Genomic DNA, 230,686 nt, shown 5'->3' on the forward strand with positions numbered 1-230,686 from the left:
CATGCTGCTGGCACTGCTCGGCCAACTGGGCATCGGCCTGGGTTCACTGCTGCTGTTCGCCGTGAGCTGGTGGTACATGGTCCTGTTCGAGGTACTGCGCCAGGGGCGCTCGCCGGGCAAGCAATGGATGGGCTTGCGGGTGGTGCACGACGACGGCACGCCAGTCGGCTGGTCGGCCTCGCTGCTGCGCAATCTGCTGCGTTTCGTCGATCTGATGCCGTTCGGCTATTTCCTCGGCGCCCTCAGTTGCCTGCAACATCCTGCTTTCAAACGCCTCGGTGACATCGCGGCCGGTACGCTGGTGGTCTACAGCGAGCGTCCGCTCAAGCGTCCGTCATTGCCTGATGCCGAGCCTCGTCGCTCCCCGGTCCCGCTTACCCTGATCGAACAACGCGCCCTGCTCGCCTTTGCCGAGCGCCAGGGCGAACTGTCGACGGCACGGGTCAATGAACTCGCGGCGCTGCTGGCCCAGCCACTGCACATCAGCGCACCGAAAGCCGTCGGCGAACTCAATGGCATCGCCCGTGGCCTGCTGGGGCCGACATGAAGCAAAGCCTTTTTGAAACCCGCCACAAGGCCGAATGGGAGCGTTTCACCCTCGCCCTCGAACGTCTGGAGCGCGGCAAGGACACCTCGCAAGTGGCCGACTTTCCCAAGGCCTACCGCCGACTCTGTCAGCATCTGGCGCTGGCACAGGAGCGTGGCTACAGCAGTTTTCTCATCGACTCGCTGCAACAGCAGGTGCTGCGCGGCCATCAACAGCTTTACCGTCATCGCAGCCGGCTCAGCGCCAATCTGCTGGGCTTTATCCTGGCCGGATTTCCACGGCTGGTACGGGCCGAATGGCGCGTCGTGCTGGCCGCCGCGCTGCTGTTCTTCGGCAGCCTGATCGGATTCGGCGTACTGGTATATCTGAATCCCGAACTGATCTACAACCTGCTTCCCGCCGAGCAGGTACGCGAGATGCAGGGCATGTACGATCCGGTCGCCGGCCATCTCGGGCGCACTGCCGAACGCGCCGCCAGCGAAAACTGGGTGATGTTCGGCTACTACATCATGCACAACATCGGCATTGCCTTTCAGACATTCGCCAGCGGTTTGCTGCTGGGAGTGGGCAGCGGGTTTTTCCTGTTCTACAACGGCCTGATCATCGGCAGCGTGGCCGGGCATCTGAGTGAAATCGGCTTCGGCCAGACCTTCTGGTCGTTCGTGATCGGGCACGGTGCGTTCGAACTCACTGCCATCACCCTGGCGGGCGCTGCCGGGCTGAAACTGGGCTGGGCGTTGATCGCACCGGGACGCCTGACACGGGGTGAGGCTCTGAAGCGTGCGGCGCGCCAGAGCGTACTGCTGATCTGCGGGGTGATGCTGTTACTGCTGATCGCCGCGTTTATCGAGGCTTACTGGTCATCACGCACCGGGGTTACGCCGCAGACCAAATACCTGGTCGGCGCCGGGCTCTGGCTCTGCGTGGCGACCTATCTGCTGTTCGCCGGAAGGACCCGCCATGCGCCTGAGTGACGCCACCGTGGTGATCCGCCCGCGTACCACATGGGAAGCCATGGACCTGGGCGTGCGCATGAGCCAGCAATACCGGCGTCTGCTGATGACCAGCTGGGCCATCCTCACCCTGCCGCTGTTTGGGGTGTTCAGCCTGCTGTTGTGGGATTCACCATCGCTCGCGGTGTTCATCTTCTGGTGGCTGAAACCCGCTTACGAACGTTTGCCGCTTTACATCCTGTCCAAAGCCCTGTTCGGCGAAACGCCCACCCTGAAAGAAGCATTACGCCAATGGCCGCGCCTGCTCAAACCGCAACTGCTGGCCAGCCTGACCTGGCGACGCCTGAGCTTCAGTCGCAGCTTCCTGATGCCGGTGGTGCAGCTCGAAGGCCTGGGTGGCCTAGCCCGCCAGCAACGTCTTCGGGTGTTGCTGCAACGCAATGCCGGCGCGGCGCAGTGGCTGACGATCATCGGCGTCCATCTGGAAACCGCCCTCTGGATCGGATTGATGGTGCTGTTCTACCTGCTCCTGCCGCAGCAGGTAGAAACCGACCGGGACTGGCAGAGCCTGATCTTCGCCGCCGACCACGAATGGCGCTGGCTCGAACACCTGACCAATGCATTCTATGCCCTGGTGCTGGTGATCTGGGAGCCGATCTACGTCGCCTGCGGTTTCAGCCTTTATCTGAACCGGCGCACGGTATTGGAAGCATGGGACATCGAACTGGTATTCCGCCGCTTGCGTCAGCGCCTGAACAGCAGCGCACTCGGTTTGCTGCTGGTGGTTGGCCTGTTGCTGCCGGGAGTGCCTTGCACATGGGCCGCCGATCCCGCCACCGCTCCGGATGCGCCACGACTTCTGAATCAGCCACTGACCAGTCAGGCATCCCGCGACAGCATCCAGGCTTTGCTTGAACAACCGCCGTTCAAGAACAAGGAAGCCGTTACCCGTTACCGCTTTGGCGAAGATCCCGCCACGACTGAAAAGTCCCGGGAAAGCGCTCCCCCACAATGGCTCAAAACCTTGCTGGACTGGCTCAACGGTCAACACCTGAACGGGGTGGCCAAGGCGATCGAAGTGTTGCTGTGGGCCGTCGTGATCGGCGCAATCGGCTGGCTGATCTGGCGCTATCGCGAGCTTCTGCAAACGTTCGTCAGCCGTCGTCCATCACTGCCGGTACGGACAAAACGGCCCGTGCCACAGCAAGCCTTCGGTCTCGACCTGAGCAAGGAAACCCTGCCCGACGACATCGCCGCCCGTGCCGAACAACTCTGGCAGACCCAGCCCCGTGCGGCGCTCGGCCTGCTGTACCGGGCGCTGCTCAGTCATCTGCTGCACGACTTCAACCTGACCCTGAAACCTGCCGACACCGAAAACGAAGTACTGGCCCGGATCGAACACTTGCAGCATCCCGACCTGCTCGCCTACAGCCGCAGTCTGACCGGTCACTGGCAGAACATGGCCTACGGGCACCGCGCCCCGGCGGCGCACCTGCAACAGGAATTGTGCGATGGCTGGCGTACGCTGTTCGGCAACGGAGCTGCCCGTTGAACCGGCGCGCACTCTGGCTGGCCGGCGCGTTGATCCTCGCTCTGTTGGGCGCATTGGGCGTTTATCTGTACCTCAAGGCCACGCCTTACCAGGTCGTGGTCGATCATGGCCCGTCCCCCGCCGCGCAAGCCAACCCGTATCTGGCGGCGGAGATGTTTTTGCGCGGTCACGGGATAAACGTCGACCCTGCCGAAAGCCTGACCGTATTGCCCGAAATCGATCCGCGCCAGCACACCCTGTTGCTGTTCAACGACCGCTCGAACATGACTGCGCGTCAGGTCGATCAGGTTCTGAACTGGGCCCGGGCGGGCGGGCGGCTGGTGTTCGTCGCCGAGTCGCTATGGGATGAGAAGACCGGCCAGAGCAATGACCTGCTGCTCGATCGTGTGCAACTGCATCAATCCCTCAGCAAGGATCTGAAAGACCCGCCGCCGGATGCCGGCGAAGCCCCTTACCCCGACCTGACCAAGCTCTATCTGGAAGACGAAGACGCCCCTGCCTACGCCGGGTTCGACACCGCGTTCCACCTCGAAGACCCGAAAAACCTCGCCCAGGCCTGGGCCAACAGCGCCAAAGCCACCCACATGATGCAACTGGTGTACGGAAACGGCACGATCACCGTGGTCACGGATGCCGACCTGTGGAAAACCCCGGCCATTGCAGAGCACGACAATGCCTGGCTGCTTTGGTACCTGAGCGCCGACACCGCCGTGACGCTGCTGTACAACACCGAACACGACGATCTGCTGACCCTGCTCTGGCGCTATTTCCCACAAGCCATCGTCGCCCTGCTGGTACTGATTGGTCTGTGGCTCTGGCATGTCGGTGTGCGCCACGGTCCGGTGCAGCTGCCCGCCCCGAGCGGTCGTCGTCAGTTGATGGAGCATCTGCGCGCCAGTGCCGATTTCATCCTGCGTCACAACGGCCAGCAGACCTTGCTGCAAGCCCTGCAGCGAGACGTGATGCACCGTGCCCGTCACCGTCACCCCGGTTTTGACCAATTGAACGTCGCTGAGCAATGGCTGGCCCTGTCGCGCCTGACCCGCCAGCCGACCCGCGCCATCAGCCAGGCCCTGAGCCCGGCACCGAAACGGCGGATGTCCAGCGCCGAATTCTGCCGTCAGGTCGCCCACCTGCAAGCCCTGAGGAACTCGCTATGACCGAACACATCGAACCCGGCTCGCCCGGCCACGTGGCCCAGCAACGCCAACGCGCCAGCCAGTTGGCCCAGGCGGTGCGCGGTGAATTGCAAAAAGCACTGATCGGCCAGAACCCGGTGATCGACGACGTGCTCACCGCGCTGATTGCCGGTGGCCATGTGCTGCTCGAAGGTGTTCCGGGGCTGGGTAAAACCCTGTTGGTCCGGGCCCTGGCCAAATGCTTCGGCGGCGAGTTCGCCCGCATCCAGTTCACCCCGGATCTGATGCCCAGCGACGTCACCGGCCATGCGGTCTACGACCTGCAGACCGAGCAGTTCAAACTGCGCAAAGGCCCGTTGTTCACCCACTTGTTGCTGGCCGACGAGATCAACCGCGCCCCGGCCAAGACTCAAGCCGCACTGCTCGAAGCGATGCAGGAACGTCAGGTCACCCTCGAAGGCCGCGCCCTGCCGATTGCCCAGCCATTCATGGTGCTCGCCACGCAAAACCCGATCGAACAGGAAGGCACTTACCCGCTGCCGGAAGCCGAACTCGACCGCTTCATGCTCAAGGTGCGCATGGATTACCCCGACGCCGAGCAGGAACTGGACATGGTGCGCCAGGTCAGTCGCTCGACCCGCGCCGACATGCTCGACGTGCAACCGCTGCGCACCGTGTTGCAAGCCAGGGACGTGCAGGCCCTGCAACGCATCGCCAGTGATCTGCCATTGGACGATCAGGTACTCGATTACGCCGTGCGCCTGGCCCGCAGCACCCGCAGCTGGCCGGGGCTGACCCTCGGTGCGGGTCCGCGCGCCTCCATTGCACTGGTGCGCTGTGCCCGCGCCCGAGCGCTGTTGCGCGGTGGCGAATTTGTGATGCCCGACGACATCAAGGGCTGCGCGCTGGCGGTTTTGCGTCACCGGGTACGCCTGGCGCCGGAGCTGGACATCGAAGGGCTGCAAGTCGACCAGGTGCTCCTGCAATTGCTCGACCAAGTGCCGGCGCCGCGCCTGTGAAACCCTCGCGTCTATTGTTGATCTGGCTGGGATTGCTGCTGGCCATCGGCATTGTGCTCGGCACCTTGCAGGCACTGGATGTGGAAGTACCGTCGAGCCTGCTGTCGATCAATTGGGGTTTGCTGCTGGCGCTGTTTGCGCTGAGCCTGCTGGACGCGCTGCGCCTCAAACGCCTGCCCTCGCCCCGCGTACATCGGCAACTGCCCGGCAGCCTGGCACTGGGTCGCTGGAGTGAAATCCGGCTGGAAGTCGAACACGATTTCGATCAGCCTCAGGTCATTCACATTTTCGACCACGTCCCCGCCGGCCTGAACTTCGAAAACCTGCCGCTCGACACCGAGCTGCAACCCGGCCAGCGCAGCCAGATCGGCTATCGCCTGCGCCCGCTCAAACGCGGCCACTTCACCTTCGAAACCTGCGAACTCAACCTGCCAAGCCCCTTCGGCCTGTGGTCCGGCAAACGCCTGCTGAACCTCACCGGCCACACCCGCGTCTACCCCGACTTCGCCCGCCTCTACGGCGGCCAGTTGCTGGCGGTGGACAACTGGCTCAGCCAGCTCGGCGTACGCCAGCTCCAACGCCGTGGCCAGGGAATGGAGTTTCATCAACTGCGGGAATTTCGCGAAGGCGACAGCCTGCGCCAGATCGACTGGAAAGCCACCGCCCGCCATCGCACGCCGATTGCCCGGGAATACGAAGACGAACGGGATCAGCAGATCATTTTCATGCTCGATTGCGGGCGGAACATGCGCAGTCAGGATGGAGAGCTGTCGCATTTCGATCATGCGTTGAATGCATGTCTGCTGTTGAGTCATGTGGCGCTGCGACAGGGGGATGCGGTGGGGCTGTCCACCTTCGCCAGTGATCAGCCGCGGTTCATTGTACCGGCCAAGGGGGCAGGGCAACTCAAGGTGTTGCTCAACGGTGTTTATGATCTGGACACCTCGCAAAAACCGGCCGACTACTGTGCAGCGGTCAATCACTTGCTGACCCGACAGAAGCGCCGGGCGTTAGTGATACTGGTGACCAACGTGCGCGACGACGGTGATGAATTGCTGACTGCGGTCAAGAGACTGAGTCAGCAGCATCGGGTTCTGGTGGCAAACTTGCGTGAAAGACTGCTCGATGAAGTACGACAATCTCCAGTACAGACAATGTCGGAGGCGCTCACCTACTGCGGTACAGTCGAATACGGAAATACCCGGACAGCGCTTCAGGAACAATTGAGTGCAACTGGAGTTTCGATAATGGATTCACACCCTCACGAGCTGGGAGCTGCATGGGTAACACGCTATCTGGAGTGGAAAAAAGCAGGAATCATTTAAGCAGCGAACACAACGCCTTTTCTCGCTGAAAAGGCGTTGCTCGTTGAAGTGAAACCAAAATCGGGTTCAAACCCAAGAGTTGTTGTATTTGTTGCGGACCCCCAAGAAAACCCCTTCTCCTGTTGCACTAAATTTACCGTCTTTGTCCGTGTAACCATAAGAAGTTCCGTTGGGAGCCGAGACTCTGACTTCAACACCTTCAGCCGGCACTTTCAGGAACGTGGAAGTAGCAATGATCTGGTGGTGCGGAAGCGGTGGCCAACCTGAACCGCTTGTCTCAGACGACCAACGCTCAACCGTTACCAGGTTGTGACCCAGCGACATTGGCAAAGGCACTGACTCTAGCGCTGGATCCAGTACCAGCACATGTAAGGCCCACTCTCCTTTTTCTTTGCTTTGTTTACAGTTCAACGTCCAGCTACATCCCTCGGCAGTCAGCGTTTGCGATGTGCCAATGGATGGAGTCAACATTACATTGAGTTGTGAAGGTGAGGGGCCGATCCACTTCAGTCTCACCTCCTTACCCAGCAAGGCGCTGTTGACGGCAGGAAGCACTGTAATCGTATGAACTGCTCCAAAACAGGGAAAGGCAGCGCTTTTACCAAACTCAACTGGAAAGTTGTCAAAGCACACGTTCAAGTCCTGATCGATGGTGATCAGTTTTCCGGGAATCGAAGGTGAAGGCGGCATTCCCTGATAAAGAGGCATCTCGAAATGCAAATTAAAAGAACCGCCTGAAGTCCCCGAAGCACAAATATGCCAAGTCAGTTCGATGAGTCCCTCGGCCATCTCGACCAACTGCCCAAAGGGTGGATCACACACCAACCCCAACGACTCCGCATCCTGCTCACAACACAATTTCAGTGGGGATTCCGGATCACCTATCAAATAGCTGTATTCAAACTCCAGCGTCAGGTCGATGCACTGTCCTGCGACCAGATGCAAAGACAGGTCAGGCCACCTTACTTTTACGCCATTCACGTAGGGTCTGAAGTTCTGCAGCCAGGTCTGAGAAGTAACCGATGAACTATTCATTGGGTGTCATCCTGAATTCGAGATAATTTCCTGCCCAACCAGCAAGCCCGCCCACCACGGTCGCTTCAAGAAGCGCACGATTCATGTTTGGCAGTCTGAATTCCACCTTCGCCTTTCCCGCAACATCCGTCGTCGAGGGTGGAAGGACGAGGTCCAGGAATGCCCATTTGACTTCGACGTTCTGCAGTGGCTGACCATTGCGCGCCGACACCACCAGGATCTCTGCTGAAACCCTTGTCCCAACAGGACCTGAAGTATTCGGACTGGTAAGCGACGCTATTTCCCGAGGCTCCAACAACTCATATGGAAGCGTAACCGACTGCGAAGACGCCCCCGTCCCCACGGAGCAAACCACAGCTGACGGACCGGGAGTTTTCGGGACGAACCGCACCGTCGCATTCCCGTAATAGTCGGTGACCCTGGTAAAAGTCTCTCCGTTTTCCCCAGAGCAATTGACTTCCACACCGACCATCGCCTTCCCGCTTATGGACGAGAAAAGCTTCACTACGCCAACAAACTCCTCTCCCCAATATAGGTTCGGGGCGGCACGATTGACTGCACTGATCGTCAGCACCTGATCGCCTTTCCCCACCGACATATGCATCGGTGGCGACAGTCGCGCCAGCCGCTCGGCGGCGAGGCGCAGCGCGCAGCTGCCGTCCTTCAAATCCTTCACGGAGAACGGGAATTGCAAAGTACCGTTGAATACTCGCGCCAATCCAAGTGTGTTGGCCGGGACAAAAGCGAACCCCAGTCCGGCGGGTCCCTCGCCGCTCATCCCCAGTGTCAGCGCGCGTCCGATCAAGGCATTGCCGGCGGGTGCCGAAATCTCAAGCGCATGCTCCGCGTTGCGGCGCGGGAAGTAGGTTTGTGTTCCGAGCCGATGCCGAGGCAATCCATCGAAAGCGGACAACATCTGCTCCCAGGGATCGACGCCCAAAGCGTTAACCTCTGCCGAGGGCGACTCTTGAAAGTTATCAAAACGGCTGACAACCGAACCCGTGACCGGATGCGCTCCGGGGGATTTCGGTTCATACGCAAAACCACTGTTACCCTCGTCATCGGTCTTGACTTCAACCCTTGTACCTTCGGCCTCCCATGTCACCGGCGCATCTGCAACCGGTCCGCCGGTAAAATGAGAAACCACCCTGGCCCAGAACCACGCCTTGTCCATCCCGACGACAGGGTCTATTGCCGGGCCGCGCAACACCGTCAGCCTGAGCTTGTTGTGATCCAGCACCATAGGCGTGGCAGTAAAGGCAAAACCAAGCTGAGGTAAAGACAAGGTGAGCATGAATTGACCAGCTACCGCACGGGTAAAGTCCAGCGCCCATATCGCCCCGCCGGCGTCCAGACGCTGCGGCCGGTCCAGCGCAGGGGTGACCGTTGCACCCAACTCGGCGGCAGACGTTCCCGCCCACTCCAGAAACAGATCCAGCCCCAGCAATGGGCTGAGTGCATTGGGAAACGCATTGAATTGATGACGCGCACCCAGGCAGGGGTGGAACGGTTGACCGGTCAGTTGTGCGAAAACCTGATCGAGCAGCTGGTTCAGCTCTTCCTTGAGATTCGGGTGCATCAAACGCCCGGACAATTCGCGGACACTGGACTCGCCCTCAATATGCAACTCGACTTCGAACGGCCTGCTTTGACTGGTGCCTGCCTGAGAGGAAAGCGTCCACTCCACACCCTCGGGGCGCAGCGTTTTGGGTGATCCCAGCTCACTGATGGTCAATCCGATCACAGGATCGGCATGGCGCCAGTGCAGGCTGATGCTTTTCCCGATCCACGGGCTGGCGGTGTCCGGCAAGACTTTCAGGGTATGGGTCTGTCCACGGTGGCAGAGCAACCCGAGCGTGTTGCGCTCGACTTCAACGCCATCAAGGAAATAACTGACGTGGCTTTTCCAGGGGTTGGTTGCAACTGCAGGGATAACAAAAGTCCGTTCGACCGGTATGGCGTCCGGGTGCGCCTGGATCTGTACCACAACCGAGTGGTTTCCGGCGCTGGTCGGCTGCCAGGTGAAGCTGGTCCAGCCGCCCGCACCCGTGGTCGAATCGACAGCGCTCCCGTCCGGCGGCAACCAATTGACCAACGCTCCCTGAACCGGCTCACCGTTGCCCGCCGCCACCCGATGCAACACCTCGAGCTGAACGGTAGCACTTTCATCCTCATCCACGACGCACGTCTTGTCTGCCTCGCGCACCCTGCCGATCTCGATCTCGTTGCGTGCCAGCCGCATGCTTTTATATGGCGATGGCTTGAGCAATTTTGAGCAGTTCAACTGCAATTCGAACCTGCCGTCCAGCTCATCCGCGCACGTCAATGTCCACAGCATTTCACGCGTGGACGTTACCGGCACACTTTCCTTGATCGCCGGGCTGACAACGACCTCCAGTTGCTCCTGGGAATCTCCCTCCCATTCAAGCGACAGCGTGGTTCCGACAAGAACCTCTGGCACCTTTGCCATCAGGCGATAAGTCGAACCCCGATTTGGCCATCCGGTCTTTAACGCCCAAGGGGTTGCCTCGTCAGCGACAACGGCCATGACCTCCCGCCAGGGATCCGTTTCCAGCCCCTGCACTTCCATGCTCTGCGTCACAGCACCCGACGCGTAATAAAGGCTCGCGACCGAGGCGACGACGGTGAAAGTACCCGCGACATCCGGCGTAAAGTCGAAGTACGCCCAGCCTCCGGCATCGGTGACCGCGGCAACCTGAATGGATGTCCCGACCACGGTCCAGTTAACGGTCAGCCCTTCAAGTGTTTCGTCCGTGTAGAACGATCCCACCTGCACACCCAACTCGACGCTTTCGTTGTACTCAATTACCGGAAAACAGGCCGCCTCCTGCACTTGCAGAAATTTCAATCGGTGATGCCACAGCGAAGCCGCCAACCGATAGGGTTCGGCGCTGTACTGGTTGAACAGCGTGAGTGTCATCGAGTGTGGCGACGTCAGGTCGAGCGGCGGACAACGCAGCGAACGACGCCCGTCCAGCGGATGGTCAACCGACCAGTCAGGATCGGCGACGATCGCCCCCAGCGGATTGTCGTCTACCTCCAGGGAGTAATCGGTATCCTGCCAGGTATTCCCGTCTGCGACATCGAAGCTCAGCTGGTGGATCCCAAGGTCCTGCGCCCCCAGGCACAGAGGCACCGGCGCGGTCGGCGGGTGTGACTCCTCGTCGAGGCTGAAGGCCTGCAACACCAACGGCTGCAGGTGTAATTCGATGGTGATGTCAGTGAGGTACAGCAACAAATGATAGTCATCAGGCTCACTCGACGGGCTGGTGACACTGAAAGTCAGAGTGGCACCCGCGCGGAACGTCGAATCCAGCGCAACCTCGTACGGGACCGGCTCAAACGCGAGCGGCTGTCCTGCGTTGCGTTGACGACCAGGAGGAATCTGAATCTCCAGTGGCGGCATCCCCTCGCTACTGATACGTACAAAACCTGTGCCGGAATGACGCGATTCACACAGAAACTTCAGGACATAGACCGCGTCAACGCCAGGATCCATGGGGGCAACGATTTCCTGGCTGACTGAGGCCGCATTCCCGACCGACAGTGTATTGACCGGCAGGCCGTTGTAATCCTGTCCCACAACCCGAACCCAGGTACTGCCTCTCGGGTACACCGTCCAACCGGTCAAGGTTTGACGGAAGGACCCGTTTTTCACCAGGCTCTGGTTGGCAAGCACATTCTGCTTACGCATGTCTGCCCGCTCCTTTGCGTTTTTTGTTTTTGTCGGGTAACTCGGCCAGGGTCACCATGTCCTCGACCTGACGCATGAAAGTCGGCTCGCCCGCCCTGACGGTAAAACAGATCTCAAGAATGATGTCCGTCAGGGACTCCAGGATGGCGACCTGTGGTTCCTTTTGCGGCCAGGGGAACTTCAACTGCCAGCAGGAAACCGCTCCGGTGTTTTCGAACGGATTGAGCAAGCCTTCGTCGGGTTTCTGACTGGTCAGGCCGTTATCGGCCAGTCCCGTCGATACGACAATCGACTGGCCGGCAAGCAGGTTGATCAACACGTCGGAAGGCGCCACGGAACCCGCAGGGTCATGTAGATGCGCGACCGATTGCGCTGTTGCCTTGGTCGCGATCTTGCTGCTGATCTGCGTCAGCGTCGCGTGCACATCCTGAAAGGCACCTTTCACGACGGGCAGATGGACCGCGACCGAACTGATCTGCCGGCAGTAATGCCCCGGATGATCGCGATCGAACAGCAATTGGGTCAGGCAGAAATCCAGCGATCCACTTGTCCTCAATTGCGCCAATGCCTCCGACCAGCTGTAAAGAGCGGACTGAGGATCAATGGTGTCATCGAACAATTGGCGCAGGGATACCGTCTTGCGCAGCTCCAGCCGTCGCTGATAACGCTGCATGTAGTCATGCTCCATACCCAGCAGCCACATTCGCAGATGCTCACCCGACGTCAGGCCGTGTCGAGCGTCCAGCCAGACCTGAGGTAACGGGCGCAGCGAATCGTAATCGCCGGTCTCTGCGTTCATCGATGCCTGCGCACTGCGACACAGGCTGACAACCGCATCGTGAGCCTGATAATGCAGCGCCTTAAGCTGTCCCAGCATCCATCTGAACAGCTCGGCCCTGGTCGCACGTTTTTTGAGGAAGTTGAAGATCGTCAATGCGTGCGCGTTGGCTCGCAGGGTCTGCTCCAGATTGGTTTGAGCCGCCAGGACCGATTGCCTCTGCGCACTGATCTGTGCATCCAGCGCGCGGACTTCCGCAAGTGCCTGATTGCGCTGCAGCCCCCAATCATTGCGCCGACGACGGTAGGCTTCGGTCGTCGCTTGTTTGTCGGCCTCCATTTGCTTGATCGAGGCGGCTACGTTCAGTCCGAACACCACGGCATCGGTGATTTTATCGACCCTGTGTCCACCGAACGCCAATCCGAAAACGTTGGGTAGCGCGGCAATGGCTGCGCCAACCGGCTTGATGCTGGAGGCGATGAGTGAAAGCTCTTTCGATAACTGAATCTTGTCCATCACCTCGTATTCGACCGATGAAATGCCTTCGACATAGAGTCGGTCATAAGCGTCGGCACGCTCCTGTGCCACGGCTTTGCTCTGCTCCAGCGCGGTGACCTGCAGGCGCAATTGTTCGAGGGTCTGCTCTTGCATTTTGTGAGTGAAGTCACCCAGCTCCATCAATTGCTGTTGCTGGGTTTCCTGCAATTCAGCCTGGTCCGCTCGCTCCATCAGGTTCAGGACCTGCGTACCAAAATCCGCCAACAGCTGCGCAGCGCGCAATCCGACCTCGAACGAGACACGCCAGCGGAAAGCAATGACTTTCAATCGACCGCCCAGCGCTCTTGGCGCACCACTGCTCCCGGCAGCCAGATCAAGCATCAGTTGTCCGGGATCTGCGGGCGCAGAGAACAGATCAATGAGCAGTGGCGTACCGTCGATGCTGCGATTGTTGCGCAGGTTCTCCAGGCGTTCGCCAGGCAACGCGTAAAGTTGAAGCAACCGTTCATTCAGAGGGTTTATGAAAATGTCCGAGCCGAGCAACCCTGAACGGGCGTCGGCATCGGTGGCCAACGGGAAATCCCCAAGGCTGAATGCCAGTGTCTTTTCAAAGGCTTCAAGCCTGGGTCGTGACTCGCTGGCGGACAAAAGAGCGCCGAGCGTGATCGGTTGCCAGCGGTTCACTGCGCGAACCGACGGTGCCTTGCCCATCAGAAACTGGGCATTGACGTAACACAGTCTGGCCGCTGCCAGGCTGTCTCGGGTCAGTTGGCGATAGTACCAATCCCCCTTTGCAATCAATGTCTTAACGTACTCGCAGAACACCAGAATCCGGTAGTGCCTGGGCGCTCCATAGGAAATGGCATCGGGGTCCATCGGGTTCCAGGCTTCATGTCCCGGGTTGCCGTCGCTGTTCAACGGCCGGCATCGCCAATACTGCGGTTTCGGGTTGTCCACGGGCGGATCCTCCGGATCGGCCGGCGCCTGGGGATCGAAGAGGTAGTTGAGCCAGTCGAGCGCTTCTTGAAAACGCTCCTCATCGCGCAGACGCGTGGCGACCAGATGCGCCATATGAAAGAACAGCTCCCAGAAATGCCGGCCATTGGCACTGTCGAACGCACCGTTCGGCTCTTCGAACGGCGCACTCGAAGGCCCTGGTTCCTCCAGGAACTGAGTGAACCAGTCCAGCACGGCATCGACGGAAATGCTGGCACGCGACACCAGTTCGGGGCCGAACAGCGAATTGAGTCGGGTGAACTTGAGCGCAAGATGCGCCTGGTTGAACGATAGAAACTGCGCCGCGTTCTGGGTGTTCTTGTGCAGGGTCGGAACAACGAAATCCGTCAGATCCTTGACCCGCACCTCAAAGCGTTTGACCCCTTGGGCGGCACTGCCGAATGTGAAGAAGACCGGTTGTGTCCAGGAACCCTTGGTGCGAGTAAAAACCTGCGAAATGGTGTTCCAGCCGCCTGCCAGTGGATAGTTTCCGGTCAGTGGGGCGGGATCAGTGTCAAGCCTGTCTACCAAAGTCAATGTCAGGGAAACGTCCGCTCCGGAAAGCCCCGTCAACCAGCAATAACCCTGAACCACCAGCACATCATCCGTGCCGACGCGATGAGCCGTGGCGTGCAGTCCCAGAAACTCCGTCAGAGCGCCTGCCGGTGAATCACTGGCCACCACCTGCGGCTGATTCATCAGCGGATGTTGAATCATCTCCATGCCAGTGAAGCGCTTGCTCGCCACATGCTCGAGCCAGGCGCCATTGTCATGAGGGACTGTGCGCAAGAACACATCACGGACGGAACTCTCGTTGATGGCGCCAACGCCCGTTTTTTCGTTGGTCAGCAACACCCCGAGCTTGCCCTTGGGAATCTGATAATCAGTCCAGACTGTGACGATCAGCCGGGCGCCGACCGGAGAAGTTTTTTCCTGATATTCCCGGGTGAGCAACGTCGTCGGCGGCGACCACTGATCGTTCTGGCGCTTGAAAGCCACGTAAACGTCCAGTTTGTCGGGTAAAAACTGATCCTGTTGCTCGACCCTGTCGCGCCAGGTAGCCCATACGACACACAGCCGCCCGTTCCACACCACGGGCCGCATGTCCAGCACCCGTACGTCCACAGGGATGTCCACGGGCAGCGGCTCACTCCACGCTGCCGGGTTCAGCGCTGTTTCTGCAGATCCGAGTTCAACCTCGGCCTTGCGCCAATAATATTGGCGCGGATCACTGCGTGTACGACTGATGAAATAGTAATCCGTCAGCTCCGGAGACTTTCCGTCCATACAGGCACTGACCATGTCCAGATCGCACACTTTCACGAACTCATCGAGATATGCCTGCATCGCAGCCTGAACGCTGTCGGTCGTGAGGCGTGCCTGGTTCAAGTCGTTTTCAAACGTTTTGAACAGACTGGTCTTGCCAATACGCACAGACGGGTGAACGACGTTTTCCGGATAGGTCTGGATCATCTTCACCGCCGCCCAGGTCGAGTAGTCGCCGGAATACTTCCACGCCTCCAGATCCTTCTTCTCGAATTCGACGTTCTCAAAGCCAGGCTCGAGCTTGTGATACACCGCACGGATGTACTGCTGCACACAACTCACGGCTTCGGCGACCCAGGCGCTTTGCACCAAATGGCTATCCAGAGGATCAAGCCGCAGAAGTTCCAGCAGATCTTCCGGCGTTCTCACAAAGGCGTACTTTTTGACATTGTCTTTGCGGATTTGCCCGATGGCGTACGCGAGCAACGCCTGACGACGCTTTTCCTGCAACCCGCCAATGTTGCCAATCGTTGCCATGGTCTTTGCTCCTCAAGCAATCATCGAAATGTCACACCCCGCAAGCGACCTTGCTCAAGCCGGCGGCAGGAACTGGATCGGTTCGAAAAAAGCGCTTTTATTACTGCCTTGGCTGCGAACTTCAAATTTGAACGTTCCACCTTCAGGCGCATGGACAAATACTTTTGTCAGCCCTTGTCCATCGGTGAAGGATTGCCCCGATGGCCGGATGACGGCCGACTTGTCTTCATCCTCTATGTCAGGGATGGCGAACCACTCTACGAGCTGATTCGGCCCACGGTTTTTGAAGTCGTCCCGCAGCTCGGCGTACAACTGCACTTCCTCGCCCGCAGGTGCGCTCGCCAGCGGGGTTGCGGACATCAACGGGCCTGGGAAGAACAATGTCTCGGCGTCAGGAACAACCCGGATTTCGGGCGCGCTGACCGGCTTGAACAGATCCATCCAGAAGCTGGGCACATCGCTACCCAGCACCGAGCCTGGAATGAACTCGGCCCTGAGTTCTCCGTTTTCATCGGTGGTCTTTGTCGCAATGGTGCCGAGACTGGCTTGCCACAACACCCTGATGCCCTTCAGCGGCGCGCCTTCGGCATCCTTCAGTGACACGGTGTAGGTGATTTTCGCTCCCGGTTTGTTGGCCACGACCTCGGTGTTGTCCACCACACAGGTCCTGACGACCAGTTGCTCCACATCCGGCGGAAACTGCGGATCAAGCGCTCGCGTTTGCGACTGGCTCAGCAGGGCGTGCTCGGCCGCGTCGGCGTAGGCCGCCTGGTCAATGGCCTCCGGCAAGTTGCCAAGCATGAAAATCGTCCGGGCATCCATACCACTGTGCTCCGCCAGCGTGCGGATGCGCATCAACAGATCCAGTTGACGCAGGTTTTTCAGAATTTTGAGGGATGGATCGATGTGAACGACGCACTCGCGCACCTCCTCGACGCTCCAGCGAAAGAACCTCGCCAACTTGATGTAGCCGGCTTCTTGGGCAAGCCTCAGCGAATCTCCGGTGATGTTGTCTGGCAGGTTGTCAACGGCGCGCAGATAGTCCAGCAATTCCTGCTCGGGCTGCTCGCTCATCTCGAACGCACGGGTGAGCGCCGTCAGGTAATAGAGCGTGCTCATCGAGAACTCGTGTTTGCTCGACTGACCGAGCCACGCCCGATGGCCATAGTCGAGATATTCCCGTAACACGGCGGCGCTTAGCCCCAGTGCAGTCACGACCGCACTCAAGCGTTGCACATTGGCCAAAGCCTTGAGCAGCGGATCCGCTTCGGCGAAGTGCTCACTTCGGACATTTTGCGGGTTCTGTGCGACCCGCTCGGAAATCTCGCGCAGCAGTCGATAGACTGTGGTACCTGCCCAGGTGAGAACCCCTATTGCCAGCTCGGAATCAAGGCTGGTCAGGACGGCCAAAGCTTCCTTGGCCAACGAGACTTGCGCCTCCCTGGCCTGCAACAGAACAACCAGCATTTTTTCGACGATGGCGGCCCGCAGCTCGGGAATCATGACCGGGAGACCATCCTGCACTGCACGATCCAGTCGCAGGCGAGCTTCGCTCAGGTATTGAGACTCGCTCCCGGCGAAAGCAAGCACCAGGCCATTGGCATCGGCCAGCGACGCCAGGAAATCGAGCCAGTTTCCCGCAGGCACAGGCGGCACGTCGGCCATCAGGAATCCGGCATTGGTCAACAGGGTCGCTGGCAAAAGACTTGCGATTTTGTCGAAGAATTGCAGCTGAGCTTCGGAGGGCGTGCCACTGGCTTGTGGCTCTGCCACCATCTGCAACATCCCGAGTACCGGCAGGTTGCGCTCCTTGCACCAGCCTACGCACGAATGCAGCGCATAGATGAGATTCAAGACATCCGGCGTTTCGCCCCGTTTGGTATTGATTTGTGGCAAACCCGCCAGCCCGTTGAGCCAGCTGTTCCCCTCTCCCAACAAGGTCAGCATCAGCACAATTTCCACCGGGGTGACGCTCAGCAACCGCGCCAGCTTCACCAACCGGTAAAAGGCTGAAACCACCGCTGGCGTACGTTTCAGGTTTTTACCAAGTCCCAGAGCATCGGCTATCGCCAGTGCCAGATAACCGTAGGTCAACAGATCGATCTGCAGACCGCTGCACAATTGAATGACCGTCGGGTCGCTGCTGCCTGCTGCGGGTATCGCCGGAAAATCCTTGCCATCGAGCAAGAAGGGCTGGCGATAGTCGCCCTGCCCGTTGAACACCTGATCGAACAGCGAGGGTTCTTCGCCGATTCCGTATACCGCTATCTCATCCAGGAAGACGGCAAAGTCCAGCGCTTTACATCCATGGGCCTCACGCAGCAGTTGGAACAGTCCCAGCGCGTGCACCACGTTATCGGTTATCCACCACTCACCGGCCTTCGCACCACCGCGCACTTCCGCGCGCATGGCGGCCACCAGCATTGCGTCCACCTCGAAACTGCGCAGGTCCAGCCATTTATCCAGACGTACCTTGCGGTTCAGTCGATCGTAGTATTCGAAATCAGCCTGCGTATCCGGACCAATCGTCAGTGTTTGACGCAAGCTGGCATCATCTGCAACAACGACAGGCGGGTCGGTTGCGGCGTTTACGTAGACTGAGCCGAAATGTGCACTTTGCGGGTCTGATAGCGGCTCATCCGCAAATGTCACATTCGGGGAACGCACCGGGGCAAACGCGCGGAACGATAGAAGGGATTCAACGCCGGGAACATCGAGTGAAGTCCGCTCGCCGAAAAATTTCAACTGATTGAGATTCTGATACTTATCGTAATTATCCGAACCGTAGTTGGCGTTGAAGAAGGTTTCCCGGTCATCGAAGGCTGCTCGCGCCTCAGTCAACAACGTTCGCTGGTAAGGCCCCAGACGCGATGCATGGGCCAGCGCACGGCCGGCATCGTCGTCCCAGCCGTCCGCTCGCAGAAAGTAAGGAAACTGCAGGTCAACCATGTGCGCGAAATTACCCACCGACATGCCCAACTGAAGGGCCACCGAGTCGACGGTGACCCAATGCTGGAAGTAAGGCAGTTCATTGGGGTAGCGTGCCTCGATCAAGGCCTCTACCAGATCGGTTACAGTCCCGTGTGTCTTGATGAAGGTTTCCAGCACCTGGTTGATGATGTCGACCGCAGAGATCGACTGATAAACCGCGTTGAAATCGACAACCAACTGTTTCAGGTCGGTGCGACGGTTGTGCAGCAGGTATTCAGCCTCGGTGTCCCCGACACTCTCGATACGCCCGCTGACCCACTGCAACAGCTCCACCAGATAAGCGACAGGCGACCACCGGCCTTCCAGCGCATTCGGTGGGCAGGAACCGTCGAAGTCCGGGTTGAGCAATGTCTCGAAAGTGGGACCCGGAACCATTGCAAGCAGCCCGCTTGATGAAGCTTTTTTCAGCGCTTTTCCGGTTTTTTCCTGCTGGCCGCCCGTCAAGGAATGCTCGATGAACCGACGCCTGATGTAGATGGCCATACTGCTGGCCTGGCGCAGGAACGCTTGCGCATCTTCACGGCTCATCCGGTAATCCTTCACCAGACCCTGAATACCCTTTTCCACCAAGGGAAAGATCGAACCACCCTGGCTCAGATAGGCTTGCAGGCCAGGATATTTTTGTCGGCGCGCTTGCGTAGGGAACAATTGTTCATACATTTGCTCGGCGGGACGTTTGCGGGTCTTGGCCATGGTAAGTTTCCTTGCGGCAAAAGCCATCCCAACGACCCGCACTTGTTGTCGGGTCATCTGTTCGGTTGATTCGATTTGGCGCCAGTCGGCGGCTCATGACAACTGTCAGAAATGACAGTCATGCACGCCGTTTGTCGGGACGACCAGATGGATTCTTGCCTGGCGACGTCGGCTGGACCTCAAAGCGCGAGCTCAATACACGATCGGAAATCGTCGCGCCGCCTGCATCATCGGTGATGGTCTGCTGGATCCAGCACCATTGGCCGCCAGAGGGTAACGGTTCCGTCGCATCGCCTTGCCAGGCTCCGCCGGAAACCGTGGCCTGCGCCAACACTCGCTCAGGGTTGAACCAGCTTCGGACCTGCATGACGCCCGCTCGGCCCAAACCTGCGAAACGAACCGGATCACTGACCGGTTGCCCTTCGGCGGGTTTCTCGAGGACGGGTCGGTAGGTGCCCAGAATTACTGACCGCTCTGCGGAACCGTCGGACCGGAAATCGTCCGACGTGGCCGTCACCACCAAGTGGTTTTCTCGAGAGGGCTGCGTGACGTTCATGGCGACCGACCAGGTTCCATCGGCCTGCACCATGGTTTCTCCTGCCTTCACTGCCCCGGCACGGATCATCCAGAGGGTGATCGTGTCCCCCGACACGCCGAAACCTGAGGCGACCGAACCTTGGCCCACATGCGCTCCCGGCACAGGCGTTTCCAACACCGGAGGGGCTGGAACCACGCTGTAGTTCACCTGCACGCTGTCTTTGGAGGTCTGGTCTTCGAAATATTGCCTGGCCCGAATGATTTTATGTCCCACAGGCAACGTCACTTCGCCTTTCCATTTGCCGTCGAGGCCTATTGGCAACTGTTTGAGTAGCGGCTCGACAGCACCTTCCAGGAACACATCGACCGTCCCCAGCGGTTCGCCCTGACCTTCGATGATCGAAGTTCGCGTCAGTCTGCCGCCCTCTTGCGGTGTTGTGAAATCCGGAGCAAGCAACGCGACATCGAAGGGATGCAACTCACTGCCCGCCGACTCCCGCCCATCGATCTCCTGTTTTGCCCGAACCACCCAACGGCCAAATTTCAGTTTCACAACAGGGATTTCCCATGCCCCGTCGGTAGTCAGCTTTTTGAAGCCCAAAGTATCGCCGCTCACGTAGTCCCACAAATACACCGTGGCACCTGTCATACCGTCCGTTCCTTGAAAAATCACGTCACGACCGACCTCGGAATCCTTTACAGGTTCGGTGATGACCGGCGGGATCATGGGCTTGAAGAGCCGGAACGTTTCAGTGGCCGCAGGCGAAATCTGCTGGGCAGCTATCTGGGTCGCCGTGACGGTATGGTCGACCTCCGGGGCAAAAGGTGTCTCACGTTGATAGCTCCAGGTTCTGCCGGTCACCGTGGCGGGATACGAGGTGCCGCTGCCGCTGAACACGAGATTGACCTGGGCATTCAATTCGCAGGTGCCGGTGAAGGTGGGCGACAGCCCCTCAGGTGGAACCCTGTCAATGCCGGGTGCAATCGGCGGGATGCGAACTTTGTGCTCGACGAAGTCGGATTGCTGGGCATTCAGGGACTGTCGGACGCGAACGATTCGATCATACGTAGGCCCCCATTCGACATAGGCCTTACTGGACCACTGGCCATTGGAACCGACCTGGGCATCCGGGGCTATTTTAGTGGTTCCATCAGAGTCATAAAGCGACACCGTCGCGCCTGAAACACCTTTGCCAGAGAGCGTCGTACTGTACTCCGGTGTGGAAACCACATCGGAGGGGGGCGGAAACTTGAACAGGAATTCGAACGGATATGGCAAAGATTCGATCCAGCCCCCTGCGTTGTTGGCAACCTTCTGGATCGCACTCATCTTGTAGAGGCCATCGGGCCAGTTCGTTGCGCTGGTTTCCCACTTGCCGCCGACTACTTTTGCCTCTCCCGGTGCTGATCCACCCGGGCCGCTGATCACAGTGATCACGACCGTGGCACCGTCGTAACCGTCACCGTCAAACTTCACGATGGTTGCAACTGGAACAGTGACGTTGACGTTGGTCAATGCGGGTGGGCGGATGTCGAAGGAACGAGGCAGACTGATTCCCGGTGGATCATTGTTCAATATCTGCTTGGCCACCAGTGAACGTCGTCCTGGGTCAACACTCACGTCCACACTCCAGTTATCTCCTTCGACTGCCGCTTCACCGACTTTAATCTGCGTCAAGTCAATGAACATCTGCATGGTGGCTCCCGACACACCATTTTTTCCTGAAATTCTGAATTTTTGGTCTTGGACAGTTCCCGCCACAGGTAAAGTAATCTCGGGAGCCTTATTGGTTGGAGCTAATACATAAGTGACTCGGTGGGGAACATGAGATCCACCCAGGCCGTCGTGAACAGCTTCAATGGTGAATGATGTATCCGAGGTAGGTGCAAGGATCGGCAGTTCCCAGTAGCCTCGCGCACCAGGAGTACGAGTGCCCAATACCTGGCCAGTAGAAACATTTTTAACCGTGACAGTAGACCCTGTAATAGCGGTGCCCTTTACGTTAAAAGATTGCCCCTGAGGAAGAACTGCCCCGTTAGCCGGAAAATCAATGGACGTACGACAGTCCTTTCTCCACGTGACAGACTTTGAAACCCTTTGCATCGGATTACGGATCATGGCGGCAAATATTACGGTCGGATAAGGCAAGCTCGTAAGGTCGTCTTGTACTTGCCAATAACCGTTAACGTCTCTGGGCGGATAGAAAGTTCCGTTTACTTCAACTACAACCTCCTCGGAAGGATTTTGCGGCACCGCCCGCCCACGGACAATGACTTTGCTGCCCAATAAGGCATCATTGGGCGGAAAATCAATTTGCAGTATCTGGGCCTTTTCGCCATCCAATTGTGCCGGGGATGAGTTACCCGTTCCCGGATCGATGGGGTCACCAGCACCACTTTCATACTTATCCATCATCCCCTCCTCAGTGGGCCACATTGCTAACCGCGAGACTTGAAGCCATTGAATGTCGATAGCGTTCATTGCCACACCTGACACTTCTGACAGTCCCGACCAGCGGTAACTCTTCCCACAACCCGCTCCGGTAACGTCCTGCAAGTCGTAACAGCGGGCTACGACGCCTTGTGCCATTGCCTACAAATCCCTCAGAATCCGCCGGCTTGTGCGCCCTGGCGTTGCCCCGTAATTTGATCCCCGTCGCTGCCAATCAGCGGCCGGGTTTAGTCGCCCGGGGTCTTCAGTACGTTGCGCATAAGCGTCATCCAGTCGGGTAGTCCCTATCCCCGCACTCGATGGTGGCTGTTCGCAGGGCGCCTCCGGGCGCGCCGGTACGTACTCCCGGTCGACTAACCTGCTTACAGCCGCCACCCTTTTCTCGTTTAGTCGCGAGCCAGATGGTGGCCCTAACGACGAGTACGAAATACATGAAAAAACCAGTTCCAAATCCCCCTGCGGACACCGATCCAAAGGACCCGACCGATCAACCCGATCCGGTCTCCCCCTACGCTTCAATCGATTCAAAAAAACTCCACGACGCGGCCCACCGGGCCCTCGACTTCTACCTCAACCCCAAGGCCGAAAAACCGCGCAACTCCGTGGATCGCGGCATGCAGATGTTCAAGGTCGATCCGGACATCAACCCCGAGGCGATCGCCATTCAGACCTACGAGACCTTTTCTTCGGTGAGCATTCTGTTGCTGGACCTGGCCGATAGCCTGGACGACAAGCCGCGGCACCTGGCGATGGCGATCTATCAGTTGAGCGAGATGGGGTTGTTGCTGGCGGAAAAGACGCTGGATAACGAGCGGGCGATTGCTATCGGCTAGCCTTAAGCCTTGAGCTGTTCAGACCGACGCCATCGCGAGCAGGCTCGCTCCCACAGGGATCAGCAATGTCCTTGTGGGAGCGGGCTTGCCCGCGAAGCTTTTGAATCAGGCCGAAGCCGGCAACGGCTGAAAACTGAAGTACTGCTTCAAGGCCTCGACCAGTTGCCCGTATTCCGGGGGCGTGCGGAACAGGCTGAAGCCGGCGTCGTAATGTTGCGGGGTCGCATCTTCATGGCACCACAGGCAGCATGCCGTCAGGTCGATCACCTGCTGGCAGCCGTCGCCCACCGGGATTTTCAGACGCAATTTGAACTCGGCGCCGATCATCATCGGCAACTGGCTGATGAGCATCAACCCGTCTTCGGAGACGTTGCCGATAAAGCCGATGGGTTTGTCGGTAACGCTGTTGAACACTCGCAGAAAATACGGCAACTGGTGCCGTTCGATTCGACGGTCGGTAAACATGAGCGTATCGCCATGCATGGCCCTTGAACGGGCCGCACTGTGCTTCGGAACGAACCTGCCCGACAGGCCCGCTCTCCCCGCTTCCGGTGTGGCGCTCGCCACGTACTGCTCATGCCGGTCGCAGGTGTTGCGCCGGTACAGAACGCATCTGCACCGGTGTCTCTGGACTATAGCTCACCCTATACAAGCAGCCAGCTTTTGTATGACAAGCGCCATCAGAAACGGGCGGGTGGCACCACGGCGGCGCTGCGGGTCGGGTAGTGGCCCAGGCTCTGCAAGGTTTCCAGACGCGCCCGGGCACGGTAGGCGTATTCGCTGTTGGGGTACGAGGCGATGATGAACTGATAGGTCTGCGCCGCATCGATGAACATTTTTTGCCGTTCCAGGCACTGACCGCGCATCATCGACACTTCCGGCCAGACGTAGGGGCGGGCGCGGCTGGCGCGTTCGACCTTGGACAGTTCGAGCATCACCTGCTCGCAGTTGCCCCGGTCATAGGCGCTGTAGGCGTTGTTCAGATGATGATTCATCGACCAACGGGTGCAGCCCGAAACGGCGAGGACGCTGAGGGCAAGGGCGGCAATGGGCAACAATCGCATGGGGGTTCTCCTGTCTTGTGCTCTGTATCGACCCCTTGCGAGAAATCTTCAGAGCCGTTTGCGCCGATTGTCGCGTTCAAAAAAGAAAATCGTAAGTAGTGCAAACGAACAATGACTACACCCTTCGAGCATAGTAGCCTTCGCTGGCGCTTGAACCTGAGGAGTCTTTGCATGTCCGTCCGTCGTACCAAAATCGTCGCTACCCTTGGCCCGGCCAGTCACTCGCCGGAAGTTCTCGAACAGCTGATTCTGGCTGGCCTGGACGTCGCCCGTCTGAACTTCTCCCACGGCACCCCCGACGAGCACAAGGCTCGCGCGAAGCTGGTGCGTGATCTTGCCGCCAAGCACGGCCGCTTCGTTGCCCTGCTGGGTGACCTGCAAGGCCCGAAAATCCGTATCGCCAAATTCGCCAACAAGCGCATCGAGCTGAAGATCGGTGACAAGTTCACCTTCTCCACCAGCCATCCGCTGACCGAAGGCAACCAGCAGGTGGTCGGCATCGACTACCCGGACCTGGTCAAGGACTGCGGCGTGGGCGACGAGCTGCTGCTCGACGACGGCCGTGTGGTGATGCGCGTCGAGACCGCCACCGCCACCGAACTGAACTGCGTGGTGACCATCGGCGGCCCGCTGTCCGACCACAAAGGCATCAACCGTCGCGGTGGCGGTCTGACCGCGCCGGCCCTGACCGACAAGGACAAGGCCGACATCAAGCTCGCCGCGGAAATGGAAGTCGACTACCTCGCCGTGTCCTTCCCCCGTGACGCCGCCGACATGAACTACGCCCGTCAACTGCGCGACGAAGCCGGCGGCACTGCCTGGCTGGTGGCGAAGATCGAACGCGCCGAAGCCGTGGCCGACGACGAAACCCTCGACGGTCTGATCAAGGCCTCCGACGCGGTGATGGTTGCCCGTGGCGACCTGGGCGTGGAAATCGGCGACGCCGAGCTGGTGGGCATCCAGAAGAAAATCATTCTGCACGCACGCCGCCACAACAAGGCCGTGATCGTGGCGACCCAGATGATGGAGTCGATGATCCAGAACCCGATGCCGACCCGCGCCGAAGTGTCCGACGTGGCCAACGCCGTGCTCGACTACACCGACGCCGTGATGCTCTCGGCCGAGTCCGCTGCCGGCCAGTATCCGCTGGAAGCCGTGCAGGCGATGGCGCGCATCTGCGTCGGTGCCGAGAAGCACCCGACCAGCAAGACGTCCAGCCACCGCATCGGCAAGGAATTCGAGCGCTGCGACGAAAGCATCGCGCTGGCGACCATGTACACCGCCAACCACTTCCCGGGCGTCAAGGCGATCATCGCGCTGACCGAAAGCGGCTACACCCCGCTGATCATGTCGCGTATCCGCTCGTCGGTGCCGATCTACTGCTTCACTCCGCACCGTGAAGCCCAGGCTCGCGCAGCGCTGTTCCGTGGCGTGTACACCGTGCCGTTCGACCCGGCATCCCTGCCGCCGAGCGAAGTCAGCCAGAAAGCCATCGACGAGCTGACCAAGCGCGGCGTGGTGGAAAAAGGCGACTGGGTCATCCTGACCAAGGGCGACAGCTATCACACCACCGGCGGCACCAACGGCATGAAGATCCTGCACGTGGGCGACCCGCAGGTCTGAGTGACCGGTTGCTGTAAATGAAAAGCCCCGCCATGTGAATGGCGGGGCTTTTTCGCGTCTGAATTTCGCCAAAGCAGCCGCAGCTATAACCGTTACCTCTAAACGCTCTAAAAACCTGACAACTCTAACAGTTGTTCCGCTCAGTGTGCCCGTTTCTTATGTAGCGTGTGGCAGCGCATCTGGCTACTCAAAAAATCTGAACATTCGAAAATCCAAAGAATTATATCCACGCAAGGAAATGGTCATGAATAGCAAACACGAACCTTCCGCGACAGCAGGCGAACTCGATCCTGGTTTTGGAGAAAACGGTACTACTTCTCTGGACACTCCAGACCCAAACTACCCATTCTATAATTCAAATATTGTGGCGGTCAGCACAGACAACAAAACTTACGTCGCAGGCACAGCCTATAAAGACCCCAACTTGAGCATCAACACACTGGCACGCCTCAATACAGATGGCTCTATCGATAAGACATTTGCCGACAACGGCTTCTTCCATGGACAATTTGGCAATTCAGATCAAACCTATCTTTTAAACGAAGAAATAAACTTCCTCGAAAACAAGATTTTATTAATTGGACGCCTTTTCAACTTTGACAGCGGCGAATTATTTATAGACAAAGCCGCCATATGCTTTAATGAGAACGGCTCAATAAACAAAGAGTTCGGCACACAAGGAATATTCCTGTTCCGTGCACCCGAAGATAACCCGGACGAACATTCCAGAACTGCCTGCGCTCAAGTTTTTCTGGAAAAATCACAATCTTTGCGAACGCCCTCATATGAATCAAGCACTGCAAAAAGTCATAAGTCCAGCACCTCTCTGATTGCAGAGGACCGAATTTTTCTCATCCACACCGCTGGCTCGTTCGAACATACCAATAGTTATATTGTCTGCATCGATCATAACGGTGTGTTAGATCCAACATTCAATGGATCGGGCTTTAACTGCGCCCAGCATCCAATCTATCCCCACTTAAAACTCTTTAGTCTGACTATCGATAACCACCTCGATTACCTTTGCGGGGGTGAAGTACGTGTAGACTATCACGGAGAACCTGATGCTATCGTTCTTGCAAAATACAAAAAAGATGGAACACTAGATAAAAATTATCAAAAAGACGGATTCCTGCTGATTGCCGACCTTCAATCAGACAAAACCCTTTATCTTTCGAAACTCGTGAAACAACCCAACAATCGCACCCTGGGCATTGGCATTACCGTTGACAAAAATTCATTGGCCGCCTCAGGATTGTTATTCAGTCTGGAAAATGACGGCACCCGCAACATCCAGTTCAATTCAGGCAAAGATATGTCCATCCAGTTAGGTTCAGTCGATACAGATTTTATTGATGCAAAATTTTTGCCTGACGGACGCTTCTTTACCAGCGCAATACGAAATAACTTTACCGCCGATTCTCGCTACGCTGTTGCGAGGTTTTTATTCAACGGCACGTTGGACACCCGTTATGCCGATGGAGCTGGCTATTACGCATATTCGCAAGTTAAAAGTTCTCGCTACGAATCAACCACCCTGACCGACAACGACACAATAGTCCTCAACCTCGATGGCGCGGTTACACCCAGCGCTATTGGACGCGGACTGCTGTCTTGAATCATCAAATCCCGCTGTATGAATAACAGGGATTTTTGGGGCTCTAACTCAGAGGAGTTTTGCGCAACTCCGCCGCTGTCGATAGGAGGCTAGCGGCAGCGGCGACACTTTATACTCAGTGCCGTTTGATGAACCCCGTCAACGCCGCCAGCGCCTCCGGCGACCGCAGCCGCTGGGTGAACAGCGCGCCCTCCTCCTCGATCACCTTGCGAATCAACTCGCGATCCGGCGCGCGCATCAACTGTTTGCTGATGCGCACTGCCTCGGCCGGCAACTCGTCAAACCGCAGCGCCATCTCCCGCGCCTTGGCCAGTGTTGCTTCACCACTGCCCAGCGCCTCGGTGGCGATCCCCCATTGCGCCGCTTGTTCACCCGTGAAGCCCTCACCGAGCAGCAACAGTTCCGACGCTTTGGCCTGCCCGAGCAGACGCGGCAGGATCAGGCTGGAGCCGAACTCCGGGCACAACCCGAGATTGACGAACGGCATGCGCAACCGCGCATCCCGGGCCACGTACACCAGATCGCAGTGCAACAGCAGCGTCGTGCCAATCCCCACCGCCGCTCCGGCCACGGCGGCGATCACCGGTTTGCGGCATTCGAGCAACTGGAGCATGAAGTGAAACACCGGGCTGTCGAGGTCGCTCGGCGGTTGCTGGATGAAGTCGGCGATGTCGTTGCCGGCGGTGAAACACTCGGAGCTGCCGGTGATCAGCACGGCGCTGATCTCGGGATCGTGATCGGCCTGCTTGAGCGCCTCGGCCAATTGACTGTACATGGCGCGGGTCAGGGCGTTTTTCTTGTCCGGGCGGTTGAGGCGCAGGGTCAGCAAACCGCGTTCGCGTTGCAGCAGGATGGCTTCGGGCATGGCAGGTCTCGCGTCTGAGAATTCAGCGCTCAACCACGGCTCAGGAAGACATCGGCCAGCAGTTGATTGCGCGGCAGTCCGGCCAGAAACAGACGCTTGGCAAACGCGTCGACGCTGGCGGTCGAGCCGCAGACTAAGGCCAGGGTTTGTCGGGAGACAAGGCGCAGTTGCGCCAAAGCGCCCGGCAACTCGGCCGCCGTCCACAGTTCGACGCTGAGGTTTTCCCGTTGCGCAGCCAGTGCTTCAAGGGGTTTGGCCAGGTAATGTCCATCGGCATCATGGGCCAGGTGAATGACGCGAATGGCACCCCGGTGATCCTGACGCAAAGCCTCGCGCAACACACCGAACAACGGGCCGAGCCCGGTGCCGGCGGCGAGCAGCCACAGCGGCCGGTCGTGCCAGTCCGGGTCGTAATGCAACGCGCCACCGCGCAATTCACCGAGGCGGATCGGGTCGCCGATCTGCAAGCGCCGGGCGGCGTCGCTGAATTCGCCGGGCTGACGGTAGTCGAGGTGGAACTCCAGAAAACGGTCTTCTTCCGGCAGGCTCGCCAGTGAATACGGCCGCGCAACGTGCCCGGCCCACAGCACCAGATGCTGGCCGGCGCTGTAGCGTAACGGTCGCTGGGGTGTCAGGCGCAGACGCAGCACGCTGTCGCCGAGCCAGTCCAGCGCTTCGACCGTCGCCGGGCGACCGTCAGTGAGCGGGTCGAAGGTGTGTACCTGCAAGTCTTCCACCACCTGACACTGACAGGCCAGGCGCCAGCCCTGATCACGCTGTTCGGCACTCAAGGCATCCGGGCGACTGTCGGCGGGCAAGCCCTGCACGCATTGCACCAGACACGCATGGCAACTGCCGGCGCGGCAGCTGTAAGGCACCGCCACGCCATTCTGATTGAGGGCGTCGAGCAGATTGCTGCCCGCCACCACCGACCACTGACGTTCACCGACCCGCAGTTCAGGCATCGACGTTCTCCCACGCTGCCGCGCAACGGTTGCGCCCGTCGCGCTTGGCCCGGTACAGCGCCTGATCGGCACGCTGCAAGGCATCGTCCAGATCATCGCCCAGTTCCAGCAGGGTCATGCCGGCGGAAAGGCTCAGGTTTTTCACGTTCAGGCCCACCAGTTCCACGTCGGTGAAAGCGATGCGCAGCCGTTCGCAGCAAGCGGTCAGGCGCTCGGCGTTGCAATCGGGCAGCAGCACCACGAATTCCTCACCACCATAACGCGCCAGCACGTCGCCGTCTCGCAGACAGGCACCGGCGACGCCGGCGAAAGCCTGCAGCACCTGATCGCCGGCGGCATGGCCATGCAGGTCGTTGATGCGTTTGAAATGGTCGAGATCGATCAGCGCCAGACCATGCACCACATCGGCCTCCATCGCATTCAGTTCGCGGGTGGCCAGACGCAGGAAGTGCCGGCGGTTGAACAGCCCGGTCAGTTCGTCGGTGGCCACCAGGTCCTCGAGCTGACGCATCATCCCGCGCAACGTGTCCTGATGCGCCTGCAAGGCAAAGCGGCGCTGGCGCATGCGTTGCCGTGAGGTCTGGACGAAGCGTGCATAGATCACCAGCCAGGCCAGCACGATCAGCAGGATGCAGGCCTGCAACGCGGACAGCGCCGGGTCGTGCAGCCGCAAGTGGTAACCGTCCCACAGCGTGATCGCGCAGAAACTGAAGAACACCAGCATCGCGCAGCGCACGAAGGCCCGCCGTGACAGATGAAACAGGCCGAACAGCAGGATCAGCACATAGAAGACCAGGAACTCGCCCCGGGCTTCTTCCAGATGGGCGATCAGCCACGTCTGCCAGCCAAGGCCGAGCAGCACTTGCGCCTCGGTCAGGCTGGGGTCGGGGAACCGCAGGTTGCGCCCGGAAAGGAAGATGACGAACAGCACCGCCTGGCTGATCACCACCAGCGCGCTGCCGACGGCGACGCCGGCCAGCGAATCTTCATAGTGACCGGTGAAATACGCCAGCCACAGCAGCAGCAAGGCCAATCCATAGGTGGCTGCAGCGAGGGCGAAGCGTTTGAGCAAAAGACGTTGAATGGCGTTATGGGTCAATCGTTGACTCACCGTGCGATAAAAGGCTGACCGAGTGTCCTACTCTACAGACCGGCTGCCACTTTAGAGGGCCAGTCGATAAATGACCATTGATTTTCGGGCCGGGTATTTGGCGTCAAAAACCTGCAGCCATGCGACCAACGAATGACTCCCGGCAGATGTGCCCGCCACCGAGGCGCGGTATACTGCCGCGCCTTTTTAGCGTCGCGCCAGCAGCCAGGCGTGCCCGGCCCAAAGGGCCAGCTTCAAGCCGCCAGCATCAAGCCTCAGGCTCAGGCAGTCCGCGTACTGTCCTTGCCTTGCCGCTCGAAGCCCGGAGTTCGAAGCTGCCCTATTAAATGTTCCCGTCTTTTAGAGGAGCGCGACTCATGACCGTGATCAAGCAAGACGACCTGATTCAGAGCGTTGCCGACGCCCTGCAGTTCATTTCCTACTATCACCCCGTGGACTTCATCCAGGCGATGCACGAAGCCTACCTGCGCGAAGAATCGCCAGCGGCCCGTGACTCGATGGCGCAGATCCTGATCAACTCGCGCATGTGCGCCACCGGCCACCGGCCGATCTGCCAGGACACCGGCATCGTGACCGTGTTCGTGCGTGTGGGCATGGACGTGCGTTGGGATGGCGCGACCATGAGCCTGGACGACATGATCAACGAAGGCGTGCGCCGCGCCTACAATCTGCCGGAAAACGTCCTGCGCGCCTCCATCCTGGCCGACCCGGCCGGTGCGCGTAAAAACACCAAGGACAACACCCCGGCGGTCATCCACTACTCCATCGTCCCGGGGAACACCGTGGAAGTGGACGTGGCGGCCAAGGGCGGCGGCTCCGAGAACAAGTCGAAAATGGCCATGCTCAACCCGTCCGACTCGATCGTCGACTGGGTCCTGAAGACCGTGCCGACCATGGGTGCCGGCTGGTGCCCGCCTGGCATGCTGGGTATCGGCATCGGCGGCACCGCCGAGAAAGCCGCGGTGATGGCCAAGGAAGTGTTGATGGAATCCATCGACATTCACGAGCTGAAAGCCCGTGGCCCGCAGAACCGCATCGAAGAAATGCGTCTGGAGCTGTTCGAGAAGGTCAACCAGCTGGGCATCGGCGCCCAGGGCCTCGGTGGCCTGACCACCGTGCTCGACGTGAAGATCATGGATTACCCGACCCACGCCGCCTCCCTGCCGGTGTGCATGATCCCGAACTGTGCCGCTACCCGTCACGCGCACTTCGTGCTCGACGGTTCCGGCCCGGCCTCGCTGGAAGCGCCACCGCTGGACGCCTATCCGGAAATCGTCTGGGAAGCCGGCCCGTCGGCCCGTCGCGTCAACCTCGACACCCTGACCCCGGAAGAGGTGCAGAGCTGGAAGCCGGGCGAAACCGTGCTGCTCAACGGCAAGATGCTCACCGGTCGCGACGCCGCGCACAAGCGCATGGTCGAGATGCTGAACAAGGGCGAGACCCTGCCGGTGGACCTGAAAGGTCGCTTCATCTACTACGTCGGCCCGGTCGATCCGGTCGGTGACGAAGTGGTTGGCCCGGCTGGCCCGACCACCGCCACGCGGATGGACAAGTTCACCCGTCAGATCCTCGAGCAGACCGGCCTTTTGGGCATGATCGGCAAGTCCGAGCGCGGCCCGGCCGCCATCGACGCGATCAAGGACAGCAAGGCCGTGTACCTGATGGCCGTCGGCGGTGCCGCTTATCTGGTGGCGCAGGCGATCAAGAAGTCCAAGGTGCTGGCGTTCGCCGAGCTGGGCATGGAAGCGATCTACGAGTTCGAGGTCAAGGACATGCCGGTCACCGTCGCGGTGGACAGCAAAGGTGAATCGGTGCACATCACCGGCCCTGCGATCTGGCAACAGAAGATCAGCGAAAGCCTGGCGGTGGAAGTGCAGTAAGCGCTTCAGCGGTCTGTAGAAAGCCGGGCGGTCAGCGATGACCGCCCGGCTTTTTTTTCGCCTGCCGTCAGTCGGCACCTGTCAGATCTGACAGGTGCCTGCCCCACTACCGCTCTGCTAGCGTGACGACTCGACATCTTCAGGTTGAGTTGCCATGGCCCTTGATGCAGATGCGCTCGTCACGCCTCCCTCGATTGCAAAGACAGCGTCCATTGCAACGAATGGGCGCAGTTGGGGTGAGATCGGTGCGACCGGGCAGCGCTCTTACGCCTTGTCGCTGCCAACACTGTCCGCCTCCGGCCGGACGCTGGTTCCCGAGCTGCAACTGGTTTATGACGGTAACGGGGGCAACGGCAAGTGCGGCCTCGGCTGGGATCTGCCGTCCTCTGCCATCTCGCGCAAAACCAGCAAGGGCGTGCCGCACAACCTGCCAACGGACGCCATGCTGGCTGACGGCATCGAATTGCGGCCCGAACTGACGACGCGCGGCATGATCAAGACCGCAAAGCGTACGCACGGTAAAGGCGAGAGCGCCAAAACCTATTCCGTGGTGCGCTACATTCCGCGCCTGGAAACGACTTTCACCCGCTACGAGCTCTGGACTCCCGCCGAGGGCGGTCACCCGTTCTGGGTGGTCTTTGGAGCAGACGGCACTCTGTATTGCTATGGCTACACCCTGGATGCCTGCATCCATGACCCGGCGGACCCGACCGTTGTCGCAGTGTGGTTGCTGGTGGAAGTCAGGAACCCTGTGGGCGAAAACATCTTTTACCAGTACAAGACGGACGACAAAGTCACCGACGCCCGTTTTGACTACAGTGCCCAGCGCTACCTGCGGCAGGTCTGTTATTGCAACAAGACCGCCAGTGCCGATCTGTATTGCCTTGATATCGCGCAACCTGAATTACTCGACTGGCTGTTCCGACTGATCGTTGACTACGGCGAACGCACCGCCGGATATGACGATGTTCCATCGTATGACGCCAACGAGGATGCCTGGCCGGTACGTTCCGATCCGTTTCGCAATCATCGTTACGGCTTTGAAGTCGGCACCCGGCGCCTGTGCCGGCAGTTTCTGTTGTTCAACCACACCGGCCCCGCTCCGGTGCTGGTCGATCGCCTGCTGCTGGAGCACGAACCCACAGCGCACCTGTACAACCACCTGAAAGCCGCGCATTACATGAGTTATGACGCTACAGGTCGCGTCAGACACCTGCCGCCGCTGGAATATTTTTATGAAGCGCTGACACTCGACACCTCCCCCAAACCCTTCCTGCAACTCGACCACATGCCCGGCCTCAACGACGGCCAGCCCTACCATTGCGTCGATCTTTACGGCGAGGGCCTGCCGGGATTTCTCTGCCAGTACGAAGGCGCCTGGTACTACCGCGAACCCTTGCGCGGCGAACCCGGCACGGACGAAATCGTTTACGGGCCCTGGACACTGCTGCCGCTGATTCCGAACGCCGACAGCAACAGACCGGTGGTGCAGATCCTCACCGACCTCACGGGTGACGGCCGCCTCGACTGGGTCGTCGCGCAACCCGGCGGCAGCGGTTTCTACACCCTCGATCCGGACGGCACCTGGTCGTTGTTCAAACCGTTCAGCCAGTTCCCTGTGGAGTTTTTCCATCAGCTGGCGCAACTGGGCGATCTGAGCGGCGACGGTCTGGACTCCATGGCCCTGATCGGCCCGAACAGCGTCCGGGTGTACGCCAATGTTCGGGAAAAAGGCTTCGCGCCCGGCAAGGATGTACCGCACACTCCGGACCGACTGCCGCTGTTCAGCGACGCCCGCACCGAACTGGTGATGTTCGGCAACCTGCACGCCAGTGACCTCCCGGGTCTGTGCCGGGTGCGTCACGACCGGATCGAAACCTGGGCCAATCTGGGCCATGGCAGATTCGGCAAGGCGGTTGCAATCAGCGACTTGCCCTTCGACTACGCGGACTTCGATGCCAACCGGATTCGCTTTGCCGATCTCGACGGTTCCGGTGCACCGGCGTTGATTCGCCTGTGTTCCGATCACTTCGAGATCTACTGGAATCACGGGGGCAATACTGTTGAGCAAGTCCCGCTCATCGTTGCATGGCCCGAAGGCATTCGCTACGACAACCTCTGCCAGGTGACCTTTGCCGACCTGCAGGGCATTGGCTGCGCCAGCCTGCTGTTCACCCGACCCCACATGACGCCGCAGCATTGGGTGTATCACTTCGTCAGTGAACGGCCCTACCTGCTCACCGGCTGCAACAACAACATGGGCTACAGCGCCACACTGCAACATCGCAGCAGTGCGCAATTCTGGCTGGACGAAAAACGCCTGGAACTGATGGCGCGCCGACGTCCGGTCTGCCTTCTGCCCTTTGCCCAGATGGTGCTTCACGGGTTGCGTCAGGACGATGAAATCACCGGCAATTACCTGATGCAGTTCCACGAGTACTTCGAGGGCTACTACGACGGCTACGAACGCGAATTTCGCGGTTTCGGCAAAGTCTGCCAGACCGACAGTGAACTGGAACCGGGCCAGGCGGAAAGCGGCCATACGGCACCGATGCGCACGACGCACTGGTTTCACACCGGCAGAAGCACCGATCCTGTCTTGAAAGGCATCTGCGAACTCGACGACGAGATCACGCCGCTGGGGCCCACGGTTATTTCAACGTTCGATGCCAAAGGCAGAAAGGAACGTGTTCGCAAAAGGCGCAAGGCCGACGACCATCGCGAAATCGCCTACGCCCTGGCCGGTCGCCCGTTGCGCACCGAGGTGTGTCAGGCAGACGACCCCGCTCCGGCACACCTGTTCTCCCTGAGCGAATCGCGCTATCTGGTTCGAGTGGTCAAAGAAAATCCGTCCAGCCTGCTGGTACTCGAACTGGAAACCCGCAGCCATCAATACGAAAGGTTCATGGACGACCCGCGTTGCGAGCATACGGTCAATCTGGAACGGGACGAGTACGGCCATCTGACTCACGGCTTCACGGTCGCCTGCGCTCGCCGCCGCACAGAGACGGACACATCCCCCTTAGATCGAGAGGATCAACTGCGAGCCTGGGAGGACAGCCACGATGAGCAACAGCAGTCCTTTTATCTGACCGAGACCCTTGCCGGTTTCACTCACCTGATCACTGACGGCCACTGGCTGCTCGGCTTGCCCTGGCGTCAGCGCGGCAACGCGCTGACATTGCCCAAAGGGGCATTGCCGGGCGGGCTGCAAGCAAAAGACATCAGTTTCGAAAACTTCGACCGGTACAAGGACAGCACCGAGTGGACAGCCGCCCGGGAATTGACCTCGCTCACACAGCACACGTATCTGGAGGACGACGGCCATATCCTCTATCCGCCACGTCAAGGGCCGACCGAGCAGGCCGTGTTCGACAGGAAGGCCCTGGCGGCGTATGACGATGTGCCGATCGTCATCCGGGACGAGCTGACAAAAATCGGTTACGAACCCATGAACCTGTTTTTTCCGCCGGACACGGATGAAGATCAGCGGAAAAACCTGTGGTCAGCAAAAAGCGGCTTTTTCACCTATGCCGATGCCAGCGGTTTTTACCATGTCACCGACGTGCAGCAGACCGCCAGCCATGGCGTGACGCACATCACCTGGGACGCAGACCATCTGCTGAGCATTGCCATCACCCTGCCGGACGGCTGCGTGACGTCCGTGAACCACGACATGCACACCCTGCTGCCGCAAAGCATCACGGACCCCAACGAGAACATTCAGGAAGTGCTGTACGAACCGGGCGGCCAGCCGATTGTCCACAGCTTTCATGGCACCGAAGAGGGGCTGCCAGCCGGTTTCGAACGATTGTCCGCTTACCCGCCGCAGCCTGACCTGAGCGTCGAATACGCCCTGGCCCATCCGAAAACCGTACTGGCATCCGCTGCCAGCGCGGTGCGCACCGAGCTGTTCAGCTGGATGCCGTTGCTCCCGCGCAACGCGGTGCTGCGCGAAAGAAAGCAATGGATCGCCGACGGCCTGATCCTGCCCGACGGCCACATCCGCGCCTGTGCGCTGCGCTGGCTGAACCGGAAAAAACCCACGGCCAGTGAACAGAAACTGCTCGATCTCATCCATTCAACCCTCAGGCAACCGGTGCACAGTCTCAGTCTGGTCGCCGACCGCTACCACACCGATCCGCTGCAACAGATTCAGATGACCATCCGCTACGTGGACGGCTTTGGTCGCGAGTTGCAAAGCAAACAACTCGTCCCGCCGGGCGATGCCTTTGTCGCCACGCCCGAGGACGGCCTCGCGACCGGCGCCGATGGCAGGCCGATTGAACTGCCAGCCCTTCAGCGCTGGCGGGTGCAAAGTCGTGTTGAATACAACCACAAGGGCGAAACCATACGGGTCTACCGCCCCTATTTCCTCAACACCCATCGCTGCATCAATGACAGCGCGATGCGCGAGCACGGCTATCACGACCGGATGTTCTACGACGCGCTGGGTCGTCAGATCCAGACGATCAACGCCCTCGGCCATCTGGCGTATGACCTTCTGCATCCGTGGTTCAAGCTCAGTTATGACTACAACGACACGGAAGAACCGCCACTGGCCAGGCCCGCGAAAAGACCGGCGCCCGCAAAACGGATCAGATCATGAACGCCAGCGTGCACCCTCTCACACCGACGCTGTCGGCAATCGGACCTCGCGGCGAAGCCGTCAGGCAAGTCGAGTACCTGCGCACAGTGGCCGGAGAAGAAGCACGAGCGCTCATCAGCCGATTGCAATATGACGCTGCCGGTCATCTGGTTGCACAGCGGGATCCGCGTCTGCCCAAGCCCAATACAACGACCTTGCACAGGCTGGACGGCACGGAGCTCAAGACCCGCAACGTCGACGGTGGCGAAAACACGGTCCTGCAAGGATTGGGTGGTGAACTGTTGCAAGGCTGGGATGCAAACGGCAATCACCGGAACATGACCTACGACCCACAGTTGCGCTTGCGGGCCGTTGCAGAAAACGGCTCAACGAACTTCGAAACTTTCAGCCATGAAACCGCTTCGGGCGACCCGACGTACAACCGGCGCGGGCAAATGACAGCGCTGAGCGATCCATCAGGCACGGTGCAAATCAACAGCTTCGCCATGAGCGGCCAGGCACTGGAAGAAACCCGCACCTTCGAGGATGGCAAGGTCTGCACCGGCCGCCAGCGCTTCAGCGCCGTCGGCGCTCTGCTGCAAACCACCGACGCCGGCGGGCATGTTCAACAATTGACCTACGACATAGCCGGGCAGCTTGTCCGGGTTCAACTGCAACTCAGCGGTCAAACCTTTCAGGGCATTTTGAACGACGCGCACTACAACGCCGCAGACCAGATCACCGAACAGCAACTCGGCAATGGCGTGACCAACCACTGGCACTACCGCGAGGCCGACGGACGTCTGCTTCGACAATATGCGCAAAAGGCTTCGCAGCCGGCGATTCAGGATTTCGAGTATGAATACGACCGGGTGGGCAACCCCATCCGTATTATCGACCATACCTACACACCGACGTTTTTCCGCAACCAGCGAGTCGACGGTGAACGCACATTCGGCTATGACTCGATGTACCGCCTGACCCGCGCCACCGGTTACAGCGACGCCCCGCCCGCGGACAATCCCGGCAGGCCGCAACCCACCGATCCCGATGACCGGCGCAACTATGTCGAGTCTTTCGAATACGACGACGGCAACAACCTGAAAAAACTGACCCACGTTCGCGAGGGCAACACCTACACCCGCGAGATGTTCAACGACAGCGCCAGCAATCGCGGTGTGCGCTGGAAACCGGGGGATTCGGACCCGGACTTTGGCGCGTTGTTCGACCGCGCCGGCAATCTGCAGGCCTTGCAACCCGGCCAGCCAATGAACTGGAACAGCCGCCATCAACTGCAATCGCTGATCCTTGTGGAGCACCCCGGCGGTCCGCCCGATCAGGAGCTGTATCACTACAGCCAGGGCGCAAGGGTCCACAAACGCCACGAAACCCACACTCGCAAAGTCAGCCACGTCGAAGAAGTGCACTATGTGGGCAACCTGGAAATCCGTACCAAAAGCAGCGGAGAAGAACTGCACCGGATCACTGTCGCCACCGGTGTCGGCGAGGTGACGTGTCTGCACTGGGTCTTGGGCAAACCACCCGGTATCGATCGGGATCGTGTGTGTTATTGCCTTGCCGACCACTTGGGATCAAGCGTGACAGAGACTGATCAACAGGCGCAGGTGATCAGTCGCGAAAGCTATTACGCCTTCGGCAATACCGCGTCGATGGCTGCCCGCTCGCAAATCGAAGCGGACTACAAGTTCACCCGTTATTCGGACAAGGAAATGGATGTCACCGGGCTTTATTACTACGGGGCGCGGTATTACGCGCCGTGGTTGTGTCGCTGGGTGAGCGCCGATCCGGCCAGGGATGCGGACGGGCTGAATCGCTATGCGTTTGTGGGGAATAATCCGCTTCGCTATGTCGATCCTTCGGGAGGTACGAAGGCAGAGAGCGTCATCATGCTGTACTCGGGTTTTGTGTCGACACTGGAGGGCATTGCCGGGCAGACGCTGGTGCAGATCGATAACGTCATCCACCAAAAGCACATCAAGCGGAGGCTGTTGGCGAACACGGTTGGCGAAGTGGCCACAGGGATATTCGGCTATGAAGCCGGGAACCTCGGCGGAGAGCAGATCGGGTATTACATCCCGGATGTCCGGCATATTGCCTCTCACAGCAGATTGAACCGCTTGCCCTTCATCGAGGCGGTGACGGGTGGCAACGTCGGCGGAGACATCGCGGGTGGCATGGCCGCTCCGGTCACAAGCCTGGGGCTGATCGGCGCACTCATACCGCAGACCTCAACCATTTCCCTGACTGCAATCGACAAGGCAATGGGGATCCCCGAAGCCGTCAACGACATCCACGGCAACTGGCAGAGCATCAAGGACGAGTTGATCCACCCGGCGCTCAACTCGGTACTCAACCCTGAATTTGTGATGGGGCGGTTGGTAGGAGCATGGATCTCGATTCTTGGCGGAGCGTTCAACCTGTTCGCCCGGGCCGTGGAGGCTGAGGACATCAAAAACCGTCTCGATCCCGTCAAGATCGGCAAGATCGAAACGATGCTCAGTGAATGGAAAGAGGCAGTCGAACAACGCTCCGCCTGGGCCGAGGCGGCTTTTGACGCATTGGGTACGGACGTCGTTTATCCAGCCGATCACATTCCCAACGTCAATCACATGACGTCCCGTGAAACGCTCGAGCCGATCACCCGCTCAGGCCTGCGACAAAAGACCGGAAAGACGCTGGACTATATCAACCGAATGCAAAAAGGCATGGCCTGGTACAAGGAAATGGGCACTACAGACAATCAGTTCCTGATGCGGCAACGCTCTGCGCACCGATGAGCACGCCAGAAGCCCGTTCTGTGGAACAGTCCGTTCACTGGCATACGCCCACCTTGCGGGTTCATGACTCACGCGCGCTCGAAATTCGGCAGATCGAATACCTGCGCAAGATGGCGGGTGAGGAAGTTCAGGCGCTCATCACCCGCCAACACTACGATGTAGCCGGACGACCGGTGGCTCAACGCGACCCGCGTCTGTCCATCGCGAATACCATCACGCTTTTCGCACTCGATGGTCAGGTGCTCAGAGCGGTCAGCGTCGATGCGGGCACAACCGTCATCCTGCCTGGGCTGGCCGGGTTGCCCGAACGGTCCTGGGACGCGAACGGGAATCATCGGGTCATGACCTACGATGACCAAATGCGCCCGTTGAGCATTGAAGAAAACGGCATTCCAGACGTCGAAACGATGACGTACGCCGACTCCGCACATGACGCTGGCCATAACCTGCGCGGGCGGTTGATCGAACAAAGCGACCTATCCGGCACCGTCGAATTTCACAGTGTCGGGCTGACAGGCCAAGGACTGCACGAAACCCGCACTTTTCACGATGACAAATCCTTTGCCAGTCGTCACAGCTTCAGCCCTCTGGGTACGGTACTGACTCAGACCGATTCTGGGGGACACCGGCAACTGTCGACATACGACGTGGCCGGTCAACTCAATCGGGTGCAGTTGCAACTGAAAGGGGTAACTACCTGGCAAACGGTGTTACAGGATGCCCGGTACAACGCCGCCGGACAGATCATCGAACAACTCACCGGTAACGACGTCACCAGCTACTGGCACTACCGTGCCGCCAACGGTCGCCTGCATCGCCACTCTGTGCGAAAGGCATCGGGGGCCGCGCTTCAGGATTTCGAATATGAATACGACCGGATGTACAACATCACCCGTATTCTCGATCACGCCTGGACACCGACCTTCTTCCGCAACCAGCAAGTCGATGGCCACCGTACCTTTGGCTATGACTCGCTGTACCGGCTGATCCGCGCCACCGGCCATGCCGATGCCCCGCCCTCGGACAACCTCGGCCGGCCGCAGCCCACCGATCCTGCCGACCGGCGCAACTACATCGAAACATACGAGTACGACAACGGCGACAACCTCGTCAAAACCGTCCACATCCGCGACGGCGCCAGCCACACCGCCGAGATGGCGATCGATCCGTCAAGCAATCGGGGCGTGCGCTGGAAGCAGGGTGATCCACCTCCGGACTTCAAAAAACTGTTCGATCCTGCCGGCAACCTTCAGGCTCTGCAACCCGGCGTGCCGTTGCAATGGAACAATCGCGGCGAGCTGGACAGGGTAATCCTCGTCGACCGCGACGGCAGCGGCGCCAACGACGAAGAGTATTACCGCTACAGCCAGGGCGAGCGGGTGTACAAACGTCACGACACTCACACCGCGAAGGTCAATCACTTCCACGAAGTGCGCTATTGTCCCGGGCTGGAAATTCGCAGCAAAGACAACGCTGAAGAACTGCACCTGATCAACCTGCCGCTGGCCAGTGGCAGCGTGGTCTGCCTGCACTGGGTGACCGGCAGACCGACGGGCATCGAGGCCGATCAACTGCGCTACACCTGCAGCGATCATCTGGGGTCGGTTTCGCTGGAGCTGGACCAACAGGCACGGGTAATCAGCCACGAAGGTTATCTGCCGTTCGGCACCACGGCCTGGATGACAGCGCGAACGCTGATCGAAGTGGATTACCGGTTTATCCGTTACTCGGGCAAGGAAATGGATGTCACCCGCCTGTATTACTACGGTGCCCGTTACTACGCCGACTGGCTGGGGCGATGGGTCAGTGCCGATCCGGCGGGGGATGTGGACGGGTTGAACCTGTATGTGTTTGTGGGGAATGAACCCATCACCTCCATCGACGATGACGGGCAAGAGCTTTGGGACTTCATGGACAACTTTCTCGAAACCGAACCGCAACGCTCCACAAGGCGGTCCCAAAGCGCAGCCTATAAAAAGCAATACCAGGCCGACATGACTCTATCTCGCGCATTGAACCGGCATACAAAAATCCTGCAGCTCACTACACGACGTGCACAAGAGGCCGAAAAACAAATCAACAATCACCAGTCTGCCTGGGCTCACGGACAATCGGCTGCATTGAGGATTGGCGCACACATTGCAGCACAAGCCATCTCTTATGGAGCAGGTATCGGCATCGGAGCGACAGCGGCGGCGCTGGGTAGTGTCACTGGCCCCCCCGGTATTGCCGTTGGCGCGAGCCTCGGGGTGGTAACGAAAAAGGCAGTGAGCATGGGGCTCGATTATGCATTGGAGCGTACGAGCCTCGGCGCATCGGTCAAATTCAAGTCCGGGAAACTGGATCCGAAGAGGATCATCAATAAAGGTGACTACAAGGCCATGAACTATGGTTCGTACGCCTACAACAAGTTCAAAGGCATCGGGCTAGGTATGATTGAAATGAACATGAAGGGCTGGATGAAGGGCGGCAAAGAGGCTCTGAATGTCGGTGCCAGTATTGGCATGAAGGCCGCCAATACACCGTTCTCGAGCGAAATCGGTGCGGCATTGAGCACAGTGACCGGCACCTTTGAAATACTTCATGAGATTGCAGGAGCGGGTCTGGAACTGACCGACGAAAAGCTCACCCGTGCCGATCGAAACATCTCCGGAATGATCTCAATCCTGAATGAAGCCGTCAGCGTACTGGACAGCCTGTTCGAAGCCGCCGGGCGTGACGCTATCCACACCTACAGGCCGCTCAGCAAAATTTTCGGCAACGCTGCCGGTGATACACGTGAAACAGTGAGAACGGCAACGAATGAAACCATCAGACAATTGAGGCAGACCCAATCTGTGATCAGACGTGCACGCCACGGTGGCACCTAGCGAGAAGTCCGCCTGTGCATGCTATCGTGCTCGCCCCATTCTGCGCCTGATACGTCCATGCCCGCGACCTCACGCCTTGTGCGCCTGACGCTATACACCCTGCTGATCCTCGCCGGCGCCGCCCTCGCTGCAACGCTTGCGATCCGTCACGCCGAACGCCAGGCGCTGGTCGAGGACGCCGCCCGGGCCAACCAGCAACTGGCGCTGTACGCCAACTCGCTGCACACCCTGATCGACCGCTACCGCGCCCTGCCCGCCGTGCTGGCGCTGGACCCGCAATTGCGTGCGGCGCTGGCAGGTCCCGTGGATGCCGAGCAGCAAGCAGCGCTGAACCTGAAGCTGGAAAAGATCAACGGCGCCGCACAATCCTCGACCCTTGAACTGCTCGACCACACCGGCCTTGCGGTAGCCGCCAGCAACTGGCGCTTGCCCAGCAGTTACGTCGGTCACAACTATGGTTTTCGCCCGTACTTCAGCCAGACCCGCACCCAGGGCACCGGGCGCTTTTATGCGGTCGGGGTGACCAGCGGAATTCCCGGTTATTTCCTGTCCAGCGCGGTGCTCGGCGACAACGGCGAGTTCCTCGGGGCGATGGTGGTCAAACTCGAATTCCCGGAGCTGGAGCGCGAATGGAGCCACGGCAACGACACGCTGCTGGTCAGCGATGCCCGGGGCATCATCTTCATCGCCAACCAGCCCGACTGGCGCTATCGCCTGCTGCACCCGCTGACCCCGGCCGATTACCGGGAGATCAAGACCACTCGCCAGTACGACAAACAATCGCTGGTGCCGCTGACTCATCTGTCGCTGCGCCGCTTCGATGACAACAGCGACCTGCGTCGGGTCGAGGGGCCGCAGGGCACGGCAGATTACCTGTGGGAATCCCTGCCGCTGACGGCCGAAGGCTGGACCCTGCACCTGCTGCGCCGCCCGCAACTGTCCTTCGAAGACCAGCGCAATGCCGGGCTCGCCGCCGCCGGGGTGTGGCTGGCGCTGGTGTTTCTGTTGTTGTTCCTCAATCAACGCTGGCGCCTGGCGAAAATGCGCCAGCGCAGCCGCGAAGAGCTTGAGCAACTGGTCGAGGAACGTACCCGGGATTTGCGCACTGCTCAGGATGGTCTGGTGCAATCGGCAAAACTCGCGGCCCTCGGGCAAATGTCCGCCGCGCTGGCGCACGAAATCAATCAGCCGCTGACCGCCCAGCGCATGCAGCTTGCAACGCTGAGGCTGCTGCTCGATCACGGCCGGGTCGATGACGCCTGCAAGGCACTCAAACCGGTGGATGAGATGCTCACGCGTATGGCAGCCCTCACCGGTCACTTGAAAACCTTCGCCCGCAAGAGCCCCAGCGGTTTGCGCGAGCGGCTGGACCTGGCGACGGTGGTCGATCAGGCTCTGCAATTGCTGGACGTCAGAATGCGCGACGAACAGGTCAGTCTCGTGCTGCACCTGACCCGTCCGGCCTGGGTGCGCGGCGATGCGATACGCCTGGAACAAGTGCTGATCAACCTGCTGCGCAACGCCCTCGATGCGATGCAGGGCAAGCCTTGCAAACGTCTGGAAATCCGTCTGGAAGCCGATGAACAGTTGTGGCGCCTCAGCGTCATCGACAATGGCGGCGGCATTGCCGAAGAGCATCTGAGTCAGGTGTTCGATCCGTTTTTCACCACTAAACCGGTGGGCGACGGCCTCGGTCTGGGACTGGCGGTATCCTTCGCCATCGTCCATGAGTCCGGCGGTCGCCTGACAGCCGAGAATGGCGAAAACGGCGCGGTGTTCAGCCTGACCCTGCCAATCGATCTGGAGGCGCATATCTGATGCTCAACGCGGTGATGGTGGTCGATGACGAAAGCAGTATCCGCAGTGCCGTCGAGCAGTGGCTGAGCCTGTCCGGATTCGAAGTGCAGCTGTTCAGCCGTGCCGAGGATTGCCTGGCGGCGCTGCCGAAACACTTTGCCGGGGTGATCCTCAGCGACGTGCGCATGCCCGGCCTCAGCGGTCTTGAGCTGCTGGCCGAAGTCCAGCGCCGGGATGCCGACCTGCCGGTGATTCTGCTCACCGGCCATGGCGATGTACCGATGGCCGTCGAAGCCATGCGCGACGGCGCCTATGATTTTCTGGAAAAACCCTTCAGCCCCGAGACCCTGCTCGGCAGCCTGCGCCGGGCGCTCGACAAACGCCGGCTGGTGCTGGAGAACCGCGCATTGCACACGCAGGCCGACAACCGCGCGAAACTCGAGGCAACATTGCTCGGAGTATCCCGTGGCTTGCAGACCTTGCGCCGGCAGGTGCTGGATCTGGCGCCCCTGCCGGTCAACGTGCTGATCCGTGGGGAGACCGGCAGTGGCAAGGAGCTGGTCGCCCGCTGCCTGCACGACTTCGGCCCCCGCGCCGACAAACCCTTCGTGGCACTCAACTGCGCAGCGATCCCGGAGCAGTTGTTCGAAGCCGAGCTGTTCGGCCATGAGAGCGGCGCCTTCACCGGGGCTTCCGGCAAACGCATCGGCAAGCTGGAATACGCAGATGGCGGGACGCTCTTTCTCGATGAAATCGAAAGCATGCCGCTGGCCCAGCAAGTGAAACTGCTGCGGGTGTTGCAGGAGCAGAAGCTGGAACGATTGGGGTCCAACCAGAGCATTCGCGTGGACTTGCGCATCGTGGCGGCCACCAAACCCGATCTGCTGGACGAAGCCCGGGCCGGGCGCTTTCGCGAGGATCTGGCGTATCGCCTGAACGTTGCGCAACTGCGCCTGCCGCCACTGCGGGATCGTCGCGAAGACATTCCATTGCTGTTCGAATCCTTCGCCCAGAGCGCCGCCCAACGTTTGGGCCGGACCTTCCCGCCGCTCAGTGGTGCGCAATTGAGCCATCTGCTGAGTCACGACTGGCCGGGCAACGTTCGCGAGTTGGCGAACGTCGCCGAGCGGCAGGTGCTGGGGCTGGATGAACCGGTGCAGGGTATCGATCCGGGCCAGTCGCTGGCGGCGCAGCAAGAAGCGTTTGAGGCGCAGTGTCTGCGGGCCGCGCTGACCCGGCACAAGGGGGATGTGAAAGCCGTACTGGAGGAGCTGCAACTGCCCCGGCGCACCTTCAATGAAAAGATGCAGCGGCATGGGTTGACCCGGGAGATGTTTGTGCAGGGCAGTTGATTTTTACAGGGTCTGATCGGGCCCCTCCGGGCGGCGTTCCGACGAAGAGGCCGGCATAGACAACAATGGTCTATCCGTCAGGGTGAGCGACTTTCCGCTCAACGCAACTCATACATAAGCGGATTTCCGCTCATCTATTCTCCCCAACCCTTCTAATCCGGCCCTCTCCCCGTTGGCACAGCTCCTGCTATAGCCCCCGCAGGCTGCGTTTCCACGCGCTCCACAAAAACAATTAAACGAAGGATCCTTCAATGGATAACTCCAACGCCCTGCCTCTTGGGTCGGCAGCAGTGCCGGTCAAAGAAAAAACCACCGCCAGTCGCATCAAGTCGATCTTCAGCGGTTCCGTCGGCAACATGGTCGAGTGGTACGACTGGTACGTCTATGCCGCCTTCTCGCTGTACTTCGCCAAGACCTTCTTCCCCGCCGGTTCCACCACCGCCCAATTGATGAACACCGCCGCGATTTTCGCCGTGGGCTTTCTGATGCGCCCCATCGGTGGCTGGCTGATGGGCCTGTACGCCGACAAGGTCGGCCGCAAGAAAGCGCTGATGGCCTCGGTGTACCTGATGTGCTTCGGCTCCTTGCTGATCGCCCTCAGCCCCGGTTATGAAACCATCGGCATCGTCTCGCCGATCCTGCTGGTGTTCGCCCGCTTGCTGCAAGGCCTGTCGGTCGGTGGCGAATACGGCACTTCGGCCACCTACCTGTCGGAAATGGCGACCAGGGAACGTCGCGGCTTTTTCTCCAGCTTCCAGTACGTGACCCTGATTTCCGGCCAGCTCATCGCACTCGGCGTGCTGATCGTGCTGCAACAGATACTCACCACCGAACAGCTGTACGCCTGGGGCTGGCGCATTCCGTTCGCCATCGGCGCGCTGTGCGCGATCGTTGCGCTGTACCTGCGTCGCGGCATGGAAGAAACCGAATCCTTCGTGAAAAAAGAGAAGTCCAAGGAAAGCGCCATGCGCACCCTGCTGCGTCACCCGAAGGAATTGCTCACCGTGGTCGGCCTGACCATGGGCGGTACGCTGGCGTTCTACACCTACACCACCTACATGCAGAAATACCTGGTGAACACCGTCGGCATGAGCATCTCCGACTCCACCACCATTTCGGCGGCCACGCTGTTCCTGTTCATGTGCCTGCAACCGATCATCGGCGGCCTGTCCGACAAGATCGGGCGTCGTCCGATCCTGATCGCCTTCGGCGTGCTCGGAACGATCTTCACCGTACCGATCCTGATGACCCTGCACACCATCCAGACCTGGTGGGGCGCGTTCTTCCTGATCATGGCAGCGCTGATCATCGTCAGCGGCTACACCTCGATCAACGCCGTGGTGAAGGCCGAACTGTTCCCGACCGAGATCCGCGCCCTGGGCGTCGGCCTGCCCTACGCACTGACCGTATCGATCTTCGGCGGCACCGCCGAATACATCGCGCTGTGGTTCAAGAGCATCGGCATGGAAACCGGTTACTACTGGTACGTGACCGCATGCATCGCGGTGTCCCTGCTGGTGTACATCACCATGAAAGACACCCAGAAACACTCGCGCATCGTCACTGACTGACCGGATTTGTTCAGCCACTGCAACGGTGGCTGTTCTGGCCCCATCGCTGGCAAGCCAGCGATGGGGCAACCCGGTATCAAGTCAACTCGGCAGCCGCACCCTGCTTACCAAACCGCTTCTGCGCATAAGACGCGCCCACGATCATCACCAGCAGAATCCCCGCCAGCACCACCGACGAACCAATGGTGCCGAAGTCCAGACCGCCCTTCTCATGGGACTTGGTCATCAGGTCGCCCAGGGTCGCGCCAAACGGCCGGGTCAGCACGAACGCCACCCAGAACAGCGCGACGGTCGAAATCTTCGTGAAGTACTTGAGCAGCACCACCACGGCAATCGCCGAGCCGATCAACAGCGCGCCACCGGCAAAGCCCAGGCCCGAGTCATCCGCCAGGTAGTCGCCGAGCGCGGTGCCCAAAGTGTTGGAGAACAGAATCGCCATCCAGTAGAACATCTCGCCACGAAAGCTCTGCACCTTGGTGACATTGAGCGAATCGCCGCTCAGGCGCCACGCCGAAAAAATTGCCAGCAGGATCGCGATCAGGATCATGGAACCGGTGGCATAGCCCAGCTCCAGCGTGCGGTCCATGAAGTCGGACATGGTGGTGCCGGCGGTGCTGGTCGACAGGATCACGATCCAGTACAGCAGCGGTTTGTAAGTCCTGGACATCAGTTGCGTGACCAGCGTCAGGACGAACACGCTGATGAGGATCAGCGAGCTCATGGCATAGCCGACGTTGAGGGTCATCGACAGCAAATCCCCTGCGGTTTCCCCGAGGGTCGTCGCGCAGATTTTCATGACCCAGAAGGCCAGGGTGATTTGAGGCAGTTTGTTCATTGCAAGCAAAGCTCCAGTGTGTGACGGCCGGTTCTTGGTTTTCTGGCCGCCGGCAGACTGGCGTTGCGAGGGTGAAAAACCGGTCGGGAATGTATGAAAAATCTGTCACACAAGCCAAAAGCGGCGATTAATCACCGGTTAATGCCCCTGCCGCATCCTCTACCTACCTGATCGATTGACTGCGCGTCGCTCGCTCCCACGACGAGACGAATTGAATGCGTCGCCCTTAATATCAAGTTAATCGATTGTTTTTAGCATTATTTTGCGCTTTTTAATCAATTTAATTGGCGTAGCATGAACCCCATGCAAGACACACCGCCAACGAATTTCGAATCTGGAGAACGACCATGAAAACCAAACTGATCCTCGCCCTGACCCTGTCCGTACTGGCTGCCAACACCTTCGCCGCCGATGGCTCGGACAAAACCAAATCCGCCGATTTCATTTCCGGCGCCAGCGCCGCCATCGAAACCAGCCACTCGGGCGCCTACGCCGCCGACGGTTTCGATAAAACCAACGTCGGCAAAGCCGTTGCGGCAGATGGCTTCGACAAGACCGGTACGGCTGCAGCCATTGCGGCTGATGGTTTCGACAAGACCGGCACCGCCGCGGCCCTCGCTGCTGACGGTTTCGATAAAACCGGTACCGCCGCAGCCATCAGCTGATCGGCGAACGCAGACACCGAAGCCCGGCCATTGCCGGGCTTGTTCATTTCTGCAGAACTGCATTTGATCTTCGCAGGCCGGACTTGCACTATTGCCCGCTTCCGAAAGCCTTCAGGAACACCCTCGCCATGTCCGATGACATCCATTTCTATGAACCGGCCAACGGCCACGGCCTGCCCCACGATCCGTTCAACGCCATCGTCGGCCCGCGCCCCATCGGCTGGATTTCTTCGCAGGACGCCGAGGGTCGGCTGAACCTGGCGCCCTACAGTTTTTTCAACGCGTTCAACTACATTCCGCCGATCATCGGGTTCTCCAGCGTCGGGCGCAAAGACAGCCTGAACAACATCGAGCAGACCGGCGAGTTCGTCTGGAACCTCGCCACCCGCCCATTGGCCGAGCAGATGAACCAGAGCTGCGCGGCGGTCGCGCCGGAGGTCAACGAGTTCGAACTGGCGGGGCTGACGCCGGTGGCGTCGAAAATGATTGCCGTGCCGCGCGTGGCCGAAAGCCCGGTGTCCTTCGAATGCAAGGTCACGCAGATCATTCAGTTGCAGCGCGCCGACGGCGAGACGGTGCCGAGCTGGCTGGTGCTCGGCGAAGTGGTCGCCGTGCACATCGCCAAATGGCTGTTGAAGGACGGGATCTACGACACCGCCGCCGCAGAACCGATTCTGCGCGGCGGCGGGCCGGCGGACTACTTCCAGCTGGGGCCGGAAGCCTTGTTCAAGATGTGGCGCCCGGGCGCCGTCAAGTAAACGGAGTTACCAGATCAGCTCGGCGTCATCAGTGACGCCCTTGAGCTTGTCCAGCTCATTGATGGCCGCTTCATCGGCGGCAATGGCACCAGGGAATACCTGGTCATTCAACAGTTTGTGAAAGCGCGGCGCACCGCCGTCAACCAGGGCCTTGACCGCGATTGCCGCGAAATAACCCTTGTTGCTGCCCAACTCGACGGGGACTACAGCGGAAACCGCTTCGAAGTGTTCAAATTCTTTACGTGCCATGTCGCAGGTCCTGGCTCAGTCAGATAGGCCGGCCATTAAACCCTCAACCGGCGAGTTTGTGTATCGGCGCGCAACCCTGGCCCAGCGCCTGCGCCGCCGACACGTCTTTAAACGTATGGAAATCCAGGCTGTTGACCACCAGGTCCTGCACCAGCTCGGCAAACACTTCCATTGACGGGCTGCTGAAATAGGCGGTCATCGACTGTTGGTTGCTCCAGAAACCGGAGACCAGCCACAGCTCGGGATCACACTGTGAATGCTGCAGGGAAAAGCTCAGGCAACCGGCGGCGGCACGGGACGGTTCGATCAGCGCGCTCAGGCGCATGCCGAGTTCCGCCGAACGCCCGGCGCGCGCTCGAACGAAGGCCATATGACTGACGGGAATCTGCTTGGACATGTTCAACCCTCCCAGGGAGTCGTGTGGCAGCCGGGGACGGGCTGCGACAGGATCCAAGGTTAAGGGCCGGACAATGCTCGCCGTTAGTCGATTCCTGCCGTTGCGTTGCACAATCCTGCGAGACTGTCCTTCAGGCCTGTAACAAGTCATGAATGACTGTCACCTTCCTGTCACAGCGGTTTCGAGCAAGTTTTCCGCAATGCGCCCTGTCATGTCTGGGCAGGCATGCAACGCTGTGCAGGATCAGGCAAGCATTTCGCAGGATGTGTCTACCGCTTGCGCTTGCACAAATTTATGCTCTGCTCCCATTCCATCCCTTGCCGAGGAGGCTGTGCATGACGTCATTCGATCGTTTTCAAGCGCCGCACGATGCCGACATGGAAGCCGACATGGAAAAGCAGCGAGCGGAACTGGCGGCGCTCATTCGACGCAACACGTCCGAAGACGGCAGTTACGCCACCGCCGTCGGCTCGCTGTTCATGTCGCGCCACACCCAATCCCACGAATTCGCCCCGGTACTCGCGCAACCGGCGCTGTGCATCATGGCCCAGGGCCGCAAAGAGGTGCGGCTGGCGGACGAATATTTCAATTACGATCCACTGAATTATCTGGTGGTCTCGGTCTCGATGCCGTTGAGCGGGCGGGTGGTGAATGTCTCGCCCGAAGAGCCGATCCTCGCCGTGCGCCTGGACATCGATCCGGCGGAGATCACCGCACTGATCGCCGATGCCGGCCCGATGGGCGTGCCGACCCGACCCACCGGTCGCGGTCTGTATGTGGAAAAGATCGACAGCGCGATGCTCGATGCGGTGTTGCGTCTGGCCCGTCTGCTCGACACGCCGAAAGACATCGCCATGCTCGCGCCGCTGATCCGCCGGGAGATTCTCTATCGCCTGCTGCGCAGTCCGCAGGGCCATCGGCTCTACGAAATCGCCATCGCCAACAGCCAGAGCCACCGCATCAGCCAGGCGATCAAATGGCTCAACGGCAACTTCGAACAGCCGCTGCGCATCGATGATCTGGCGAAGGAAGTGAACCTCAGCGTCTCGACCTTGCATCACCGCTTCAAGGCGATGACGGCGATGAGTCCGTTGCAGTATCAAAAGCAATTGCGCCTGCAAGAGGCGCGGCGCTTGATGCTGGCTGAAGGACTGGAAGCCTCGGCAGCCGGGTATCGGGTGGGGTATGAAAGCCCGTCGCAATTCAGCCGCGAGTACAGCCGGTTGTTCGGCGCGCCGCCGTTGAGGGATCTGGCGCGCCTTCGGCTGAGCGTCTGATCAGGCGCCGAGTAGCCGACACGCCTCACTTGGTAACGTCACCGAAACCGGATGCCCGATTCCCAGCCCGATGCCCTGACACGGCGTGCTCAGCGCCGTGAAGGTCACCCCTGAACATTCCACCGTGGTCTCGATGGTTGCGCCGATGTCGCGCACAAACGTCACCTTGCCCAGCAGGCGATTGCCCGCTGTGGCCTGGGGCGCCGACAGTTGCAGGTCTTCGGGGCGGATCAGCATTTTGACTTTCTGCCCGACCCCGATGCTGCTGCAAATCGGCACTTGCAGGGCATCGCCGCCCGGCAGCACGATCTTGCCATCGCCCAGCGCCGTGGCCGGGAAGATATTGCCGGAGCCGATGAAGTCCGCCACAAACTCGTTGGCCGGGTGCCGGTAAATTTCGATCGGCGTGCCCACTTGCTGCACCCGGTGCTCACCGAGCACCACCACGATATCGGCCATGGTCATGGCCTCGCGTTGATCATGGGTGACCATGATGGTGGTGATATTCAGGCGTTGTTGCAGCTGGCGGATTTCCACCTGCATCGACTCGCGCAACTTGGCGTCCAGTGCCGACAGCGGCTCGTCGAGCAAAAGGATTTTCGGGTGCGAAGCAATCGCCCGGGCAATCGCTACCCGCTGACGCTGGCCGCCGGAGAGTTTCGCCACCGGACGGTCGATCATCGGTTGCAGCTGGATCATTTCCAGCAACTCCACCACCCGCGCCTGTTGATCGGCCTTGCTCACACCCCGCAGTTTCAGCGGGTAAGCGATGTTCTCGCCCACGGTCATGTGTGGGAAGAGCGCCAGCGACTGGAACACCATGCCGAAGTTGCGCAGATGCGCCGGGGTGTGGCCGATGTCTTCGCCGTCCAGGCGGATCTCGCCGCCGGTGAGGGTTTCCAGCCCGGCGATCATGCGCAGCAACGTGGTCTTGCCGCAGCCCGACGGGCCGAGGAAACACACCAGTTTGCCCTCGGGCAAATGCAGGTTGACGTCTTTTACCGCGCAGGCCGAGCCGTAGTGTTTCTCGACGTTTTCCAGAATCAGACCAGACATAAAATCACCTCAAGAAATCAAAAGGAAACGCCGCCCTCACCGACCAGCTTCTCCAGCGCCCAGATCAGGACGAAGTCGATCAGCACGATCAGCACGGCAAACGAGAACACGGTAGGGTCGAGCGATGACACGGTGCGGCTGTACATCCAGATCGGCACGGTCATCACGTCGATGGTGTAGAGGAAATAAGTCACGGTGAACTCGTTGAACGAGACGATGAACGCCAGCAACATCCCCGCCAGAATCCCCGATTTCATCAACGGCACCACCACATCGACGATGGCCCGCAGCGGCGAGGCCCCGAGCATCTGCGCCGCCTCTTCGACTTCACTACCGATGGAGAGCATGGCCGCCGTGCAGTTTTTCACCACGAACGGCAGCGCCAGAATCACGTGGGCGATCACCAGTCGCGAGGTGGTCATGTGGAACGGAAGACTGTCGAACACCAGCAGCAAGGCCAGCCCCAGCACCACCATCGGGAACACCAGCGGCAGCGACATCAATTGCAACGCCACGCCCTTGCCACGGAACTCGCAACGGGTCAGCGCGTAAGCCGCCGGCACCGCGATCAGCGTGGCACCAATCATCGCCAGACACGACACCAGCAGACTGGTGCCCATGGCCTGGCCGAGGCTCAGCACATCGCTGGCATCCGGCGAAACGAAGGTGTGCCACGCCGCCTTGTACCACTGCAGGCTGTAGCTGCCGGGCGGGAAGTCGAGGTTCGACGCACCGCTGAACGACATCACGATCATGGTCAGGATCGGCAACACCGCCAGGAACAAAATGATCCCGGAAAGAATGCCGGCAAACTTACCGGTATCGCCCGGCAACAGCGACTGACGCCTTTTGATCAGGGCACTCATTGCGAAGCCTCCAGCAGACGGCGACGACGACCGGTGAGATATTCGGACAAGGTCATGATCGCCAGCGTGGTGACAATCAACACCACCCCGGCGGCAGACGCAGCGGGCCAGTTCATCAGCGGAGCAATCTGGTCATGCACCATCACCGCAAGCATCGGTACGCGCCGACCACCGAGCAACAACGGCACCACAAAGCTGCTGGCGTTGTAGGCGAACACCAGCGTCGCGCCGGTGATGATCCCCGGCAGACTCATCGGCAACACCACCTGACGGAAAACCTGAAAACGACTGGCGCCAAGGGTCGCGGCAGCTTCTTCGTAGCTGCGGGCGACACCGCGCATGGCGCTGGCAATCGGCAGCACAGCCAGCGGGAACGCGGTCTGCACCAGGCCCATCAATACGCCGTTCTGGTTGTAGAGCAACATGATCGGACGCTTGATCAGGCCAAGGCCCATCAGGGTCTGATTGAGCATGCCGCCGGGGCCGAGGATCACCAGCCAGCCATAGCTTTGCAGCAGCAGGTTGACCAGCAATGGCAACAGCACCGCTGCCAGAAAGATCCGCCGCACGAACGGCGAGGTCAGGCGCGACATGGTGTACGCCACCGGGATCGCCAACACTACGGCGATCACCGCGCTGATCAGCGCCAGACGCAAGGTCAGCAGCAACGATTTCAGATAGTACGGCTCGAGCAACTGCGCGTAACTGGCCAGGCTGAAACCGGACCACTCCGCGCCTTTGGTGCCGACGCTCATGCGCAGCACCAGCAGGCTGGCAGCAATCAGCACACCGAGAAACAGCATCGACGGCGAAAGGAAAAACCACGCACGTGCGGTCGGTGAAACACCGCGCGCCGGGCGCACGTCACCCGCGCCGACCGGTCGGGTCAGGGATTGATGTTCCATAGCAATGATCTCGTCAATGGAAAAACAACTGACAGACACTGCCTTCAAATTCACCGAGAAACCTGTGGGAGCGAGCTTGCTCGCGATAGCAATCTGTCAGTCGACACTGTCGGTGAATGTCAGTCCGCAATCGCGAGCAAGCTCGCTCCCACAGGTACTTCGGTGTTTGAAGAACCTGCGTCCATCACTCGATCAGGAAGAAAAGATTTCCGTGTAGCGACGAATCCACTGGTCATGCACGGTCGCCAGGAAGGCGTTGTCGTGCATGATCGCCTTCTCCGCGATCTGCTCCGGCGTGAGGATGAACGGGCTCTTGCGCGCTTCGGCGGAAATGATCGCCTTGGCGTTGACCGGACCGTTGAAGATGTCTTCGGCCATCTTGCCCTGCACCAGCGGGTCGAGGGAGTGGTCAATGAAGGCGTAGGCCAGGTCGGTGTCGCCCGGACGGTTCTTCGGCATCACCGAGAGCATCAGGTCGGTGTAGAAACCTTCCTTCATCCCGAACGTGGCACCGAGGCCATAGTTCGGATCGCGGATCTGCTTGGGGAAAAACGCCGGGGCGTAGAGGCCGCCCATGTCCAGTGAACCGGTGCGAAACAGCTCGGCGATCTGGTTGGGGTTTTCGCCCAGGGTCACCACGCGTTCCTTGAGTTCGGCGAGTTTCTTGAAACCCGGCTCGATATTGTGCTCGTCACCACCGGCCAGTCTGGCGGCGATGATGATCAGGTCCATTGCCTCGGTCCAGTTCGGCGGCGGCAGGAAAATGTTCGGTGCCAGATCGGCGTCCCACAGCGCGGCGTAGCTGTCCGGAGCTTCTTTCTGGGTGCGGGTGCTGTAGATCAGACTGTTGCACCACAGCAGGTAACCGATGCCGTGACCGTTGGCCCCGGTGCGGTATTTTTCCGGGACGTCGATCAGGTTGGGAATGCGGTTCAGATCGGGTTTTTCCAGCAGTCCGGCAGCGGCCAGACCTTCGGCGCCAACGCCAGCCAGGGTGATGATGTCGTACTGCGGACGGTCACCGCCGGCCTTGAGTTTGGCGACCATTTCCGAGGTGCTGCCGGTGCGGTCGGCAATCACTTTGGCACCGGTCTTGGCTTCGAACGTTGCAGCGATGTTGCGCAGTGCGGCCAGGCCCGTGTCATCGGACCAGGTCAGCAGGCGCAGGGTCTTGCCGGAAAAACGGGTGTCGCTGGCACTGGCCCGGATAAAGGGCATGCTCATCGCCGCCGCAGCCACCGAGGCCACGCCGACGGTTTTGATGAATTGACGCCTGTTCAGATCGTGCTCGCCCATTTAGGACTCCCATTATTCTTCTAAGTATGAGATTGATCGCAACCCTTGCATCTGCCTGACCGATATCGCCCAAGCACCCGGTTTCAAAGGGCTTGAGCGTGGTCTGCGGGTTCATCCTGAGGTCGTGCAAAACACCTGACTATCGATAAAAACTCATTGGAGCCATGACACCGACGCATGCCTCGTTGCGAGGCATGCGCTGACCTTTTTCGGGCATTCAGAGCGCGCGAACCACGTGCTTGATTTCCTGAAATGCCGCCAGGCCCCACGGCCCCAGTTCGCGACCGATGCTGCTCTGCTTGTAACCACCCCACGCGGTCTGCGGGAAAATCACCTGCGGCGCGTTGAGCCACACCAGCCCCGCCTGCAAGGCGTTGGCGACCCGATCCGCGGTCTCGGGATTACGCGTGACCACGCTGGCCACCAGACCGAACTGACTGTCGTTGGCCAGGGCAATCGCCTCGGCTTCCGATGCGAAACTGCGCACGCAGATCACCGGGCCGAAGATCTCTTCACACCACAGCGCACTGTCGAGGGGCACTTCGGTGAAAATCGTCGGCTGCAAGAAATAGCCGCGTGGCAGATCGTCGGGACGATTGCCGCCACAGATCAGCCTGGCACCGGCGCTCAGTCCACGGTCGATGTGGCCGAGCACTCGCTGGTACTGCGCCTGATTGACCAGTGCGCCCATCTCGACGTCCGGATCGAACGGATCGGCCACACGGATTTTTTCCGCACGGGCCTTCAGACGAATCAGGAATTCATCGGCCAGTTCATCGGCGACCAGCACCCGGCTGGTGGCCGAGCACATTTGCCCGGCGTTGAAGAAACCGCCGCCGCAGGCCAGCTCCACCGCCAGATCGAGGTCGGCATCTTCCAGAATCAGCAGCGAGGATTTGCCGCCCAGTTCCAGGCTTACGCCCTTCACGGTTTCCGCGGCGCGCTGCATTACTTGCACACCGACGGCGTTGCTGCCGGTGAAGGAAATCTTGGCGATGCGCGGGTCCGCCGACAGCGGCGCACCGACTGCCAGACCGGTGCCGCACACCAGGTTGAACACGCCTTTGGGCAGCCCGGATTCGGCGATGATGGCCGCCAGTTCCAGTTCCGGCAGTGGCGTGACTTCCGACGGTTTGAGCACCACGCAGCAACCGGCGGCCAGGGCCGGGGCGAGTTTCCACGCGGTGGTGACCATCGGGAAATTCCATGGCACGATCAGCCCGACCACCCCGCACGGCTCGCGACGCAGACGTGCGCTGAAGTCGTCGCCGGGCAGCGGCACGTTGCTGTCCTGTTTTGCATCGAGGCCTTCGGCGAGTCCGGCGTAGTACTCGAACGTGGCGATCACGTCGTCGACATCGATGCCCGCTTCGAACAGCGGTTTGCCGTTGTTGCTCGACTGCAACTTCATCAAATGTTCGCGGCCATTGCGCACGCCGTTGGCGATGTTGCGCAGGATCGTCGCTCGTTCGGTCCCGGTGGTTTTCGACCAGCCCTTGAAGGCTTCGGTCGCCGCCGTTACCGCTTGATTGACGGCACTTTCGTCACCGCCGTTGACCGTGGTCAGCAGCGCTTCGGTGGCCGGGTTGATCACGCGCAGGTGTTCGCGGCCAGCGGACCATTGGCCGTTGATGTACAGGCCGTCGAGTGTGGTCGGGAAATTCATCATTGGGCCACCGCCTTCATCCATTGGGTCTGGTCGATTTCAATCAGGGTCGGGCCCTGACGATCGCTGGCAGCGCGCAGTGCACCGCGCAGATGTTCGGCCGAGCTGATCGCTTCTGCCGCGCACCCCAGGGCCTTGGCCACGCCGATGAAGTCCGGGGTGTAGATGTCCACGCCCACCGGCTCGATGGCACGGTTGACCATGTATTTCTTGATCTCTTCGTAACCCTGGTTATTCCACAGAAGGATGATCACCGGGGTGCGCGCCTCCACGGCGCTGGCCAGCTCCGACAAAGTGAATTGCAGACCGCCGTCGCCGATCAGGCACACCACCGGCGGACGTGCGCCGTGTTCCGGATGGCCGCCGAGCCACGCGCCAATCGCCGCCGGCAAGGCATAACCGAGCGTGCCGTAACCGGTGGACGAGTTGAACCAGCGGCGCGGACGCTCCGGGTTGAAGGTCAGGTTGCCGGTGTACACCGGTTGCGTGGAGTCGCCGACGAACACCGCGCTCGGCAGTTCATGCAGCACGGTTTCGAGGAAACGGGTCTGGGCCAGCGTCGGAGCGTCCCAGGTGGTAGCCAGTTCCTCACGCAGACGCGCAGCGCGCACCTGACCCCAATCGTTGCGGCGTTCGGCCAGCGGTTTGTGCGACAGCGCACTGAGCAGCGCCTGCGCCGCGTTGCGCGAGTCGGCGACCAACGCCACGTGCGGCGGGTAGTTGCGCACGGTCTGGTCGGGATCGATGTCCACGCGCAGCAGCTTGCCGGGGATTTCGAAACCACCGGCGAAGGTCACGTCGTAGTCGGTCTCCGCCAGTTCGGTGCCGATCGCCAGCACCACGTCGGCATCGGCCACCAGGGCGCGGGTCGCGACCAGGCTCTGGGTCGAACCGATCAGCAACGGATGGCTGGACGACAACATGCCTTTGGCGTTGATGGTCAGGGCCACTGGCGCGTCGAGCCGTTCAGCCAGTTCGGTGAGTTCGGCAGCCGCGTCGATGGCGCCGCCACCGGCAAGGATCAGCGGACGCTGGGCGCCGGCCAGCAGTTCAGTCATGCGGCTCACGGCGGCCGGCGCAGCACCGGCGCGGTCGATGTGGACCGGCACGCTGGTCAGCAGTTCGTCGGCTTCTTCGACCAGCACGTCCAGCGGAATTTCGATGTGCACCGGACGCGGACGCCCGGCCTGGAACAGTGCAAACGCACGGGCCAGCACGCCCGGCAATTCGGACGCCGACATCAGGGTGTGGGAGAACGCCGCCACGCCGCCGACCAGTGCGCTCTGGTTCGGCAGTTCATGCAGCTTGCCGCGACCGCCGCCCAATTGGCTGCGCGACTGCACGCTGGAGATCACCAGCATCGGGATCGAATCGGCGTAAGCCTGACCCATGGCGGTGGTGATGTTGGTCATGCCCGGGCCGGTGATGATGAAGCACACACCCGGCTTGCCGCTGGTGCGGGCGTAGCCGTCGGCCATGAAACCGGCGCCTTGCTCGTGACGCGGAGTCACATGGTTGATGCTCGAACGGGCCAGCCCGCGATACAGCTCCACGGTATGCACCCCGGGAATGCCGAACACCTGCTCGACCCCGTAACCTTCGAGTAACTTGACCAGTACTTCGCCACACGTCGCCATGTCTTTGCCCTTCTTGTTCGTTGAGGCACCGGGCTTTAAAAGGACCGGTGATTGGCCTCATTGAAACGGGCGACACGTAGCCGCAACAATCGATAAAAGCTCATACTAGCCATGTCCTCACGTCATGGCTTGGATCCACATGAAACGACTGCCTCCCCTGCCCGCCCTGCACACGTTTCTGATCACCGCGCAGTGCTGCAACTTCACCCGGGCCGCCGAGCAGTTGCATATCACCCAAGGCGCAGTGAGCCGGCAGATCGCCGGGCTTGAGGAGCATCTGGGTTATGAGCTGTTCATTCGCCTGGCCCGTGGCCTGGAACTGACGGCCGAAGGTCGCGAATGGCTGCCGCGGGTGCAGCAGGTGTTCAGCCTGATCGGCGATTCGGTGGAGCAGATCGGCGCCAGGCGCGAAACCCTGCAACTCAAGGCACCGAGCTGCGTGATGCGCTGGTTGTTGCCACGGCTGTTGCAATGGCAGCGCGAGCGCCCGGACGTGCCGGTGAAACTCACGGCGTCGTTGCAACACGGCGTGGACTTTCATCGCGAGCAGTTCGACGCCGCCGTGATCTATGGCCCCGCTCCCCACGAATCGCCTGCCGCGTTGCATCTGTTCGATGAACAACTGACGCCGGTCTGTTCGCCAACGTTGCTCAAGGGCTCACCGGCCCTGCACACGCCGTCGGACTTGCAACAACACTTGCTGCTGCACCCAACCCACACCGATGACGACTGGACACTCTGGCTTGAAGCCGCCGAACTGCACTTGAACAACATCAGCAGCGGCCAGCATTTCGAGACACTGGATCAGGCGATGTCGATGGCGTCCCATGGGACAGGCGTGGCGATTGGCGACTGGTCGTTGATCGGCGACGACTTGAGCGCCGGGCGACTGGTGATGCCGTTCGATCTGAAGGTGAAGACGGGACTGGGCTATTACATCGTGGCGCCGGCGTCGGAGCCATCGGCGAAGTTGCAGGAATTGATGGGCTGGCTGGTGGAGCAGGCTCATACCCGCTGAACACCCCAATATCCTGTGGGAGCGAGCTTGCTCGCGAAGAGGGTGTGTCATTCAACGTTGATGTCGACTGACACGCCCTCTTCGCGAGCAAGCTCGCTCCCACATTGGATCGGAGTCGAAACTCAGTAACCGACGGTAAACCGCTGACGCGAATGCTTCGGCGTTTCCACTTCGTCGATCAGCGCAATCGCGTAGTCGGCAAAACTGATCGAGCTCTGGCCTTCGGCGCTCACCAGCAAGTCATCCTTGCCGACGCGGAATTTGCCGGTGCGCTCGCCTTCGAAGAAAAGCGCCGACGGCGACAGGAAGGTCCAGTCCAGTTCCTTCTCCTGGCGCAAGGTATCGAGGAACGCCGCACCGGCGCTGGCTTCGGCCTTGTACTCGGCCGGAAAACCGGCGCTGTCGATCACCCGGGTGCCGTCCGGCAGCAACAGCGAACCGGCACCGCCGACCACCAGCAGACGTTTCACCCCGGCCTGTTTCACCGGGCCGATCAGCGCACTGGCCGGCACCGTGGCGAAATGCGCGGCGCTGATCACCACATCATGACCGGCAACAGCGGCTTGCAGCGCGGCAGCGTCCAGCACGTCGACGTTCTGGCTGACCACACCGGTGCGGACGCCGATCTTCGAGGTATCCCGGGCGATGGCGGTGACGCTGTGGCCGCGACGCAGGGCTTCTTCCAGCAATTGGCTGCCGGCACGGCCGGTGGCGCCAATGATTGCGATCTTGCTCATGACATTCTCCAGTTGGCTTGAGAGTGCTGCGTTTTTCAGAATCGGGTTACCACTTCATCTCGCCCTTGGCGACTTTTGCGCTCAGCTCCAGGGAGCTTTCCTCGCCCAGTGTCGGGTAGCGCTTTTTCATCGCGCCGATCAGCGCGGCAGAGTCCTTGGCCTTGGCGGTTTCTTCGTCGAAGGCCTTGATGTAGTCGGCGGTGAATTTCACGGCGGCCAGCGAACGGGTGCTGTCACCCAGGTAATGACCCGGTACCACGGTTTTCGGTTTCAGGGTTTCGATCGAGTGCAGGGTTTCCAGCCAGTCGGCGTGGGATTGTGCAGTCTGGGTGTCGGCCATCCAGACGTGGATGTTCTCGGCGACGACCACACCGCCAACCACGGCTTTCAACGAGGGAATCCACACGAAGCTGCGATCCGGTTGCTTGCCTTCCAGGCCGACCACCTGCAGTTTCTGCCCTTCGAGCATCAGGCTGTCGCCCTTGAGCACGCCCGGCACGATGGTTTTGGCCGGCACGTCGGCGCCCATTTTCGGGCCCCAGAAGGCGAGTTTGCCGTCGACGGTTTGCTTGATGTGATCGACGGTCGGCTGCGAAGCCAGCACCTTGGCGTTCGGGAAGGCCTGGGTCAGGGTGTCGAGCCCGAAGTAGTAATCCGGATCACCGTGGCTGATGTAGATGGTCGTGAGTTGCTTGCCGCTGGCGCGGATCTTTTCCACCACTTGCTCGGCCTGGGACTTGCCGAACTGGGCGTCCACCAGAATCGCGTCCTTCTCACCGCTGACCAGCACCGAAGTCACCGGGAAGATAGCGTTGGTTCCAGGGTTGTAGACATCGAGACTCAGGTTGGCGGCCGCTGCGTGGGCAGCGAAGCCGAGGGTGGCGGTGGCCAGTAAAACACGCTTGAGAGTGGTGAAGCCGATCATGGGTTGCTCCGCTGTTCGAATGCCGCGTTTGGCGATGGGACAGAGCTTAGTTGCCAGACTCATTACAAAAAATGCGATGCTTGAACATAGTTTGTTTCTGAAAGCGGGCAAATCATGGATCGTCTCCAAGCAATGCGGGTGTTTGTCACGGTGGTGGATCTGGGCAGCCAGTCGGCGGCGGCCGATCACCTGGACCTGTCGCGACCGGTAGTGTCGCGGTATCTGGCGGAACTGGAAGACTGGGTCGGCGCGCGCCTGATGCATCGCACCACGCGCAAACTGAGCCTGACCGCCGCCGGCAACGAAATCCTGCCGCGCTGCCGGCAGATGCTCGAACTGTCCAGCGACATGCAGGCCGCCGTCAGCGAACCCGACGACGCACCACGGGGTCTGTTGCGGATCAGTGTCAGCACCTCGTTCGGCCAGGCGCAACTGGCTGATGCCATGGCCGCGTTCGTCAAACGCTATCCGGGCGTCAGCATCGATCTGCAAATGCTCGATCGCACGGTGAACCTGGTGGATGAACGCATCGATCTGGCGATCCGCACCAGCAACGACCTCGACCCCAATCTGATCGCCCGCCGCCTGACGGTCTGCCGCTCGGTGGTCTGCGCGGCGCCCGCCTATCTGCAGGAACATCCGCAGCCACAGCGGGTTGAAGATCTGAGCCGGCACAATTGCCTGACCCACTCCTATTTCGGCAAGAGCCTGTGGCATTTCGAAGAGGATGGCGAGCCGGTTTCGGTGCCGGTGCAGGGCAACATCAGCGCCAACGAGGCCAGCACCCTGCTCCGTGCCACACTGGCCGGCGCCGGAGTGGCGATGCTGCCGACCTATCAGGCCGGGGTGCATATTCACAGTGGCGAACTGGTGCGCCTGCTGCCCGACGCCGAACCTCGGCGGATGAACATCTATGCGGTGTACGCCTCACGCAAGCACATGCCGGCGGCACTGCGCAGCCTGCTGGATTTCCTGGTACTGCGTTTTCCCGAAAACCCGCAATGGGATATCGGCCTGTAAACACGCTCGCACCGCAGCTGGCAACTCGCCGGCGCTGACCTATGCTGAAAGTAGTACCCACGGGTATTCGTTCAGAGGTCACCGCCATGATCATGAGCACCAGAACAAGAAGATACCTCGCGATTTTCATCACCTGCGCAGCCACGCTGGCGCTGTACGGCACCGCGGCATGGCGCGTGGAGCAGTTGCGGCAACTGCCCCGTGAATACGCGAGCTGCAACTTCGAGCGCTGCATCCCTCACAACGCCACGCTCAACGCCCTGCGCTGATACAGGTCGTCTGTGGGAGTGAGCTTGCTCACGAAGACGGCGTGTCAGGTGGCAAAATTGCCGGCTGATACACCGTCTTCGCGAGCAAGCTCGCTCCCGCCTATTCACTCTCTTGTCGTTCGGATTTGAGTCGGTCGCGGAATGCCTTTGGCGAGATCCCCACCCGGCGCCGGAACAGGCGCGTGAAGTTGGTCGGATCGGAAAAACCCAATACCTCGGACATCTCGTAAATCGTCATGCTGGTGTACGTCAGCAGGCGCTTGGCTTCCAGCAATTGACGCTCATGCATGATCTGCAACGCCGGCTGCCCCGCCAGTTCGCGGCAAGTGCCGTTGAGGTGCGAAACGGAAATGCCCAGACGATGCGCCAGGTCTTCGACCTTGACGTGCTGTCTGTACGTCTCCTCCACCAGTTGAATGAACCCGTTGAGGTATTCGCGCTGACGCTGCGGACGTTGACTGGCGTTATGACGGCGGATCGCCTGACGGCTGACCCAGACCATGATCACGCTCACCAGCGAATGCATGAGCATTTCCCGCGCCGGTTGATGACCGTTGTATTCGGCCTGCAATGCGGCGAACAGGCTATTGAGATAATCCGCATCCTGTCCCGCCGGGTAGCTCCCGGCCTGGGCCAGGGCCTGCACCGCGCTGCCCAGCTGCGCTTGCAAATGGTTGATCAACGGTGTGGCGAGGGTCACGACGAATCCTTCGACGTCCTCGGAAAAACGGAATCCATGCACCGACAGCGGTGGCAGGATCTGGATCGCGGGTTCGTTCAGTTGCGTGCGCTGGCCTTCGATTTCAAGCTCTGCCTGACCTTTGAATACGAAGAGCAACTGGCACAGATCGGCGTGACGGTGGGGTTTGATTTCCCATTGATGTTCGCGGCTGCGTTTGGAAATGGTTTCACAGTGCAGCAAGTCAGGGGTCGGCCAGTCCAGGCTTTCACCGTAGAGCTTGAACACCGGAATCGAAGGCAGGTCAGGCTTGTTCATCACTTCAATCCAGGCCTCGAAGGTTGCGGGCGATAATCGCACCGATTGGCAGAATGTACAGGTATCGGCTCAGTTTTCACCTTCAATTGACAGACCCGCAAGGGAAAAATGCAAGCACTCGAATCCTGAAAATCATTCACCGGCTGTTGTCGTGTGAAGCTTGCGAGTCATAAAAACAATGAAAACGCTGAAAACCCAAGTCGCCATCATCGGCGCCGGTCCGTCCGGATTATTGCTCGGCCAACTGTTGCACAACGCCGGCATCGACACCCTGATCATCGAGCGCCAGACACCTGAATATGTCCTCGGACGAATCCGTGCCGGCGTACTTGAACAAGGCATGGTAGAGCTTTTGCGCGAAGCTGGGGTGGGTCAGCGGATGGACGCCGAAGGCCTGGTGCACGGAGGGTTCGAACTGGCCCTGGACGGGCGTCGGGTACACATCGATCTGCAGGCGCTGACCGCTGGCAAAACCGTGATGGTCTATGGCCAGACCGAGGTCACCCGCGACCTGATGGCCGCTCGTCGGGAGACCGGCGGACAGACCTTCTACGAGGCCGACCATGTCGTTCCCGGTGGCATGAAAAGCGGCGAGGCCTTTGTCACGTTTGAAAAGAATGGCGAAACCTGGCGCGTCGATTGCGATTACATCGCCGGTTGCGACGGTTTCCACGGCGTGGCCCGGCAATCGATTCCGGCTGAATGCCTGAAGGTTTTCGAACGCGTCTATCCATTTGGCTGGCTGGGCATTCTCGCCGACACACCGCCGGTTCATGACGAACTGGTCTACGCCCGTCACGAACGCGGCTTCGCCCTGTGCAGCATGCGTTCGGCAACCCGCACCCGTTATTACCTGCAGGTGCCGGCCGAGGAAAAGGTCGACGACTGGTCGGATCAACGCTTCTGGGAGGAGCTGCGCCATCGTCTGCCCCAGGATCTGGCGCAAAAACTCGTGACCGGTCCGTCGATTGAAAAGAGCATCGCGCCGCTGCGCAGTTTCGTGGTCGAACCCATGCAGTACGGGCGCCTGTTTCTGGTCGGGGATGCAGCTCACATCGTTCCACCGACCGGGGCCAAGGGGCTGAATCTGGCCGCCAGCGATGTCAGCACGCTGTTCAGGATTTTGCTGAAGGTCTATCGCGAAGGTCGCACCGAACTTTTGGAGAAGTATTCAGAGATCTGCCTGCGGCGAGTGTGGAAGGCCGAACGATTCTCCTGGTGGATGACCTCGATGCTGCATCGTTTCGACGAACACGACGACTTCAGTCAGCGGATCAGCGCCTCGGAACTGGACTACTTTGTCAGCTCGGAAGCGGGACAAAAAACCATTGCAGAAAATTACGTCGGGCTTCCGTACGAGGCTATCGAATAGCCTGCTATCGACTTACACTGGCGAGCACTGATCCGCTCGCCACGGCGGATATCAACTCTGCCCACAGGTTTGCCCGTGACCACTCTCAATCACCCCGAAACGCCCAAACCGGCCATTCGCAGCGTGCTGGTCGCGCTGATGCTGGCGATTTTTCTAGGCGCACTGGACCAGACCATCGTCGCCGTTTCCATGCCGGCCATCTCTGCGCAATTCAAGGACGTCAGCCTGCTGGCGTGGGTGATTTCCGGCTACATGGTGGCGATGACCGTGGCGGTGCCGATCTACGGCAAGCTCGGCGATCTGTACGGGCGGCGCAAACTGATGCTGTTCGGCATGGGCCTGTTCACTCTTTCTTCGCTGTTCTGCGGCATGGCCCAGAGCATGGAGCAACTGGTGCTGGCGCGGATTTTCCAGGGGATCGGCGCCGGCGGAATGATTTCGGTGAGCCAGGCGATCATCGGCGATATCGTGCCGCCCCGGGAGCGTGGTCGCTATCAGGGCTACTTCAGCAGCATGTATGCGGTGGCCAGCGTTGCCGGCCCGGTGCTCGGCGGCTATATGACCGAATATCTTTCGTGGCGCTGGGTGTTCCTGATCAACTTGCCGCTGGGCCTTGGCGCGTACTGGGTGGCTCGGCGCAATCTGGTCGGTCTGCCGATTCCCCAGCGCAAACCGGTCATCGACTACCTCGGCACTCTGCTGATGATCATCGGTCTGACCGCACTGTTGCTGGCGATCACTCAGGTCGGTCAGGGTCATGCATGGCGCAGCCGTGAAGTGCTTGGTCTGTTCGCTTGCGCGGTGGCGGTACTGGCGGTGTTTGTCTGGCATGAACGCCGTGCGCAGGAGCCGTTGCTGCCGATGCATCTGTTCACCAACCGCAACGCCCTGCTGTGCTGGTGCACGATTTTCTTCTGCAGCTTCCAGGCGATTTCGTTGATCGTGCTGATGCCGCTGCGCTTTCAGAGCGTGACCGGTGCCGGTGCGGACAGCGCGGCACTGCACTTGCTGCCACTGGCGATGGGGTTGCCGATCGGTGCGTATTTCGCCGGACGCCGTACCTCGATCACCGGGCGCTACAAGCCGCAGATTCTCACGGGTGCGCTGCTGATGCCGATCTCGATTCTCGGCATGGCTTTCAGCCCGCCCGGTGCGACGCTGGTCAGCAGCCTGTTCATGTTGCTCAGCGGTATCGCCGGTGGCATGCAGTTCCCGACATCGCTGGTCGGCACGCAGAACTCGGTGGAACAAAAGGACATCGGCGTCGCCACCAGCACCACCAATCTGTTCCGCTCGTTGGGTGGCGCGGTGGGCGTGGCGTTGATGTCGGCGCTGTTGCTGGCGTTGTTGCAGGACTCCAGCTTCGCCCACCTGACCGGCGCATCGCTGCTCGGTGAAGGCCATTCCGGCAATGTGTTGCTCGATGGGTTGAACGCAGCTCCCGGCGATGCGCAGAACGCGTTGCGCGCCGAGTTGCTGGTGACGTTCCGGCATTTGCTGATGGTCAGCGCCGGGGTTTCGTTGCTGGGGCTGGCAGCGGCGATTGCCATGCCGAACCGCTTGTTGCGCGGGCGTGAGCACGGCGTCCGCTGACCAACGAACACCGCATGACCTGTGGGAGCGACGGTGCGACGACTCGACTTGCTCGCGATGGGGGTGTGTCAGTCAACGATATTGGTGAATGACACATTGCATCGCGAGCAAGCTCGCTCCCACAGGGATGTGCACTCAAGCGCTGTAATAACCGACCGCCACCAGGAACCCGCCGACCTTCTTCAGGTAGGCGTGCTTGTCCTCGACCTTGCCGGTCACCGGATTCTTCCAGCGGTATTCGTATTCACCCTCGTCCTGCTTGCCGATCAGCGCCAGAATCGGTTCGCCCACCGGTTTGCCTTGCGGGTCCCTGACCTTGGCGAAGTCGGTGTTGATCAATCGCAGGTTGGTGCCATGGGCGACGTAGCGCCGGGTGTTCAGATCCACCACGAACACATACAGGTCATCCTGCAGATACCCGCCCTTGAGCGAATTGATCGCCGTCAGCGTGCCCTTTTCGTCCTTGATCAAATCGGCAGCGGCTTTGTCGAGCAAGGATTTCGCCTGCTCCGCCGACGCTCGCGGCAGGTAGTAGCCCACCGCCAGAATCCGCTGACCGATGCGCTGATAGAACACATGCTTGCGCTCGACCCTGCCGTCGGCCTGATTCTGCCAACGGTACTCGGCCTGCTGAATGCCGTTGCCTTCCGGCACTTTCAAGGCATCCTTGAAGGCTTTCTGCAGATCCGGCCCGAGCACTTCACTCACATCCCGGCCGATCAGCGCCGATGACGGCCCGCCGCTGGCGAGCATCACACCCTTGGTATCGACCACGAACACGTAGCGATCCCTGTCGACGAATTCGCCCTGGCGGCTGAATGCCGCGAACGCCTTGTCACCGTTGTCGTGATAGTAGGCCAGCGCCTTTTCCAGCAGGGCGATGGCCGCCTTGCTGTCGTCCTTTTCCGTGGCCGCATTGGCCTGACAAAAACTCAACAACAGCACCGCGCCGAGCCAGGCCAGTCTTTGCACAAACCCCATGACGCATCCCTCGTTCCTGTTGGTGTTTCAAGAGCGTAGACGGCGTTAAGGGATGCAGGGATATTCGCAAAGCTTCTGAATGTTACGGTGGCGAGGGCGGTCGCTGCCTCGCCACAGAAAAGGCTCAAGGCCGGGCGTTGATCTGCTGTTGCAGGTTCTGGATTTGCGCCTGCAGGGTGTTGATGTTGCGGGTCATCTGCCCGCGAAACGCATCGAACTCGGCGGTGCTGGAGGCGCCCTGCGCTGCCGGACGGTTGTCCTGCTCGCTCTTGAGCACGACGATTTCCTGTTCCAGACGTTCGATGGCGGCGTTCGAACTGCCTTGTTTCTTGAGGGTGGTGATGTCGGCACCGAGGCTCTTGAACTGCGCATCGAAGCCCTTGAGTTGCGCGTCGATCCTGCCGGTATCGGCCGGTGTGCTTTTCAGCGTCGCCAGCTCTGCGCTCAGGGCTTTGACCTGGACCTGCAACTGGGCGTTGGCGTTCTGTTGCTCAGCGGCCTGGGCGCTCATCTGCGCCAGACGCTTGTCCAGGTCCGTCGCCTGCCCGGCCACGCCCTGTTGCTGTTTGCTTTGATCCTGAAGCGCATTCTGCAATTGCTTGATCTGCAATTTCAGCGCTTCGCTGTCGGTGTTGACGTTGGTCTGGCTGGCCACGACCTTGCCGGAAATATCCTGCAGACGCCCTGCCGCTTCCTCACTGATCCGCGCGAAACTTTCCTGGGTCGCCACCAGTTGCTGCTCCATCAGCGAGATCTGCTGGAAACTCCACCAGGCCAGACCGATGAAGGCAAAGAACAAGGCGCCGACCAGCGCCCACAACGGCCCGGTACTGGCAGACTTGACCTTGACCGCCGGCGGCGTGCGCAAATGCACGGACGTGCGCGCCGTGGTGGGGAAATCGTCGTCATCGAGGGTGTCGGCACGCAGACTGGGTACATCGTCGAAATCGTCGTCGTGAGCATCGTTACGCATGGACATTGAGGCAACCTTTGTGAAACCCGGTAGTGGCTGATTGCGGCGCAGTATAAACCCCGCAACCGCAGGGATTGACCCTCGACCTGCGGCTGGGTTCAGCACTTCGTATCAATGAATGTCCTGCGCCTTCCACCAGCCGCAGAACTCATCGAGGGCCGTCCAGAGACTGACTTTCGGATCGTAGTCCAGATAATGCCGGGCGCGACTGATGTCGAGGGTGAAATTTTTGTTCATCACCTGCATGCCCAGGCGCGACAGGGTCGGTTCGGGACGTCCCGGCCAGAGTTTGCAAACGCCTTCATTAAGGGCCGCCACACTGTAGGCCAGTCCGTAGGACCGGTACCGGGTGACCTGTGGGACTTCCATTTTGCGCATCACGTAATTGACCACATCCCACAACGGTACCGGCGCACCGTTGCTGATGTTGTAGGCCTTGCCCAGCGCCGAACCGGCTGCCAGAAGGCTGCTCAACAAAGCCTCATTGAGGTTGTGCACGCTGGTGAAATCGACCTTGTTCAAACCATTGCCGATGATCGCCAGACGCCCCTTGCGCTGCATCTTCAGCAGACGCGGAAAAATGCTCATGTCCCCGGCGCCAGTGACGAAGCGCGGGCGCAAGGCCAGGGTTTCGAGGCCGAACTCCTGGGCGCCGAAGACCTTTTGCTCGGCCAGATACTTGGTCGCCGCATAGGGGTGCCTGAAACGCTTGGGCACTTGCTCTTCGGTCAGGCCGAGGTGGTTGCGACCGTCAAAATAGATCGACGGCGACGACAGATGCACCAGGCGCCGCACCCGCTGCTTGAGGCAGGCCTCGACCACGTTTTCGGTGACCTGCACATTGCCCTGATGAAAGTCCTGATAGCGCCCCCACAACCCGACGGCGCCGGCACAATGCACCACGGCCTCTACATCGGCGCAGAGCGTACGCACCAGCTCCGGATCACTCAGATCACCCTGAACGAACTCGGCACCACGACGCACCAGATGTTCGACGCCTTCGGCCCGGCGGCCGTTGACCCGCACGTCCAGGCCCTGCTCCAGGGCAAAACGCGCAAAGCGCCCGCCAATGAAGCCGCTCGCGCCGGTGACCAGAATTTTCATGTAGAGCTCCGCTGTCTTTCGTTTTGCCTGATTCGTGAGTCTTGACGATGGCCGTCAGTCCAACGGCACCAGCCATTGCGACGACGAACGCACCAATTGCTCGGTCAACAACCCCAGCAGTTGGCCGCCATTGCGCCAATGATGCCAGTACAACGGCACGTCGATCGGTTTATCTGGCAACAGTTCACGCAAAACGCCGCGCTCCAGTTGCTCGCGCACCTGCAGTTCAGGCACCAACCCCCAGCCGAGCCCGGCTTCTGCCAGGCGGATGAAACCTTCGGATGACGGGCATAAATGATGCTCAAAACCACCATCGACCCCCAGAGACGCGAGATAACGATGTTGCAGAAAGTCGTCCGGGCCGAACACCAGCGCAGGGGTGCGCGGCAGTTGTTCGGCCCGCACGCCGTCGGGGAAGTGTCGCCCGATGAACGCCGGACTGGCCAGCGCCCGATAGCGCATCGCCCCGAGCAATACGCTGCGGGCGCCTGCCACCGGTCGCTCACTGGCGCACAGGCAAGCCGCCACTTCACCGGCGCGCATGCGTTTGAGGCCGACCGTCTGGTCTTCAACGATCAGGTCGAGCAACAGATGCTGTTCGGCGCAGAAGTCCCCCACCGCCTCGGCCCACCAGGTCGCGAGGCTGTCGGCGTTCAATGCGATACGCAGACGCTCCGGCAGTCCCTCTTCGTCCAGCGCCGGCACGAGACTTTGCAGATCCCGTTCCAGCAGGCGCACCTGCTGAACATGGTTGAGCAGACGCCGGCCGATTTCCGTGGGTGACGGTGGAGTTCCGCGCACCAGCACCGGTTGGCCCACCCGCGCTTCCAGCAGTTTGATCCGCTGGGAAATCGCCGACTGCGACAGCCCGAGGATTTGCGCCGCCCGTTCGAATCCGGCCTGCTCGACCACGGCGGCCAAAGCGGAAAGCAATTTGTAGTCGAACATCAGTTTTCCTAATGAGCGATCAGCACTATTGGTTTTTCTTATACAGCGTCTGCCCGGAGAATAGCCAGCAATCACTCTTTATCAAGGATCCTCCCCATGGCTGGTGAAACCTCGTTGACCACCCTGCTGCGCAGCATGAGCCCGCAGTTCAATGCCGGCGAATACGTGTTCTGCACCGTGCGCGATGGACATTTGCCGAGCGGTCTGGAAGTGGTTGGAAGTTTCCGTGAACAGGAAGGCCTGACGGTGATTCTCGAACGGTCCCATGCCGAGCGAGCCGGTTTCAGCTTCGACTACGTCGCCGCCTGGATCACCTTGAACGTGCATTCGGCACTGGAGGCCGTCGGCCTGACCGCCGCGTTCGCCACTGCTTTGGGCAAGGCCGGGATCAGTTGCAACGTGATTGCCGGCTACTACCACGACCATCTGTTCGTCGGCCAGGCCGACGCCGAACGCGCCATGCAAGTGCTGCGCGATCTCGCAGCCAACGCGGAGTAACCGTCATGTGGCAAAGCTATACCAACGGCCTGCTGGTGGCCTTCGGGCTGATCATGGCGATCGGTACCCAGAACGCTTTTGTCCTGGCCCAGAGCCTGCGTCGTGAACATCATTTGCCGGTCGCCGCGCTGTGCGTGGCCTGCGATGCATTGCTGGTGGCGGCGGGGGTATTCGGCCTGGCCACGGTGCTGGCGCAGAATCCGACACTGTTGGCGGTCGCCCGCTGGGGCGGCGCGGTATTCCTGATCTGGTACGGCAGCCAGGCGTTGCGCCGGGCCTTCTCGAAACAGAGCCTGCAACAGGGTGAAAACCAGACCGTGCGCTCATTGCGGGCGGTGATGCTCAGTGCACTGGCGGTGACCCTGCTCAACCCCCACGTCTATCTGGACACCGTGCTGCTGATCGGCTCTCTCGGTGCACAGCAATCGGTGCCCGGCGCTTATGTCGTGGGTGCGGCGAGCGCTTCGCTGTTGTGGTTTTTCACCCTGGCGTTTGGCGCTGCATGGCTGGCACCGTGGCTGGCGCGGCCGGGTACCTGGCGAATTCTCGATCTGCTGGTGGCGGTGATGATGTTCACGGTGGCGGGACAATTGATAGTCGCCAGCTGATTTATTCCAAAAGGCTCTGGAACCTCTATCCCACACAGTTGTTGCGTGGTTAAGCCGCACCCCCGGTGCTATGATCCGAACCCTGCGCCGCAAAGAGTAAAAACTCGCCGGTGCATTTCTGGCCGCCCGTGATCGGCCTTGCGCTCACCGCAACAGACCTGATTAGGAGAATCATCATGGCTTTCGAATTGCCGCCGCTGCCTTACGCACACGATGCCCTGCAGCCGCACATTTCCAAGGAAACCCTGGAATTCCACCACGACAAGCACCACAACACCTACGTCGTGAACCTGAACAACCTGGTGCCAGGCACCGAGTTCGAAGGCAAGACCCTGGAAGAAATCGTCAAGACTTCCTCGGGCGGTATCTTCAACAACGCCGCTCAGGTCTGGAACCACACCTTCTACTGGAACTGCCTGGCACCAAACGCCGGCGGTCAGCCAACCGGCGCACTGGCTGACGCCATCAACGCGGCGTTCGGTTCGTTCGACAAGTTCAAGGAAGAGTTCAGCAAAACCTCCATCGGCACCTTCGGTTCCGGCTGGGGCTGGCTGGTGAAAAAGGCTGACGGTTCCCTGGCCCTGGCCAGCACCATCGGCGCCGGCAACCCGCTGACCAGCGGCGACACCCCGCTGCTGACCTGCGACGTCTGGGAACACGCCTACTACATCGACTACCGCAACCTGCGTCCGAAGTATGTCGAGGCATTCTGGAACCTGGTCAACTGGAAGTTCGTGGCCGAGCAGTTCGAAGGCAAGACCTTCACCGCTTGAGCTGCACGCCAGACAAAAACCCGGCTTTTGCCGGGTTTTTTATTTCTGCACGATCAGGTCGGCGAATCCCGTCACAAACAGAGCCGTTTCCCACACGCAAAGCAGCCCTTGCGCCCTTGCTCCCGAGCCACGGCGAACTACCATCAAACAGAGGAAAATTTGTCTGACGTCCCTCAAGTTGCAGGGCAAAACTACCGACACAGTACAATCAGGACAAACGCTCCAGGCAGCCGCATTTCGGCCAAGGCCACGGACAATTTTTCCGCGGTTCGATTGTCCCTTTGACTGCCATCACGGGATTGCCAATACTCATGGCAACTTGACGCTACCCGCACGGAACAAGGAATAACCCTTTGAAGCTGGAACTCAAGAACAGCTTGTCGGTGAAGTTGCTCCGGGTCGTGCTCCTTTCGGCATTGATCGTCGGCGTGGTCTTGAGCTGCGCGCAAATCGTTTTCGATGCCTACAAGACACGCCAGGCGGTCGCCGGCGACGCCGAACGCATCCTCGACATGTTCCGTGATCCCTCCACCCAGGCGGTCTACAGCCTGGACCGGGAAATGGGCATGCAGGTGATCGAAGGCCTGTTCCAGGACGACGCCGTGCGTCAGGCATCCATCGGGCATCCCAACGAAGCGATGCTCGCGCAAAAGTCCCGTGAATTGCAGCAATCGAGCAGCCGCTGGCTGACCGACCTGATCCTCGGCCAGGAACGCACGTTCACCACCCAACTGGTGGGTCGCGGACCCTACAGCGAGTATTACGGCGACCTGAGCATCACCCTCGATACCGCGACCTACGGCCAGAGTTTCATCGTCAGTTCGGTGATCATCTTCATTTCCGGCGTGTTGCGCGCACTGGCCCTGGGGCTGGTGCTGTATCTGGTCTATCACTGGCTGCTGACCAAGCCGCTGTCGCGGATCATCGAACACCTCACCGAAATCAACCCGGACCGGCCCAGCGAACACAAGATTCCGCAGATCAAGGGACACGAGAAGAACGAACTCGGGATCTGGATCAACACCGCCAACCAGTTGCTCGAATCCATCGAACGCAATACCCATCTGCGTCATGAAGCGGAAAACAGCCTGCTGCGCATGGCCCAGTACGACTTCCTCACCGGTCTGCCGAACCGCCAGCAATTGCAACAGCAACTGGACAAGATCCTGGTGGACGCCGGCAAGCTGCAGCGTCGGGTCGCCGTGTTGTGTGTCGGGCTGGATGACTTCAAGGGCATCAACGAACAATTCAGCTACCAGACCGGCGACCAGTTGCTGCTGGCCCTGGCGGATCGTCTGCGCGCCCACAGCGGTCGTCTCGGAGCCCTCGCCCGACTCGGTGGCGACCAGTTCGCCCTGGTGCAGGCCGACATCGAACAACCTTACGAAGCGGCGGAACTGGCGCAAAGCATCCTCGACGATCTGGAAGCCCCTTTCGCCCTCGACCATCAAGAGATCCGCCTGCGCGCCACCATCGGCATCACGCTGTTTCCGGAGGATGGCGACAGCACCGAGAAGCTGTTGCAGAAAGCCGAGCAGACCATGACCCTGGCCAAGACCCGTTCGCGCAACCGCTATCAGTTTTATATCGCCAGCGTCGACAGCGAAATGCGCCGCCGTCGCGAGCTGGAAAAGGACTTGCGCGACGCCTTGCTGCGGGATCAGTTTTACCTCGTCTATCAACCGCAGATCAGCTATCGCGATCATCGCGTGGTAGGCGTCGAGGCGCTGATCCGCTGGCAACACCCGGAGCACGGACTGGTGCCGCCGGACCTGTTCATTCCGCTGGCAGAGCAGAACGGCACGATCATTGCCATCGGCGAATGGGTGCTGGATCAGGCCTGCAAGCAACTGCGCGACTGGCACGATCAGGGTTTCGTCGACCTGCGCATGGCGGTCAACCTGTCCACAGTGCAACTGCACCACGCCGAGCTGCCGCGGGTGGTCAACAACCTGCTGCAGATGTACCGCCTGCCGCCACGCAGCCTGGAGCTGGAAGTCACCGAGACCGGCCTGATGGAAGACATCAGCACCGCCGCCCAGCACTTGCTGAGCCTGCGCCGCTCCGGCGCACTGATCGCCATCGACGACTTCGGAACCGGCTACTCCTCGCTGAGCTATCTCAAGAGCCTGCCACTGGACAAGATCAAGATCGACAAGAGTTTCGTCCAGGACCTGCTGGACGACGACGATGACGCGACCATCGTTCGCGCCATCATCCAACTGGGCAAGAGCCTGGGCATGCAGGTGATCGCCGAAGGCGTGGAAACCGCCGAGCAGGAGACTTACATCATTTCCGAAGGCTGCCACGAAGGCCAGGGCTATCACTACAGCAAGCCACTGCCGGCGCGGGAACTGAGCGTCTATCTCAAGCAGGCGCAACGCAGCAATGCCGTGATTCTCTGAACCTGTCGCCGCCAACCGTTGCCGGGGCGAAACCGGCGCCGTTGATCCAGGGCAACCCCTGCGCAAACAAGAAATATTTCCAGCTGCAACCCTTTACACATAATGCGAAAGATTTGCATTATGTCGCAGCTTTTGCGCACCCAAGCGCCTGTCCACTCAATTACCGAAGCAGGATGTTCGCCATGATTCGTATGCCTCTGGCTACCGCCAGTCTGCTGGCCATTGCCATTTCCCTCGCCGGTTGCGGCGAAGGCAAAGACAAGGCCGCCGCTCCGGCTGCGCCGACGCCAGCCGCCAGCACCGCCGCACCGGCTGCACCTGCCGCTGCCGGTAAAGTCGACGAAGCCGCCGCCAAGGCTGTGGTCGCGCACTACGCCGACATGGTCTTCGCCGTCTACAGCGATGCCGAATCCACTGCGAAAACCCTGCAGACCGCTATCGATGCATTCCTCGCCAAGCCGAACGCCGACACGCTCAAAGCCGCGCGTGAAGCCTGGATCGCTGCCCGCGTTCCTTACCTGCAAAGTGAAGTGTTCCGCTTCGGCAACACCATCATCGACGACTGGGAAGGTCAGGTTAACGCCTGGCCTCTGGATGAAGGTCTGATCGACTACGTCGACAAATCCTACGAACACGCACTGGGCAATCCGGGCGCCACCGCCAACATCATTGCCAACACTGAAGTGCAGGTCGGCGAAGACAAGGTCGACGTCAAGGACATCACTCCGGAAAAACTCGCCAGCCTGAACGAGCTGGGCGGTTCCGAAGCCAACGTCGCCACCGGCTACCACGCCATCGAATTCCTGCTCTGGGGCCAGGACCTGAACGGCACCGGTCCGGGCGCCGGCAACCGTCCGGCCTCGGACTACCTGGAAGGCGCCGGAGCCACCGGCGGTCACAACGATCGCCGTCGTGCCTACCTGAAAGCCGTGACCCAGCTGCTGGTCAGCGACCTGGAAGAAATGGTCGGCAACTGGAAACCGAACGTGGCCGACAACTACCGCGCCACCCTGGAAGCCGAGCCGGCTGAAAGCGGCCTGCGCAAAATGCTGTTCGGCATGGGCAGCCTGTCTTTGGGCGAGCTGGCCGGCGAGCGCATGAAGGTGTCACTGGAAGCGAACTCCCCGGAAGACGAACAGGACTGCTTCAGCGACAACACCCACAACTCGCACTTCTACGATGCCAAGGGCATTCGCAACGTTTACCTGGGCGAGTACACCCGCGTCGACGGCACCAAACTGACCGGTCCGAGCCTGTCGTCGCTGGTGGCCAAGGTTGACCCGGCTGCCGACACCGCCCTGAAAGCCGATCTGGCCGCTACCGAAGCCAGGATCCAGGTCATGGTCGATCACGCCAACAAGGGTGAGCACTACGACCAGTTGATCGCCGCCGGCAATACCGCGGGCAACCAGATCGTGCGAGATGCCATTGCCTCGCTGGTCAAGCAGACCGCCTCGATCGAAGCGGCTGCCGGCAAACTGGGCATCAGCGACCTGAACCCGGACAACGCCGATCACGAGTTCTGATCGACACTGTCTGGCTGAACAAGGCGACCTTCGGGTCGCCTTGTTCGTTTCGGCCGGCCTGACGTGCATCAAGCAAACGATAATTCCTCTTATTCAAACTCCCACGCCCTGTTAGACTTTGCGCCTTTATTTTTGCCCGTCCGCAGGAAGTCTGATGCCGTCGTTGCCTCTTCGCTTGTCCGCACTGTTTCTGGCCCTGGGCCTGAGTGCCTGCGATGACGCCCCGCATTTCACCAGGGCCGAACCCGGCGAGGCCCGTTCCGGCGGCGCGGCGACCGTGCGCAAGACGGATCAGAATGCATTCTCCCAGCCCTCGGCCAATCTGCCGCCCTCGCGCCGCGTGGACTTCAGCGTCGGCAACAGTTTCTTTCGCAGCCCCTGGGTGATCGCGCCGTCGACCACCACCGCCCGTGATGGCCTCGGCCCGCTGTTCAACACCAACGCCTGCCAGGGTTGTCACATCAAGGACGGGCGCGGCCATCCACCGACGCCGGATGCACCCAACGCCGTGTCAATGCTGGTGCGTCTGTCGATTCCCGATGCGCCGCAGTACGCCAGATTGATCGAGCAGGTCGGGGTGGTGCCGGAGCCGGTCTACGGCGGGCAGTTCCAGGACATGGCGATCCCGGGCGTGGCGCCGGAAGGCAAGGTGCGGGTCGACTACACGCCAGTGCCCGTGCGTTTCAAGGACGGCACCGAAGTCGAGCTGCGCAAACCGGTGTTGCAGTTCAGCCAGCTCGGCTATGGCCCGATGCACCCGGACACACGTTTCTCTGCACGGGTCGCGCCGCCGATGATCGGTCTGGGCCTGCTCGAAGCCATTCCGGAAGAAGCCATCCTCGCCAACGCCACCGCACAGGCCAAAGAGAACAACGGCATCAACGGCCGACCCAACCGGGTCTGGGACGACGAGCAGCAAAAGACCGTAATGGGCCGATTTGGCTGGAAAGCCGGGCAACCGAATCTCAATCAGCAAAATGTTCACGCGTTCTCAGGAGACATGGGCCTCACGACCAGTCTGCGACCGTTCGACGACTGCACCGATGCGCAAACCGCCTGTAAACAGGCACCGAATGGCAACGGCCCGGACGGCGAACCGGAAGTCAGCGACAACATCCTGCGCCTGGTGCTGTTCTACACCCGCAACCTGGCCGTTCCCGCCCGCCGGAACGTCAACGATGCGCAGGTGCTGGCCGGCAAGAATCTGTTTTTCCAGGCGGGCTGCCAGTCCTGCCACACACCGAAATACACCACCGCCGCCAACGCGGCCGAACCTGAACTGGCCAATCAAGTGATTCGTCCGTACAGCGATCTGTTGCTGCATGACATGGGCGAGGGCCTGGCGGACAACCGCAGCGAATTCCAGGCCGGGGGTCGTGACTGGCGCACCCCGCCGTTGTGGGGCATCGGCCTGACACAGGCGGTCAGCGGCCACACCCAGTTCCTGCACGACGGTCGCGCCCGCAACCTGCTCGAAGCCGTGCTCTGGCATGGCGGCGAAGCCCGTGCGGCGCAGCAACAGGTTTTGTCTTTCAATGCCGGGCAGCGTGCCGCGCTGCTGGCGTTCTTGAATTCACTTTAAACACTTAAAAGAATCGGGAGCCCGACATGTTCCGTCCCAAGCTGTTGTTCACCAGCCTTGCCGCACTGGCCCTCGGCGCCTGCTCGCCGCAGGATCCGCAAGCCGTCACCTCGGCCGCCATCGCCAAATCGGTGATCCTGCCGACTTACACCCGCTGGGTCGAGGCTGACCGGCAACTGGCCGTCAGCGCCCTCGCCTACTGCCAGGGCAAGGAGAATCTGGAAACCGCCCGCGCCGACTTCCTGCACGCACAGAAAGCCTGGGCCGAGCTGCAACCGCTGCTGATCGGCCCGCTGTCCGAAGGCAACCGTTCGTGGCAGGTGCAGTTCTGGCCGGACAAGAAAAACCTGGTCGGCCGTCAGGTCGAGCAACTGGTCAGCAGCCAGCCGCAGATCGACGCCGCCGCCCTGGCCAAGTCCAGTGTCGTGGTCCAGGGGTTGTCGGCCTACGAATACATCCTGTTCGACGCCAAGCCTGACGTGGCCAACGACGAACAGAAAGCCAGATACTGCCCGTTGCTGGTGGCCATCGGCGAACGCCAGAAACAACTGGCCGAAGAGATTCTGAGCAACTGGAACAACACCGACGGCATGCTCGCGCAGATGAGCAAGTTCCCCAACCAGCGCTACGCCGACTCCCACGAAGCGATCGCCGATCTGCTGCGGGTACAGGTCACCGCCCTCGACACCCTGAAGAAAAAGCTCGGCACCCCGATGGGCCGTCAGAGCAAAGGCGTGCCGCAACCGTTCCAGGCCGATGCATGGCGCAGCCAGTCGTCGCTGACGGCGATGGAAGCCAGCCTGGCCGCTGCCAAAACCGTCTGGGAAGGCGTCGATAACAAAGGCCTGCGCGGCTTGCTGCCAGCCGAACAGAAACCGCTGGCGGACAAGATCGACGCGGCGTACGCGGCTTCGCTCAAGCTGTTCGGCAGCACACAGCGCTCGCTGACCGAAATGCTCGAAGACGACGCCGGTCGCCAACAGCTCAACGACATCTATGACAGCCTCAACGTCGTCCATCGCCTGCACGAAGGCGAACTGGCCAAGGCGCTGGGCATTCAACTGGGCTTCAACGCCAACGACGGTGACTGATGAGGGCAAGTGCCATGCTGCGACGCCAGGCTCTGACTTTAGGTAGTTTGCTGCTGGGAGCAGTGACACTGGGCGGCTGGACGCTGTTCAAGCGCAAGGATCAGAGCCCGCTGCTGCTGTCGGCGCGGGACGACACCGACGGCAGGCACTACGCCGTCGGTTATCGGCTGGACGGCACCCGGGTGTTCGCCACCGAAGTCGGCCAGCGCTGCCACGACATCATCAATCACCCGACGCTGCCGATCGCGCTGTTCGTCGCCCGGCGTCCGGGCACCGAGAGCTACCTGATCGATCTGCGCGACGGTGCCTTGCTGCAGACCGTGACCTCGCAGCCGAACCGGCATTTCTACGGCCACGCGGTGATCCACCACAGCGGCGATTACCTGTACGCCACCGAGAACGACACCAGCGATCCGGGCCGCGGCCTGCTCGGGGTGTACAGGTTCGAGGGTGAACGCCTGGTGCACAGCGGCGAGATTTCCACCCACGGCCTCGGCCCGCATCAGGTGTCGTGGATGCCCGATGGCGAAACCCTGGTGGTGGCCAACGGCGGAATCCGCACCGAGGCCGAAAGCCGGGTCGACATGAACCTCGACGCCATGGAACCGAGCCTGGTGCTGATGCAACGAGATGGCACCCTGCTGAGCAAGGAAACCCTCGCCCAGCAGATGAACAGCGTGCGCCACCTGGGCATCGCCAGCGACGGCACCATCGTCGCCGGCCAGCAGTTCATGGGGCCTTCCCAGGAGCGCTCCGAATTGCTGGCGATCAAGCGTCCGGGCCAGCCGTTCGTGGCGTTTCCGGTGCCGGATCATCAGTTGCAGTCGATGGGGCACTACACCGCCAGCGTCGCCGTGCACAGCGAATTGCGTCTGGTGGCGCTGACCGCACCACGTGGCAACCGCTTCTTCATCTGGGATCTGGACAGCGGCGAAGTGCGCCTCGATGCACCGCTGCCCGACTGCGCCGGCGTCGGTGCAGTGAAAGACGGCTTTGTCGTGACTTCTGGGCAAGGACGTTGCCGCTACTACGATTGCCGCCAGGATGAACTGCTGGCCAAGCCGCTGGATCTGCCCGCAGGGCTCTGGGACAACCATCTGCACCTGATGGCCTGAAAATCGCCGCCGACCGTCCGGTCGGCGGTGCCCCCTCCTCTACCTTATCCCCCATACCCTGTAAAAACTGGCAGTTGGAATCCCTGCCGGAGTCGGGGTAATGTGCCCGCCTGTCTCGCCTGATTTTCTCCAAGGAACTGGAATATGCTGCGTCGCCGCATGCTGATCATGTTGGGTGTTGTACTGCTGATCGTTCTGCTTCTCGCCGGTTACAAGGCCTTCTCGATCTACACCATGATCCAGGGTTTTGCCAAACCGAAGCCGCCGATCAGCGTCGCCGTGGCCACTGCCACCGAGCGCCCGTGGCAGATGCGTCTGCCCACCGTTGGCACGTTGAAGGCTCTGCAAGGCGTCGAGCTGAGCCTGGAAGTCGCCGGCACCGTCACCGAGCTGAAATTCGAATCGGGGCAGAAGGTCAAGGTCGGGCAACCGTTGCTGCAACTCGACAGCGCTGTCGAGTCCGCCCTGCTGGAAACCGCCCGGGCCGACCTCGGTCTGGCGCAACTGGATTTCGGTCGCGGCAGTCAGCTGGTGGGCAGCAGCGCCATTTCCAAAGGCGAATACGACAGGCTCTCGGCGGTCCTGCAAAAGAACCGCGCAACGGTCAATCAGCTCAATGCCTCGCTGGCGAAAAAACGCATCGTCGCCCCCTTCAGCGGCACCATCGGCATCCGTCAGGTGAACGTCGGCGACTACCTCGCCAGCGGCACGAAAATCGCTACCCTGCAGGATCTGAGCAGCCTCTACGCCGACTTTTACGTGCCTGAGCAATCCGTGCCGAAACTGGCCATCGGTCAGCCAGTCCAGATCTCGGTCGCGGCCTACCCCCGGCAGACCTTCCCCGGCGCCATCAGCGCCATCAACCCGATCGTCGAAAGCACCACCCGCAACATTCTGGTTCGCGCAACGCTGGCCAACCCTGACGGCAAGTTGCTGCCGGGCATGTTCGCCAGCCTCGAAGTCCTGTTGCCGGATCCGCAGAAGCACATCGTGGTACCGGAAAGCGCAGTCACCTACACCCTCTACGGCAACTCGCTGTACGTGGTCGGACAGAAGAAAGCCGAGGACGGCAGCGTCGAGAAGGACGACCAGGGTCAGCCGGTACTGATCGCCGAGCGCCGCTTCATCGAGACCGGTGAACGCCGTGATGGCCTGGTGATGATCAACAAGGGCGTGCAGAGCGGCGAACAAGTGGTGACGGCCGGCCAGATCAAACTGGACAACGGCGCCCACATCGCCATCAGCGAAGACAAGACCCTCGGCGAACAGAACAGTCCGCGTCGCGTCGACTGATCAAGGAATTCCCATGGCCTTTACCGATCCGTTCATTCGCCGCCCGGTGCTCGCCACCGTGGTCAGCCTGTTGATTGTGCTGCTGGGCTTCCAGGCCTGGAGCAAGCTGCCGCTGCGCCAGTACCCGCAAATGGAAAACGCCCTGATCACGGTGACCACCGCTTATCCCGGGGCCAACGCCGAAACCATTCAGGGCTATATCACCCAGCCGATGCAACAGAGTCTGGCGAGTGCCGAGGGCATCGACTACATGACCTCGGTCAGCCGCCAGAACTTCTCGGTGATCTCGATCTACGCACGCATCGGCTCCAACAGCGATCGCCTGTTCACCGAACTGCTGGCCAAGGCCAACGAGGTCAAGAACAAGCTGCCGCAGGATGCCGAAGACCCGGTGCTGAGCAAGGAGTCCGCCGACGCCTCGGCGCTGATGTACATCAGCTTCTTCAGCAAGGAGTTGAGCAACCCGCAGATCACCGACTACCTGTCACGGGTGATCCAGCCGAAACTGGCGACCTTGCCGGGCATGGCCGAGGCGGAAATCCTCGGCAACCAGGTGTTCGCCATGCGTCTGTGGATCGACCCGGTGAAGCTCGCCGGATTCGGCCTCAGCGCCGGCGACGTGACCAACGCCGTGCGCCAGTACAACTTCCTCTCCGCCGCCGGTGAGGTGAAAGGCGAATACGTGGTCACCAGCATCAACGCCAACACCGAGCTGAAGTCCGCCGAGGCCTTCGGCAAGATTCCGCTCAAGGTCAACGGTGACAGTCGCGTGTTGCTGAGCGATGTGGCGCGGGTGGAAATGGGGGCGGAGAACTACAACTCCATCAGTTCCTTCGGCGGTACGCCGTCGGTGTACATCGGCATCAAGGCCACCCCCGGGGCCAACCCGCTGGACGTGATCAAGGAAGTGCGCAAGATCATGCCGGAGCTGGAAGCCCAGTTGCCGCCCAACCTCAAGAGCGAGATCGCCTACGACGCCACGCTGTTCATCCAGGCGTCCATCGACGAGGTGGTGAAAACCCTGTTCGAGGCGGTGCTGATCGTGATCGTGGTGGTGTTCCTGTTCCTCGGCGCCCTGCGTTCGGTGGTGATCCCGGTGGTGACCATCCCGTTGTCGATGATCGGCGTGATGTTCTTCATGCAGATGATGGGTTACTCGATCAACCTGCTGACCCTGCTGGCAATGGTGCTGGCAATCGGGCTGGTGGTGGACGACGCCATCGTCGTGGTGGAAAACATCCACCGGCATATCGAGGAAGGCAAGACGCCGCTGGAGGCCGCTCTGGAGGGGGCCCGGGAAATCGCGATGCCGGTGGTGTCGATGACCATCACCCTGGCGGCGGTGTATGCACCGATCGGTTTCCTCACCGGGCTGACCGGTGCGCTGTTCAAGGAGTTCGCGTTGACCCTGGCCGGCGCCGTGGTGATTTCCGGCATCGTCGCCCTGACCTTGTCGCCGATGATGTGCGCACTGCTGTTGCGTCACGAGGAAAACCCCACGGGCCTTGCCCATCGACTCGACCGGATCTTCGACAGCCTCAAGCGCCGTTATCAGCGCATGCTGCACGGCACTCTCGATACGCGCCCGGTGGTGCTGGTGTTCGCGGTGATCGTGCTGTGCCTGATTCCGGTGCTGCTCAAGTTCACCAAATCGGAACTGGCGCCGGACGAAGACCAGGGCATCATTTTCATGATGGCCAACGCACCGCAACCGACCAACCTCGATTACCTGAACACCTACACCGAAGAGTTCGTGAAGATCTTCAAGGAATTCCCGGAGTACTACTCGTCGTTCCAGATCAATGGCTACAACGGTGTGCAAAGCGGCATCGGCGGCTTCCTGCTCAAGCCATGGAACGAACGCCACCGTACCCAGATGCAGATCCTTCCTGAAGTCCAGGGCAAGCTCGGCAGCATTCCAGGCCTGCAGATCTTCGGTTTCAACCTGCCTTCCCTGCCCGGCACCGGTGAAGGTCTGCCGTTCGAGTTCGTGATCAACACCGCCAATGACTACGAACCGCTGCTGCAAGTGGCCGACCGGATCAAGAAACGTGCGATGGAGTCGGGCAAGTTCGCGTTCGTCGACCTGGATCTGGCCTTCGACAAACCGGAAGTCGTGGTCGATATCGACCGTGCCAAGGCGGCACAGATGGGCGTGTCGATGCAGGATCTGGGCGGCACGCTCGCCACCTTGCTGGGCGAGGCGGAAATCAACCGTTTCACCATCGAAGGCCGCAGCTACAAGGTCATCGCTCAGGTCGAGCGGGCCTATCGCGACAATCCGGACTGGCTGAACAATTACTACGTGAAAAACACACAGGGCGAGTTGCTGCCCCTGTCGACCCTGATCACCGTGACCGACCGGGCACGACCGCGACAGCTCAACCAGTTCCAGCAGCTCAATGCGGCGAAGCTGTCCGGGTTTCCGCTGGTCAGCATGGGCGAAGCCATCGACAGTGTGTTACAGATCGCCCGAGAAGAGGCCCCTGCCGGTTTTGCCTTCGACTATGGCGGCGCCTCACGGCAGTTCGTGCAGGAAGGCAGCGCACTGTGGGTCACTTTCGCCCTGGCGTTGGCAATCATTTTCCTGGTGCTGGCCGCCCAGTTCGAGAGCTTCCGCGATCCGCTGGTGATCCTGGTGACCGTACCGCTCTCGATCTGCGGCGCGTTGATTCCACTGTTCCTCGGCTGGTCGAGCATGAACATCTACACCCAGGTCGGCCTGGTGACGCTGATCGGCCTGATCAGCAAACACGGGATCCTGATCGTCGAGTTTGCCAATCAGCTGCGCAAGGAAAAGGGGCTGACGGCTCGGGAGGCCGTAGAGGAAGCGGCAGCGATTCGCTTGCGGCCGGTGCTGATGACCACTGCCGCGATGGTGTTCGGCATGGTGCCACTGATCGTGGCCACGGGTGCAGGCGCGGTCAGCCGTTTTGATATCGGTACGGTGATTGCCACCGGGATGTCGATCGGGACACTGTTTACCCTGTTTGTCCTGCCCTGTGTCTATACCCTGCTGGCCAGCCCCGACCCCAAGCCTTCCAGCTGATGCCGCAATAAAAAAGGCCTCGCATATGCAAGGCCTTTGGCTCTTGTAGAAAGAGGCTTCAATCGATTCAACTCTGCGGCCTCATCCGTTGAGAAAGCCCGAACATGAACAGCAGCAGATCATGGTCCGGTTGAGTGGCCACGGTGGCCTTGGCCACCCGTGGCATCGGGCAATGGGCATCGTTGCCCGATTTGCCGATCACCTGCATTTGTGGCTGTTCCCAGGCCGCCACCGCCAATGATGCAACTGCCAAGGCTCCTACCAGAAACAAACCTCGTGCAATTTCTAGTTTCATCGCTATAAACCCTTGATAGCGCTGCCAAACGCCGTCTCGTAAAAATAGACGAGTTTTTTCCAGTCCGCCGGGCTGAACGACGAGTGGCGACGCAACTGTTTCATGTCGTGGGACGCCGCACGATAAGCGGTCAGGCGCTGGCGGCATTTTTCCAGATCGATCAGTGCCACTTGGACGTTGGCCGACTCACCCTCGCCGGTGACGCTGACAAAAACGTGCTTGATATAAATGCAGCTGTGCTGCCAGCGGCCCTTGTGCATACGGGCCAGATTCTCGGCGAGGTCCTTGAGCACGCGTTCATAAACGGCTTCACCGTGTCGCTCGCGGCCGCCTCCAGCTTCCCATTGTTCGAGTTCCTGGAAACCGTCCAGCGATTTGGTGACCAGCAACGCCCGCCACTTGTGCACTGGATCGGGCTGCGCACCACAGAAAACGATTTCCGGTACCCGTACGCCCAACCGTGTCACGCCGGTCAGCGCGTCCAGTTCACGCAATACGGTCGGCCGCCCGAACGGATGCAGCCAACTGCGATAGATATGTCCTGTCTGGCGTTTGGCATACAGCAGTTGCCCATCGCGCCCCACCACTCGCTGTACTCCACTTTCGCCACCACGACGCACGTTGGGTTCTTCTACCCATTCACCGCGCTGGTTCCAGTAATAGTCGAAGCGATCCTGGGGAGCGACTTCCGTTTCTGCTGCAAATTGCACTGCCATCCTCTTACCTCTTGCGTAATACGTAAACTCGCCACATGGCATAGAGCGGAATGAAGTCCAGTTGTTCCTGGATCCTGAATCCTGCCGCTTCGAATTCCTTTTCAACCGTAGCGGCCGGTAACACAAACCGGTTCTGGTAACCTTCCTGTCCGCGCCGTTTCTCGGCGCGCTTGCGTTTCCAGGCCTTGAAATTGCCATCCACCCACAACGAAATGATCACACTGTCCCGGGTCACGCGTTCGAATTCACGCAGAATGGCCTGCCGATGTTCGGCTTCGCCGATGTGATGCAGCAGACGCATGCAGAAAATGCTGTCCACGGCATTGTCAGGCAAAGCAATGTCGAACGCCGACGTGTGCAAGGGTTGTACCCGCTTCACCACATCCGCCGGCTGCGCCTGCATCGCCGTCCTGATCATCGACTCGGAATTGTCTGCCCCGATGATCACCCGATTGGGTTTTTCTGCCAGCAACGGCCAGAAACGCCCGGCACCGCACGGCAGATCCAGCACCAGTCCCGGTTCGCCGACCAGAGTCAACGCCTTGCGGGCCAACTGTTGATCACGCCAGTTGGACAGGCGACGTCCCAGGCCATCCTGGTGCTTGCGCAGATATTTCTGCGCATGGTTATCGTCGTACTTCTCGGAAAAATCGAGCTTGATCGGGCCGGCCATTATCGGGACTCCTGAATTGCTGATATCCCCACCTTATGCAGGGGCGTGTCAGCGTCAGGTCATCCCTTTGTGAAAAAAACGTCGCGTAAACCCACGAATTATTTCAAGGTTATACAGCATTTGTTCAGGTTGGCAGCTTTTTTGTGCTGTTTGGGAGGGACTCGCGTTTGCCAAGATCTACTTCGAAACGGCAGCCATTGGGTTCCATCGTACTCAAAGTGACGCTCCAGCCCTGGTTTTCGCAGATCCGTTGAACCAGTGAAAGCCCGAGGCCAAGGCCTTCTCCGCGTTTTTCATTACCACGCACGAAAGGCTTGAACATCTCCTGACGCTTCTCCTCGGGAATGCCCACGCCCGAGTCTTCGACCACAAAACCATTGGCATTGAGTGTCAACCGGATGAAACCCCGCTCGGTGTAGTGCAATGCGTTACGCAGCAGATTGCCCATCACCGCATTGAGCAACGTGGCGTTGTAAAGAGTGTCCGGCGGGTTGCCCGGTTCGAAAATCAGCTTCAGCCCCTTGGATTCGATCGGCTCGCGCCACAGGCCCAACAAATTGTCCGCCACCTGGCCGAGGCTGTCCCGGGGGCCCGCCCCCGCATCTTCGCGCTGAGCGCGGGCCAGCATCAGGAAAGTCTGTACCAGTTCGCGCATTTCTTCGCTGGCCCGGGCAATCCGCTCGACCTGGGCACGACCGCGCTGATCGATGTCCGGGTTTTCCAGCAGCAATTCGCAGGAACTGGCCAACACCATCAAAGGCGTACGCAGCTCATGGCTGACATCACTGGTGAACAGCCGCTCTCGGGTCAGCGCCTGGCGCAGACGCCCCAACGTCGCATCGAAGGCCACCGCCAGCTCGCCCACTTCATCGGCGGCATAGTCCGGGGCCAGCGGCGGGGCCAGCCCCAGCAACTGATCGCGGTGACGCACCTGACGCGCCAGCCGCACCACGGGCGCCATCACCTTGCGCGCCAGCACCCAGCCCAGGAACACCGCCAGCGCCAGACTGAGTACGAAGCCGACCAGCACCACGGCAAACAGCACGCGCTCACGCTCTTCGAAATCGCTTTGATCCTGCAGTAACACATAGCGTCGGCCGTCGACGATTTCGACCATCGCGTGATACGACAGCTGTTCGCGAAAAACTTCGTGGAAGCCCGAATCCAGGTGCCGCAGATCCTTGGGCAGCTCGAAGTCGCCCGGACCGCCGCTGAAATAGAACAGCTGATCCGGCTCCGGCCGATGGCTCCAGTCCGAGACGTTGTCCATCAGCAACAGGCGCTGCAGGTCGCCGCCCAGCCCGGCGGAGATCAGTTTTTCTTCCACCAGGTGCACCGTCGCGACGATGCCCATGGCGAAGGCCCCTGCCACCAGTGCACTCATCAATGCAAAAGCGATGATGATCCGCTGGGCAAGGCTTTGCTTAAACTCCATCGCGGCCCTCGGCCAGGCGATAGCCCACGCCGTGCACGGTGTGCAGCAGCGGTTTGGCGAAAGGCTTGTCGATCACCTGGCGCAACTGGTGGACGTGGCTGCGCAGGCTGTCGCTGTCCGGGCAGTCATCGCCCCACAGGGCTTCTTCGAGAATTTCCCGACGCAGTACATGCGGGCTCTTCTGCATCAACACCGCAAGCAGTTTCAGACCGACCGGGTTGAGCTTGAGCAATTTGCCTTCGCGGGTCACTTCAAGCGTGTCGAGGTCGTAACTCAGGTCGCCGACCTGCAGGGAGCGACGACCGCCGCCCTGGGTCCGACGCATCACCGCCTCGACTCGCGCCGCGAGCTCCGACAAGGCGAAAGGTTTGACCAGATAATCGTCGGCCCCGGACTTGAAGCCCTGCAGGCGGTCATCGAGCTGGTCGCGGGCGGTAAGCATGATCACCGGCGTGTCGCGGCGGGCATCTTCGCGCAGGCGTTTGCACAGGGTATAGCCATCGATGCCCGGCAACATGATGTCGAGCACGATCAGGTCATAGTGCTCGGTGGCTGCCAAATGCAGGCCCGACAGACCGTCCTGGGCGCAATCGACGGTGTAGCCCTTCAGGCCCAGGTAATCAGCCAGGTTGGCCAGGATATCGCGGTTGTCTTCGACCAATAGAATTCGCACGGGCACCTCTCGCGTACACAGTAACGGCCATCATGGCCCGCGCAGCTTACGGCCTGTTTCGGTTCAGGGCTAGGGTTGGCGGCCCGACAGCCGAATTTGCCTGACTTAAGTAATTTTTTAACAAAGTTTTCACCATCGATTCACAGCCTGATTACAGTGGCGCCGCGAAACTCCCGCGCCATTGATAAAAGGAACTCAATACAATGGTTTTTCTCAAGACGGCGCCGATGCGCTATCTGCAACTGGTCACCGGCACCTGGCTGGCGGTATTCCTCCTCACCCGTATCGTACTGCTGCTGACTCATCTGAATGAGGCTGGCGGTGGAACGTTGTCCGTATTCGGCATTGGCCTGGTGTACGACCTGGCCTTCCTCGCCTATGCCGCCCTGCCGATGGGGCTGTATCTGTTGCTGTGCCCGCCGGCTCTGTGGCGCCGCCGGGGTCACCGCTGGTTCCTTCAGGGACTGCTGACCGTCAGCCTGTACGCCATGTTGTTCACGGCCGTGGCCGAATGGCTGTTCTGGGACGAGTTCGGGGTTCGCTTCAACTTCATCGCCGTCGATTATCTGGTGTATTCCGACGAAGTGCTGAACAACGTGCTCGAGTCCTACCCGATCGGCAAGTTGCTGAGCCTTCTGGCGGTGCTGGCCATCGCGCTGAGTTTCGCGCTGCGCAAGCCGTTCAATGCCGCACTCGACGCCCCGCTGCCGCCATTGCGTGGTCGGCTGCTCAACGCGCTGGCGCTGTTGGTGGTGGCGGGTCTGAGTCTGCAACTGATCAGCCAGGACGCACCGCGCGCTCAGGGTGGCAACGCCTATCAGAACGAACTGGCGAGCAATGGCCCGTATCAGTTCTTCGCCGCATTCCGTAACAACGAGCTGGATTACAGTCAGTTCTACAAGAGCCTGCCGACGGATAAAGTCGCCAGTCAGATGCGTGCCGAACTGAATGAGCCCAATGCCCGTTTCGTCGGTCAGGATCCACAGGATATCCGCCGCAATATCGACAACCCCGGTGTCACCCGCAAACCGAACATTGTGCTGGTGACCATTGAGAGCCTCAGTGCCAAATACCTGGGCAGCAATGGTGACGGGCGCAACCTGACGCCGAACCTCGACGCGTTGCGCAAGCAGAGCCTTTACTTCAACAATTTCTACGCCACCGGCACCCGTACCGACCGGGGTCTGGAAGCCATCACCCTGGCCATTCCACCGACACCGGGCCGTTCGATCGTCAAACGCATCGGTCGCGAAAGCGGTTTCGCCAGCCTCGGCCAGCAACTGAGCGCGGTCGGCTATGACAGCGTGTTCGTGTACGGTGGCCGTGGCTACTTCGACAACATGAACGCATTCTTCAGCGGCAACGGCTATCGCGTTGTCGATCAGAGCAGCGTCGACGAGTCGGAAATCCACTTCAAGAATGCCTGGGGCATGGCCGACGAAGATCTGTACAAGCAGACCCTGAAGCTGGCGGACGCCGACTACGCCAAGCAGCAACCTTTCCTGTTGCAGCTGATGACGACCTCGAACCATCGCCCGTACACCTACCCGGAAAACCGCATCGACATCAAATCCGGCAACGGTCGCGATGGTGCGGTGAAGTACACCGACTACGCCATCGGCCAGTTCCTGGAGCAGGCGCGGCAGAAACCGTGGTTCGACAACACGATCTTCATCTTCGTCGCCGACCACACCGCCGGCAGTGCGGGCAAGGAAGACCTGCCGATCACCAATTACCAGATCCCGCTGTTCATCTATGCGCCCAAGCTGATCGAGCCACGGGAAAACGCGCAACTGGCCAGCCAGATCGATCTCGCGCCGACCCTGCTGGGGTTGCTGAACCTGGATTATCAATCGACGTTCTTCGGTCGCAATCTGCTGCAGGACAACCCGCTGCCGCCTCGGGTCGTGGTGGGCAACTATCAGCATCTGGGGCTGTTCGACGGCAAGGACCTGGCGATCCTCAGCCCACGCCAGGGCCTGCGCCGGCATGACGATGCGCTGAGCGAAAGCCGCGAATCCCGGGTCGACAGCAACGATCCGCTGATCAGCCGCGCGATCTCGTATTACCAGACCGCCAGTTATGGCTTCAAGCAACAGCTGCTTGGCTGGAAAGCCCCCAAAGAGGGCAATCCGCAAGTCAGTGAACGCTGATCGAAACGCCTCGGGCCGATGATCCCGAGGCTTTTTGACGGGCAATAAAATGTATGGTCAGCCCATCTCCTGCAACCTCATGGGCTGTTTTCGGTAAAGCTGGCTTGCGCTAATGTATCCGGGCTCATTGTGAGCGTTGCGCCACAACGCTCGGCCCTCGATGAGTAGCCGCTCCCGACTGTCCTGAAAAAACCCTCAGCCTCTGAAGCTGATTTTATTGCCAGGTTCTCAGTCGGGCCGTTTGCCGTTTACTGTCATCAGTCAGTGACGTCGCAAAAGCCGGTGTTAAAGCTGTACATTCAAGCTTTCGGATGTGGGTCGTACTGGCCGCCTTTGGCCAGTACCGCCCACACGATTCGCGCCAGTTTGTTCGCCAGCGCGCAGGCGACGATATTGGAGTGCCGACGCGTCAGCAGCTCTCGAACCCAAGGCCCCAACGCATCATCCCTACCGTCGATATGCTGCATGATGGCTCGTGCGCCCTGCACCAGCAGCCGGCGTATGTGCTTGTCGCCGCGTTTTGTGATCCCCAGCAGCACTGTCTTTCCGCCGGTTGAATGCTGTTTCGGTACCAACCCCAACGAAGCCGAGAAATCACGTGCGCTGCGATAGTTCGAGACATCCCCTATATCTGCCAGCAAGGCGCTGGCAGTGATCGGGCCGATGCCAGGGATGCTCTGCAAACGGCTTCCGGCGTCGTCCTCTTTCAACTGATGCTTGAGGTCGGACTCGATGTCCTTGATCTCTTGGTCCAGTTGTTGAATCTGCCGGTAGAGACGCATCACCAAACCCTTGAGGCGCAACGGCACCAAGTGTTGCGGGTTGTCGAGCAACGTCGGCACACGGTGCAGCGCAGCGGTTCCAATAGGCAGGCTGATCCCGAACTCCAGCAGAAACCCATGAATCTGGTTGATCGCGACGGTGCGATGGCCACTCAGGGAATCTCGGACACGATGCAGCGCTGAAAGCGTTTGTTGCTCTGCGGTTTTGATCGAGCAGAAGCGCATCGCGGGGCGGCTTGCCGCCTCGCAAATCGCTTCGGCATCAATGAAGTCGCTTTTGTTGCCTTTGACGAACGGTTTGACGTACTGCGGGGCGATCAGCTTCACCTTGTGGCCCAAAGTGCCGATCTGTCGAGGCAGCCAGTGAGCGCCGCCGCATGACTCCATCACCACCGTGCAGGCCGGTAGCTGGGCCAAGGTGCTGAGCAATTGGCCGCGATTGGTTTTCTTGCGCAGTACCTGATGACCTTTGGCATCCTGGCCATGCAGGTGGAAACTGTGTTTGCCAATGTCGATACCGAGAAGCGTCATCGTGTTCATGAGAGATCCTCCGCCGAAAACGAGAAAAGCCCTGCAAGCGTAAACCTGCAGGGCTTCTCGGTCAGGCTGACCATCTCATTAAACCCCGCCTGCTCATCGCAGGCGGGGTTCTTCGTTTCGGGGTGAGGCTGGCTTACATCATGCCGCCCATGCCACCCATGCCGCCCATGTCTGGCATGCCGCCCATGGCTGGCTTGTCTTCAGCAATGTCAGCAACCATCGCTTCAGTGGTGATCATCAGGCTGGCAATCGACGAAGCCGCTTGCAGAGCCGAACGAGTCACTTTTGCCGGGTCCAGAATACCCATTTCGATCATGTCGCCGTATTCACCGGTAGCAGCGTTGTAACCGAAGTTACCCGAACCCTGCTTGACCTTGTCAACCACCACGCTTGGCTCGTCACCAGAGTTGGCAACGATCTGGCGCAGCGGCGCTTCAACAGCGCGACGCAGCAACTGAATACCAACGTTCTGGTCTTCGTTGTCGCCTTTCAGATCGGCAATGGCTTGCAGCGAGCGAACCAGCGCAACGCCACCGCCAGGTACCACGCCTTCTTCAACGGCTGCGCGGGTTGCGTGCAGGGCGTCTTCAACGCGGGCTTTCTTCTCTTTCATTTCAACTTCGGAACCGGCGCCAACCTTGATCACTGCAACGCCGCCGGACAGCTTGGCCAGACGCTCTTGCAGTTTCTCACGGTCGTAGTCCGAAGAGGTTTCTTCGACTTGGGCACGGATTTGTGCAACGCGAGCCTGAATGTCGCTTTCGCTGCCAGCACCGTCAACAATAACGGTGTTTTCCTTGGAGAGGGTCACGCGCTTGGCGTTGCCCAGGTGTTCCAGGGTAGTGCTTTCCAGGCTCAGGCCGATCTCTTCGGAGATCACGGTACCGCCGGTCAGAACGGCGATGTCCTGCAGCATGGCCTTGCGACGGTCGCCGAAGCCTGGCGCCTTGACGGCTGCGACTTTAACGATGCCACGCATGTTGTTCACGACCAGCGTCGCCAGGGCTTCGCCTTCAACGTCTTCGGCAACGATCAGCAGTGGACGGCCGGCTTTGGCAACAGCTTCCAGCACTGGCAGCATTTCGCGGATGTTCGAGATCTTCTTGTCGACCAGCAGGATCAGCGGGCCGTCGAGCTCGGCAACCATGGTGTCCGGCTTGTTGACGAAGTACGGGGACAGGTAGCCACGGTCGAACTGCATGCCTTCTACAACCGACAGTTCGTTTTCCAGGCCCGAGCCTTCTTCAACGGTGATCACGCCTTCTTTACCGACTTTTTCCATGGCTTCGGCAATGATGTCGCCGATGGAGTTGTCGGAGTTGGCGGAGATGGTGCCGACCTGGGCAATGGCCTTGGAATCCGCACATGGCTTGGATTGAGCTTTCAGCTCTTTGACAATGGCGATGGTCGCCTTGTCGATGCCGCGCTTCAGGTCCATCGGGTTCATGCCGGCAGCGACGGCTTTCAGGCCTTCATTGACGATGGCCTGGGCCAGTACAGTAGCGGTGGTGGTGCCGTCGCCCGCGTCATCGTTGGCACGCGAAGCAACGTCTTTGACCAACTGAGCGCCCATGTTTTCAAAGGCGTCTTTCAGTTCGATTTCCTTGGCAACGGAAACGCCATCCTTGGTGATGGTCGGAGCGCCAAAGCTTTTTGCCAGGATCACGTTACGGCCTTTCGGGCCCAGGGTCGCTTTTACCGCGTCAGCCAGGACGTTTACGCCAACCAGCATTTTCTTGCGAGCGGAATCGCCGAATTTAACTTCTTTAGCAGCCATGATCGATATTCCTTAAATACTTTGTAGTAGCGGGAAAATGAGCGGGTAATCAGCCTTCGATAACAGCGAGGATTTCGTTCTCGCTCATTACCAGCAGGTCTTCGCCGTCGACTTTCACAGTGTTGCTGCCGGAGTACGGACCGAACACAACCTTGTCGCCCACTTTTACCGACAGTGCGCGCACTTCACCGCTTTCCAGTGCCTTGCCCGGGCCTACAGCCAGAATCTCACCGTGGTTGGCTTTCTCGGCAGCCGAACCTGGCAGGACGATACCGCCAGCGGTTTTCTTTTCTTCTTCGCTGCGACGGATGACGACGCGGTCATGCAGAGGACGAAGCTTCATTGTCGATCTCTCCTAATTGTGGTTTTCATCGGCCGGTGTAGTCCCGGCGGGTTTAACGAATCCGGCCTGCGCCGGTTGCGGTTCGTCGAGCGAACCGCGGAAGTCTGTCCGGTTCAGATAACCGGAAACCTTTCGGTGACCGATACATAGGGGCGCATAAGCCTATTACAAGGGTGGGGGCTAAAATTTTTTTGCGGCGAGCTACGTCGATTTGCCCCAAAAATGAACGCGGCACCCGAAGGTGCCGTGTGAAATGCAGAAGTCACTTGCTGTCGCGGTGTTCGAATTCGCCTTCGATCACATCGCCTTCGCGGCCCAGAGGCTGACGCGGTGCAGGACCGCCGCGAGGTTGCAGATCATCGGCGAACGCGCGCTGACGCATGGCCTGCTCTTCGGCGCGCTGGCGCATTTTGTTGGCAAACAGACGACGGCTGAACGGCAACAGCAGCACCAGACCGGCCACGTCACTGATGAAGCCAGGCAGGATCAACAGGCCACCGGCGAGTGCCAGCATCAGGCCTTCGAGCATGGTCTGCGCAGGCAGTTCGCCGCGGTTCAGGCTTTCACGGGCACGCAGAGCGGTTGCCAGTCCGGCGATACGCAGCACGAACACGCCGAACATCGAGCCGAGAATGATCAGCAGCAGGGCCGGGAAAAATCCGATCGATCCTGCCACCTTGACGAATACGAACAGCTCCAGCACCGGGAACAGTAGAAAGAGCAACAAGAAAGGGCGCATCAAAATTTCCTCAACGCAAGAAATGCCTTGCAGTAAGCCTTAGATGACGTCGCCCTTTCGTGAATTCAAGCGTCGGCCACCGCATTATTTGGCCAGACCTCGGCATGAGCCAGAGAAACCAAGGCCTCGCGCACTTGTATCGGCGTATGACAAGGCGCTTGAAACGGCAGCCAGTACAACGCCTGACCGATGCGCAGATGCATGCCTTCGGTGTCGATCCCGGCCATTTGTGCCGGGACGGTTTTCGGCAGCCCGGCGAGATCGACGTAATGCGCGATGGCCTTGGCGTGATCGCTGTTCATGTGTTCGACCATGCTGATCTCGGCCTTGCCGGCGAACGGGTTGGCCAGGGTCAGGTGATCGACCCAGTGAATCGCACCAAAACCGCCGATGTAGCGATGACGCACAGGCTTGAGCACCCAGAAATCGAAATCGTGGGCCTTGTGGTAATTCTGCGATTCGGGGAAATAGCGGTAGTAACGCTCGGCAGCCGCTTCGATGGCCGCCGCGTCTTCAAGCTTTTCCGCTTCCGCCAGGTAGGTCAGGCGGCCAACGGCCTGCACGTCATCGGCGTCGCGCTCACCCACCAGCAGCGAACATTTCGGGTCTTTTTGCAGGTTGTGAGTGTGCTGGGCGATGCGGCTGATGAGGATCAACGGCCGGCCCTGCTCGTCCAGGCAGTAGGGAACCACGGAGCCGAACGGAAAACCGGGCATTGATTTGGAGTGGGTCGACAATACGCCACGGTATTCCTTGAGAAGCAATTCTCGGGCATTCTTGGCCGCTTCAACGCTCAATTTATGACTCCTTAAATAAAATCCGTCATAAAAACGGACGGGCGCTCGGGATCAAGTCCCGTTTACACCATCGGGCAATTCTCATGTGCAACCTGCCCAAAGCCGGTGCAGATCGAGAGCCGCCCTGCAAGCAACACCACTCTGACCTGCTCTCGGGGGCATGCGAATGCAACTCAACGACAAAGTAATCATTATCACCGGCGGTTGCCAAGGCCTGGGCCGCTCGATGGCCGAGTATTTCGCAGGCAAGGGCGCGAAGCTGGCACTGGTCGACCTGAACCAGGAAAAGCTCGATGACGCGGTCGCGGCCTGCAAGGCCAAGGGTGTCGAAGCCCGCAGCTACCTGTGCAACGTTGCCAATGAAGAGCAGGTGACGCACATGGTCGCCCAGGTCGCCGAAGACTTCGGCGCGATCCACGGCCTGATCAACAACGCGGGAATCCTGCGTGACGGTCTGCTGCTCAAGATCAAGGACGGCGAGATGACCAAAATGAGCCTGGCCCAGTGGCAGGCAGTGATCGACGTCAATTTGACCGGCGTGTTCCTCTGCACCCGTGAGGTGGCGGCAAAAATGGTCGAGCTGAAGATCAGCGGCGCGATCATCAACATCTCGTCGATCTCCCGCGCAGGCAACGTCGGCCAGACCAACTACTCCGCCGCCAAGGCCGGTGTCGCTGCGGCGACCGTGACCTGGGCCAAGGAGCTGGCGCGTTACGGCATTCGCGTGGCCGGCATCGCACCGGGCTTCATCGAAACCGAGATGACTCTGGGCATGAAACCCGAAGCGCTGGAGAAAATGACGTCGGGCATTCCGCTCAAGCGCATGGGCAAGCCGGAAGAGATCGCCCATTCGGCGGCATACATTTTCGAGAACGATTACTACACCGGCCGGATCCTGGAGATGGATGGCGGGTTGCGCATCTAGCCGACAACACAAAACCCAACGTGGGAGCGAGCCTGCTCGCGAATGCAGAGTGTCATTCAACCCATCAGTTGTCTGATCCACCGCATTCGCGAGCAAGCCCGCTCCCACAGTTTTGTCCTGCGTCTTACCGATACGTTTTAATCGTCGCTGATGGTGATGTTCGGCATCGCCGGCGACGCCGCTTCCTGCAACACGATGCGCGCGCCGACGTGGCGGGCCAGTTCCTGATAGACCATGGCGATCTGGCTGTCCGGCTCGGCAATCACCGTCGGCTTGCCGCCATCGGCCTGCTCGCGGATCAACATCGACAGCGGCAGCGAAGCCAGCAGTTCGACGCCGTACCGGGTCGCCAGCTTCTCGCCACCGCCCTCACCGAACAGATGCTCGGCATGTCCGCAGTTCGAGCAGATGTGCACGGCCATGTTTTCCACCACGCCCAGCACCGGAATGTTCACCTTGCGGAACATTTCCACACCTTTACGCGCATCGAGCAGCGCCAGATCCTGCGGGGTGGTGACGATCACGGCACCGGCCACCGGGACCTTCTGCGCCAGGGTCAGCTGGATGTCGCCGGTGCCTGGCGGCATGTCGATCACCAGGTAATCCAGATCGCCCCAGGCAGTCTGCGTGACCAGTTGCAACAGTGCACCGGAGACCATCGGCCCACGCCAGACCATCGGCGTGTTGTCGTCGGTCAGGAAGGCCATCGACATCACTTCCACGCCATGGGCCTGCAGCGGCACAAACCACTTCTGATCCTTGACCTGCGGACGGGTGCCTTCGGGAATGCCGAACATGATCCCTTGGCTCGGGCCGTAGATATCGGCGTCGAGAATCCCGACCTTCGCGCCTTCGCGGGCCAGTGCCAGCGCCAGGTTGGCGGCGGTGGTGGATTTGCCCACACCGCCCTTGCCCGACGCCACCGCGACCACGTTCTTGACGTTGGCCAACCCTGGAATCTGCGCCTGGGCCTTGTGCGCGGCGATCACGCTGTTGACCTCGACCCTGGCTGTCACGACACCGTCGAGGTTTTCGATGGCCAGTTGCAGCAGTTGCGCCCAGCCGCTCTTGAACAGACCGGCGGCATAGCCGATTTCCAGCTGCACGCTGACGCGGTCACCGGCGATGTCGATGTTGCGCACGCAACCGGCGCTGACCGGATCCTGGTTCAGGTAAGGGTCGGTGTATTGGCTGAGGACGGCTTCCACCGCTGCGCGAGTGACGGCGCTCATGGGCAACTCCGATAACAAGACTGGAAAAGATGGCGGGTATCCTACGACACAAACCCGATAACGCGCTCACAGGGTGAAAAATATGCTCGGGCGTTTTATAGTGGCCGACCTCCGTTTCATCAAGTAGCGAAGCCCCACATGTCCGAACCACGCAAGATTCTCGTCACCAGCGCCCTGCCCTATGCCAACGGTTCGATCCACCTTGGCCACATGCTGGAGTACATTCAGACCGACATGTGGGTGCGCTTCCAGAAACATCGCGGCAATCAGTGCATTTATGTCTGCGCCGACGACGCCCACGGCTCGGCGATCATGCTGCGCGCGGAAAAGGAAGGCATTACCCCGGAACAACTGATCGCCAACGTCCAGGCCGAACACAGCGCCGACTTTGCCGACTTTCTGGTGGATTTCGACAACTTCCACTCCACTCACGCCGAAGAAAACCGTGAGCTGTCGAGCCAGATCTATCTGAAGCTGCGTGATGCCGGGCACATCGCCCAGCGCTCGATCACCCAGTATTTCGACCCGGAAAAGAAAATGTTCCTGGCCGACCGTTTCATCAAGGGCACCTGCCCTAAATGCGGCACCGAAGACCAGTACGGCGACAACTGCGAAAAATGCGGCGCGACCTATGCCCCGACCGATCTGAAGGATCCGAAGTCGGCCATCTCCGGCGCCACCCCGGTACTGAAGGATTCCCAGCACTTCTTCTTCAAGCTGCCGGACTTCCAGCAGATGCTGCAGACCTGGACCCGCAGCGGAACGCTGCAGGACGCCGTGGCCAACAAGATCGCCGAATGGCTGGATGCCGGCCTGCAACAGTGGGACATCTCCCGCGACGCGCCGTACTTCGGCTTCGAGATTCCGGGCGAGCCGGGCAAGTACTTCTACGTGTGGCTGGACGCACCGATCGGCTACATGGCCAGCTTCAAGAACCTGTGCAACCGCACGCCGGGGCTGGACTTCGACGCATTCTGGGGCAAGGACTCCACCGCCGAGCTGTACCACTTCATCGGCAAGGACATCGTCAACTTCCACGCCCTGTTCTGGCCGGCGATGCTCGAAGGCGCGGGTTTCCGCAAGCCGACCGGGATCAACGTGCACGGCTACCTGACCGTCAACGGTCAGAAGATGTCCAAGTCCCGCGGCACCTTCATCAAGGCCCGCACCTATCTGGATCACCTGTCGCCGGAATACCTGCGCTACTACTACGCGGCCAAACTCGGCCGTGGCGTGGACGACCTCGATCTGAACCTCGAAGACTTCGTGCAGAAGGTCAACTCCGACCTGGTCGGCAAAGTCGTCAACATCGCCAGCCGTTGCGCCGGTTTCATCCAGAAGGGCAACGCCGGCCTGCTGGTGGATACCAACGCTGCACCGGAACTGACCGAAGCCTTCCTGGCTGCCGCGCCGAGCATCGCCGACGCTTATGAAGCCCGCGACTTTGCCCGTGCCATGCGCGAAACCATGGCCCTGGCCGACCGCGCCAACGCCTGGATCGCCGACAAGGCGCCGTGGTCGCTGAACAAGCAGGAAGGCAAGCAGGATGAAGTCCAGGCGGTCTGCGCCACCGCGATCAACCTGTTCCGCCAGCTGGTGATCTTCCTCAAGCCGGTGCTGCCGGTGCTGGCCGCCGATGCCGAGGCGTTCCTCAACGTCGCCCCGCTGATCTGGAACGACCACACCACCCTGCTGGCCAACCACCAGCTGAACGAATTCAAACCGTTGATGACCCGCATCGACCCGGTAAAAGTGCAAGCCATGACCGACGCCTCGAAAGAAGACCTGACCGCCAGCCAGACCGACACCGGCGCCGCCGCGCCTGCCGGCAATGGCGAACTGGCCAGGGACCCGCTGTCGCCGGAAATCGACTTCGACACCTTTGCCGCCGTCGATCTGCGCGTGGCGCTGATCGTCAAGGCCGAACACGTGGAGGGCGCGGACAAGCTGCTGCGTCTGACCCTGGATATCGGTGACGAGCGACGCAACGTGTTCTCCGGGATCAAGAGCGCTTACCCCGATCCGTCGAAGCTCGACGGTCGCCTGACCATGATGATCGCCAACCTCAAGCCACGGAAAATGAAGTTCGGCATCTCTGAAGGCATGGTGATGGCAGCCGGCCCAGGCGGTGAAGAAATCTACCTGCTGAGCCCGGACAGCGGCGCCAAGCCAGGTCAGCGCATCAAGTAAGGTTCTGCACTGATCGATCCCACCGGCGTACCCCGTGCGCCTGTGGGATTTTTCATATCTGGCCCGCCCGTCATGGCGGCCGGATTATGCCTAATCTTAAGTGACACCCGCCCGCTCTCACCGACAGAACCATGACCGAACTCGTGCTTACGCTCTTCAGTGCTGCGCTGATCAACAACTTAGTGTTGCACTCGCCGCTGGGTGTCGATCCGCTGTTGGCTGGCGAGCCTCGTCAGGTGCATGCGCTGGGGCTGGCAACGTCGTGCCTGATGTTGATTGTCGGTCTGACGGGCTACGCGGTCCGGCATTGGCTGTTGGTGCCGTTGCAACTGGAATTCCTGCGTCTGTTCGTATTCCTGCCGCTGAGCGTCCTGCTGATCGCGCCGTTGCTGAAGTTGCTGGCGCATTGGCGACCCGATATGCCGTTCGACGGGTTGTGGCCGCTGCTGCTGGGCAATGCCGGCGTGCTGGGGCTGACGCTGATCAACGCGCAGACGGATAAAGGCCTGCTTCATGCAACGGCGCTGAGCCTCGGCGCCGGCCTGGGTTTCTGGTTGGTGTTGAGCCTGTTCAGCGATTTGCGTGAACGCACGGCCGACAACGATATTCCCCTGCCCTTTCGTGGCCTGCCGATCCAGTTGATCGGCGCCGGACTGATGGCTGTGGCTTTTCTCGGATTCAGTGGACTGATCAAAACATGAGTCTGATTCAACGCATCGACGCCTTGCTTCCGCAGACCCAATGCGGCAAGTGCGGCCATCCCGGATGCAAACCCTACGCTGAAGGCATCGCCGGTGGCGAGCCGATCAACAAGTGCCCCCCTGGTGGCGATGAAACCATCGAAGCTCTGGCACAGCTGCTGAAAATCCCGGTACTGGAGCTGGACGTCAGTCGTGGTCCGGCGCCGCCGCAAGTGGCGTTTATCCGCGAGGCCGAATGCATCGGCTGCACCAAATGCATCCAGGCCTGCCCGATCGATGCCATCGTCGGCGCGGCGAAACTGATGCACACGGTGATCATCGACGAGTGCACCGGTTGCGACCTGTGCGTGGCACCTTGCCCGGTCGATTGCATCGAGATGCACCCGCTGCCGCTCGGAACGATGCCAGTGGTGGGCGGCCTGGCCAACAGCCCCGAAGAACGACAGGCGCGCACCCAAAAGCGTGATCATGCCCGGCAACGTTTCGAACGGCGTAACGCCCGGCTGCAAAGGGAAGAACAACAGAAGCAGGCCGAACGTGAGGCCCGGGCGCAGCGAACGGCACAGGTTGAAGTTGCGTCCACCACGCTCGATCCGGTGCAGGCCGCGCTGGAACGAGTGCGGGCGCAGAAAGCCGCGACCGCCGACGCCGCGCTGAAAAAGGCCAGGATCGACGTGGCGATGAGCCGCGCCCAGTTGCACAAATCGTTGAAGGCCTTCGGCCATCCGCCGACTTTCGAACAGCAGTCGCAATTGATCGTGTTGCAGCAACAATTCGAAGCCGCCGAACAGGCCCTGGCGAAACTGGAAAGCAGCGCCGCACCTGCGCCGGTCGTGACAGCCCCAGCGAAAGACGCCGACCTGAAACGAGCAAAAATCCAGTTGGCGATGCGCCGTGCCGAGCTGAAAAAGGCGCAGACCGCGGAGGCTCCGCCGGAGCAGATTGCTGCGCTCGAACAAGCGCTGCGTGAAGCCGAACAAGCGTTGCACGACGCCGAAGCCGCGAGCGATCAACCGCTGCCCGATCTTGTGCGGGTCGAGAAACGTCCGATCGACAATCAGCTTCGTCAGCTGAAAACCGAACTGGCCTATGCTCGCGCCGACCTGAACAAATTGCAGCGACGCGATGACACCCCGGCCGAAGTCCTCGATAAAGCCCGCACCCGTCTGCAAGAGGCGGAGCGGCAGGTGCAAGCTCATGTCATCCATTGAAACCAGAGACGAACGCCTGCAACAGGCAATGAAGCTGGTTCTGCTGGCGACATTGCCGGGGTTGTTGGCGTTGTTCTGGTTTTACGGCTGGGGCGTATTGATCAACCTGATCCTGTCCGTCGCCACAGCCTTGAGCGTCGAAGCCGCCGTGACCTGTCTGCGCCTACAGCCACTGCAAAGCACTTTGACCGATGGCAGCGCGGTGGTCAGCGCCACGCTGCTGGCCATCGCCCTGCCGCCTTACTGCCCGTGGTGGCTGACGGTCACGGCGATTGCCTCAGGCTTGCTGTTGGGCAAACAGTTGTACGGCGGCGTGGGCCGAAATCCTTTCAATCCCGCCATGCTCGGTTTTGCTCTGGTCATCGTGATGTTTCCGCAGCCGATGACTCATTGGCCGTCCCATGGCATGGATCTGACGGCAGCTTTCGGCCGGGTGTTCAACTTGGGCGAGGCGCCGGACGCCTGGGTTCAGGCTACTGCACTGGACAGTCTGCGCATCAATAAAAGCCTGACCATCGATGAATTGTTTGCCAGCAACCCGGCGTTCGGCCGTTTCGGCGGCCATGGTGCGGAATGGGTGAATCTGGCATTTCTCGCCGGCGGGCTGTTCCTGCTGCAGCGTCGGGTGTTCGGCTGGCAGGCGCCGGTCGGTATGCTCGCCAGCCTGTTCATTATCAGCCTGCTGTGCTGGAACGGATCGGGGTCGGACTCCCATGGATCGCCGCTGTTTCATCTGCTGAGCGGGGCGACCATGCTGGGAGCATTCTTCATCGTCACGGAGCCGGTGTCGGGGGCCAAAGGCCCACTTGCCCGCTGGCTGTTCGGTGTGGGAGTCGGCCTGCTGACTTATCTGATTCGTACCTGGGGCGGTTATCCGGACGGCGTGGCATTCGCAGTGCTACTGATGAACCTGTGCGTGCCGGCGCTGGAGCGCTTTGCCACTGCCCGTCAGACGCAGGTGACGCCATGAACCGCACTGGCAGCCTGACTACTCTGGCGCTGCTGGCAATGACAGGTGTCGGCGTGACCTGTGTTGTGCAATACAGCAATGCGCCGCACATCGCCGCCGAACAGCGCCAGCTCGAAGATCGCAAACTGCTGGACGTACTTTCGGTCGATGCGTACGACAACCAGCCTCTGGAACAACCTCTGACGCTGACCGACACGGACCTGAGCCACAGTCTGCTGCTGGGCGGTTATCGAGCGACCCGCGCCGGGCAGCCTGTGGCAGTGCTGTTGCGCAGCCAGACCGAGGGCTACGCGGGCCGCATCGAGTTGCTGATTGCCGTCGATGCCGATGGCCGACTGCTCGGGGTGAAAACCCTTGAGCAAACCGAAACACCCGCGCTTGGCGGGCATGTCGGCGATTGGCCGAATGCATGGCTTCAGACGTTTATGGGCAAATCGAGCAAGCAGCCGACGGATGCCGGATGGGCCTTGAAAAAGGATCAGGGGCAATTCGACCAGATCGCGGGCGCAACCGTTACCTCCCGCGCGACCATCAACGCCATCCACGATGCCTTGCGTTATTTCGACGAGCACCGGACGAGCCTGCTGGGGAGCGCGCCATGAACACGTCAGCGACACTGTCGAACTCGATGATGCTGGTGCTGTTGATCGGTGCTACCGACTCCGTGGCCGGCTCCCTGGGGACTTTGTTGCTGTTCACCGTCGCAGTGAGCGCGTACGGCTTGTGTATGACAGCACTGCGTTCGCGCTTGAGCGGCGAGAGCCTGTTGCCCGTCAGCCTGGTGCTGGCTGCGACGCTGGCCAGCTGCGCCGAGATTCTCCTGCAAAGCGCCTCTTTGCAGTGGCATCAATCGATCAGCCTTTACTCGGGGTTGATCGGCCTGCAATGCGTTGTACTGGAACACAATGGATTTTTTCGCCTGCCGATCAGTGAAAGACTGAGACTGTGCGGGCTGTTTGCCGCGCTGATGACAGTGCTGGGCGTGTTGCGCGAACTGATCGGTCAGGGCAGCATCGGCCATCACCTTTCTGAGCGCTGGCAAGGTTTGATCCTGTTTGCCGACGGCCTGCATTTCGCGACGCTGGCACCTGGCGCCTTTATTCTGCTGGGGTTATTGCTCGCGGCCCGCCAGGCCTGGACCCGCCCCGCTTCACCCGAGGAAAAGCATCACCCATGAATGCCGCCAAACGTCTGGAGATCTTCCGCAGGTTTCACGAGGACAATCCCGAACCCAAGACCGAACTGGCTTATTCTTCGCCCTTCGAACTGTTGATCGCAGTGATCCTGTCCGCACAGTCCACTGACGTCGGGGTAAACAAGGCCACCGCGAAGCTGTTTCCGGTCGCCAATACGCCAGCGGCCATTCATGCCCTGGGCGTGGAAGGCCTGTCCGAGTACATCAAGACGATCGGCCTCTATAACAGCAAGGCCAAAAACGTGATCGAGACCTGCCGCCTGCTGATGGAACTGCATGACAGTCAGGTCCCGCAGACACGCGAAGCGCTCGAAGCCCTGCCCGGCGTTGGCCGCAAAACCGCCAACGTCGTGCTTAACACTGCTTTTCGTCAACTGACAATGGCGGTGGACACTCACATTTTCCGGGTCAGCAACCGTACCGGTATTGCCCCTGGCAAAAATGTGGTCGAGGTCGAGAAGAAGCTGATGAAGTTTGTGCCAAAAGACTACCTGCTGGACTCTCACCACTGGCTGATTCTGCACGGGCGCTATGTTTGCCTGGCACGCAAGCCGCGTTGTGGCAGTTGCCGGATCGAGGATTTGTGCGAGTACAAACACAAAACCTCTGACGATTGATTGGCTATTGGTTTTCTCGATTCGTCGATTGAAAAAATCTTTTTTACCCGTAGCAGGAATATCGATATAAGGAGCGCCAAAGGCAGTCTCAGCCTGGAGCTAACCTTATGACTGACAGCAAAGAACAACTGGACGTAGATGACGATTTCGCCGCTGCCGATACCGACGACGCCGAGCCCGTAGTCGAAGTCGCCAAGACCAACCTCAGCAAGCGCCGGACCATCGATAACCTGCTCGAAGAGCGTCGACTGCAGAAGCAATTGCTGGATTACGATTTTGATCTGTGACTTTTGAAAGCCTCCCGCAACGGAGGCTTTTTACTTTCCGACGCAAGTCGATACCGATCCGTCCAGGATTCGTCGGCGGCTGTAAACCATCAGACCAGCCCGTTACGCTGCGCCAGCTCGATCAGATCCACCAGTGAGCGCGCATTGAGTTTCAACAGCAAACGAGTCTTGTAGGTACTGACTGTCTTGTTGCTGAGAAACATGCCATCGGCGATTTCCTTGTTGGTTCTACCCCGCGCCAGTTGCTGCAACACCATCATTTCTCGCCCGGACAGACGATCAACCATGTCCGCTTCACTGGCATTTCCCAGACTGGTACGCACGGTATGCAAGGCCTGATTCGGAAAATAGCTGTATCCGGACAAAACAGCTTTTATGGCGCTGAGCAGCTCAGTCAGATCCTGTTGCTTGCATACATAGCCTGCCGCCCCTGACTGCATGCAACGCATGGAAAAATGACCGGGTGCCTGGGATGTCAGTACCAGCACTTTCATGGGCAGTGCACTTGTCGTCAGGCGCGCAATGACTTCCAGTCCATCAAGCTTGGGTATGCCGATATCCAGAATGACAATATCGGGCATCTGGTCGCGGGCCAGTTGCAGTGCATCTACTCCGTTGTCCGTTTCTGCAATGACTTCGTAGCCATGACGCTCCATCAGCATGCGCACAGCAAGGCGAATGACGGGATGATCATCCACGATCAGCACTTTATTCATGGGCAAGTCCAGTTTCGCTGTTCGATTTTTTAGAACCGGCACAATAACGTAGTCATTTCACCCTTGGCATAGTGAAGTTCAGTTTTGCTGGCAGCGAAAGACGACTCTTACAGGTAATAGAGATTTATCCTACAGAAATTACCCATGAGCAAAGAGACGACACTTCAGCCCAAGCGAATCATTCAACACCAAAACACCCTGCAGCAAAAAACCAAACAGTGACGCCTGCGAAAAAATGTTCCACATGAAAAAGAAAGGAAACAACCTACCGATATCAATCCGATTACTTTTGATGTAAATACCAAATAACAAGAATTGAAATCATTCCCTCCCCAAATTGAATCCAACAACAACTTCACGAGAAAGACCATAAACATGAGTAACAAACATGTCAAAGATCAACAAAAAACCCGCCAACCCGATCAATATAATTGCCGTATTCGCTTTCATCTCCGAAACCTCTGCAGCGGTATCCCTGCCATTTCTTGACAATGACGAGCGGGAAATTTACATCTGGTTCCTGATCTGCTTCCCGTTCTATTTGTTATTTCTTTTCTTCATGACCTTGAACTTCAACTACCGATCCCTTTATGCGCCCTCCGACTTCAATAACGAAAAAAACTTCCTGAAGGCATTTGAAGCAACATCGCCTTCATCCAGAGAGTCATCGAACCCGGAAACACTCAAGGTACATCTTGTAACCCCCCCCTAAACCGTTGAGCACACTATGCATCATTGATGTTCGAGGAGTGAATGTCGATTCAACAGCAGATCTGCTGCACAAACAAATCCGGAAGCCCGCCAGGCACTCGCCTGGAATAATCCTCGTATTAACCGATGACACTCCAGGCCCCTCACCTGAAGAAGCCATACTGAAATCGCTTAAACAGGATAAAAAACCTGCGGGAACTGCCTACTGGATTGTTTACGACACTCACTCACTGCGCATTACTGCATCGGGAAAAATCTGAATTGATCAATAGATACACGCAGTACTTTGGTACAAGATGCGAAACACAATGAATGGAAGCAGGAACGCTGACCGACATCGATCAGGTAGACAGAAGGATTTACAGCATGGTGGCCCTGTCACAACGACAAGGCCGCCATTTCATATCAGCCCCAAGGACCTCAGAACAGCTTGCGCCCCTTGTTGGCGGCAATGCGCATGCGCAGCGCGTTGAGCTTGATGAAGCCCGCCGCGTCGGCCTGGTTATAGGCGCCGCCGTCTTCTTCGAACGTCGCAATGTTGGCATCGAACAGCGAATCGTCCGACTTGCGGCCGGTCACGATCACATTGCCCTTGTAGAGTTTCAGGCGTACGACGCCGTTCACATTGACCTGAGAAGCATCGATCATCTGTTGCAACATCAGGCGCTCCGGGCTCCACCAGTAGCCGGTGTAGATCAGGCTGGCGTACTTCGCCATCAGTTCGTCCTTGAGATGCGCGACTTCCCGGTCCAGGGTGATCGATTCGATGGCGCGGTGAGCCCGCAGCATGATGGTGCCACCCGGAGTTTCGTAGCAGCCACGGGATTTCATGCCGACATAGCGGTTTTCAACGATGTCGAGACGACCGATGCCATGGGCACCGCCGATCCTGTTCAGCGTTGCAAGCACAGTGGCCGGAGACATTTCGACGCCGTCCAGCGCAACGATGTCGCCGTTGCGGTAGGTCAGTTCCAGGTATTGCGGCTTGTCAGGTGCGTTTTCCGGAGAGACGGTCCAGCGCCACATGTCTTCTTCGTGCTCGGTCCAGGTATCCTCGAGCACGCCGCCTTCATAGGAAATGTGCAGCAGGTTGGCATCCATCGAGTACGGGGACTTCTTCTTGCCGTGACGCTCGATCGGGATCGCGTGCTTCTCGGCGTAGTCCATCAGCTTCTCGCGGGACAACAGGTCCCACTCGCGCCAGGGGGCGATCACTTTCACGCCAGGCTTGAGTGCGTAGGCACCCAGTTCGAAACGCACCTGGTCGTTGCCCTTGCCGGTCGCGCCGTGGGAAATGGCATCAGCGCCGGTTTCGTTGGCGATTTCGATCAGACGCTTGGCGATCAGAGGACGTGCAATGGAAGTACCCAGCAGGTACTCACCTTCGTAAACGGTGTTGGCGCGGAACATCGGGAACACGAAGTCACGCACGAATTCTTCGCGCAGGTCGTCGATGTAGATTTCTGTGACGCCCATGGCCTGCGCCTTGGCGCGAGCCGGTTCGACTTCTTCGCCCTGACCCAGGTCAGCGGTGAAGGTCACGACTTCACAGTTATAAGTATCCTGCAGCCACTTCAGGATCACCGAAGTGTCCAGGCCGCCCGAATACGCCAGAACGACCTTGTTTACGTCCGCCATGCCATCACTCCACGGGGTTCTACGGAAAGCCGGGGAGTCTACCGCTCAAACGCAATAATTTACAGAGGCGCGACAGCTTGAGACGACAAAGCGACACATTCCGTCATGCAGACGGGAGTGACCATCCAGTCATGATGTTGCCGCCGCATTGGCCGGTGCACTGGCTTGCGGTGCAGGAGCAGTCACCGGTGCCACACGGGCCAGCTTGACGGTGACCCGACGGTTCTTCGCCCGGTTGGCGGCATTGGTGTTTGGCACCAGCGGGTATTGCTCGCCGTGGAAACGCACAGTGATCTGCGATTCGGCGATGCCGTTGGCCTTGAAGAAATCAACCACCGCCAGCGCCCGGCGGCGCGACAACTCGCGATTGGTCAGGCGATTGCCACTGTTGTCGGAATAGCCATCGAGCTCGATGTGGTTGACCGTGGGGTCGGCCTTCATGAACTCGAGCATGACTTGCAATTTGGCTTTCGCGGCGGCGTCCAGATCGGTGCCTTCGCCCGGAAAGCCAACCTGCGAGTTTTTGACTTGATCGAAATTCTGCGGGAGCAATTTCGCCACACAGGTCTGATAGTCGTTGAACGCCTTGCTGAACTTGACCGGCAGCAGACGCACTTCGGACACTCGTCCATCGCCAGAGGCACGCCGCACCACCGGGCTGCGACCTTCCAGCAAACCGCTGATCAACCCGCCGGCCTGCGACTGCGAACTGTTGAACAACACGTTGCCGGTGCCGATTCTGACGCTGCCCAGATTGATGTCATTGCGTCCCGGCTGCCAGGGTGCTGCCGCGGCAAGCAACGTCGCAGAACCACCGCCGAGCATCGCGTTGTAGGCATTCAGACGAAAGATCGCCTGCTCGCCCGCCTTGCGCACGAACTGGCCCGAACCGAAGTCGGTGATCGGCTGCGTCAGGCGGCATTCGAACTTGTCGCCTTCCACCGTCCACTCAATGTTCTCCAGACGGGTCTGGTAGGTCAGTGCCATCGCGGGGAGACTGGCAAACACACTGAGCAAGGCTAAATAACGCTGGCGCACGGGAGGCTCCATTGGCTTCTACAACAAAAAGACCGATACATACATGTTTACGGCATACCTACAGGATATCGGACACGCGTCGCAAAACTTGATAGCGAGTGCCTGCAAGAGTCTTTTCCGGTAGCATTCGCCTCAGTTTGACCCGCCTGGAATCCCCTCATGTCCGACCGCCTGACCCTGCTGCGTCCCGACGACTGGCACATTCATCTTCGCGATGGTGCCGTGCTGACCAACACCGTTGCAGATGTTGCGCGCACCTTTGGTCGCGCCATCATCATGCCCAACCTGGTACCTCCGGTGCGCAACGCCGCTGAAGCCGACGGCTATCGCCAGCGGATTCTCGCTGCCCGACCGGCCGGCAGTCGTTTCGAGCCGTTGATGGTGCTCTACCTCACCGACCGCACCCGGCCCGAAGAAATCCGTGAAGCCAGGGCCAGCGGCTTCGTGCACGCCGCCAAGCTGTACCCGGCCGGCGCGACCACCAACTCCGATTCCGGGGTCACCAGCATCGACAAGATCTTCCCGGTACTGGAAGCCATGGCCGAAGTCGGCATGCCGCTGCTGATCCACGGCGAGGTCACCCGTGGCGACGTCGACGTGTTCGACCGCGAGAAAATCTTCATCGATGAACACATGCGCCGTGTGGTCGAGCGCTTCCCTGCACTCAAGGTCGTGTTCGAACACATCACCACCGGCGATGCCGTGCAGTTCGTCAACGAGGCCTCGGCTAACGTCGGCGCGACCATCACCGCGCATCACCTGCTGTACAACCGCAACCACATGCTGGTGGGCGGGATCCGGCCGCACTTCTACTGCCTGCCTATCCTCAAGCGTAATACCCATCAGGAAGCGCTGCTCGATGCAGCCACCAGCGGCAGCGCGAAGTTCTTTCTCGGCACCGACTCGGCCCCCCATGCCCAGCACGCCAAGGAAGCCGCCTGCGGCTGCGCCGGCTGCTATACCGCGTATGCCGCCATCGAGCTGTACGCCGAAGCCTTCGAACAGCGCAATGCGCTGGACAAGCTGGAAGGGTTCGCCAGCCTCAACGGCCCTCGTTTCTACGGCCTGCCGGCCAATGCCGATCACATTACTCTGGTTCGTGAAGAATGGACCGCCCCGACCAGCCTGCCATTCGGTGAGCTGAACGTCATCCCGCTGCGCGCCGGTGAAAAACTGCGCTGGCGCCTGCTGGAGGAACACGCGTGAGTGAAGACCATTTCGACGACGAACTGGACGGTCAAGGTGGCGGTGGTTCCCGCCATCCGATGGCAGCACGCTTTCGCGGCTACCTGCCGGTTGTCGTCGACGTAGAGACCGGTGGTTTCAACTCGGCCACCGACGCATTGCTGGAGATTGCCGCGACCACCATCGCCATGGATGAAAAGGGATTCGTCTACCCGGATCACACTTATTTCTTCCGTGTCGAGCCGTTCGAAGGCGCCAATATCGAAGCGGCTGCCCTGGAGTTCACAGGGATCAAGCTCGATCACCCGTTGCGCATGGCGGTCAGCGAAGAAACGGCCCTGACCGACATCTTCCGTGGCGTGCGCAAGGCTTTGAAGGCCAACGGCTGCAAGCGAGCGATTCTGGTCGGCCACAACAGCAGCTTCGATCTTGGCTTCCTCAACGCCGCCGTCGCGCGGCTGGACATGAAGCGCAATCCTTTCCATCCGTTCTCCAGTTTCGACACCGCGACTCTCGCGGGTCTGGCCTACGGTCAGACCGTGCTGGCGAAAGCCTGCCAGGCAGCGGACATCGATTTCGACGGCCGTGAAGCGCACTCCGCGCGTTACGACACCGAGAAGACGGCCGAGCTGTTCTGCGGCATCGTCAACCGCTGGAAACAAATGGGCGGCTGGGAAGACTTCGACGACTGATCCTCGTCAGGTTAAATCCCACGCATGAAAAAACCGGCTCAAGAGCCGGTTTTTTTGTACCTCGACGAAGCGCCTTACAGGGCAGCAGCGTTCTCGGTCAGGTAAGCCGCAACACCTTCCGGCGAAGCGTTCATGCCCTTGTCGCCTTTTTTCCAGTTGGCAGGGCAGACTTCGCCGTGCTCTTCGTGAAATTGCAGCGCGTCGACCAGACGGATCAGCTCTTCCATGTTGCGGCCCAGCGGCAGGTCGTTGACGATCTGCGAGCGGACAACGCCCTTGTCGTCGATCAGGAACGCGCCACGGAACGCCACGCCGCCTTCCGACTCAACGTCGTAGGCCTTGGCGATTTCGTGCTTCATGTCGGCAGCCATGGTGTATTTCACCTGACCGATGCCACCATTGTTGACCGGGGTGTTGCGCCAGGCGTTGTGGGTGAAGTGCGAGTCGATCGAAACGGCGACCACTTCGACGTTGCGTGCCTTGAAGTCGGCCATGCGGTTGTCCAGAGCGATCAGCTCGGACGGGCAGACGAAGGTGAAGTCCAGCGGGTAGAAGAACACCAGGCCGTATTTGCCTTTGATGGCCGAGGACAGGGTGAAGCTGTCAACGATCTCGCCATTGCCGAGTACGGCCGGGACGGTGAAGTCAGGGGCTTGTTTGCCTACGAGTACGCTCATTGATATCTCCTGGTGTAGAAACTTGAAGTTCGGGGTTCGCATCAGCCTGTCACCCTCAGGCGACAGCCCTGTGACACAAACCCTCTTCGCAAGGGCCGACCATCATACACTGCGTGTTTGGACTGTCCTCAAAGGTTTTTCGCGAATTCCTGGCCGGCACTCAGCCATGGACCACCGTTCGTCAGTCACAGCCGTTGGCGATGAAAACCGTTGGGAAAGCACTTTGACAATCATTCTCGTTAACATTAAGATCCATCGCAATTGAGCCACAACCAGCGACGGTTCTCACTTATGTATGTTTGCCTCTGCACTGGCGTCACCGACGGACAGATCCGCGAAGCGATCTATGAAGGTTGCTGCAGCTATAAAGAAGTCCGTCAGGCCACCGGCGTAGCCAGCCAATGCGGCAAATGTGCCTGCCTCGCGAAGGAAGTGGTGCGCGAAACCCTCACCAAGCTGCAAACCGCCCAGGCCGCGATCCCCTACCCGGTGGAATTTACCGCCGCGTAATTGCCTAGAATTCGAAGAACCGGACGATTGTCCGGTTTTTTTATGCCTGAAAATCAATTGCTTAGGGATTAGACGCGGAACACAAACATTCTTATTCCGATTAATTTTCATATATTATTCAATAACTTAGGTTTGACACTTATAAGTGCCAGGCTCAAACTCCGCCTTATATACCGCAACTTAGGGCAGGACTCCCATCATGAAAGGCGACGTTACAGTCATCCAGCATCTCAACAAGATCCTTGCCAATGAGCTGGTCGCGATCAATCAGTACTTCCTGCATGCGCGCATGTACGAAGATTGGGGCCTGAACAAGCTGGGCAAGCACGAATATCACGAATCCATCGACGAGATGAAACACGCGGACAAGCTGATCAAGCGCATCCTGTTCCTCGAAGGCCTGCCGAACGTGCAGGACCTGGGCAAGCTGCATATCGGCGAGCACACCCGGGAAATGCTGGAGTGCGACCTGCGTATCGAGCGCACTGGTCATGCAGACCTGAAGGCCGCCATCGCTCACTGCGAATCCGTTGGCGACTTCGGCAGCCGCGAACTGCTTGAAGACATTCTCGAATCCGAAGAAGAACACATCGACTGGCTGGAAACCCAACTGGGCCTGATCGATAAAGTCGGTCTTGAGAACTATCTGCAATCGCAGATGGGCGACGACGAGTAATCAGCGAGCGCTGAACCCGAGACATTAAAAAGCCCCGCACTCTTTCGAGAGGCGGGGCTTTTTATTGCCCGGACTTCAGACTCGCCGAAATCCGGGCTGAAACCAATCAAGCTTCGGACTTGGCCGCAGCCGCCTTGGCGGAAGCATCCTTGATCAGGGTCTGCAGCTCACCGTTGGCGAACATTTCAGCCATGATGTCACTGCCGCCGACCAGTTCACCGGCTACCCACAGTTGCGGGAAAGTCGGCCAGTTGGCGTACTTCGGCAGGTTGGCACGGATTTCCGGGTTCTGCAGGATGTCGACGTAGGCGAACTTCTCGCCACAGCCCATTACAGCCTGCGCAGCTTTCGCGGAGAAGCCACACTGCGGGGCATTCGGCGAGCCTTTCATGTAAAGCAGAATGGTGTTGTTGGCAATCTGCTCTTTAATCGTTTCGATGATATCCATGGAGCACCTCGGCTGAACTTTCCGACTCGTGGGTCGGCACGGTGGCGCATTGTAACGGAATCCCGAGCGCCCTGCTCGGTCTCCCCGACAGAGTTGCTCAAGCCGCCACCACGGTCACCGGCACACCGTTGAGCGCCGCGTTGCCCGAAAGCTCGTCGAGCCGGCATTCATCGGTCAGGTCGTTGGCGCTGGAACCTGGCTGTCCGCTGGCAATCGCCATCTGCACACCCGGCCGCGCATGACCCCAGCCGTGGGGCAGACTGACCACCCCCGGCATCATGTCCGCACTGCCAAGTACTTCGACCTCGACCTGGCCGACCCGTGAACTGACCCGCACCAGCTGTCCGTCACTGAGCCCGCGACTGGCAAGATCCTCAGGATTCATCAACAACTGATGACGCGGCTTGCCCTTCACCAGTCGATGATAGTTGTGCATCCACGAGTTATTGCTGCGCACGTGACGTCGACCGATCATCAGCAGTTCACCGGCAGCCGGCGCCTGCAGGGCGGAGAAACGCGCCAGATCGGCGAGAATTTCCGGCGGCGCTGCCTGGACTCTTTGGTTGGCGGTCTTCAATCGCGGTGTCAGGTTGGGCTTCAGCGCCCCCAGATCAACGCCGTGCGGATGATCGAACAGTGTCGCCAGGGACAACTTGTACTCGGATGCGTCGCCATACCGTCCCATGCGCAGGCCCATGTCGATCATATTCGCCGGCGGCATCGTCGGCTTCAGTTCCTTGTCGGTCTTCGCCGCAAAGGCCTTGGCCAGGCCGACGAAGATCTCCCAGTCATGCAGAGCGCCTTCGGGTTTGGCAAGGATTGCCCGGTTGAATCGGGTGACGTTGCGCACGGCGAACAGGTTGAACGTGGTGTCGTAGTGATCGTTCTCCAGCGCCGAGGTGGACGGCAGAATCAGGTCGGCATAACGGGTGGTTTCGTTGATGTACAGGTCAACGCTGACCATGAACTCCAACCCGTCCAGTGCCTGTTCCAGTTGCCGGCCATTGGGCGTGGACAGCACCGGGTTGCCGGCCACGGTGATCAACGCGCGGATCTGCCCTTCGCCTTCGGTGAGCATCTCTTCGGCCAGCGCCGAGACCGGCAATTCACCACCGTACTCCGGGCGCCCCGAAACACGACTTTGCCATTTGTTGAAATGCCCACCCGAGGTGGATGCGACCAGATCCACCGCCGGCTCGGTGCAAAGAGCACCGCCAACGCGGTCGAGATTGCCGGTCACCAGGTTGATCAATTGCACCACCCAATGGCACAACGTGCCGAAGGCCTGGGTGGAAACGCCCATTCGCCCGTAGCAGACCGCGCTTGGCGCAGCGGCAAAATCCCTGGCGAGTTGGCGGATCCGTTCGGCCGGTACGGCACACAACGGGCTCATCGCTTCAGCGGTGAACCCCGCCACCGCTGCGCGCACGTCGTCCAGGCCGTCCACCGGCAAATGGCTGTCGCGGGTCAGGCCCTCGCCGAACAAGGTATTGAGCACACCAAACAACAAGGCCGCATCGCCGCCGGGACGCACGAACAGATGCTGATCGGCCATCGCAGCCGTCTCGCTGCGTCGCGGATCGACCACCACCACTTTGCCGCCTCGGGCCTGAATCGCCTTCAGGCGCTTTTCCACGTCCGGTACGGTCATGATGCTGCCGTTGGACGCCAGCGGGTTGCCGCCCAGGATCAGCATGAAATCGGTGTGATCGATGTCCGGGATCGGCAGCAGCAAACCGTGGCCATACATCAGGTAACTGGTCAGGTGATGCGGCAGTTGGTCGACGGAAGTTGCCGAGTAACGATTGCGGGTTTTCAGCAGGCCCAGAAAGTAATTGCTGTGGGTCATCAGCCCGTAGTTGTGCACGCTCGGATTGCCCTGATACACCGCGACCGCGTTCTGCCCATGACGCGCCTGAATCGCCGAGAGCTTTTCAGCCACCAGCTCAAAAGCCTCTTCCCACCCGATCGGCGACCATTCACTGCCGACCCGGCGCATGGGCTGGCGCAGGCGATCCGGATCATTCTGGATGTCTTGCAGCGCCACCGCCTTGGGGCAGATGTGCCCGCGGCTGAACGTATCCAGTGCATCGCCCTTGATCGAGGTAATCTGCACATGGCCGTCGGTTTCGGTGGTTTCGATGCTCAGGCCGCAGATGGCTTCGCACAGGTGGCAGGCACGGTGGTGGAGAGTCTTGGTCATGGCCAGTCTCTGTCTTGTTCTGGGCAGGCCGTAACGCCTGCGGGAACAAAACTATGGCCCGTGGCCGGGGGCCGCGCCAGCGACGTTCGTCTTGTGAATCGACGGCCATCAGGCAAGCCGATACCGGCGCAATCAATTGGAGGGCAACTGGGGCGGCGCTGCCAGCTGGATTTCCTGAATGGTTTCGATCTGCTCGTGGGCAACGTGCACCCCGGTGAGTTCGCCGATCAGACGCCAGTGCTCGTCGAGCCCGGTGCTGATGGTCGCCATGCGATCGATCATGTGGCGCCCGGCGGTCTTGACCACTTCGTCTTCACTGCGCAGCAGTTCGAAGGACAAGGAGGTGACCGATGCGGTCAGATGAGTCAGTGAGCGAGCCGTGTGGCCCAGCAATTCCATCAACAGTTTTTCTTTCGATTCCATGCGGAGGCTTCCTGCGTCGCTCGTGAGTTATTTATAACCCAGCACTTTGCTTTAGCAAATGTTTCAGGTCTGACATCCGACCAGCGAATCCATGGCCGACCGGTCGCAAACCGACCAGGCCTGCTCCATCCCCGCCCTGCCTGATTGCCAAGCCCGGCGGCGCCAGTGTACAAAGGTCCGGAATCCGCCTCCAAACCGACACTTCAAGCGACCTCGTCACCGCTGCTTAATCCGCAAGAATCGCAGCCTATTGGAAAAACGCGACATTTAGTGTCAATATCGCGCCTCCCCCTATTTCGTCGCCCCGTGCGGCTTACGCCGCAGGTCTCGCCCGTTGTTCCGAAAAACAAGGCTTTGAGCATCTGCGGTTTGTAACAAAAAGGTAGTCAATGATGAGCGCAAGGCACTTTCTCTCCCTGATGGATTGCACGCCCGAAGAGCTGGTCAGCGTGATCCGTCGAGGCGTTGAGCTCAAGGACCTGCGTAACCGCGGCGTACTGTTCGAGCCTCTGAAAAACCGCGTCCTGGGGATGATCTTCGAGAAATCCTCGACCCGTACCCGGATCTCCTTCGAGGCCGGCATGATCCAGCTCGGTGGCCAGGCGATCTTTCTTTCGCCGCGCGACACTCAACTGGGCCGTGGCGAGCCCATCGGCGACTGCGCCATCGTCATGTCGAGCATGCTCGATGCGGTGATGATCCGTACCTTTGCCCACAGCACCTTGACCGAATTTGCCGCCAACTCCCGCGTGCCGGTGATCAACGGCCTGTCCGATGACTTGCACCCGTGCCAGTTGCTGGCCGACATGCAGACCTTCCTTGAACACCGTGGCTCGATCCAGGGCAAGACCGTGGCCTGGATCGGCGACGGCAACAACATGTGCAACAGCTATATAGAAGCGGCGATCCAGTTCGACTTCCAGTTGCGCGTGGCTTGCCCGGAAGGCTACGAGCCGAACCCCGAGTTCGTGGCAAAGGCCGGCGACCGGGTGACCATCGTCCGCGATCCGAAAGACGCTGTGCGCGGCGCGCATCTGGTGAGCACCGACGTCTGGACCTCCATGGGCCAGGAAGAAGAAACCGCCAAGCGTCTCCAGCTGTTCGCGCCTTTCCAGGTCAATCGCGCCCTGCTCGACCTGGCCGCCGAAGACGTGCTATTCATGCACTGCCTGCCCGCCCACCGCGGTGAGGAAATCAGCCTCGACCTGCTCGATGATCCGCGGTCCGTCGCCTGGGATCAGGCAGAAAACCGTCTCCACGCACAGAAGGCCCTGCTCGAGTTCCTCGTCGAACCGGCATATCACCACGCATGAGTCATGAATTACTGCTGAACCTGCGCAACCTCGCTTGCGGCTATCAAGATCAACGTGTGGTGCAGAACCTCAATCTGCACCTCAACGCCGGTGACATCGGTTGCCTGCTCGGCTCGTCCGGTTGCGGCAAGACCACCACCCTGCGCGCCATCGCCGGTTTCGAACCGGTGCACGAAGGGGAAATCCAGCTTGGCGGTGAAATCATCTCCAGCGCCGGCTTCACCCTCGCCCCGGAAAAACGCCGGATCGGCATGGTGTTCCAGGATTACGCGCTGTTCCCGCACCTGAGTGTCGCGGACAACATCGCCTTCGGCATTCGCAAGCATCCGAACAGGGAGCGTGTCGTCGAAGAAATGCTCGAGCTGGTCAACCTGAAGAACCTCGGCAAGCGCTTCCCGCACGAACTGTCCGGTGGCCAGCAGCAACGTGTCGCCCTCGCCCGCGCTTTGGCGCCGGAGCCGCAATTGCTGCTGCTCGACGAGCCGTTTTCCAACCTCGATGGAGAACTGCGGCGCAAGCTCAGCCATGAAGTACGTGACATCCTCAAGGCCCGAGGCACCAGTGCGATTCTGGTGACTCACGATCAGGAAGAAGCCTTCGCCGTCAGCGATCACGTCGGGGTGTTCAAGGAAGGCCGGCTGGAACAGTGGGACACGCCGTACAACCTTTACCACGAACCGGCAACACCGTTTGTGGCCAGTTTTATCGGTCAGGGTTACTTCATTCGCGGTCAGCTCGGCAGCCCGGAATCGGTGCACACCGAACTCGGCGAACTGCGCGGCAACCGCGCCTACACCTGGCCGACCGGCGGCGCGGTGGATGTGCTGCTGCGTCCGGATGACATTGTCTATGCGCCGGACAGTGCGCTGAAAGCGCGGATCGTCGGCAAGACCTTCCTCGGTGCCTCGACGCTGTACCGCCTGCAACTGCCAACCGGCGCGCAACTGGAATCGATCTTCCCGAGCCATGCTGACCATCAGGTCGGCGTGGATGTCGGGATTCGTGTGGCAGCGGAACATCTGGTGCTGTTCCAGGCGTCCGGCAGCACGGCCGCACACATTCCGGCCGTGGAGAACGGTGTTCGCCGCTACAGCACCGCACTCTGATCCACATAAAGAAGAGGGAGCCTGATGGCTCCCTTTCTTTTTGCCTCAACCCAACATCAAGGTGCCGCTCGCAACGAGCGTCGCATTGCCGCCGATCTTCACCCGCTCGCCCTCCAGCCGACAGAACAACTCCCCGCCCCGCGCCGAACGCTGACACGCGGTCAGGCTGGTTTTACCCAGACGTTTTGACCAATACGGAATCAGACTGCAATGGGTCGAGCCGGTCACCGGGTCTTCATTGATCCCGATGGCCGGTGCAAAGTAGCGCGAGACGAAATCATGCTGATTGCCCCGGGCCGTGACGATGGCGCCCAGCCAGGGCAGTTTGGCCAGAGCAACCATGTCCGGCGCGCAATCGAGCACCGCCTGCTCCGAATCCAGTACCACGAACAGCTCGTTGGAACTCAGTACATCCACCGCCTGAACATTCAGCGCCCGCTCGATCTCCACAGTGACGCCTTTCTCGACCGCCTCGATGGCCGGAAAATCCAGCCACAACCGGCCGCCTTCGCGGCTGACACTCAACGGCCCGGACTTGCAGGTGAAATCCAGACGCTCGGCCGTTTCCTTGTAGATCTCGTACAACACATAAGCACTGGCCAGTGTGGCGTGACCGCACAACGGCACCTCGGTGGTGGGCGTGAACCAGCGGATATGCCAGGCCTGGCCTTCGCGCACCAGAAACGCGGTTTCCGCCAGGTTGTGCTCGGCGGCGATCTTCTGCATCAAGTCGTCCGCGAGCCAGGCGTCGAGGCGATAAACCATCGCCGGGTTGCCACTGAAGGGCCGATCACTGAATGCGTCGACCTGATGAAACTCGAGCTGCATAACCTTCTCCCTGTGTCAGTCGATTGAGCATGCAGCGCAGGAAAAATCAGCGCCAGTGACAGAACCGGACAATTTTCTTCATACAGAGATCAGGCACGACCAATATCGGCGAACTTCGCCTGAGTGTGCTCGGCCAGGACGGCGGGCGCCAGTTCGACTTCCAGCCCACGTCGCCCGGCACTGACATAAATGGTCGTAAAACCCTCGGCGGAATGATCGATGAAGGTCCGCAGACGTTTTTTCTGCCCCAACGGACTGATGCCGCCCAGCAGATAACCCGTGGAGCGTTGCGCGGCGGCCGGGTCGGCCATTTCTACTTTTTTCACTCCTGCGGCGTGGGCGAGCCCTTTGAGGTCGAGGCTTCCGACGACCGGCACCACCGCCACCAGCAATTCACCTTTTTCACTGGCCGCCAGCAGCGTCTTGAACACCTGCGCCGGCTCCAGCCCCAGTTTTTCCGCGGCCTCAAGTCCGTAGGACGCGGCCTTGGGGTCATGTTCGTAACTGTGCACGCGATGTTCGGCACGAACTTTTTTCAACAAGTCCAACGCAGGGGTCATGGCAGCTCCAGGCTCGGCAGTGGCAAAAGATCCTGCGCCGGATTCTAGGCCATCGCCACATAAAAGGCTCTACTGCGCGCCACGTTTCCCGTGGCTTGCAGGCCGACAAGAGGATCGTCGGTGAGGTGACCAGAAGGATCATTCACATGACTGATAGTTTATTTGTGACTGACGGTTCACTTTCGACCTTTGACAGCTTTGTTTCTTGTCTATATTTTTTCGAATCTGAATAATACAAGAATCATCGTCATCGCAGCACCCAGCAGTAAACCGGGATCAGGATGGGGATCCTGCCCCGGCGAAGATCGCGCCTTGCCCTGTCGGCAAACGCGCCAGACAACAACAAAAACCGAGGTTTTCAATGACAACTGCGTTACAGCAACCATCGCTCTCGAGCCAGTGCCTGGCCGAGTTTCTGGGTACTGCACTGCTGATCTTTTTCGGTACGGGCTGCGTCGCCGCGCTCAAGGTCGCGGGTGCGAGTTTCGGCCTGTGGGAAATCAGCATCATCTGGGGCGTCGGCGTGAGCATGGCGATCTACCTCACCGCCGGTGTTTCCGGCGCGCACCTGAACCCGGCCGTCAGCATTGCCCTGAGCATTTTTGCCGACTTCGAAAAGCGCAAACTGCCGTTCTACATGCTTTCCCAGGTCGCCGGCGCCTTCTGCGGCGCGCTGTTGGTTTACACGCTGTACAGCAATCTTTTCTTCGATTTCGAACAGACCCACCACATGGTTCGTGGCTCGGCCGCCAGCCTGGAGCTGGCGTCGGTGTTCTCCACCTTCCCGAACCCTGCCCTGTCGACCGCCCAGGCATTCCTGGTCGAGGTGATCATCACTGCGATCCTGATGGGTGTGATCATGTCTCTGACCGACGATAACAACGGCCTGCCGAAAGGTCCGCTGGCGCCGCTGCTGATTGGTCTGCTGATCGCCGTGATCGGCAGTTCGATGGGCCCGCTGACCGGTTTTGCGATGAACCCGGCCCGTGACTTCGGTCCGAAACTGATGACTTTCTTTGCAGGCTGGGGTGAAATTTCCTTCACCGGCGCCCGTGAAATCCCGTACTTCCTGATTCCGATTTTTGCACCGATTGTCGGTGCCTGCCTCGGCGCTGCCGGGTATCGCGGGCTGATTGCCCGTCACCTGACCGGCGCCACACCTGCTACAAAGGATGCAGTACCGGCCATTGACGGCAAACCAAGAACCTCTTGAAACAGTCGGCGCGGGTTCCTGCCCATATCGAGCCCGCGTCACGGCCCACTCTCCCTTATTTCGTCCAAGGCAATCGACATGACCGACATTCAGAACAAGAACTACATCATTGCCCTCGATCAGGGTACGACCAGTTCCCGCGCAATCATTTTCGACCGCGATGCGAACGTGGTCTGCACCGCACAACGCGAATTCGCCCAGCATTACCCGCAGGCCGGCTGGGTCGAACACGACCCGATGGAAATCTTCGCCACCCAGAGCGCGGTGATGGTCGAAGCCTTGGCCCAGGCCGGTCTGCATCATGATCAGGTGGCCGCCATCGGCATCACCAACCAGCGTGAAACCACCGTGGTCTGGGACAAGACCACCGGCCGCCCGGTCTACAACGCGATCGTCTGGCAATGCCGCCGCAGCACCGAGATCTGCCAGCAGCTCAAGCGCGACGGGCATGAAGACTACATCCGCGACAACACCGGCCTGGTCACCGACCCGTACTTCTCCGGCACCAAACTGAAGTGGATTCTCGACAACGTCGAAGGCAGCCGTGAACGCGCCCGCAACGGCGAGCTGCTGTTCGGCACCGTCGACAGCTGGCTGATCTGGAAATTCACCGGCGGCAAGGTGCACGTCACCGACTACACCAACGCCTCGCGCACCATGCTCTTCAACATCCATACGCTCGAGTGGGATTCGAAGATGCTGGAGATCCTCGACATTCCTCGCGAAATGCTGCCGGAAGTCAAAGCCTCCTCGGAAATCTACGGTCGCACCAAGAGCGGCATCGCCATCGGCGGTATCGCCGGTGACCAGCAGGCTGCATTGTTCGGCCAGATGTGCGTGGAGCCGGGTCAGGCGAAAAACACCTACGGCACCGGTTGCTTCCTGCTGATGAACACCGGCGACAAAGCGGTGAAATCACAACACGGCATGCTCACCACCATCGCCTGCGGCCCGCGCGGCGAAGTGGCCTACGCGCTCGAAGGTGCGGTATTCAACGGTGGTTCGACCGTGCAGTGGCTGCGTGATGAACTGAAAATCGTCAACGACGCCCACGACACCGAATACTTCGCCAATAAGGTGAAGGACAGCAACGGCGTCTATCTGGTGCCGGCCTTCACCGGTCTGGGCGCCCCCTACTGGGACCCGTATGCCCGTGGCGCACTGTTCGGCCTGACTCGCGGCGTGCGTGTGGATCACATCATTCGCGCAGCCCTGGAATCGATCGCCTACCAGACCCGCGATGTCCTCGACGCCATGCAACAGGACTCCGGCGAACGCCTCAAAGCCCTGCGCGTGGACGGTGGTGCGGTGGCGAACAACTTCCTCATGCAGTTCCAGGCCGACATCCTCGGCACGCAGGTCGAGCGTCCGCAAATGCGCGAAACCACCGCATTGGGCGCTGCCTATCTGGCCGGCCTGGCGTGCGGTTTCTGGGGCAGCCTGGAAGAGCTGCGCGGCAAGGCAGTGATCGAGCGCGAATTCGCACCGAGCCTGGACGAAGCGGCGAAAGAGAAACTGTACAAGGGCTGGAAAAAAGCCGTCAGCCGTACCCGTGACTGGGAACGTGAGGACGCTGAATAAGCCAGTCTGAGGACTGGTAACGGCATGTAACTGGTCGGGAGCGGATTCCTGCGGCATCATGGGCAAATTTTGCACGGCAGCCCAAAGGAAGCCCCATGAATCTGCCTCCCCGTCAGCAGCAAATCCTCGAGCTGGTCCGCGAACGCGGCTATGTGAGCATCGAGGAAATGGCCACGTTGTTCGTTGTTACCCCGCAGACCATCCGCCGCGACATCAATCAGCTCGCGGAAGCCAATCTGCTGCGTCGCTACCATGGTGGCGCCGCCTATGATTCCAGCGTCGAGAATACCGCCTACGCGATGCGCGCCGATCAGATGCGTGATGAGAAGCAACGTATCGGTGAAGCCGTCGCCGCACAGATTCCCGATCACGCCTCGCTGTTCATCAACATCGGCACCACCACCGAATCCATTGCCCGCGCCCTGCTCAACCATAGCCATCTGAAAATCATCACCAACAACCTGCACGTCGCCTCGATGCTCAGCGCCAAGGATGATTTCGATGTGCTGCTGACGGGCGGCAACGTACGTCGCGACGGTGGCGTGGTAGGTCAGGCGAGCGTGGACTTCATCAATCAGTTCAAGGTGGATTTCGCGCTGGTGGGCATCAGCGGCATCGACGAAGACGGCAGCCTGCTCGACTTCGATTACCAGGAAGTGCGGGTATCCCAGGCGATCATTGCCAATGCGCGACAGGTGATCCTGGCAGCGGACTCCAGCAAGTTCGGGCGGAACGCGATGATCCGTCTCGGCCCGATCAGCCTGATCGATTGCCTGGTCACCGATCAGCAACCGGTACCGGCCCTGGCGCAACTGCTGAGTCAGCACAAGATTCGTCTGGAAGTCGTTTAACTCCTTACATCCTCAGCGCCTGTACTGGTGCCTTCGTCGGATCGCCGCCCGGAGCAAGCCCACTCCCACAGTGTCTGTTGCGTTCATCAGCTCTGTGAACAACGAAAGTCCTGTGGGAGCGGGCTTGCCCCGGGCGGCGATCCGACGAAAGCGATCTCACAAGCGCCCCTTTCCGCGCCCTGACGCGCATTTCATGTTCGAATATTTTCCTTTCGCCGCCCTTCGATGAGTTTTTTCAATCGAAGTCGGCTGGCTGTGCGCCTCTTAATGGGCTACCATTTTCGTAAATGAACATTCATGTTCGATTTCCAAGACATAAAACCAAAAGAACCCGAGGCCAGCCGATGTCCACCTCTACCTTGCGTACGCCCCCCATCTCCGAGATCTACGACCTCGCCGTTATCGGCGGCGGGATCAATGGCGTGGGGATCGCAGCGGATGCCGCCGGTCGCGGTCTCTCGGTGTTCCTTTGCGAAAAGGACGATCTGGCCAGCCACACCTCGTCCGCCAGCAGCAAGCTGATCCATGGCGGCTTGCGCTACCTCGAACATTACGAATTCCGCCTGGTGCGTGAAGCCCTGGCCGAGCGTGAAGTGTTGCTGGCCAAGGCCCCGCATATCGTCAAGCCAATGCGTTTCGTGCTGCCGCACCGTCCGCATCTGCGTCCGGCATGGATGATCCGTGCCGGCCTGTTCCTGTATGACAACCTCGGCAAGCGCGAAAAACTCGCCGGTTCGAAAAGCCTGAAGTTCGGCGCCGACAGCGCGCTGAAAAGCGAAATCAGCAAAGGCTTCGAATACTCCGACTGCTGGGTCGACGACGCCCGCCTCGTCGTATTGAACGCCATGGCTGCCCGCGAGAAAGGCGCGCACATCCATACCCAGACCCGTTGCGTCAGCGCCCGTCGCGCCAAGGGCCTGTGGCACCTGAACCTGGAACGCGCCGACGGCAGCCTGTTTTCGATCACCGCCAAAGCGCTGGTGAACGCCGCCGGCCCGTGGGTCGCCAAGTTCATACGCGACGACCTGAAGATGGAGTCGCCGTACGGCATCCGCCTGATCCAGGGCAGCCACATCATCGTGCCGAAGCTGTACGAAGGCGATCACGCGCACATTCTGCAAAACGAAGATCAGCGCATCGTTTTCACCATTCCGTACCTGAACAACCTGACGCTGATCGGCACCACCGACCGCGAATACACCGGCGACCCGGCCAAAGTGGCGATCACCGACGGCGAAACCGATTACCTGCTCAAAGTGGTCAACGCTCACTTCAAGAAGCAGATCAGCCGTGAGGACATCCTGCACACCTACTCGGGCGTACGCCCGCTGTGCAACGACGAATCCGACAACCCGTCGGCCGTGACCCGCGACTACACCCTGGCGTTGTCCGGCAGCACCGAAGAAGCGCCGCTGCTGTCGGTGTTCGGCGGCAAGCTGACCACCTACCGCAAACTGGCCGAATCGGCGATGGCGCAATTGATGCCGTTCTTCACACAGATGCGCCCGAGCTGGACGGCCACCGCCACCCTGCCCGGCGGTGAAGACATGACCACGCCGCAGGCCCTGAGTGCGCTGATCCGCGACAAGTTCGACTTCGTTCCAAGCGAAATTGCCCGCCGCTGGGCCACCACCTACGGGAGCCGTACCTGGCGCATGCTCGAAGGCGTGGACACCCTCGCCGACATGGGCGAACACATCGGCGGTGGTCTCTACACCCGTGAAGTCGATTACCTGTGCGCCGAAGAATGGGCAACCACAGCCCATGACATCCTGTGGCGCCGCAGCAAACTGGGCCTGTTCACCACCCCGGCCGAGCAGGAAAAACTGGCGGCCTACCTGAACCAGGTCGAGCAGAACCGCAACAAGATCGAAGCGGCCTGATCTTCAGGCCACTCAAACGAAAGCCCCTGAATCGCGAGATTCAGGGGCTTTTGCGTTACTGCGCCAGGTGCAGCAGGAGGAAATCGATGAACGCCCGGGATTTGTGTGGCAGATGCGCGGTGTTAGGGAAAACGACGTTGATCGACTGCGAAGGCAACGCATACGCCGGCAACAGGCGAACCAGGCGTCCGCTGGCGATATCATCCTCGACCACCCAGCCCGGCAGCACCGAGACGCCGAGTGACGACAAGGTCATCGAACGAATCGCCGTCGAGGAATTGGATTCGAAATGGCTGGTGCCATTGACCTCCACCGCACACCCCTGATCATCGCGCAAAACCCATTGCGTAGGCGCCTGCAGATTGCTGTTGGCAATCCAGGGCACACCGTTCAGATCCTGCGGCTGCGCCACCGGGTAACGTTCGAGAAATGCCGGAGTCGCCACCAGCACGATCTGATAATCCGCCAGCTTGCGACTCTTGAAGGCCGAATCCGCCAGATTGCCAAGACGCACGACCAGATCCAGTTTTTCCGCCACCAGATCATTCAACGAAGAGTTGAAGTTGTAGCTCAGGCGAATTTCCGGATAACGCTCGCTGAATAACGGGATCAACGGAAGAATGAACTTCTCGCCATATTCACTGGTTGAACTGATTCGTAACTTTCCGGAAACCCGGTTATTACCCTTGAGCACATTATCAAAGGCATTATCGATATCGGCGACAATGCCCTTGAACTCTTCATAAAAGTCCTGACCTATTTCAGTCAGCGATATGTTTCGGGTGTTGCGGATCAGCAGCGTCGCCGAAAGAACTTCTTCCAGTGCCTTGACATGCAGGCTGGCCATGGCTTTGCTGATACTCAGATAGTTCGCGGCCTTGGTGTAAGAACCGAAATCGACTACGGCAAGAAATGTCTGAACCCGATTCAGATGAGCATGCATGGCGGTAGCGTTCACTGTTTAATTCCTTCAAACATTGTTTCAAGGATAGTCGTATCGACACTCCAAGTCCATCGCCCCTATGCTTTGCGACAAAGAGGAAACAACAATGAACTATCGCTACAAGATCGCGCTGATCTTTCTGATCGGCTTTTTTATTGACTGCATAAACATATTCATGTCTGCCGTGGCATTGCCAAGTATCTCGGCAACATTGCAAGTAAGCAGTTCTTCGGTGGCCTGGGTGGCCAATGCCTACATCCTCGGTCTGACGCTGATCATTCCTGTCAGCACCTGGCTGGCCGGGCGCTTCGGCAGCCGCGAGATTCTCACCGCCTCGATGCTGGTGTTTACCGGGTCCGTGTGGATGTGCGGCCTGGCCGACAGCTTCCATGAATTGGTGATCTGGCGCTTCGTCCAGGGCATCGGTGGCGGGTTGCTGATTCCGGTGGGCCAGGCGTTGACCTTCAACCTGTTCCAGGGTGAGCAACGGGCGAAAATCTCCACGCTGGTGATGGCCGTGGCCCTGATCGCCCCGGCGATTTCGCCGACCGTCGGCGGCATCATCGTCGACAGCAGTTCGTGGCGCTGGGTGTTCTACAGCAACATTCCGTTTTCGCTGATCGCCGCAGCACTGTCGTGGTTCTGGATCCGCGAAGCGCGCCCCACCAGCCTGCCACGCCCGGACATCCTCGGTTTGCTATTGGTCAGCGCCGCCCTGGGCAGCTTGCTGATGGGCATGTCGCTGTACGGCGGCGACTATCCTGCCATCGAAGCCATTGCCTGTGTCGCGGCAGGCCTGATGTTCGTGGCGCTGTACCTGCTGCACTACCGTCGCAAAAGCGACGCGATCATTGACCTGAGCCTGCTCAGGAGCAAAAAGCTCAGTACCTCGATCTTCATCTATTACGCAATTCCCGGCGTGTTCACCGGGGTCAACCTGATGAGCATCTTCTTTCTGCAGAACACCCTGCACTTCAGCGCACGCCTGACCGGCATGTTCATGATCCTCTACGCCATCGGCGCATTCATCGCGATGCTGCTCTGTGGCCGGGTCTACAACAGAATCGGCGCCCGACGCCTGTTCACCCTCGGCATGCTGCTGCACAGCGCCGGCATCGCCACCCTGATGCTGGTGAATGCACCGACCGATATCGAGGTCATCGTGATCGCCTACAGCCTGATGGGCATCGGCGGCGGGATCGGCGCCAACACCGCGCAAACCACCTCGCTGATGGACTTCAAGGGCGGCGAGACGCACAAGGCCAGCGTGATCTGGAACATCAACCGGCAGATGTCGTTCAGCGTCGGCGCGGCCCTGTTTCTGATGATCTACAACCTGCTGCTCAAACAATTCGACTCGACCCCGGCCTACCACGCCACGTTCGCGATTGCCGCGCTGGTCGGACTGTTCCCGCTGTTTCAAATGAGTCAACTGAACCCTCCAAAGGAATGCCATGAACAACAACCCGGTTGAACAAGCACGCCACAGCATCCACCACGTGCATGAGCTGATTCATCGCGTCTTCACCAATGCCGACGGCGCCGGCGAAGCCGCCATCGCGCCGCTGATGGATGTCTTCAGCGAAGACTTCAGCATGGTCACCACCTCGGCCGCCGTGGTCGGTCGGGCCCAGGTCGAGCAACTGTTCAAAGGGGCGGTCGGTGCCCGACCAGGCCTTGAGATCGATATCAGCGACCTGCACACGATCTGGCACGAAGGCCCGACCGTCGCCCTGCGCTACAAGGAAACCCATCGCCAGAACCAGCGCGAGACTTCGCGCATTTCCGTGGCGATCCTGCGCGTGCATCAGCACAGCACCCGTTGGCTGTACCTGCACGAAACGCCGCTGCCCCAGGAAAACCCGGCATGAATTACACCGTTACCCATTGCCGGATGCTGTCGGCATCGATCAAGGAAATCACCGTCAGCGGCGCCCCCGCCGCTACGGAATCTGCCCACGCCGGAGCGCACTTCAAATGGCTGATAGCGCCTTCGGGCGAATGGCGTCATTACTCCACCGTAGAGCTGGGCGACTGCGCCGAAGGTCAATTCACCTTCGCCATCCGTCTCAGTGACGAATCCGCCAGCAGCCAGTACCTGCACTCGCTGGCGGTCGGGGATCAGGTGCAGCTTGAAGGCCCGTTCAACACCTTCAACTACCCGCTCGACAGCCGCTCCGGCCGCGACATCGCCATCGCTGGCGGCATCGGCATCACCCCGTTGACCGGCATCCTGCGCCATCTGACAGCGCTGGAGCGTTCGCCACACCTGCATTACTTCGCCCGCAGCGCTGACGATGCGGCCTATGCCGAAGCGCTGCGCGCACTGCTGCAGGAACGGATGAGCCTGCACCTGTCCGGTCAACGCCCGACGATTCACCAGGTGCTCGCCGACCTGAGCCCCGAAGACCGGCTCTACGTCTGCGGCCCGGCAGCGATGCTCAACGACATCCTGAGCCATGCCGAATCCGCCGGACTGCCCCGCGATCGCATCCATCTGGAAGTGTTCAACGTCGCCACGGACGAAAGCGCCAAAGGCTTCACGGTCGAGGCGGCGGATTCCGGCGTGAGCATCGAGGTCGGCCCCGACCAGAGCTTGCTCGAAGCCCTCGAAGCCGCCGGCCTCGACCCGATCTCCGATTGTCGTCGCGGCGAGTGCGGTGTCTGCGCGCTGGACGTGCTGGAAGGCGACGTCGAGCACCGGGACTTCATCATGAGCGAACAAGAAGCGGCCTGCAGCGCACGGATCTATCCCTGCGTTTCCCGGGCGAAAAGCCAGCGCCTGAAACTGGCGATCTGAAGAGGACTCCCCGTTGGACAACTATTTCAATGGCAGAGAAGTGCACAAGTCTCTGTTCCTTGATCAACAACTGTTCGAACAGGAGCAACAGCGTGTCTTTGCCGCCAGCTGGTGCTACCTGGGCCACGACAGCCTGATCCCCGAGACCGGCGACTATTTCACCGCGACCCTCGCCGGCCGACCGCTGGCAATGGTGCGTCAGAAGAACGGTGACATCGTGGTGCTGCACAACCGCTGCCCGCACAAAGGTGTGAAAGTGCTGGCCGAAGCGCGTGGCAATGTGGGCCGCTTCATGCGTTGCCCCTATCACGCCTGGACGTTCAAGACCGACGGCGAGCTGCTGAGCATCCCGGTGAAAAAGGAATACGACGACTGCGACCTGAGCAGTTGCTCGGCCCACAAGGGCATGCAACCTGTCGCGGCGGTGCGCAACTATCGCGGCTTCGTGTTCGTACGCCTGAGTGAAACCGGTATGGGCTTCGACGAGTTTTTCGGCGAGTCGCTGTCGACGCTGGACAACATGGTCATGCGCTCTCCGCAAGGTCAGCTGCGTGTGGTCGGTCAACCGCTGCTGCACAGGCATCGCTGCAACTGGAAGATGGTGGTCGACAACCAGACCGACACCTGCCACCCGATGATCGCCCACGAATCCTCGGCGGGCGAAGCCATCCGCCTGTGGAAGGAAACCGGCGACCAGAGCCGGCCTGCGCCGATGGCCGTGGAGTTGTTCTCGCCGTTCATGGGCTCGTACGAATTCTTCGCCGGCATGGGCATCCGCGTCTGGCCCAACGGCCATGGACACACCGGGGTCAGCAACTCGATCCACAAGGCCTACACGAGCATTCCCGGTTATTGGGAACTGATGGTGGAAAGCTACGGCGAAGACCAGGCCCGGGCCATTCTCGACGACACCCGTCACAACACCGTGTATTTCCCCAACCTGATGGTCAAGGGCCCGATCCAGACCCTGCGGGTGATCCGCCCGGTGAGCGCGCAGGAAACCGTCGTCGAGTCATGGATCTTCGAGCTGCAAGGTGCTCCGGTACAGTTGCTGGAGCGGACCGTGCAGTACAACAACCTGATCAACTCGCCGTGCTCGATGGTCGCCCATGACGACGTGGAGATGTACGAGCGGGCCACGGAAGGTCTGCACAGCGATGCCAACGAATGGGTCAACGTCGCTCGCCTGTTCGAACCGGGCGAGACCCACGACCAGACGCGCGTGGTGTCCGGCACCAGTGAACTGGCGATGCGCAACTTCTACGACACTTGGCAAAACCTGATGCGGAACGACCATGCACCACGATCAAACTGAACGGGCCATCGAGCGTTTGCTCGAGACCGAAATGCACCTGCTCGACCAACAGGACTTTGAAGCCTGGCAACAATTGCTGAGCGACGACTACACCTACTGGATTCCGATGACCCGCGATCAACGCAGCCCGCTGCACGAGTCCTCGCTGGTGTATGAAGACCGCTTTCTGACCACCCTGCGTATCAACCGTCTGGACAATGCCCGCAACTTTTCCCAGCAGCCGAAAAGCCGCTGCCTGCACATTGCCCAGCGACCACGGATCACGATTGAAGAGCCGTCGTACAGCGCCGTCGCCAGCAGCAACCTGCTGTATTGCGAAGCCCGTGGCGACCGCGAATGGCATTACCCGGCCACCGTCGAACATCGTCTGATCAACCTCGACGGCGAGTGGAAAATCCAGGGCAAGAAAATCCTCTTGCTCAATCCCGACCGCGCGCTCGAAAGCCTGCAGCTCATCATCTGACCGACCGAGAATTACCCCTGTGAACTCCATGAACAATCCTGCCAGCCAGGCTACCGCGTGCCTGTCTTTCCCCTATGTCGACCTGCTTTACGATTACGGTCAGTTCCTGCGCAACGCCGACCAGGCCATCGGCTGCCTGCCGGCGCACACCGCGGAAAAACACATCGGCATCGTCGGCGCCGGCCTGACCGGGCTGGTAGCGGCCTATGAACTGCTGCGTGCCGGTGCCCGTCGCGTGACCCTGTTCGAGGCCGAGGAAAGCCATATCGGCGGCCGTTTGCTGACCCAGTGCTTCGATGCAGAACAACCGCAGTTCATCGCGGAAATGGGCGCCATGCGCTTTCCGCCGAGCGAGGTCGGGCTGTTCCATTACCTGAACAAATTCGGCATCCAGACCACCGAAGCCTTTCCCGATCCGGGGGTGGTCGATACCGAACTGCATTACCGTGGCGAGACCCACCACTGGCCCGCGATGCAGCCGCCGCCGGCATTGTTCAGTACCGTGCACCAGGGCTGGAATGCCTTTTTGCGCGAAGGCGCCGTGCTGGACGACGGCACCCACCTTGCCCCGCCGCTGCTGCTGACCGATTTGCTCAAACAACACAACTTCCGTGAAGTGCAGCCGGAATGGCAACGCTATCTGGACTGCTTCGGCGACAGCTCGTTCTACTCGGCCATGGTGCGCATCTTCACCAGCCAGAACCCGCCGGGCGGCAAGGCCTGGCGCAAACCGGAAGACTTCCACCTGTTCGGCTCGCTGGGCATCGGCTCCGGTGGTTTCCAGTCGGTCTATCGCGCCTCGTTCACCGAAATCCTGCGGCTGGTGGTCAACGCACTGGAGGTCAATCAGCGACTGGTACCGAACGGTATTTCTTCGCTGGCAGAACTGATCGCCGACACACGCTTCAACGGCATGCAGCTGCGCGACATGATTTGCCGCACGCGCATCGAATCGATCAACAAGGGCGCCGACGGGCAAATCCTGCTGGCCGGCAGCAACGGCGAAACCTATGCCTGCGACCGGGTGATCACCACCACGACGACCCGCGCCTTGCAGGTCAATCTCAAGCTCACGCAGAACCAGGCATTCGTGAACCGTGACGTGGCCCGGGCGATCAACGAAACCCACATGGTCGGCTCGTCCAAGCTGTTCATCCTGACCAAAGACAAGTTCTGGCTCAAACACGGCCTGGCGCAGAACATCCAGACCGACACTCTGGTCAAGGGCGTGTACTGCCTGGATTACGCTCCGCAGGATCCGGACTCGTGGGGCGTGGTGCTGATCAGTTACACCTGGGAAGACGACTCGCACAAGATGGTCTCCATGACCGACAAGGTACAGCGTTGCCTGCGGCTGGTGGATGAACTGGCGATGAGTGCCCCGGAATTCGCCCGTCACCTGGTTCCGCTCGACGGCGACTATCAGCGCTACGTGCTCGAATACGACTGGCTGACCGACAAGCACGCCCTCGGCGCCTTCAAGCTGAATTTCCCCGGCGACGACATCTATTCCGAACGGCTGTTCTATCAGTTCCGCACCGCCCTCGACCCGCGCCAGGACACCGGGCTTTATCTGGCCGGCTGCGGCGCATCGTTCACCGGCGGCTGGGCCGAAGGCTCGATCCAGACGGCCCTGAACGCAGCATGTTCGGTCATCAGCAGCCTGGGTGGCGATCTGATCGACGGCAATCCGCTCGACGGTCTGGTCCCGCAATACCGCTACTGCTGATGGCGCCCTCCTCTTTTCGCCGAGACCTTCCATGTACAGTCAGTTATCCATCGAACAGCTCGTCAACGGATTGCGCCGTGGCGAGCTCTGCCTCGACACCTGGCAGCAAGCCCTGCGCGAGCGCCACGAAAAAACGCAACATCTGAACAGTTTCATCACCTTCGATCCGACGGCGCTGGGCCATGCCCCGGAGGCTGATCGCCTGGCGCCGCTTTACGGGCTGCCGGTGTCCTTCAAGGACAACATCAATGTCCGCGGCATGCCGACCACCGCCGGCACGCCCGGCCTGGCCGATTACCGGCCGCAGCACGATGCCGGCATCGTGGCGCGCTTCAAGCAATTGGGCGCGCGCGTGGTGGGCAAGAACAACATGCACGAACTGTCGTTCGGCGTGACCTCGGCCAACCATAGCCACGGCAGGGTCATCAACCCGGCGAACGAACGTCACAGCGCCGGGGGCAGCAGCGGTGGCTGTGCCGCCGCCGTCGCCGCCGGGCTGGTACCGTGCGCGGTGGGCACCGACACCGGCGGTTCGGTGCGCATTCCGGCGGCCTTCTGCGGGATCGTCGGCCTGCGCCCGACCACCGGCGAGTATCCGGTCGACGGCATTGTCCCGGTCTCGCAGACCAAGGACACCCCGGGCCTGCTGACACGCACGGTGGAAGACTGTCGGTTCGTTCACGGCCACCTCACCGGCCAGCACGTCACGCCGCTGCGCGAGGATCGACCGCTGCGCATCGGCCTGCCCGAACGCTTCCTCTGGGCCGATCTGGACGACAACGTCAGCCGTGACTGCCGCGCCGCCATCGATGCACTCGCCAGCGCAGGCGTAGAGTTCGTACCGATCAACGACGCGGTGATCGGTGAGATAAACGAATACATCCAGTTTCCGCTGCCGATCTACGAATTCTTCATCGATTTCCCACGCTTCCTGATGAAGGAAGGCCGCGGCGGAGATTTTCTCGACGTCCTGGCGCAAATCGCAGATCCCGGCATCAAGAAAATCCTCACCACGCAACTGGAAAGCCCGGCAATTTCCTACACCGATTATGTGCAGGCATTGATGGGCAAAGTCCGGCTGGAGCAGGAGTACCGGCAGCTGTTCGAGCATCACCGACTGGACTTGATGGCCTACCCGACGGTCAGTTGCAGCGCGCCGCTGCTGACTGATTGCGCGGATGAAAGCCATTTCGAGCGGTTCGTGCGCAATACCGACCCGGCCAGCAATCTCGCAGCGCCGAGCATCACCGTACCGGTGGCGGCACCGGGCGCTCTGCCGGTAGGCCTGTCGTTCGATGCACTGCCGGGGCAGGACCTTTTCCTGTTGCAGGCCGTGAGCCGGCTGTCAGCACCGTTGAACATCCGATGAACGCCGCTCGCCCCGAGAGGGGCGAGCTGGAGCGATCCGTCATAACAATATCTATGCAGGCCCTGCCATGCGTGCCACCTCACTCGATTCACCCGCTTCATCCTCCGTCCTCGAACGGCCGCCCTCGATCCTGGGCGGCGCCATGATCATCGGCGGCACCATCGTTGGCGCGGGAATGTTTTCCCTGCCGGTCATCATGTCCGGGCTGTGGTTCTACGGTTCGGTCGCGGTGCTGGTGTTTGCCTGGCTCTGCACCCTGCATTCGGGCCTGATGATTCTCGAGGCCAACCTCAACTACCACGAAGGGGCGAGTTTCTCGACCATCACTCGTGATCTGCTGGGGCATGCCTGGAGCCGGATCAACGGTCTGAGCATCGTCTTCGTGCTCTATACCCTGACCTACGCCTACATTTCCGCCAGCGGTTCAGTGATCCATCACACCGTGCAGTCCATGGGCATCTCGCTGTCGCCGCGCCTCGGCGGGCTGGGTTTTACCGTGCTGGTGGCGTTCATCGTCTGGCTCAGTACCTCGGCGGTGAGCCGGATGACCACTGTGGTGTTCGGCGCAAAGATTCTGGCGTTTTTCCTGACCTTCGGCGGTCTGCTCGGCCATGTACAACCGGCCACGCTGCTCGACCTGAACGGCGGCGACAGCCGTTACTGGCCCTACCTGCTGGTGACCCTGCCCTTCTGCCTGACCTCGTTCGGTTTCCACGGCAATGTGCCGAGCCTGATGAAACATTTCGGCAAGGACCCTCGGCGCATCCGCGCCTGCCTGCTGGGCGGCACGCTGATTGCGCTGGGCCTGTATCTGGTGTGGATGCTGTGCAGCATGGGCAATATTCCCCGCGAAGCCTTCAAGGACATCGCCCAGCGCGGCGGCAACATTGATGTGCTGATCAGCGCTCTCGGTTCGCGCCTGGACAGCGCCCATGTCGACCTGTTGCTGACCTTCTTCTCAAACTTCGCCGTGGCCTGCTCGTTTCTCGGCGTGACCCTGGGCCTGTTCGATTATCTGGCCGACGTACTCGGCTTCGACGATCAGCCCATGGGCCGCCTGCGAACGGCTGCCGCCACCTTCCTGCCGCCGATGTTCTGCGGGTTTCTCTGGCCGGAAGGCTTCATTCATGCCATCGGCTTCGCCGGGCTGGCCGCAACGCTCTGGGCCGTGATCACCCCGGCGCTGCTGGCCCGGGCCTCGCGCGCACGCTTTGGCAGCCCGCATTACCGCGTCTGGGGCGGCACGCCCATGATTGTTCTGGTGCTGTTTTTCGGAGTGATCTGCGCGGTCTCGCACCTGCTGTTTACCCTGGACCTGCTGCCCGTCTGGCGCTGAGCCGTCAGCATTCGGTTTTCCGAACACGACCTGTCGGTCGGTTCGGATAACCGGATCAAAAACGTCCAAAAAAGCCATCCCAAAACTTTAATCGTCATAGAAATCAACCAGTTAACCTGTCGCAACTGGTCTGGCACGACTCATGCTCTACACTCCTTCGACGAATGCCTGTTGCGCCAGCACAATAGGAGCCGTCAGGCATTCGAAGTACAAAAGGGCCCGCTCAACCGGCTCCATAAAAAAAACAATGTCGAGGAAAATTTGATGCGCATCGTTCCCCATATCCTGGGCGCAGCCATTGCTGCCGCTCTGATCAGCACACCAGTTTTCGCTGCCGAGCTCACCGGCACCCTTAAGAAGATCAACGATTCCGGCACCATCACCCTCGGACATCGTGACAGCTCCATTCCGTTCTCCTACCTCGCCGATGCTTCGGGCAAACCCGTGGGCTACTCCCACGACATTCAGGTCGCTATCGTCGAAGCCCTGAAAAAGGACCTGAACAAGCCCGACCTGAACGTCAAATACAACCTGGTGACCTCGCAGACCCGTATTCCGCTGGTGCAGAACGGCACCGTGGACATCGAGTGCGGTTCCACCACCAACAACGCCGAACGCGCCCAGCAGGTCGCCTTCACCAACAACATCTTCGAAATCGGCACCCGTCTGCTGGTCAAGAAAGACAAGGAAGGCAAGCCTTCCTATGCCGACTTTGCCGATCTGAAAGGCAAGAACGTCGTGACCACCGCCGGCACCACCTCCGAGCGCATCATCAAGGCGATGAACGCCGACAAGCAGATGGGCATGAACGTCATCTCCGCCAAGGACCATGGCGAAGCCTTCAACATGCTGGAGAGCGGCCGCGCCGTCGCCTTCATGATGGACGACGCCCTGCTGGCCGGCGAAAAAGCCAAGGCCAAGAACCCGGACGGCTGGGTCATCACCGGCACTCCACAGTCCTTCGAAGTCTATGCGTGCATGGTCCGCAAGGACGACCCGGCCTTCAAGAAGGCGGTAGACGACGCCATCGTCGCGCTCTACAAGTCCGGCGAGATCAACAAGATCTACAGCAAGTGGTTCGAAAGCCCGATCCCGCCGAAAGGTCTGAACCTGAACTTCTCGATGAGCGACAAGGTTAAAGAGCTGATCGCCAATCCGAGCGACAAGCCTGCACCCGACGTCAAGATCTGATACCTGATCTAACCTTGTTGCCTGAGGGAGCCAACCCTCCCTCGGGCGACAGTCAATACCTGCTGGTTTCAACTGGAACACTCGACCCGGTGGTTTTCGAGCCGATCGCGTGTGCCTGATTTTCACAATCAGGGCGGGAAAGGATCTTCCCCAGGCGGGCACTTGTACATCGATCGAATCGAGGGGAGACCCTAATGAATTACAACTGGGACTGGGGCGTGTTCTTCAAGTCCACCGGTGTGGGCAGCGAGACCTATCTCGACTGGTTCATCTCCGGCCTGGGCTGGACCATCGCCATCGCCATCGTGGCCTGGATCATCGCCCTGATACTCGGCTCGCTGCTGGGCATCATGCGCACCGTGCCGAACCGCATCGTATCGGGCATCGCGACCTGCTACGTCGAACTGTTCCGCAACGTGCCGCTGCTGGTTCAGCTGTTCATCTGGTACTTCCTGGTGCCCGATCTGCTGCCGGAAAACCTGCAGGAGTGGTACAAGCAGGACCTGAACCCGACCACCTCGGCCTACCTGAGCGTTGTCGTCTGTCTGGGCCTGTTCACCGCCGCCCGGGTCTGCGAACAGGTTCGCACCGGTATCCAGGCGCTGCCACGCGGCCAGGAATCCGCCGCCCGCGCCATGGGTTTCAAGCTGCCGCAGATCTACTGGAACGTGCTGCTGCCCCAGGCCTACCGGATCATCATTCCGCCGCTCACCTCGGAATTCCTGAACGTATTCAAGAACTCCTCCGTGGCCTCGCTGATCGGTCTGATGGAACTGCTGGCGCAAACCAAACAGACCGCCGAGTTCTCGGCCAACCTGTTCGAGGCGTTCACCCTGGCGACCCTGATCTATTTCACCCTGAACATGAGCCTGATGCTGCTGATGCGCATGGTCGAGAAGAAAGTCGCCGTGCCCGGCCTGATCTCCGTGGGGGGTAAATGATGGAATTCGATTTCAGTGGCATCGTCCCGGCCATTCCCGGCCTGTGGAACGGCATGCTGATGACCCTCAAGCTGATGGCGCTGGGCGTGGTCGGCGGGATCATCCTCGGCACCCTCCTCGCGTTGTGCCGTCTGTCCCATAACAGACTGCTGTCGAACCTCGCCGGCGCCTACGTCAACTATTTCCGCTCGATCCCGCTGCTGCTGGTGATCACCTGGTTCTACCTGGCGGTGCCGTTCGTGCTGCGCTGGATCACCGGCGAAGACACCCCGATCGGCGCGTTCACCTCGTGCATCGTGGCCTTCATGATGTTCGAAGCGGCGTACTTCTGCGAAATCGTCCGGGCCGGCGTGCAGTCGATCCCCAAAGGCCAGATGGGTGCCGCCCAGGCACTGGGCATGAACTACGGCCAGATGATGCGCCTGATCATCCTGCCCCAGGCGTTCCGCAAGATGACCCCGCTGCTGCTGCAGCAGAGCATCATCCTGTTCCAGGACACGTCGCTGGTCTACACCGTGGGCCTGGTGGACTTCCTCAACGCCTCGCGCGCCAGTGGCGACATCATTGGCCGTTCGAATGAGTTCCTGATCTTCGCAGGTCTCGTGTACTTCATCATCAGCTTTGCCGCCTCGCAGCTGGTCAAGCGTCTGCAAAAAAGGTTCGCCGTATGATCTCTATCAAGAACATCAACAAGTGGTATGGGGACTTCCAGGTGCTGACCAATTGCAGCACCGAGGTCAAGAAAGGTGAGGTGATCGTGGTCTGCGGTCCCTCCGGTTCGGGCAAGTCGACCCTGATCAAGTGCGTCAACGCCCTTGAGCCGTTCCAGAAAGGCGACATCGTGGTCGATGGCACCTCGATTGCCGACCCGAAGACCGACCTGCCGAAACTGCGTTCGCGCGTGGGCATGGTGTTCCAGCATTTCGAACTGTTCCCGCACCTGACCATCACCGAAAACCTGACCATTGCGCAGATCAAGGTGCTGGGCCGCAGCAAGGAAGAAGCGACCAAAAAAGGCCTGCAATTGCTGGAGCGCGTCGGCCTGTCGGCGCATGCCCACAAACACCCGGGCCAGCTGTCCGGCGGCCAGCAGCAGCGTGTGGCCATTGCCCGTGCGCTGGCGATGGACCCGATCGTCATGCTGTTCGACGAGCCGACTTCGGCGCTGGACCCGGAAATGGTCAACGAAGTGCTGGACGTGATGGTGCAACTGGCCCACGAAGGCATGACCATGATGTGCGTGACCCACGAAATGGGCTTTGCCCGCAAGGTGGCGGATCGGGTGATCTTCATGGACAAGGGCCAGATCATCGAAGACTGCAAGAAGGAAGAGTTCTTCGGCGATATCAGCCAACGCTCCGAACGCGCGCAGCATTTCCTCGAGAAAATCCTGCAGCACTAAAACACTGCGATCCCTGTGGGAGCGGGCTTGCCCGCGAAGGGGCCCTGTCAGTTGTCGATGATGTCGACTGACAGACCGCTATCGCTGGCAAGTCCGCTCCCACAGGGGCAGTGGCAGCTTTAAGGTAAGTGTTGTGGTTGACCCAAGGCATCTGTGATGAAATGCGACCCCAATCTCTATCGCGCAACCACGCCATCACTTGCCGTGAAACCCCGTCTGATCCGCCATCTGTTCCTGCCGCCGCTGATCATCGTTTTGATGGTCGGACTGGGTTACGCCGGCTTCTGGGTCAGTGAACACTTCGGCATTCGCAGCCTCAGCGAAAACGGCCAGCGCCAGCTCGAACTCAACGCCCGGGCCGTCGAAAGCGAAATCAGCAAATACACCTACCTGCCCAGCCTGCTGGAACTCGAATCCAGCGTTTCGCAGTTGCTCGACGACCCGACCCCGGAGCACCGGCAAACGGTCAACGATTATCTGGAAGGCCTGAACCGGCGCAGCCGCAGTCGGGCCATTTACGTCATGGACACCACCGGCCGGGTCATGGCCACCAGCAACTGGCGCGATGTCGACAGCTACCTGGGCGAAGACCTGTCGTTCCGTGCCTATTTCCAGAACGCGGTGCGTGGCCAGCCCGGACGCTTCTACGGGATCGGCAGCACCAACGGTGAACCCGGCTATTACCTGGCCCACGGCCTGGAAGAACACGGCAAGATCATCGGCGTCGCGGTGGTCAAGGTGCGCATGGAAGCCATGGAGGAGCGCTGGCAACGGGCACGTCTGGAAGCCTTCGTCAGTGACGAGAACGGCATCATCATTCTCTCCAGCGATCCGGCCCGGCGCCTGAAATCCGTGGTGCCGCTGAGCGACGAGACCAAGGAAAAACTTGCCCGCAGCCTGCAGTATTACTGGTTCCCGCTCAACGAACTGCAACCGCTGGCCCGGGAAACCCTGGCCGAAGGCGTGGAAAAACTCACCTTCCCGGCCAACAGCGAAGTGCTGCCGCAACAGGATCGCGATGAAGAGAACATCAGCTACCTGGCGCAAACCCGGCCATTGAGCGACACCCCGTGGAATTTCACCCTGCTCACGCCGTTGCAGGATCTGCGGCGCGAAGCGATCAATCAGGGGATTCTGGTGGCGGTCGCCTTCGCGCTGGTGGCGTTTCTGCTGATTGCCTGGAACGAGCGGCGCAAGGTCATCGCCACCCGCCTCGCCGCCCGCGAGGCCCTGCAGGAAGCCAACAATCAGCTGGAGCGTCGGATTACCGAACGCACCGCCGACCTGCGCGCCAGCAACGAACGGCTCAAGAGCCAGATCCGTGAACGCCGTCAGGCCGAAGAAACCCTGCGCCGCGCCCAGGACGAACTGGTGCAGGCCGGCAAACTCGCGGCCATCGGCCAGATGTCCACCAGCATCGCCCACGAACTCAACCAGCCGCTGGCGGCGATGCGCACGCTGTCGGGCAACACTGTACGTTTTCTGGAGCGCGGCCAGCTCGACGTCGCCAGCACCAATCTCAGAACCATCAACGACCTGATCGACCGCATGGGCCGGATCACCGCCAGCCTGCGCTCGTTCGCCCGGCGCGGCGACGACAAGGGCCGCGCCAGCCTTGGCAAAGCGGTGGACGCCGCGCTGCAAGTGCTGGGCGCACGGGTCGAACACGCCGCCCTGCAGATTCATCGCCGGTTCGACGACGTCCAGGTGCAAATCGACCAGACACGGCTGGAACAGATTCTGGTCAACCTGATCGGCAACGCCCTCGACGCCATGCAAGCACAACCGTTGCCGGAACTGTGGCTGGAAGGCGAAGCCTTCGACGGCAAATATCGCCTGCGAGTGCGCGACAACGGTCACGGCATCGACGCCGAAGCGCGCAAGCATCTGTTCGAGCCGTTCTTCACCACCAAACCCGGCGAGCAGGGCCTGGGCCTCGGCCTGACCCTCTCCGCCAGTCTGGCGGCCGCCACCGGCGGGCATCTGGGTGTCGAACACCCGGCCGGCGGCGGCACTACTTTCGTCCTCAGTTTACCGTTGGTAAGCCCTGACCCTGCCGAGCCAATATGAACAACGACCTTAGTGTGCTGATCGTCGAAGACGATCCCCATGTGCTGCTCGGCTGCCAGCAGGCACTGGCCCTGGAAGACATCCCCTGCATCGGCGTCGGCAGTGCCGAGGAAGCGCTGGAGCAGGTCGGTGACAACTTCGCCGGCATCGTCATCAGCGACATTCGCCTGCCCGGCATCGATGGCCTGGAACTGCTGACCCGCCTCAAGCAACGGGACCGCAGCCTGCCGGTGGTGCTGATCACCGGTCACGGCGACATCTCCATGGCCGTCGGCGCCATGCAGAAAGGCGCCTACGACTTCATGGAAAAACCGTTCTCCCCGGAACGGCTGGTGGACGTCGCCCGGCGTGCGCTGGAGCAACGCAGCCTGGCCCGCGAAGTCTCGTCCCTGCGTCGGCAACTGGCCGAACGCGATTCCCTTGAAGGACGGATCATCGGGCGCTCGCCGGCCATGCAGAACCTGCGCGAGCTGATCGCCAACGTCGCCGACACCTCGGCCAACGTGCTGATCGAAGGCGAAACCGGCACCGGCAAGGAACTGGTCGCCCGTTGTCTGCACGACTTCAGCCGTCGCCACGGCAAACAGTTTGTCGCCCTGAACTGCGGCGGTCTGCCGGAGAACCTGTTCGAAAGCGAAATCTTCGGCCACGAGGCCAACGCCTTCACCGGCGCCGGCAAGCGGCGCATCGGCAAGATCGAACACGCCGACGGCGGCACGCTGTTCCTCGATGAAGTGGAAAGCATGCCGCTGCCGTTGCAGATCAAACTGCTGCGGGTGTTGCAGGAGCGCACCCTCGAACGCCTCGGCTCGAACCAGAGCGTGGCGGTGGATTGCCGGGTGATCGCGGCGACCAAGTCCGACCTCGACGAATCGAGCAAGGCCGGGGAGTTTCGCAGTGACCTGTATTACCGCCTCAACGTGGTGACCCTGGAACTGCCACCGCTGCGCGAGCGCCGCGAAGACATCCTGCAACTGTTCGAACACTTCACCCAGCAGTCGGCCCTGCGCTTCGATCGCACCTTGCCGGAGCTGGACAACCAGACCCTGTCCAGCCTGATGAGCCACGACTGGCCGGGCAACGTGCGCGAGTTGCGCAACGTCGCCGAGCGCTTCGCCCTCGGTCTGCCGGCGTTCAAGAAGTCCGGTGCCGGCAGCGGCGGGCAGGGTCTGGCATTCGCCGAAGCGGTGGAAGCCTTCGAACGCAACCTGCTCAGCGATGCCCTGCAGCGCAGCGGCGGCAACCTGACCCAGGCCAGTCTGGAGCTGGGCATGGCCAAGACCACGCTGTTCGACAAAGTGAAAAAATACGGCCTGAGCCATTAAGCGAGAACGATGTGGATCTGATTTTCAAAGCCTTTCTCGGTGCGGCGGTGGTGGTGATCCTCGCCATGCTGGCCAAAACCAAAAACTATTACATCGCCGGTCTGGTGCCGCTGTTTCCAACCTTTGCCCTGATCGCCCACTACGTCGTCGGCAAGGGTCGCTCGGTCGATGACCTGAAGACCACCATCGTGTTCGGCATGTGGTCGATCATTCCGTACTTCGTGTATCTCGCGACGTTGTACGTGATGGTCGACCGGCTGCGCCTCGAAGCTTCGCTGGCCGTTGCCGCAGTGGCATGGCTGATGGCGGCGACCGTGCTGGTCAGCGTCTGGGTACGCCTGCACGCCTGACGCCCGAAAGGCTGGCCCGTCCCTTGCATTTACCCCGAAATGCCCGTCCGGCCGGCGCTCATGTTCGATGAGGCCGGTGTCTGGGAGGGTCTGCCAAGGGTGAATTGCGACCTTGAACATTTTAGATCTCGACCACAGCCTGACCGCTCAGGCCTCCATCGCGCGGCTGCTCGACAGTGGCCGTGCCCGGCGCCTGGACCTGCTTGACCTCGGCCCGAAACTGCGGCTCTGGTCCAGCGAACGCACCTTCCGCCGCTTTGCCGAACGCCTGCGCGAGCGTCCCCGACACAGCGGCCCTGCACCGGAAATCTTTTTCGTCGGCTCCGGCGACTACCACCATCTGACGCCTGCGTTCCTGACTGACCTGCCGGAGCCGGTGAGCCTGATCCACTTCGACAACCATCCCGACTGGGTGCACTTCGCGCCACGTCGCCATTGCGGCTCGTGGGTCAATCAGGCGCTGAAACTGCCGAACATCGAACGCATCGTCACACTCGGCCCGTGCAGCGACGATCTGCAAAATCCGCAGATCAAGGGCGGCAATCTCGGGGCGCTCAAGCGCGGGGTGTTGCAGCTGTTTCCGTGGCAGCACCCGCCGTCGAAAGTCTGGGGTCGGGTCGGTGACGGCGCCGGCCATCAGCAACAGGAAAACCTGCTGCACTGGCACAATCTGGCCGATCAGGACTGGTCGGCGTTTCTCGACCGGATGATCGCCAGTCTTCCGACCAAAGCCGTGTGGATCACCATCGACAAGGACGTGCTGGCCAGCGAAGACGCCGCGACCAATTGGGATCAGGGCCAGATGCGTCTGAGCCACTTGCTTCAGGCCATTCGCAGCCTGGTGGCCAGCAAGCGCGTGCTCGGCATCGACATTTGCGGTGAGTTCGCCCGTCCGGCCTTCAGCAACGCGTTCAAGCGCTGGGAAGCCAAGTCCGACCAGCCCCCGGCCGAACGCTGGAGCGAGACCGATCTGCTGCGCAACTCGGCGACCAATCAGGCGCTGATCGAGTTGTTCGAGGAGCTGTTCCCATGACCTTGACCGTGATTTTGCTGGTGGCGTTTTCCATCGTGCTGGACGTGACAGGCCAGCTCTGTTTCAAGCTCGGCCTGGACCGTTTGCCGGAACTGGAAGGCGGTTTTCGGCTGGGCGCGTTCTGGGGCCAGGTGTTCAATGCGCCGCTGCTGTGGTGCGGGATCGGCGCCTACGTGATTGAGTTTTTCGTCTGGCTCGAAGCGCTGTCCCGGGCGCCGCTGAGCCTGTTGTTTCCTGCGGCGGCGCTGGCCTATTGCGGCGTGGTGCTGGCCGGCAAACTGTTCCTCGGCGAAACCGTCAGCCGCCGGCGCTGGCTGGGCACCCTGGTGATTACGGCGGGCGTGATGCTCGTGTGTGTCGGCCATGCCTGATTCTCAACTGATACTCAAAAGGAATGGCTCGATGGACTGGCTGCACGGCCGTCTCGGCACCGTGGTGCTCTGGGCGTTGCTGATCATTCTGGAAAGTGGCGGACAGATCGCGACCAAGGTCGGTGGCGATCAACTGGGGCAAATGGACTTCACCCTGCAATGGCTGCTCGGCGTCGCCCAGGCGCCGGGCGTGCTGGTGGCGATCGCCTGTTACATTGGCGCGTTCTTCGTCTGGATGCTGATTCTGCGGCGCAGCAGCCTGTCCCTGGCGTTCCCGCTCAGTTCGCTGGTGTTCGTCGGCGTGTTGCTGGGATCGTGGCTGTGGCTGGGTGAACAGATCAGCCTGCTGCACTGGCTGGGGGTGGCCGTGATCATGGGCGGCATTGCGCTGCTGGCCGAGGGTGAGGAAAACTGAGGTGAACGGTCGCGGGAGCCTGCGGGCTCCCACGGTTTCGGCAACTCAATCCTTGCGATGCGCCACCAGAAACCCGAGGCCATGGGCCACCGGAATGTCCTTCACCCCCGCCTCCCGCTGCTGCCCGGCGATCTCCCGATGAAACGCCTTGACCCGGGTCCAGTGCATTTTCGGCCGGTAGTGATGCTCGGCGTGGTAGCCGTTGTTCATCCACAGCAGGTTGTACAGCGGGCTGTAGGCGCTGACGCCCCAGGCGATGGGCGAATCCGGGTTACCGCCAAAATGCTCGTAGTAACCGTTGAGCGAAGACAGCGCCTGGCGCAGATACCAGAACGGCAGCAACACCAGCACCGCCCGCCAGTCACAGATTGCCAGCCCGGCGTAGAACGCCAGCGTCACAGCGATTTCCACCTTGACCCAGCGCGCATCGGCGGGACGCTTGCGCCGCATCTCGTCGTAGATCGGCTTGGGGTCGTCGCGAAAGAAACTCAGAAAGGTGTAGGCCCAGGGATTCTCGGGTTGGCCGTCCTTGCCGCGCTGATAGATCGACAGCGGATCGATGGTCTTGCCATCCGCCCCCGGTCGGTCCGAGTTGCCCCGGTGATGGCGGTTGTGGATATCGCGGTAGAGGGTCTGGGAAAAACCGATGGTCACCGACAGCAGCAGGTCAAAGGCGCGATTGAGCCATGCCGGGGTGAAGTAAGCGTTATGGATCTGGTTGTGGGAAATGCTGTTGATGCTCCATGACAGGCTCACCGCATAGCCCAGCGCCAGTGGCACCAGCGCCCACCAGGACAGCGCATCAAAGGCCAGGACCAGCCACACCACGAAGGCAAAGTGGGCCAGGCCGAGGGTGACGGGAATCAGGTCCCACAACGAATGGGCCAGCAGACGGTAAGCAGGGCGAGCCATGAAGAACATCCTGAAACAATGGGTTCGTCACGGCTGTCTGCAAAGGCCAGACCAGTTCCCGCCGGGGTCACTTGAATTTATAGGCGATCGCCATCTGCACCTCGCCCTGGTTGGTGTCGCCGACGCTCTTCACGATGCTGCTGTCAGCCGCCGAGTTCGTCAGGTGAATCCAGCTCGCACTGCTCACCAGCGACCATTGCGGCCCAAGCGGAAACTCGAAACTCTGGGTCAACGCGATGTTTTGCAGGCCGCCACCGGCGTTATAGGCACGGATGCCGGACGCCAGGGCTTCCTTGTCGCTGACACCGAAGAACGTATTGTTCTGCCGGGCGTTGGCGAAATGCGCGGTCAGGTTGCTGCTGCCGATCACGCCGCCGCCCAGGGGATAGCCGATTTCGCCGCCGACCCGACCGAGCACGCCGCCCTGCCCGCCATTACCGCCGATGGCCTGGCCGACGAAGGCGAACACCCGCCAGAAGTCAGCCGGCGCGTACTGTACGAAACCACCGGCCTCGGCCATGTCCGGCACATCGCGCAAGCCGCGCAGTTCGCCGTTGGACGTGCGGCCCGGCAGGTAATTCAGGTAGGGCCCGGCACTGAAACCATTGGTCTTCAACGCACTCCAGGTCAGGCCGTCGTCGGTACTGAGGCTGACGTCTCCCCAGTCCAGGTCCAGATACGGCAACGGACGGGTTTCATAACGGCTGCCGCTCGGGTCGTGAGGCTGATAACCCAGGCCCACACCCGCTTCCCCGGTAATCCTGTCCGCGAATGCGCTGGCCGAAAAAGCGCTCAGCGCCACGAGTAAAAACAGTGTCTTCCTCTTCATGAGGCCATTCCTTTAATTGGACATGCGCGCATCAACCCCCGGATGCCACCTGCCACGCAAGCACTCATGTTGTTTGTAGCGAGCTACAAAAATTGTAGCTTCGAATGGCCAAAGCGCCTCATCGGCCCCGCCCGCAAGGGCTTCCGGCACTTGGCACAGTCCCTGCTCTATCCCCCCGGCAAGCGCACACAACGCGCTCTGACCAATAGGTAATGCAGATGATTGACTGGCATATCGTGTGTGATTTCGACGGGACCATCACCCGCACCGACGTGATCGACAGCATCCTCGAACGCTTCGCCGACCCGAGTTGGGAAACGATCGAAAACCAATGGCTGGCCGGTGAAATCGGTTCCCGTGAATGCCTCAGCCGCCAGCTCTCGCTGGTCAAGGCCACGCCCGGCCAATTGCTGGAGTTCTTCGACAGCATCGAGATCGATCCGGACTTCCCCGACTTCGTCGACCACGCCATCGGCCTGGGCGCCTCGTTCGAAGTGGTCAGCGACGGCATCGAGCAAGGCATCGCGCGGATTCTTTCGCGCAACTACGTGACCCTGCTGCCGATCCTCGCCAACCGTCTGCGACAACTCGATCACGAGAGCTGGCGCATCGACTTCCCGCATTCCAGCGATGCCTGCCGCGCAGCCTCCGGCAACTGCAAATGCAAGTCCACGCCCGGCAACAAACGGGTGCTGGTGATCGGCGACGGCCAGTCCGACATGTGCGTGTCCTCCACCGCCGACTTCGTCTTCGCCAAGGGTCGCCTCGCCGATTACTGCGAGCGCCACGCGATCCCTTACGCCCGCTTCGACAGCTTCGCCGAACTGCCGGCGCTGCTGGCCCTGCTGCCAAAGGCCAGCGCCGCCAATGCCACCCCTTTCAACCCGGAAACCCAGGAACTCTTCCACCATGTCTGATATTCGAATCGCTACCCAGGAAGACCAGATCCTTCTGGAAAAAGAAGCCAAATACTGCTCCTACGGCGACACCGTTCACTACATCGAACCGCCGCGCATCTTCAGCCGCTGCGAAGGTTCCTACGTCTGGGATACCGAAGACCAGGCCTACCTCGACCTGCAGATGTGGTACTCGGCGGTCAACTTCGGTTACGCCAACCCGCGCCTGAACAATGCGCTGAAACAGCAGATCGACACCCTGCCGCAGATCGCCAGCCAATACCTGCACAAGGGCAAGATCGAGCTGTCGGAAATGATCGCCGTGGACGCGAAGAAGAAGTTCGGCCTCGACGGTCGCGTGCACTTCAACGTCGGCGGTTCGCAGTCCATCGAGGACTCGCTGAAAGTCGTGCGTAACGCCAGCAACGGCAAGAGCCTGATGTTCGCCTTCGAAGGCGGTTACCACGGTCGTACCCTCGGCGCCTCATCGATCACCTCCAGCTACCGCTATCGCCGCCGCTACGGCCACTTTGGCGAACGCGCCAACTTCATCCCGTTCCCGTACCACTTCCGCGGCCCGAAAGGCATGACCAAGGAAGAATACGGCAGCCATTGCGTGCAGCAGTTCGCCCGCCTGTTCGAGACTGAATACAACGGTGTCTGGGACCCGAAAGTCGGCGCCAGCGAATACGCCGCGTTCTACGTCGAGCCGATCCAGGGCACCGGCGGCTATGTGATCCCGCCGATGAACTTCTACAGCGAACTCAAGCATGTGCTGGACCAGCACGGCATCCTGCTGGTGGTCGACGAAATCCAGATGGGCTTCTATCGCACCGGCAAGCTGTGGTCGATCGAGCACTTCGACGTCAAACCGGACGTGATCGTCTTCGGCAAGGCACTGACCAACGGCCTCAACCCGCTGGGCGGCATCTGGGCCAAAGAAGAGCTGATCAACCCGAAAGTTTTCCCGCCAGGCTCGACCCATTCGACCTTCGCCTCCAACCCGCTGGGCACCGCCGTGGGCCTGGAAATGTTCAAAATGACCAGCGAAGTCGACTACGGCGCGATGGTCATGGCCAAGGGCAAATATTTCCTTGAAGGCCTGCAGGATCTGCAGAAGCGCTACCCGATCATCGGCGACGTCGACGGCCTGGGCCTGGCGCTGCGCTGCGAAATCTGCGCCCCGGACGGTTTCACCCCGGACAAGGCCACCCTGGACTTCATGGTCGAGGAAGGCATGAAGGGCGACATCGAAATCGACGGGCGCAAACTGGGCCTGATCCTCGACGTGGGCGGTTACTACAAGAACGTGATCACCCTCGCGCCTTCGCTGGAAATCAGCTACCCGGAAATCGACCTGGGCCTCGCCCTGCTCGACCGTCTGCTGGCCAGGGCGATGAAGCGATGAACGCGGCCGGGATCGATCTGGGCGAAGGTGACGCCGGTTTCGTTCTCGGCACGGGGGAGGTCGGGGTGTTGTTGATCCACGGCCTCACCGGCACCCCGACGGAGTTGCGTCGGGTCGCCGTGGGACTGGCCAAGGCCGGTTGCACGGTGTACGTGCCGACCCTGGCCGGGCACTGCGGCGGCAACGCCGACCTGCAAGCCACCGGCTGGCGTGACTGGTACGAAGGCGTGCGCAAGACCTTCGTCGGCATTCGTCGCCAGCACAGCAAGGTATTCGTCGGCGGCCTGTCGATGGGGGCGGTGATGTCGATGTACGTGGCGTCCGAGCATCCGGGTCAGGTGGCCGGGTTGCTGATGTATTCCACGACGCTCAAGTACGACGGCTGGAGCATCCACAAACTGGCATTCCTGACGCCGTTGCTGATGAAAATCCCGTTCGGTGTACACATCTGCAAGTTCGAAGAGAAACCGCCCTACGGCATCAAGAACGAGCGCCTGCGGGCCATCGTCGAGCGGCAGATGAAAGAAGGCCACAGCAGTGAGGCCGGCCTGTTGACCATGGAAGGCGTGACGGTGCGCGAACTGCACCGGATGAACGCCGTGGTGCGCAAACGCATGCCTTCGATCACCGTGCCGGCACTGGTGCTGCATTCCATCGAGGACGACATCACCAGCCGCTGGAACGCCGATTACGTGGAACGCAAACTCGGCGGCGAAGTGGTGAAAATCCTGCTGGACGACTGCTATCACATGATCACCGTCGACCTGCAGTACCGACGTGTCGTGGAACTGAGCGTGCAATTCATCGACAACCACCGCACCGACCTTGCGCCCTCCGCTCATTCCCTGCCCACCGAGGAATACCGGCAGCGAGCGTGAAGCGACTGCAAAACGACCTGCCATGCCGGTTAAGGAAACGACGTGATCACGGCCCAAGCCTTTTCAACCATCGAAGCGATTGATCGCGACGCGTGGAATGCCTGCTTTCCCGAGGAACTCGAAGACTGGGCCTACTATCGCGCCATTGAACGGGCCGGCATCGAGGGCTTTCAGTGGCGCTATCTGGCGTTGTTCGAAGAGCAGCGCCTGATTGCGGGGGTCGTGGCGTTTACCACCGCGTATTCGCTGGACACCACCCTGCAAGGTACCGGCAAGCGTGTCAGCCAGTGGCTGCGCCGGCAATGGCCGGGGCTGTTCGACATTCGTCTGTACGCCCTCGGTTCGCCGGTGGCCGAGCAATGCCATGTCGGCACGCTCCCGTCACTCGATCCGGCCCGTTTGCCATCGCTGTTCGCACGCCTGCTGGAACTGGCCCGCGAGGATGCGGATCAGGCCGGGATCGGCCTGCTGGCGGTCAAGGACGCTTCCCATCGCAATCCGCCATGGCTGCAGGCCTGTCACGAAGCCGGATTGCAAAGCATGCCGGGACTGCCCGGTGCCGAGCTGCCGATCACCTTCGCCTCGGTCGACGCCTACCTCGGCACCCTGGGTAAATCCACCCGTAAGGAGCTGCGCCGGACTTTGCGCGGAACCGGCCCGCGCATCGAATGGCGACGTTCGGTGGACGACCTCCTGCCGACCATGATGCGGCTCTACGAAGCCACGCTGGCGCGCAGCGACCTGGCCTTCGAATGCCTGCCGGCGGCCTATTTCCGCCAGGTGCTGGAACACCTCGACGAACGCGCCGCCTGCGTCCTGTACTGGGTCGGCGATGAGCTGGTCGCGTTCAACCTGGTACTGCTGGACGAACAACGTCTGGTGGACAAGTTCTTCGCCCACGATCTGGCCCGCACCCGCGAGCACAAGCTGTACATGCGCAGTTGGCTGGCGAATGTCGGCTACTGTATTGAACACCGGATTCCGATCTACGCGTGCGGCCAGGCCGGTTATGCCAGTAAGCTGCGCCTGGGCTGTTCGTTCATCGGCAATACGGTGTTTTTCCGCCATCGCCATCCCGTACTCAATCACCTGCTGCGGCTGGTGAAGATTTTCATCCGCCCGGACCGCACCGATCCGGCCATGGCGACCGCGATAAGCGAACAACAATAAGCGAGCATGATGAGCAAAGACCGACACGCCACCGCCCGACCCTTCGCCCTTTCCGGCTGGAGCCTGCAACGCAAACTGGTGCTGGCGTTCTGGCTGGTCAGCGTGGTTCCGACCATGATCGCCGCCGAGCTGGCGGCCACCACCCTGTCGCAGATTTTCGACAGCAACGTGCGCATCTGGCTGCAGGAATCGACCAAGATCGTCGAGGACGAGATCCGCGAAATCGTGCGCGACAACGCCCGGGCCGCGCAATTGTTCCTGCGCTACACCCGTCCGCCCACGGACCGGCAGTCGGCCCGGCGCGACAAGCTCACCGCCGACATTGCCGACTCCATGGGCATCGACGTGGTCGCACTGATGCGCAACAGCGATCACAAAGTGGTGTTCAGCACCGCCGCCGACGACATCGTGCGGCAGATCAGCACCGCGCCCAAAGCCGTGCTGCAAACCCTGCAGGTCGGCGGCGTGGCGACCGGCGCCGTGGTGTCGACCTTCGAGAGCGAGCAGGACGGCACCGACTACAAACTGATCGTGGTGACCTACCTCGACAACAGTTTCCTCACCAGCGTCGCTGACGTGCACTCTCTGGACCTGCGTCTGTACCTGGCCAGAGACGCCGACTTCTCCGAGATCTTTTCCACCCAGCGCTTTGAAGATCACCCGGCAGTCGTTCCGGAAAGCATCGAACAGCAACTGCGCAGCACCAAGCAACCGATCGAGCAGTCGACCAACCGCTACAGCGGCATCTACCGACCGATTCTCAACGAAAACGGCGAGCTGCAAGGCGTGGTATTCAGCGGTCTGCTGCGCCACACCACGCTGGTGGGACTGGTCAATCAGAGCAACCTGTTCATCCTCATCTTCATTCTCAGTTCGGCGGCTTCACTGGCGGTGGGCTGGCTGGTGTCGGAACGCCTGACCAAGCCGCTGCGGGGGCTGGCCAAAGGCGTGCAAGCGGTGATTGCCGGGGATTACCGCCAGCGCCTGCCGGTCACCGGCGGCGATGAACTGGCGGAACTGAGCAGCATCTTCAACCACATGAGCGAACGCCTCGGCGAGTTGCAGCATCTGGAGTCGCAACTGCGGCGCCGTGACCGTCTGCACGCGCTGGGCGAAGTGGCGATGGGCCTGGCCCATGAAATCCGCAACCCGCTGGGCATCATCAAGACCGCCACGCAACTGCTGCACCGGCGCGCCGACCTGCCGGAGACCGACAAGCGTCATCTGGAATACGTGGTCAGTGAAGTCAGCCGCATCAACGACCTGATCACCGAGTTTCTCGACTTCGCCAAGCCCAGTGCGCCACTGCGTTCGACCCAACCGGCACGGCCCTTGGTGGATGATCTGGTGGGCTTCTGCGCGCCGGAGCTGGCCAGCCACAAGATCGACGTGCAGATCGACGACCGCGCGCCGGGTGCGACCTTGTACGCCGATGCAAAGCAACTCAAACAGGCGGGCCTGAACCTGATCGTCAACGCCATCGACGCCATGCCCGACGGCGGTCGCCTGACCCTGGGCATTCACACCGACGAAAACAATACGGTCATCAGTATCAGCGACACGGGCCAGGGCATCGAAGCGGACATGCTCGAACGGATCTTCACACCGTTCGTCACCACCAAGGCGTCCGGCACCGGGCTCGGTCTGGCCAAAGTCTTCTCGATCATGGAAAACCATGACGGGCGCATCGAGTGCGTCAGCGAAAAAGATGCCGGAGCCACCTTCAGCCTGTACATTCCGGCCAACGGTGAAGATTTCGACGAGGACAGCGATGACGCATAACGTACTGGTGGTGGACGACGAGCCCAAGCTCTGCGACCTGCTGGCATCGGCCCTGAGTCAGAACGACATTGCGGTGTTCACCGCCGGTAACGGCCTGCACGCGCTCAAGGTGCTGGAGTCCGAAGACATCGATCTGGTGATCAGCGACTGGCGCATGCCCGGCATGGACGGCCCGCAATTGCTGGCGGAAATCAAGACCCGTTATCCGCAGTTGCCGGTGATCGTGATGACCGCCTACAGCACGGTGAAAAACGCCGTGCAGTCGATGCGCAACGGCGCCTTCGATTACATCGCCAAACCCTTCGACATCGATGAGCTGGACATCACCGTCAGCAAGGCCCTGCAATTTCGCGACATCCTCAAAGACAACCTGCGCATGCGCGCCGAACTCGATGAGCATCAGCAGATCGACAGTCTGGTGGGCGACAGCCCGAGCTTTCGCCGGGTCCTGAGCGCAATCGACTCGGTGCGCGAAAGCAACGCCACCATCCTGTTGACCGGCGAAAGCGGCACCGGCAAGGAAATGGTCGCCCGGGCCATCCACAAGCACGGCAATCGCGCCGACAAGCCGTTTGTCGCGGTCAACTGCGCGGCGATCCCGGAAGGACTGCTGGAAAGCGAAATGTTCGGCCACCGCAAGGGCGCGTTCACCGGCGCGGTATCGGACCGGATCGGGCGCTTCCAGCAGGCGGACAAGGGCACGCTGTTTCTCGATGAAATCGGTGAGATGCCCCTGGCGTTGCAGGCGAAGATCCTGCGTGCCCTGCAGGAACGCGTCATCGAACCGGTGGGTGATCCGCGCGAGCGCAAGGTCGATGTGCGAGTCATCGCCGCGACCAACAAGAACCTGCTGGACGCGGTGGCCAACAAGGAGTTTCGCGAAGACCTGTATTACCGCCTCAACGTGTTCCCGATTCCGTTGCCGGCCTTGCGTGAGCGGGTCGAAGACATCGCCCCGCTGGCCCGGCATTTCGCCCACACCCTGGGTGCTGCTGCGGGCAAACGCTTCAGCGGTTTCAGTGCCGAGGCGTTGCAGGCGATGGCCCGTTATTCGTGGCCGGGAAACATTCGTGAACTGCAGAACTGCGTCGAGCGCGCAACCATCGTTGCTTCCGGCGCGCAGATCGAAGAGCAGGACCTGCCGGCGTATCTGTTTGCCTCACAGCCGACCGAGCCCGGTGCCCCGGTCGCCGAGGGCAGCGTGCCGGCCGACCTGGAAGCGGCGCTGGCCGAGGTGGAGAAAGCCTACATCCTCGCCGCGCTGGCGCAGAGCAACGGTGTGCAGGCTGCGGCAGCGCAACTGATCGGGATTTCCGAGCGCAGTTTCTGGTACCGGTTGAAGAAACTGGGGATTCACGTGGACAAGATCGTGCGCTGAATTGAGTTCACGGTACCGCCCCGGGACTCGCTCATGATCTGCACGCCCCCCCGCTAGAGCAGGTTGCGCTCGCCCATCGGTTCGATCTGCGCCCAGTGCGAGGTGTCTTCACGGTGCTGCTGCAGATACGGCAGCACCGCCGCCAGCAGCGGCGCCTTGAACGCCTCCTGAAAGCGATGGGCCAGGCCCGGAATCAGCTTCAACTGACTGCCCCGAATGTGCGCCGCCAGATGCACGCCGTGCATCACCGGCAGCAACGGATCGGCGGTGCCGTGCACCACCAGGGTCGGCACCCGCAACTGATTGAGCAGCGCCACCCGGCTTGGCTCGGCGAGAATCGCCATGATCTGGCGCTTCACGCCTTCGGGGTTGAACGCTCGGTCATAGGCCACCGCCGCCTGATGCAACAGCACCTGGCGATCATCGGTCACCATCGGGCTGCCCAGCGCCGCCAGCAGATCCGCCTGTTGCTCCAGCGCCACTTCGCGATTGGGGGCCCCGCGCCGCGACAGCAATTGCACCAGCGCCGCGCTCGGTGCCGGCAGGCCTTCGGCGCCGGAGCTGGTCATGATCAGGGTCAGGCTCTCGACCCGCTGCGGGGCCATGGCCGCCAGGTGCTGGGCGATCATCCCGCCCATGCTCGCGCCGAGCACGTGGAATTGCTCGACATGCAACGCGTCCATCAGGCCCAGCGCATCGTCGGCCATGTCGGTCAGGCTGTAAGGCGCCGCCACCGGCAGGCCGAGTTTGTAGCGCAAGACTTCAAACGTCAGGTTGGCCTCGATCGGTGCCTGGCGCCAGGTCGACAGCCCGACATCGCGGTTGTCATAGCGAATGACCCGGAAACCCTGCTGACAGAGCGCGACCACCACTTCGTCCGGCCAGTGGATCAACTGCCCGCCCAGGCCCATCACCAGCAGCAACGCCGGATCCGACGCACGACCGATGCTCTGGTACGCCAGGCTCACCTGTGCCAGATCGACCCGTTCGGTCGGTACATTGACGTCGCAACGCGACGCCGCAAAAGACGCCTGCCCGAAAAAAACCGCGGCCAACAAAGCCGCGATTGCAAAAATTCCCTTGAACATGAAAAACACCGAAACGCAGAACCCCAGTAGAGCGCGAGTCTGATGAAGTTTGTTCAAGCGCGCTGCCACAGTTCGATGACAGTTTGATGAAGAGTGCCGAGCGGTCATCGAGGAACGCCATAACCATGTAACACCGGCGCGTGCGGCTTTCTTTCTTCAATGATCGCCAGATGGAACGGATCTCCCGCTCCTCATCGCGAGCCTGTCGATCATGTCCGAAAGCCTGTTTACCGAACTCATCACGCCGGCGCCGCAAATGTGGCCTGCTTCAGAACCCTTGCCGCAGAACGTGGACAGCGCCCTGCTGCAGGACGCCACCACACGTTGGCGCAACGCCAGTCAGACGTTGCGCGAGTTGATGGCCGGTGTGCCTTCCATTCGCACTTCGCTGACTGATCTGCTCGAACGCGAACTGGATCTGGGAGCGCCGGATGCAGGCCTGCGTTTTTCGGCAACAGATGCGCACCCCGAACAATTGGTCGGGTTTGCATCGATCCTCGCGTTCATCCATCAGAGAAACCGGGCTGAATTGACACCGGACCGCCACGTTGAAGTGGTCGGTCCGGACGCCAGCCACCCGTTGAATGCCCTTGCACCGCAGCCATTACTGACCCGAATCAAAACACTCGATCCATCGAAAGAACTGGACCGGCGCTGGAACGCGTATTGGGCTGCACGCGCCCCCGGCACGCCGCTCTCGCGCCGGGAGCACGCCGAACGGTTGTACCTCGTCCATCTGGAAGCAACGGCGCAGGTCGCGCTGGCCCGGCGCGCCCTGACCGAGGACCAGCTACGGCCATTGTGGCGGCTCATGGACGACCCGTTTTCCGAACCGCTTATGGAGAATCAGCCGATACACAGAGAGCGCCTGGAACTGGTGTTCGACAACCAATGCCGGAGCCGTATACCCGGCGCGTGGGTTATCTGTGTCGGCGAGCGACAATCTGCGCAGCAATTACTGTACTTGCCGCATCGGCCGGTGCCCTTGCAGTCCTTCGCCAGCCGCAACGACATGGAGTCATGGCTGCGTGCCCAGCCCTTCATTGCACAGCCATTGTCAGCCCCGGTGATTCACTTTGAATACAGCCTCGGCGCTCTGCCATTGGCCCGCGCCATGAGTGAATGGCTGAGCCGGATACAGGAGGCTCGACTCAGCGCCTTGCGCCAGAGTCCGGACAGCTCGCTGGATCTGGTTGAACAGGCCATCCGGGCTCTGGTTCCGGCCGATCGTGTGGATGGCCAGCACAGCATCGCCGGTGTACTGGCGTCACCTCCACCCTCGACGATACCGCCACCTTCGTTGCCCGAGGGTGAATCACCTCTGTTTGGCGCACTGTTCGCCGACATTCCCTGGGAAGTACGCAAGACAGCGTTGCTGCAACAACAGAATGCGCTGCAAACCTGGGCGAGCCGGGCCGGCGAAGAAGGGCAACGAACGCTCGACGTTTTTCTCCGGCGCATGGAAGAGGCCGAGCGAATGGCGGATGTGGCCGCTCAAGCACTGATCTACCGTGAGCGGGTGCTGGACACCGTTACATTCAATCGCGAATTCACCCTGCTTCATCAGGCACACAAAACCGCGCTGCTTGCCGAGGCCGGTCTCCAGCGGATACTCGGGCAAGTGAGCGAGGCTCAATGGCGGGCACTCGAATCGATACTGGAAAACACCGGGGAAAACCGGACCGATCTGTGCGCAGCCGACATCTCGCTGGTGATGCACGAGCAGCCGGGCTCATCGCCCCGAGAACAAACACTCGGCGGTCCTTTGGTCCTCACTCATCCGAGGGTTCTGTCGGAGTCGAACGCGCCACACAGCCTGTTGCTGTACTGGCCCGGAACCGGGGGCGGCCTGCGACGGTTCGACAGTCGCCGCGAGATGGAGCGTGAGCTGTTCAAGATTGCGGAGCAGGACGAGGGGCTGACCCTGCGCCTGAAGCGAATCGCCGGTGATCCTTTGCAACATGCCCTGAATCAGGTGACCCATGAGTTCGAGGAACAGGCTGGCACGATACGTCAGCAACTCGCTCAATTACCCTCGGCGCAGCGGGCCGAACAACTGGAAGTCGTGCGCCTGCAATATCGTTCTGCGCTACAAGTCCCCGCGAACGCTGCACTGTATCTGGCGGTCAGTCACCTGCGTGAGCAATATACAAGCCACTCCATAGCCTCCGGCCTGCCAGGCTGGCTGAGCAACCTGTCCGATGCCGAGCGCAGCGCAATGCGGACGTTGATCGAGGCCTATATCAAAGCCATGCGGCGTAGCAATCGCCTGCTGGAAGTCGCTCTGCCCCGACGCGAAGACTTCACCCGAGAACATTTGCACGCCCGGTTGAGCAAGGATTTTTCGCTCAAAGGCACTTTCGACATACAACTGGATCTGCCTGACTCGGTTGCATTGCAAAGGCACACGGTCGCCGCGCCCGGTGCACCGGGTACACCTCAGAAACTGGAAATGGTGCCGATCAAGACGCGCAGCAGGCTGTCACTGCCGGATCTTGCCCAACTCAATATCGACAACACGCCGTCCATGCGCTTTGAACCACTGCTGCTGCGACTGGGTTTCATGCAGGTTGAGGTCAGCGCTTCGGACGAGACGGAGCGCAAGATCCTGATGACCGGTATCAACAAATCCTACCTGGTCAAGACACTGCCCGATCTGGACCTGCCCAAAGCGTACGAAGCACTGATCAGGCGAACATTCATGGGGGCTGACGATGAAGCGCCGTTCATCTGCGAACACCGCCGCGAATGCCTGCTGGAACCCTGGCGGCTGATGCTCGGGCTACAAGGAGAATGCGCCCGCCTGCAAAATCAGATTGGCCCGTACGACCTGCGCATCCTGAAGATTGCCATTGACGCCGACACGCCCCCTGCCAGGCGAGCGGAAAACATGCACATCGTCCTGCTTCCCGCGCTCCTCACCGTCGGCGGTCGAGACACGCCAAACGAAGGGCCGGTAGCCTTGTCCGGGGTGACCTTCATCCACGATCAGGTCAGCGGCACCACTCTGTTGTACTTGCCAGACAGTCCCGACAACCAGTGCCTGCGCCGCCATGACAGTCTGGAAGGCGCACGCAGAGCCCTGTTCAATCTGTGCGTTCAGGAAAAGTGGAGCCGTTATCTGGCAAGTCGGGCCCTGTCGGGCAATGTGAGAGCTCATGAACAGCGCATCGGACACGCTGTGCTGAGGCATTACGACGCTCTGATCGGGGTCGGGGTACGTTGGCCGGATTCCACTTCTCTGGCCAACCACTTGCTTGATGCCCATATGGGCCGACTGATCATGGCCCATCGAGACTCTTCACGATCCAACAGTACGCTGTATCTGGAGCGCTACGCTCTCAGCGGTCCGCGCGCACTCGGCTACATCAAAATGGCCCTGGGGCTGGTGCCGTTTGTCGGTACGGCCATCGGCTTGTACGACGCCTGGACGGGTGCGAATCAGGCAGTGAGCGCTTTTCTGCGCGGTGCGGTGGGCGATGGGCTGGCCGAAATCGAAGGGTTGCTGCTGGCGTTGATCGATGCGGCGATGGACATCCTGCCCACCGTCGGTGCAGCAGCCGGTGCAGGCAGCAGTGCTGTGGCACTGACGCGAAGCCGACAACTGCGAAAACTGAATGCCGGCCCCGCTGCACTCCAGGCAGACGTCACGAGAAGAGCCAGACATATGGCAACGCGATTCGTCGGCTACGAATACCCACAGCCTGTTTTCCTGAGCGGCCTGCAACCGGCCAGCACCGGCCTTTTTCGCAACGTCTATCGACACGCCGACGGCGATTTCGTGGTCCGTCAGGGACAGGTCTACAAGGTAGAGTTGAGCAAGGACTCACGAGGCTGGCGCCTGGCAGGCAACGCGCAGAAAACCTACAAGCAGCCGATCGCCCTGGATGAGGCGGGTAACTGGGACACTCATTTCGGGGTGTACGGAACAGCATTCGAGGGAGGCGGAGCGGGTGGTGGCAATGTCGTCGGGCATCTGGCCGATGCGCTGGATCCCGTCTGGCCCGCGAGCATCCGCCAGCGATTGCCACGCTGGTGGGGTGATCGTGTTTTTCGACGTCAACAACAATTGACCCAGGTGACCGATGACCTGGCACGGCAGATCGACATCCGGTTCGCCGAAAGCCACGTCATCATCAACCGCTACAACAACGCGCCTCGCGACCAGCGCCCGGCCTTGCTGGCCGCCGCCGATGCAGCCTGTATCGGCGATATCGAGATCGCCAGTCGTCGCTATCGACTGTTGAACGATCTGCTGCCCCTGACCCATGGCAACAAACGACGCAAGGTCATCGAATGCATGAGCCTCGATGCCTGGAAGGTGGCCGATCGTCTTCAATTGCGCGTTCATCACGTCAACCATCAGATCAGCCCGTTGCTCGAGCGCATCGACCCGCTGATCGAACGCCTGACCGGACTGCCGGCAGACAGGCTCGGCGAACACATTTCCCTGCACCGGGAAATACACGGATTGCGCCTCGAAACGCTGCAGCGAACCGATGAAATCGAAAGCCTGATGCGCGATCTCAACCACTGGTACGAGCGCATCAGCCTGCCCCGGGACAAGGCCCACATACGACCTGAAGTCGAGGCGTTGAACACACGCCTCAGCGAAGGCAACCTGCTCTACCTCAGAACCGGCAACCTGCTGGAAATCGTCCAGTGTCACGACAATCTCGGCGAAGTGTCCTGGCATTTTCTGCAAAACCAGGCACGGGAGCTGCGCGCCAGAATGGATCGGGCGCTCTATACCCAGTTCAGCCTGCCGGATACCGGCGCGACCCGGGGCCAGCGCAACCAGATCCTGCAGGACTGCCTCGACACCTATGCGCAGTTTCGACGAGCCATGAACGTATGGACGGCCAGCTATTCCCAGCACTTTTACATGGATGACGTCCCGCCCCTGCTGGCCGGGATCGAGAAAATGGCCGAACGGGCACGCAAGACGCTGGAATTGCCAACGGTTGCCGCTGCCAGGGGGCGCAGCAGCAAAAAGATCTTCACCACCGAAGACGATCAGTTGCTGATCGGTGTCGAACACTGGGAATCGAGTACCCGGACACGCCGCTATCACCTGACCGGCAAGGGCGGTGTCGAGGAGATCTGGGAACAGGGCAGCAACGGCAAGTATCGCCTGCTGAATGCGCCTGCCCGACCACCGTCGCCCATGGAACGGGATCTGGGCGCACTGGTGACAGAGGCGCGCACCCGGCTGGATCGATTGCCGGCGTACGAGGTCAAGGTAAATGCCCACGCCCGGCAGGACATGTTGCCGGTCGATCTTGAGCACATGATGGTCAGCGAAGCTGACGAGCTGATTCACCGAGCGCAAAAGATCGAGCAGATCGACACCCAGAATCCGCTCATCGCCACGCTGCGTGGCAAAGCCACCGAACTGCGGATCCGTGGGCGCCAGATGCGCACCCGTCAGTCACTGAACAGCAAGCATCCAACCGATGGCATGCTCGACGATCTGATCGGCCAGAACGCAGTGGACATCCGCAAAACCGCCCCGTTGAAAAACCTCGGTAAACGCAAGGACGGTCGTATCGATTATCTGCAGGAGTACGAAATCCGTGACCGGACCCAGGCACCGCCAAAACTGCTGTGGTACGCCCACTTCCACTACTCAAAGGCGACACCCGGTTTTCGCGATTTCGAGAAGGCTCATTTGAAACTGCCCGAACACCGGTCTCTGACCCACGCCGACGATCCTTCCCTGCCCTATGCCGACATTGGCAAGCGCTCGTCAGTGCTGGTCCATTTCGAGAATCTGTGAAAACGAACGGGGGAGCGGTGAGCCCGCTCCCCCGTTTTATCAGGCCAACTGACTGCGCAGCTGCCGGGCTGCCGCGACCATATTGACCAGCGCCGCTTCGGTCTCCGGCCAGGCACGGGTCTTCAGGCCGCAGTCGGGGTTGACCCACAACCGCTCGGCCGGAATCCGCTTCACGGCCTTGCTCATCAGCTTGACCATTTCCGCCGTGTCCGGCACCCGTGGCGAATGGATGTCGTAGACGCCCGGCCCGATGTCGTTCGGGTAATCGAACGCTTCGAAGGCTTCGAGCAATTCCATGTCCGAGCGCGAGGTCTCGATGGTAATCACGTCGGCGTCCATGTCGGCGATGGCCTTGATCACGTCGTTGAATTCGCTGTAGCACATGTGGGTGTGGATCTGGGTTTCATCCTTCACGCCCGAGGCCGTCAGGCGGAAGGCTTCCACGGCCCAGTCGAGGTATTCCTGCCATTGCTCGCGGCGCAGCGGCAGGCCTTCGCGAAACGCCGCTTCGTCGATCTGCACGATTTTGATCCCGGCACGTTCCAGATCCGTCACTTCATCCCGCAGGGCCAGCGCCAGCTGTTGCGCCTGGACCTTGCGCGACACGTCTTCACGGGGGAACGACCACATCAGCATGGTCACAGGGCCGGTGAGCATGCCTTTCATGACTTTGTCGGTCAGGCTCTGGGCGTAGGTGATCCAGTCCACGGTCATGGCATGCGGGCGGCTCAGGTCACCGTAAATCACAGCGGGCTTCACGCAGCGCGAGCCATAGCTCTGAACCCAGCCAAAACGGGTGAACAGGTAGCCGTCCAGTTGCTCGGCGAAGTACTCGACCATGTCGTTGCGCTCGGCTTCACCGTGCACCAGCACATCCAGGCCCAGACGTTCCTGGACTTGCACCGCGTGGCGAATTTCGCTGCGCATGGCGTCGTGGTAGTCGTTGGCCGACAGCTTGCCCTGCTTGAACGCCTGGCGCGCCAGACGGATCGAACCGGTCTGCGGGAACGAGCCGATGGTGGTGGTCGGGAAGGACGGCAATTTCAAACGTGCCTGTTGCGCGGCGATACGTTTGGCGAACGGCGAACGGCGCTGGCTGTCGCTGGCATTGATCGCCTCGATCCGCGCCTGCACATCGGCCTTGTGGATACGCGGCGAGCGGGCACGGCTTTGCTGAATGGCGCGGCTCTGCGCCAGAGCGCTTTGCACGTTCGGCGCTTGTGGATCGTTCAGCGCATCACGCAGCACGGAGATTTCTGCGCACTTCTGCACGGCGAAGGCCAGCCAGCTTTTGAGTTCCGGATCGAGCTTGTCTTCACGCTCGACATCCACCGGACTGTGCAGCAACGAACAGGAACTGCTGACCCACAGGTTGTCGCCAAAACGCTCCTGCGCCGGTTGCAACTGCGCCAGTGCCTGCTCCAGTTCGCAGCGCCAGACGTTTCGACCATTGACCAGCCCCACCGAGAGAATCTTGTAGGTCGGCAGGCGATCCAGCACCTGGCCAAGTTGCGCCGGCGCACGCACGGCGTCGATATGCAAACCTTGTACAGGCAGGCCGACAGCGAGGCCCAGGTTGTCTTGCAGGCCACTGAAATAGGTCGCCAGCAGTTTTTTCAGCGGCGAATACTGAAGGATGTGATAGGCGCGTTCGAAGGCGTTTTTCCACGCTTGCGGCAGATCGAGGGTGAGGATCGGTTCGTCGATCTGCACCCACTCCACGCCCTGCGCCGCGAGGCGACCGAGGATTTCGTTGTACACCGGCAGCAGGCGCTCGAGCAGGTCGAGCTTGTCGAAGTCAGCGCCTTTCGCCTTGCCCAGCCACAGATAAGTCAACGGGCCGATGATCACCGGTTTGACGTTGTGCCCCAGCGCTTTGGCTTCTTCGACTTCATCGAACAGCTGTTCCCAGCTCAGCTTGAACTGTTGTTCAGCGGAGAATTCCGGGACCAGGTAGTGGTAATTGGTGTCGAACCACTTGGTCAGCTCCTGTGCATATTGAGTCTTGGCGGGCTCGCCGCCGCAGCAGGACGTCGTGGCACCACGGGCCATGGCAAACAGTGTGTCGAGGGTCGGCAGACCGCGTGCGTCGCGCACACCGTCGAAGCGCTCGGGAATCACACCGAAGGTCAGCGAGTGGGTCAGCACCTGGTCGTACCAGGCGAAATCGCCGACCGGCAACAGCTCGATGCCGGCGTCCTTCTGCAATTGCCAGTGCCTGGCGCGCAGCTCGCGGCCGACCTGATTCAGGGCCGGCTGATCGAGATCGCCCTTCCAGTAGGCCTCAAGGGCTTTTTTCAGTTCGCGGTCGGCGCCGATGCGGGGGAAACCAAGGGTGTGGGCCACGGCCATGTCGAGTGTTCTCCATTGAGTAAAAGATGGCGCCATTGTCGACAGCCGGAACAACATGAGACAAACTCAACCTTTTCGTGTTGATCACAAATTTCCCTCATGGAGCATGCAGTGCTTGAAATCCGTCACCTGAAAACCCTGCATGCCCTGCGCGAAGCCGACAGTCTGGTGGATGCGGCCGATCGCCTGCACCTGACCCAGTCGGCGCTGTCCCACCAGTTCAAGGAACTGGAAGAACGCATGGGCATGCCGTTGTTCGTGCGCAAGACCAAACCGGTGCGGTTCACCAGCGCCGGCCTGCGCCTGCTGCAACTGGCCGACGCGACCCTGCCGCTGCTGCGCGCCGCCGAACGGGACATCGGGCGTCTGGCCGGGGGCACCGCCGGGCGTCTGCACATGGCCATCGAATGCCACAGTTGCTTTCAGTGGCTGATGCCGACCATCGACCAGTTCCGTGATGCGTGGCCGGAAGTCGAACTCGACCTGGCCTCGGGTTTCTCCTTCGCTCCGCTGCCGGCCCTGGCCCGGGGCGATCTGGACCTGGTGGTGACGTCCGACCCGCTGGAAATCGCCGGCATCACCTATGTGCCACTGTTCACCTACGAAGCCATGCTCGCAGTGGCCAACCAGCATGCCTTGGCGAGCAAGCCCTACATTGTCCCCGAAGACCTGCTGAGCGAGACCCTGATCACCTATCCGGTCGAACGCGACCGGCTGGACATCTTCACCCGTTTCCTCGAACCCGCCGACATCGAGCCCGCGCAGGTGCGCACGTCAGAACTGACGGTCATGATGATGCAACTGGTGGCCAGCGGCCGAGGCGTGTGCGGCATGCCGCACTGGGCACTGCATGAATACAGTTCGCGGGGTTATGTGAAAGCCAAGCGGCTGGGAGAGAAAGGCCTGTTTGCGACGCTGTACGCGGCGATCCGCGCCGACATGCTGGACGCGCCTTACATGCGCGACTTCCTGCTGACGGCCAAGGACACGTCGTTCTCGACGCTGGATGGGGTCAGCGCGGCTCGTTGACGGTCCCACAGGGTCATGGGTGAGATCGAAGTTCACGCCACATATGGATCTTGTCGAAGTAGTCCTCGCCGACCCGCACCGCCATCGGCTCCAGCCCGAACTGGACGAAGCCGCAGCGCCGGTACAGGTTGAACGCGGCTGCATTGCCGGCGGTGACGGTCAGTTGAATGACTTTCAACGCCGGATGCCGCTGCGCTTCGTCCAGCACCGCCTCCATCAGTTTCAGGCCCAATCCGTGCTGACGGAACCCGGCCGACACATACATGCCGAAGACCGTTGCCTTGTGCCGGGCCTTTTCCCGAGCTTCGAACGCCAGACCGACGATACCCGCCAACCGACCGGCTTCGAACGCACCGAACACCACATCGAGCTTGCCGGTCAGGCGCGATTCCCACCAGCTCAGCGGCATCGCGGCCCGCTCGCGCACACTGGAAGTGAACGCCTGCGGATGCCGGTCGTAAGCCTCCAGCATCAACTCCCGATAGGCCAGCGCATGGCTGGCGTCGAGCCGCTCGATCCACATGTTCAGGCTGCCTTGCGTTGCTCAAGCATCAGTCGCACCGCCAGACTGCCGAGCACAGCCCCCATGAAATAGCGCTGCACCGCCAGCCAGGTCGGGTTGCTGGCGAACCACGAGGCGATTCCCGCCGCCGACAGGGCGATCAACAGGTTGACGCTGAAGCTGACGCTGATCTGGGTCAGGCCCAGAATGATGCTCTGACTGAACACCGAGCCGTGCTCGGGGGTAATGAACTGTGGGAAAACCGAAAGATAGAACACCGCGATCTTCGGGTTCAGGGCGCTGGTGAGAAAACCCATGGTGATCAGTTTGCGCGAGGAGTCCGCCGGCAGTGCCTGCACTTCGAACGGCGAGCGCGCGCCAGGTTTCACCGCTTGCCAGGCCAGCCACAGCAGGTACAGCGCACCGGCCCACTTCAGCACTTCATAGGCCATCGGCACCGCGAGAAACACCGCCGTCAGACCCGCCGCCGCCGCAAACATATGCACGAAGAACCCGGCGACCACCCCCAGCAGCGATGTGACCCCGGCCTTGCGTCCCTGACAGATCGAACGGGAAATCAGGTAGATCATGTTCGGCCCCGGCGTCAGGACCATCAGCAGTGCGGCGGCGGCAAAAATCAACAGGTCCGGCAACGGGATCATGGCGAAGTCCTTGGCGTGAATGATCAGGCGGTCGCAGTCAGCGAGGCTCGATGGAACGGCAGGATCAGGTCCCGTGTCAACGGGGCGAGAACCACATCGCCGTTGACGGCCGGGTCGATCCAGATCACCTCTTCGATCTCGGCCGCCGGCGACACTTCAGCGTCGATGTGCAGTTGAAAGATATCGGCCTGCACGACAAACCCCGGCTCGTTGGCAGCCGGTGCCGAAAACTGGCCGAGAAAACTCGCCTGCGCCGGATCGATCACCAGCCCCAGCTCTTCCTCCAGCTCACGGGCCAAGGCATGCACCGGCAACTCGTGGGGCTCGATCTTGCCGCCGGGCTGCATGAACGCCGTGGTGCCACGCTTGCGCACCAGCAGGGTCCGGCCATCGGGGCCGATCAGCAAGGCGGCGGCAATGCGAATGATGCGTGGGGTTACAGTCGATGCAGAAGTCATGGGTCCGTCACTGGCGTCGATAAAACCGCAAGGATCCCACGCCGATGACAGCGACGTCATCCACCCCGGGCTTCGAGCGCCGGTTCCAGGCCGTCCGGGACCTTGACGAACACCTTGTACCTTGCACCTTCCATGGCTTCGAAGCTGATCAGTTTGTCCACCAGCAGAGCGCTCAAGACCTTGCCGGCATTGAGCAGCAACATGCCGTTGTCGGCATTGAGATTGCGCGCCAGGATCATCCCCGCCGCCAGTTCCCGTGTGCCCAGCACCTTGACGTTCGGGTCGGCCAGCACGACATCGTTGAGGAACGCCGCGCAGACCTGAATGAAGTCTTCGACCAGGTCAGGATCGTACAACCTGCCGGCGTACTGGCGCAGGTACAGCAAGGCTTCGTCGCTGTTCATCTGCCGCTCCAGAATCAGCCCGCGCTGCAACTCGACGAAGTCCACCGCCAGCTTCAACAGGCGCGAGCCGAAAGGGATGGCCTCGCCCTTGAGCCGGTCGGGAAAACCGCTGCCGTCCCAACGCTCCTGGTGGTGCAGGATCAGACGCGCCGCATCCTTCATCGGATCGAGGGTCATCAGCAGCGACTCGCTCTGTTTCGGGTAGGCCCGATAACGGTCGCGGTCAGTGCTGTGCAGCAGGTCGGAAGGCGTGGTCATCATGCCGTCGGTCCAGCTCAGCTTGCCGATGTTGTACAGCGCCGCAGCCATGGTCAGGTCGCGACTGGCAGCTTCGTCCAGGCCATGCGCCTTGCAGTAGGCGCGCACCAGTTCGATGATCTGCCGGTTGGTCTGCTTGGCCGGCGGCAGACGCAGATTGGCCAGCAGCGAGAACACTTCGGTGCCGGTCACGTAACTGTGCTTGAGCTCCTCATAGGCCAGGTCGAGCATGTCGGCGGTCTGCTGCAGTTCGGCGGTGCGGGCGGCGACATGTTTTTCCAGGGTGCTGTTGAGCAGCCTCAATTGTTCGTTCTGTACCTGGGTCAGTTGTTCCAGGCGCTGGCGCTCGCGCTCCAGATGCTGGTGTTCCAGCGCCTGGCGCAGAACCAGGAGCATTTCCTCATCGTTCCAGGGTTTGCTGATGTAACGGTCGATCTGGCCTTCATTGATGGCCTTGATGATCGCCGACGGGTCGGCATAGCCGGTGAGCATGATCCGCGTGGTCGCCGGATAGAGCCGGTGAACCTGAGCCAGCAGCGTGGCGCCGTCCATGTTGGGCATCCGCGCGTCGCTCATCACCAGATCGACCGGGCGTTGCGCCAGTATTTCCAGCGCCTGGGCACCGCTGGTGGCAAGCAAGACGTCGTAGGGCTGGCCACGCAGCAGACGGCGCAGGCTGTTGAGGATCGGTTCCTCGTCATCGACGAGCAGAACCGCAGGTCGTCGGGCCGAAGTCGGGACGGGTTGCTCTTCCATGGCGAGGCCTCGCGCAAAACGGTGGATAAGGATGACGCACCGACAGACCGCCCCGCTTGCCCGCGCCTGCATGAAAGGCTAGATGATTTTGCGCGGCGGACCTGTAAATCCTCGTTTACAACACGACAGGCGAAGTCGTGTCCGGACAACTATGCTCAAGTCACCGAACAACACCATCGGCCAGTGCGCAGGCTTGAAGCGAGGGAAAAGGATGCTCCCGATGACGAAAGTGCGTGAACCCGCAGGCATGGCGTCATGAGCGCACAGCCCGGCCCGGTCAATCGCCGTGTGCTGATCGTCGACGATACGCCGTCGATCCACGACGATTATGCAAAAATCCTCAAACCATCCAGCGTTGCGGACGGCAATCTGGACGAAACCGAGAGCCTGCTGTTCGGCACCCCGTCCAGCGCGGCGGAATCATCCAGAACCCCCTTTGAACTGGACTCGGCCTTTCAGGGCCGGGAAGCGCTGGACAAGATCGAAGCCGCCCTGGCCGCCCGTCGTCCCTACGCCATGGCTTTCATCGACATGCGCATGCCGCCGGGCTGGGATGGCCTGGAAACCATCGAGCGGCTCTGGCAGGTCGATCCCAAGCTGCAAGTGGTTCTGTGCACCGCCTATTCCGATCATGCACTCGAAGAGATCGACCGCAGGCTGCCCCTGAACGATCGCCTGCTGATCCTGAAAAAGCCGTTCGATGCGATCGAAATCCGTCAGATGGCCAGTGCCCTGACCGTCAAATGGCAAATGACCGAAGACGCCGCGCTGAAGATGAATCTGCTGGAGCAGGCCGTGCAGGAACGCACGCGCGAGCTGTCCGATGCCAACATCATCGTGCAGAACAGCCCGACCATCCTGTACCGGCTGCGCGGCGAGCCGTCGTTTCCGCTGATGTACATGTCCCACAACATCACCCGCTACGGGCATGCGGCGGCCGATCTGGTGGGGGTGCAAAACTGGGCGCGAAAGCTGATCCACCCCGATGATCAGGCCAGTGTCGACGCCGCCATGGCCCGGGTGCTGGAGCGCGATGCCGTAGGCGCTTCGATCGAGTTTCGCCTGCACACCGGTGACGGCTCCTGGCGCTGGGTGGAGAACCGCTACGTGCCGGTGCGTGATCAGGATGGCCGCCTGCTGGAAGTCGAAGGGATCATTCTCGACATCACCGAGCGCCGGTTGGCCGAGGAAAAAATGGCCCATCTGGCCCGCACGGACGGCCTCACCGGGCTGGCCAACCGTGCCACGCTGATCGAGCGCCTGCACCAGGCCTTTGCCGCTGCCCGCCGGGGAGCGGCGCCCTTCGCGGTGTTCTACCTGGATCTGGATCACTTCAAACGGATCAACGACACCCTCGGTCATCCGGTCGGCGATCTGCTCTTGCAGGAGGTGGCGCGGCGGATCAAGTCCAGCGTTCGGGAAAACGACGTGGTGGCGCGCCTGGGTGGCGATGAATTCGCGCTCCTGCAACTGGACGTCAGTGATCCGACCCGGTCCGCCGCCATTGCCGCCAAGATCCGCGATGCGCTGCTGGAGCCTTATCACCTGGCAGGCAACGCCGTACACATCTCCGTCAGTATCGGCATCTGCCTTTACCGCTCCGCCAGTCTGGATGCGGACAGTCTGCTGGCCGGCGCCGACATGGCGCTGTACCGCGCCAAAGAGACGGGGCGCAACCAGTATCAATTCTATTCCGAGGAAATCACCCGGGAAGTGGCCGAACGCATGACCCTGACCGAGGAACTGATGACGGCCCTCACCGGGGGCGGCCTGAAACTCGACTACCTGCCGGAAGTGGACCTGCACAGCGGCAGGATTCTGGGCATGGCCGCGCAGGTCAGCTGGCAGCATCCCAGGCTCGGCCTGCTGCCGGCCTCGGCCTTCGTGCCGGCGGCGGAAAAGACCGGCGCGATCATTCCACTGGGGCGCTGGATCCTGAATCAGGCCTGCTGGCAGATGCGCCAGTGGCAGAACGAGGGCGTGGCACCGCCGGTGATGGCGATCAAGATTTCCCTGGCGCAGCTCAAGAGCGGACCCGAACTCATCTACGACGTGCTGCGCATCGCGGCCCGCTGGGAGCTGGCGCCATGGGATCTGCGCTTCGATGTCACCGAAGCCACACTGGCCCAGACCCAATGGACCCACAACGATGCGCTGCCACGCCTGCGCGAACTGGGTGTGACCATCGCCATCGATGACTTCGGCACCGAATATTCATCGTTCGATTACCTGAAGACCTACCGGGTCAATCACCTCAAGCTTTCCCAGTCCCTGATCGACAATGCGGCCCAGGACGATGAGGGGGCCGGCAGATTGCGGGCGATCGTCAATTTCGCCCGGGATCTGGGGATCGACATCAGCGCCGAGGGCATCCAGTCTTCGGATCAGGGCGCGCCCCTTGCGTCCAGCACAACGTTGAAGAGCGTACAGGGCTTGTGCCTCAGTGCAGCCGTCAGTCCCGAGCAGGCTGCCCGTTTGTTGAAGGCCGGGAGCGCGAGCACCCCGCTTGCCGGGGAGGACGACGGATGAAAGCGCCTTTTCCCCAGACCAACCGGCGGATCCTGATCGTCGACGACACACCGGCGATCCATGCCGACTTCCGCAAGATCCTCTGTCCCGACACGGAGAGCGACAGGGATCTGAGCGGCCTCGAACAGACGCTGTTCGGCACCCGGCAAACGCCGCACCTGACCTTCCAGCTCGACTCGGCCTACCAGGGCCAGGAAGCCCTGAAACTGGTGCAGGACGCGCTGGACGAAGGCCGTCCCTATGCCCTCGCCTTCACCGACATGCGCATGCCCCCGGGCTGGGACGGTCTGGAAACCGTCGAAAAACTCTGGGCGATCGATCCGAACCTGCAAATCGCCCTGTGCACCGCCTACTCCGACTACAGCTGGGAGGCCATGGCCGAACGCCTGGAATTCGGCGATCAACTGCTGATCCTGAAAAAACCGTTCGATTCGCTGGAAATCCGCCAGATGGCCAATGCCCTGACCTGGAAATGGCAGCTGGCCCAGGACGCAGCACTGAAAATGCTCAACCTCGAAAGAACCATCGAGGCGCGGGTGCATGAATTGCTCAAGGTCTCGCACCTGCTGCAATACGACAGCCTCACGGGCCTGCCCAACAGCACCTTGCTGGGGGACCGCCTGAGTCAGTCGCTGGCGGCCTGCCGGCGTCACGACAAACAACTGGTGGTGATGTTTCTCGGCATGGATCGCTTCAAGCGTATCAACAATGCACTCGGCCACCCCGCCGGCGACGAAATGCTCAAACGGGTCGGTCAGCAACTGCTGAACACCGTGCGCGAATCCGACTCGGTGTTTCGCTACGGCTCAGACGAGTTCGTGGTGATTCTCAGCGACATCGATCACCCCCACCAGACTCACGGCATCGCCGAAAAACTGCTGGCGGCCATCCGTATTCCGCAAACGATCCTCGGCCATGACCTCAGCGTCACCGCCAGCCTGGGCATCAGCCTCTACCCCGACGACGGTCTGGAGGCCATCGAGCTGATCAAAAAAGCTGAAACGGCCATGCGCAGCGCCAAGGAAAACGGCCCGAACGAGATCAGCTTCTTCATCGAAGCCATGAACCAGCGCGCCAGGGAACAGCAAGGTATCGAAACAGGCATTCGTCAGGCGCTGCAACGGCACGAATTTGTCCTGCACTACCAACCGAAAATCGATCTGGCCAGCGGTCGCGTGGTGGGTGCCGAAGCCTTGGTGCGCTGGCAGAAACCGGGGCACGGCTGGGTGTTTCCGTCGGAGTTCATCCCCGTGGCCGAAGACAGCGGCCTGATCGTGCCGTTGAGCAAGTGGGTGCTGGGCGAGGCCTGTCGCCAGACCCGGGAATGGCAGACGGCGGGCCTGCCGCCGATCCGCATGTCGGTCAACACCTCGGCCATCGACTTTCGCCAGCGTCTTTTCGTCGAGGGCATCGAACAGGTGCTGGCACAGACCGGGCTGGATCCCCGTCTGCTGGAGCTGGAAATCACCGAAGGCGTACTGATGCAGAACGTCGACGCCACCATGCGCGCTCTGAATCGCTTGAAGGTGCTGGGCGTCAGGCTGGCCATCGATGACTTCGGCACCGGGTATTCCAGCCTGAGTTATCTGCGACGTTTCCCCATCGATGTCCTGAAGATCGATCAATCGTTCATTCGCGGCCTGAGCCATGACAGCAACGACGCCGCGCTGGTCGGCGCGATCATCAGCCTGGGCAAGAGCCTGAACCTGAACGTCATCGCCGAAGGCGTGGAGACCGCACAACAGCTGGCCTTTCTCAGAGCACACCATTGCGAGGAGGGCCAGGGCTTCCACTTCAGCAAAGCCCTGCCGGCGGACGCTTTCGCCCGCCTGCTGGTTGCCGGCTTGCCCGGCCCGTGGAGCGCGGCATGAATACGCTGACGACGTACCGGTCATGCCGAGTTCTGTGCCTGATGCTTTTCGCTTGCTGCACCGGCATCGGTGCCGCGCCGCTGGACGAACCGCTCAAACCGTTGCCCGACATGCCGCGGCAGGATCCGGAACGGGTCGAACTGGGACGCCGGCTGTTCCACGACCCACGGCTGTCGGTGAACAACAGCCTGTCCTGCGCCAGCTGCCATCAACTGGACAAGAACGGTGCCGACAGCCGGGCCCTGTCCCTCGGGTTCGATGGCCTGCCGGTAGCGGTCAACACCCCGACCGTATTCAATGCCAGCCTCAACTTCCGCCAGTTCTGGGACGGGCGCGTGGAGACGCTGGAGGAACAAAGCAATGTCGTCATCACCAGCCCCCACGAGATGGGCAACGACTGGAACACCGTCGTGCAGCGGATTGCCGGCGATCCTGACTATCAGCGCTCGTTCGGCGCCGCCTACCCGGACGCCGTGACCAAAGCCAATATCCAGAACGCCCTGACAAGCTTCGAACGCACACTGCTGACACCGGGTTCACGTTTCGACCAGTACCTGCAAGGCAACACCGACATCCTGACCCTCGATGAAAAATACGGCTATCAGCGCTTCAAGGACTACGGCTGCATTGCCTGCCATCAGGGCGTGAACATCGGCGGCAACATGTATCAGAAATTCGGGGTATTCGGCGATTACATCGCCGACCGTGGCCATCCGACGGAGGCCGACCAGGGCCGCTTCAACGTGACCGCAGACGAGGCCGATCGGGCCGTGTTCAAGGTGCCGAGCCTGCGCAACGTCGCATTGACCGCGCCGTACTTTCACGACGGTTCTGCGCCCACGCTGGAACGGGCCGTGGACGTGATGTTCCAGTATCAGCTGGGGCGCATGCCGAGCGAGGAAGACAAGGCGCTGATCATCGAATTTCTCAAGACCCTGACCGGACACTGGGAGGGCCAGCCATGATGACCACCGTCTCGGGGCGGCGCAGCCTGCTGTTGCTCAGTCTGCTGGCCGTCGTGCTGGCCTCGATCCTGGTGTTTCTCTACCTCAAATCCAGCTCCGGGCAGACCACCACCTACACCGAGTCCCGGGACCTGATCCGTCAGATCAAGCAACAGGATTCGCAGTGGGAAAGCGAGGTCCTCAAGGCCCGGGTGGCAATCACCCACAATTACGACCCGCTGGTCTCGCCAATGAACGAGATGAATCGCCTGTGGGCACGCTTCGAATCCATGGAGCCCGGGCAGCAGAGTGACGAATCCGGGCAATGGGACCATGCCCGCGAACGCTTTCTGGACGCCATGCAGGAAAAGACCCGACTGGTGGAACAGTTCAAGTCGCACAACGCGCTGTTGCGCAACTCCCTGGCGTTTCTGCCGAGCGCCGAGGATGACATTCAGGCGCAACTGGCCAATCTGGCCGACCTCGACAAGATCCAGTTGCAGAACATCGTCACCGACACCTATGACCTGTTGCTCAGCGCCCTGGAGTTCGCTCAGGTCGCCTCCGACGACAAGGCCTCGGACATTGAAGTGGGTTTGAACAAACTGGCGGTGAATGCGCAACGCCTGCCGGCGAACTTTCAGATGCCGATCAGGATCCTCAGCGAACACATCGCTCTGATCCTGCGCGAACAACCGATCGTCAACCACCTGCTCGATCAGATCGAGGCGATACCCGTCGCCGAGCGGCTGGACACCATCACCAACATGCTCGACCTGGATCAGCAGCAGGCTGAACGAACGGACCAGAAGTACCATTTCTTTCTGCTGGTGTTTTCTGTCCTGCTGATGCTGTCGCTGCTGTGGCTGGCCATCCGCCTGATTCGCAGCTTCGCCGAGATCAACCGGGTCAATGCGGCGTTGCAGACGGCCAACGATGTGCTCGAACAACGGGTCGACGAGCGGACTCGCGAACTGAAGAGCGCGCAGAGCGAACTGCTCGACGCCGCACGCCAGGCCGGCATGGCGGAAATTGCCACCAACGTGTTGCACAACGTCGGCAACGTGCTCAACAGCGTGAACATCTCCTCCGACCTGATCTCGCGCAAATTGCACAGCAGCAAGGCCCTGGGGCTGGGCAAGGCGATGCAGCTGATCAACGAACACCCGCACGATCTCGGGGTGTTCCTGACCGAAGACGCCAAGGGCAAGCTGCTGCCCGGCTACCTCAATCAGCTGGTGGGCGCCATCGCCCAGGAACAGCAGGAAATGGCCGACGAACTGGCCCAGATGAACAAGAGCGTCGATCACATCAAGGACATCGTCGCCACCCAGCAATCCTATGCCGGGGCCAACAGCATGACCGAGCCGCTGTACATCAATGAACTGCTCGAAGACGCCCTGCGCATGAATGCCGGGGCGCTCACCCGGCATCACGTCACGGTGGTCAAGGAATACGGCGACGTGCCCCAGGTGATGGGTGACAAGCACCGCCTGCTGCTGATCCTGATCAACCTGATCAGCAACGCCAAGTACGCGATGGCCGACCTCAGCAACCGCCCACGGACCATGACCCTGGGGGTGAAGATCGTCGATGAAGGCTTTCTGGAAATCAGCGTCAGGGACGATGGCGAGGGCATTGCACCGGAGAACATGACGCGGATCTTTGCCCACGGTTTCACCACCCGCAAGGATGGCCACGGCTTCGGTCTGCACAGTTGCGCCCTGGCGGCCATCGAGATGAACGGCCACCTCACTGCCCACAGCGACGGGCCCGGACTGGGTGCCGTGTTCACCTTGCAGATTCCGCTGATCAAGGTAACGGAGCAAGCATGAGCGAACTGTCGAACCGCCGCATCCTGCTGATCGACGACATGCCGTCGATCCACGAAGACTTTCGCAAGATCCTGACGCCCAACCGGGCGCAGTCGGTGGCACTGGATGAAATGGAAGCGGCCCTGTTCGGTGCACCCGCCCATCCCCGACGGGACGTGTTCGAACTGGACTCGGCCTATGGCGGCGAAGAAGGCCTGGCCAAGCTCAACCTGGCCTTGCAGGAGCAATGCCCCTACGCCCTGGCCTTCGTCGACATGCGCATGCCCGACGGCTGGGACGGGGCAAAGACCATCGAGCAACTGTGGCTGCAGGATCCGCAATTGCAGGTGGTGGTCTGCACCGCCTATTCCGACTATTCCTGGGATGAACTGCTCGATCGCCTGCACGCCCATGACCGGCTGCTGATCCTGAAAAAACCCTTCGACAACATTGAAGTCCAGCAGATGGCCAACACCCTGCTGACGAAATGGCAGATGACCGAACGCGCGTCGCTGCAAATGCATCATCTGGAACACCTGGTGGACCAGCGCACCGCGCAGTTCCGCCAGGCCAGCGAGGCCCTGCAGCGGGAAATCGACGAACGCAAGCAACTGGAAGGCCAGCTGGTGCAATCGGAAAAACTCGCCTCGCTGGGGCAACTGGCCGCCGGCGTCGCCCATGAAATCAACAACCCGATCGGATTCGTTTCCTCCAACCTCGGCACCCTCGACGGCTACTTTCAGCAACTGCTGACCCTGCTCGGCGCCTGTCGGACCGCCGAACAGAGCCTGCCCGCCGAACAGGCCGCGCGACTGCAGCAACTGCGTGAACACCTCGATGTGGATTTTCTGCTGGAAGACATTCCGGTGCTGATCCGCGAATCCAAGGAAGGCATCGGCCGGGTCGGGCAGATCGTCAAGGATCTGAAGGACTTCTCCCGGGTCGACGCCCGACAGCAATGGCAATGGGCGAACCTGCAACAGGGGATCGATTCGACGCTGAACATCGTCGCCAGCGAACTCAAATACAAGGCCGACGTGGTCAAGGAATATCAGGACATCCCGGAGATCGAATGCCTGCCCTCGCAGATCAATCAGGTCATCATGAACCTGGTGGTCAACGCGGCGCAGGCCATGGGTGCCGAACGCGGCACCATTACCCTGCGCACCGCTGTGCAAGGGGAGTCGGCGATCATCGAAGTGGCCGACAACGGTTCGGGCATCGCGCCCGACACCCTGCAGAAAATCTTCGATCCGTTCTTCACCACCAAACCCGTAGGCCAGGGGACAGGCCTGGGTCTGTCCCTGTCTTACGGCATCGTGAAAAAGCACGGCGGGGACATTTCAGTCAGCAGCACGCCGGGAGTCGGCACCACGTTCCGCGTGCAACTGCCGTTGCGCCAGACCCGGCCTGCGGCCTGATGTCAGGTCAGCCCGCTTCCTGGAAATCCATCTCCGGCGGCTGGCGGCGGAAACCACCCGTGAGCATTGCCAGATACACCACGCCAATCGCCAGCCAGCTCAGGCCCAGATACACCGCCAGGTGATCGAGGCTGACCATCAGCCACAAGTCCGCCGCCAGACCGATGAACGGGAAGATCAGAAACAGCATCAACTCGCGCGGGCCTTTCTTCTCGCCACCGATCCAGTAATGAAAGATCACTGACAGGTTGACCAGGCTGAACGCCAGGAACGCGCCGAAGTTGATGAACGACGTCGAGGTGGTCACGTCGAGTTTCAGCGCCAGCAAGGCTACCACCGCACACAGCAGGATGCTGTTGACCGGGGTGCCGAAACGCTCGTGCAAAGTGCCGAAGAACGACTTGGGCAACACACCGTCACGGCCCATGGCGAACAGCAGCCGCGAGCCACTGGCCTGGGCAGACAGACCCGAAGCGAACTGACCGACGATCAGGCCGATCAGGAAGATCGACACGAACAGATCACCCCCGATGTTGCGCGCAATTTCGTAGGCCGCCGAGTCGACGTTATCAAACTGAAACGACGGATGGGCGACCTGCACGAAGTACGACACAGCGACGAAAATCAGCCCGCCGATCAACGTGATCAGCATGATCGCCCGGGGGATGGTGCGGCGTGCATCACGGGTTTCTTCGGTCAAGGTGCTGACCGCATCGAAACCGAGAAATGAATAACAGGCGATGGCGGCGCCGCTCATGATCAACGGCATCTGCATGTCGCCGTTGAAGAACGGTTTGATCGACCACAATGGCGTGCTGGCGTCGCCACTGAGGTAATGCACGCACAGGGCGACGAAGGCGACCAGCACCAGAAACTGCACCAGCATCAGCAAGGCGTTGATGCCGTTGGCCAGCTTCAGGCCGATGATGTTGATCGCGCTGGTGATGCCGATAAACGCCAGCACCCAGATCCACTGCGGGATCGACGGGAAGGCCGAAGCGAGGTACGCGGCGCCGATCAGCCAGATCGCCATCGGCAGAAACAGGTAATCGAGCAGCACGGCCCAACCGGCGATGAAACCGAGTTTCGGGCTGATGGCCTTGCGCACGTAGCTGTAGGCCGAGCCCGCCACCGGGAATGCAGCCGCCATGCGGCCATAGCTCATGGCGGTGAAGAACATCGCCACCAGCGCCGCCAGATACGCGGCGGGCACCATGCCTGCGGTGGATTGGGCGAGGATGCCGAACGTGCCGAGGACAATGATCGGCGTCATGTAGGCGATGCCGAACAGCACCACCGACCCCAGCGAAAGGGTGCGTTGCAAACGAGCCATGGGCGACTTACTCCGGATTTTATTGGATTTATGGCAGAGGCCGAGTTCGGCGAGTGTTTTGGGTAGTGCGTTGTTGTTCTTGGGTCAAACAGATGTGTCGTCTGGGCGGCCCCTATCGCGAGCAAGCTCGATCCCCTGTGGGAGCGGGCTTGCCCGCGAAGGCGTCAGTCCGACCCATACAAAATCCGGATCAGCGCGAAGAAATCAGCAGCTCCCGCAATCCAGAAGCGTGTTCAACCACCTCCCCCGGCAACTTCAACCGCTGATCATCCAGATAGCGATAATCCTTGCGCGCCAGCGCCAGCTGACTGAAATCCAGCTCGACACTGAACCGTCCTTCCTCACGCCCGGCCTCGAACAGCACCGTGCCCAACGGGTCCACCAGCGCACTGCCGCCGGCAAACATCAGCCCGTCATCCCCCGCTTCCACGCGATTGACCATCAGCGCAAACGCCTGGTTTTCCTGGGCCCGGGCCATGATTGCGGTGCGGTGGGTCGGGCCGTACGGGTCCATGTTGCCGTTGGTCACGATCAACAACTGCGCACCCAGTTGCGCCAGGGCACGGGCGGACTCCGGGAATTCGATGTCGTAGCAGATCAGCAGACCGACCCGCACGCCGTTCCACAGGCAGGTGGCATAACGGTCGCCGGCCTCGAACACACCACGATCCGAGGCCCAGAGGTGAGTCTTGCGGTATTTCAGGGCGATGCCTTCGGGGGTGATCAGCAGCGTGGTGTTGTAGAAGCGGCCGTTGTCGTTTTCGGCCATGCCGATCACCACGGCAAGGTTGCGTTCGCGGGCAGCGGCCTGCACCGCGCTGACGGTCGGGCCGTCGACCGGTTCGGCGATCTGCGCCACGGTGTCGGCGGTCGGGAAGCCCATCAGGTGGGTTTCGGGAAACACGATCAGTTGCGTGTCGGCCGGGCACTCGGCAATCGCCGCCAGGGCGCGTTCCAGGTTGTACGCCGTGTCTTTGTCACGGCCCGCCAGTTGGGCGAGTTCGACTTTCATGGGGAGTCCTTGTGATGAGCGCCGGGGTCGAAGGATTGCCCGGCGGCGGTCTGTGGGCCAGTATGCTTCCCATTCGACCGACCGGGGAATCACGCGGCCGGGGTAACCCGATAGGGGTAGAGGCATGACAGTTTCGTTTGACGACATCACCTGGCACCGCGCCGTCGGGCAGTTGATCGACGCCCTCGACAAGCCGAATTTCTGGGCGCAACTGGTGCGCCTGCTGGATCAGTACGTCACGTTCGATAGCTGGGTCGCGCTGCTGTTCAGCGCCGACCGCCACCCGCAGGTGTTCGCCGAATGCCCCGGCGAAGACGGCAGTCCCGATCAGTTGTTTCAGGATTATCTGCGCGGTCTGTACCTGCTCGACCCGTTCTACATCGCCTGCCGCGAGCAGTCGCGCACCGGGTTGTATCGCCTGTCGGAGGTGGCGCCGGAGCATTTCGAGCTGACCGAGTATTACCAGCGATACTTTCGTCTGAATGTGGTGGCAGACGAAATCCAGTTCAATTGCCAGCTCGAAGGCGATCGCACGCTGTGCCTGTCACTGGGCAGCAAACAGCGTTTCAGCGGCGAGCAGATCGCCCTGCTGTCATTGATCCAGCCGTGGGTGCTGGGCCTGTTGCGCCAGCGCCTGCCCTATGAAATCAATGAAATCGTCGCCCTCGCCCCGTCGCCGGCGCAACCGGACTGGCGGGTGCAGCTCGAAGCGTCGGTGCAGCAGCTCAAGGGCGCGCAATTGACCGCCCGGGAGCTGGATGTCGGGCGTTTGATGCTCAGCGGTTGCTCCAGTAAAGAAATCGCCCGTAAGCTGGAAATCTCTGTTGAAACCGTGAAAGTCCATAAGAAACACATGTACAGCAAGCTGGGAATCAAATCCCAGTCGGAGTTGTTTTCGATCTTCCTGCAGGCGCAGAACGCCTGACTGCCGCAAAAAACCGTCCGAACCAGGGAAACCGTATGAGCCTGTCACTCCTGAGCCGCTACGCCTTCTTTGCCGTCTGCGTGATTTTCACCCTCGCCAGCCTGCCCTTTCTCGACCATGACTGGCTGTGGCCGATCACTGCCGTCACCGGGGTGCTAAGCCTGCTCGGTCTGTTCGACCTGATGCAGAGCCCCCACGCGGTGCGCCGCAACTACCCGATCCTGGGCAACATCCGCTATCTGGTCGAAGGCATCCGCCCGGAAATCCGTCAGTACCTGCTGGAGTCCGACAGCGACGCCCTGCCCTTTTCCCGCGCCCAGCGTTCGCTGGTGTACTCGCGGGCCAAGAACGAAAGCGCCGACAAACCGTTCGGCACCCTGATCGACGTGTATCAGTCCGGCTTCGAGTTCATCGGCCACTCGATGCGCCCGGCGCCGTTGAGCGATCCGAACAGCTTTCGCGTCACCGTTGGCGGCCCGCAATGCACCCAGCCGTACTCCGCGTCAGTGTTCAACATCTCGGCCATGAGTTTCGGCTCCCTCAGCGCCAACGCGATCCGCGCACTGAACCAGGGTGCGAAACTCGGCAATTTCGCCCACGACACCGGTGAAGGCAGCATCAGCCCTTACCACCGCGAACACGGCGGCGACCTGACCTGGGAGCTGGGCAGCGGCTACTTCGGCTGCCGCACCAGCGACGGCCGTTTCGACCCGGAACGCTTCGCCGCCCAGGCGCAGACCCCGCAGGTGCGGATGATCGAAATCAAGATGAGTCAGGGCGCCAAACCCGGTCACGGCGGGATTCTGCCCAAGCACAAGGTCACCCAGGAAATCGCCGATACCCGCGGCATCCTGATGGGCGAGGACTGCATCTCGCCGTCTCGCCACAGCGCGTTTTCCACACCGATCGAGATGATGCATTTCATCCAGCAACTGCGTGAACTGTCCGGCGGCAAACCGGTGGGCTTCAAGTTCTGCCTCGGCCATCCGTGGGAGTTCATGGGCATCGCCAAGGCCATGCTGGAAACCGGTATCCTGCCGGACTTCATCGTGGTCGACGGCAAGGAAGGCGGCACCGGCGCCGCGCCGGTGGAGTTCACCGACCACATCGGCGTGCCGATGCGCGAAGGTCTGCTGTTCGTGCACAACACGCTGGTGGGCCTGAACCTGCGGGACAAGATCAAGCTCGGTGCCAGCGGCAAGATCGTCAGTGCCTTCGACATCGCCAGCGTGCTGGCCATCGGCGCCGATTGGGCCAACTCGGCGCGGGGCTTCATGTTCGCCATCGGCTGCATCCAGTCGCAAAGCTGCCACACCAACAAATGCCCGACCGGCGTCGCCACCCAGGACGCCCTGCGCCAGCGCGCACTGGTGGTGCCGGACAAGGCCCAGCGGGTCTACAACTTCCACCGCAATACGCTCAAGGCACTGGCGGAAATGCTCGCCGCCGCCGGCCTCGATCACCCGTCGCAACTCTCGGCCAAGCATCTGGTACGGCGCATGTCGGCCACCGAGATCAAGCTGTTCTCGCAGCTGCATGTGTTCCTGAAACCGGGGGAACTGCTCACCGGGGAAGTGAACGGCGAGTTCTATTCGCGGATGTGGCAAATGGCGCGGGCGGACAGTTTTGAGCCGCAGGATGGGGTGGCGGCCTGAAAATCAAACCGGCGCATTCCCCTTGCAGACTTTGCGCCGGCCTTGGAGTATTTATCGCTCGATTTGCATGAACATGACCGCCCCCAAACCTACTGCCAACCATAGCGTGACGAACCTCAACAAGACTGTCGCCGCTATGGCATCCGGTAAACCGGCACCACCCGAGACCAGCAACGCCACCATCACCGCTTCAGCACTGCCCAGGCCACCCGGCATAAAACTCAATGCCCCCGCCAGCATGGAAACGGCATAGATAAAAATCGCGGACGTCAGACTCACGTCTGCGTTCATCGCTATCAAAATCCAGTAAAACGCCAGCCCTTCAAGTCCCCAAGCCAACACACTCAAAAGTGTCGCGCCAATCTGGCGGCTCGGGGTATGGCATCTACGAGACTGGTGCAACACTTGAACGGCATGGCGCAGTAAACGGGAAAACAGGCCGTGCCTGTGTTCGAGGCAACTATTGATCTTCGTGACAAGACTGGCCCGGGACACCAGCAACATGCAGCAGGCCAGCAGCACCAGACAGGCGACAATCATCGACAGCCATTCGGGGTGAGTGCTCAGACCAAAAAGAGCCAGCGCAACCATTGCCAGCAAATCCGAAAGCCGCTCGCTGAATAACGCAGCAAAGCTGTGCACATAGGGCACATCCCGACGCTTGAGCAAAACGCCGCGCAACGCCTCGCCAGCCTTGCCAGGGGTGGTGGTCAGGGCAAACCCCGCCAGGTAGATTTTCAGACTCGGCCACCATGGCATCGGATGACGCAAGGCATTGAGGTAAACCTGCCAACGCAAAAAGCGCAGACCGTAACCAAGCAGAACCAGGCCGGCGACTTTTCCTCCCTCCCACCATCCCACTCGTCTGACCGCCGCGCTCACGGCAGGCCACCCGCCCCACAGGGAAAGGGCCAGATAAAGGAGAGCGGAGCAGACCACCGAGCCAATCAGAACCCGATAGCGCCATCCGGAGAACACCAGAGACTGATTCATAGATTCAGCCTCTTGAAAAGCGGCTCTGGTATCGCCCGGATCAAACACATGATCCACGCCCAGAATCCAGGTACGTAAAGCACCGCTGTCTTGCCTTCGATGCCCGCGACAATCCTTCGGGCGACTGTCTCCGGTTGCGCGACCAGCAACGCCGGTATCTTCAGCCCCTGCGTCATCGGTGTATCGACAAACCCGGGCTTGATCGTGATGACATGCACGCCCGACTTGAACAAACGTGCGCGCAAACCTTCACAAAAGGTGCTGACCGCTGCCTTGGCTGAACCGTAGACATAGTTGCCGGGCCGCCCGCGATCTGCAGCAACCGAGGAGATGACCGCCAGCGTGCCGCTGCGCTGGGCGGCCATCCGGTCAGCCAACAGCGTCAGCAGGGCAATCACCGAAGAGCCATTGGTGACAAAGGCCTCCAAAGTCAACTCGACGCTTTGTTCGCATGCCTGTTGATCTGGCAGGGAACCATAGGCAATCAGACAAATGTTCACCGTCTGCAAGGTCGTCAGGCAGCTCTCCAACATCATCGAATGCCCGGCGACTTCGTTGACGTCCATCAAGTATGGCGTCACTGCACCCGCACCCCGTGCTTGCAGATCGGCACAAGTCTGCTGCAACTTTGGCCCGTCCCTGGCGACCAGAAAGAATTCGCTTCCCTCAGCCGCCCATTGTCGCGCGCACGCGCTGGCAATGGCCGAGGTGGCCCCCACAATGAGAATTTTTTTCATTGAATGACTCGCTGCCAGAAACGGGAAATCAGGGCGGGGTCGCGCATCGCTTCCACTTGTTCCCAGGCGGGATAGGCACAGCGGAAATCACTGCCGCTCATGTGGGCATCCTTTGCCGGATACAAACGTCCACCCGCTTCCCTGACAATGGCATCGAGGCTTGGCAGGAGCGCTTTGTTCAGTGTTCGGCTCTGTGGGAAATCCAGCGCCAGTGAAGTGCCCGGCATTGGAAATGACATAAGCCCCGGCGATGGAATATCGCCGCAGCGCTTGAGGACGGCGAGAAAGGAACCGTTATTACTGCGCGCAACGGATTTGAGCAGCTCGGCCAGCGCGGCCGAAGCCTCGCCGCTCGGCAGAACACACTGAAATTGCTGGAACCCCTTGCGACCGTAAAGGCGGTTCCAGTGTTCGATACGATCCAGGGGATAGAAAAACGGACGGTAAGCGAGCGTCCGACATTGCCGGGTTTCCGGTTGCCGATTCCAGTAACAATGGTTGAACAGCTTCAATGTGACAGGATTGACCAGCGACACCGGTAACCGGATCGGTAAACGCAGCGCATGTGGAGAGGCAACCTCAAGCGGACCCGTTTCGCGATGATTGCCGGCCGTGTAGATACCCCGCCCGCACGTACGCCCTCTGGCCAGGCAATCGATCCACGCGACACTGTATTCGTGCCGGTTGTCCAATTCGTCAGACAGGTCAAAAAAATCCTTCAAGCTGTCAAAGCGCACCTGCAGCGTATCGATCAGACTGGACTGGATTCTGCGCAGGCGCAGGCTTACCCAGGTAATGACCCCCGTCAGCCCCAGTCCTCCCACTGACGCGGCGAACCACTGTGGGTTTTCTGTCGGGCAACAGACCATCGGCGGCTCAATGGATCGATGCAAACCGAAACTCACCACCGAACGGGCAAACGTGCCGCGGCGGTGATGATTTTTGCCGTGAACATCATTGGCCACTGCCCCGCCCAGCGTCACATGCTGCGTTCCGGGTGTGACCTGCAAGAACCATCCACGCGGGATGGCCAGTTGCAGGATCTCGCCCAGAGTGACTCCCGCCTCGGCACAGATGATGCCGTTCTCCCAGTCGGCCTCTATCCAGCGATCCAGCGTACGTAACTGCAACACATGATCACTGGCGGCCAGACAGCTGTCGCCATAGCTGCGGCCATTACCGAACGGCAAGGTCGAACCATGGAGGGCGACCAGTCGTTGCAACCGCGGTCCGATTTCGCTTCGCCAACGGCATGAATGGACGCTCTGCATGAAGGGTGGATAGTTTCCCCAGGACGTCAGCGAGGTCCTCATGACGCCACCCAGAAAATCGCACAAAACACCGCGCCCATGACCTGGCTCAGGCGATCACGCAAGGCAAAGACCACCGGGTCCTCATTCATTCGGCCGCGATGGGTCAGCAGCCAGATGCGGGTAATCCACAGCAATAGCACCGGGCAGGCAAGCCAGATCCACCGGGGGTGTGCATAAAGCACAGTGGTCGCGCTGTCATGGATATAAAGTGCCAGCACCATCACTGCCAGGTAACCGGATGCAGCGCCCAATGAGGAAAGCATTGCCAGATCGGCGGGGAAATAGTCCCGTCCTCCGGTTTTCCCGGTGTTACCACTGTGCAGCACCAGCAACAGTTCGGCGTAGCGCTTCACCAGCGCCAGACTCAAAAACATGAACATGGAAAAAGCCAGCATCCAGCCCGTCAGTTCCAGTTCGAAGGCGGTGCCCCCGGCAATGATGCGCAGGGTATACAGAAGGGCCAGGGCAATGACATCGAGCGCCATCAGCCGCTTCAATACCAGCGAATAAATCAATGTCAATCCGTAATAACAGGCGAGTACCCCCACGAATTGAAACGGCAGCCATATCCAGGCCCCCGTGAAGGACACCAGCAACAACAAGGGAAAAACCATCAACCCGGACTTGATCGACAACTCCCCGCTGGCGAAGGGCCGGTTGCGTTTGGTCGGGTGTCTGCGATCTTCGGCAAGATCGAGCAGGTCGTTCAGGACATAGACCCCCGATGCACATAACCCGAATAATACGAATGCCAGCACGCCATGCCACAGCGTCAGCGGATTGGTCAATTGATGCGCGGCCAGCAGAGGGACAAAAATCAGCGTGTTCTTCACCCATTGATGCATGCGCAAAGCTTTGTACCAACTCCTGAGGCTCGCAGCGTGCGGACGAACTACCTGTACGACGTTGCCCAACTTCCGGGCAGCGTGCTCGACACCCGGTAACGGATTGACGACATAACCGAGCCTGGCCGAACGCCAGATCGGCAGATCGGCAAACGAGTTGCCGATGTAGTCGAATTCCCCTTCACCGTACAACTCCACCAACAAATCACGCTTATGTTTGCCTGACAGATTGCGCTCGAGGTTAGTCGCCAAAACTTCATCGAACACTTTCAAATGTTCGGCGATGCGTACCGCCAGGGAGTGATGGCTGGCCGTTGCCAGCACTATTTTCCGGCCGCTGTTGCGTTGCGCCTCGATCATCCAGAGGACATCCGGGTTATAAGGCAGTGTCGCGACATCAAGGTTTATTGCCTGCGCCAGGCGCTCTTTCAAATATGACCGACCACTGAAAAGCCAGATCAAAGGTTTGCAAAGGCGCAAGGGAGCCTCTCGAACAAAGGCCATTGCACATTCGAACAGCAGATCCGATTTCAAAAGTGTTCCGTCCAGGTCGACGACCAGAGGTCCCGTCGGCGAACAAGGGGCCTTTGAGGAAAGCACCTGCGGCATTGATAAGTTCATGACTGTCGCCCCCGAAACATCACAAACCGGAAAAAGCAGTACCCCAGCAACAGATTCAACAGTGAAAACACAGATACCGTCGCCAGTCCTGGCAAACCCAGTAAATCGCCAAACACACCGACGCCGTAACTGAAGATGCCCATGACGCCCATGTACCCCAGATACGCCCATGCAGACGTTCCGGTCTCGAATGTGTAGAGCGTGTTCATGTATGACGAGAAGGCGGCGGCGATGCAGAATGCGGCGAAATTGCTCGCTGACTGCGTCGCCTGCACGGCGCCGATCAACACGAAAAAGAGCTGCCAGTGAATCAACGTACCCGCCAGGCCGATGGCTGTTTGCGCAGAAAACCCGTTCCACAAGATCCTCATCGTCAATCCTTGCAGTGTGCGATGGGCGGGCTTTCAAGCTAGGGCAAGGTGTGGAAGCGGTCTACTGTCAGAAATTACAGGTCGGAGGTGGTTTCAGACTAACGGTCACCATTGCAGCACCCGACCGCGAGGTGGCTCTTTCACCACGATATAACCGGTATCACCGCTCAAATAGATGCGGTAATAGAGGCTGTCCACCAGGACCGGGAATCCCTGATAGTCAACACGGTCGGGACTGCCCTGCTCGGGTTCGGCGACCACATTGGTGATGCCGGCCGAGGGCAGGTTTTCCGGGAGCATGAAATAGCCGATGCTCAGCAGGTAGCGCAGTACCGGCAGTTGTTTGAACGTGCCCGTCGCGCTTACAAGCCAACGGTCGGAGTCGCTCCCTGACAGATAAATCCGCTTGGCTTCCCGCAATTCTCGATGAGAGGAAATGTCATGACTGAGGCTATACAAAGCGCTACTGGCGAATGTTTTCTCCATTGTCAGCACCCGCCCGTAGGCAAAGGACAGCGACAGCGTGGCCAGAAGCGGAATCGCCAGTGTCAGAGGCAGAAACCGATGCAGCGGTGCCAACCCCAGATATGCCAGATAGAACAGCAACATCAGCAGCACACCAAACCCCATCAGCGTACGTGCACCTTCATTGAAATCGCGGAACAAAAGGGTCATGCCCGGCACCAGCAACACGATCAACGGCAGCGTCAGCAGGCACATCAATCCCAGGAGCAAGCCTTTTGCGGGTGAGTCACCCCGCAAGCGAATCTGCCTCCCCAACCCTGCGACGCCGACCAATGCACACCCCAGCAACACGACGAATACCGCCGTATAACCACCGTGAAACAACAGCGCCACCTGCTTCATGATGTCAGCGAAACTGGTGCTGATCTGCAACAGTGAATCGGCACTGAAGTCGAGCAGTTCGGTACGTTCGAAGTCCGTGAACGGAAAGGCCGTGACCGAGTAGATCGACACACCCAGCGCCAGTTGCGCCAGCTTCCAGCCCGCCAGTGGCCAGAGCTCAGCCCAGGGCAGGCGCCGATGAACAGCCCTGAGCAATTCCACACAGGCCAGTCCGAGAAACACATTGAGGCTGATCTGATACAGCCCGGTCGCCAGCGCCAGCAACACCGAAGGCACCAGCCAGCGTTGAATCCGGGAAGTGCCGCCAAACGTGATCGCGTAAATCACCGCGACCAGACTCAGGGCCATGCCGGCGCCGTCATATTGATAAGACAGGTTCTGCAACAGGAACGGGTTGTACCAGAGCGGCAAGGCCACCAGACAAGAGGCGAGCGTCGGTTCGGGGAAGTAGTGAAAGGTCAGTCGGCTCAGGGCCAATGACATGGCCACCGTGGCGATTAACAGCGGCAGGGGAAAAATGTTCGGCGCTGCACCGGTAAACGTCAATGCATGGTACAGCCAGTCCATGAACAGTCGCCCCCGCTCTGTCCAGGCATCACCGGCAGCCAGAGAGCGCCAAGTGTCGTCGATGTAGGGAAAGTCGGCGAGGATCAGCGGCAGGATGTACAGCATCGTGGCGATCAGGAAAAACCGCACGACCTGTCGCGACCCAAGTTCGCGGTCGAAAAAATCAGTCATCCTCATATCCGATCCTCTGAAATCAGTTCCAACAATATGATCACTAAAAGTTGAAAACCCGCCACTGTCAGAAATTACAGCTTAGCGGCTCTTTCAGACGAGCGGACGGACAGGTCCGTGCCCACCGTGGCCATATCCAGGAAAAAACAAAGCCCCGGCCAATCGACCGGGGCTTTCAGTTTCAGCGCTGACGTTTTACGAAACCGAACGCACCGCACCTTGCGACGCATCGGTCGGTTGCAGCTTGAACACGTAGAACAGAACGGTCAGCAGCACCAGGAACGCCGGGCCGACATACAGCGCCACGCGGGTGTCCGGGAAGTACGCCATCAGGCCCACCACCAGCACCAGGAACGCCAGCGCCAGATAGGAGCTGACCGGATACAGCCACATCTTGTACTTCAGACCTGCCCGTTCGCTGGCGCTCAGGCCTTTGCGGAATTTCAGCTGGGCCAGCAGGATCATCACCCAGGTCCAGATCGCGCCGAAGGTGGCGATCGAGGTGACCCAGACGAAGACTTTTTCCGGTACCAGATAATTCAGCAGCACGCCCAGCAGCAGGGCGAAGATCGACAGCAGCAGCGCCCGACGCGGCACGCCGTTGCTCGAAGTGCGGGCGAAACCCGCCGGTGCCTGACCGTTCTGCGCCAGGCTGTAGAGCATGCGCCCGGTGCTGAAGATGCCGCCGTTGCACGACGACAGCGCAGCGGTGATCACCACGAAGTTGATGATGCCGGCGGCGGTCTTGATGCCCAGACGCTCGAAGGTCATCACGAACGGACTGCCCTGGGTGCCGATTTCATTCCACGGGTAGATCGACAGGATCACGAACAGCGCACCAACGTAGAACAGCAGGATCCGCCAGAACACCGAGCCGATGGCATTGGGAATGGTCTTGTGCGGGTTCTTCGCTTCACCGGCGGTCAGGCCGATCATCTCGACGCCCAGATAAGCGAACATCACCATCTGCAGCGACATCAGCACGCCGGTGACACCGTTGGGCATGAAACCGCCGTGGGCCCACAGGTTGGAAATCCCCAGCGCCACGCCGTCGTTGCCGAAACCGAACGCGATGATACCGATACCACCGAGCACCATGGCGATGATGGTGACGATCTTGATCAGGGCGAACCAGAACTCGAATTCACCGAAGGCCTTCACCGCGATCAGGTTGATCGAGCCCATGCTGACCAGCGCCGCCAGCGCCCAGATCCAGCGCGGCACATCGGGGAACCAGATGCCCATGTACACGGCTACCGCAGTGATTTCCGCGACGCAGGTCACCAGCCACAGGAACCAGTAGTTCCAGCCGGTGAGAAACCCTGCCAACGGGCCGAGATAATCCTGTGCATAACGGCTGAAGGAACCGGCCACCGGGTTGTGCACGGCCATTTCGCCGAGGGCGCGCATGATCACCAGAATCGCCAGACCACCAATGATGTAGGACAGCATGATCGCCGGGCCGGCCATTTCGATGGCCTTGGCCGACCCCAGGAACAGACCGACACCGATACAGGCGCCGAGCGCCATCAGGCGGATATGCCGTTCGCCGAGTTCGCGTTTGAGTGGACCGCCGTTCGCGGTCTCGCCATGGGGCGGGTGATTGCCGACTGGCATGGGGGACTTCCTCGTCTTGTTATTGGATAGACCACCGAGTGTCGAAGCGTCGACCGATAAGCCGTGGCTTCCCGACACCGCGCCGGCCTCGTGGGCTGACGCGTCCTCCAGGTCCGGGCCTGAGGATCAGCGGGGCTGGCAGTATAAAAAGCTTCCAGCAGGATATTTCACTCTAAAAACCGACTTATTCAGCGACAAGCATCGTTATGAATCGGGATTTCGAGACAAACACTCCTGAAAAAACCGGATTATTCACTGCCGAAATGGGCGCCGAGTATTGCACAGCAAGGGTGCAGCGTCATGCCCCTACCCAAGTCGTATTTACCCGCCAACCGCTCTGTTCCGCCCTTTCCCGAGACCTGCACACGCACTGCCGACGGATTGCCCCCCGTGCAGATTTGTTCAGGGTCACCGCTTCACAATTTTTTCACCCGCGCCAACCACCGACTAAGCTTCAGTCAAGTCCGATCAATCTGCGTGAATGGATCAATCGACTATGGGCGCTTTGTGGCAAACCGATTCGAGTGAAAAAGTGGTTCCGACTGAACGTGTGGATCAAGCGCCTGTCCCTGAAAAAACCCGTCGCAACCGGCATGGGTGGAAGGCTTTCTGGCTGTTGGTGTTGATCATTGCGGTGGTCGTGGGGCTGGCCGCGATGAAGGAAATGCGCACCTCGCGTTTTCAATCCCGCGAGGTCAGCCAGTACGCCGCCAAGTTGACCTATGAACTGCAACCGGGCCCCAGCGAAGCCATTCGTTATCCGGGCAACGGGCCATTCGATCTGCGTCTGGGCTACAGCTCGCTGGACGAATTTCTGCCGCGATTGCTCAAGCGCAATTACGTGATCACCGAACAGACGCGTTTCTCCCCGGCCCTGCTCGGCTATACCGACAAGGGCCTGTTCGTGCCCTACTCCGAAAAGATCCAGGCCGGGCTGTCGATCACCGATTGCCGTGCCGCGCCGCTGTATCAGTACAACTATCCGCAGCAGCTGTATTCGAGTTTCGAGTCGATTCCACCGGTGGTGGTCAACAGCCTGCTGTTCATCGAAAACCGCTTTCTGCTCGACCCGAAACAACCGCTGGCCAACCCGGCGGTGGACTGGCCGCGCTTCGGCATGGCGGCATGGTCGCAGGTCGCCAAGCTGCTGCACTTGCCGGGGCAATCGGCGGGCGGCAGCACCCTGGCCACACAACTGGAAAAATATCGCCACTCGCCTGATGGGCTGACGGTGAACGGTGCCGAGAAAATCCGCCAGATGATTTCCGCCAGTGTCCGCGCCTATCAGGCCGGCCCGGATACCTTGCCGGCGCGGCGCAACATCATTCGTGACTACCTCAACAGCGTGCCGTTGTCGGCGGTGCCGGGGCACGGTGAAGTCCACGGCATGGCCGAAGGCTTGCGGGTCTGGTACGGCGCCGATTTCAATGAAGCCAACAAAAAACTGGCCAGTACCGCCACCGATCCGCAGACCATGGCCGACAAGGGCCTGGCCCTGCGGGAAATGCTCTCGCTGATGATCGCCCAGCGCCGTCCTTCCCATTACCTGACCAAGGGCCGGGAAGAGCTGGCCGATCTCACCGACAGTCACCTGCGCCTGCTCAAACAGAACGGAGTGATCGACACCGCCCTCGCCGATGCGGCTCTGGCCAGCAAGGTCACTTACCGCGACTGGCAGACCCAGCCGACCATTCAGCCGATCGAAACCAACAAAGGCATCAGCGTCGCCCGCAGCCGTCTGGCCACCATGCTCAATCGCCCGCTGTACGACCTCGACCGCCTCGACCTCTCCGCCACCAGCACCCTGCAAGGCGAGCTGCAGACCCAGGCCACCGCCTACCTGAAAAAACTCGCCGACCCGGCTTACGCCGCCGAAATCGGCCTGCTCGGCGAACGCCTGCTGACGCCCACCAGCACCACGCAAGTGCGTTACAGCTTCACCCTGTTCGAACTGACCCCGGACGGCTCGCGCGTGCGGGTGCAGACCGACAGCACCGACCAGCCGTTCGACATCAACGAAGGCAGCAAACTGGAACTCGGCTCCACGGCGAAAATGCGGGTGCTGACCACCTACCTGCAGATCATCTCCGAACTGCATGACAAATACGGCGCCATGTCTGTGCCGGAATTGAAAAAAGTCGAGGTGCCGGATCAGGATCGCCTGACCCAATGGGTGATCGATTATCTGATCCAGAACAAGGATCACGACCTGTCGAAAATGCTCTCCGCGGCCCTCGACCGCAAATACTCCGCCAGCCCCGGCGAGGCGTTTTTCACCGGTGGCGGGCTGCATGTATTCCACAACTTCCGCAAGGAAGACAACGGCCGCATGCCGACCCTGCGCGACGCCCTGCGCGAGTCGATCAACCTGCCGTTCATTCGTCTGATGCGCGATCTGGTGCGCTACACCACCTACTCCGGCCCCAACAACAGCGCCGAACTGCTCAAGGACGACCGCGACCCACGGCGCCAGGAATACCTCGCCTCGTTCGCCGATCGCGAAGGCACTTCGTTCCTGCTCAAGTTCTGGAAGAAGTACAAGAACAAGGACACCCGGGCCCGCCTCGACACCTTCCTCGACAGCATGCGCCCGACCCCGATCCGCATGGCTGCGGTGCACCGTTATCTACTGCCCGACGCCAGCCAGGAAGACTTCAACAGCTTTGTCCGCTCACATCTGAAGGGCGTGAAAATCACCGAAAAACTCACCGACGAGCGCCTCGAACGGCTTTATCTGGCCTACGGTCCCGGCACCTATGACCTGCCGGACCAGGGCTTCATCGCCAAGGTCCATCCGCTGGACCTGTGGCTGATCGGCTACTTGCTCAATCACCCGGACGCGACCTGGAGCCAGATCGTCAAGGCCAGTCAGTTCGAGCGTCAGGAGGTCTACAGCTGGCTGTTCAAGAGCAAACACAAAGGTGCCCGTGACAGCCGCATCCGCACCATGCTGGAGATCGAAGCGTTCCTCGACATCCATCAGCGCTGGCAGAAAGTCGGTTACCCGTTCGATCATCTGGTGCCGTCGCTGGCCACCGCCATCGGCAGCTCCGGCGACCGCCCCGCCGCGCTGGCCGAGTTGATCGGCACCATCCTCAACGACGGCGTGCGCATGCCGACCCTGCGTATCGACAGCCTGCATTTTGCCGCCGGCACACCTTACGAGACAAAACTGGTCAACGACCCGCATGTGGGCAAACGGGTGATGCCGTCCGAAGTCGCCACGGCCATGCGTGAGGCACTCTCTCAGGTGGTGGACTCGGGGACCGCCAAACGTGTTTCCGGCAGTTTCAAAATGGCTGATGGCCGGCCGCTGATCATGGGCGGCAAGACCGGTACCGGTGACAACCGTATCGAAGCGATCGGCTCCGGCGGACGAATCCTCAGTTCGAAATCGATCAACCGTACCGCGACCTTTGTGTTCTACATCGGCGACAGCCATTTCGGCACACTCACCGCGTACGTTCCCGGCCGTTCGGCGGAGAATTTCAAATTCACTTCGGCGTTGCCGGTACAGGTACTCAAGGGAATGGCCCCGATTCTCAACAACTACCTGCAACCGGGTAGCCACACGCAATGTCAACCGGTGGAGGTGGCTCTCCGCTGAAGGGTGGTGCGTCATTTTCCCGATATCAGCAACAGGTCATATTTATTTGGATTTTGCATTCGAATTCATGAACATGAATCACGGAATCCGCTTGTCTTCCGACACAATATTCTGACTTTTATTTAAACAGCAGAGGAATACGCTAATGTTTTCCTGACAAACGAAATGGAATTCAGATGTCCAGCCTGAAAACAAATGACAACCCACTTCAAACAACAACTCCCACGATAAAAGGTCGACACTACGAGCTCATCAAAAACACTCTTGACGACACATTCAAACAGACTTCACTGTCTCGTGCCCTGGCATTGAATGCTGCCTCCCTGAAGAAGCACTCCTGGCACGAAAAGCACGTTCAGGCATCGGCGAAAGCGGCAAATATCGCCGCCTGGCAGGCTCAGAACCAGACTGACCAGGCGCTGAACAAAATAAAAAGTCTCGAGTCATTCGCGGTGCACTTGCTGAAAAAAGAACTCAAGGAAAAGTTTGGTCTTACCCTCAATGTCAAGCAAACTTTCTTGAGATTGTATTTCCCAAAGTCATCACCTTGGTACAGCCTCAATTTATTGCCTGGCTTTGCCAGTCGAACGGTGTCCCTGCTGGACGCAGCGCTACACAACTTTGCAAGTAACGAAACCTTTACCGCCGACTCCAACTTCATCAGTAAACCCGATGAAAACGGACACTTCGATGTACTGGAAATCAAACAGAAAATGTCAATCGAGCAGTTCAAGACATTGTGTCGAGAACTGGATATCGGCAAACGCTACACCCGTTATCTGCGACACCATTTGCTGCCTCGCGATCCCGCGACACGTGCCGCGCTTGAGAAACAGACAACCGACAGCCAGAAAGCTGCGTTGATACTCGCCGCGCATCTGGCACTGCTGACCAATGACATCGGCAGCAACGCCCATGCCGTGGTTCTGGGCATGGCCGAAGGGCAATCCGGGCTGACGCTGGGTGGCAAGGTCATGCAATGTTGCGAGCTGTCGATCATGGATGCCGCATTGACCGGAATCGTGCTGTTCACTTCGGTCGAGCGGCAGAGCGCTGGTGAAGACCGGATGATTGCTTACGTTCCCCATGACCCCGAGCACCCGTTGAAGGAGTACGCCTCGTCGCTGGAGTTCGTCAGCGAACTGACTCGCCAGCTACGTGCCAACGAGACCCTGTCCAAAGGACAGAGTAACTATTGGCAATTTTTCAGCCAATTCATCGATCAGCAACAGCGCGGTCATTTCTTTGCCGGACTCGACCAGCGACTGAACGCGTTCAAATGGCCGAAAGAGAAGGATCGTCTGGATCCGGGGCCGACCTGGCGCCCCACTCCGGTGGATAAACCCCGACTGGCCTTTCAGGTTCGACCGTTCACGCAGAATCTGTGGAAGCATCAGTACCAGCGAAAAATCGACAAGATCTTCAACGATGCTCGAGACATCGCCGTTTCAACCGAAATGGCCGACCGAAAGGAACGCTGGGCCTGGTGGGACAATTTCGAAAAAATGCTTTCCGACATTTTCCAGGCAGCCCTGCTGGTTCTTACGCCTTTTGTTCCTGTTGTCGGTGAGCTCATGATGGCCTATACCGCTTATCAACTGATCACGGACACTGTAGAGGGCTGGATCGATCTGGCGCAAGGGCATTGGGCAGCATTTGGCGAACACGTGCTCGGAGTCCTGACCGACGTCATCCAGTTGGGCACATTCGCCGTCGGCGGCGAGATCGGAAAGGCGTTCAAACTCAAGGTTTCGTCCTTTGTCGACAACATGCTGCCAGTCATATCCCCCGACGGTAATACCCGTCTGTGGCACCCCGACCTCGGCCCGTATGAGATTAGTGGAGCGCCGCCACCGCCCGACTCTCGTCGTGACGCCAAAGGTCTTTACCAACATGCCGGCAAAAACGTGCTGACACTCGATGGCAAGCACTATGAAGTCAGACAGGATTCACACAACGGCCAGTATCGTATCCAGCATCCGGCACGTCCCGGCGCCTATGCGCCGAAACTTCGCTACAACGGTCGTGGCGCCTGGGTTCATGAAGGTGAAAACCCGCATGATTGGGCAGGTCCGAAATTGATGCGACGCCTCGGCGCCATGGCGGAGGGCTTCAGTGATCCGCAACTGGAGACTGTCCGCCTGATCAGTGGCACGGAAGAGCATGCACTGCGCCGGATGTATGTCGAAAACGATCCCCCTCCGTTACTGCTGGAAGACACGCTCGAGCGTTTCCAGGCATCGCGGGACACTGCAACCGCCGTCTCGGATATTCGCGCCGGGCGCCCTATGGATCCCTCGTCCTTCTGGTTCGAACAACTGGTGACCGAATTGCCGGGCTGGCCCGAAGACTGCGCATTGAAGGTTTATCAGGGTGCCGAGGGACAAAGCGCCGCACACATTTACGGTAACGCCAACGCCCAACCGTCACGGACGTTGACCGTCAGCCTGGCGGATGTCATGGCTGGCAGACTGCCGGAACAGGTGGCCGGTTTTCTCGATGACGCGCAGCTGGAGCGATTGCTTGGCGCCCGGGTTCCGAGAGAACGACAAGTGCAGACCCTGCGTAATCTGTTGGGGAACCAGGTCGATGCCCGCCGACAGGACATTGCGCAATATACCTATCGGTATCGCACGATCAGCCATGACTCGCGGGTTCTTGAGCTTCAACGTCGGTTCCCGGACTTGCCGACAACCATCGCCGAACGGCTGGTCGCCCACGCCCGCCAGCGCGAACTGGACGCTCTGGACAACCATGACCGCCTTCCCCTTGACCTCAGGGCGACTGCCCGTGAATGCGCTTTCGAAACCCGCACGACGCGGGCGTTCGAAGGTTTTGGCGAGAATGAACGACCGACACCGGACACCGAACGCCTGGCTTTGAATCTGCTCCGTCTGCACAGCGACACCTATCGCGATTTGCATATCGAAGTGCGCGATGGCTCGTTTGACGGGCCACTGCGTTGCAGCGCAGGTCTTACGGATGCAAGCGAAATCCGCGTCCTTTTGCATGACGGGCATGGCCGCTATGAAGTCTTCGACGGCAACCGGCGCCCGTTGTCCGGTCTGGCCGATTTGTACGAGTCGATCCTGCAGGCGATTCCCGCTCAGGCAAGACAACAAACCGGATACAGACCAGGTCAGGGTCGTGCTTTCAGGCAATGGCTGATGGCAATGAGCGAATCGCCGAGGGAGCGTCGCACCCTGATGCTCGAGCCCTCGATCCGGCCCGTCGTGCAAACGTCGTTGGAGAACCTGTTGCGGGGGCCGGTCTTTTCCCGATCGGCCCGGACAATCGAACAACGGGTGAAAGAACTGTATCCCGGGTTGAGTGATCGGGAAGTGGACATGTTCGTCAGTTCGCTGCCGGCAGGGCGTGATCCTTTCGAGAAGGTCCGGGAACTCAAGGATGAGCTGCAAAGGCTGGAGAGTCTGCTCGACGAGTGGAGGAACTCACTGAGAAGTTTCGATCCCGATGGCCCCGGGATCATTCCAGCCGGGGCGAGTACCATCACTGATCGCCTGCTGGCGTGTTTCAGACGCGAAGCGCATGCGTTCAACGAGCGCAGTATTCGTTTAGAGGATGGCTACACGCTGGATCTTTCGAATGAAGTGTTGGGACCCGACCTTGAAAAATGGTGGAAAACCCTCCCCGATCTGAAGGCCTGGTTCGATCAGGTCACGACCCTGAATCTTGATCGAGCCCGCTTCTCCCCGGCCTCCGGCGGGCTCCTGAAGCATTTCCCCAACCTGCATCATTTGAGTGCCCGCCACTGCGGCCTGAAACTGCTGCCCCAAAGAATTGCCGCAATGCAACGACTGGAGACCTTGCGGCTCAGCCGCAATGAGATTCGCCTGACAGCCGAATCATGGGCGCAGCTCAGAGATTTGACCCGCCTGCGCGTCCTGCGACTGTCCCTCAACCAGCTGGGACGAGCGCCGGACGTCAGTCGCATGCCGCACCTGACCGTGCTGGATCTGGCTTACGCCGGTATCGACAGTTGGCCACAAGGACTGTTCTCTCCCCATCGACGCCCTCAGGGCTTCTTTCTCGATCTGTCCAGTCCGGCAATCACCCATGTGCCGAATGTCGAGCCGGGATCGACGGATGCCTGGCTCGTTGCCCGTACCCGACTGGCAGTCAGTTTTCTGGAACCCGAAGATCGCGAGACCTTTTATCAATACCGTGACTCGGTGGGGCTGCCGCGGGAAAACCATTATTCGTTCCTTGCCGCCGAAACTCGCGACAAGTGGTCGATGAGTGGCGACTCGCTATTCTGGAGCGACGATGATCCGGGGCTATCGACCTACCGCAACGAAGCCTGGGACAACCTCATGCACGAACCGAATGCCCAGGGTTTCTTCCAGATCATCGACAGCCTGACTCAGTCTGCCGACTACCGGAACGGTGGTTCCTCACGCCGAATTCTGACCCGGCGTGTCTGGGATCTGATCGACGCCATGGACATGGATACCGAGCTGCGTGAAAACCTGTTTCGCATGGCTGAACAACCGGCCTCCTGCGCCGATGCCAGCTCCGAAGTCTTCAACATCATGGGGGTGCAGGCCCTCGCCTCGCTGGCATACTCCTACGCCACATCGGCAGTGGAGCTCGAAGGCAGGCTGGTGAAACTGGCCCGTGGCGCCGCGCGCCTGGAACGGGTGAACGAGATTGCCCGGGCCGATGCGCTGTCTCGTCCGAGCCGCGAAGAAGAGGTCGAGATCTATCTGGCCTATCAGACCCGCCTGGGGGCCCGTCTCGATCTGCCCTGGCAGTCCGAATTCATGCTGTACGAAGGCATTGCAGGTGTGACGCGAGCCAGTATCGATAATGCCTACAGCACCGTTATCGAGCTGGAGACCGGAGACGGGCTGGTCAACGGGATGCTCGAACAACCGTTCTGGGAGCGCTATCTGCGTGAGCATCAGACCGAAGCGTACCGGATCAACGACGCCTCATACGAGCGCCAGTTGACCCGGCTTGAACAACGGCACGCACCCGATTCGGCTGCACCGATCAGTGACGAGGAATACGCACGCGAGCTCACCGAACTGGCGTACCGACGTCAGGGTCTGGGACGTTCGCTGACCTTCACGATCATGCGTCGGCATGGTCTGTTGCCCATGCCGACCTGAGGCCATGAACACGGTCAGACTTCCGAGTCCCAGATCACCGTGACATTGCCGGCATACTGTTTGGCCTGGCCGGGCTGCAACATGCTCTCCATGTAACGGCTCGGCACTTCGAAGTGCAAGGTGCCGGGCGCCCGATCCACGAAAACCCCTGGTTGAAACAGGGTGTCGGTCGGGTTTTCCGTCAGGCGCTTGTGCTTCACCGGCTGGCCTGCCGTGTCAGTGATGCCATGGGGCAGACTCACGCTCATATAGACCTGGGGAAAGGTGCTGCCGGATTCGGCATCGCGCAACGCGCAGGCGCCGATACCGCCGTACTGACACTGGATGGACATCCGGAATCGCGAAGAAGCGGAAATGTTGAAGGTCTGATCCTTGAGCAACCGGACAGGTCGCCGCCCTTCCTGCAACCAGGCTTGCCAGCCGCCCTGCGGTACCAGCTCGATCCTGTCGCCCCCCGGCGGCAGGTCGATCTTGAGCATGTGCTGCACGTCGAGCACGAACCTGAATGTGACGGAGGCATTGCTGGGTAGCAGGTTATCGCCCGCATCAATGTCCAGCCCCGGCCCCACGCCATAGATCAGCTCACCGGTATAAATCCCGGCCGACATCGTGAACGGGCTGGGCGTGCGCAGTTCATAGCCCACGTCCAGGTAGTCATAAGTCATCCAGGGAATCCGGAACGCGGCTTCTTTACTGCAATCGGTTTCCGACGGTCCGCGCCAGAACGCTCGATAGAAGTTCGGCCCGAAAGCCGTCATCGCTCCGGCGTCGCAAGGCCTTGAGGGAAACCACCAGCCTCGACCGCCCCACAGATCCTGATGGGCCTGTTCATCGGTGGCGGCCCCGGTCAGGTTCCTCGCCGTGTCGCTCAAAACGTACTGAGTGCCCAACCCGCCGATTCTCATTTCAACCGTGGCCGTTTCCCCGCTCACAACATTCCTGACTGTCAGGCTGCGCCAGAGATTGGGGATTCTGAACATCGCACCGTTGCGCACCGTCGCCCCTGGTTCGATCGAGCGCACGGAAGCGAAGCGCAATGGCAGACGAACGCCAGACAGGTCGTGGGCCTTGCAGTCAGCGACGTATGTTCCGCAATAACCACTTTGTACCGTCTGGTCGACGAACGCATTGTTCTGCGGTTTCGACGGATCGGGTATGAAACTGGCACGCATCTCTTGAGTGACAGCTTGCACGGAGGCGCAAAACATCACGCCGGCCGCGCATACGAATATCCTGTTTCTTTGGAGCCTGAAAATCATTGCTACGTCCTTGCACTGAATGGCGATGTCCTGTGCCCGATCCCTGTCTATCCCTGGGGAGCGGCCGCGTTGAACATGAGGTTGACGGTGCCGAAATAGTCCCCCGGCTTGTAGCCGTCGGACTGCTCCACCGGCTGAATCTCCAACAGCACCCGGGCTCCTTTGCGCGCTTCCTCTGCCGTCACCACTTGCTGGGGAACCGGGTCGTGGCTCAGCAACTTGCCATTGAAGAACACCCGTAAAAGGATGTGCGCATTCGGATCCTTGCCGTTGGTCAAATAGGGAAAGCTCTCAAGGCGAGCCTCGATGGCGCTGCTGTCATGCCGGACGTCGAAATGTCTGCGCAGGCTGCCGAGGGTCGAGGTGTTCACATCCCAGGGCAGGCGCTGCTCGCGATGAATCCAGTCCGGCTCGCTGGGTATGACGTAAAACTGCAGCGTCGGAATGTGCACCGACACATAAAACTCCAGTTCTTCCCGCGCCGCGAACGCCCAGGTGCTTATCAATCCCAATCCTGCGGCCGACGTCAGGGCCATCCATTGTCTGATCATTTTTCGTTTCCCTGAGGGTCAACCGGCGGTTTTCAGGTTCTTTTTGCTGTCGCCTTCGACCAGGATGAAGCGATATTCGCGTCCCGGTTTTTTCTCGAATTCGAAGGTCTTGCCGGCCATGACGTGGTGTTTGGTGGTGGCGTCGCATTCGGTTTCGTCGGACTTCGAACAGCTCTTGAATTCGTCGATCACCACCACGGTGTTGCCGTTGTTGCGTACCTTGTAAGTGCTCGTTTTGTCATCAATCACCGTATCGAACCGGGCGTTGTGCGGGCGTACGAAAAAGATCGTACCGAAACCGGCCATGACGTTGACGCCCGCCGTCAGGCTCTTCTTGTATTCCTCACGCTCTTCGCTGGACACCGCAAACTCGTCCTCCTTCTCTGGCACCACCGGAACGAACCGCACACGGAAGTAACGCTCCTTGTCACGTTCGCCCATGAACAGCAAACGAGTGCCCTGCATACCCTGGGCCGGGATGATCAAGCGTGCGGGACTGGCCATCACGCCGTCCCGGGCGCCCGCATCGGCCTGCACCTTGACCGGCACTTCAGTGGAAGTGCCGTCGGCGTTGTAGATGATTTCCAGCACATTGATCTTGACGAACGCGGTGCTGTCACCGCTGTTGTAGACGCGTTTGAGATAAGTACTTTTATCGCCGGCAAGATAGTCGTAGACCACGCCGATGTTGATGTTAGGACCGGCCTGGGCGTTCAGACAAACCATGCACAGGCCCAAAAAAACCACTAATTGCTTCATGCACATACTCTCCGTCGATAATTCAAAAGCCAGGAGCGCTCAGATTTCCGAATCGAACACAACGACAACCGTGTTGGAATATTTGTTGCCACGATCCATCGTCAACATCGTCTTGATGGACGCCTTCTCCACATCGAAATGCAAGGTTCCCTGTTGACGATCCACGTACATTCCGGGTTGAAAAACCGCGTAGCCATCTGCAATGGGACGCAGCAGTCGGCGCCTCACCGGTTTGCCGCTCTCGTCGGTCAAGCCGTTCGGCAACGTGACGCTGATGAACAGGCGCGCCGCGACGGTGTCGGCGTCATTGAACAGATAACAATCGCTGATCGTGCCGCGACCGCACTGGAGAAACATCTTGAAGCGCGAACTGGCCGAAATATGGAACGTCTGATCGCGGTACAACCGTTCGGGAATGCGCCGGGTATTGAGCCATGGTTGCCAGCCGCCTTCAGGCTCAAGCGCAATGCGATTACCGCCGGGAGGCAGGTCGACTTTGAGGGTGTGCTGAACGTCCAGTACGAAGTCCAGCGTCACGTTGTGGTCATCCACCACCAGCGAAGTGCCCATGCTGAAATCGGCACCATGCCCGACACTGTAGGTCAACGACCCGGTATACAAGCCGGCGGACATGGCCAGCGGGTCGGGAGTACGCAGTTCATAAGCAATATCCAGAGAATCGAATTGAATGTCCGGAATGCGAAATGCGGAATATTTGATGCATTCCTCTTCCTGCGGCGTTTTCCAGAAAAACTGATAGCCGAGCGGATTGTAGGCACCTACTCCGCTGTACTGGCAGGGTGCGGGTGCATAGACCCAGGAATCGTTCAGCCACAGCTTTCGGTGGCCTTCGCGTACATCACTCTCACCGGTCAACTCGGTTACCGGCTGGCTGAGCCTGTATCTGGAACCCAAACCGATAATTCGCACCTCAACGGCATGGCTTTCCTGAGTCTGCTGATTGGTGACCGTCAAACGCCGCCAATTGGCAGGGGCCTTTACGCGAATGCTGGTGTATTGAGGCAAGGAACCCGCTGAGCTGAAACGAATCGGTACCTGGATACTGAACATATTGTTGGCTTCGCACTGATCCGGATAGGTCGCGCAGTAACCGCTGTTCGGCGTCTTGTTGATGAATGTGTTTTTCCAGGGCTTCGAAGGATCGGGCTGAAACAACGCCCGTATTTCCTGGTTCGCCCCTTGCGCCAACGGCATGCTCAATACCGTGAGCAGGCCAAGCCAGGAGAACGTCTTTTTCATGCTTCAGCCCGCCTTCTGCCCGGAAACGGTCGCATCGGCCAACGTGTCCGGACTGCACCGCAGGTCGCCGATCATCAACACATTGTTTTCCACTCGCCCCTGCTGCGGATCGAGCCGGAACTGACACAGCAACTGATCGGCAAACCGCACTTCCAGCGTCGGCGAGCCGGCATGCATTTCCATAGAGAAGAACCCGTCCACCTCGCTCACCCCACGGCTGGCGTGGTTGATGACGTGATGGCCTTTGAGCGGCCGTCCCTGGGGATCGAGCAGGCGCCCGAGCACCGTGAAGGTTTTCATCACGCGCACCTTGCGGTATTCCACGCCGCCCTTGTTCATGTGATAGCGGGTTCGTGCCGGTTCGATGGACGCCGCCGGCACATCGTTGCCGACAAAGTCGAAGCTCACCGAGCTGTTTCTGTAAGCCGTGATCGGAATGAAATTGCGCCCCGGCCGCAGGGCCGCGCTGCCACCGCTCAAGTCGTCGGCGCGCAGGGCGATGCCGTCGATGTCGGACTCCACATCCACGATCATCCCCGCGCCCCGACCCTGAGGCTGGCTGGTCATGACAATGGCCTGCCCACCGACGGCCACCGTGCTGTCCAGGTTCAGGCCGCCGGTGTAGTTGCCGTTGTAGGACGAGCGCTGGACGAAGCCATCGCCATTGACGATATCGGTGCTGAAGTTGGCCTGACCGTTCAGGCCGATTCCGTAGGTATCTGTCAGAACAGTCGCCATCACGCTTTGTAAAACGTGATCGTCGAAGTTCTTGCGGTAACCCAGCGAACCGTTGTTGTCCCGGCTGCCGTCCCTTGCCGTACGGGTGCCGATGCTGCCGGAGATCTGCTGGCCCGGACCGCCCAAAGCGACGTTGAGGCTCAGATCCACGCCCCGGTTACGCGCATCGCCACTGCTGTAGCTGCCGGGTCGGTCGAACACCGACAGCCGCCAGTTGGAGTCGCTGCCAAACACCGTGGTGCGCTGGGTCCAGCCCAGATCGAGGCCGACGCCTTCTACGTTACCTTCACTGTGGAAAACCCGGGCATTGAGCGAGCTGTTGCGGCTGACCCGGTGATTGAGCGCCAGCGAGGAGTTGCTGGTCTGCCCGGTGAAAACATTGCGCTGACGGATGCGGGTGCCGTCCGGCAGCGTGTCGTAAATGTCGGTGGTGTCAAGCCAGCTGCGGTTGTGACTGACCACCAGGCTGCCGGCCCCGTAGTTGTACAGGCCTTGCAGATCCAGCCCGGTGCCATGGTCTTCGGTCGTGTAGACGTTGGCGAACATGCTCACGCTGTTGGCGAGGGTCCAGTCGATCGAGGTGCCGTACTGCAATTTCTCGCGAACCTGGCGGGCGGACAGACCGAGGATCACGCGCGGATGCAACAGATAGTTGAGCGAAGCACCGGCCGTGGCATCGCCGCTGGCCTGGCGGTCCCAGTTGCTGAGCAGTTTGGTTTCCTGGCCGGCAAATACGTTGTAGCGCCAGCGCTCTTCGGGATTACGCCAGTTGCTCGGCTTGTACACCAGCTCCTGAGTGGTGGAGGTGATCTGGCCGTCCTCGATCAGTCGCACTTCCACTTCATAAATGCCACCGGGCAATGGCCGGGTGTCGAGGGTCTGCAGACCGGCTGGCACGGATTGGGTGTTGATCAACAACCCGTCGCGAAAGATCTCCACCGAGGCCTGGCGGTTGGCCGTGACATAGATCGGGTAGACGCTGGGGTTTTGCAGATCCACTGCCAGGCTGTCGGAACTGCCGTACATCACACCGACCGTGGTGTCGGGGCTGTTGCCGAAGGAACGGGGTTGTCGGGTCAAGCCTTCGGACGTCGGCGTGAAATAGCCCATGCGCAGGAAGCTGCCCTGCAGTTCGCGTTGGGTGTGCAACTCGTACACCGCGTGATAGAGCTTGTCGTCCGGTCCGCCAAGGCGGGCCAGTTGCATGTTGAAAGTCTGCGTCCAGTTACCCAGGCTGCCATTGGCTTCGAGGCCATAGCGGCCGCCCAGATCCTGATCCTGACCGCCGTTCAGGTTGAGCTGGTTGCGCATGATAAGGCCGGTGCTGCCGCCCTGGGGCTGCTCGTAGAAACGCGGGGTTTCGCTATCTCGCTCGGCATTCTCGGTGACGATCGATAGCAGCGAGTTTTCCAGGTTGTAGTGCACGGCGAGCATTTGCTCCGGACATTGGCCGCTGCAACCGCCCAGCGGCACGCCGGGCTTGAGATAGCTGGCCCATTTTTCCCGTTCGGCGGGACCGAAACGGTTTTCATTGGTATCGGTGAAATCAAGCAGCGTGATGCGATCATCGCGGCTCAGCACGATCATCGCTTCACCCAACGGTTGCTGATCGAGTTCAACCCGAACAGCCAGAGGAACATCGAAAAAGTGTTCTTCAAAGTCTTTCGGCAAGCCTTTGGCCTGCGCCAGCAAACTGCGCGGCGTTGTACCGGCCGATTCGGCAGCCGCTGCCGCACCGGCACAAAACAGCAACGCAAGTGCAGTCGCGATGGAAGTCATCGGGAACATGAAAACGAACTCTGAATGCGAACGGAAAAAGTCCGGCCGACTGACGCATGCATCAGCCAGCCGGCTTTGTTACTTCACGGATTAGAGCGTGCTGCCACCGACCGGTGGAACAGCGTCGAACATCATGGTGACCGCGCCGGTGTAATCGCCCGGCGTGAAGTCACTGCCAGTCGCAGTAATTCGCACCGGTGCGCGGTAGTTCACATCCGACTCGGACTCGCCTACGACCATTTGTGGAGTCTGGGTCAGCACCTTGCCATTGAACTCGACTTGGAGGTCGATGATGCTCGAACCGCCGATCAGCTTCGGAACGCCCTCCAGTGAGCCGTGAACCGAACCGTTGTTGTTGCGCACATCAAAGAAGCCTTCCACCGGTTTCATGGTGCCGGTGATCGGGCTGAAGCTCATGTCCTGGTCCTTGTTGACCAGATCCGGATCCGTCGGCACCACGTAGAAACCATTGGTCGGTACATGCGCCACCAGACTGATGGAGTGTCGTGCTTCGCCGGCGGCGAATACCGCAGAAGAACTCAGAGCCAGAATAGCCAGCGGTGCAGCGAAAGCGATTTTCTTGAACATCGGTCAGTACCTGTTTTCTTTTTAAGGAATCGAAACATTGAAGTTCCCGTTTCTGCGGCCAACATGACCTGAAACATGGAAGTTCAACGCCGGGGCATGATCGACGCTTGCTCCACGATTGTAAGCAGGTAACTTCCCACAAACTTGTAGTTAAACAACCTCGCAACTTGAAAGAAAAAACATTAAAAACCCAAAATAAATAAAAACAACTGTAATCCATGGCCTACCCACAGTTTTACTAAAAAAAAATTACAGTACTTTGGACATTACCGCCCGGCACTTTTTTTGATATTTAGAATATAAGCTCAACTATCAATAGAGCGACAGCTTTAACTTCATGGTCATTCTTTTCCGGACGATCAAACAAGCGCTGCACGCAGTGATTCTCCTTTCTCGCCCGGATGACCATTCGTCCGCTGCCGTCCCCTTTCAAAAAAAACGCCTTGCCTCTCGGAAAAGATATATCTTAAGTTGTATCTAAACATGACGAGAGAAGACTGAAATGAGAGACCATCATCCCCATCACCGAGTGCATGGCGACAGCCGTGACGGCTTCGAAAAACGCCACGGCCGCGAACGCGGCGGGCGCAGTCCACGGGTATTCGCCCCCGGCGATCTGAAATTGCTGTTGCTGGCATTGATTGCCGAGCAGCCGTGTCACGGCTACGACCTGATCCGCCAGATCGAAACCATGTTCGACGGCGCCTACAGCCCCAGCCCAGGCGTGATCTACCCGACCCTGACATTTCTCGAAGAGAGCGAAATGATCACAGGCGATGCCGAGGGCGGCAAAAAACGCTATGCGGTCACCGATGCCGGCCGTCAGTCCCTCGGCGAACAGGCCGTGGCACTGGACGGCGTGCGCATGCGTATCGACGTCAGCAAGCGTTCGTTGCGCGGCCACGACCGGCCGCCGGAAATCCATGAAGCGGTGCACAACCTGCGCCACGCCCTGCAAATGCACCATGGGCGCTGGAGCCCGGAAGAAATCCTGAGGGTCCGCGATCTGCTCAACGACACCGCCAAAGCCATCGTCGACGGCCCTGCCGTTAAACCTGCCCCGGAGAACGCCGAATGACTGAAGCCCAGACCCAAGGCATCCATCGTGTGATGCATGAAATCAAACGTCGTCGCTTGGAAGTGTTGCGCGTGGTCGACCTGACCCCACGCATGCGCCGCATCACCCTTGGCGGGCCGGAACTGGCCGGCTTCATCAGCCTCGGCACTGACGATCACGTCAAGCTGCTGTTCCCGCAGAACGCCGAACAGGCTGCAGCACTGGAAACCCTGGTGCTCGGTGCCGGCAAAAACGACGTGCCGATGCCCGAAATGCGTGACTACACCCCACGCCGCTACGATCTCGACAAGCTGGAACTGGACATCGATTTCGTCCTCCACGGCGACGGCCCGGCCTCGACCTGGGCCGAACAGGCGAAACCGGGGCAGTTCCTGCACATCGGCGGCCCGCGTGGCTCGATGATCGTGCCGGACATCTTCGACAGCTACCTGCTGATCGGCGACGAAACCGCCCTGCCCGCCATCGCCCGTCGCCTCGAAGGCCTGGCGGCCAATCGCAAGGCGCTGGTGGTGGTCGAAGTGGAAAACGGCAAGGAACAGCAAACGCTTGAGAGCGCAGCGCAGGTCAACGTGATCTGGGTGCTGCGTGGAGCCAACAAGGACAGCCTGCTGACCACCGTGAAGCAGTTGCAGGTGCCCAAGGGCAATCTGTATGCGTGGGTGGCGACCGAAACCAAAGTTTCGCGGCAGATCCGCCGGGTGCTGCTCGATGAGCACGGGCTGGACGAACAGTTCGTCAAAGCCGTCGGCTACTGGCGCGCCGAAGGCTCCGAAGAAAAGTAACTGCATACATTGGTGGCGAGGGAGCTTGCTCCCGTTTCGCAGCCCAGCGGGAGCAAGCTCCCTCGCCACAGGGTTCGCTCAGTTGTGCCGTTTAGGGGTGAACCCGCGGTCAAGGCCGATGAAGAGCAACGCAATCAGCACAAACCCCACCAGAATCCCCCCGGCATTGACGAACACCTGTGGATAACCCAGCAGCGCCACGTCAATGAACGGATAGGCGTAGGCCCCCAGCAAATGCCCGCGCAGCAGCGCATAAACGAAGTACACCAGCGGATAGATCAGCCACAACGGCAGATGCTTCAGGCGCAAGGTGCCCTTGGGCACGCACAACCACCAATAGGCCAGAAACAGCAGCGGCATCACGTCGTGGAGCAATTCGTCGGCGATGAACTGCCAGCCCTGCGGATGCCACAAGTGCCGCAGCAGAATGCTGTACGCCAGGGCCACCACGGCAATGCTCACCGCGATGCCGCTGCTGACCCAGGGTTGCAGAAACCAGCGGCGAGCAGCGGATTCGCGATCCGTCACCGCGCAAGTCAGCACCACCGCCACCAGGGTGTTGGTGATCACGGTGAAGTAACTGAAGAAACTCACCAGCCCGCCCAACAGACTGGCGCCAATGCTCAACCGCGCGAAGAAAATCAGGTACAGCTGAATCCCCAGCCCGGCCCAGCCCAGCACCGCAGCCGAAGTGATCAGACGTCGCCGCAGCACGGCGTTCATCTCAGAGCGGACGCTTGGTGCGCATCAGCTTCACGTACAGCCGTTCGACTTTCTCCCGCGCCCAGGGCGTCTTGCGCAAAAAGGTCAGGCTCGACTTGATGGTCGGGTCGCTCTTGAAGCAACGGATGTCGATGCGCTCGGCCAGTCCCGACCATTCGTAGTGGGTCACCAGTGCATTGAGGATCTGTTCGAGGGTCACGCCGTGCAGCGGATCGGGATTGTGTTCGTTCATGCCGGGCCTTTGAGCGAAGTAAAAATGCAGAAGCCGCGCACCTTAGCCGAGGGGCCGGGCCGGTGGAAGGCCTTCCTTCAACTGTAGGTGAACCGTGCAAGATCGCAGGCTCCGTCGACACCGGCCATGTGATCGATTGCCGCACTGTTACCGAATCCGAAAGGGTTCATGTCTGCAAAAGCACTTTGTGTTTTTGTAACTGGACATTATCCTGCCGCCCTTCTGCTGAACCGCTTCACTGCCTGCGTCAAATCGTAGCGGTCAGCCATCCCCCAAAAAGATCAAGAAAGACCTACTCAATGCCCGATTTTCCGTTCTTCCGAGACAGCGCTATCTCAACCCTGCGCCTGATCGGCGGCTGCACCGCCCTTGGCCTCGCCACCTGCACCCAGGCCGCTCCGGCCTTCGACAGTGAATCACCGTATATGCTCGGTGACTGGAACGGCACCCGCAGCGAACTCTCGGAAAAAGGCATCGACTTCAAGCTCGACTACACCGGTGAGATGGGCAGCAACCTGCACGGCGGCTACGACCATGACCGCGCTGCACGCTACAGCGACCAATGGGGCCTGGGCACCCATCTGGACCTGCAAAAACTGCTGGGCTGGAACGACGCCGAATTTCAGTTGACCGTGACCAAACGCAGCGGCAACAACATCAGCAACGATCGTATCAACGACCCGCGCGTCGGTGGTTTCACTTCGGCGCAGGAAGTCTGGGGCCGTGGCCAGACCACGCGCCTGACGCAGATGTGGTACCAGCAAAAATTCTTCGACCGGAAACTCGACATCAAGGTCGGCCGCTTCGGTGAGGGCGAAGACTTCAACAGCTTCCCGTGCGACTTCCAGAACCTGGCGTTCTGCGGCTCCCAGGTCGGCAACTGGGTCGGCGGCATCTGGTACAACTGGCCGGTCAGCCAATGGGCGCTGCGGGTCAAATATCACCTGACGCCGGAGCTGTACGCACAGGTCGGCGCCTATGAGCAGAACCCTTCGAACCTCGATCGCGGCAACGGCTTCAAACTCAGCGGCAGCGGCACCCAGGGCGCCCTCCTGCCCGTTGAGCTGGTGTGGACGCCAAAGCTCAACGGCCTGCCGGGCGAATACCGTGCCGGTTACTACTACAGCAACGCCAAGGCCACCGACGCCTATAAGGACCACAACGGCCAGCCGGCGGCCCTGAGCGGCGAGGCTTATCGCAGCGCTTCGAGCAAGCACGGTGTGTGGCTGGGTGTGCAGCAGCAGATCACCAGCGTCGCCAGCGACGATTCCCGCGGTCTGAGCCTGTTCGCCAACGGCACGATGCACGACAAGAAGACCAACGCCGTCGACAACTATGTCCAGGCCGGACTGGTCTACAAAGGCCTGTTCGACGCCCGCGCCAAAGACGACATCGGTTTCGCCCTCGCCCGCGTCCACGTCAACCCGGCCTACCGCAAGAACGCCGAAGCGACCAACCAGGCCCGCGCCGTCTACGACTACGACGATCCGTCCTACCTGCCGCCGCAGGACACCGAATACAGCGCCGAACTCTATTACGGCGTGCACGTCACGAACTGGCTGACCGTGCGCCCGAACCTGCAATACATCCGCCATCCGGGCGGTGTGGACAAGGTCGACGACGCACTGATCGGCGGGATCAAGATCCAGTCGTCGTTCTGATTTCAATTTTGTAATGAACCATGCCCGCGCCTGATCGTCATCTAAAGTGACTTAAGCGCGGGACTACTTGAAACGTCACGGAGAACCACACTATGAGCACCGAAAGTGCTTCGGGTCGAGGCCGTCTGCTACCGAGCCTGCTCGGCATTCTGCTTCTACTGATGGGCCTGGCCATGCTGGCCGGGGGAATCAAGCTGAGCACGCTCGGCGGCTCGCTGTACTACCTGCTGGCCGGTATCGGCATCACGCTGACCGGCATCCTGCTGCTGATGCGCCGTCGCGCAGCACTGGGCCTGTACGCCATCGTGCTGTTCGCCAGCACCGTCTGGGCGCTGTGGGAAGTCGGTCTGGACTGGTGGCAACTGGTGCCGCGTCTGGCCCTGTGGTTCGTCCTCGGCTTCGTGATGCTGCTGCCGTGGTTCCGTCGCCCGCTGCTGCTCAACGGCCCTGCACCGATGGGCACCGGCGGTCTGACCGTCGCCGTGATTCTGGCCGGCGTCACCGCCCTGGCCAGCCTGTTCACCCACCCGGGCGAAACCTTCGGCGAACTGGGTCGCGAAACCGCCGACACCACCAGCACCGCACCGCAAATGCCGGATGGCGACTGGCAGGCCTATGGCCGCACCGAATTCGGTGACCGCTACTCGCCACTGAAGCAGATCACCCCGGCCAACGTCGGCAAGCTGCAGGAAGCCTGGCGCATCCGCACCGGCGACCTGCCGACCGCCGATGACCCGGTAGAGCTGACCAACGAAAACACCCCGCTGAAAGCCAACGGCATGCTGTACGCCTGCACCGCCCACAGCAAGGTGCTGGCGCTGGATCCGGACACCGGCAAGGAACTGTGGCGCTTCGACCCGCAGATCAAGAGCCCGGTCGGCTTCAAGGGCTTCGCCCACATGACCTGCCGTGGCGTGTCGTACTACGACGAAGCCGCTTACGCCAAGTCTGAAAACGCAGCCTCCGCCGTTATCTCCGAAGCCGGCAAGGCCGTCGCCCAGGCCTGCCCGCGTCGCCTGTACCTGCCAACCGCCGATGCCCGCCTGATCGCACTGAACGCCGACACCGGCAAGATCTGCGAAGGCTTCGGCAACAAAGGCGTGGTCGACCTGACCCAGGGCATCGGCCCGTTCACCGCCGGTGGTTACTACTCCACTTCGCCAGCGGCGATCACCCGTGATCTGGTGATCATGGGCGGTCACGTCACCGACAACGAATCGACCAACGAGCCATCGGGCGTGATCCGCGCCTTCGACGTGCGCGACGGTCACCTGGTGTGGAACTGGGACAGCGACAAGCCGGACGCCACCGAGCCTTTGGCCCCGGGCCAGATCTACAGCCGCAACTCGGCCAACATGTGGTCGCTGGCCAGCGTCGATGAAAAACTCGGCATGGTGTACCTGCCACTGGGCAACCAGACTCCGGACCAGTGGGGCGCCGATCGCACCCCGGGCGCCGAGAAGTTCAGCGCCGGTGTCGTCGCCCTGGACCTGGCCACCGGCAAGGTACGCTGGAACTACCAGTTCACCCACCACGACCTGTGGGACATGGACGTCGGCAGCCAGCCAACCCTGCTGGACATGAAAACCGCCGACGGCATCAAGCCTGCGCTGATCGCCCCGACCAAACAGGGCAGCCTGTACGTGCTCGACCGTCGTGACGGCACGCCGATCATCCCGATCCGCGAGATCCCGGTTCCGCAAGGCGCCGTGAAAGGCGACCACACCGCCCCGACCCAGGCCCGTTCGGACCTGAACCTGCTGGCCCCGGAACTGACCGAAAAAGCCATGTGGGGCGCCAGCCCGTTCGACCAGATGCTGTGCCGCATCCAGTTCAAGGAACTGCGCTACGAAGGCCAGTACACGCCTCCGTCGGAACAGGGCAGCCTGATCTATCCGGGTAACGTCGGTGTGTTCAACTGGGGCGGTGTATCGGTCGACCCGGTTCGCCAGATGCTGTTCACCAGCCCGAACTACATGGCCTTCGTCTCGAAAATGGTGCCGCGCGAAAAAGTCGCTGCCGGCAGCAAGCGCGAGAGCGAAACCGCTGGCGTGCAACCGAACACCGGCGCGCCTTATGCGGTGATCATGCATCCATTCATGTCGCCCTTCGGCGTACCGTGCCAGGCTCCGGCCTGGGGTTACGTTGCCGGTATCGACCTGACCACCGGCAAAGTCGTGTGGAAACGCAAGAACGGCACCAGCCGCGACAGCTCGCCGATCCCGATCGGCTTCACCCTGGGCGTGCCAAGCATGGGCGGCTCGATCGTCACTGCCGGCGGCGTCGGCTTCCTCAGCGGCACGCTGGACCAGTACCTGCGCGCCTATGACGTGAACACCGGTAAAGAGCTGTGGAAATCCCGTCTGCCTGCGGGCGGCCAGGCCACTCCGATGACCTACACCGGCAAGGACGGCAAGCAATACGTCCTGCTCGTCGTCGGCGGTCACGGTTCGCTGGGCACCAAGATGGGTGATTATGTGATTGCGTACAAACTGCCGGATTAATCGTTAACGGCGGTGAAGGAAAAGGCGATGTCCTGTGAAGGCATCGCCTTTTTTCTGTGCGCCAATCGCCAATCGATATAAAAAACTGTCAACTCTGACAGGCGCGGTTATTCCCGTTTGCTCCGATCATCAACCTCATGTAGCGGTTGAATCACGGAGCCCCCATGGCCGATACGCGCTTTGGCAATCACTGGATCGAAGCACTGATCAAAGGACAGGTCCGCTTTCACCAGTTGCCTGCCGATCTTGATCACAACGAAGCCGCCCTGATTCGCCGTGAAGCCCTGCAACACATCAGTGGAGCTTCACTGCGCAGCATTGGCGATTACACCCGCGAACCGCAGCCGGCCCATTGCGAGAACCGCATCGGCTCCGTCCAGATTCCGCTGGGCATCACCGGCCCCTTGCTCGTCAAGGGACAGGCCATCACGGCCCAGGAACCGGTCTATGTCCCACTGGCGACCACCGAAGGCGCGCTGATCGCCAGTACCGCCCGTGGATGCCGGGCACTGCATGCCGCCGGCGGCGCAGTGGTTCGGGTCGAAGAGGTGGGCATCACCCGTGCGCCGGTATTTCGCTCCACGGGCATCCTGCAGACCGAAGCCTTTCTGGCCTGGATCCGCGACAATCTCCAGCAGATCCGGCAGGCCTGCGAACAGGGCAGCGCTCATTTGCATCTGCGAGACATTCAGCCTGCGGTGGTCGGTACCACGATCTATCTGCGCTTTCGTTTCCGTACCGAAGACGCGATGGGCATGAACATGGCCAGCATTGCCTGTGACCGGGTCATCCGTGAGTTGATCACCCCGGCAACCGGCGTCTCGTGCCTCGGCATTTCGGGCAACTACTGCACGGACAAGAAACCGGCGATGGTCAATTTCATCAACGGACGCGGCCAGCGGATCCACGCCGAAGTCCGTCTGAGCAAAGACATACTCCACGACATTCTCAAGACCGACGCCGAGGCACTGTGCGAGCTGCAGTACCGGAAAAACCTCATGGGCTCGGCCATGGCCGGCGCCATCGGCTGCAATGCCCATCATGCCAACATCCTCGCCGCCTTCTTCATCGCCACCGGTCAGGACGTCGCTCAAGTAGCGGAAAGTGCCATCGGCATTACCTGCTTCGAAGCCTGTGAACACGATGCCATCTACGCCTCGGTCACAATGCCGGACGTGCCACTGGGCACCGTCGGCGGTGGCACCTCCCTTTGTACGCAACGCGAAGCCCTGGCCTTGATGGGAATCATCCCGGGCAGCAAGAAACCGGGAAAGGACACCCGGCGCCTGGCAGAAATTCTCGGCGCAACGGTACTTGCCGGCGAACTGTCGATCATGGCCGCCCTGGCCTCGCATCAACTGGTATCGGCCCATCAGCGGCTGGGGCGCTGACCATGATCCACGCCAGAGCACCCGGCAAAATCATCCTGATGGGCGAACATGCGGCGCTGCACGGATGCCCGGTGATCGCCTGTTCCGTGGGGCTTTACTGCAATGTGTGGATCAGGCCGCGACAGGACGGCGAGATTGAACTGCAATTGCCCGATCTGTTGCTGCAGCAGACGTATTCAGCCAGGCAATTGATCGACTACACCGCACGCATGCGCATGGCCCTGAAGCGATATCAGGCCACGCCAGGCACACAGACCTTCGCCGCCCTGGCCAACGCTGGCCACGATCACCTGGTCAAATGCGCCATCGGTGAATTCCTCCTGCGAATCCCACCGCAGCACTGGCGGGGTTTTACCTTGCGGGTGCAATCGCAGATTCCGCCGGGTGCCGGTTTCGGCAGCTCGGGTGCGCTTGCCGTTTCTCTCTCGGCTGCGCTGATGCAAGGGTTCGGGCTGACAGAAAACGATTGCCCGCTGGAACCCTTGGCCCTGTCGATTGAACGATTTCAGCACGGCGAACCATCGGGCATCGATCACAACACCAGCCTGCTGGGATCGGTCGTCGAAGGCAGACGCAACGCAAAAGGCGAGCTCGACGTGTACGCGCTACCCGTCATCACCTCGGAACTGCTGCCCGTTACCCTGCGCCTCTTCAACACCGGCACCGCCCTCGAGAGCACCGGCCAGGTCATTGCCGCCACCCGCCATCGACTCGAAGGCCCCGATAGTCCGCTGTTGGCCAGCATGCGGCGCAACACTGAGCGTTTCAGTACCTTGATGCGCCAGACACGCCCGATGCCGGAAACCTTTCGCGCGGTGATACGCGATTACGAAGCCGATCTTGAAGCCCTGGGCGTCGTCCCCGAGGCCGTCGCCCAAGTGATTCGCGCGGTAGAACAGGCTGGCGGTGCAGCCAAGATCTGCGGCGCCGGAGCATTGTCCGGGGATCAGGCCGGCGTACTGCTGGTACTCGGTGCAACGAATCTGCTGGAGCTGGCGCGCTACCGGCAACTCGACGCCCCTCTCGCGGTGGCAGGCCTGGAGATCACCCGGTCATGAATCGCACCAGCGTCTCGTCCCCCGCCAACATCGCGCTGATCAAGTACTGGGGCATGCGCGATGCGCTGAACACGTTGCCCAACAACGCCTCGCTTTCCATGACCCTCAGCCGTTGCGTCAGCTTCTGCACACTGGCCCCACTTGCCAATGGCACGACCGACGAAATTCTGTGGAAAACCTCTCGTGGTGCACTGGTGCCGGCAGATCCCACCCTGCGGGCCGGGATCGAACATCACCTGCAGGCCTTGCGCGAACACTTCGATCACTGGCAACCGTTACGCATCGCCACCACCAACAGTTTCCCGACCGGCGCCGGCATCGCGTCATCGGCAGCGGGCTTCAGCGCCCTCGCGGCGGCATTTGTCCTGTATCGCGGACACTCGCTGACGCATCCCGTCCTCAGCGATCTGGCGCGCCTCTCCGGCTCCGGCTCGGCGGCGCGCTCGGTCTGTGGTGGTTTCGTGCAGTGGCCCGGCAATGCGCGACTGCTCTCGGAGCCGGCCCTGCAGATCGCCCCGGCACACCACTGGCCGCTGCATGACCTGATCGCCGTGGTCGATGCCCGACACAAAAACGTCAGCTCCCGCCAGGGTCATCTGCTCGCCCACAGCAGCGAGTTTTACCCGACCCGCCTGAAGCTGCTGCCGCAGCGTCTGGAACACGTACGCCAAGCCATTTTCGAACGTGACTTCTTCCGACTGGCCGACGCCGTGGAACGCGAAGCCACCGAACTGCACCTGATCGCCATGACGTCGCAACCACCGGTTTTCTATTGGCGGCCAGCGACCCTGACCGTGCTGGAACGGGTCCGCCAGTTGCGCCAGGAAGGCCTGGACGTCTGCGCCACCCTCGACGCCGGGCCCAACGTACACGTGCTGTGCACGCCGCAACATTCCCCAAAGGTGTTTGCCGCGCTGCGCAAACTGCCTGACATCCAGCGCTGGATACTCGACAGAGCGGGCGACGGGCCAAGGCGACTGGAGCAGCATTTGTTTTGAATCTTGCGTCCTACAGACGAGGTGTTTTTCGGGGACGATTCCGACAAGGCGCGTCGGTTGTCCCTAGGAAACGGGCTGGATAGGCTTTGGGGGTCGCTGCAAATTCAGCGAACGGGCTTGGTCGTCCGGGTTTAGAATGGCGCACTTTTCAGCATGCTTAATGGCGAACTGTGCGTGGGAGGGCTAACGGCCCTGCCGGGTATCCATTCCCTGGTCGACCAACCTGCGTACGGTTCGCCACCCTATTGCTTGGTCGCAGTAAGCGGCGAACTCCACATCCCGAATGGAGTTCCACCATGAAAAAGCCAACACCCAATCCCCCCGAATCAAACGACGCATCGCCCTACGAATCGCCAGATTCCAAAAAACTCCACGAAGCCGCCGAGCGCGCCCTCGACCACTACCTGAAACCCAACGCCACCACCCTGCGTTTCCATAAACCCAGCACCATGTTCCAGGTCGCCCCCGACCAGGACAGCGAAAGCCTGCTGGTCCACGCCTGCGAATCATTGGCACAGGCCAACCTCATGACCAGCGACATCGCCGCACACATCGACCTCCCGCAGCGGCGGACGATTCTGGCCATTCAGCAAATCATCATGCTGGCCGAGCTGGCGGTGAATCGGGTGCTGGATAACGTCGAAGTACAGCGTTACCCAACACACAGCTGAGCCGCCCTGACGAAACCGACCTGCCAGCGACAGACTGCATTCGCTGGCAGCTCGATAGGGACGCGGAGCGTCCCGGGCTGCATTCCCACGCAGAGCGTGGTAACGATCAAAGCAAAAGCACTCCGTCGCCTTTCGTATCTCACCACTCAACACGATGAGCGTTAGCTCAAGTACCGCTTTTGACGTGCCGGCCCCATCGGAAGGCTGAGTGGAGGGATTTATCCGGGGGTGGGAGCGCAGCGACCGTTTGGCGAAGCCAAACACATCGAGAGGAGGTGCAGCGAAGCAAACCGTAGGCGATGCCCCCCCGGATGAATCCCGGAACGAAGGAACGCCGAGCCACAGCGAGGCGCCGAACGCAGGGGCCAAGCCTTTTGCTTACTTTTCGGCGTTTGGAAAAGTGAGCCGCTGTAAGAGCGGAACCGCCGGCCGCAGCACCCGAAAAAACGGATATTCACCCAAAACCCAAACAGCCTGGTCGGCCCAAAGGCCGCCAAGCCCACACCCCGAAACCCTGTCAAAACCCTGAACACACAACCAGAAACACCCACCCCCATTGAAACCACCAAAACCCTGCCCCATCTAACACCCATACCCCATTGCGCAGGTGCCCCATGAGCGACCAGCAAGAATTCCCCGAGAACCCCGACGACTACACCGAAACCGACCCCATCGAACACCACGTCCCCGGCAAGGGCCTGGCCCTGCCCGGTCAGAACCTGCCGGACAAGGTCTACATCATCCCGATCCACAACCGCCCGTTCTTCCCGGCACAGGTCCTGCCGGTCATCGTCAACGAAGAACCCTGGGCCGAAACCCTCGAACTGGTCAGCAAATCCGAACACCACTCCCTGGCCCTGTTTTTCATGGACACGCCCCAGGAAGATCCGCGCCACTTCGACACCAAGGCGTTGCCGCAGTACGGCACCCTGGTCAAGGTGCACCACGCCAGCCGCGAAAACGGCAAGCTGCAATTCGTCGCCCAGGGCCTGAGCCGTGTGCGCATCAAGACCTGGCTCAAGCACCATCGCCCGCCGTACCTGGTGGAAGTCGAATACCCGCACCAGCCCACCGAGCCGACCGACGAGGTCAAGGCCTACGGCATGGCGCTGATCAACGCGATCAAGGAACTGCTGCCGCTCAACCCGCTGTACAGCGAAGAGCTGAAGAACTACCTCAACCGCTTCAGCCCCAACGATCCGTCGCCCCTGACCGACTTCGCCGCCGCCCTCACCTCGGCGACCGGCAATGAGCTGCAGGAAGTGCTCGACTGCGTGCCGATGCTCAAGCGCATGGAAAAAGTCCTGCCGATGCTGCGCAAGGAAGTCGAAGTCGCGCGCCTGCAGAAAGAAATCTCCGCCGAGGTCAACCGCAAGATCGGCGAACATCAGCGCGAGTTCTTCCTCAAGGAGCAGCTCAAGGTCATCCAGCAGGAGCTGGGCCTGACCAAGGACGACCGCAGCGCCGACCTCGAACAGTTCGAGCAGCGTCTGGAAGGCAAGGTCCTGCCGACGCCGGTGCAAAAACGCCTCGAAGAGGAAATGAACAAGCTGTCGATCCTCGAAACCGGATCGCCGGAGTACGCAGTCACCCGCAACTACCTCGACTGGGCGACCTCGGTGCCGTGGGGCGTGTACGGCGAGGACAAGATCGACCTCAAGCACGCGCGCAAGGTGCTGGACAAACACCACGCCGGCCTCGACGACATCAAGGACCGGATCCTCGAATTCCTCGCCGTCGGTGCCTACAAAGGCGAGATCAGCGGCTCCATCGTGCTGCTGGTCGGCCCGCCGGGTGTGGGCAAGACCAGTGTCGGCAAGTCCATCGCCGAATCCCTCGGCCGACCGTTCTACCGCTTCAGCGTCGGCGGCATGCGTGACGAAGCCGAAATCAAGGGCCACCGCCGCACCTACATCGGTGCACAGCCGGGCAAACTCGTGCAGGCGCTGAAAGACGTCGAAGTGATGAACCCGGTGATCATGCTCGACGAGATCGACAAGATGGGCCAGAGCTACCAGGGCGATCCGGCCTCGGCACTGCTGGAAACCCTCGACCCGGAACAGAACGTCGAATTTCTCGACCACTACCTCGACCTGCGGATGGACCTGTCGAAAGTCCTGTTCGTCTGCACCGCCAACACCCTGGATTCGATTCCCGGCCCGTTGCTGGACCGGATGGAAGTGATTCGCCTGTCGGGTTACATCACCGAAGAAAAAGTCGCCATCGCCAAGCGTCACCTGTGGCCGAAACTGCTGGAAAAGGCCGGTGTGTCCAAGGGCAGCCTGAGTATCAGCGACAACGCGCTCAAGGCGCTGATCGACGGTTACGCCCGTGAAGCCGGCGTGCGTCAGCTGGAAAAGCAGCTGGGCAAACTGGTGCGCAAGGCAGTCATGAAGCTGATCGACGATCCGAAAGCGGTGATCAAACTCGGGCCGAAAGACCTCGAAGCCTCCCTTGGCCACCCGGTGTTTCGCAACGAACAGGTGCTGTCCGGCATCGGCGTGATCACCGGTCTGGCCTGGACCAGCATGGGCGGCGCGACCCTGCCGATCGAAGCCACGCGGATTCACACGTTCAATCGCGGTTTCAAACTCACCGGGCAACTGGGCGACGTGATGAAAGAATCGGCGGAGATCGCCTACAGCTATGTCAGTTCGCACCTCAAATCCTTTGGTGGCGATCCGAAGTTCTTCGACGAAGCCTTCGTCCACCTGCATGTGCCGGAAGGCGCAACGCCGAAGGACGGCCCGAGCGCCGGGGTGACCATGGCCAGTGCCCTGCTCTCGCTGGCGCGTAATCAGCCACCGAAAAAAGGCGTGGCCATGACCGGTGAACTGACATTGACCGGGCACGTGCTGCCGATTGGTGGCGTGCGCGAGAAGGTGATTGCGGCGCGGCGGCAGAAGATTTTCGAGCTGATTTTGCCGGAGGCGAATCGCGGTAACTTCGAAGAGCTGCCGGATTACTTGAAGGAAGGCATCACCGTACATTTCGCCAAGAAGTTTGCGGATGTGGCGAAGGTGCTTTTCTGATAGCTCAGTAGCGCCTGGAGCACCGCTTTCGCGAGCAGGCTCGCTCCCACAGGGTTTGTGGCGAGTAGCACAAGGTATGTGTTCGCCACGGACCATTGTGGGAGCGAGCCTGCTCGCGAAGGCGTCGTCACACTTTGTCTCATCTTCAGTTATGCTCGCCGTTCGTCGCCAACGCCGGAGCCGCTGAGCCTATGTCCGCCACTCGCCTGTTTGTCCCCCTGTCCCTCGCCCTGCTGGCCGCCTGCGCCACGCAACCGAACACCAACGTGACCGTGGAAAAACAGAGCGAATGCCCGGTGCGGCTGACCAACGGCCAAAGCCTCACCGTCATGCTGCCAAGCAACCCCACCACCGGCTACCGCTGGGCCATCCAAGACTCGGCCGGCGGCGTGCTGCGTGCACTGAGCCCCGAGGTTTACAGCAGTCCGAAAGACTCCGGCATGGTCGGCGCGGGCGGTCTGTCCACCTGGCGCTTCCAGGCCTTTGCTACCGGCACGGGGCGCCTGCGCCTGACATCGCAGCAACCCTGGGAGCCTGAAGTCGAGCCGGTGGAAACCTTCGACTGCGCGATCTCGGTGAACTGATCGTGGGCTGGCTGATCCTCGCGCTGATGGGCGCAGCGACCTTTCTCTATGGCGTCAGCACCCATGCGGCGCTGCTTTGTCTGCTGGTCAAGCCACTGCCGGTATTGGCGCTGCTGGGCTGGCTGCATGATGCGCCGCCGAGTGACTATCGCCGCTGGATCAGTCTGGGCCTGATTTTCTCTTTGCTCGGCGATGTGCTGCTGGCGTGGCCGGGGGATCTGTTCGTGTTTGGCCTGGGTGCGTTTCTGGTCGCGCATCTGGCGTACCTCAAGGCCTATCTCAGCGATTGCCGGCGTCCGGCCGTGTTGCCGCTGGTGCTGGCCGTTGGCGTTGGCGCCGTGCTGTTGGGCATATTGATCAGCAGCGGACTCGGACCGTTGACCGCACCGGTGATCGTCTACGGCACAGCCATCAGCGCCATGCTCTGGCGCGCCCTGGCTCGCCTCGGCAGTGGCGTACCGCAACGTTCGGCGTTGCTCGCAGCCGGCGGTGCGCTGGCGTTCGTGTTCTCTGACAGCGTGATCGGCATCGACCGGTTTGTCGCACCGTTTCATGCCGCGCCCTACGTCATCATTCTCAGCTACTGGCTCGGGCAGTGGGGCATTGCCGCTTCGGCATTTTCCCAGAGCAAACGTCCGGCCCTTTGATCGGGCGGTTGATCAGACAAGCCGCGCATCCGCGCGCCAGTTTGGCTAAAATGCCGGCCTTTTCATCGACACCGCCGGAACCGCCGTGAGCAAAGAACCCGATCGCATTTTCGCCCAGCCGATGGCCCAGGTGCCTGACTTCGCCTTTAACGAGGACGTGGTGCGGGTATTCCCGGACATGATCAAGCGCTCGGTGCCAGGTTATCCGACCATCGTCGAGAACCTCGGCGTGCTCGCGGCGCAGTTCGCGCAACCGAACAGCGTGCTCTATGACCTCGGCGCCTCGCTGGGTGCCGTGACTCAGGCCTTGCGCCGTCACGTGCGCACTGACGGTTGCCGGGTGATTGCGGTGGATAACTCCGCTGCGATGGTCGAGCGCTGCCGTGAGTACCTCAACGGTCAGGACTCGATGTTCCAGGAGTTGCTGCCGGTCGAGGTGATCGAAGGTGACATCCTCGCCCTCGATTTCAAACCGGCCTCGGTGGTGGCGATGAACTTCACCCTGCAATTTATCGCCCCGCAGCAGCGCACGGCGTTGCTGTCGCGCATTCGCCAGTCGTTGCTGCCGGGCGGCGCGCTGATCCTGTCGGAGAAGTTGCGCTTCAACGATGCCGATGAACATGCACTGCTGACCGACCTGCACGTTGCGTTCAAACGCGCCAACGGCTACAGCGAACTGGAAATCGCCCAGAAGCGCAGCGCCATCGAAAACGTCATGAAGCCCGACAGCCTCGAAGAACACCGCGAGCGCCTGCTGGCTGCCGGGTTCTCGAAAGTCGTGCCGTGGTTCCAGTGCCTTAACTTTGCCTCGTTGATTGCCTTGCCATGATTGATCTGTCCCCCCTCGCCCGCCGCTTGGCCGGCACACCGCTGGCCGAGTGGGCCAACACCCTGCAAGTGCAGCTCGACCGGAAAATGGAGAAGGGCCACGGCGATCTGGAGCGCTGGCAAAGTGCACTGGACGCCCTGCCGAAAATCCGGCCGAGCGAAGTCGACCTGCTCGATGGCCTGAAACTGGACACCGATTGCGACGACGAAACCCGTGCGCAGATGCGTACCGCGCTGATGGGCCTGTCGCCATGGCGCAAGGGGCCGTTCGATCTGTTCGGCGTGCACGTCGATACCGAGTGGCGCTCGGACTGGAAATGGTCGCGGGTTTCTCCGCATCTGGATCTGAAAGGCAAGCGCATTCTCGATGTCGGCTGCGGCAACGGCTATTACATGTGGCGCATGCTCGGTGCCGGTGCCGACAGTGTGATCGGCGTCGATCCGAACTGGCTGTTCTTCTGCCAGTTCCAGGCGGTGCAGCGCTACCTGTCGGAGCCGAATGCCTGGCATTTGCCGTTCCCGTTCGAAGACTTGCCGCCGAATCTGGAAGGCTTCGACACGGTGTTTTCCATGGGTGTGTTCTATCACCGTCGCTCGCCGATCGAGCATTTGCTGGCGCTGAAGGATTGCCTGGTGAAGGGCGGCGAACTGGTGCTGGAGACGCTGGTGGTCGAAGGCGACAAGCATCAGGTGCTGGTGCCGGAAGATCGTTACGCACAGATGCGCAACGTGTGGTTCCTGCCGTCGGTGCCGGCGCTGGAACTGTGGCTGCGACGCGCCGGATTCAGCGATGTGCGTTGCGTGGACGTGAGTTTCACCACGGTCGAGGAACAGCGCAGCACCGAGTGGATGAAGTATCAGTCGTTGAGTGACTTCCTCGATCCGGAAGATCACAGCAAGACCATCGAAGGGCTGCCGGCGCCGATGCGGGCGGTGATTGTCGCGAAGAAGTAACGATCCCTTCCAGGCACTGCAAAAAATTGTGGGAGCTGGCTTGCCAGCGATAACGGTGGATCAGTCGACATCAATGCTTGGTGTGCCGACGCCATCGCTGGCAAGCCAGTTCCCACAGGGTTTGATGTTGTTTTTCATTCTGCCGGTTTTGCGCGCCGTGCCCGGAAGAACTCGGTCAACACCGCCCCGCACTCCTGCGCCAGCACCCCGCCTTCATACAGCACTCGATGGTTGAGAAAGCCCTGAGTGAAGAACTGCCCCTGACTCTGCACAATCCCGGCCTTGGGCTCCAGCGCGCCGTACACCACGCGAGCCACCCGCGAATGCACGATCAGTCCGGCGCACATGCTGCAGGGCTCCAGGGTCACGTACAGCGTGCTGCCCGGCAGACGATAGTTATCCACCGCTTGCGCGGCGGCGCGGATCGCGACCATTTCTGCGTGTGCGCTCGGGTCGCTGGTACTGATCGGGCAGTTGAAGCCACGACCGATGATCTCGCCATCCTGTACCAGTACCGCACCCACCGGCACTTCGCCGAGGGCTGCGCCTTGTGCCGCCAATGTCAGGGCCTCACGCATGAAATCGCGGTCACGGCTGCGGTCGATGATCGCCGCGGGGCGAATCTGGCGCATCACTTCACCTCGATGGCGGCCATCAGGCCGGTTTCCATGTGGTCGATCACGTGGCAGTGGAACATCCACACCCCCGGGTTATCCGCCACCAACGCCACTTGCGCACGCTCGTTCTTGCCCAGCAGGTAAGTGTCGGTGAAATACGGCACGATCTTGTGCCGGTTCGAGGCAATCACCTTGAAACTCATGCCATGCAGGTGGATCGGGTGCTGATACTGGGTCATGTTCTTCAATTCGAAGATATAACTCTGGCCCAGTTTCAGGCTGGCGATCGGCCGGTCGGCGCAGGTCTTGTCGGTGATGTCCCAGGCCTTGCCGTTGATCTGCCACAGGCTCGGCGGTTTGCCGTTATCGACATTCACCGACACCGAACCGACCCATTCGAAATTGAAGTTGAGTTTCTCGGCATTGGCCAGATCCGGCTCGGCCACCGGGTTGGCCGGCAGTGCCTTCGGCCACTCGGTCGGCGCGTCAGTGTTGGCCACCGAGCGCAGGGTTCCCAGGCGTACCGGGCCGTTGCGCAGCGAAAGCTCTTCACCGGCCGGCGGCGCCTTGATCGCCAGACAGATGCGCATGCCCGGGCCGAGCCAGTATTCCTTGCCCAGTGGCCGGGGCTCGACCGGGTTGCCGTCCAGCGCATAGATCTGCGCTTCGACGCCGGGAATGTTGATGCGATAGGTCAACGTGTTGTCGAGGTTGAGCAAGCGCACCCGGGTGATCTGCCCGGCCGGCAACTCGATCACCGGTGAAGGCACGCCATTGATCGTCGCCAGCCGCCCCGCCGTACCGCCTCGGGCCGCTTCACGCGGAACACTGAATTCGACGAACCGGCCTTCTTCATCGACGTGCCAGCTTTTGAGACTCAACGTCTTTTCATACTTGAATCCGGTCGGCTCGCGTTCCTCGACGATCAACGGCCCGACCAGCCCGCGCCCAAGTTCTTCGCTGCTGCTGACGTGCGGGTGATACCAGTAGCTGCCGGCGTCCGGCACTCGGAACTTGTAATCGAAATACTCACCCGGCAGCACCGGCAACTGCGACACGTAGGGCACGCCGTCCATCTCCAGCGGCAAGCGGATGCCGTGCCAGTGAATGGTCGTCGCCACCGGCAGATGGTTGATGAAACGCACCCGCAGCCATTCGCCCTGACGCACCCGCAATTCGGTGCCCGGCGCCGACGGCCCGAACGCCCACGCTTCGGTCTTGTGCCCTGGCACCAGCTCGACGTCCAGCGGTGCGGCGATCAGTTCGTAGTCATGCCCGGCATTGGCGTCAGCCACCTTGCCCAGCCAGTACCGCGTCGCACCACCGGCTCCCGCGCCCACCACTGCAAGACCGGCCAGGCCACCGAGAATCTGTCGACGGGTAAAGGACATGGACACAACTACCTCACGTATCAGCCACGGGCCAGTACGCCCGCAAAAGGCGAATACGATACACCTGCGGTTGCGAAACAGTAAGGGCGGCGCGGCGGATGGCCGCAGATTCCAAGGCGTCGGGTAGTAACTGATTACCACACCGTCCATTGGACGATGGCTCATTCTCCTGTGCTCTCACTCAAGGATCAGAGCATATGAGTCCGACAGAAAACCGGCCACTGCCCCATGCAGCCGACAAGGCTGCCCTGGAGACCATGGCCACCGAGGTGGTGAATACCTGCCCCAGCCTGAATGATTCGGCCCGCCAGGTCGCCACTGAAATACTCCTCAAGCATGGTGTAATCGGCCTCGACCCCGATCACGTCTACTATCACCGGTTCAAGGCTGCCCAAAGCCTGTCGGCGTCCTTCACCGGATGGCAGCATTACCATGAGAAACCCTATGAAAGCCTGACACTCACGCAGTTGGTGATTCACAGGTTTCGCGTCACCGACCAGGACAATGCCGACCTCCTGGATCTGTATGGGGGCTTCTATACCGCAGGACCCGATGCCGAAAACTTCGATGCCACCAATGAAGTACGACTGCATGGCAACGAGGTGCTGAATGACTTCTGGAATATCAATTTCAGCGAACGTTATCGCAACGAACTGCAAACTTTCTGGGACCGTTACGCCAGCCAGTTCCGCAGCCTGGCAAAATGCAACTTTCTTTCCAAAGCCATCGAAGCCAGGGAAAACGGGCACCTGAGCGACGAGGATTTTCGCACGACGATCAATGCCATCGTCGGGCCGTTGACCTGGCCCATCGACCTGCACACCCTGCAGAGCGAATCCGAAATCGGACAGGACATTCGCGCGTACGCCCTGGAAATCGACGGGCACATTGCCACGGACATCCTGCGTTTCGTGACCCCGAGCGGGCGGCAAATCGTATACGTACCTGGCGACAGCGAAGTGTTTCATGTACTGGACACACCCACTGACCTGCATTGGTGGGCATTGCAGCAACTGAACGAAAAAGCGCCTCGCGAACTGTTCCTCCAGCATTTCTCGCTGGCTGATCGACAATCGATGGCCGAGAACATCAGCGACCTGATGAATCGGCTGGTCAGTACCTGGGGGCATTCCGATCATTCTCTGGTCAATCAAACCAGCCGTGCGGTCACGACGGATATTTTCAGTTGGTTACGCGAATCCGTTCGCCACGCGATGTTCGCCGAAGCCGATCTGGCCTTGACCTCCAATGGCGATCTGCGCAAGAAACTCTGGATCGGCTACCTGAGCGTCGGCCTGAAGGTGTTCGGGCCAATGGCCGTCGTGGGCTGGCCGATGGCATTGCCGGTGATCGGCGCCAGCCTCGCCGAAATGGGACTGAACATCGACAAGGCGGTCAATGGCAAGACTTCCGAGGAGCGCAAGGAAGGCGTTTTGGGAGCCATCCTCAGCGGTATCGACGCGTTGTTCAACATTATGGTCTCTGTTGCACTGCCAGAGCTCGATGTGCCTTCCGAGGCCGCCGAGACAAACGGACTGGCAGAAACCGATACGCAAATGGAGCTGGAGTCAGAGGAACCGAACGAGATTCTGCCTGTTGCGCATGAGTTGCCCCCGGCGATCTCCGAAACCGTGCAGGCCCGAGAGATCCCGCCGCACTACCGGTCCAACGAAATACTGGATGCAATGGTTCCGGTTGCCGAGCCCGGTCAATACCAGGGAATCTACAGGCTGAACACCGACCCACCCTTCGCCATCCTGATGAATGACACAGCCTATTACGTGCGTTACTTCAGCGATTCGCAGGGCAGTGGATTCTGGGCGATCATTGATCCGGCAAAACCCAATCAACTGATCCACGCAATACCCGTGCGGTTGAACAGCGAAGGCATCTGGGAGCGCATGAGCCAATTGGGCCTCAAGGGGGGCGGTCAGTGCCTGGGCAGGCAATGCGCTGTGGATGTGGTACTTGACCCTGATACACGCACGCCATCGCTCGAAGAGCAGGAACACCCCGTCACGCACCCTGAACCGTCCCCCCCTCTGCCGGCTGAGCCCCAGCCCTCCGCATCGAACGCCATTCGCCTGATCAGAACCCCTTACGCAGTAGACCCGCAGCGTGAGCTCGAACTGCGACGATGGGCCCTGAATCTACGTGAAAGCCATATTGAACTGCGAGTGGGTCCCGATGGTGGCCTGGTCGCTCCGAATCGTTATGCACTCTATTTCGCCGACAAGTACCGCGCCCTACAGATCTCCGCCAGACGCTTCTACAAGAATCTCCCGTGGGCGAACCTGCCGCCGCGTCCGCAGATACCCGCGCTCAGCTCATCCACAAGTTTCACGGACTTCACGGCCCAGGCTTTTGAGCAAGCGCGCGGGCTGGTCATCGGCGAAACGCCAGGCCGTATCACCAGCATGCGGCTGATCATTGAAAACATGCCCGCCCTGGCGCGCCAGGGCGTCAGAACGCTATACGTGCGCCGACTGCTCAGTGACTTTGCCCAGGCCGACCTGAATGCCTACTTCAGGTCCGGTGTCATGTCCGATGATCTGCAGCAATATCTGAGTCGGCTCGGCACGGATCCGGCCGAACAGTTTGACGAGCTGGCGCTGGTGAAAAGCGCCAGGCAAAACGGTATTCGAATCCAGGCCACCGATTGTGCGGCAACCTACAAAAAAACTGTTTCACTCACGCTCCCCGAGGAACAGATCATCACCAATCACCTGACAGCCGACATCATGTACCTGGATAAAACCATGAACGATGTCGGCAAATGGGTGGTACTGACAGGGGTGGAAAATACCAATACGTTCAGAGGCGTCGCCGGCATCAGCGAACTGGAAGGCGGCATCGGCCTGCGGATTGAAGAGGTCGACCCCGGGCAGGGAGAACGTTTGACAACCGACCCGGGTATCGACATCGAACGGGGTCCCCATTCACAGACGCTCACACAACAAGGGAATCTCGAAACTCACTACGCCGATGTGCTTCTGCAAATGGAAGCGGCACCGGTCAGCCGCACCGAGTTGCAAATACACCGACTGCTTTATCGCGCAGGCATGTATGTTTTCGAACGTTCACAAGGCGCCTTTCGGTTATTTCACCGGAGTGTGAACGGCGAGATTGTACAGACCCCTGTCCAGACGTTCGCCGATGGCCGCTATTACATCGACCGTCCATCCTGGGGTTCGGTACACCGCGTCCCCTTCGACAGTCTTGAGCAATTGTCCAGCGCACTGAAGCAGCTCGGGCTGCAGCTGCAAAGCCGACTTCCTGTCTGATCTGTCCTCCAGGCAGACGAAAAAAAACCCTGGCCGAAGCCAGGGTTTTTGATTGTGTCAATGCATGCTGTATGGAGGGATCACTCCCACTCAATCGTCGCCGGCGGCTTGCTCGACACGTCGTAGGTGACGCGGGAGATGCCTTCGATTTCATTGATGATGCGGCCGGACACGGTTTCCAGCAGTTCGTAAGGCAGGTGCGCCCAACGGGCGGTCATGAAGTCGATGGTTTCCACGGCACGCAGGGCCACGACCCAGGCGTAACGACGGCCATCACCCACCACACCCACCGATTTCACCGGCTGGAACACCACGAAGGCCTGGCTGACCTTGTGGTACCAGTCGGCCTTGCGCAGTTCTTCGATGAAGATGTGGTCGGCGCGACGCAGCAGGTCGGCGTATTCCTTCTTCACTTCACCGAGGATCCGCACGCCCAGGCCCGGGCCCGGGAACGGGTGACGGTAGACCATGTCGTACGGCAGGCCCAGTTCCAGACCCAGACGGCGGACTTCGTCCTTGAACAGTTCGCGCAATGGCTCGACCAGTTTCAGGTTCATCTCTTCCGGCAGGCCGCCCACGTTGTGGTGCGACTTGATGACGTGGGCCTTGCCGCTCTTGGCGCCGGCCGACTCGATCACGTCCGGGTAGATGGTGCCCTGGGCGAGGTACTTGATGTTGTTCAGCTTGCAGGACTCGGCATCGAACACGTCGATGAAGGTGCGGCCGATGATCTTGCGCTTCTTCTCAGGATCGGCTTCGCCGGCCAGGTTGTTCAGGAACTGGTCCTCAGCGTTGGCGCGGATCACCTTGACGCCCATGTTCTCGGCGAACATGGCCATCACCTGGTCGCCTTCGTGCAGGCGCAGCAGGCCGTTGTCGACGAAGACGCAGGTCAGCTGGTCGCCGATGGCCTTGTGCAGCAGCGCCGCAACCACCGAGGAATCGACACCGCCGGACAGGCCCAGCAGCACGTTGTCGGTACCGACCTGGGCGCGGATGTTGGCGATCGCGTCTTCGGCGATCTTCGACGGAGTCCACAGGGCTTCACAGCCGCAGATGTCGAGGACAAAGCGCGACAGGATGCGACCGCCCTGCTTGGTGTGCGTCACTTCCGGGTGGAACTGCACGCCGTAGTAAGCGCGTTCGTCGTTGAACATGCCGGCAATCGGGCAGCTCGGGGTGCTGGCCAGGATATGGAAATCACCCGGCATTTTGGTGACCTTGTCACCGTGGCTCATCCACACATCAAGGCCGTACAGGCCGTCGGCGTCGATGTGGTCTTCGATACCGTCGAGCAGGCGGCTCTTGCCGACCACGTCAACGCGGGCATAACCGAATTCACGCAGCTCGGAACCTTCAACCTTGCCGCCCAGTTGCTCGGCCATGGTCTGCATGCCGTAGCAGATACCGAAGACCGGTACGCCCAGGTCGAACACCGCTTGCGGGCAGCGCGGGCTGTTGGCTTCGTGCACGGACTCGGGACCGCCGGCGAGGATCACGCCTTTTGGAGCGAATTCGCGGATCGCATCCTCGTCCATGTCGAACGGGTGCAGTTCGCAGTACACACCGATCTCGCGCACACGGCGAGCGATCAGTTGGGTGTATTGCGAACCGAAGTCGAGGATCAGGATGCGGTGAGCGTGAATGTCGAGGGCCATGATTCAGTCTCGTCTAAGTAATTCAGAAACAGTCTTGATTCAGAAACGACTCGGGGCTGAATAAAACAGCCCCGGTCATTTGACGTTTTGCTTGAAGCCTCAACCTACGCGGTAGTTTGGCGCTTCCTTGGTGATCTGCACGTCGTGGACGTGGGATTCGGCCATGCCGGCACCGGTGATCCGCACAAACTCGGGTTTGGTGCGCATTTCTTCGATGTTGGCGCTGCCGGTGTAACCCATCGAGGAACGCAGACCGCCCATCAACTGGTGAATGATCGCGCTCAGGGTGCCCTTGTAAGGAACACGGCCTTCGATCCCTTCCGGAACCAGCTTCTCGGCACCGGCCGAGGAGTCCTGGAAGTAACGGTCGGAGGAGCCTTGAGCCTGGGACATGGCGCCCAGCGAACCCATGCCGCGGTAAGCCTTGTAGGAACGACCCTGGAACAGTTCAATCTCGCCCGGCGCCTCTTCGGTACCGGCGAACATCGAACCCATCATCACGCAGGACGCACCGGCCACGATGGCCTTGGACAGGTCACCGGAGAAACGGATGCCGCCGTCGGCGATCAACGGAACACCGGTACCTTCAAGGGCAGCGGCGACGTTGGCGATGGCACTGATTTGCGGAACGCCGACACCGGCGACGATACGGGTGGTGCAGATCGAGCCCGGGCCGATACCGACCTTGACGGCATCGGCACCCGCTTCGGCCAGGGCCTTGGCGGCTGCGCCGGTGGCGATGTTGCCGCCGATCACCTGCACTTCAGGGAAATTCTCCTTGACCCAGCGAACGCGGTCGATCACACCCTTGGAGTGACCGTGAGCGGTGTCGACCACCACCACGTCCACGCCGGCATTGACCAGAGCGGCAACGCGGTCACCGGTGTCTTTGCCGGTACCGACCGCAGCGCCGACACGCAGACGACCCTGGTCGTCCTTGCTGGCCAGCGGGTAGGCCTTGGACTTTTCGATGTCCTTGACGGTCATCATGCCCTTGAGGGCGAACTTGTCGTCGACGATCAGGACTTTTTCCAGGCGGTGCTTGTGCAGCAGCTCGCGGACTTCGTTCTTGTCGGCGCCTTCGCGGACAGTGACCAGACGCTCTTTCGGCGTCATCACTTCACGGACGGTGGCATCCAGACGGGTTTCGAAACGCACGTCACGGGAGGTGACGATGCCGACCAGATCGCCATCGTGCAGCACCGGAACGCCGGAAATGTTGTGCATGCGGGTCAGTTCGAACAGATCACGTACCGTGGCGTCAGCCTCGATGGTGATCGGGTCCTTGACCACACCGGCTTCGAACTTCTTGACCTTGCGAACTTCGGCAGCTTGCTGCTCGATGGTCATGTTCTTGTGGATAATGCCGATGCCACCTTCCTGAGCCATGGCGATTGCCAGACGGGCTTCGGTGACGGTGTCCATGGCGGCAGAAACCAGAGGAATGTTCAGCTCGATGCCACGGGTAAGGCGGGTCTTCAGACTGACTTCGTTAGGAAGCACCTCGGAATAACCGGGCACTAGGAGAATGTCGTCGAATGTCAGAGCTTCTTGGCTGATACGCAGCATCGCGGGGGCTCCCGAGCGGGAAAATGGAAGCGCGCCATTATAGTCAGACACCCCTTCGGGTTCAATGTAAAACTTGTCTTATATCAATGTTGCTGATGTACGGAAAAAGCGCCCCCTAAAGCTCTACCTTGACCCAGCTCACCGGCTGATCCAGCCAGTCGGCGAATTCGTCGATGAAACTCTGCTTGAACCCCGCTTCCAGCCAGTTGTTGAAGATGAAACCCAGGTTGGAAAATGCGCACTCCTGCAAATACAGAAAGCCGTTGATGTCGTCTTCATGCCCGCACTCCGGGCAGATGAAGTTGTCGGTGCGACCCGGCATCCAGTCTTCCAGGCTTTCGAACAGTGCTTCGCCGATCTCCTGACGGCATTCGGCACAACCGGCCTCTTCGAGAAAGCCCTTGGCCGGGGTATAGATGCAGCGCTTGGTGACAATCTCCAGACCATTGATCGGCTCGCCGAACGGCAACGCCTCCGGATGCAGCACCACCGCGCGGGCGCCATCGGCGATGGCGTAGGCCATGCGATTGCCGGTGCGTCCACAGGTGCTCAACGCTTCCTTGACGATGTTCTTGCGCACCAGCCAGCGCAGAATCGCCCGGGCCCGGGGCTCGTGCACCGGCAGGCTGGAGATTTTCGGGACGATGATACTTTGGGAGTTCATGGTACAAGCCTGCTGCGTCAAAGGATGTTCTGCGACGAACGCGGCCGGCAGCTTAATCCCTGAGACAATCCGGTCAAGTGCTCAAGTAGCGGCCGATCAACGCCAGCCCGCTCGCCAGTACCAGCCACGTCACCAGACGCACGAAGGCCTCGCGGGACAATCGCATCGTCAGCCGTCGTCCAATCCACAAGCCCAGCGCCATGGCCGGCAACAGGCACAGCGCAAGCATCAACAAGGGTAGCTCGGCATACACCCCCGCGACGGCGAACAGGCTCAAACGCACCACCGTGCTGCAACTGATCAGCGCACTTTGTGTGGCCCGTGCCGCATCCTTGGGCAGTCGGCTGTTGAGGTAGATCGCATAAAGAAAGCCGCCACTGCCGAACAATGCCCCGAACAGGCCGCCCACCGTGCCCATGGGCAACGCCCACCCGGCGGACAACCGCGTCGGCCGCGCCTTGATCCACAAGCTGTAAACCGCGTAGGCACTGATGAACAGCCCCATCAGCAACAACAGCAGATCGGACTT

Annotated in this window: 182 protein-coding genes (2 of these 182 only partly in view); 104 read left to right on the top strand and 78 right to left on the bottom strand. The window is 60.4% G+C overall.

Annotation, left to right across the window (positions count from 1 at the left end):
• The 6 genes in view from NWV16_RS22045 to NWV16_RS22070 are tightly spaced (each overlapping or abutting the next) and all read left to right on the top strand, a layout consistent with a single transcriptional unit that may run on beyond the window.
• Positions 1-547: the 3' portion of an RDD family protein gene (locus NWV16_RS22045; protein WP_260520742.1), read on the top strand. The gene continues 179 nt to the left of window position 1, outside the view; 547 of the gene's 726 nt are visible here — the last part of the coding sequence; the start codon falls outside the window, past its left edge; it ends in the stop codon at positions 545-547.
• Entirely contained in the window at positions 544-1,521 is a 978-nt protein-coding gene (locus tag NWV16_RS22050) for a stage II sporulation protein M (protein WP_260520743.1), read from the top strand. Before NWV16_RS22045 ends, NWV16_RS22050 begins: the two co-directional genes overlap by 4 nt.
• Complete coding sequence (locus tag NWV16_RS22055; protein WP_260520744.1) at positions 1,508-3,052, top strand: DUF4129 domain-containing protein; 1,545 nt, start codon at positions 1,508-1,510, stop codon at positions 3,050-3,052. Before NWV16_RS22050 ends, NWV16_RS22055 begins: the two co-directional genes overlap by 14 nt.
• The gene (locus NWV16_RS22060) at positions 3,049-4,212 is read left to right on the top strand and encodes a DUF4350 domain-containing protein (RefSeq protein WP_260520745.1); all 1,164 of its coding nucleotides are present in this window, start codon (positions 3,049-3,051) and stop codon (positions 4,210-4,212) included. Before NWV16_RS22055 ends, NWV16_RS22060 begins: the two co-directional genes overlap by 4 nt.
• Positions 4,209-5,210, top strand: coding sequence for an AAA family ATPase (locus NWV16_RS22065; protein ID WP_260520746.1), 1,002 nt, complete (start codon positions 4,209-4,211; stop codon positions 5,208-5,210). The genes NWV16_RS22060 and NWV16_RS22065 overlap by 4 nt, the downstream gene beginning before the upstream one ends.
• Positions 5,207-6,535, top strand: a complete 1,329-nt coding sequence (locus NWV16_RS22070; protein ID WP_260520747.1) for a DUF58 domain-containing protein — start codon at positions 5,207-5,209, stop codon at positions 6,533-6,535. The genes NWV16_RS22065 and NWV16_RS22070 overlap by 4 nt, the downstream gene beginning before the upstream one ends.
• Positions 6,536-6,601: 66 nt before the next feature.
• Here the strand turns inward: NWV16_RS22070 and NWV16_RS22075 are convergent, their stop codons facing one another.
• The 5 genes from NWV16_RS22075 to NWV16_RS22095 all read right to left on the bottom strand — a co-directional run bounded on the left by NWV16_RS22075 (position 6,602) and on the right by NWV16_RS22095 (position 22,063).
• Positions 6,602-7,570, bottom strand: a complete 969-nt coding sequence (locus NWV16_RS22075) for a hypothetical protein (RefSeq protein WP_260520748.1) — start codon at positions 7,568-7,570, stop codon at positions 6,602-6,604.
• Complete coding sequence (locus NWV16_RS22080) at positions 7,563-11,285, bottom strand: Ig-like domain-containing protein (RefSeq protein ID WP_260520749.1); 3,723 nt, start codon at positions 11,283-11,285, stop codon at positions 7,563-7,565. The genes NWV16_RS22075 and NWV16_RS22080 overlap by 8 nt, the downstream gene beginning before the upstream one ends.
• Positions 11,278-15,360 carry a neuraminidase-like domain-containing protein gene (locus NWV16_RS22085; protein WP_260520750.1) on the bottom strand — a complete coding sequence of 1,361 codons (4,083 nt, stop codon included), beginning with the start codon at positions 15,358-15,360 and terminating at the stop codon, positions 11,278-11,280. Before NWV16_RS22085 ends, NWV16_RS22080 begins: the two co-directional genes overlap by 8 nt.
• Positions 15,361-15,414: 54 nt before the next feature.
• Entirely contained in the window at positions 15,415-19,044 is a 3,630-nt protein-coding gene (locus NWV16_RS22090) for a Tc toxin subunit A (protein WP_260520751.1), read from the bottom strand.
• Between the two features lie 118 nt (positions 19,045-19,162).
• The gene (locus NWV16_RS22095) at positions 19,163-22,063 is read right to left on the bottom strand and encodes a hypothetical protein (protein ID WP_260520752.1); all 2,901 of its coding nucleotides are present in this window, start codon (positions 22,061-22,063) and stop codon (positions 19,163-19,165) included.
• 401 nt (positions 22,064-22,464) lie between these two features.
• On the opposite strand from NWV16_RS22095, the gene NWV16_RS22100 reads away from it, so the two are divergent.
• A complete protein-coding gene (locus tag NWV16_RS22100; protein WP_260520753.1) occupies positions 22,465-22,866 on the top strand; it encodes a DUF6124 family protein in 402 nt (133 codons plus the stop codon).
• Positions 22,867-22,971: 105 nt separating this feature from the next.
• Here NWV16_RS22100 and NWV16_RS22105 read toward each other — a convergent pair whose 3' ends face one another.
• Positions 22,972-23,331 (bottom strand): PilZ domain-containing protein, encoded by a 360-nt coding sequence (locus NWV16_RS22105; RefSeq protein ID WP_065258563.1) that lies wholly within the window; start codon positions 23,329-23,331, stop codon positions 22,972-22,974.
• Positions 23,332-23,546: 215 nt separating this feature from the next.
• Complete coding sequence (locus NWV16_RS22110; RefSeq protein WP_065258564.1) at positions 23,547-23,930, bottom strand: tetratricopeptide repeat protein; 384 nt, start codon at positions 23,928-23,930, stop codon at positions 23,547-23,549.
• Between the two features lie 171 nt (positions 23,931-24,101).
• On the opposite strand from NWV16_RS22110, the gene pyk reads away from it, so the two are divergent.
• Both pyk and NWV16_RS22120 read left to right on the top strand, forming a co-directional pair.
• Positions 24,102-25,553, top strand: a complete 1,452-nt coding sequence (pyk, locus tag NWV16_RS22115; protein ID WP_260520754.1) for a pyruvate kinase — start codon at positions 24,102-24,104, stop codon at positions 25,551-25,553.
• A gap of 244 nt (positions 25,554-25,797) precedes the next feature.
• Positions 25,798-27,171, top strand: a complete 1,374-nt coding sequence (locus tag NWV16_RS22120; protein ID WP_260520755.1) for a delta-60 repeat domain-containing protein — start codon at positions 25,798-25,800, stop codon at positions 27,169-27,171.
• A 115-nt stretch (positions 27,172-27,286) separates the two neighbouring features.
• Here NWV16_RS22120 and NWV16_RS22125 read toward each other — a convergent pair whose 3' ends face one another.
• The 3 genes from NWV16_RS22125 to NWV16_RS22135 are packed head-to-tail and all read right to left on the bottom strand — an operon-like array spanning position 27,287 to position 30,100.
• Positions 27,287-28,036 carry an enoyl-CoA hydratase-related protein gene (locus tag NWV16_RS22125; RefSeq protein ID WP_260520756.1) on the bottom strand — a complete coding sequence of 250 codons (750 nt, stop codon included), beginning with the start codon at positions 28,034-28,036 and terminating at the stop codon, positions 27,287-27,289.
• A gap of 29 nt (positions 28,037-28,065) precedes the next feature.
• Positions 28,066-29,001 carry an iron-sulfur-binding ferredoxin reductase gene (locus tag NWV16_RS22130; RefSeq protein ID WP_260520757.1) on the bottom strand — a complete coding sequence of 312 codons (936 nt, stop codon included), beginning with the start codon at positions 28,999-29,001 and terminating at the stop codon, positions 28,066-28,068.
• Positions 28,994-30,100 (bottom strand): diguanylate cyclase, encoded by a 1,107-nt coding sequence (locus NWV16_RS22135; protein WP_260520758.1) that lies wholly within the window; start codon positions 30,098-30,100, stop codon positions 28,994-28,996. The genes NWV16_RS22130 and NWV16_RS22135 overlap by 8 nt, the downstream gene beginning before the upstream one ends.
• A gap of 368 nt (positions 30,101-30,468) precedes the next feature.
• On the opposite strand from NWV16_RS22135, the gene NWV16_RS22140 reads away from it, so the two are divergent.
• The 7 genes from NWV16_RS22140 to NWV16_RS22170 all read left to right on the top strand — a co-directional run bounded on the left by NWV16_RS22140 (position 30,469) and on the right by NWV16_RS22170 (position 46,968).
• Positions 30,469-31,992 (top strand): fumarate hydratase, encoded by a 1,524-nt coding sequence (locus NWV16_RS22140; protein ID WP_260520759.1) that lies wholly within the window; start codon positions 30,469-30,471, stop codon positions 31,990-31,992.
• Between the two features lie 154 nt (positions 31,993-32,146).
• Positions 32,147-36,601, top strand: coding sequence for a SpvB/TcaC N-terminal domain-containing protein (locus tag NWV16_RS22145; protein ID WP_260520760.1), 4,455 nt, complete (start codon positions 32,147-32,149; stop codon positions 36,599-36,601).
• Complete coding sequence (locus tag NWV16_RS22150; protein ID WP_260520761.1) at positions 36,598-39,378, top strand: RHS repeat domain-containing protein; 2,781 nt, start codon at positions 36,598-36,600, stop codon at positions 39,376-39,378. The genes NWV16_RS22145 and NWV16_RS22150 overlap by 4 nt, the downstream gene beginning before the upstream one ends.
• A gap of 20 nt (positions 39,379-39,398) precedes the next feature.
• Positions 39,399-42,248 carry an RHS repeat-associated core domain-containing protein gene (locus NWV16_RS22155; protein ID WP_260520762.1) on the top strand — a complete coding sequence of 950 codons (2,850 nt, stop codon included), beginning with the start codon at positions 39,399-39,401 and terminating at the stop codon, positions 42,246-42,248.
• 57 nt (positions 42,249-42,305) lie between these two features.
• On the top strand, positions 42,306-44,066 hold the full coding sequence (locus NWV16_RS22160) for an ATP-binding protein (RefSeq protein ID WP_260520763.1): 1,761 nt from the start codon (positions 42,306-42,308) through the stop codon (positions 44,064-44,066).
• The gene (locus NWV16_RS22165; protein WP_260520764.1) at positions 44,066-45,397 is read left to right on the top strand and encodes a sigma-54-dependent transcriptional regulator; all 1,332 of its coding nucleotides are present in this window, start codon (positions 44,066-44,068) and stop codon (positions 45,395-45,397) included. Before NWV16_RS22160 ends, NWV16_RS22165 begins: the two co-directional genes overlap by 1 nt.
• 251 nt (positions 45,398-45,648) lie before the next feature.
• A complete protein-coding gene (locus tag NWV16_RS22170) occupies positions 45,649-46,968 on the top strand; it encodes an MFS transporter (protein ID WP_260520765.1) in 1,320 nt (439 codons plus the stop codon).
• 76 nt (positions 46,969-47,044) lie between these two features.
• Here NWV16_RS22170 and NWV16_RS22175 read toward each other — a convergent pair whose 3' ends face one another.
• On the bottom strand, positions 47,045-47,803 hold the full coding sequence (locus NWV16_RS22175) for a hypothetical protein (protein WP_260520766.1): 759 nt from the start codon (positions 47,801-47,803) through the stop codon (positions 47,045-47,047).
• A 347-nt stretch (positions 47,804-48,150) separates the two neighbouring features.
• Here NWV16_RS22175 and NWV16_RS22180 point away from each other — a divergent pair, with 347 nt between their 5' ends.
• Together NWV16_RS22180 and NWV16_RS22185 are read left to right on the top strand one after the other, a co-directional pair.
• Complete coding sequence (locus NWV16_RS22180; protein ID WP_260520767.1) at positions 48,151-48,468, top strand: hypothetical protein; 318 nt, start codon at positions 48,151-48,153, stop codon at positions 48,466-48,468.
• 128 nt (positions 48,469-48,596) lie between these two features.
• Positions 48,597-49,226, top strand: a complete 630-nt coding sequence (locus NWV16_RS22185) for a flavin reductase family protein (RefSeq protein WP_260520768.1) — start codon at positions 48,597-48,599, stop codon at positions 49,224-49,226.
• A 6-nt stretch (positions 49,227-49,232) separates the two neighbouring features.
• On the opposite strand, the gene NWV16_RS22190 is transcribed toward NWV16_RS22185, so the two are convergent.
• Positions 49,233-49,475: a hypothetical protein gene (locus NWV16_RS22190; protein WP_065258578.1), complete on the bottom strand. Its 243-nt coding sequence runs from the start codon at positions 49,473-49,475 to the stop codon at positions 49,233-49,235.
• Between the two features lie 43 nt (positions 49,476-49,518).
• Positions 49,519-49,872 (bottom strand): putative quinol monooxygenase, encoded by a 354-nt coding sequence (locus NWV16_RS22195; protein ID WP_260520769.1) that lies wholly within the window; start codon positions 49,870-49,872, stop codon positions 49,519-49,521.
• Positions 49,873-50,207: 335 nt separating this feature from the next.
• Between NWV16_RS22195 and NWV16_RS22200 the strand changes: the two genes are divergently transcribed.
• Complete coding sequence (locus NWV16_RS22200; protein WP_260520770.1) at positions 50,208-51,149, top strand: AraC family transcriptional regulator; 942 nt, start codon at positions 50,208-50,210, stop codon at positions 51,147-51,149.
• Here the strand turns inward: NWV16_RS22200 and NWV16_RS22205 are convergent, their stop codons facing one another.
• The 6 genes from NWV16_RS22205 to NWV16_RS22230 form a co-directional block, all read right to left on the bottom strand.
• Complete coding sequence (locus tag NWV16_RS22205) at positions 51,150-52,205, bottom strand: ABC transporter ATP-binding protein (protein WP_260520771.1); 1,056 nt, start codon at positions 52,203-52,205, stop codon at positions 51,150-51,152.
• Positions 52,206-52,222: 17 nt separating this feature from the next.
• Positions 52,223-53,071 carry an ABC transporter permease gene (locus NWV16_RS22210; RefSeq protein ID WP_260520772.1) on the bottom strand — a complete coding sequence of 283 codons (849 nt, stop codon included), beginning with the start codon at positions 53,069-53,071 and terminating at the stop codon, positions 52,223-52,225.
• Positions 53,068-53,976 carry an ABC transporter permease gene (locus NWV16_RS22215; RefSeq protein WP_260520773.1) on the bottom strand — a complete coding sequence of 303 codons (909 nt, stop codon included), beginning with the start codon at positions 53,974-53,976 and terminating at the stop codon, positions 53,068-53,070. Before NWV16_RS22215 ends, NWV16_RS22210 begins: the two co-directional genes overlap by 4 nt.
• A gap of 192 nt (positions 53,977-54,168) precedes the next feature.
• The gene (locus NWV16_RS22220; protein WP_260520774.1) at positions 54,169-55,272 is read right to left on the bottom strand and encodes an ABC transporter substrate-binding protein; all 1,104 of its coding nucleotides are present in this window, start codon (positions 55,270-55,272) and stop codon (positions 54,169-54,171) included.
• A 217-nt stretch (positions 55,273-55,489) separates the two neighbouring features.
• Positions 55,490-56,938, bottom strand: coding sequence for an aldehyde dehydrogenase family protein (locus NWV16_RS22225; RefSeq protein WP_260523570.1), 1,449 nt, complete (start codon positions 56,936-56,938; stop codon positions 55,490-55,492).
• Positions 56,938-58,575: a 5-guanidino-2-oxopentanoate decarboxylase gene (locus tag NWV16_RS22230; protein WP_260520775.1), complete on the bottom strand. Its 1,638-nt coding sequence runs from the start codon at positions 58,573-58,575 to the stop codon at positions 56,938-56,940. The genes NWV16_RS22225 and NWV16_RS22230 overlap by 1 nt, the downstream gene beginning before the upstream one ends.
• Positions 58,576-58,714: 139 nt before the next feature.
• On the opposite strand from NWV16_RS22230, the gene NWV16_RS22235 reads away from it, so the two are divergent.
• The gene (locus tag NWV16_RS22235; protein ID WP_260520776.1) at positions 58,715-59,593 is read left to right on the top strand and encodes a LysR substrate-binding domain-containing protein; all 879 of its coding nucleotides are present in this window, start codon (positions 58,715-58,717) and stop codon (positions 59,591-59,593) included.
• A 122-nt stretch (positions 59,594-59,715) separates the two neighbouring features.
• Here NWV16_RS22235 and NWV16_RS22240 read toward each other — a convergent pair whose 3' ends face one another.
• Positions 59,716-60,330 (bottom strand): NAD(P)-dependent oxidoreductase, encoded by a 615-nt coding sequence (locus NWV16_RS22240; RefSeq protein WP_260520777.1) that lies wholly within the window; start codon positions 60,328-60,330, stop codon positions 59,716-59,718.
• Between the two features lie 46 nt (positions 60,331-60,376).
• Entirely contained in the window at positions 60,377-61,255 is an 879-nt protein-coding gene (locus NWV16_RS22245) for an MBL fold metallo-hydrolase (RefSeq protein ID WP_260520778.1), read from the bottom strand.
• A gap of 114 nt (positions 61,256-61,369) precedes the next feature.
• Here NWV16_RS22245 and NWV16_RS22250 point away from each other — a divergent pair, with 114 nt between their 5' ends.
• Together NWV16_RS22250 and NWV16_RS22255 are read left to right on the top strand one after the other, a co-directional pair.
• Complete coding sequence (locus tag NWV16_RS22250; RefSeq protein ID WP_260520779.1) at positions 61,370-62,275, top strand: LysR family transcriptional regulator; 906 nt, start codon at positions 61,370-61,372, stop codon at positions 62,273-62,275.
• Between the two features lie 41 nt (positions 62,276-62,316).
• Positions 62,317-62,544 (top strand): hypothetical protein, encoded by a 228-nt coding sequence (locus NWV16_RS22255; RefSeq protein WP_065258587.1) that lies wholly within the window; start codon positions 62,317-62,319, stop codon positions 62,542-62,544.
• A gap of 100 nt (positions 62,545-62,644) precedes the next feature.
• On the opposite strand, the gene NWV16_RS22260 is transcribed toward NWV16_RS22255, so the two are convergent.
• Positions 62,645-63,541, bottom strand: coding sequence for a helix-turn-helix domain-containing protein (locus NWV16_RS22260; RefSeq protein WP_260520780.1), 897 nt, complete (start codon positions 63,539-63,541; stop codon positions 62,645-62,647).
• 187 nt (positions 63,542-63,728) lie between these two features.
• Between NWV16_RS22260 and pobA the strand changes: the two genes are divergently transcribed.
• Positions 63,729-64,913 (top strand): 4-hydroxybenzoate 3-monooxygenase, encoded by a 1,185-nt coding sequence (gene pobA / locus NWV16_RS22265; RefSeq protein WP_409519395.1) that lies wholly within the window; start codon positions 63,729-63,731, stop codon positions 64,911-64,913.
• 75 nt (positions 64,914-64,988) lie between these two features.
• Positions 64,989-66,506 carry an MDR family MFS transporter gene (locus tag NWV16_RS22270; protein ID WP_260520782.1) on the top strand — a complete coding sequence of 506 codons (1,518 nt, stop codon included), beginning with the start codon at positions 64,989-64,991 and terminating at the stop codon, positions 66,504-66,506.
• Between the two features lie 135 nt (positions 66,507-66,641).
• Here the strand turns inward: NWV16_RS22270 and NWV16_RS22275 are convergent, their stop codons facing one another.
• The 4 genes from NWV16_RS22275 to NWV16_RS22290 form a co-directional block, all read right to left on the bottom strand.
• Positions 66,642-67,487, bottom strand: a complete 846-nt coding sequence (locus tag NWV16_RS22275; protein WP_260520783.1) for a cache domain-containing protein — start codon at positions 67,485-67,487, stop codon at positions 66,642-66,644.
• A gap of 124 nt (positions 67,488-67,611) precedes the next feature.
• A complete protein-coding gene (locus NWV16_RS22280) occupies positions 67,612-68,466 on the bottom strand; it encodes an ATPase (RefSeq protein WP_260520784.1) in 855 nt (284 codons plus the stop codon).
• A 105-nt stretch (positions 68,467-68,571) separates the two neighbouring features.
• The gene (locus tag NWV16_RS22285) at positions 68,572-69,564 is read right to left on the bottom strand and encodes an NAD(P)-dependent oxidoreductase (RefSeq protein ID WP_260520785.1); all 993 of its coding nucleotides are present in this window, start codon (positions 69,562-69,564) and stop codon (positions 68,572-68,574) included.
• Positions 69,565-69,618: 54 nt separating this feature from the next.
• A complete protein-coding gene (locus NWV16_RS22290; protein WP_260520786.1) occupies positions 69,619-70,512 on the bottom strand; it encodes a LysR family transcriptional regulator ArgP in 894 nt (297 codons plus the stop codon).
• A gap of 96 nt (positions 70,513-70,608) precedes the next feature.
• Between NWV16_RS22290 and NWV16_RS22295 the strand changes: the two genes are divergently transcribed.
• The 10 genes from NWV16_RS22295 (at position 70,609) to NWV16_RS22340 (ending at position 84,452) form a co-directional block, all read left to right on the top strand.
• Positions 70,609-71,010, top strand: a complete 402-nt coding sequence (locus NWV16_RS22295) for an ACT domain-containing protein (protein WP_260520787.1) — start codon at positions 70,609-70,611, stop codon at positions 71,008-71,010.
• Positions 71,011-71,015: 5 nt separating this feature from the next.
• Complete coding sequence (locus NWV16_RS22300; RefSeq protein ID WP_260520788.1) at positions 71,016-71,618, top strand: LysE/ArgO family amino acid transporter; 603 nt, start codon at positions 71,016-71,018, stop codon at positions 71,616-71,618.
• 176 nt (positions 71,619-71,794) lie between these two features.
• Positions 71,795-72,391, top strand: a complete 597-nt coding sequence (locus tag NWV16_RS22305; RefSeq protein WP_016773431.1) for a superoxide dismutase — start codon at positions 71,795-71,797, stop codon at positions 72,389-72,391.
• Between the two features lie 353 nt (positions 72,392-72,744).
• On the top strand, positions 72,745-74,796 hold the full coding sequence (locus NWV16_RS22310; protein ID WP_260520789.1) for a bifunctional diguanylate cyclase/phosphodiesterase: 2,052 nt from the start codon (positions 72,745-72,747) through the stop codon (positions 74,794-74,796).
• A 182-nt stretch (positions 74,797-74,978) separates the two neighbouring features.
• On the top strand, positions 74,979-76,322 hold the full coding sequence (locus NWV16_RS22315; protein ID WP_260520790.1) for an imelysin family protein: 1,344 nt from the start codon (positions 74,979-74,981) through the stop codon (positions 76,320-76,322).
• A 154-nt stretch (positions 76,323-76,476) separates the two neighbouring features.
• Positions 76,477-77,904 carry a di-heme oxidoredictase family protein gene (locus NWV16_RS22320; protein WP_260520791.1) on the top strand — a complete coding sequence of 476 codons (1,428 nt, stop codon included), beginning with the start codon at positions 76,477-76,479 and terminating at the stop codon, positions 77,902-77,904.
• 26 nt (positions 77,905-77,930) lie between these two features.
• Positions 77,931-78,995, top strand: coding sequence for an imelysin family protein (locus tag NWV16_RS22325; protein WP_260520792.1), 1,065 nt, complete (start codon positions 77,931-77,933; stop codon positions 78,993-78,995).
• A gap of 14 nt (positions 78,996-79,009) precedes the next feature.
• A complete protein-coding gene (locus tag NWV16_RS22330) occupies positions 79,010-80,110 on the top strand; it encodes a DUF1513 domain-containing protein (protein ID WP_260520793.1) in 1,101 nt (366 codons plus the stop codon).
• A 144-nt stretch (positions 80,111-80,254) separates the two neighbouring features.
• Entirely contained in the window at positions 80,255-81,403 is a 1,149-nt protein-coding gene (locus tag NWV16_RS22335; protein ID WP_260520794.1) for an efflux RND transporter periplasmic adaptor subunit, read from the top strand.
• Positions 81,404-81,416: 13 nt separating this feature from the next.
• On the top strand, positions 81,417-84,452 hold the full coding sequence (locus tag NWV16_RS22340) for a multidrug efflux RND transporter permease subunit (protein WP_260520795.1): 3,036 nt from the start codon (positions 81,417-81,419) through the stop codon (positions 84,450-84,452).
• 67 nt (positions 84,453-84,519) lie between these two features.
• Here the strand turns inward: NWV16_RS22340 and NWV16_RS22345 are convergent, their stop codons facing one another.
• From NWV16_RS22345 to colR, 5 genes are all read right to left on the bottom strand, one after another.
• Positions 84,520-84,747 (bottom strand): hypothetical protein, encoded by a 228-nt coding sequence (locus NWV16_RS22345; RefSeq protein WP_065258604.1) that lies wholly within the window; start codon positions 84,745-84,747, stop codon positions 84,520-84,522.
• Between the two features lie 2 nt (positions 84,748-84,749).
• On the bottom strand, positions 84,750-85,463 hold the full coding sequence (locus tag NWV16_RS22350; RefSeq protein ID WP_260520796.1) for a lipopolysaccharide kinase InaA family protein: 714 nt from the start codon (positions 85,461-85,463) through the stop codon (positions 84,750-84,752).
• A 4-nt stretch (positions 85,464-85,467) separates the two neighbouring features.
• Positions 85,468-86,136, bottom strand: a complete 669-nt coding sequence (locus NWV16_RS22355) for a class I SAM-dependent methyltransferase (protein WP_065258606.1) — start codon at positions 86,134-86,136, stop codon at positions 85,468-85,470.
• A gap of 124 nt (positions 86,137-86,260) precedes the next feature.
• Complete coding sequence (locus tag NWV16_RS22360) at positions 86,261-87,571, bottom strand: sensor histidine kinase (protein ID WP_260520797.1); 1,311 nt, start codon at positions 87,569-87,571, stop codon at positions 86,261-86,263.
• Entirely contained in the window at positions 87,561-88,244 is a 684-nt protein-coding gene (gene colR, locus NWV16_RS22365; RefSeq protein WP_065258608.1) for a two-component system response regulator ColR, read from the bottom strand. Before colR ends, NWV16_RS22360 begins: the two co-directional genes overlap by 11 nt.
• 203 nt (positions 88,245-88,447) lie before the next feature.
• Here colR and NWV16_RS22370 point away from each other — a divergent pair, with 203 nt between their 5' ends.
• Positions 88,448-90,397, top strand: a complete 1,950-nt coding sequence (locus NWV16_RS22370; RefSeq protein WP_260520798.1) for an LTA synthase family protein — start codon at positions 88,448-88,450, stop codon at positions 90,395-90,397.
• Positions 90,398-90,696: 299 nt separating this feature from the next.
• Here NWV16_RS22370 and NWV16_RS22375 read toward each other — a convergent pair whose 3' ends face one another.
• The 5 genes from NWV16_RS22375 to NWV16_RS22395 all read right to left on the bottom strand — a co-directional run bounded on the left by NWV16_RS22375 (position 90,697) and on the right by NWV16_RS22395 (position 95,375).
• A complete protein-coding gene (locus tag NWV16_RS22375) occupies positions 90,697-91,719 on the bottom strand; it encodes an IS110 family transposase (RefSeq protein ID WP_260520799.1) in 1,023 nt (340 codons plus the stop codon).
• Between the two features lie 133 nt (positions 91,720-91,852).
• Positions 91,853-93,496, bottom strand: coding sequence for a chaperonin GroEL (groL, locus tag NWV16_RS22380; RefSeq protein ID WP_260520800.1), 1,644 nt, complete (start codon positions 93,494-93,496; stop codon positions 91,853-91,855).
• A gap of 49 nt (positions 93,497-93,545) precedes the next feature.
• The gene (locus NWV16_RS22385; RefSeq protein WP_011335724.1) at positions 93,546-93,839 is read right to left on the bottom strand and encodes a co-chaperone GroES; all 294 of its coding nucleotides are present in this window, start codon (positions 93,837-93,839) and stop codon (positions 93,546-93,548) included.
• 262 nt (positions 93,840-94,101) lie between these two features.
• Positions 94,102-94,578, bottom strand: coding sequence for an FxsA family protein (locus NWV16_RS22390; protein WP_065258611.1), 477 nt, complete (start codon positions 94,576-94,578; stop codon positions 94,102-94,104).
• 65 nt (positions 94,579-94,643) lie between these two features.
• Positions 94,644-95,375: a HugZ family protein gene (locus NWV16_RS22395; RefSeq protein WP_260520801.1), complete on the bottom strand. Its 732-nt coding sequence runs from the start codon at positions 95,373-95,375 to the stop codon at positions 94,644-94,646.
• A gap of 166 nt (positions 95,376-95,541) precedes the next feature.
• Between NWV16_RS22395 and NWV16_RS22400 the strand changes: the two genes are divergently transcribed.
• Positions 95,542-96,300: an SDR family oxidoreductase gene (locus NWV16_RS22400; protein WP_260520802.1), complete on the top strand. Its 759-nt coding sequence runs from the start codon at positions 95,542-95,544 to the stop codon at positions 96,298-96,300.
• Positions 96,301-96,437: 137 nt separating this feature from the next.
• Here the strand turns inward: NWV16_RS22400 and apbC are convergent, their stop codons facing one another.
• Positions 96,438-97,532 carry an iron-sulfur cluster carrier protein ApbC gene (gene apbC / locus NWV16_RS22405; RefSeq protein WP_065258614.1) on the bottom strand — a complete coding sequence of 365 codons (1,095 nt, stop codon included), beginning with the start codon at positions 97,530-97,532 and terminating at the stop codon, positions 96,438-96,440.
• A gap of 138 nt (positions 97,533-97,670) precedes the next feature.
• On the opposite strand from apbC, the gene metG reads away from it, so the two are divergent.
• The 8 genes from metG (at position 97,671) to NWV16_RS22445 (ending at position 104,703) form a co-directional block, all read left to right on the top strand.
• The gene (gene metG / locus NWV16_RS22410; protein ID WP_260520803.1) at positions 97,671-99,722 is read left to right on the top strand and encodes a methionine--tRNA ligase; all 2,052 of its coding nucleotides are present in this window, start codon (positions 97,671-97,673) and stop codon (positions 99,720-99,722) included.
• A 131-nt stretch (positions 99,723-99,853) separates the two neighbouring features.
• Positions 99,854-100,423 carry an electron transport complex protein RnfA gene (locus NWV16_RS22415; RefSeq protein ID WP_260520804.1) on the top strand — a complete coding sequence of 190 codons (570 nt, stop codon included), beginning with the start codon at positions 99,854-99,856 and terminating at the stop codon, positions 100,421-100,423.
• The gene (rsxB, locus tag NWV16_RS22420; protein ID WP_260520805.1) at positions 100,420-101,634 is read left to right on the top strand and encodes an electron transport complex subunit RsxB; all 1,215 of its coding nucleotides are present in this window, start codon (positions 100,420-100,422) and stop codon (positions 101,632-101,634) included. Before NWV16_RS22415 ends, rsxB begins: the two co-directional genes overlap by 4 nt.
• Positions 101,621-102,604 (top strand): RnfABCDGE type electron transport complex subunit D, encoded by a 984-nt coding sequence (locus tag NWV16_RS22425; protein WP_260520806.1) that lies wholly within the window; start codon positions 101,621-101,623, stop codon positions 102,602-102,604. The genes rsxB and NWV16_RS22425 overlap by 14 nt, the downstream gene beginning before the upstream one ends.
• Positions 102,601-103,206 (top strand): RnfABCDGE type electron transport complex subunit G, encoded by a 606-nt coding sequence (locus NWV16_RS22430; protein WP_260520807.1) that lies wholly within the window; start codon positions 102,601-102,603, stop codon positions 103,204-103,206. The genes NWV16_RS22425 and NWV16_RS22430 overlap by 4 nt, the downstream gene beginning before the upstream one ends.
• On the top strand, positions 103,203-103,781 hold the full coding sequence (locus tag NWV16_RS22435) for an Rnf-Nqr domain containing protein (protein WP_260520808.1): 579 nt from the start codon (positions 103,203-103,205) through the stop codon (positions 103,779-103,781). The genes NWV16_RS22430 and NWV16_RS22435 overlap by 4 nt, the downstream gene beginning before the upstream one ends.
• On the top strand, positions 103,778-104,416 hold the full coding sequence (nth, locus tag NWV16_RS22440) for an endonuclease III (protein WP_260520809.1): 639 nt from the start codon (positions 103,778-103,780) through the stop codon (positions 104,414-104,416). The genes NWV16_RS22435 and nth overlap by 4 nt, the downstream gene beginning before the upstream one ends.
• A gap of 107 nt (positions 104,417-104,523) precedes the next feature.
• On the top strand, positions 104,524-104,703 hold the full coding sequence (locus NWV16_RS22445; protein WP_260520810.1) for a PA3496 family putative envelope integrity protein: 180 nt from the start codon (positions 104,524-104,526) through the stop codon (positions 104,701-104,703).
• An 89-nt stretch (positions 104,704-104,792) separates the two neighbouring features.
• On the opposite strand, the gene NWV16_RS22450 is transcribed toward NWV16_RS22445, so the two are convergent.
• Complete coding sequence (locus NWV16_RS22450; protein WP_065258623.1) at positions 104,793-105,419, bottom strand: response regulator transcription factor; 627 nt, start codon at positions 105,417-105,419, stop codon at positions 104,793-104,795.
• 388 nt (positions 105,420-105,807) lie between these two features.
• Between NWV16_RS22450 and NWV16_RS27905 the strand changes: the two genes are divergently transcribed.
• The gene (locus NWV16_RS27905; RefSeq protein ID WP_409519309.1) at positions 105,808-106,131 is read left to right on the top strand and encodes a hypothetical protein; all 324 of its coding nucleotides are present in this window, start codon (positions 105,808-105,810) and stop codon (positions 106,129-106,131) included.
• 419 nt (positions 106,132-106,550) lie between these two features.
• Here NWV16_RS27905 and NWV16_RS22460 read toward each other — a convergent pair whose 3' ends face one another.
• Positions 106,551-107,768, bottom strand: a complete 1,218-nt coding sequence (locus tag NWV16_RS22460) for an argininosuccinate synthase (protein ID WP_065258625.1) — start codon at positions 107,766-107,768, stop codon at positions 106,551-106,553.
• Positions 107,769-107,897: 129 nt separating this feature from the next.
• On the bottom strand, positions 107,898-108,806 hold the full coding sequence (locus NWV16_RS22465; RefSeq protein ID WP_260520811.1) for a flagellar protein MotY: 909 nt from the start codon (positions 108,804-108,806) through the stop codon (positions 107,898-107,900).
• A 159-nt stretch (positions 108,807-108,965) separates the two neighbouring features.
• Here NWV16_RS22465 and pyrC point away from each other — a divergent pair, with 159 nt between their 5' ends.
• Positions 108,966-110,012: a dihydroorotase gene (pyrC, locus tag NWV16_RS22470; protein ID WP_260520812.1), complete on the top strand. Its 1,047-nt coding sequence runs from the start codon at positions 108,966-108,968 to the stop codon at positions 110,010-110,012.
• Positions 110,009-110,683 carry a ribonuclease T gene (gene rnt, locus NWV16_RS22475; RefSeq protein WP_085709496.1) on the top strand — a complete coding sequence of 225 codons (675 nt, stop codon included), beginning with the start codon at positions 110,009-110,011 and terminating at the stop codon, positions 110,681-110,683. Before pyrC ends, rnt begins: the two co-directional genes overlap by 4 nt.
• A 74-nt stretch (positions 110,684-110,757) precedes the next feature.
• Here the strand turns inward: rnt and NWV16_RS22480 are convergent, their stop codons facing one another.
• The gene (locus NWV16_RS22480; protein WP_085580234.1) at positions 110,758-111,360 is read right to left on the bottom strand and encodes a peroxiredoxin; all 603 of its coding nucleotides are present in this window, start codon (positions 111,358-111,360) and stop codon (positions 110,758-110,760) included.
• 291 nt (positions 111,361-111,651) lie between these two features.
• Here NWV16_RS22480 and NWV16_RS22485 point away from each other — a divergent pair, with 291 nt between their 5' ends.
• The gene (locus NWV16_RS22485) at positions 111,652-111,870 is read left to right on the top strand and encodes a bacterioferritin-associated ferredoxin (protein WP_003227725.1); all 219 of its coding nucleotides are present in this window, start codon (positions 111,652-111,654) and stop codon (positions 111,868-111,870) included.
• Positions 111,871-112,069: 199 nt separating this feature from the next.
• Entirely contained in the window at positions 112,070-112,546 is a 477-nt protein-coding gene (bfr, locus tag NWV16_RS22490) for a bacterioferritin (protein WP_065258630.1), read from the top strand.
• Between the two features lie 106 nt (positions 112,547-112,652).
• Here the strand turns inward: bfr and grxD are convergent, their stop codons facing one another.
• From grxD to NWV16_RS22505, 3 genes are all read right to left on the bottom strand, one after another.
• Positions 112,653-112,994, bottom strand: a complete 342-nt coding sequence (grxD, locus tag NWV16_RS22495) for a Grx4 family monothiol glutaredoxin (RefSeq protein ID WP_065258631.1) — start codon at positions 112,992-112,994, stop codon at positions 112,653-112,655.
• Between the two features lie 97 nt (positions 112,995-113,091).
• On the bottom strand, positions 113,092-115,197 hold the full coding sequence (locus NWV16_RS22500; protein WP_260520813.1) for a molybdopterin oxidoreductase family protein: 2,106 nt from the start codon (positions 115,195-115,197) through the stop codon (positions 113,092-113,094).
• Between the two features lie 132 nt (positions 115,198-115,329).
• Positions 115,330-115,620 carry a hypothetical protein gene (locus NWV16_RS22505; protein WP_065258633.1) on the bottom strand — a complete coding sequence of 97 codons (291 nt, stop codon included), beginning with the start codon at positions 115,618-115,620 and terminating at the stop codon, positions 115,330-115,332.
• A gap of 392 nt (positions 115,621-116,012) precedes the next feature.
• Here NWV16_RS22505 and argF point away from each other — a divergent pair, with 392 nt between their 5' ends.
• The gene (gene argF, locus NWV16_RS22510; RefSeq protein ID WP_065258634.1) at positions 116,013-116,933 is read left to right on the top strand and encodes an ornithine carbamoyltransferase; all 921 of its coding nucleotides are present in this window, start codon (positions 116,013-116,015) and stop codon (positions 116,931-116,933) included.
• Positions 116,930-118,039, top strand: coding sequence for an ABC transporter ATP-binding protein (locus NWV16_RS22515; RefSeq protein WP_260520814.1), 1,110 nt, complete (start codon positions 116,930-116,932; stop codon positions 118,037-118,039). The genes argF and NWV16_RS22515 overlap by 4 nt, the downstream gene beginning before the upstream one ends.
• A 45-nt stretch (positions 118,040-118,084) precedes the next feature.
• Here NWV16_RS22515 and NWV16_RS22520 read toward each other — a convergent pair whose 3' ends face one another.
• Both NWV16_RS22520 and ybaK read right to left on the bottom strand, forming a co-directional pair.
• Entirely contained in the window at positions 118,085-118,867 is a 783-nt protein-coding gene (locus tag NWV16_RS22520) for a PhzF family phenazine biosynthesis protein (RefSeq protein WP_260520815.1), read from the bottom strand.
• Positions 118,868-118,956: 89 nt separating this feature from the next.
• Complete coding sequence (ybaK, locus tag NWV16_RS22525) at positions 118,957-119,427, bottom strand: Cys-tRNA(Pro) deacylase (protein WP_065258637.1); 471 nt, start codon at positions 119,425-119,427, stop codon at positions 118,957-118,959.
• Positions 119,428-119,788: 361 nt separating this feature from the next.
• On the opposite strand from ybaK, the gene NWV16_RS22530 reads away from it, so the two are divergent.
• From NWV16_RS22530 to glpD, 4 genes are all read left to right on the top strand, one after another.
• Positions 119,789-120,640: an MIP/aquaporin family protein gene (locus tag NWV16_RS22530; protein ID WP_260520816.1), complete on the top strand. Its 852-nt coding sequence runs from the start codon at positions 119,789-119,791 to the stop codon at positions 120,638-120,640.
• A 78-nt stretch (positions 120,641-120,718) separates the two neighbouring features.
• Positions 120,719-122,221, top strand: coding sequence for a glycerol kinase GlpK (glpK, locus tag NWV16_RS22535; RefSeq protein ID WP_065258638.1), 1,503 nt, complete (start codon positions 120,719-120,721; stop codon positions 122,219-122,221).
• Positions 122,222-122,316: 95 nt separating this feature from the next.
• Positions 122,317-123,072, top strand: coding sequence for a DeoR/GlpR family transcriptional regulator (locus NWV16_RS22540; RefSeq protein ID WP_065258639.1), 756 nt, complete (start codon positions 122,317-122,319; stop codon positions 123,070-123,072).
• A gap of 344 nt (positions 123,073-123,416) precedes the next feature.
• Positions 123,417-124,955, top strand: a complete 1,539-nt coding sequence (gene glpD, locus NWV16_RS22545; RefSeq protein WP_260520817.1) for a glycerol-3-phosphate dehydrogenase — start codon at positions 123,417-123,419, stop codon at positions 124,953-124,955.
• A gap of 55 nt (positions 124,956-125,010) precedes the next feature.
• On the opposite strand, the gene NWV16_RS22550 is transcribed toward glpD, so the two are convergent.
• A complete protein-coding gene (locus NWV16_RS22550; protein WP_260523571.1) occupies positions 125,011-125,898 on the bottom strand; it encodes a LysR family transcriptional regulator in 888 nt (295 codons plus the stop codon).
• 106 nt (positions 125,899-126,004) lie between these two features.
• Here NWV16_RS22550 and NWV16_RS22555 point away from each other — a divergent pair, with 106 nt between their 5' ends.
• From NWV16_RS22555 to NWV16_RS22640, 18 genes are all read left to right on the top strand, one after another.
• Positions 126,005-127,372, top strand: a complete 1,368-nt coding sequence (locus NWV16_RS22555; RefSeq protein WP_260520818.1) for an MFS transporter — start codon at positions 126,005-126,007, stop codon at positions 127,370-127,372.
• Positions 127,353-127,769: a DUF4440 domain-containing protein gene (locus NWV16_RS22560; protein WP_260520819.1), complete on the top strand. Its 417-nt coding sequence runs from the start codon at positions 127,353-127,355 to the stop codon at positions 127,767-127,769. Before NWV16_RS22555 ends, NWV16_RS22560 begins: the two co-directional genes overlap by 20 nt.
• Positions 127,766-128,698 (top strand): PDR/VanB family oxidoreductase, encoded by a 933-nt coding sequence (locus tag NWV16_RS22565; protein ID WP_260520820.1) that lies wholly within the window; start codon positions 127,766-127,768, stop codon positions 128,696-128,698. The genes NWV16_RS22560 and NWV16_RS22565 overlap by 4 nt, the downstream gene beginning before the upstream one ends.
• 13 nt (positions 128,699-128,711) lie before the next feature.
• On the top strand, positions 128,712-130,013 hold the full coding sequence (locus NWV16_RS22570; RefSeq protein WP_260520821.1) for an aromatic ring-hydroxylating dioxygenase subunit alpha: 1,302 nt from the start codon (positions 128,712-128,714) through the stop codon (positions 130,011-130,013).
• On the top strand, positions 129,994-130,476 hold the full coding sequence (locus NWV16_RS22575; protein WP_260520822.1) for an aromatic-ring-hydroxylating dioxygenase subunit beta: 483 nt from the start codon (positions 129,994-129,996) through the stop codon (positions 130,474-130,476). Before NWV16_RS22570 ends, NWV16_RS22575 begins: the two co-directional genes overlap by 20 nt.
• Before the next feature lie 28 nt (positions 130,477-130,504).
• A complete protein-coding gene (locus NWV16_RS22580) occupies positions 130,505-132,205 on the top strand; it encodes an NAD(P)/FAD-dependent oxidoreductase (RefSeq protein ID WP_260520823.1) in 1,701 nt (566 codons plus the stop codon).
• Positions 132,206-132,236: 31 nt separating this feature from the next.
• Positions 132,237-133,574 carry an amidase family protein gene (locus tag NWV16_RS22585; protein WP_260520824.1) on the top strand — a complete coding sequence of 446 codons (1,338 nt, stop codon included), beginning with the start codon at positions 132,237-132,239 and terminating at the stop codon, positions 133,572-133,574.
• A 67-nt stretch (positions 133,575-133,641) separates the two neighbouring features.
• Positions 133,642-134,910 carry a tryptophan permease gene (gene mtr / locus NWV16_RS22590; protein ID WP_260520825.1) on the top strand — a complete coding sequence of 423 codons (1,269 nt, stop codon included), beginning with the start codon at positions 133,642-133,644 and terminating at the stop codon, positions 134,908-134,910.
• Between the two features lie 264 nt (positions 134,911-135,174).
• Entirely contained in the window at positions 135,175-136,101 is a 927-nt protein-coding gene (locus tag NWV16_RS22595; RefSeq protein ID WP_260520826.1) for a glutamate/aspartate ABC transporter substrate-binding protein, read from the top strand.
• 194 nt (positions 136,102-136,295) lie between these two features.
• Positions 136,296-137,042, top strand: a complete 747-nt coding sequence (locus tag NWV16_RS22600) for an amino acid ABC transporter permease (RefSeq protein ID WP_065258650.1) — start codon at positions 136,296-136,298, stop codon at positions 137,040-137,042.
• Complete coding sequence (locus tag NWV16_RS22605) at positions 137,042-137,713, top strand: amino acid ABC transporter permease (RefSeq protein WP_065258651.1); 672 nt, start codon at positions 137,042-137,044, stop codon at positions 137,711-137,713. Before NWV16_RS22600 ends, NWV16_RS22605 begins: the two co-directional genes overlap by 1 nt.
• A complete protein-coding gene (locus NWV16_RS22610) occupies positions 137,710-138,444 on the top strand; it encodes an amino acid ABC transporter ATP-binding protein (RefSeq protein WP_065258652.1) in 735 nt (244 codons plus the stop codon). Before NWV16_RS22605 ends, NWV16_RS22610 begins: the two co-directional genes overlap by 4 nt.
• Before the next feature lie 156 nt (positions 138,445-138,600).
• Entirely contained in the window at positions 138,601-140,514 is a 1,914-nt protein-coding gene (locus NWV16_RS22615) for a sensor histidine kinase (protein ID WP_260520827.1), read from the top strand.
• Positions 140,511-141,839 carry a sigma-54-dependent transcriptional regulator gene (locus NWV16_RS22620; protein WP_065258654.1) on the top strand — a complete coding sequence of 443 codons (1,329 nt, stop codon included), beginning with the start codon at positions 140,511-140,513 and terminating at the stop codon, positions 141,837-141,839. The genes NWV16_RS22615 and NWV16_RS22620 overlap by 4 nt, the downstream gene beginning before the upstream one ends.
• Before the next feature lie 20 nt (positions 141,840-141,859).
• Positions 141,860-142,189, top strand: a complete 330-nt coding sequence (locus NWV16_RS22625; RefSeq protein WP_260523572.1) for a GlpM family protein — start codon at positions 141,860-141,862, stop codon at positions 142,187-142,189.
• Positions 142,190-142,301: 112 nt separating this feature from the next.
• Entirely contained in the window at positions 142,302-143,222 is a 921-nt protein-coding gene (locus NWV16_RS22630) for an arginase (protein WP_260520828.1), read from the top strand.
• The gene (locus NWV16_RS22635) at positions 143,219-143,593 is read left to right on the top strand and encodes an EamA family transporter (protein WP_260520829.1); all 375 of its coding nucleotides are present in this window, start codon (positions 143,219-143,221) and stop codon (positions 143,591-143,593) included. The genes NWV16_RS22630 and NWV16_RS22635 overlap by 4 nt, the downstream gene beginning before the upstream one ends.
• A 31-nt stretch (positions 143,594-143,624) precedes the next feature.
• Positions 143,625-144,008 carry an EamA family transporter gene (locus tag NWV16_RS22640; RefSeq protein WP_409519310.1) on the top strand — a complete coding sequence of 128 codons (384 nt, stop codon included), beginning with the start codon at positions 143,625-143,627 and terminating at the stop codon, positions 144,006-144,008.
• Between the two features lie 45 nt (positions 144,009-144,053).
• On the opposite strand, the gene NWV16_RS22645 is transcribed toward NWV16_RS22640, so the two are convergent.
• The gene (locus tag NWV16_RS22645; protein ID WP_260520831.1) at positions 144,054-144,920 is read right to left on the bottom strand and encodes a fatty acid desaturase; all 867 of its coding nucleotides are present in this window, start codon (positions 144,918-144,920) and stop codon (positions 144,054-144,056) included.
• A 67-nt stretch (positions 144,921-144,987) separates the two neighbouring features.
• Positions 144,988-145,749 (bottom strand): MipA/OmpV family protein, encoded by a 762-nt coding sequence (locus NWV16_RS22650; protein ID WP_260520832.1) that lies wholly within the window; start codon positions 145,747-145,749, stop codon positions 144,988-144,990.
• A 218-nt stretch (positions 145,750-145,967) separates the two neighbouring features.
• Between NWV16_RS22650 and NWV16_RS22655 the strand changes: the two genes are divergently transcribed.
• The 6 genes from NWV16_RS22655 to NWV16_RS22680 are packed head-to-tail and all read left to right on the top strand — an operon-like array spanning position 145,968 to position 153,261.
• Entirely contained in the window at positions 145,968-146,666 is a 699-nt protein-coding gene (locus NWV16_RS22655) for an HAD-IB family phosphatase (RefSeq protein WP_260520833.1), read from the top strand.
• The gene (locus tag NWV16_RS22660; protein WP_260520834.1) at positions 146,659-148,053 is read left to right on the top strand and encodes an aspartate aminotransferase family protein; all 1,395 of its coding nucleotides are present in this window, start codon (positions 146,659-146,661) and stop codon (positions 148,051-148,053) included. The genes NWV16_RS22655 and NWV16_RS22660 overlap by 8 nt, the downstream gene beginning before the upstream one ends.
• Positions 148,050-148,931, top strand: coding sequence for an alpha/beta hydrolase (locus NWV16_RS22665; protein ID WP_260520835.1), 882 nt, complete (start codon positions 148,050-148,052; stop codon positions 148,929-148,931). The genes NWV16_RS22660 and NWV16_RS22665 overlap by 4 nt, the downstream gene beginning before the upstream one ends.
• Before the next feature lie 42 nt (positions 148,932-148,973).
• Entirely contained in the window at positions 148,974-150,101 is a 1,128-nt protein-coding gene (locus NWV16_RS22670; RefSeq protein ID WP_260520836.1) for a GNAT family N-acetyltransferase, read from the top strand.
• 6 nt (positions 150,102-150,107) lie between these two features.
• On the top strand, positions 150,108-151,883 hold the full coding sequence (locus tag NWV16_RS22675; RefSeq protein WP_260520837.1) for an ATP-binding protein: 1,776 nt from the start codon (positions 150,108-150,110) through the stop codon (positions 151,881-151,883).
• On the top strand, positions 151,873-153,261 hold the full coding sequence (locus tag NWV16_RS22680) for a sigma-54 dependent transcriptional regulator (protein WP_260520838.1): 1,389 nt from the start codon (positions 151,873-151,875) through the stop codon (positions 153,259-153,261). The genes NWV16_RS22675 and NWV16_RS22680 overlap by 11 nt, the downstream gene beginning before the upstream one ends.
• 53 nt (positions 153,262-153,314) lie before the next feature.
• Here the strand turns inward: NWV16_RS22680 and NWV16_RS22685 are convergent, their stop codons facing one another.
• Positions 153,315-154,349: an alpha/beta fold hydrolase gene (locus tag NWV16_RS22685; RefSeq protein ID WP_260520839.1), complete on the bottom strand. Its 1,035-nt coding sequence runs from the start codon at positions 154,347-154,349 to the stop codon at positions 153,315-153,317.
• A 211-nt stretch (positions 154,350-154,560) separates the two neighbouring features.
• On the opposite strand from NWV16_RS22685, the gene NWV16_RS22690 reads away from it, so the two are divergent.
• On the top strand, positions 154,561-160,128 hold the full coding sequence (locus NWV16_RS22690) for a dermonecrotic toxin domain-containing protein (protein ID WP_260520840.1): 5,568 nt from the start codon (positions 154,561-154,563) through the stop codon (positions 160,126-160,128).
• Positions 160,129-160,167: 39 nt separating this feature from the next.
• On the opposite strand, the gene metE is transcribed toward NWV16_RS22690, so the two are convergent.
• Positions 160,168-162,480, bottom strand: coding sequence for a 5-methyltetrahydropteroyltriglutamate--homocysteine S-methyltransferase (metE, locus tag NWV16_RS22695; protein WP_260520841.1), 2,313 nt, complete (start codon positions 162,478-162,480; stop codon positions 160,168-160,170).
• Positions 162,481-162,591: 111 nt separating this feature from the next.
• On the opposite strand from metE, the gene metR reads away from it, so the two are divergent.
• Complete coding sequence (gene metR, locus NWV16_RS22700) at positions 162,592-163,509, top strand: transcriptional regulator MetR (protein WP_065258670.1); 918 nt, start codon at positions 162,592-162,594, stop codon at positions 163,507-163,509.
• A 13-nt stretch (positions 163,510-163,522) separates the two neighbouring features.
• On the opposite strand, the gene NWV16_RS22705 is transcribed toward metR, so the two are convergent.
• Genes NWV16_RS22705 through NWV16_RS22720 form a run of 4 tightly spaced genes read right to left on the bottom strand, consistent with a single transcriptional unit; the run spans position 163,523 to position 166,549 of the window.
• Positions 163,523-164,032 (bottom strand): GNAT family N-acetyltransferase, encoded by a 510-nt coding sequence (locus NWV16_RS22705; RefSeq protein ID WP_260520842.1) that lies wholly within the window; start codon positions 164,030-164,032, stop codon positions 163,523-163,525.
• Positions 164,033-164,034: 2 nt separating this feature from the next.
• A complete protein-coding gene (locus NWV16_RS22710) occupies positions 164,035-164,673 on the bottom strand; it encodes a LysE family translocator (protein WP_260520843.1) in 639 nt (212 codons plus the stop codon).
• Positions 164,674-164,696: 23 nt separating this feature from the next.
• On the bottom strand, positions 164,697-165,131 hold the full coding sequence (locus NWV16_RS22715) for an NUDIX hydrolase (RefSeq protein WP_260520844.1): 435 nt from the start codon (positions 165,129-165,131) through the stop codon (positions 164,697-164,699).
• A gap of 56 nt (positions 165,132-165,187) precedes the next feature.
• On the bottom strand, positions 165,188-166,549 hold the full coding sequence (locus tag NWV16_RS22720) for an HD domain-containing phosphohydrolase (RefSeq protein ID WP_260520845.1): 1,362 nt from the start codon (positions 166,547-166,549) through the stop codon (positions 165,188-165,190).
• Between the two features lie 255 nt (positions 166,550-166,804).
• Here NWV16_RS22720 and NWV16_RS22725 point away from each other — a divergent pair, with 255 nt between their 5' ends.
• Genes NWV16_RS22725 through NWV16_RS22745 form a run of 5 tightly spaced genes read left to right on the top strand, consistent with a single transcriptional unit; the run spans position 166,805 to position 175,128 of the window.
• A complete protein-coding gene (locus NWV16_RS22725) occupies positions 166,805-169,078 on the top strand; it encodes an EAL domain-containing protein (protein WP_260520846.1) in 2,274 nt (757 codons plus the stop codon).
• Positions 169,075-170,949, top strand: coding sequence for a bifunctional diguanylate cyclase/phosphodiesterase (locus NWV16_RS22730; RefSeq protein ID WP_260520847.1), 1,875 nt, complete (start codon positions 169,075-169,077; stop codon positions 170,947-170,949). The genes NWV16_RS22725 and NWV16_RS22730 overlap by 4 nt, the downstream gene beginning before the upstream one ends.
• 41 nt (positions 170,950-170,990) lie before the next feature.
• Positions 170,991-171,914, top strand: coding sequence for a cytochrome-c peroxidase (locus tag NWV16_RS22735; RefSeq protein ID WP_260523573.1), 924 nt, complete (start codon positions 170,991-170,993; stop codon positions 171,912-171,914).
• The gene (locus tag NWV16_RS22740; protein ID WP_260523574.1) at positions 171,914-173,728 is read left to right on the top strand and encodes a DAHL domain-containing protein; all 1,815 of its coding nucleotides are present in this window, start codon (positions 171,914-171,916) and stop codon (positions 173,726-173,728) included. The genes NWV16_RS22735 and NWV16_RS22740 overlap by 1 nt, the downstream gene beginning before the upstream one ends.
• The gene (locus NWV16_RS22745; RefSeq protein ID WP_260520848.1) at positions 173,725-175,128 is read left to right on the top strand and encodes an ATP-binding protein; all 1,404 of its coding nucleotides are present in this window, start codon (positions 173,725-173,727) and stop codon (positions 175,126-175,128) included. Before NWV16_RS22740 ends, NWV16_RS22745 begins: the two co-directional genes overlap by 4 nt.
• A gap of 7 nt (positions 175,129-175,135) precedes the next feature.
• Here NWV16_RS22745 and NWV16_RS22750 read toward each other — a convergent pair whose 3' ends face one another.
• On the bottom strand, positions 175,136-176,461 hold the full coding sequence (locus NWV16_RS22750; protein ID WP_260520849.1) for an APC family permease: 1,326 nt from the start codon (positions 176,459-176,461) through the stop codon (positions 175,136-175,138).
• A 190-nt stretch (positions 176,462-176,651) separates the two neighbouring features.
• Positions 176,652-177,473, bottom strand: coding sequence for a carbon-nitrogen hydrolase family protein (locus NWV16_RS22755; RefSeq protein WP_260520850.1), 822 nt, complete (start codon positions 177,471-177,473; stop codon positions 176,652-176,654).
• Positions 177,474-177,597: 124 nt separating this feature from the next.
• On the opposite strand from NWV16_RS22755, the gene NWV16_RS22760 reads away from it, so the two are divergent.
• Both NWV16_RS22760 and NWV16_RS22765 read left to right on the top strand, forming a co-directional pair.
• A complete protein-coding gene (locus NWV16_RS22760; protein ID WP_085709445.1) occupies positions 177,598-178,398 on the top strand; it encodes a helix-turn-helix transcriptional regulator in 801 nt (266 codons plus the stop codon).
• 35 nt (positions 178,399-178,433) lie between these two features.
• Entirely contained in the window at positions 178,434-180,053 is a 1,620-nt protein-coding gene (locus NWV16_RS22765) for an FMN-binding glutamate synthase family protein (protein WP_260520851.1), read from the top strand.
• Between the two features lie 51 nt (positions 180,054-180,104).
• On the opposite strand, the gene NWV16_RS22770 is transcribed toward NWV16_RS22765, so the two are convergent.
• From NWV16_RS22770 to NWV16_RS22800, 7 genes are all read right to left on the bottom strand, one after another.
• Positions 180,105-181,046: a lysylphosphatidylglycerol synthase transmembrane domain-containing protein gene (locus NWV16_RS22770; protein ID WP_260520852.1), complete on the bottom strand. Its 942-nt coding sequence runs from the start codon at positions 181,044-181,046 to the stop codon at positions 180,105-180,107.
• Entirely contained in the window at positions 181,043-181,783 is a 741-nt protein-coding gene (locus tag NWV16_RS22775; RefSeq protein ID WP_260520853.1) for an SDR family oxidoreductase, read from the bottom strand. Before NWV16_RS22775 ends, NWV16_RS22770 begins: the two co-directional genes overlap by 4 nt.
• Entirely contained in the window at positions 181,780-183,096 is a 1,317-nt protein-coding gene (locus NWV16_RS22780; RefSeq protein ID WP_260520854.1) for an FAD-binding oxidoreductase, read from the bottom strand. The genes NWV16_RS22775 and NWV16_RS22780 overlap by 4 nt, the downstream gene beginning before the upstream one ends.
• A complete protein-coding gene (locus tag NWV16_RS22785; protein WP_260520855.1) occupies positions 183,093-184,562 on the bottom strand; it encodes a UbiA family prenyltransferase in 1,470 nt (489 codons plus the stop codon). Before NWV16_RS22785 ends, NWV16_RS22780 begins: the two co-directional genes overlap by 4 nt.
• A complete protein-coding gene (locus NWV16_RS22790) occupies positions 184,559-184,933 on the bottom strand; it encodes a hypothetical protein (RefSeq protein WP_260520856.1) in 375 nt (124 codons plus the stop codon). The genes NWV16_RS22785 and NWV16_RS22790 overlap by 4 nt, the downstream gene beginning before the upstream one ends.
• 105 nt (positions 184,934-185,038) lie before the next feature.
• On the bottom strand, positions 185,039-186,544 hold the full coding sequence (locus NWV16_RS22795) for a glucosyltransferase domain-containing protein (RefSeq protein ID WP_260520857.1): 1,506 nt from the start codon (positions 186,542-186,544) through the stop codon (positions 185,039-185,041).
• A gap of 189 nt (positions 186,545-186,733) precedes the next feature.
• A complete protein-coding gene (locus tag NWV16_RS22800; protein WP_260520858.1) occupies positions 186,734-188,155 on the bottom strand; it encodes an amino acid permease in 1,422 nt (473 codons plus the stop codon).
• Between the two features lie 496 nt (positions 188,156-188,651).
• Here NWV16_RS22800 and NWV16_RS22805 point away from each other — a divergent pair, with 496 nt between their 5' ends.
• Together NWV16_RS22805 and NWV16_RS22810 are read left to right on the top strand one after the other, a co-directional pair.
• Complete coding sequence (locus NWV16_RS22805; protein ID WP_260520859.1) at positions 188,652-191,762, top strand: transglycosylase domain-containing protein; 3,111 nt, start codon at positions 188,652-188,654, stop codon at positions 191,760-191,762.
• A 176-nt stretch (positions 191,763-191,938) separates the two neighbouring features.
• The gene (locus tag NWV16_RS22810; protein ID WP_312846910.1) at positions 191,939-196,897 is read left to right on the top strand and encodes an NEL-type E3 ubiquitin ligase domain-containing protein; all 4,959 of its coding nucleotides are present in this window, start codon (positions 191,939-191,941) and stop codon (positions 196,895-196,897) included.
• Positions 196,898-196,911: 14 nt separating this feature from the next.
• On the opposite strand, the gene NWV16_RS22815 is transcribed toward NWV16_RS22810, so the two are convergent.
• From NWV16_RS22815 to NWV16_RS22840, 6 genes are all read right to left on the bottom strand, one after another.
• Positions 196,912-198,069 (bottom strand): hypothetical protein, encoded by a 1,158-nt coding sequence (locus NWV16_RS22815; protein ID WP_260520861.1) that lies wholly within the window; start codon positions 198,067-198,069, stop codon positions 196,912-196,914.
• A 134-nt stretch (positions 198,070-198,203) separates the two neighbouring features.
• Positions 198,204-198,707: a CS1 type fimbrial major subunit gene (locus tag NWV16_RS22820; protein WP_260520862.1), complete on the bottom strand. Its 504-nt coding sequence runs from the start codon at positions 198,705-198,707 to the stop codon at positions 198,204-198,206.
• Positions 198,708-198,725: 18 nt separating this feature from the next.
• Positions 198,726-199,466 carry a molecular chaperone gene (locus NWV16_RS22825; protein ID WP_260520863.1) on the bottom strand — a complete coding sequence of 247 codons (741 nt, stop codon included), beginning with the start codon at positions 199,464-199,466 and terminating at the stop codon, positions 198,726-198,728.
• 39 nt (positions 199,467-199,505) lie between these two features.
• Positions 199,506-200,726, bottom strand: coding sequence for a phage baseplate upper protein (locus NWV16_RS22830; protein WP_260520864.1), 1,221 nt, complete (start codon positions 200,724-200,726; stop codon positions 199,506-199,508).
• Between the two features lie 3 nt (positions 200,727-200,729).
• Entirely contained in the window at positions 200,730-203,252 is a 2,523-nt protein-coding gene (locus tag NWV16_RS22835) for a TcfC E-set like domain-containing protein (protein WP_260520865.1), read from the bottom strand.
• Positions 203,253-203,333: 81 nt separating this feature from the next.
• On the bottom strand, positions 203,334-203,831 hold the full coding sequence (locus NWV16_RS22840) for a fimbrial protein (protein WP_260520866.1): 498 nt from the start codon (positions 203,829-203,831) through the stop codon (positions 203,334-203,336).
• A gap of 502 nt (positions 203,832-204,333) precedes the next feature.
• Here NWV16_RS22840 and NWV16_RS22845 point away from each other — a divergent pair.
• Both NWV16_RS22845 and NWV16_RS22850 read left to right on the top strand, forming a co-directional pair.
• On the top strand, positions 204,334-204,909 hold the full coding sequence (locus NWV16_RS22845) for a PadR family transcriptional regulator (RefSeq protein ID WP_260520867.1): 576 nt from the start codon (positions 204,334-204,336) through the stop codon (positions 204,907-204,909).
• Positions 204,906-205,691: a siderophore-interacting protein gene (locus NWV16_RS22850; RefSeq protein WP_260520868.1), complete on the top strand. Its 786-nt coding sequence runs from the start codon at positions 204,906-204,908 to the stop codon at positions 205,689-205,691. Before NWV16_RS22845 ends, NWV16_RS22850 begins: the two co-directional genes overlap by 4 nt.
• A 78-nt stretch (positions 205,692-205,769) precedes the next feature.
• Here the strand turns inward: NWV16_RS22850 and NWV16_RS22855 are convergent, their stop codons facing one another.
• Entirely contained in the window at positions 205,770-206,414 is a 645-nt protein-coding gene (locus NWV16_RS22855; RefSeq protein WP_260520869.1) for a Pr6Pr family membrane protein, read from the bottom strand.
• Position 206,415: 1 nt separating this feature from the next.
• Positions 206,416-206,646 (bottom strand): VF530 family DNA-binding protein, encoded by a 231-nt coding sequence (locus tag NWV16_RS22860; protein ID WP_065258699.1) that lies wholly within the window; start codon positions 206,644-206,646, stop codon positions 206,416-206,418.
• Positions 206,647-206,945: 299 nt separating this feature from the next.
• On the opposite strand from NWV16_RS22860, the gene NWV16_RS22865 reads away from it, so the two are divergent.
• From NWV16_RS22865 to cmoB, 11 genes are all read left to right on the top strand, one after another.
• Positions 206,946-208,307 carry a carbohydrate porin gene (locus tag NWV16_RS22865; protein WP_260520870.1) on the top strand — a complete coding sequence of 454 codons (1,362 nt, stop codon included), beginning with the start codon at positions 206,946-206,948 and terminating at the stop codon, positions 208,305-208,307.
• A gap of 92 nt (positions 208,308-208,399) precedes the next feature.
• Positions 208,400-210,811, top strand: a complete 2,412-nt coding sequence (locus tag NWV16_RS22870) for a glucose/quinate/shikimate family membrane-bound PQQ-dependent dehydrogenase (RefSeq protein ID WP_260520871.1) — start codon at positions 208,400-208,402, stop codon at positions 210,809-210,811.
• Between the two features lie 164 nt (positions 210,812-210,975).
• Positions 210,976-212,202, top strand: coding sequence for a hydroxymethylglutaryl-CoA reductase (locus NWV16_RS22875; protein WP_260520872.1), 1,227 nt, complete (start codon positions 210,976-210,978; stop codon positions 212,200-212,202).
• Positions 212,203-212,204: 2 nt separating this feature from the next.
• Entirely contained in the window at positions 212,205-213,260 is a 1,056-nt protein-coding gene (locus tag NWV16_RS22880) for a mevalonate kinase (protein ID WP_260520873.1), read from the top strand.
• The gene (gene mvaD / locus NWV16_RS22885) at positions 213,257-214,258 is read left to right on the top strand and encodes a diphosphomevalonate decarboxylase (RefSeq protein ID WP_260520874.1); all 1,002 of its coding nucleotides are present in this window, start codon (positions 213,257-213,259) and stop codon (positions 214,256-214,258) included. Before NWV16_RS22880 ends, mvaD begins: the two co-directional genes overlap by 4 nt.
• Positions 214,259-214,554: 296 nt before the next feature.
• Positions 214,555-214,929: a DUF6124 family protein gene (locus NWV16_RS22890; protein ID WP_065258705.1), complete on the top strand. Its 375-nt coding sequence runs from the start codon at positions 214,555-214,557 to the stop codon at positions 214,927-214,929.
• Between the two features lie 614 nt (positions 214,930-215,543).
• The gene (gene lon / locus NWV16_RS22895) at positions 215,544-217,961 is read left to right on the top strand and encodes an endopeptidase La (RefSeq protein WP_260520875.1); all 2,418 of its coding nucleotides are present in this window, start codon (positions 215,544-215,546) and stop codon (positions 217,959-217,961) included.
• Between the two features lie 191 nt (positions 217,962-218,152).
• Entirely contained in the window at positions 218,153-218,545 is a 393-nt protein-coding gene (locus NWV16_RS22900; RefSeq protein WP_260520876.1) for a protease inhibitor I42 family protein, read from the top strand.
• A gap of 2 nt (positions 218,546-218,547) precedes the next feature.
• Positions 218,548-219,192, top strand: a complete 645-nt coding sequence (locus tag NWV16_RS22905; RefSeq protein ID WP_260520877.1) for a lysoplasmalogenase — start codon at positions 218,548-218,550, stop codon at positions 219,190-219,192.
• Positions 219,193-219,313: 121 nt separating this feature from the next.
• Positions 219,314-220,021 carry a carboxy-S-adenosyl-L-methionine synthase CmoA gene (gene cmoA / locus NWV16_RS22910; RefSeq protein WP_260523575.1) on the top strand — a complete coding sequence of 236 codons (708 nt, stop codon included), beginning with the start codon at positions 219,314-219,316 and terminating at the stop codon, positions 220,019-220,021.
• On the top strand, positions 220,018-220,974 hold the full coding sequence (gene cmoB / locus NWV16_RS22915) for a tRNA 5-methoxyuridine(34)/uridine 5-oxyacetic acid(34) synthase CmoB (protein WP_065261939.1): 957 nt from the start codon (positions 220,018-220,020) through the stop codon (positions 220,972-220,974). Before cmoA ends, cmoB begins: the two co-directional genes overlap by 4 nt.
• Positions 220,975-221,108: 134 nt before the next feature.
• Here the strand turns inward: cmoB and tadA are convergent, their stop codons facing one another.
• Both tadA and NWV16_RS22925 read right to left on the bottom strand, forming a co-directional pair.
• Positions 221,109-221,606 (bottom strand): tRNA adenosine(34) deaminase TadA, encoded by a 498-nt coding sequence (gene tadA, locus NWV16_RS22920; protein WP_260520878.1) that lies wholly within the window; start codon positions 221,604-221,606, stop codon positions 221,109-221,111.
• Positions 221,606-222,982, bottom strand: a complete 1,377-nt coding sequence (locus NWV16_RS22925; RefSeq protein WP_260520879.1) for a multicopper oxidase family protein — start codon at positions 222,980-222,982, stop codon at positions 221,606-221,608. The genes tadA and NWV16_RS22925 overlap by 1 nt, the downstream gene beginning before the upstream one ends.
• Positions 222,983-223,179: 197 nt before the next feature.
• On the opposite strand from NWV16_RS22925, the gene NWV16_RS22930 reads away from it, so the two are divergent.
• Entirely contained in the window at positions 223,180-226,266 is a 3,087-nt protein-coding gene (locus NWV16_RS22930) for a membrane-targeted effector domain-containing toxin (RefSeq protein WP_260520880.1), read from the top strand.
• Between the two features lie 80 nt (positions 226,267-226,346).
• Here NWV16_RS22930 and guaA read toward each other — a convergent pair whose 3' ends face one another.
• From guaA to NWV16_RS22950, 4 genes are all read right to left on the bottom strand, one after another.
• The gene (gene guaA / locus NWV16_RS22935) at positions 226,347-227,924 is read right to left on the bottom strand and encodes a glutamine-hydrolyzing GMP synthase (protein WP_260520881.1); all 1,578 of its coding nucleotides are present in this window, start codon (positions 227,922-227,924) and stop codon (positions 226,347-226,349) included.
• Between the two features lie 99 nt (positions 227,925-228,023).
• Positions 228,024-229,493, bottom strand: coding sequence for an IMP dehydrogenase (gene guaB, locus NWV16_RS22940; RefSeq protein ID WP_065260476.1), 1,470 nt, complete (start codon positions 229,491-229,493; stop codon positions 228,024-228,026).
• Positions 229,494-229,608: 115 nt separating this feature from the next.
• A complete protein-coding gene (locus NWV16_RS22945) occupies positions 229,609-230,157 on the bottom strand; it encodes a sugar ABC transporter ATPase (RefSeq protein WP_260520882.1) in 549 nt (182 codons plus the stop codon).
• Between the two features lie 73 nt (positions 230,158-230,230).
• Positions 230,231-230,686: the 3' portion of a sulfite exporter TauE/SafE family protein gene (locus NWV16_RS22950; protein ID WP_260520883.1), read on the bottom strand. 312 nt of this gene lie beyond the right edge of the window; the window shows 456 of its 768 coding nt (coding positions 313-768); the start codon falls outside the window, past its right edge — the gene reads right to left on this strand; it ends in the stop codon at positions 230,231-230,233.

The sequence above is a fragment of the Pseudomonas sp. BW7P1 genome (assembly GCF_024981055.1).
Classification (GTDB): domain Bacteria; phylum Pseudomonadota; class Gammaproteobacteria; order Pseudomonadales; family Pseudomonadaceae; genus Aquipseudomonas; species Aquipseudomonas bananamidigenes.

What these genes read in the sequence shown, in the direction of transcription:
- NWV16_RS22050 (WP_260520743.1), top strand. Translation starts at nt 544, where the DNA reads ATGAAGCAAAGCCTTTTTGAAACCCGCCACAAGGCCGAATGGGAGCGT.
- NWV16_RS22055 (WP_260520744.1), top strand. Translation starts at nt 1,508, where the DNA reads ATGCGCCTGAGTGACGCCACCGTGGTGATCCGCCCGCGTACCACATGG.
- NWV16_RS22065 (WP_260520746.1), top strand. Translation starts at nt 4,209, where the DNA reads ATGACCGAACACATCGAACCCGGCTCGCCCGGCCACGTGGCCCAGCAA.
- NWV16_RS22075 (WP_260520748.1), bottom strand. Translation starts at nt 7,570, where the DNA reads ATGAATAGTTCATCGGTTACTTCTCAGACCTGGCTGCAGAACTTCAGA.
- NWV16_RS22080 (WP_260520749.1), bottom strand. Translation starts at nt 11,285, where the DNA reads ATGCGTAAGCAGAATGTGCTTGCCAACCAGAGCCTGGTGAAAAACGGG.
- NWV16_RS22085 (WP_260520750.1), bottom strand. Translation starts at nt 15,360, where the DNA reads ATGGCAACGATTGGCAACATTGGCGGGTTGCAGGAAAAGCGTCGTCAG.
- NWV16_RS22090 (WP_260520751.1), bottom strand. Translation starts at nt 19,044, where the DNA reads ATGGCCAAGACCCGCAAACGTCCCGCCGAGCAAATGTATGAACAATTG.
- NWV16_RS22095 (WP_260520752.1), bottom strand. Translation starts at nt 22,063, where the DNA reads ATGAACGCTATCGACATTCAATGGCTTCAAGTCTCGCGGTTAGCAATG.
- NWV16_RS22100 (WP_260520753.1), top strand. Translation starts at nt 22,465, where the DNA reads ATGAAAAAACCAGTTCCAAATCCCCCTGCGGACACCGATCCAAAGGAC.
- NWV16_RS22105 (WP_065258563.1), bottom strand. Translation starts at nt 23,331, where the DNA reads ATGTTTACCGACCGTCGAATCGAACGGCACCAGTTGCCGTATTTTCTG.
- NWV16_RS22110 (WP_065258564.1), bottom strand. Translation starts at nt 23,930, where the DNA reads ATGCGATTGTTGCCCATTGCCGCCCTTGCCCTCAGCGTCCTCGCCGTT.
- pyk (WP_260520754.1), top strand. Translation starts at nt 24,102, where the DNA reads ATGTCCGTCCGTCGTACCAAAATCGTCGCTACCCTTGGCCCGGCCAGT.
- NWV16_RS22120 (WP_260520755.1), top strand. Translation starts at nt 25,798, where the DNA reads ATGAATAGCAAACACGAACCTTCCGCGACAGCAGGCGAACTCGATCCT.
- NWV16_RS22125 (WP_260520756.1), bottom strand. Translation starts at nt 28,036, where the DNA reads ATGCCCGAAGCCATCCTGCTGCAACGCGAACGCGGTTTGCTGACCCTG.
- NWV16_RS22130 (WP_260520757.1), bottom strand. Translation starts at nt 29,001, where the DNA reads ATGCCTGAACTGCGGGTCGGTGAACGTCAGTGGTCGGTGGTGGCGGGC.
- NWV16_RS22140 (WP_260520759.1), top strand. Translation starts at nt 30,469, where the DNA reads ATGACCGTGATCAAGCAAGACGACCTGATTCAGAGCGTTGCCGACGCC.
- NWV16_RS22145 (WP_260520760.1), top strand. Translation starts at nt 32,147, where the DNA reads ATGGCCCTTGATGCAGATGCGCTCGTCACGCCTCCCTCGATTGCAAAG.
- NWV16_RS22150 (WP_260520761.1), top strand. Translation starts at nt 36,598, where the DNA reads ATGAACGCCAGCGTGCACCCTCTCACACCGACGCTGTCGGCAATCGGA.
- NWV16_RS22160 (WP_260520763.1), top strand. Translation starts at nt 42,306, where the DNA reads ATGCCCGCGACCTCACGCCTTGTGCGCCTGACGCTATACACCCTGCTG.
- NWV16_RS22165 (WP_260520764.1), top strand. Translation starts at nt 44,066, where the DNA reads ATGCTCAACGCGGTGATGGTGGTCGATGACGAAAGCAGTATCCGCAGT.
- NWV16_RS22170 (WP_260520765.1), top strand. Translation starts at nt 45,649, where the DNA reads ATGGATAACTCCAACGCCCTGCCTCTTGGGTCGGCAGCAGTGCCGGTC.
- NWV16_RS22175 (WP_260520766.1), bottom strand. Translation starts at nt 47,803, where the DNA reads ATGAACAAACTGCCTCAAATCACCCTGGCCTTCTGGGTCATGAAAATC.
- NWV16_RS22180 (WP_260520767.1), top strand. Translation starts at nt 48,151, where the DNA reads ATGAAAACCAAACTGATCCTCGCCCTGACCCTGTCCGTACTGGCTGCC.
- NWV16_RS22185 (WP_260520768.1), top strand. Translation starts at nt 48,597, where the DNA reads ATGTCCGATGACATCCATTTCTATGAACCGGCCAACGGCCACGGCCTG.
- NWV16_RS22190 (WP_065258578.1), bottom strand. Translation starts at nt 49,475, where the DNA reads ATGGCACGTAAAGAATTTGAACACTTCGAAGCGGTTTCCGCTGTAGTC.
- NWV16_RS22195 (WP_260520769.1), bottom strand. Translation starts at nt 49,872, where the DNA reads ATGTCCAAGCAGATTCCCGTCAGTCATATGGCCTTCGTTCGAGCGCGC.
- NWV16_RS22200 (WP_260520770.1), top strand. Translation starts at nt 50,208, where the DNA reads ATGACGTCATTCGATCGTTTTCAAGCGCCGCACGATGCCGACATGGAA.
- NWV16_RS22205 (WP_260520771.1), bottom strand. Translation starts at nt 52,205, where the DNA reads ATGTCTGGTCTGATTCTGGAAAACGTCGAGAAACACTACGGCTCGGCC.
- NWV16_RS22210 (WP_260520772.1), bottom strand. Translation starts at nt 53,071, where the DNA reads ATGAGTGCCCTGATCAAAAGGCGTCAGTCGCTGTTGCCGGGCGATACC.
- NWV16_RS22215 (WP_260520773.1), bottom strand. Translation starts at nt 53,976, where the DNA reads ATGGAACATCAATCCCTGACCCGACCGGTCGGCGCGGGTGACGTGCGC.
- NWV16_RS22220 (WP_260520774.1), bottom strand. Translation starts at nt 55,272, where the DNA reads ATGGGCGAGCACGATCTGAACAGGCGTCAATTCATCAAAACCGTCGGC.
- NWV16_RS22225 (WP_260523570.1), bottom strand. Translation starts at nt 56,938, where the DNA reads ATGAATTTCCCGACCACACTCGACGGCCTGTACATCAACGGCCAATGG.
- NWV16_RS22230 (WP_260520775.1), bottom strand. Translation starts at nt 58,575, where the DNA reads ATGGCGACGTGTGGCGAAGTACTGGTCAAGTTACTCGAAGGTTACGGG.
- NWV16_RS22235 (WP_260520776.1), top strand. Translation starts at nt 58,715, where the DNA reads ATGAAACGACTGCCTCCCCTGCCCGCCCTGCACACGTTTCTGATCACC.
- NWV16_RS22240 (WP_260520777.1), bottom strand. Translation starts at nt 60,330, where the DNA reads ATGAGCAAGATCGCAATCATTGGCGCCACCGGCCGTGCCGGCAGCCAA.
- NWV16_RS22245 (WP_260520778.1), bottom strand. Translation starts at nt 61,255, where the DNA reads ATGATCGGCTTCACCACTCTCAAGCGTGTTTTACTGGCCACCGCCACC.
- NWV16_RS22250 (WP_260520779.1), top strand. Translation starts at nt 61,370, where the DNA reads ATGGATCGTCTCCAAGCAATGCGGGTGTTTGTCACGGTGGTGGATCTG.
- NWV16_RS22255 (WP_065258587.1), top strand. Translation starts at nt 62,317, where the DNA reads ATGCTGAAAGTAGTACCCACGGGTATTCGTTCAGAGGTCACCGCCATG.
- NWV16_RS22260 (WP_260520780.1), bottom strand. Translation starts at nt 63,541, where the DNA reads ATGAACAAGCCTGACCTGCCTTCGATTCCGGTGTTCAAGCTCTACGGT.
- NWV16_RS22275 (WP_260520783.1), bottom strand. Translation starts at nt 67,487, where the DNA reads ATGGGGTTTGTGCAAAGACTGGCCTGGCTCGGCGCGGTGCTGTTGTTG.
- NWV16_RS22280 (WP_260520784.1), bottom strand. Translation starts at nt 68,466, where the DNA reads ATGTCCATGCGTAACGATGCTCACGACGACGATTTCGACGATGTACCC.
- NWV16_RS22285 (WP_260520785.1), bottom strand. Translation starts at nt 69,564, where the DNA reads ATGAAAATTCTGGTCACCGGCGCGAGCGGCTTCATTGGCGGGCGCTTT.
- NWV16_RS22290 (WP_260520786.1), bottom strand. Translation starts at nt 70,512, where the DNA reads ATGTTCGACTACAAATTGCTTTCCGCTTTGGCCGCCGTGGTCGAGCAG.
- NWV16_RS22295 (WP_260520787.1), top strand. Translation starts at nt 70,609, where the DNA reads ATGGCTGGTGAAACCTCGTTGACCACCCTGCTGCGCAGCATGAGCCCG.
- NWV16_RS22300 (WP_260520788.1), top strand. Translation starts at nt 71,016, where the DNA reads ATGTGGCAAAGCTATACCAACGGCCTGCTGGTGGCCTTCGGGCTGATC.
- NWV16_RS22305 (WP_016773431.1), top strand. Translation starts at nt 71,795, where the DNA reads ATGGCTTTCGAATTGCCGCCGCTGCCTTACGCACACGATGCCCTGCAG.
- NWV16_RS22315 (WP_260520790.1), top strand. Translation starts at nt 74,979, where the DNA reads ATGATTCGTATGCCTCTGGCTACCGCCAGTCTGCTGGCCATTGCCATT.
- NWV16_RS22320 (WP_260520791.1), top strand. Translation starts at nt 76,477, where the DNA reads ATGCCGTCGTTGCCTCTTCGCTTGTCCGCACTGTTTCTGGCCCTGGGC.
- NWV16_RS22325 (WP_260520792.1), top strand. Translation starts at nt 77,931, where the DNA reads ATGTTCCGTCCCAAGCTGTTGTTCACCAGCCTTGCCGCACTGGCCCTC.
- NWV16_RS22330 (WP_260520793.1), top strand. Translation starts at nt 79,010, where the DNA reads ATGCTGCGACGCCAGGCTCTGACTTTAGGTAGTTTGCTGCTGGGAGCA.
- NWV16_RS22335 (WP_260520794.1), top strand. Translation starts at nt 80,255, where the DNA reads ATGCTGCGTCGCCGCATGCTGATCATGTTGGGTGTTGTACTGCTGATC.
- NWV16_RS22340 (WP_260520795.1), top strand. Translation starts at nt 81,417, where the DNA reads ATGGCCTTTACCGATCCGTTCATTCGCCGCCCGGTGCTCGCCACCGTG.
- NWV16_RS22345 (WP_065258604.1), bottom strand. Translation starts at nt 84,747, where the DNA reads ATGAAACTAGAAATTGCACGAGGTTTGTTTCTGGTAGGAGCCTTGGCA.
- NWV16_RS22350 (WP_260520796.1), bottom strand. Translation starts at nt 85,463, where the DNA reads ATGGCAGTGCAATTTGCAGCAGAAACGGAAGTCGCTCCCCAGGATCGC.
- NWV16_RS22355 (WP_065258606.1), bottom strand. Translation starts at nt 86,136, where the DNA reads ATGGCCGGCCCGATCAAGCTCGATTTTTCCGAGAAGTACGACGATAAC.
- NWV16_RS22360 (WP_260520797.1), bottom strand. Translation starts at nt 87,571, where the DNA reads ATGGAGTTTAAGCAAAGCCTTGCCCAGCGGATCATCATCGCTTTTGCA.
- NWV16_RS22370 (WP_260520798.1), top strand. Translation starts at nt 88,448, where the DNA reads ATGGTTTTTCTCAAGACGGCGCCGATGCGCTATCTGCAACTGGTCACC.
- NWV16_RS22375 (WP_260520799.1), bottom strand. Translation starts at nt 91,719, where the DNA reads ATGAACACGATGACGCTTCTCGGTATCGACATTGGCAAACACAGTTTC.
- groL (WP_260520800.1), bottom strand. Translation starts at nt 93,496, where the DNA reads ATGGCTGCTAAAGAAGTTAAATTCGGCGATTCCGCTCGCAAGAAAATG.
- NWV16_RS22385 (WP_011335724.1), bottom strand. Translation starts at nt 93,839, where the DNA reads ATGAAGCTTCGTCCTCTGCATGACCGCGTCGTCATCCGTCGCAGCGAA.
- NWV16_RS22390 (WP_065258611.1), bottom strand. Translation starts at nt 94,578, where the DNA reads ATGCGCCCTTTCTTGTTGCTCTTTCTACTGTTCCCGGTGCTGGAGCTG.
- NWV16_RS22400 (WP_260520802.1), top strand. Translation starts at nt 95,542, where the DNA reads ATGCAACTCAACGACAAAGTAATCATTATCACCGGCGGTTGCCAAGGC.
- apbC (WP_065258614.1), bottom strand. Translation starts at nt 97,532, where the DNA reads ATGAGCGCCGTCACTCGCGCAGCGGTGGAAGCCGTCCTCAGCCAATAC.
- metG (WP_260520803.1), top strand. Translation starts at nt 97,671, where the DNA reads ATGTCCGAACCACGCAAGATTCTCGTCACCAGCGCCCTGCCCTATGCC.
- NWV16_RS22415 (WP_260520804.1), top strand. Translation starts at nt 99,854, where the DNA reads ATGACCGAACTCGTGCTTACGCTCTTCAGTGCTGCGCTGATCAACAAC.
- rsxB (WP_260520805.1), top strand. Translation starts at nt 100,420, where the DNA reads ATGAGTCTGATTCAACGCATCGACGCCTTGCTTCCGCAGACCCAATGC.
- NWV16_RS22425 (WP_260520806.1), top strand. Translation starts at nt 101,621, where the DNA reads ATGTCATCCATTGAAACCAGAGACGAACGCCTGCAACAGGCAATGAAG.
- NWV16_RS22430 (WP_260520807.1), top strand. Translation starts at nt 102,601, where the DNA reads ATGAACCGCACTGGCAGCCTGACTACTCTGGCGCTGCTGGCAATGACA.
- NWV16_RS22435 (WP_260520808.1), top strand. Translation starts at nt 103,203, where the DNA reads ATGAACACGTCAGCGACACTGTCGAACTCGATGATGCTGGTGCTGTTG.
- nth (WP_260520809.1), top strand. Translation starts at nt 103,778, where the DNA reads ATGAATGCCGCCAAACGTCTGGAGATCTTCCGCAGGTTTCACGAGGAC.
- NWV16_RS22445 (WP_260520810.1), top strand. Translation starts at nt 104,524, where the DNA reads ATGACTGACAGCAAAGAACAACTGGACGTAGATGACGATTTCGCCGCT.
- NWV16_RS22450 (WP_065258623.1), bottom strand. Translation starts at nt 105,419, where the DNA reads ATGAATAAAGTGCTGATCGTGGATGATCATCCCGTCATTCGCCTTGCT.
- NWV16_RS27905 (WP_409519309.1), top strand. Translation starts at nt 105,808, where the DNA reads ATGTCAAAGATCAACAAAAAACCCGCCAACCCGATCAATATAATTGCC.
- NWV16_RS22460 (WP_065258625.1), bottom strand. Translation starts at nt 107,768, where the DNA reads ATGGCGGACGTAAACAAGGTCGTTCTGGCGTATTCGGGCGGCCTGGAC.
- pyrC (WP_260520812.1), top strand. Translation starts at nt 108,966, where the DNA reads ATGTCCGACCGCCTGACCCTGCTGCGTCCCGACGACTGGCACATTCAT.
- NWV16_RS22480 (WP_085580234.1), bottom strand. Translation starts at nt 111,360, where the DNA reads ATGAGCGTACTCGTAGGCAAACAAGCCCCTGACTTCACCGTCCCGGCC.
- NWV16_RS22485 (WP_003227725.1), top strand. Translation starts at nt 111,652, where the DNA reads ATGTATGTTTGCCTCTGCACTGGCGTCACCGACGGACAGATCCGCGAA.
- bfr (WP_065258630.1), top strand. Translation starts at nt 112,070, where the DNA reads ATGAAAGGCGACGTTACAGTCATCCAGCATCTCAACAAGATCCTTGCC.
- grxD (WP_065258631.1), bottom strand. Translation starts at nt 112,994, where the DNA reads ATGGATATCATCGAAACGATTAAAGAGCAGATTGCCAACAACACCATT.
- NWV16_RS22500 (WP_260520813.1), bottom strand. Translation starts at nt 115,197, where the DNA reads ATGACCAAGACTCTCCACCACCGTGCCTGCCACCTGTGCGAAGCCATC.
- NWV16_RS22505 (WP_065258633.1), bottom strand. Translation starts at nt 115,620, where the DNA reads ATGGAATCGAAAGAAAAACTGTTGATGGAATTGCTGGGCCACACGGCT.
- argF (WP_065258634.1), top strand. Translation starts at nt 116,013, where the DNA reads ATGAGCGCAAGGCACTTTCTCTCCCTGATGGATTGCACGCCCGAAGAG.
- NWV16_RS22515 (WP_260520814.1), top strand. Translation starts at nt 116,930, where the DNA reads ATGAGTCATGAATTACTGCTGAACCTGCGCAACCTCGCTTGCGGCTAT.
- NWV16_RS22520 (WP_260520815.1), bottom strand. Translation starts at nt 118,867, where the DNA reads ATGCAGCTCGAGTTTCATCAGGTCGACGCATTCAGTGATCGGCCCTTC.
- ybaK (WP_065258637.1), bottom strand. Translation starts at nt 119,427, where the DNA reads ATGACCCCTGCGTTGGACTTGTTGAAAAAAGTTCGTGCCGAACATCGC.
- NWV16_RS22530 (WP_260520816.1), top strand. Translation starts at nt 119,789, where the DNA reads ATGACAACTGCGTTACAGCAACCATCGCTCTCGAGCCAGTGCCTGGCC.
- glpK (WP_065258638.1), top strand. Translation starts at nt 120,719, where the DNA reads ATGACCGACATTCAGAACAAGAACTACATCATTGCCCTCGATCAGGGT.
- NWV16_RS22540 (WP_065258639.1), top strand. Translation starts at nt 122,317, where the DNA reads ATGAATCTGCCTCCCCGTCAGCAGCAAATCCTCGAGCTGGTCCGCGAA.
- glpD (WP_260520817.1), top strand. Translation starts at nt 123,417, where the DNA reads ATGTCCACCTCTACCTTGCGTACGCCCCCCATCTCCGAGATCTACGAC.
- NWV16_RS22550 (WP_260523571.1), bottom strand. Translation starts at nt 125,898, where the DNA reads ATGCATGCTCATCTGAATCGGGTTCAGACATTTCTTGCCGTAGTCGAT.
- NWV16_RS22555 (WP_260520818.1), top strand. Translation starts at nt 126,005, where the DNA reads ATGAACTATCGCTACAAGATCGCGCTGATCTTTCTGATCGGCTTTTTT.
- NWV16_RS22560 (WP_260520819.1), top strand. Translation starts at nt 127,353, where the DNA reads ATGAACAACAACCCGGTTGAACAAGCACGCCACAGCATCCACCACGTG.
- NWV16_RS22565 (WP_260520820.1), top strand. Translation starts at nt 127,766, where the DNA reads ATGAATTACACCGTTACCCATTGCCGGATGCTGTCGGCATCGATCAAG.
- NWV16_RS22575 (WP_260520822.1), top strand. Translation starts at nt 129,994, where the DNA reads ATGCACCACGATCAAACTGAACGGGCCATCGAGCGTTTGCTCGAGACC.
- NWV16_RS22580 (WP_260520823.1), top strand. Translation starts at nt 130,505, where the DNA reads ATGAACAATCCTGCCAGCCAGGCTACCGCGTGCCTGTCTTTCCCCTAT.
- NWV16_RS22585 (WP_260520824.1), top strand. Translation starts at nt 132,237, where the DNA reads ATGTACAGTCAGTTATCCATCGAACAGCTCGTCAACGGATTGCGCCGT.
- mtr (WP_260520825.1), top strand. Translation starts at nt 133,642, where the DNA reads ATGCGTGCCACCTCACTCGATTCACCCGCTTCATCCTCCGTCCTCGAA.
- NWV16_RS22595 (WP_260520826.1), top strand. Translation starts at nt 135,175, where the DNA reads ATGCGCATCGTTCCCCATATCCTGGGCGCAGCCATTGCTGCCGCTCTG.
- NWV16_RS22600 (WP_065258650.1), top strand. Translation starts at nt 136,296, where the DNA reads ATGAATTACAACTGGGACTGGGGCGTGTTCTTCAAGTCCACCGGTGTG.
- NWV16_RS22605 (WP_065258651.1), top strand. Translation starts at nt 137,042, where the DNA reads ATGGAATTCGATTTCAGTGGCATCGTCCCGGCCATTCCCGGCCTGTGG.
- NWV16_RS22610 (WP_065258652.1), top strand. Translation starts at nt 137,710, where the DNA reads ATGATCTCTATCAAGAACATCAACAAGTGGTATGGGGACTTCCAGGTG.
- NWV16_RS22615 (WP_260520827.1), top strand. Translation starts at nt 138,601, where the DNA reads ATGAAATGCGACCCCAATCTCTATCGCGCAACCACGCCATCACTTGCC.
- NWV16_RS22620 (WP_065258654.1), top strand. Translation starts at nt 140,511, where the DNA reads ATGAACAACGACCTTAGTGTGCTGATCGTCGAAGACGATCCCCATGTG.
- NWV16_RS22635 (WP_260520829.1), top strand. Translation starts at nt 143,219, where the DNA reads ATGACCTTGACCGTGATTTTGCTGGTGGCGTTTTCCATCGTGCTGGAC.
- NWV16_RS22640 (WP_409519310.1), top strand. Translation starts at nt 143,625, where the DNA reads ATGGACTGGCTGCACGGCCGTCTCGGCACCGTGGTGCTCTGGGCGTTG.
- NWV16_RS22645 (WP_260520831.1), bottom strand. Translation starts at nt 144,920, where the DNA reads ATGGCTCGCCCTGCTTACCGTCTGCTGGCCCATTCGTTGTGGGACCTG.
- NWV16_RS22650 (WP_260520832.1), bottom strand. Translation starts at nt 145,749, where the DNA reads ATGAAGAGGAAGACACTGTTTTTACTCGTGGCGCTGAGCGCTTTTTCG.
- NWV16_RS22655 (WP_260520833.1), top strand. Translation starts at nt 145,968, where the DNA reads ATGATTGACTGGCATATCGTGTGTGATTTCGACGGGACCATCACCCGC.
- NWV16_RS22660 (WP_260520834.1), top strand. Translation starts at nt 146,659, where the DNA reads ATGTCTGATATTCGAATCGCTACCCAGGAAGACCAGATCCTTCTGGAA.
- NWV16_RS22665 (WP_260520835.1), top strand. Translation starts at nt 148,050, where the DNA reads ATGAACGCGGCCGGGATCGATCTGGGCGAAGGTGACGCCGGTTTCGTT.
- NWV16_RS22675 (WP_260520837.1), top strand. Translation starts at nt 150,108, where the DNA reads ATGATGAGCAAAGACCGACACGCCACCGCCCGACCCTTCGCCCTTTCC.
- NWV16_RS22680 (WP_260520838.1), top strand. Translation starts at nt 151,873, where the DNA reads ATGACGCATAACGTACTGGTGGTGGACGACGAGCCCAAGCTCTGCGAC.
- NWV16_RS22685 (WP_260520839.1), bottom strand. Translation starts at nt 154,349, where the DNA reads ATGTTCAAGGGAATTTTTGCAATCGCGGCTTTGTTGGCCGCGGTTTTT.
- NWV16_RS22690 (WP_260520840.1), top strand. Translation starts at nt 154,561, where the DNA reads ATGTCCGAAAGCCTGTTTACCGAACTCATCACGCCGGCGCCGCAAATG.
- metE (WP_260520841.1), bottom strand. Translation starts at nt 162,480, where the DNA reads ATGGCCGTGGCCCACACCCTTGGTTTCCCCCGCATCGGCGCCGACCGC.
- NWV16_RS22705 (WP_260520842.1), bottom strand. Translation starts at nt 164,032, where the DNA reads ATGTGGATCGAGCGGCTCGACGCCAGCCATGCGCTGGCCTATCGGGAG.
- NWV16_RS22710 (WP_260520843.1), bottom strand. Translation starts at nt 164,673, where the DNA reads ATGATCCCGTTGCCGGACCTGTTGATTTTTGCCGCCGCCGCACTGCTG.
- NWV16_RS22715 (WP_260520844.1), bottom strand. Translation starts at nt 165,131, where the DNA reads ATGACTTCTGCATCGACTGTAACCCCACGCATCATTCGCATTGCCGCC.
- NWV16_RS22720 (WP_260520845.1), bottom strand. Translation starts at nt 166,549, where the DNA reads ATGGAAGAGCAACCCGTCCCGACTTCGGCCCGACGACCTGCGGTTCTG.
- NWV16_RS22725 (WP_260520846.1), top strand. Translation starts at nt 166,805, where the DNA reads ATGAGCGCACAGCCCGGCCCGGTCAATCGCCGTGTGCTGATCGTCGAC.
- NWV16_RS22730 (WP_260520847.1), top strand. Translation starts at nt 169,075, where the DNA reads ATGAAAGCGCCTTTTCCCCAGACCAACCGGCGGATCCTGATCGTCGAC.
- NWV16_RS22735 (WP_260523573.1), top strand. Translation starts at nt 170,991, where the DNA reads ATGCTTTTCGCTTGCTGCACCGGCATCGGTGCCGCGCCGCTGGACGAA.
- NWV16_RS22740 (WP_260523574.1), top strand. Translation starts at nt 171,914, where the DNA reads ATGACCACCGTCTCGGGGCGGCGCAGCCTGCTGTTGCTCAGTCTGCTG.
- NWV16_RS22745 (WP_260520848.1), top strand. Translation starts at nt 173,725, where the DNA reads ATGAGCGAACTGTCGAACCGCCGCATCCTGCTGATCGACGACATGCCG.
- NWV16_RS22750 (WP_260520849.1), bottom strand. Translation starts at nt 176,461, where the DNA reads ATGGCTCGTTTGCAACGCACCCTTTCGCTGGGGTCGGTGGTGCTGTTC.
- NWV16_RS22755 (WP_260520850.1), bottom strand. Translation starts at nt 177,473, where the DNA reads ATGAAAGTCGAACTCGCCCAACTGGCGGGCCGTGACAAAGACACGGCG.
- NWV16_RS22760 (WP_085709445.1), top strand. Translation starts at nt 177,598, where the DNA reads ATGACAGTTTCGTTTGACGACATCACCTGGCACCGCGCCGTCGGGCAG.
- NWV16_RS22765 (WP_260520851.1), top strand. Translation starts at nt 178,434, where the DNA reads ATGAGCCTGTCACTCCTGAGCCGCTACGCCTTCTTTGCCGTCTGCGTG.
- NWV16_RS22770 (WP_260520852.1), bottom strand. Translation starts at nt 181,046, where the DNA reads ATGAATCAGTCTCTGGTGTTCTCCGGATGGCGCTATCGGGTTCTGATT.
- NWV16_RS22775 (WP_260520853.1), bottom strand. Translation starts at nt 181,783, where the DNA reads ATGAAAAAAATTCTCATTGTGGGGGCCACCTCGGCCATTGCCAGCGCG.
- NWV16_RS22780 (WP_260520854.1), bottom strand. Translation starts at nt 183,096, where the DNA reads ATGAGGACCTCGCTGACGTCCTGGGGAAACTATCCACCCTTCATGCAG.
- NWV16_RS22785 (WP_260520855.1), bottom strand. Translation starts at nt 184,562, where the DNA reads ATGAACTTATCAATGCCGCAGGTGCTTTCCTCAAAGGCCCCTTGTTCG.
- NWV16_RS22790 (WP_260520856.1), bottom strand. Translation starts at nt 184,933, where the DNA reads ATGAGGATCTTGTGGAACGGGTTTTCTGCGCAAACAGCCATCGGCCTG.
- NWV16_RS22795 (WP_260520857.1), bottom strand. Translation starts at nt 186,544, where the DNA reads ATGAGGATGACTGATTTTTTCGACCGCGAACTTGGGTCGCGACAGGTC.
- NWV16_RS22800 (WP_260520858.1), bottom strand. Translation starts at nt 188,155, where the DNA reads ATGCCAGTCGGCAATCACCCGCCCCATGGCGAGACCGCGAACGGCGGT.
- NWV16_RS22805 (WP_260520859.1), top strand. Translation starts at nt 188,652, where the DNA reads ATGGGCGCTTTGTGGCAAACCGATTCGAGTGAAAAAGTGGTTCCGACT.
- NWV16_RS22810 (WP_312846910.1), top strand. Translation starts at nt 191,939, where the DNA reads ATGTCCAGCCTGAAAACAAATGACAACCCACTTCAAACAACAACTCCC.
- NWV16_RS22815 (WP_260520861.1), bottom strand. Translation starts at nt 198,069, where the DNA reads ATGCGTGCCAGTTTCATACCCGATCCGTCGAAACCGCAGAACAATGCG.
- NWV16_RS22820 (WP_260520862.1), bottom strand. Translation starts at nt 198,707, where the DNA reads ATGATCAGACAATGGATGGCCCTGACGTCGGCCGCAGGATTGGGATTG.
- NWV16_RS22825 (WP_260520863.1), bottom strand. Translation starts at nt 199,466, where the DNA reads ATGAAGCAATTAGTGGTTTTTTTGGGCCTGTGCATGGTTTGTCTGAAC.
- NWV16_RS22830 (WP_260520864.1), bottom strand. Translation starts at nt 200,726, where the DNA reads ATGAAAAAGACGTTCTCCTGGCTTGGCCTGCTCACGGTATTGAGCATG.
- NWV16_RS22835 (WP_260520865.1), bottom strand. Translation starts at nt 203,252, where the DNA reads ATGTTCCCGATGACTTCCATCGCGACTGCACTTGCGTTGCTGTTTTGT.
- NWV16_RS22840 (WP_260520866.1), bottom strand. Translation starts at nt 203,831, where the DNA reads ATGTTCAAGAAAATCGCTTTCGCTGCACCGCTGGCTATTCTGGCTCTG.
- NWV16_RS22845 (WP_260520867.1), top strand. Translation starts at nt 204,334, where the DNA reads ATGAGAGACCATCATCCCCATCACCGAGTGCATGGCGACAGCCGTGAC.
- NWV16_RS22850 (WP_260520868.1), top strand. Translation starts at nt 204,906, where the DNA reads ATGACTGAAGCCCAGACCCAAGGCATCCATCGTGTGATGCATGAAATC.
- NWV16_RS22855 (WP_260520869.1), bottom strand. Translation starts at nt 206,414, where the DNA reads ATGAACGCCGTGCTGCGGCGACGTCTGATCACTTCGGCTGCGGTGCTG.
- NWV16_RS22860 (WP_065258699.1), bottom strand. Translation starts at nt 206,646, where the DNA reads ATGAACGAACACAATCCCGATCCGCTGCACGGCGTGACCCTCGAACAG.
- NWV16_RS22865 (WP_260520870.1), top strand. Translation starts at nt 206,946, where the DNA reads ATGCCCGATTTTCCGTTCTTCCGAGACAGCGCTATCTCAACCCTGCGC.
- NWV16_RS22870 (WP_260520871.1), top strand. Translation starts at nt 208,400, where the DNA reads ATGAGCACCGAAAGTGCTTCGGGTCGAGGCCGTCTGCTACCGAGCCTG.
- NWV16_RS22875 (WP_260520872.1), top strand. Translation starts at nt 210,976, where the DNA reads ATGGCCGATACGCGCTTTGGCAATCACTGGATCGAAGCACTGATCAAA.
- NWV16_RS22880 (WP_260520873.1), top strand. Translation starts at nt 212,205, where the DNA reads ATGATCCACGCCAGAGCACCCGGCAAAATCATCCTGATGGGCGAACAT.
- mvaD (WP_260520874.1), top strand. Translation starts at nt 213,257, where the DNA reads ATGAATCGCACCAGCGTCTCGTCCCCCGCCAACATCGCGCTGATCAAG.
- NWV16_RS22890 (WP_065258705.1), top strand. Translation starts at nt 214,555, where the DNA reads ATGAAAAAGCCAACACCCAATCCCCCCGAATCAAACGACGCATCGCCC.
- lon (WP_260520875.1), top strand. Translation starts at nt 215,544, where the DNA reads ATGAGCGACCAGCAAGAATTCCCCGAGAACCCCGACGACTACACCGAA.
- NWV16_RS22900 (WP_260520876.1), top strand. Translation starts at nt 218,153, where the DNA reads ATGTCCGCCACTCGCCTGTTTGTCCCCCTGTCCCTCGCCCTGCTGGCC.
- cmoA (WP_260523575.1), top strand. Translation starts at nt 219,314, where the DNA reads ATGGCCCAGGTGCCTGACTTCGCCTTTAACGAGGACGTGGTGCGGGTA.
- cmoB (WP_065261939.1), top strand. Translation starts at nt 220,018, where the DNA reads ATGATTGATCTGTCCCCCCTCGCCCGCCGCTTGGCCGGCACACCGCTG.
- tadA (WP_260520878.1), bottom strand. Translation starts at nt 221,606, where the DNA reads ATGCGCCAGATTCGCCCCGCGGCGATCATCGACCGCAGCCGTGACCGC.
- NWV16_RS22925 (WP_260520879.1), bottom strand. Translation starts at nt 222,982, where the DNA reads ATGTCCTTTACCCGTCGACAGATTCTCGGTGGCCTGGCCGGTCTTGCA.
- NWV16_RS22930 (WP_260520880.1), top strand. Translation starts at nt 223,180, where the DNA reads ATGAGTCCGACAGAAAACCGGCCACTGCCCCATGCAGCCGACAAGGCT.
- guaA (WP_260520881.1), bottom strand. Translation starts at nt 227,924, where the DNA reads ATGGCCCTCGACATTCACGCTCACCGCATCCTGATCCTCGACTTCGGT.
- guaB (WP_065260476.1), bottom strand. Translation starts at nt 229,493, where the DNA reads ATGCTGCGTATCAGCCAAGAAGCTCTGACATTCGACGACATTCTCCTA.
- NWV16_RS22945 (WP_260520882.1), bottom strand. Translation starts at nt 230,157, where the DNA reads ATGAACTCCCAAAGTATCATCGTCCCGAAAATCTCCAGCCTGCCGGTG.